The organism is Nonomuraea sp. CA-143628, assembly GCF_050942315.1.
Lineage (GTDB): Bacteria > Actinomycetota > Actinomycetes > Streptosporangiales > Streptosporangiaceae > Nonomuraea.
On sequence record NZ_CP192072.1, the window covers coordinates 672,452 to 899,453 of the forward strand.

Consider the following 227,002-nt stretch of genomic DNA (forward strand, 5'->3'; position numbering starts at 1 on the left):
CCGCAGCGTCCGCTGGGGGATGGCCTGCCAGAACCGGTTCAGGTCCGCCGGCGTGGAGACCAGCCCGCCGCCCGCCCCGAAGCCGTAGCCGGGAAGCTGGGTGATGTCCGTCTCGCCGCCCTTCGGGTTCATCGGGTTCACGCCGTAGTTGTGTGCGTGCTCGCCACGGATGTCCAGCTCGCCGTTCTTGGGCCAGTACGTACCGGGCAGGCCGCGCAGCACGGTGTCCTCGGTGACCCGGCGGAAGTCCTTGCCCGTCACCTTCTCGATGATCATTCCCGCGACCAGGAAGTTGGTGTTGGAGTAGAACCAGCGCTCGCCGGGCTTGCCCACGGGCTCGCGGGTCATCGCCAGCGCGAGGTGGTCGGCGGGGATCGCGGGCTTGGTCCAGTCGACCAGGTCGAAGTACTCGGGCAGACCGCTGGTGTGCAGGAGGAGCTGGCGGACGGTGATCGGCCGGCCGTCGAGCGAGCCGGGCAGGTAGTGCTCGACCCGCTCGTCCAGGTCCACCTTGCCCTCGGCGGCCAGGCGCAGCACGGTCACCGCGATGACCGGTTTGGTCACGCTGGCCACGCGGAACCTTCCGTCGGCGCCGACCATCGGCTTGCCGGTGCCACGCTGGGCCGTGCCGGAGGTCCACGTGGTGGTGCGGCCGTTCACGTCACGCACCGAGACCACCGCGCCGGTCAGACCATCCTGCTTGGTCAGCCGGTCGGCCTGCTGCTGGACGCCTTCAGTGGTGGCGACGGCGGCCATGGCCGGAGAGGCGGCGCTCAGGAGCACGACGGCGGCCGCGGCTGCTGCGAGGTACTTCCGCATTTTGGGCATCTCCTCTTTATCTGGGGTGATGTCCCAATCCTTGGCTCTCCGGCTCTCAAGATCAGTCACGTTGCCGGGCTACTTGGGGGTAGGGCTCGCACTACTCCAGGGGGCGGAACGCCTTGAGCGTCAGCTCCACCAGGGCGTCGGCGTACTCGGGCGTGAGCGGCCCGGATCGGTGCAGCCAGCGCTGGTAGAGGGGGGCGTAGAGCAGTTCGAGCGCCAGATCGAGGTCGGCGTCCGCGGCGAACTGGCCCGCCCGCTGCGCACTGCGCAGCCGCTCCTTCTTGGCCTCGTCCACGGGTCCGGCCAGCTTCTCGCGGTATTGGGCGGCGAGCTTCGGATCGTGGATGATCTCCGTGTTGAGCGCCCGGATCGGCGCCTCGAAGGCCGGATCGGCGAACTCGGCGACCGTCGCCCGCATGACCACCTTCAGGTCGGCCTCGATGTCGCCCGTGTCGGGCAGCGCCAAGCCCTCGGCTCCCTCGCTGAGCGTCAGGAAGGAGTCGAAGATCACCGCGCCCTTGCCCGGCCACCACCGGTAGATCGTCTGCTTGCCCACCCCCGCCCGCGCGGCGATGGCTTCGATCGTGACCTTCGCGTACCCCACCTCGGTGACGAGCTCGCGTGCCGCGTCGAGGATCGCCTGACGCGACCGTTCGTTGCGGCGGCCGGGGTCCGGCTGCTTGGCGTTGGACATGCCGGTGAGGATAGCAGCCCTTCGAGACGAGACGTTCCGTCTTGACGAGTTGCGGGGAGCAGGGCAAGCTACGTCAGGCGAGACGAACCGTCTCGTCTTTAAGTCGAGGAGGTGGGGCCAGTGACGAGCACCCGAGTGTGGTTCATCACCGGAGCGTCCCGGGGCCTGGGCCGGGCGTTCGCGGAGGTGGCGCGGATTCGCCTCGGTCGGCCTGTACGCGGCGGGCAAGTCGGCCCTCGACTCGGTCAGCCAGGCGCTGGCGATGGAGGTCGAGCCGTTCGGGATCAAGGTCACGATCGTTCAGCCGGGCGGGTACGACACCGGACTGTTCACGGTCGGCACCACGGTGACCGAGCACCTGCCCGAGTACGAGCCCCTGCGGACGAAGCTGGCCGAGATGTGGGGCGACGACGCCGGGCCCGCGCCGAGCACGGCCGCGCCCGTCATCATGGAGCTGGTCGATCTTCCGGAGCCACCGCCGCGGCTGATCGTCGGTAGCCACTCCTTCGACCTCGTCCAGCAGATGGACCAGGCTCGTACGGAGGTGTACCGCGCCTGGGAGCACCTCAGCCGGAAGGCGCCGGGCTGAACGGCCCGTGACCAGCGACAAATAGCGGAAAATCCGTATATGAGACGGCCCATCCTGGGCCAGGCCGACAGCGTACGCTGCTCTGCATGCGCAGACGGGTGATCGACGACCGGTTCGAGCTGGTGGAACGGCTCGGCGGCGGCGGCATGGGCCTGGTGTGGCGGGCCTGGGACGTGGCCCTGCACCGGGAGGTCGCCCTCAAGGAGGTACGCCCGCCCGACCCGGACATGGACGAGCGCGAACCCGAGGCCGCCCGCGAGCTGCGGGCCAGGGTGCTCCGCGAGGCCCGCGCCCTGGCCCGGCTCAACCACCCGCACGTCGTGACCATCCACCACATCGTGGACCACGGCGACAGCGGCTATCCGTGGCTCGTCATGGAGCTGGTCTCCGGTGGATCGCTCCAGGGACGCCTCGAACGCGGCCCGATGACGCCGCACGAGACCGCCCGCCTCGGCCGCGAGATCCTCTCCGCGCTGCGGGCCGCGCACGCCGTCGGCATCCAGCACCGCGACGTCAAGCCCGCCAACGTCCTGCTGCGGCCGGACGGCCGGTCGGTGCTGACCGACTTCGGCATCGCCGCGGTGCGTGAGTCCACCAGCCTGACCGCGACCGGCTCGTTCATCGGCTCGCCCGAGTACATCGCGCCGGAACGCATCAACGGCTACGAGGGCGATCCGTCCTCGGATCTGTGGTCGCTGGGGATGCTGCTGTACGTCGCCGTCGAAGGCCGTCATCCGCTGCGCCGGGCCACCACGCTGGCGACGCTGGCCGCGGTGCTCAACCAGGACGTGCCGCCGCCGCAGCGGGCCGGAGCGCTCGGTCCCGTGCTGGGCTACGTGCTCACGCGCGACGTGGCCGCCCGGCCCGACGCCGAGACGCTGGACCGCATGCTCGCCTCGGTGACCGACGCCCCCGCGTCGATGCCGCTCGCGCCGCCGGCCTGGGCGCCGGGCCCACCGCTCCCGCAGCCGCCCATGGGCGCACAGCCGACCGGTGGCACGCCGTACCCACAACCAACGGGCGGCACGCCGTACCCGCACTCGCCTTTAGGCTCGCAGGCGCCTATGGGCCCGCAGCCGCCCATGGGCTCGCGGCCGACCGGCCCGCAGTACGCCCAGATGAACACCAGCCCGCCGCTCCCGCGCTCGGTCACCGGCGTCAACCGCCGATCGAAGCGCGGCGCGGCCCCGGCCGTGATCGCGGTGTCCGCCGCCGTGGTCGTGGTGGTCGGCGTGCTGGTGTGGACGTTCCTGCCCCCGATACTGAACGGCGACGCCGCCGACGACCCGCGGTCCACCAGGTCCGGGCAGCCGACCAGCACCACCACTAAATCCGGGAAGGCCAAGGCCACGCCCAAGGCCACGCCTGAGGACACCGAGACGGCCGCCGCCGACCCGGGCAACCTGCTGACCCCGGCTGGGATCCGGACCGCGATCGCCAAGCTGAAGCCGGCGATAGGCGGCACCAAGGTCATCAGAATGGTGATCTTCCCCGGCTACGCGAGCGTCCAGGCGCCGGTGAAGGGCGAGAAGGGCGTCTACGAGAACTTCATGTACCGCGACGGCACCGTCAGTAAACAGCTCGGGGGCAGCACCACGGACGAGGATCCGGTGGACCTGACCAAGTTCAATTGGGACGCTCTGCCCGCCCTGCTCCGCAAGGCGAACCAATCTCTGGGCGTCCGTAAACCCACCACCCACTACGTCACGGTGGACCCCGCCTTCGCGTTCCTGGGTGCCCGCGAGGCGCTGCTCGTCTATGTGAGCGACAAGTACAACCGGACGGGCTACCTGGTGGCCGACACCAAGGGGAAGGTGATCAGGACCAATCCGGCGTGAGCGCGATGTCCCGCTGCCGCCGCAGCGGTGAGAACACCAGCCAGAGCACCGCGAGCCACGAGCAGGCCATCGCGACCGCCAGGGTCGTGCGGGCGCCGAGCCACGCGCCGAGGGTGCCCGCCAGCAGGCCGCCGAACGGCATGGCGCCGCGGATCAGCCACCGGATGCTCGCGTTCATCCGGCCGAGCAGCTCGGGCGGGCAGATCGACTGCCGGTAGGTGATCTGCAGCACGTTGTACGCGACGGTGGACAGGCGCGAGGCGAACAGCCCCGCCGCCACCGCCAGCACTCCCCAGCCGGGCCCGCCGAGCGGGATGAGCAGCGTGAACCCGCCGAGACACAGCTTGCCCGCCCATAACGCCCTGGCCGGACCCACCCACCTCGCGAACGACGTGGCGAGCACGCCGCCCACGATCCCGCCGGCGCTGCCCAGCCCCAGCACCAGCCCGAGCGTGGCGGGATCGGCGCCGAGATCACCGAGCACGAAGACGACGACGAGCGTGGTGATCATGGCGTCGCAGAGGTTGGAGATCGCGCTGCACGCCACGACGCGCCGCAACACCGGGTGCCCCAGGACGAAGGTGATCCCCTCGGCCGCCGCCTTGCGCATGCTCCGGGCCTCGCGGACGGCGGGCCGTGGTTCGGGGGTGCGGATCAGCAGCAGGGACGCGATGCCGATCACGTACGAGAGGCAGTCCACGACCATCACCCGAGCCGCGGTGTGCAGCAGCGTCATCAGGCCGCCCGCCAGGGAGGGGCCGACGGCGAGGGCCACCGCGTTGGTCGTGGCGATCTTGCCGTTGCCCTCGATGAGCCGCCGCCGCGCCAGCAGGACCGGCAGGTAGCTCTGGCAGGCGATCTCGAAGACGACGTTGATCGAGCCCACGAGGAAGGCCATCGCGTACAGGTGGCCGATCGTCAGGTGGCCCAGCGCCGCCGCGACGGGGACCGAGGCCACCACCGCGCCCCGCGCCACGCCGCAGCCGATCATCAGCGGGCGCTTGACCACGCGGTCGACGATCATCCCGGCGGGCAGCGTCATGATCAGCCAGGCGGCCGTGGCGCAGGCGGTCAGCACCCCCACCTCGAAGGTGGTGGCGCGGAGCATGGTGACGGCCACGAGGGGGACCGCCAGCGTCGTCACCGCGGCGCCCAGGTCGCTGATGCTCTGCCCGGTCCAGAAGAGCATGAAGTCGCGATTCTTGAGGAGTGTGCCGTCCTGTTCGGATGCCTGCCGGTTGATGGTCACGTAATCGACCGTACGGAAACCAGTGCCGACTTACTCCGGGCTGACACGTGGTCCGTCATCCTCTACCCAGAGTGGAAGGGGTGCTGGTCGTGACGGAGCCCGACGGCCCTGCCGTGCGCCCATGGAACCGGCTGGGGCTCCGGATGCGGCTCGCGCTCCTCTACGGCGGCTCGTTCTTCGTCGCCGGATCGCTGCTGCTCTGGTCGACGTACCTGATCACCGGGCAGGCCCTGGACCAGCAGTTCCCCGCGAAGGGCATGAGGATCGTCGGTGAGCGGGCCGGGCCCGTGCAGGAGGGCGCCGTCCAGAGCGACATGGTCTTCGAGAAGGTGAGCGTCCAGCAGCGGGCGGACGGCGTGCTCGACGAGATGCTGCGCTCCTCGGTGCTCATCATGATCGTGATCGGGGTGATCGCGTTCGTGCTCGGCTATTTGATGGCGGATCGGGCGTTGCGGCCGTTGGATCGGGTGACGGAGACGGCGCGGCGGTTGTCGGAGAGTACGTTGCATGAGCGGATCGGGTTGCGGGGTCCGCAGGATGAGGTCAAGCGGTTGGCCGATACGTTCGATGCGATGTTGGATCGGTTGTATCGGGTGTTCGAGGCGCAGCGGCGGTTCATCGGTAATGCTTCGCATGAGTTGCGTACGCCGTTGGCGATCAATCGCACGATTTTGGAGGTGTCGCTGGAGGAGCCGGCGGCCTCACCCGATCTGAAGGCGCTGGCTCGTGCGCTGCTGGGGACCAATGCCCGTTATGAGCGATTGATCGAGGGGTTGCTGCTGCTGGCCCAGTCGGAGCAGGAGCTCGCCATCCGCAAGAGCGTCGACGTACGCCAGGTGATCCGGGCCGTGGAGGAGCAGCTCGACCTGCAACCCCGCAAGCGGCCGGTCACCCTCCATCAGGACCTGAGCGCCGCCCTCGCGATGGGCGATCCGCTGTTCCTGGAGCGTTGTGTGTTCAACCTGCTGGAGAACGCGATCAAGTACAACGTGCGCGGGGGTGACGTGTGGTTGCGACTGCGGCAGGAGGGTGACGAGGCGGTCGTGGTGGTGGAGAACACCGGGCCGCAGGTCTCGCCGTACGAGGTGGACGACCTGTTCGAGCCGTTCCGCCGGTTGCAGGGTGATCGGGTGCGGTCGGCGCGCGGCGCGGGGCTGGGACTGTCGATCGTCCGGGCCATCGTCGACGCCCACGGCGGCACGGTCACTGCCGAGGCGCGGCCGGAGGGCGGTCTGACCGTGACCATGCGGCTGCCTCGGCTGGAGCGCCAAGCGGCCCTCCGAGCCTGAGCCGAGATAACGGACTGTGCGCGTACGTACATTTTCCGATGCGTTGTATGCCCTCTATGTCTACTGTCTGCCGCATCGAGCGCCGTCCAAGCAAGGTAGGTTCATGCGCGCGCTGACCGTACTCCTCTCCACCGTCCTGGTTTCCGCGACCCTGGCGGCTCCCGCGACCGGCCTCGCCGCCACGAAACCCGCGGCGGCCACGACGGACGTCGTCTATCAACGGGCCGACTTCGCCTCCGGCACGCCCGAAGGGACGGCCGTCGGCGAGGGCCTGTCGTTCGCCGCCGCGGTCGGCACCACCACCTACACCGACGCGCTCGGCACCAAGAGCTGGGAGTACGCCCGCTGGACCGGCCCGGAGCGGCCGATCGGCTTCGCCGCCACCGAGCTCATCGCCTCCTGGACCGCCGACCTCCCGGCGGGCAGCTGGCTGCAGGTCGAGGCGCGCACCCGGCACACGGCCGGGCTGAGCAAGTGGTACGTGCTCGGCCGCTGGGCGTACGGAGAGGGCGACATCCGCCGCACCTCGGTGCCTGGGCAGGCCGACGCGGACGGCACCGTCTCCGTGGACACGTTCGTCGCGGCGGCGGACAAGCAGATCAACGCCTACCAGCTACGCCTCACCCTGTATCGGACGCCCGGCTCCGCCGTGACGCCGACCGTACGGACGCTGGGCGCGATGGCCTCGAACGTGCCTGAGCGCAAGACCGTGCCGGTCAGTCCGGGCGGCGGCGCGTGGGGCACCGAGCTGGCCGTCCCGCGCCGTTCCCAGAACGTGCACGAGGGCCACTACCCGGAATGGGACGGCGGCGGTCAGGCTTGGTGCAGCCCGACCTCGACCACGATGGTCCTGGGCTACTGGGACAAGTGGCCGAGCGCGCAGGACACCTCCTGGGTGGATCCGTCCGATCCCGATCCGGAGGTCGACTACGCCGCCCGCTTCTCCTACGACCACGCCTACCAGGGCGCGGGCAACTGGCCGTTCAACACCGCCTACGCCGGTCGCTACGGCATGGACGGCTTCGTCACCCGCCTGCGGACGCTGACCGAGCTGGAGAAGCTGATCAGCGCCGGAATCCCGGTCATCACCTCGCAGTCGTTCAAGAAGGGCGAGCTGCCGGGCGCCGGGTACGGGACCAACGGGCACATCATGGTGATCGTCGGCTTCACCGCGGAGGGCGACGTGATCGCCAACGACCCCGCCTCCGCCGATGACGACGCCGTGCGGCACGTCTATCCGCGGGCCGCGTTCGAGAACGTCTGGCAGCGCAGCTCCAGCAGCGGCGGCATCGTGTACGTCATCCACCCGCCCGGCCGTGCCCTGCCCGCGACCACACCGGGACTGCCCGCCAACTGGTGACGCTCAGCCCGCCCTCCGGTAGCGGTCGAGGGCGGCGCGGGCCTGTGTGGTGATCGTGTCGATCACCACGGCCGCCGGTTCGATCGAGTCGACCAGGCCCACGCCCTCACCCGCGAGCAGCGCCATCTCCTCCAGGTCACCGGTGGTCAGGCCGCGCATCGGGACCAGGAAGGAGAACTTGTGCATCTCCACCGGCTCCCCGTTGACCACCGTGTGCCCGATGACCTCCAGCCCCGAGGTGTCGCGCGGCACCTCGTCCGCCCGGTCGTGCCACTCACGGACGACCCGGTTACGTAGCACCCGCGTCGGATTGAACGCCGGATGCTCCGGGCCGAACACCGGCGTACGAGCGGTGTCGGTGCCCCGAGCCGTCACCAGGCGGCTCTTGTACCCCTCGTGCGCCGCCGACTCGGTCGTGGCCACCAGCCGCGTACCGATCCAGGCGCCGTCGGCACCGAGCATGAGCGCGGCGGCCAGCCCCCGGCCGTCCGCGATCCCTCCCGCCGCCAGGACCAGCGCCGGGGCGACCGCGTCGACCACCAGCGGGACCAGCGCGAACGTCGGCAGCGTCGCGTAATTGTGCCCGCCCGCCTCCAGCCCCTGCGCCACCACGACGTCCACCCCGTCGTCCACCGCCCGCTTGGCGTCGTCCACCGAGCCGACCTGCTCGAAGACGCGTACGCCCGCGCCGTGCAACTGCCCGATCCAGCTCTTCGGCGGATGCCCCCAGTGGAACGACGCCACCGCGACACCCGCGGCGCAGACCGCGTCGATCTGCTCGGGCTTGGCGAAGGGGGTGACGAAGTTGACGTTGAACGGCCCGGTCGTGCCGGCCCGTACCGCGTCGATGGTCTCGACCATGGCGGCGGTCGGCATCAGCCCCACCCCGAGCGACCCCAGCGCGCCGGCGCCGCTCACCGCGATGGCCAGCTCCGGCAGCATCCCGGCGAACGCCATGCCGGCCTGCGCGATCGGGGTGGTCAGGCCGTACGCCTCGGTGAAGCGTGTCCGCAGTTCCATATAGGCGCCTTTCCCCTGTGTAGCGATATCTCCTGACAAAGGGGCGTTCCATGCCGTTCCAAGTGAACACATCCGACCTATTGACTCGCCTGACTGCCGGTGGTCATATCGAGAAATATTAGGAAAGTTTGTTAACGAGCGCACGTCAAGGAGCTGTGCCATGTCCAGAACGGTGCCTGTCTTAGCCATACTCGCCATGCTGGCGACGACATTGATCGGAGGTATAGCGCAGGCGGCCACGAACCGCTATGAGGCGGAGGCGGCCACGATCTCCAAGGGTGTCCTGGAGACCACCCACACGGGTTTCTCCGGCACCGGCTACGTCAACGGCGACAACGTCTCGGGCAGTTACCTGGAGTTCGCCGTCACCGCCCCCTCGGACGGCAGCGCGACCCTCGACCTGCGCTACGCGAACGGCACCACCACCAACCGCCCCGCCACCATCACGGTCAACGGCACGGCGATCGCCACCGGCCACGCGTTCAACAGCACGGGCACCTGGGACACCTGGACCACCGCCACGCTCACCGCGACGCTGCGCGCGGGCGCCAACACGGTCCGGGTCACCGCGACCACCGCCAACGGCAATCCCAACCTGGACTTCCTCGACGTCACCCCCTCCAGCACCCAGGACATCGCCTATCAGGCGGAGAGCGCCGTACTCTCCCAGGCGGCGGTGGCCACCAACCACACCGGCTTCACCGGCACCGGCTTCGTCGACTACGTCAACACGACCGGCGGCTACGTCGAGTGGACCGTGAACGCACCCGAGGCGGCCACCGCCACGCTGACCCTGCGCTACGCCAACGGCACGAAGGAGAACCGCCCACTGGACATCTCGGTCAACGGCACCGTGGTCGCGGCCGGCAAGGCGTTCAACCCCACGGCGAACTGGGACACCTGGCTGGATATCGCCATCACCGCCCAGCTCAACGCCGGGCCGAACACGGTCAGGGCGACCGCCGCGGCCGCCACCGGCGGGCCCAACCTCGATAAGCTCACCGTCTCCGGGCCCATCGACTCCCACGCGCCCACGGCCCCCGGCCAGCCGAGCCAGACGGCCATCACCTCGTCGAGCGTCACGGTGACCTGGACGGCCTCGGCCGATGACGTGGGCGTCGCCTCCTACGACCTGTTCGGCGACGGGCGGCCGTGCGGCACCGTCTCGGGACAGACCACCACGGGCACCTGTACGGGCCTGAGCCCCGACACCGACCACGCCATCCACGTCGTCGCGCGGGACGCGGCCGGCAACGTCTCCCCGCCGAGCCCCGATCTCACCGTCCACACCCCCGTCGCGCAGAACCCGTACGGTGACCCGTACCTGGTCTCCATGTTCGACGGCACCACACTGAACGGCTGGACCCCGCACGCGGCGGCCGGCTGGACCGTACGCGACAACGCCATCCACGGCACCGGTACGGCGGGCCGAGGCTGGATCTACTACAACAAGCAGCAGACCGGCACGTTCCGCTGGATCTTCAGCGTCCGGCAGGTGTCCGGCGACCACGCGCCGACCGTGCTGATCTGGGGCACCACCACGCCGATCAGGGACGCACTCAGCGCCATCCAGTTCCAGCCGCCCAACGGCGGCCACTGGGACTACCGCCCCGGTCACAACAACGGCGGCGGCAGCCTGTTCACCCAGTTCCCGCACACCAAGTGGGACATCCACAACTGGAGTCAGTGCGAGCTGGTGGCCAACCAGAGCACCGGCGAGGCGAAGATGGCCTGCTGCCCGATCACCGCGGGCACGCCCACGTGTACGGCGGTGAAGGTGCTGGCCTTCAAGGACACCACCGCCGGGCAGACCGGCCCGCTGGCCATCCAGATCCACAACAGCGGCATCCAGGACGAATACCGCGACCTCTACCTGGAGTCCCCGGTGGTGGTGAACCCGGACGGCTTCATCACGACGGGCTGACGTCCAGGTATCCCCGGCCGATCTCGGGCGGCCGGGGACCCGGGATTCCGAGTGCTGAGACCGGACACTCTGGTCGGGGCCGCTACCGGAAGCGGCCGCTCTTCGACCGGGCCAGCAGGGTGAGCACTCCGGCGGCGGCGACGAGTGCCGCACCGCCCACCGCCCACGGCAGGCGGTCGTTCCCGGCGGGTGCGGGCCCGGCGGCCGCGGCCTCTGACAACGTGGCGGGTTCGGGTCTGGAGCGCGCGGCGGCGGTTTTGCCGCCCCGGAAGACCACGTCCGAGCATGAGTAATAGGTGTCTGGCGTGTCGGAGTTCTGCCAGATCGTGTAGATCAGGTGGCGGCCGGTCTTACCGGCGGGCAGGCTGCCCTTCATGACGTACGAGCCGTCCGCCATCGCCGGGTCGGTGACCTTGAGGAAAGGCTTCTTCTCCAGGTCGGACCACTTGAGCGGGCGGGACGGGTTGTAGCGGTCCGTGGTGACGTACAGCCGGAAGGTCCCCTTGTGCGGGATGGTGCCGCGGTATTTGAAGGTGAAGCCCGCGCCGGCCGTCAGCTTGGTGGCGGGCCAGTCCTTGCGGGCGAGGTCGAGGCCGCTGTACCCCTTGATGCCGCCGCTGCACAGCTTCCCGTCGGGGATCACCTGGCGATCCCGGCCGGCGACGTCGGCCACTCTGAGGTTGTCCCACCCGCGGGGCAGCGCCGTACCGCTCACCGCCAGGGCGGCCTTGCAGGCGGGCGACTTGGCCGTCCGCGGGCTGTCGGCGCCGCAGGCCGCCGCCCGGCTGAGGGGGTTCTCCAGTGCCCCGTGGGCACCGGCCGGCCCGGCGGGCAGCAGCAGGCCCACGCCGAGCACGGCGACCGCCACACTCGCGATCCGGCGACGCATGATCACGTGGCAGTCCTCCTCGGCTCGCGAACTCCGTCCTGCGTACAGGTACGGACGCCCGGCCGTGCGGGTTCACCCGGACTCGGCGGAGAACCGGTAGAACTCCTGGAGGACCCGCGCGGCGGCATCCTCGCCGACCTCGGGGCACACATACCCGCCGGCCGCGATGTGCGCGCACAGCTCCGGGTCCGGCCGCAGGTGGTGGGTGCGCAGGTAGTAGGTGACCGTGTCGGTCCAGACGTACGTCCCGTCGGTGCGGAAGCTCAGCGGCACCACCTCGCCGCGCGCCGGCTCGACCCGGTCCACGTCCAGCCCGGTGGTGCCCAGGATCGGCGTGCCCGCCTCCAGATAGCCGGCCAGCCGTTCGCGTTCGTCCGGGCTGGACACCAGCGGATGACCGGGCTCGAAGTACGGCACCCCGTCCCTGACCCCGTCGAACACTCGGGCGACCATGATCACGGCCTCTTCCCCTCCAAGCTGTACTTGTCGCCACCGTAGGCGACCGGATAGTAGCTGTAGGAGTCGCCGAAGTGGTGGACGGGCTCATGGGTCAACGGCACGTCACCGGTCGCGTGGTCGGCGATCTGGTACAGGCGGTCGAGCACCTCGTTGTGCCACGCCTCGCGACCCAGCCGCTCGAACTCCGGCCGCAGCGCCTGGATCCGCTCAGTGAACACGTCGATGTCCTCGCGCGTGAGCTGGTTGTCGATCCACTCGCCGTCGTCGTCCATGTAGTGCCAGGCGAAGTCGTTCTGGGCGTACTCGATCTTGTCGAGGCCGAACGAGAAGGACCTGCTGAGGTCGATCCCGCCCACCCCGTCCCTTCCGTGCGCGAGCCAGTTGCCGCCCCTGCGGTCGGTGTTGCCGATCAAGGCGTCGAGCAGGCCGAGCCGCCTTCCCCCCGCGCTTTCGTGGAAGGGCAACAGCTCGCCCCTGATCTCGGACGGGTCGACGCCGTCCATGAACTGCATGTAGACGGCGTCCCGGTTGAACGGATCCCGGATGACGTGCGGAACGGGAGCGCCGATCATTCGCCCGACGAGGGAGGCGAGCAGGTCCTTTTTCACCGTGACGTGCCCGTAGAGATGGAGTTTCCGGATCAGGACGGTTCCGTCGCGGAACCGGACCGTCTGCACCACTCCATGCTGGCCGCCGGCCAGGAACTTGGGCTGCGGCTTCTCCTGCTCCAGCTTCGCCTTCAGCGTCTCCTCGTTGAGCGCCCCCGGCGGCAGCTCGGGACTCGGCCGGGCCATGTCCGCCGGGACGTTCGGCTGCTGGTGCGGCTGCTCCGGCCGGGTGGGCTGCCACTGGCCGTCTTCGCGGAAGATCGGCCGGCCGTCGGCGCGGTATTGGGGGATGCTCCCGGTGTGTGCCTGCCGGTCGGCGCCGATGTAGACCATCTTGTCGGCGGCGATGACCTCCCGGCCGGTGAGGTCGGCGAGCTGCCGCACCGCGACGGGATTCTGGCCGAGGTCGCAGCCCAGGAGGCGCAGCTTGGCGGTGGGGTCGGCCCGCACGACCGGGTCGTGGGCGAGCATCGTGCCCACGTCGCGGCTCGACAGCCGCTCGTCACCGATGTAGAACCCGTGGCGGTCGGTGCGGATGCCCACGTCGATGACGCCGGGCGTCTGTCGCAGCAGCCGCATGTCCGCGCTGGGCATGACCGCCCGGCCCGGATCCCGGTACCAGACCCCCGCGGTGACCTCGTGCCTGCTCTGCCGGATGAGCTCCCGGTGCCGGGGCGTGAGCACCGGCACGGCCGTCCCGCCGCCCCCGGGTTCGGCCCGTCCGGTCCCCTCGGCCGGTGGTCGGCCCGGGCCGTCGTGCGGGTCCTGGCCGAAGTGGTACGCGGGCGCCCGCTGATCAGCCGGACGCCCCGTGCCCTCCGCCCGTGTGCCCTCCAGCCGGGTGCCTTCCAGCCGTGGCGCCTCTCCCAAGCGCGGCACGCGCAGGCCGTCGGCGGCGCGCGGGCCCGCGTAGCCCGCCCTGCCGTCGATGCCGCCCACGAAGCCCGCCACCGCCGCCTTGGCCAGCGTCTCCGGAGTGAGCTGACCGCTCTCGTAGAGCATGGGGATCGAGCCGATCACCGAGGCCACACTGCTCTGGGTCGCCACTCCGCCCACGGTCTGGGTCAGGAACGCGGCCACCCGCTCGCGCGCCGTCAGCTCCTCCTTCAGCACGACGCCGCCCAGCAGTCGCGGACCGCCGACCTTGGCGATGATCCCGCCCAGCCCGGCGAACGCCAGCCCGGTCAGCAGCCCGCCCTCCACCGCCGCGGCCGTCTTGCCGCCGTCCCATTCGTGCCGCTTGCCCTCGGCGAACTGCCAGAGCTGGGTGCCACCGTCGAGGCCGACCATGAACGCGATGCTCAGCAGCAGCAGCTTGGCGATCGTCCGGACGTTCAGCCTGGCCATCGAGCAGGCGGGCCCGATGGCCAGGAACGAGGCACCGCCTGTGGCGGGCCCGAACGCGTAGGACCGCAGCAGCAGGAAGGCCAGCAGGATCAGGCAGAGTGCGATGTACTTCTGCGTGTAGTCGGTGTCCAGGCCGTATGACTCGAGCTGTTTCGCCGCCGCCTCGCAGGCTTTGGCCAGCTCCTCCACGTACGCGGGATCGTCGGTGGTGAACTTCCCCCAGTAGCCGCACAGCGCGGTGGCCGCGGGGCCGACGGCGTAGGCCAGCACGTGGTTGAGCGCTTCGTCCCCCTGGCCGCCCGCCGTGCGGCACATTTCGGCCGCACCGCGCAGGTCGGCGGCTCGCGCCAGGCTCTCCTCGCCGTCGCCCTCCGGGTAGTCCATGCCGACGACCCAGCCGAGTACCGGTTCCACGTACGGGAACGCGGGGCCGAGCAGAGTCTTCAGATCCACGCCTCAGACCTGCGGATACAGGTGATCGGCCCGCTCGTAGTTGCGGGCCGCCGTGTCGACCTGCTCCGTCAGGTCGTCGACGCTCTTCGCGCCCTGGTGGAAGTCTTCGAGGAGGTCTTCGAGCGTGCCGGTGAACCGGGCGGCGAACTGCCGCCCGTACTGGTCGTGTCCCCACGGGGCGCTGTCGAGTACGGACCGCACGAGCCCTCTCGCCTCACGCAGGGTGGCGGCGGGGGCGCACCAGTCCGTGCCCGCCCGGCGCATCTGGCCCCAGGCGACGTCGAACCCCTGTGCCCACTCGCTCATCGACTCTCCCCGCGCTGGAGTGGCGCGTCCGGGAGCATCCGGTCAAGGTCGAACTCGCCGCCGAACAACTGCTCGGCCGGCATCCCCTCGGGTACGAACGGCGCCATCAGCTTCCGCGACTCCTCGGCGACCCGCGCGTTGGCCTCGGTGATCTGGTCGAGGACCGCCTGGGCCAGCTCCGACGGGGAGAGCCGGGTGTAGACGCGGGGATGGAAGACGACCTCGTCGATCCTGCCCTGCGGACCCGCCGTCACGGTCACGTTGCCGTCGGAGACCGTGGCCGTGACCTCCCGGAGCTGGGCGTGTGTCTCCCGGACCTGGCTGACTTGCCTGCCGAACTCCGCCACCAGACCCTCGATGGCCGCCTGCAAGTCATCGTGCATTCAGCATCCCTTCACCGCCGAGACCCACATAGTCCCATATGTCACACAAAATCGCAGGAAACCGCCCAGCAACACTCTTGTATTATTAATAAAATACGAATAATGTCTCCCCTCAACCGGAACCCGCAGGTCAGGCGTTCCGTTCGAAGGGAGTCAGCATGGGATCGAAGATTCCCAGGGCGGCCCGACTGGTCGCCGCTGTCGTCGCTGTAGGGCTCGCGGCGGCTTGCGGGGGCGGTGCGAGCGCGCCCGCGAGCACCGCGGCGAGTGGCGATCCGGCCCAGCCGGTCTCACTGACGTTCTGGTCGTGGGTGCCGGACATCCAGAAGGCCGTCGACGCCTTCAACACCGCCCACCCCGGCATCAAGGTCAAGCTGGAGACCATCACCCCGGGTCCCGACGGCGGATACGCGAAGATGCTCGCCGCGGTCAAGGCGGGCAACGCGCCCGACGTGGCGCAGGTGGGCTACGACTCTTTGCCCTCGTTCCTGGTCAACGGCGCCCTGCAAGACGTCACGGAGTACGCGAAGGACGACGCGGCCAAGTTCGTCGACTGGCAGTGGCAGACCGGCGTCTTCGGCGCCAAGGTCTACGCGATTCCCCAGGCCAGCGGGCCTATGGGCTTCTACTACCGCAAGGACCTGTTCACCAAGTGGGGCCTGGAGGCGCCCAAGACCTGGGACGACTTCGCCGCGGCCGCCGCGACCATCAGGAAGAAGGACAAGAGCGCCTACATCTCGACCTTCGCCGCCAACCAGGCGCCCTGGATGATCTCGCTGGCTCAGCAGGCCGGGCAGCAGTGGTTCGGCACCGAGGGCGACGCCTGGAAGGTGACGATCGACAACCCCGACACCCGCAAGATGGCCGCGTACTGGCAGAAGATGCTGGACGACAAACTGGTCAAGACCGAGGCCGACATGTCCAACGCCTGGTACAAGGACCTGCAGACGGGCAGCATCGTTGGCTGGATCGGCGGCTCGTGGGGCGACGCGATCATCCGCGGCAACGCGCCCGGCACCTCCGGCAAGTGGGCGGTCGCGCCCATGCCCCAGTGGGCGGGCGCCGCCCAGTTCACCTCCGCGAGCTGGGGCGGCGGCTCGGCCTCCGCCATCCTGAAGGGCACCAAGAACCCCGGCGCGGCCACCGAGTTCGCGGTCTGGCTCAACAGCGCCCCCGAGAGCGTCAACACCCTGCTGTCGGCCGGGTACGGCTGGCCGTCCGTCAAGGACACCAGCCAGATCACCAACCTCCAGAAGGACGACACGGTCTTCCCCTTCTACGGCGGCCAGAACATCTGGGAGGTCTTCAAGCAGGCCGACGCCGCCGTGGCGACGGACTGGCGCTGGCCCCCGGTGAGCGACGCGCTCTACTCCTCGCTGACCGACAACGCCAAGGCCGCGGTCCAGGGCGACGGGACGCTCACCGACGCCTTCGCCAAGACCCAGCAGGCGATGGTCGAGCAGCTCAAGGCCAAGGGCCTCAACGTGGTGACGGGCGGTTGACGGTGACCGGGGTGACGCGGGGGGCGCGCGCGAACTCGCGGCGCCCCGGTCGGCCGAGGACACACGTGGTGGTCCTGGTCGCGCCGTTCTTCGTGGCCTTCGCGCTGTTCTTCCTCGCGCCGATCGGCTACGCGATCTACCAGAGCTTCTTCAAGCTCACCAGCAGCGGGCTCGGTCTGACCGAACCGGTGCTGGAGTTCGCCGGACTCGGCAACTACGCCACCGCGCTGAGCCAGGAGGCGTTCGTGGCGAGTATTGGCCGGGTGCTGGTGTTCAGCCTGATCGAGGTGCCGACCATGGTGGTCTGCGCCTTGGCGCTGGCGCTGCTGCTCGACTCGGCGCGAGCGCGCTTCCGGCCGTTCTTCCGCGTCTCGTTCTTCCTCCCGTACGGCGTGCCCGGGGTGATCGCCTCGCTGCTGTGGGGCTTCCTCTACGTACCGCAGACCAGCCCGCTCATCGACGTGCTGGCCGCCATGGGCCTGCCGCACGACTTCCTCGGCCCCGACACGATCCTGCTGGCCATCGCCAACATCTCCACCTGGCAGTTCGCCGGCTACAACATGCTCGTGCTGATCGCCGGGCTGCAGGCCATCCCCCGGGAGCTGTACGAGGCGGCCAGGGTGGATGGCGCGAGCGAGCTGCGGATCGCCTGGCACGTCAAGATCCCGCTGGTGCGCGCGCCGCTGATCCTGATCACCGTGTTCACGCTCATCGGCACCCTCCAGCTGTTCGTCGAGCCGCTGATACTCAAGCCGCTCACCACGGCGATCAACAGCGACTACACACCCAACCTGGCGGCGTACAACCAGGCTTTCGGCCAGGCGGATGTCCATCTCGCCTCGGCGGAGGCCACACTTATCGCGATCATGGCATTCGTGATCTCCTTCGGCTTCCTTCGACTGGTGAACAGGAAGGGGAACAGAGCGTGGTGAACCGGTGGAGACCGGCCACTGTCGTGGTCATGGCGCTGCTCCTCGCGGCGGCGGTCTACTTCCTGCTGCCGGTCGTCTGGGTGCTGGTCGCCGCGACCAAGAGCACCGCCGACCTGTTCGGCACCTTCGGTCTGTGGTCGCCGCACCCGCAGCTGGGCGCCAACCTCGGCCGCCTGTTCGGCGACGGGCTGTTCGGCCGGTGGATACTCAACAGCTTCCTGTACGCGGGTATCGGCGCGCTGGTGGCCACCATGCTGTCGGCCGGGGCGGGCTACGCGATGGCCAAATACCCCTTCCGGGGCCGGGAGGCGCTGTTCAACCTGGTGCTGGCGGGCGTGCTCGTGCCGGCCACGGTGCTGGCGCTGCCGACGTACCTCATCTTCAGCCAGGCGGGCCTGACCGGATCGTTCTGGTCGGTGCTGCTGCCCAGCGTCGTCAGCCCGTTCGGCGTCTACCTCGCGCGCATCCACGCCAACGCCGCGATCCCCGACGCGCTGCTGGAGTCGGCGCGGCTGGACGGCGCGGGGGAGTATCGCATCTTCTTCAGCATCGGCCTGAAGATCATGAGCCCGGCGCTGGTCACGATCTTCCTGTTCCAGTTCATCGGCATCTGGAACAACTACTTCCTGCCCCTGGTGATGCTGTCGGACCAGAACCTCTACCCTGTCACGTTGGGCCTGGCCCTGTGGAACTCACAGACCTTCAGGAACCCGGCCTTCTTCGAGCTCACGGTCACCGGCGCGGCGGTGTCCGCGCTCCTTCTCGTCGTCACCATGGCCTCGCTGCAGCGATTCTGGCGGGCGGGCCTCACCGCAGGGAGCGTCAAGGAATGAAGCACGACCGAGTACATTTCGGCGCCGACTACAACCCCGAGCAGTGGTCGCCGGAGGTCTGGCGCGAGGACATCCGCCTCATGCGCGAGGCCGGGGTCACCATCGTCACGCTCGGCGTCTTCTCCTGGGGCCTCGTCGAGCCCGAGCCGGGGGTCTACGACTTCGGCTGGCTGGACGAGGTGATGGACCTGCTCGGCGACGCGGGCATCGAGGTCAGCCTGGCCACGGGCACCGCGTCCCCGCCTGCCTGGCTGTCGCGCCTGCACCCCGAGACGCTGCCGGTCACCCGCGACGGCGTGCGGCTGTCGCCAGGCTCGCGCCAGCACTACTGTCCCAGCTCGCCCGTCTACCGCGAGGCGGCCGTGAATCTGGCCGTCCAGCTGGCCAAGAGGTACGGCGGGCATCCCGCGCTGGGCATCTGGCATGTCGGCAACGAGTACGGCTGCCACATCCAGGAGTGCTACTGCGACGTCTCCGCCGAGGACTTCCGCACCTGGCTGCGCGAGCGCTACGGCGACCTCGACGCGCTGAACGCCGCCTGGTCCACCACGTTCTGGAGCCAGCGGGCCGCCGACTGGGCCGACGTGCTGCCGCCCCGCGCGACCCCGACCCTGCGCAACCCCGCGCAGGATCTCGACTACCGCCGCTTCAGCTCCGACGCGCTGCTGACCTGCTACCGGGCCGAGCGGGCGACGCTCCAGCAGCTGACCCCCGACGTGCCGATCACCACGAACATCATGGGCATGTGGGAGCCGGTCGCCGACTACGCCTCCTGGGCGGCCGACTTCGACGTGGTGGCGCTCGACATCTACCCCGAGCCGAAGGACCCCGGCGCGCACATCGACGCGGCCTTCTTCCACGACCAGATGCGCTCGCTGGGCGGCGGCCGACCGTACCTGATGATGGAGACCGCGACCAGCGCGATCAGCTATCGCCCGCCGAACCGGCCGAAGCGCGACGGCCTGAACCGGCTGTGGAGCCACCAGGCGGTGGCGCGCGGCGCCGACGCGGTCATGTACTTCCAGTGGCGGGCCTCGGCGGGCGGCGCGGAGAAGTTCCACTCGGCGATCGTCTCCCACGGCGGCGCGGACAACCGGATCTTCCGCGAGGTGGCCGGGCTGGGCGCCGAGCTGGCGGCGCTGTCCGACGTGGCGGGCTCGCGGGTGCGTGCCGACGTGGCGATCGTGCACGACTACGCCAACTGGTGGGCGCTGGAGCTGGACGCGCGGCCGGGCGAGCTGAAGGTCCCCGAGCGGGTACGCGCTCACTACGCGCCGCTCTGGCGGGAGAACGTCACGGTCGACGTGGTGACCCCCGAGGCGGATCTGTCGGCGTACAAGCTGGTCGTGGTGCCGAACCTCTACCTGTGCACCGACGCGGCGGCCGACAACCTGCGCGGCTACGTCGAGGGAGGCGGGCACCTGCTGATGTCGTTCTTCAGCGGGATCGTCGACGAGTGCGACCGCGTCCGGCTGGGTGGCTACCCCGGCGCCTTCCGGGAGCTGCTCGGGCTGCGGGTGGAGGAGTTCTGGCCGCTCAGTGAGGGTGAGACCGTGGGCCTGACCTCCGGCGGGAGCGCGGACCTGTGGGCCGACCACGTCGTGCCGGAAGGCGCCGAGGTCCTGGCCGCCTACACCGGCGGCCCGCTCGCCGGGGCGCCGGCGATCACCCGGCACGCCTTCGGCCTGGGCGCCGCCACCTACCTCGGCACGCGCCCCGACGAGCGGGCCATGCGCGAGCTCGTCCGCGACGCCCTGCGGCTGGCGGAGGTCGCGCCCGTCATCCAAGGGCTGCCCGACGAAGTGGAGGCGGTACGGCGTGGGGAGCACCTGTTCCTGCTCAACCACGGTGACCGGCCCGTGAGCGTGGCCGGGGTGGAGCTGGCTCCCCGTGATGTCGTCGTACTGGCCGGGTCATGAGCGGGCGCTTCGCGGGCAGGACTGCCATCGTGACCGGTGGCGCGTCGGGGATCGGCGCCGCGACGGCGGCGCGACTGACCGCTGAGGGCGCGTCCGTCCTGGTCGTCGACGTCGTCGCGGAACCGCCGCGGACAGGCGCCGGTTACCTGCGCGGCGACGTGGCCGAGGAGGAGACCTGGGACCGGGTCGCCGAGTGGGGCCCGATCGACGTGATCGTGAGCAACGCGGCCGCCGCCGAGGTGGCGCCCGCGCACCAGACCACGCTGGAGTCGTGGAACCGGCAGCTCGGCGTCAACCTGACCGGCACCTTCCTGGCCGCCCGCAGGCTGCTGCCCGGCCTGGCCACCAGAGGTGGCGCCATGGTGGTCACCTCCTCCGTGCACGCGCTCGTCGGCCTGCCCGGACGTCCCGCGTACGCCGCCGCCAAGGGCGGGCTGACCGCGCTCACCCGGCAGCTGGCGGTCGAGTACGGCCCCGCCGTCCGCGTCAACTGCGTACTCCCCGGGCCGATCATGACGCCCGCCTGGGACCGGGTGGACGAGGCGGGCCGGGCGGACAGTGTCCGGGCCACCGTGCTCGACCGGTTCGGCACGCCCGAGGAGGTGGCCGCGGTGATCGCCTTCCTGGCCTCACCGGAAGCCTCGTTCGTCACGGGAGCCTGCGTGGTCGTGGACGGCGGCTGGAGCATCGTGAAGGACTCGACGTGATGGCGGCCTACAGCGGGCGCGGGCTCCACGGGCAGACGGTCGAGGCCATCGCCTCGATGATCTTCGGCGGGGAGTTCAAGGCGGGCGACAGTCTCGACGTCACCGTCCTCCAGGAACGGCTCGGCGTCAGCTCGACGGCGCTGCGCGAGGCGATGAAGGTCCTCACCGCCAAGGGACTCATCGGGGCCAAGCCCAAGCTCGGCACCTATGTACGCCCGCGCGCCGACTGGAACCTCCTCGACGGCGACGTGATCCGGTGGAAGTTCGCCGGGCGCCCCGACCCGGGATTCCTGCGCGACCTGCACGAGCTGCGCTCGATCGTCGAGCCCCAGGTCGCCCGGCTGGCCGCGCTGCGCCGTACCCCCGAACAACTCGACGCGCTGCGGAAGGCGCTGGACGCGATGGCGTCCGCCGCCGACCCCGTCGCGGCCGACCTGGACTTCCACCGGGCGCTGCTCGCGGCGGGCGACAACGAACTGCTCATCCGCATGGAGGTCGTCATGGGGGCCGGCCTGGCCGGGCGCGACCGGCTCGTCCACGGCTCCAGCGGCAGCGACGACCCCGTACCCAGTCATTTGGCGGTGCTGACGGCCATCGAGAGACAGGACGGCGACGCCGCGGAGGCGGCGATGCGGGACCTGCTCGACAAGGCGTGGCGCGACCTGGAGGAACTGCTGTGAAGATCACCAGGATCGAGACGTTCCCGGTGCCGCCGAGATGGCTGTTCTGCCGCGTGGAGACCGACGAGGGCATCGTCGGCTGGGGCGAACCCGTCGTCGAGGGACGGGCCGAGGTCGTGCGGGCCGCGGTGGACGTACTCAGTGAATATCTCCTCGGCCAGGACCCGCTGCGGATCGAGGACCACTGGCAGGTGCTCACCAAGGGCGGCTTCTACCGGGGCGGCCCCGTGCTGTCCAGCGCCGTCGCCGGGCTCGACCAGGCGCTGTGGGACATCGCCGGGCAGCACTACGGCGCGCCCGTGCACGCCCTGCTCGGCGGGCCGGTCCGCGACAAGGTCAGGGTCTACGCCTGGGTCGGCGGCGACGACCCCGGCGAGCTGCGGGAGGAGATCGACAGGCAGGTCGAGGCCGGGTTCACCGCGGTCAAGATGAACGGCTCGGGCCTGATGCCGCGCTCGCTCACCGCCGCCGACCTCGCGTCCGTGGTGGGCAGGGCGGAGATCGCCAGGTCGGCCCTCGGCCCCGGGCGCGACTTCGCCATCGACCTGCACGGCCGCGCCACGACCGCCAACGCCAGACGTGTCCTCGCCGCCGTCGCCGACCTGCAACCGCTGTTCGTGGAGGAGCCGCTGGCCCCCGACCACCTGCACCGGCTCCGCGACCTGACCGCCGCGACGGACGTGCCGATCGCGCTCGGCGAGCGCCTCTACTCCCGCACCGACTTCCTGCCGGCGCTGACCTCCGGCCTGGCCGTGGCCCAGCCCGACCTGTCCCACGCGGGCGGCATCTCGGAGGTCAGGCGGATCGCCGCGCTCGCCGAGACGTTCGACGTGCAACTCGCCCCGCACTGCCCGCTCGGCCCGATCGCGCTGGCCGCCAGCCTGCAGATCGGCTTCGCCACGCCCAACTTCCTCATCCAGGAGCAGAGCGTGGGCATCTACCACAACAGCGGCGCCGAACTCCTCGACTACGTCCTCGACCCCACTCCGTTCACCTTCACCGACGGCCACGCCCACCGCACCACGCTGCCCGGCCTGGGGGTGACCATCGACGAGCAGGCGGTACGGCAGGCCGCCCGCCACCCGCACGCCTGGCGCAACCCGGTCTGGCGGCACGACGACGGCTCGATGGCGGAATGGTGAGACTTGCGCATGTCCCTGACGGTCAGGCTTGGGCGGTCACCACGCTCGCCGAGGTCTCCCCGTGCACGCCGTGCCCGTCCGTACAGTGGGCCAGGTTCGCGCGGACGGCGGCGTGGAGGTCCCGGCGATGGACGGAGATGTGCGGGCCCACCGCCGAGAAGCCGAAGAGGCAGCACAGGGCGTCCGGTCCGCCGGGGATGGTGACCGGCACCGTCCACTCGCGCAGTTCGACCTGATCGAAGCCCGCCTCCTCCACCAGGTCGGCGACCTCCTCCCCGCCCAGCGACCACGGCTCCTCGAACAACGCGGCCGGTCCGGGGCCGAGCACCGCGCCGACCGCGTCGTGCAGGGCGCGGAAGAGCGGGTTGCGCCGGAGCGGTGACCAGGTGGCGATGGCGATCCGCGCGCCGGGACGGGCGGCCCTGCGCATCTCGGCCACCGCGGCGCGCCGGTCCGGGACGAACTGGAGCGCCTGTTGCATGGTGATCAGGTCGAACGCCTCGTCCGACACGTGCAGGGGAGCCGCGCCGCACTCGACGTACTGGATCGGGGCCCCGCTGACGGGCGGCTCCTCCCGCGCGAGCGCGAGCATGGCCGGGCTCGGGTCGGTGCCGACCACGGCCCCGCCGTCGCCCACGGCCGCCGCCATGACGCGGGCCACCGTGCCCGGCCCGGTGCCGATGTCGAGCGCCCTGGCTCCCTGGGCGGGAGCCAGCTCCTCGACCAGCCGGTACGCCCAGGGCCGGAAGATCCCCGGCACCAGGACCTCCTGGTACGGGCGGACCTGGCGGGTGTCGGCGGCCTCGTACACCGTGTCCGAGGTTTGCCGGCCCCGCCGGGAGCCGCGCGCCTGTTCCAGCGTCGTGGCCAGGACGTCGACCTCGTTGGGCGAGTTGTACAGGTAGAAGGAGGCGCGGATGGCCGCCGGGATGCCGAAGCGGCTGCACGCGAGCTGGGCGCAGTGGTGACCCGAACGTACCGCGATCCCCGCCTCGTCCAAGGCCGTGCGCACCTGCTGGAGCGGCATGCCGTCCACCACGAAGGAGAGCAGCGGCAGTCTGTCGGTCGTGTCCGCGGGGCCGATGAACCGGATGCCGGGCACCTCACCGAGCCGGTCCAGAGCGTACTCGATCAGTGCCTGGTCGTGGGCGGCGACCGCGTCCATCCCGATCTCCGAGAGGAAATCGCACGCGGCCCCCAGGCCGACCGCCTGCGCCACCGGCGGCGTCCCGGCCTCGAACTTGAGCGGCGGCGCGGCGTAGTGCATGGCGTCCACGCTGACCGTCTCGATCATCTCGCCGCCGCCGAGGAAGGGTGGCAGGCCGGCCAGCAGCTCGTGCCGGCCCCACAGCACGCCGATCCCGGTGGGCCCGCACATCTTGTGCCCGGAGAACGTCACGAAGTCGGCCCCGAGCGCGGCGACGTCCACCCCGAGATGCGGAACCGACTGCGCCGCGTCCACGACCAGCAGGGCGCCGACCTCGGCCGCGCGGGCCGCGATCGGCGCGATGGGGTTCACGGTGCCCAGGATGTTCGAGGCGTGCACGACCGCCACGACCTTGGTCCGCTCCGTGACCAGCTCGGCCAGGCGGGACAGGTCCAGTCGGCCGTCGTCCGTGATGCCCAGATAGCTGACCTTCGCCCCCACGCGCTCGGCGAGCAGCCGCCAGGGGATGAGGTTGGAGTGGTGCTCCATCTCGGTCAGGACGATCTCGTCGCCGGGACCGACCCGGAGCCGGCCGTCGCCCCACATCAGGGTGTTGGCCAGGAGATTGGTGGCCTCCGTGGCGTTCTTGGTGAAGACGATCTCCTCGGCGCGCGGCGCGTTGACGAAGGCCGCGATCTTGCGCCGGGCACCTTCGTACAGCTCGGTCGCCTCCACGGCCAGGCGGTAGACGCCACGGTGCACGTTGGCGTTGGCGCGCGTGTAGTAGTGGCTGAGAGCGTCGAGCACCACGGCCGGCTTCTGCGTGGTGGCGGCGCTGTCGAGGTAGACGGGGGGACGGGAGCCGTCAGCGGCTGTCTCGAAGAACGGGAATGCCTTCCGTATCGACTCGACGTCGATCGTCATCGTGGTCTCCTCCTGCCGAACGGTGTCGCGGCAGTCTCACCCCGGCCGGGCCGCCCGGATCCAACTGGAGTTGCGCGACGGCATCCCACGATTCTCCGAATTACGATAGCGGCTTTTTCCCCGCCGCCCGCTGGCACAAAGCGGCGGTCATTTATGGCCGTCGATGGCCGTCGAATTCATCACCTAATCTGGCGGCATGGCCAGCGATTTCTTGGTCGACGGCGGCCGGATCATGGCCATGCGCCGCGCACGCGGCCTGTCCCGGCGCATTCTGGCGAATCTCGTGGGCTGCAGCGAGGAATGGCTCCGGCTGGTCGAAAAAGGCGCCAGGCCGCTGGACCGATTATCCACAATCATGCGAATCGCCGACGTACTCCGCGTCAACGACCTTTCCGAACTCATCGGCGGTCACATAACACTGCCGGCCACGGGCGACCACGGCGAATGCGATGACGTCGGCCGGGCGCTGTTGTTCCCCCGGCTGTGCGCCGACGAGGTCACCGAGAGCGTGCACCGCGTCCACCGCCACGTGTCGTCGGCGTGGGAGATCTGGCGGCGCTCGCCCAGACGCTACACCGAGCTGCGCCGCCGCCTGCCCGCCCTCCTCCTGATGGCCGACACGTCGGCGGAGCACGCGAGGGCCGAGGACCGGCAGGCCGCCGCCGCCGACCTCACCGACGTCTACCGGCTGTTCGCGACGCTGCTGCGCGGCTGCGGCCACCACCCCCTCGCCCTGCTGGCCGCCGACCGCGCCGTGGCCGCCGCACCCGCCGACCGTGGTGTGGCCGCCGCACCCGCCGACCGTGGTGTGGCCGCCGCGCCCGCCGACCGTGGGGTCGCCGACCGCCACCTGCCCGCGCTCACCCGGGCCGAGCTGGCCGAGGTCCTCATCCACCTGGGCCGGTACGCCGACGCCCGCCGCCTGTGCCTGGCCGCGACCGAGCTCACGGACGACCCGTCGACCATCGGCACCTGCTACCTGACGGCGGCGCTGGCCACCGCCGAGGAGAACGACCTCCTCCGGACCGAGGAACTCCTGAACCGCGCCCGCAAGCTCGGCGGACAGCTCGGCGTGGACTTCATGACCGAGGTGGACCTGCACGCGGTGGTGGTGGCGGCACGCATGGGACGCTACCGGCAGGCCATCCGGCTGGCGGCGGACGTCGACGCCGACCGGCTGTACGCGAAGGACCGGCAGGCCCGCTATTTCCTGTCCCTGGCCACGGCCCACGCCATGGACCGCAACCCGGAAGCCGCCACCGCCATGCTCAGGAAGGTGGCGGAGACCTGCCCCGAGGAGCTCAAGTACAGCCCTCAGGCCGGCCGGGTGGTGGACCAACTCCGGCGACTGGACTGCGAGACGACCCGCGGCGAGCTACGGCAGATCGCCCGGCTCACCGCGTGAAGGACGCGATGGCCCCGAGCTGTTGGCCAGGAGTCTCACCGGTGTCATATTCGGGTGGAAGATTGAGTCGCTCGTCGCTGGAGGCTCGGCGGTGGCAGGTCAGCGGGAGTACGCGTGGCCGAAGGGAACCTTCCTCGCCCGGCTCCCCGCGGCGATGCCGGCCGAACTCATCGAGCTCGGCGTCACTCGCGCGGTGCCCGACGGAACCCCGCTCGTACGTCAGGGCGAGCCGGGGTCACTGGTCTATCTGATCCTGCATGGGCTGGTGAAGGTCACCACCTGGGCGGAGAACGGTGAGCGCGTGCTGCTGGCCGTACGGGTCCGCGGCGATGTCATCGGCGAAATGGCGATCCTGGGTGGCGGCAGACGCAGCGCGGACGCCGATGCGTGCGGCCTGACCTCGGTCTGCGTCATCAAGGGGACCGCCTTCCTCGGCTATCTGCAGCGCCATCCGGCAGCCGGATTCGCCCTTTCCGGGCTGCTCAGCGATCGTCTGCGGTGGGCCAACCAGCGACGCCTCGAGTTCGCCGGCTATGACGCGGACGTGTGCCTGGCCAGGATCGTTCTCGCGCTGGCCGCGCGCCACGGTCACGTCGTCGGGGAAGGCGTGGACATCGGCGTCCCCCTCACCAGGGCCGAGCTCGGCGGCCTGATCGGTGCCAAGGAGGCCACGGTGCAGCGGGCCCTTCGATCGCTGGCCGAGCGCGGATGGGTCCTGCGCGGTCATCGGCGCGTGGTCATCACGGACATGGACGGGCTGACGAAGTTCGCCGAGATCGTTTCGCGGAACCCATAAAAATCACGCTGGTCTCCCGCCCAGTGGCATCAGCGTCTCTCTTGTACGGCAGGGCATCGCGACAGGGAGTGAGATGAACGACACGCCGGAATACCGGGCCATGCTGACCTACGACATCGAGGACTACAGCGGGCGCAACAACACGGAGCAACATGTCCTGCAGTCGGCCATGATCCGGCTGCTCGACCTCGCGGCGGGCGCGGCCGGGCTGGGCCTGCTCGACTGGAAGCGGCAGCCCCAAGGCGACGGCGAGTTCGTCGTCCTTCCTTCGAGCATTCATCCGGCGCGGCTCCTCGGCCCGTTCACGGACGCGCTACGCGAAGCCGTCGACGCGCACAACGACACCGCGTCGCAGCCCCGCCTCCGCCTGCGGCTCGCCATCCACGCGGGTCCGATCCACGTGGACGGTCCCGCAGGATCGCCGGGCCGGCACGCCGTCGCGAGCGGGCGGTTGGTGAACGCCGACGCCCTGCGGGCGGCACTGCGAACCGTCAAGGACGCGAACCTGGGGGTCATCGTTTCCGACACCTTCTACGCCGACTACGTCGGCCAGGGGTATGGCGGCCCGTCGGCCGACGACTTCCGGCGCGTGCGCGCGAAGGTCAAGCAGCAGGAGTACACCGCCTACATCCATCTGCCGGGGCACAACGTGCACGCGATCCGTGGACTCGAGGAGTTCGACGTCGAGGCCGGGCCGGAAGACGAGAGCCGACCCGGCCCGACGGCCGGCGGGGTGAACGTCCGCGGCGATTGGTACGGGGGAAACCAGGTCCAGACCACGGGTGACGGGGTGAGCTTCGTGGCCGGCCGCGATATCAAGCGTGTCGCACAACCCGAACGGAAGCCTCGCCCATGACCGAGGAGACACCGCCGCAGGAAGAGCCGGAGATCGCGACCGACGAAGCCCCTGCCGAGGAAAAGCCCGGCAAACCGGAGCCGTCGCTGACCGAGCGCATCGAACAAGAACAGAAGGAGCGCCGGCTGCGCGCCGAGATGATCGACGTCGGGCAGAACTGGTACGGCGGTTCAGACTATCGAGCCGACAACGGCGGCACGGTCTACGGAGCGGGCCGCGACCTCCTCATCCAGCTCGGTGGCGAGGACGCGGACGTCCGCTCCTGGCCGGTGCCCACCGAGGACTTCGACACCATCCGTGCCTGCCTGGTGACGACCCTGTCGCAGCGGGAACTGCTCGAACGACTGGCCGCCGGTCCCGTGGTGCTGCTCAGGGGGGACCCGCACACCGGACGGTGGACGGCGGCACTGCACGCCCTCATGGAGCACGGCTTGACGTGCAACCTTCTGAGCGTCAAGGACCCGAAGAAGATCCGGCCGGAGAACCTTCGGCCGGGCAACGGCTACGTGCTCCGAGCCGACGACGGCACCTGGCCGCGCCATCCCGAGGCAATGCTTGAGCGGCTGCGCGCGGTTGCGTCGGAGAGTGCCGCCACGATCATCGTCGTGGTCACGAACGACTGCGCGATCACCAAGTCCGTGGTCACGCACGAGCCGCCCACCGCCACCGAGGTCTTCCGCAAGTGGCTGGTGCACCACGTCGAAGGCATCGAGCAGGATCTCGCGGCGGAGGACGAGCGGCTGAGCGAGCACATCGCCGGCTGCCGTCCCTGGGAAGCCGTCAGGATCGCCGAGCAGATCGTGGGCGGCCTCCGACAGGGGCGAACGCTGGCAGACATGATCACGGAGCTGCCCTACGCGGCTCTCGCGCAGCTGTCTGAGAACCTCAAGAATGACCAAACCGGCCTTGGCCGGCATTTCCTGGTCAGCAGTGCTGTGCTGCACGGCCTTCCCGAGGCCATCGTGTCCGATGCCGCGCTGGCTCTCGCCGTAAGGGTCAGACAGGACGAGCAACGCGACGAAGACGACGGGGAAGACCGGGGCATCCCCGTCTGGGAGCGGCTCCATGAGTGGACCGGCTATCCGGGGCTGAGCACCGCGGAAGCGGCGCGGGGCGGTGAGGGGCAACGCGTCGAGATCCGGCCGAGCATGGCGGCGCGGCTGCTGGCCCTGGTCTGGGAGCAGCAGCCCGCCATCCGCCCCGCTCTGTACGACTGGCTCGCCGAACTCGTCGAGGCAGACGACTGGCGGGTCCAGTTGAAGGCCGCCTACGCCGTCGGCCGGCTCGCGACCTGCGACTTCCAGGTCATCGACAAGCGCTTCTTCACGCCTTGGAGCAAAGAGGAAGATCGGACGAAGGTGCTCACGTGGGCGCTGGAAGCCGCCGCCGTCAACGACCCCGACGTGGCCGTGCTGGTACGTGACAAGTTGAAGGTCTGGACGACCGGCACCTATCTCCAGCGGCTCTCCGCCGCACTGGCCTATGGCTCGACCATTGGGATCAGGAACATCAAGGACGCCCTCGGCGCGTTCCGCACCATCGCGCACACCGCCACATATCTGGAGCCCTGCGACGCCGTCGCCCGATCCGTGGCGGAGGTCTACACCTCCGCCACGGCCAAGACCGTCCTGCGGGAGCTGGCCCGATGGGCGAGGGGCGAGGTCGGCGAGCGGCTGACCGCCGCGCTGGCCTTCGTCCGGTTGGCGTCGGCGCTTCAGGAGCATGAGTCGTACCCGCCGCTTCATGAGCACGAGCCGGTGAGCGAACTCGCGCTGCTCTGGACCAATGCCCTGAACTGGGGCCTGTCTCAGAAGTTCGGCACCTCATGGCTGCCCGCGTACACGCCTTCCTCGTGGTCGCTCATCGCCGAGTGGGCGGAGCGGGCGGCGACCAAGCCCGAGGTGAACGCCGTCGTCGAGGAGATGCTCGGCCGGCCCATGAACAGGCTCCGGCCCTCCTGGACCTTCCATCTGTATCTGTGGCACAAGCGCGGAACCATCACCGGCAACCAGTTCTCCCGATATATCCGACTCATGAGAGAAGGCTGAAATGCCGTCCATCAAGAACTCTCTGCTCATAGGGCGCTGGACGAGGGTTCCGGTCCGCTCCGCACCCGAGGCGGCGCCACCACCTGCCGCGCCAGAGCCGGAGGTCACGCCCGAGGAGGCTTCTTACATCTTCACCGCCCCGGCTCAGGGCGACGGCTACAAATTCACCGTCAACGTGTGGCTCTGGCGGCGCTCGGCCACGGGCTCGCTCGTCTTCCGGCCGTGGAAGGAGCTGAAAGAGGACAAGGACCACTCCATCAAGGACTATGTCCGGGAGATCGTCCGGCGTTCGCTGCGCCGGCACAGCATCTTCGAGCCGGCCGAGGCCGAGGAGACGGCGAACGCTGACCTGCTGCGTTGGTTCGACGACCGGCCGACCGACTCGGTGACGGGCAAGTGGCGCGCGACCGTGGAGCTCGATGTGCCCGAGGAGGTGAAGAAGCTACGACGCGCTCACGAGAACGAGCTCTACAAGATGGATGCGAGGGCGAAGGAGATCGACCAGCACGTGCAAAAGCTGCGCGCATCGCGGGCGGTCTGTGAGCGGTTCCTGTCGGAGAGCATGAACAGCTCGACCGCCCGCCATGCCGTACGGCTCACGCAGGCTCTGGACAAGGTGGCCGACATCACGGACGAGATGCTCGACGAACGGAAGGAGAAGGTGGAGGAACTGCTCGAGCTCTTCGCGAAGATCGTTGACGCGCAGCGCCACGCGAACGCCTTCGAGCTCGTCATGGCCAGCGAGACCGCGCTGAGGACGGCCTTCCGGCAACTGGGTGTCCCCCTTCCGCCGCCGGATCCTGATTCGCCGTTCGCCCTCATGGAGGAGACGCGCTGAGCACGAGATTGATCAGGACCGCGCTCACCGTGGCCGTCGTACCGCCGAGCACGAGCCAGAATCCCCATCGGATGAGCCGGTACTTCTGGCCGACGATCTTGCTCACCCTGCGGAGCTGGTCCGCGATCCGCTCCAGGTCCAGCGTCGACGAGCGCATCAAGGCGCTGGACACGGCTGCGGTGGACGCGAAGCGCGCCACGTCGCCGAAGTACATGACACCGCTGCTCTGCTCCCGCCGGTCCAACCGGGGGTAGACGGCACTCGCGAGCACGATCACCGCCGCCAGGGCCGCGGCCGCCCCGGCCCACCACAGCCACTCGACGGCGTTGGACAGCGTGAAGGGCGACCAGCTGCCCGCGAGCAGCCCGCCCGCCACGGCGCCGAGCCCGATGCCGACGATGCCGAGCAGGACCTGCGCCTTGGTGTCCGCCTTGTTCAGCTCCTCGCGGGCTTCGCTGAGCAACTGGGCGCCATAGGCGCAGGCATCCGCCTCGGCCGACTGCCGTGGGTCGGGCGTGGTCCGGGCGAGCGCCCCCAAGACTCGACGCAGCACGGGGAACCTCCTGCATGGCGTAGGGCTCGAACGTCACCATCGTGCCACTCCATAACTGGTGGTTCTAGTTATGAGAAATACCATCTCTTGGACTTCTGGTTCGTTCTGCCGGAGGCTGGGGACGTACGCCACCTACCTGAGGAATCCAGATGACGACCTTCGTACTTGTTCCCGGCGCCTGCCACGGCGCGTGGTGTTTCGAACCGCTGGCGCGCCGGCTCCGCCAGCACGGCCATGAGGCGTACCCGATCACGCTGACCGGGCTGGGGGCCAGGAAACACCTGCTCAACGCCTCGGTCAACCTCGACACGCACGTCGAGGACGTGGTGAATCTCCTGGAGGACGAGCAGATCACCGACGTCGTGCTGGTGGGGCACAGCTATGGCGGAATGGTGATCACCGGTGCCGCCGACCGTGTCCCCGAGCGGGTCGACGGTCTGGTCTATGTCGACGCCTTCGTACCCGAGGACGGAGACTCCTGCTGGACCTTGGCCACGGACGACCAGCGACACTGGTACATCGGCGACGCCCACGCGAACGGCTACGCGACCGCGCCGCTGCCCTTCTTCGATCCGCGGGCGACGCCGCACCCGTTGGCCTCCCTCATCCAGTCGATCCGCCTGCGCGGCGGGCTCGACCGGTTCCGGAGCAAGGACTATGTGTACGCGGCCGAGGGCGAGGGGGAGTCGGCCTTCAAGCCGGCCTACGAGCGGGCGCTGGCCGATCCGTCGTGGCGCGCGCATGCCCTCGCGTCCAGGCACAATGTGATGCGGGACGCGCCCGACGAGCTGCTGAAGATCCTCCTGGCCACGAGCGCCTAGTCCCGCCGCGCATCATCGCGTCGCCCGGTCGGGAGCGTTGGTCCGCCGGCGGTCTGGGCGGGTTTGCCGTGGTCCGGCGGTGGTTCCTGCTCCGGCACAGGGGGGAGCGGGGGCGGTTCGTCCCGGAAGAGTTCGGGCACCGATCGGTACAGGATCGCCGCGATCGGCACGGCCACGATCGCGCCCGCGATCCCCGCCAGGACGCCGCCGACGGAGAGCACGATGATGATCGCCAGCGGATGGAAATGGAGCGCCCGGCCGACGATCAGCGGCTGGAGGACGTGGTTCTCCAACTGCTGCTCGACGACCAGGACGCCGACGAAGATGAGCGCGTAGATCGGGCCCTTCGCACCGAGCGTGACCAGCGTCGCGACGGCTCCGGCGAAGAAGATGCCGACGATCGGGATGAAACTGGCCAGGAAGATCAGCACGGCCAGCGCCGCCCAGAGCGGGACGCCCATGACCGCCAGCACGATGCCCATGAGGATGCCGTGCACCGCCGCCACGGCCACGGTGCCCTGCACGTAGTGCGAGAGCGTGACCCAGGCCGTGCGCCCGGCGCGATCGACCCGTGGTGCGACCGTACCGAACCCCTTGAGGAACCACGCCCAGATCCGGTCCCCGTCCTTGAGCAGGAAGAACGTCACGAAGAGCAGCAGGACGGTCGCGGCCAGCGCTTCGAGCAGCACGACGGTGCCCGCGAGCACGGTCGAAGTGATCTGCCGCTGTTGCTCGGTGACCAGGTTGGCGATGTCGTCGACCCAGTTGCTGAGCTGGTTCGGCTTGACGTGCAGCGGACCGGTGTAGAGCCAGCCCTCCATCGTCTTGGCGGTCTGCTGCACCTGCCGCACCAGGCCGGGAAACTCCTCGTTGGCCCGTACGCCGATGACCCAGCCGGTCCCCGCCACCACGGCGAACGCGACGAGCATGGTGATCCACGTGGCGTAGATCGGCCGCAGACCCATCGCGCGCAGCCGTCTGGTGAGGGGGAACAGCAGTGCGGTCAGCAGCAGCGCGACCGCGACCGGCAGGGCGATGAGGTGCATCAGCACCACGGCGTTGACCACGTAGTTGGCCACTACGCCGATGAGGATCAAGCAGGCGCTCCAGGCGGCCAGCTTGGCCAGCGTGGGTGGCACCAGCCCCCAGAGGGGCCCCCGATCCGGCTTCACGTCTTCCAGCCTCTCACCTCCGATCCTGATAGGCACGGATCCCGGCCGCCCAGTAAGGTGCGCCCGGGATGATTCGGCGCAGGCTCGGGTAGATGCCCAGACTGAAGATCGAGCGGGTTTGGACGGTACGGTGAGCAGGCTCGGACGGTTGTCGGCGGCTTGGGCTCGGGCGAGAAGTCGTCATGGCTGGCTGGATCATCTGGTCCGGGCCGTGATCCGCTACGACAAGGTGGACGCCGGCCGGTTGTCGGCCGCGCTGACGTACTACTCCTTCTTCGCCACCTTCGCGCTCGCGCTGCTGGGATTCGCCATTCTCGGCCGATACCTGGACTATCCGCCGGTGCTGGAGGCGGTGCGGCACTATCTGAGCGAGAACTTCCCGAGGCTGGACGTTCAGGCGTTGATCGACGCGCGGGCGACGGCCGGGGCGGTGGCGTTCGTCGCGCTGCCGTTGACGGGCTTGTTCTGGATGGACGCCCTGCGCTCGGCCAGCCGGGCGATCTGGCGGATCGAGGAATATCCGGGGCGGTTCTTCCTGCGCCAGCTCATCGACCTGGCCGTGGTGGCCGGACTCGGTGTGCTGCTCTTCCTGTCGATCGCCCTCGCCTTCGCCGCCGAGTGGCTGCTGAGCTGGCTGGCCGTCCACACGGTGGGCACGGACGCCGACTGGGCCCAGTGGATGCTGTCCGCGGCCGCGTTCGTCATCGGTCTCGGCATCAACACCCTGCTGGCCATGGCGTTGCTGACCGCCCCGCCCCGGCTGCACCTGCCGCTGCGCAGGGTGATCGGCCCGGCCCTCGTCATCACGTTCGGCCTGGAGATCCTCAAGACCCTCGGGCAGGTCTACCTCAACCTCACCGCGGCCAACCCCGCCTACCAGGTGGTCGCCGGAGCCGTGGGGATGCTGGTGTTTCTCAAGATTCTCAATCAGCTCATCCTGTTCGCCGTCGCCCTGGCGGCCACCAGCACCACCGGCCAGGTCAAGGACCTGACCACCGGCGCTCCTCCGCTCAGAAAGTCGCCGAAGGTCCCTCTTCAGTGACGGACAGTGGGAAAACTCCTCCGTTTCCTCGGCCTCGCCAGGGGGAGAGACTGGTGACCAAGGCCGAATGATGGAGGTAGAACCGATGCGCTTAGCGTCTGTAGTGGTGATCCTTTGGCTGATCGTCGGCGCCTTCGCGGCGGGGCAGCGCGACTACTACTCGGGACCGGTCGACAACTGCAACAAGCTGGCCACCATCGCCGTGACGATCGTGGCCGGTCCCCTCAACTATGTCGGCATGAACCCGAAGATCGCCTGCGAGACACCCCAGCCCAGCAAGTGACCCCGGCTCAAACTCGGCGGTTGGCGTCCTCCAGGTAGTGCAGGACGGCGGTGACGCGCCGGTCCGCCCGGTCGGTGGGTGCCAGGTCGAGCTTGGCGAAGATGCTGCGGATGTGCTTGTGCACGGCGCCATCGGTGACGAAGAGCCGCTCGGCGATGGCCGCGTTGCCCAGACCCTCGGCCATCAGGGCCAGCACGTCGCGTTCGCGTGGGCTGAGGCGCTCCAGCCGGGTGTCGGGCCGGGTGCGTACGAGCAGCTGCGCGACGACATCCGGATCGATGGCCGTACCCCCGTCCGCCACCCGATGCAGCGCGGTCAGGAACTCGTCCACCCGCCCGACTCGCTCCTTCAACAGGTACCCGAGCCGGGAGCTGCCGTGGGAGAGCAACTCAGTGGCGAACGCCTGCTCGACATAGGCGGACAGCACGAGCACGGCCAGGTCCGGCCGGCGGCGCCGGGCCTCGACGGCCGCGACGATCCCTTCGTCGGTGTGGGTCGGCGGCATCCGTACGTCGACGATCGCGACGTCCGGCTTGTGGGCCTCGACGGCGTCCAGGAAGCCGCTGGGGTCGCCGGCGGTGGCCACGACGTCGATGCCCTCGGCACGGAGCAGCAGCGCGAGCCCTTCGCGCAGGAGCGGATCGTCCTCGGCGATCACGATCCGCATGGCAGGCTCACGGTCACGGTGGTGGGCCCACCGGGCGGGCTGGTCAGCATGAATGTCCCATCGTGTGCTTCGGTACGTTGGCGGATGCCGACGAACCCGGACCCGTCGCGTTCGTCCGCCCCGCCCTGGCCGTCGTCGGTGATCCGCAGGTGGAGCCGGTCGTCCTGGAGGCGGGCCAGGACGTCGGCGTGACTGGCACGGCTGTGCTTGGCGATGTTCGTGAGCGTCTCGGCCACCACGAAGTAGGCCGTCGCCTCGACCGAGGAGGCGCACCGGACGGGCAGGTCGGCGTCGATCCGGCAGGGCACCGGGCAGGCCGTGGCCAGACCGGTGAGCGCGTCAGAGAGGCTCCGGTCGGTCAGCACCGGCGGCAGGATGCTGCGGACGACCCCACGGAGCTCGGCGAGTGCCTGCTCGGCGGCGTCCTGCGCGCGTTCGAGAATGGCCTCGGCACTGGCCGGGTCGCGCGCCACAGCCCGGCGGGCCGCGCCGAGCAGGACGTTGACGGCGACGATGCGGTTCTGCGTCCCGTCGTGCAGCGACCGCTCGATGCGCCGCAGCTCGGCGGAGTGCGCGTCGAGCGCGGCGGCGCGGGTCGCGGTGAGCTGTACGACGCGCAGCGCGAGGTCGGTGCCGGAGACCGGTGCCAGGAGCCGACGTCCGGGCCAGGCCTGCAGCCGTGCCATCCCCGGGATGACCGTGGCGGTGATGACGATCCAGCCGAGGCCCAGCAGGGAGACGGCGAGGGCGCTGGGCCAGCCCTGCACAGTCCAGAGCCCACTGGCCGACGTGGCCGCCACGTCCGGTGGCAGCAGCTGCCAATACAACGGGAAGGGGATGTCACGCACCGCCCAGAGGGGCAGCGAGAGACCGATGACACCGACGCACAGCCCGAAGACGGCATGCGTCGCCGCCCAGCCCGCTTCCCGGCGTACGGCCGGGTCCGCGAGGGCGGCGCGCAGCCCGTGCGGCACCGGCTCCGGGCCGACGACCTCCGGGCCCCAGCGGGAGAGCCGCCCGCGTTCCCGATCGGCGACGACACGCACCACGCGCAGCGTGACGGGCGCCAGCAGCAGGCCCACGCCGACGAGGCTGGTGACCGCGGTGGCGATCAGCAACGCGAAGGCGACCAACGCCAGGAACGAGGTGCCGAGCCCGCCGACGAGGTGTTCGAGCGCTTCCAGGATGACTCGGGCGCGGGCGAGAGCGAACGCGTCCCAGCGGGCCGCCCGCCGGCCGGTCGTGGGGTCGTCCGTCGGCATGCGGCACCTCCCTGGCCCAGGAGATCGCCCGGGCGGCGCCTCCTCAGCCCAGGACAATAGGGCATCACTTGGGCGGTCGGCAGATCATCGGCCGAGGAGTACAGCCTGCTGTACCCCGCTTGTCCCATGGGTGGGATCGTCGTCAGCGGTGATCGTCCGTAGCTTCGATGTGTGACAGCCCATCGAGTGAGGAGCACCTCATGTCCGAGATCCTGAACGTCTCCGAGGCAGCCCGTCCGGCACAGTCCGCCGACGCTCGGCGCGGAATGCTCCGTCCCGTGCTGTGGCTCCTGCTCGCGATCAGTGCCGTCCTCAACATCGTGACCTCGAACATCGGCTCCAACATCTTCGTCGGCATCGGATTCGGGCTCGCCACCATCGCGTGCGCCGTCGCCCTGGCCGCCCACCACTACCGCCACCGGCGCCCCTGAGCAGCTCAGGGCAGTGAGGCGGGCAGTCCGAAGGGCGTGAAGTGCTCGGCGCCGATGAACGAGGTGATCTCGCGGATGCGCTCGCCACGCAGGGTCAGTACGTTGATCGACCAGGCGAGGTGTGCGCCGGAGCCGTCGTTCCGGAGGTAGCAGGCCACGGCGGGCTGGCCGTTCGCGGTGACCGGGAGGTGCCGCCAGCTGCCGCAGGCGGTCAGCGGGACCCGCGTGGCGAAGTCGGCGACGGCCGCCAGGCCGTGATACCAGTGCGGCAGCGGCGGCATCGACCAGGTGACGTCCTCGGTCAGGAGCGCGACCAGGGCGTCGGCGTCGCCGCGTTCGAGCGCGGTGGAGTAACCGGCGACGATCTCCCGCACCCGGGCGTCGTCGATCTGGCGCAACGTCCGCTGCTGGGTGGGGGCGGGCACCTTCTCCGCGACGATCTTGCGGGCTCGGGCCAGGGCGGAGTTCACCGACGTGGTGGAGGTGTTCATCGTGGTGGCGATCTCGGCGGCGGAGAACCCGAGGACCTCGAAGAGCAGCAGCGCCGCCCGCTGGTTGCCCGGCAGGTGTTGCAGGGCGGCGACGAAGGCGAGCTCGACGGCCTCACGCTGCTCGTAGCGCGCGGCAGGGCCGCCCGCGCCGAGACCCGCGTCTGGGTAGGGGCCCAGCCAGGCGATGTCGGTCAGCGGGGCGTCGCCGAGCACGGCGCGGTCGCTGGACGGCCCGAGGTCCATCGGCAGGGCCCGCCTGCCCCTGGATGCGATGGTGTCCAGGCAGGTGTGGGTGGCCACGGTGTACAGCCACGAGCGCAGCGAGCCGCGACCCTCGAAGCGGGCGAGCCCCCGCCACGCCCGCAGCAGGGCGTCCTGGAGGGCGTCGTCGGCGTCGTGGGTGGAGCCGAGCATGCGGTAGCAGTGGGCGTGCAGCTCCCGGCGCAACGGCTCCACGAGCCGGTTGAACGCGGCGTCGTCCCCGGTCCGCGCCCGGACCAGGTCTTCGGCATCCTCCGCCGACGTGGCGGAAAAGACTTCGCTCACAAGCGACGATTCTGCCCCATCCCCGGAGTCACCTCTTGGACCGACCACCAACCTCCAGACCAGGAGAACTCCAATGCACAACACTCTTGAGGTCCCCGACGCCCGCCTGTATTACGAGGTACGAGGCGAGGGCCCCCTGGTGGTGCTCGTCGGCGCCCCGATGAACGCCGACTCCTTCGCCCCGGCGGCCGAACTGCTGGCCACCGACCACACCGTGCTCACCACCGACCCGCGCGGCATCAACCGCAGCCCCCTCCACGACCCCGGCCAGGACTCGACCCCGCGGCTGCGCGCCGACGACCTGTCCAGGCTCCTGACCCACCTCGACGCCGGCCCGGCCGCGATCTTCGGCTCCAGCGGCGGCGCCGTCACCGCGCTGGCGTTCGCCGAGGCCCACCCCGAGCAGGCCCACACAGTCATCGCGCACGAGGCCCCGGTGGTCGGCCCGCTCGAAGACCGCGAGCAGCTCTACGCCGGGACCGACGACCAGATCGCCACCTACCTCGCGGGTGATGTCATAGGGGCCTGGCGGAAGTTCATGGCTCAGGCCGACATCGTCATGCCGGACGGCGCGATCGAGATGATGTTCGGCGGCGAACGCGACCCGCAGCAGGTCGCGGACGAACGCCGCTGGTTCGCCCACGAGATGCGGGCCACCGTCCACTGGCAGCCCGATTTCGCCGCCCTGCGCGCGGCGAGCACCCGCGTCGTGATCGGCGTCGGCGAGGACTCGGCCGGTCAGATCTGCGACCGCACCTCGATCGCGCTCGCCGCGGCGCTCGGCATCGAGCCGACGATGTTCCCCGGCGGCCACATCGGCTTCGCCGACGACCCGAAGTCCTTCGTCACACGGCTTCGGGCGGTTCTGTCCGAGGGCTGATCGGGCGGCGTCAGCCCGTACCGGTGATCAGAGCGAGGGCCACGGCCAGCAGCGCGATCACCGGAGCCGCCGCGGGGAGCAGGTGCACGCTCACCGTGGCGGCGGCCGCGCCGAGCGCCAGGGCGAGGAGCACGGCCACCAGCTCGGGAACGTACGGCCGCCCGTCCTCGGGAGTGAGGAAGCGGGAGATCGAGCTGGTCAGCGCGCCGGTGATGAACGTCGTCGAGCCGATGAAGGTCCGCAGGCGATGAGTCACCGCGCTCTGGACGCCCATGGCGAGGGCGGCGGTCGCGATCACCGGCAGGTGCGGGCCGGACAGGGCCCAGGCGATGGCCAGCGCGAGCAGCAGGACCAGTTCGGCGGCCAGGGCCAGCCTGATCCGGGTGGCCCAGCCGGTGGCCGAGCCGATGAACCGGAACGCGGCCACCAGCCCACAGGTGAAGGCGATCAGCGCCACCAGCGAGCCCAGGGCCTCGGAGAGGTGGCCGCGGCCGGCTGACACGCCGAGCAGGACCAGGTTGCCGGTCATGTTCGAGGTGAAGACCCGGCCGAGGGCGAGGAAGGTGAAGGCGTCCATGGAGCCCGAGGCCAGCGCCAGGCTCAGGACGGGCAGGCGGTTGGTGGCCGACATCCCCTCATGGTCGGCCGCCCGTGCGGCCCGCTGGGGGAGGCGCGCTGAGCCCAGCTACAGGACGACGGGCTGGGCGCGCGTGGTGGGCGGCTACGGGACGGCGGGGTGAGCGGGCGTGTTGGGTGGGTTCAGCCAGTCGGGGGTGCGCCACTGCTGGACGTTCGCGCGGGTGCACGGACGCAGCGACAGCGAGGCCCCGTCGGGCTCCAGTTGCAGGCACAGGCCGCTGGCGACGTGCTGGACCTCCCAGTAATGCCACCGGTTGTACGCCGAGCGGTAGGTGAAGCGCCAGAGCTGGTCGGCGGAGTCCGAGCAGGGCGCGCGGGACGGGCGCCGCCGGTCAGGTGGGCCGGTGGCGGTCAGGCAGCCGCCCATGCTCGTGATCGCGTACGCGCCCTGGGCGTTCCGCCGGTAGCCGAACGCCTGGTTGACGCCGCCGTGGCAGGTCCACGTGATCAGCTCCGTGGCGCTCGTGGAGCTGGCGTCCAGGCACACGCCGTTCTCCGAACTGGCCAGCGAGCTGCCGAGATCCGGCGGGCGGGTGGCGACCAGCCAGCGCTGGCCGGGCCGGTCGGCCGCGCAGGCCAGCAGGATCAGCGGGGTGCCGGAGTCGGCGGAGCTCTGGTTGGGCTCGGCGCACAGGTTTTCCCTGGGGGAGGCGATAGTGATCGCATGGTCGCCGGTCAGCCGCCAGAGCTGGTCGGCGGAGCCGTCGCAGTCCGCCTCGGTGAGAAAGATCCCTTCGGTGACGCGCCGGGCCTCCGGGGTCAGGCAGCGCTCGCTCACGCGGTTGCGGATCCGGTGGAAGAACGCGCCGTCGTGCTTGGCCGGTTCGAGGTCCCAGCGCTGGGCCTCGGTGGGGACCGTGTTGATGGCCGAGCCGCCCAGTCTGGCGTGCGGGGGAGCGGTCGTGGAGGTGTTGACGACGAGGGGCTTGCCGGGCGCGTACAGGGAGAGGATCAGCACGTTCGAGCGCTTGAGTGAGTCGGGGATGTAGGTGTCGACGTACACCACATAGGCCAGGAAGGCCGCGGCCGCGAACACCACGGACAGCGTCGTGCCGATGACCAGCCTCCTGCGGCGGGCGGGCCGGGGCGGCCCGGGGTCGGCCAGCCTGCGGTAGGACCGCAGCCACTTGTCCACCGTGGCGTCCGGCACGTCGTGCACCAGGAGGAAGGCCCGGATGACCGGCTCGGCGCTCTCGACGTCGTTGAGCCAGCCGGTGCGCTGCTTGGTGACCTTCTCCAGGTCTGTCCGGTCGAAGGCGAGTTCGCGTCTGGCGGCCCGCGCCTTGAGCTCGGCGAGCTTGGGCGCGCGCGCCTCCCAGCGCAGGTCCTTGAGCAGCCGCTTGTACGCGGGCAGGTCGTGCGCGGTGAACGGATCGGTCGCGGTCGCCGCGCGGTTGGCCCAGCGTGACTGCAGGATGCCGCCCAGCGGCGGGAGCGCGGCGGCCAGGCAGGCGAAGACGATCGCGGGCGGGATGTGCGCCGGGTTGAGCTGGGGCTGGCCGTCGGTGGCGAAGTTGACGTAGATGCCGGCCAGCACGGTGAAGACCGCGCTGAGCACGACCACCGCGCCGATCACGAGGGCGAGCTCGCGTGGGGGATTGCGCATCTGCTCCGTCCGACACTGTGTGTCGGCTTATGGTAACGGAACGTACGCCTGTCTATCGGGCGATGGCCGTGCCTCTTAAAAGAGAATCAAAAGCCGGCGAGTAAGCCGGATCAGTAGTCGGGTCAGAAGCCGGGGAAGATCCGCCGCAGGTCGTCCAACGTGAGGCTGTCGCTCGTGAGGGTCACGGCGCTCGGCGTGTGCTCAGGGGAGTGGCGGCCGGTGGTGAGACGCAGCCACCACTCGGCCGGCGCGCTGAGTACGGCGTCGGGCTGAGCCGGCTCGTCGGTGAGGCTGACCGCCTCACCCACAGCGAGCCCGAAGGAGCGCTCGGGCGAGGTGGTCCGGATGGCCACGCCGACCTGGCGTCCCGCGAGCGCGTCGGCCTTGCCGATGAAGTGGATGAGCATGCCCACCTGGTCGAGCAGCAGCTCGGCCGCGGCGGGGGCCAGGGCCGTCGCCGGGTCGAAGGCGACCTCGACGTCCCACGAGTGATGGGCGAGCTCGCTGAGCCGCAGCCCCGCCGCGGTCGCCACGTCCACGGGGACCGGCAGGAAGCCGAGGTCGATCCGCAGCTCCTCGCGCGTCTGCGCGTCGAGGCCCTCGTAGCGGCTGACCAGCGCCTCGTCGGCGGCCAGGAAGCCTTCGGCCCGCTCGACCGGGGACATCGCGTCCCAGCGTGCCCAGACCGACTTGTTGAAGTCCCCGTCAGGACCGGCGGTGCCGCTCAGCGTGGCATCCAGGCGGGCCAGGTTGATCTCGGCGCCGCTGCCCAGGTGGCTGAGCACCTGCGACACGTCCCACTCCGACGCGCCGGACGGCCGGGTGAGGTCGTCGGCCGCGAGGCCGCGGACAAGGGTGGCCAGGTGATCGTGGCCGCTGCGCAGCGCGTCGATGATCTGGTCGGCACGATCGGTCATGTTCGTCTCCAGGGTGGGGACGCGGAGATGTCTACGGTCCGCCGCGTTGCGAATTTTGTTGACGGGTCAAGCATATGTCCCCGCAAGTGCTCTCCGCGGCGGCGAGTGCCTGTCGGCGCCCCCGCGATCCGAAGGCGCCGACGAGCCTCACGCGGACGTGTCCCGGGGCTGGAGGGAGTCGAACACGGTCATTCCCGAGGCCGGGTCGAGGTCGGTCTCCGTCGCCTCCGTCAGGCGTGCCATGGTCATATAGAAGCCGATCGTCAGGATCGCCTCGACGATCTCCCGCTCCGAGAAGTGGCGTCGAGCCTGCGCGAACACGCTCTCCTCGACCCGGACGGCCTCGATCACCTGCTTCCCGAACGCGAGCAGCGCACGGTCCGCGTCATCGAAGGCATTATCGGCGAGGTTCCCCTGCTCGATCGCGTCGATCTGCGCCTGCGGAACGCCGACTCCCAGGGCGATCGGCACGTGTTGCCGCCATTCGTAGGCGCCGCCCTCGATCCGCGCGACGAGCAGGATCAGCAGCTCGCGCCGTCGGTGCCCGAGATCAAGGCTGCTGAGGATGGCCGTGCCCAGCCGCACCTGCGGGAGCACACACGACTCCGCGTGCGCCAGCATGCGGAAGATGTTGAGTTTGACCGGTAGGGCCGCGAGCACTTTGGCCGCGTCCCCGGTCGCGTCGTCAGGATGGATGAGGGTCAATCTCGCCATCGATACCTCCGGCCGTGTCGTCGTGTGACCGAGCCCCTGAGAGTCTCACCCGCGCAATGGCCTCATCAACCGGGTTCCGCGACCTCCTGAAGCGGCAGGTGACACGCGGCCAAGTGCGGCGGGTCGTCACCGTACAGCTCCAGCGGCGGCACCTCCTGGGCGCAGACGTCCTCGGCCTTCCAGCAGCGCGTACGGAACCGGCATCCCGACGGCGGGTCGAGCGGTGAGGGCACCTCGCCCTGCAGCAGGATCCGCTCACGCCGAGTCCCCGGCGTGACGTCGAGGACCGGCGCCGCGGACATGAGCGCGGCGGTGTACGGATGGCGCGGCTGGTCGAACACCTGCTTCGTCGGACCCGTCTCGACGATCTTGCCGAGGTACATGACCGAGACGCGGTCGGCGACGTGGCGGACGACGGACAGGTCATGGGAGATGAACACGTACGACACGCCCAGCCGGGCCTGCAGGTCGGTGAGCAGGTTGAGCACCTGCGCCTGGACCGACAGGTCGAGCGCCGACACGGGCTCGTCGCACACGATGACGTCCGGTTCGAGGGCGAGCGCGCGGGCGATCCCCAGGCGCTGGCGCTGACCGCCGGAGAACTCCTGCGGGTAACGGCGGGCGTCGCTCGCCCGCAGCCCCACCATCTCCAGGAGTTCGGACACCCGCTTCCCGCGCTCCTTCGTCGGCACCAGGTCACGGTGCGTCCGCCACGGCTCGCCGACGATGTCCTCGGCGCACAGCCGGGCGTTCAGTGACGCGAACGGGTCCTGGAACACCATCTGCACCCGGCGCCGCCACTTCAGCAGCTCCTTGCCGCGCAGCGCGAACGGGTCCGTACCCTCGAACCTGACGTGTCCCTGGTCCGGGCGCTCCAGCATGAGCAGCACCCGGGCGAGCGTGGACTTGCCGCAGCCGGACTCCCCGACCAGGCCCAGCGTCTCGCCGCGGGCCAGCCGCAGGTCGACTCCGTCCAGAGCGCGCAGCCGGCTGCTGCCGGAGGCGCCGCGAGCGACGTGGAAGGTCTTGCTCACCCCTGCCACGTCCAGCAGGGGCGCCTCCATAGCGGATGTGTCAGTCATCGGTCAGCTCCTTCCAGTGATGACACGCGGACAGGCGACCGGGTCCGGCCTCGACGAGGACGGGACGCTCCGCCGCGCACACGTCGCTCGCCATCGAACAGCGCGCGCGGAAGGCGCAGCCCGAGGGCACCGAGTGCAGGTCGGGCGGGCTGCCCGGGATGGACTTCAGGGTGACGCCGCGCGCCACCTCGGCCGGCACCGAGTCGAGCAGCCCGCGCGTGTACGGGTGGCGCGGCCGGGCGAACACGTCCGCCACCCGGCCGGTCTCGACGATGTTCCCCGCGTACATGACGGCCACGTGGTCGGCCTGCTCGGCTACCACCGCGAGGTCGTGGGTGATCAGGATCAGCGCCGTCTGCTGCTCGGTGCGCAGCTCGCGCAGCAGCTCCATGATCTGGGCCTGCACGGTGACGTCGAGGGCGGTGGTGGGTTCGTCGGCGAGCAGCACCTTGGGGTGCAGGGCCATCGCCAGCGCGATGAGCAGCCGCTGGCGCATGCCGCCGGAGAACTGGTGCGGGTAGGCGCTTACCCGGGCACCGGCCTCGGGGATGCCGACCCGTTCCATCAGCTCGACGGCCCGCTCGCGCGCCGCGCGGCGCGAAAGACGCTCGTGGATCCTGAACGGCTCGGCCAGCTGGGCGCCGACCGTCTGGACGGGGTTCAGCGCGGTGAGCGCGTCCTGGAACACGATGGACAGGCCGGGCCCGGCCAGCCGCCTGCGCTGCGCCGGCGACAGGGTGAGGATGTCCGTGCCGTCCAGGCGTACGGCGCCGCCGGCCACGTGCGCCACCGGGTCGAGCAGGCCGACGATGGCCTGCGCCGTCATGCTCTTGCCGCAGCCGGACTCGCCCAGGAGCGCCAGGGTCTCACCGGAGCGGACGGAGAAGCTGACCTCGCGTACGGCGCGTACCGTCCCGGAAGGGGTACGGATGTCGACCGCCAGCCGATCCACCTCCAGCACCGGGCGGCCGGACTCTGCGCCATTCGGCTCGCTCACGCGCGCACCTCCGTGTTCTCGGGGCGGGAGTTCTTGCGGCGGGAGCGGGGCAGGGTGAGCCGCCACCGCTGGCCGGGGTCCATGGCCAGGCGCGCCCAGGACGCGAGGACGGTCGCCGAGACGGTCGTCACCACGATGGCGACGCCGGGGAAGACGGCGATCCACCAGGCGCTCTGAAGTACCTGCCGCCCTTGGGCGACCATCAGGCCCCAGCTCATGTCCGGCGGCTGGATGCCGATGCCCAGGAAGCTCAGCGACGATTCGGTCAGCATCACGAAACAGAAGTCCAGGGTCGCGACGGTGAACAGGGTGGGCAGCACGGTCGGCGCCACATGCCTGCCGATGATCGCCCAGCTCTTGGTGCCGAACGTCCGCGCCGCGTCCACGAACAGCCGGCTCTGCAGCTCGGCCGACTCCGCCCGCGCGGCCCGCAGGTAGACCGGGATGCGGGCGATGGCCAGGACCAGGACGATGTTCCCGGCGCTGGGGGAGAAGACGTACAGGACGACCACGGCCAGCAGCAGCGAGGGGAAGCTGAGGATGACGTCGGCCACGCGCATGGAGACGTTCTCCCGCCAGCCTCGGTGGTAGCCCGCCCACATGCCCCAGACCGACCCGACGACCAGGGAGATCACCACGGCCGGGATGGCGACGGAGAGCGTCGTACGGCTGGCCACGATGAGCCGGGCGAGCAGGCTGCGGCCGAGCGAGTCGCTGCCGAGCACGAACGCGAAGCCGTCGTCGAGGCTGAACGGTGGCCGGTTGACCGCCCGCAGGTTCTGCTTCACGGCCAGGTCGCCGAGCAGGATCGGCCCCACGACGGCGCCGGCGACCACGATGACCAGGATCACCACCGCCAGGCAGGCGAACCGGTCCCGCAGCAGCAGCCGCCACCAGGTGATCCGCCGAGCGGCGGGAGGAGCCTCCACGAGGCTGGTCATGCCGTCACCCCCTGACGGACTCGGGAGTCCAGGAGCGCGTAACAGGCGTCGATGACGATGTTCAGCGCGAAGATGGTGATCGCGGTCACCAGGACCGCGGCCTGCAGCACCGCGAAGTCGCGCTGCAGGATCGAGGTGATCATCAGCTTGCCGATGCCCGGCCAGCCGAAGATGGTCTCGACGACCACGGCCCCGTTGACCAGCCCGACCGCCAGGTCACCGGCCACGGTGAGCGCGGGTGGCGCGGCGTTGCGCAGCGCGTGGCCGAAGACCACCCGCAGCTCGCTCGCGCCCTTGCTCCGGGCCACCTTGATGTACGGCGCCGACAGCGCCGTGACCATCGCCCCGCGCACCACCTGCACCAGCACGCCGAACGGCCGGATCAGCAGGGTGAGCACCGGCAGCACCCACGCCGCCGCGCCCTCGGTGCCCGAGGTGGGCAGCCAGCCGAGCGCCACGGAGAAGACCAGGACGCCCATGATGGCGAACCAGAAATCCGGCATGCTGGCCGCGGTCGTCGAGGTGAAACTGGCGACCCGGTCGGCCAGGGAGTTGGGGCGGTAGGCCGCCCAGCTCCCGACGACGACCGCGCCGAGGATCGCCAGGATCATCGTGGCGCCCGCCAGCTGCAGCGTCGCGGGGAACGCCCGCAGCACCGCGTTGGCGGCGGGTTCGGCGGTCCGCAGCGACTCACCGAAGTCCAGCCGGACGACCTGGGCCAGGTAGTCACCGAACTGGACGAGCAGCGGCTGGTCGAACCCGTGCCGGGCGGCGAACTCCGCCCGCATCTCAGCGGTGGCGCTGAGCGGCAGGTAGAGGTTCGCCGGGTCGCCGGTCAGGCGGGCCAGATAGAACACGCCGAGAACCACCACGACCAGCGGTATCGCACTGGAGGTGACGCGACGCCGCAGGAAGGTCAGCACACCTGCTCCTTTCAGCCGGCCGGGTGCAGCTCGGCGAGGCGCATCTCGTCGTTCGTGGCGGCGTTGGGCTTGTACGTGACCTTCTTCGACAGGGCGAGGATGCCGGTCATGTGCGCCAGGACGGCGTCGCGTACGACGTCCTTGTTCTGGAACTCCAATGCCTTGGCGAACGCCGTCTGGCGCTCCTCGCCCGAGGCCTGCTCACCGGCGCTGATGAGGTCGTCCAGCTCGGGGGTGCCGAAGCTGCTCTGCGCGCCCTTGGTGCCGTAGATCTGGCCCATGGTGAAGGCCGCGTCACCGGCCTGGTTGCCGTGCTGGGCCTGAAGCAGGGTGGGGCCGGCGTCCTTGGGGAAGGGGCGCAGCAGGTACTCCAGCCAGGCGTTCACGTCGAGCATCTGGATCTTCACCGAGAGCCCGGCCTCGGTGAGCGAGTTCTGCACGACCTCCATCGCCTCGGCGGCCTTGGGGTAGATCCCGTTCCGGCCGATGATCGTGATGGGGGTGTTCGTGGCGACGCCGGCCGCCTTGGCGTCCGCGATCAGCTTCTTGGCCTGCGCCATGTCGTACGGCCAGGGCTGGATGGCCGAGCTGTGACCGGTCACGCCTTCAGGGACGAGCTGGCCCGCCGGCTTGCCGAGCCCGGCGAAGACCGAGGCGACGAGCCCGTCCTTGTCGATGGCGTAGTTGATCGCCTGGCGCACGCGAAGGTCGTTGAGCGGCGGCTTGGCGGCGTCGATGCGCAGGTAGGAGGTCTCGTTGTTGGGGAACTGCACGGCCGAGTCGCCGGCGCCGTCCTCGGGGGCGAGCCCGACGGCGACATCCGCCTCGTCGCTCTTGATCATGGCCGCGCGGATGCTGCCCTCACCACGCCAGACGTACTCGGCCGCGGCGAAGTCCGGCGCCTTGCCCCAGTATCCGGCGAACCGCTCCAGGCGCAGGCTGCGGCCGGCGTCCCACTTGGCGATCTTGTACGGGCCGGTGCCGACGGGCTCCCGGACCTTGCCGGTGGCGTTCGTGGTGGTCGGCACGATCTCGACGAAGGACAACCGCAGCGGGAGGATCGGGTCCGGCTTGGCCGTCTTCACCTTGAGGGTCACGTCGTCCGCGGCCGTCACGGTGAGCTTGATGCCGCCGAAGACGTACCCGTTGACGTTGCAGTCGACCTTGGAGCCGAGCGTGCGCTCGATGGAGAAGGCGGCCGCCTTGGCGTCGAACGCGGTGCCGTCGTGGAACTTCACGCCCTTGCGCAGCGTGAAGGTCCACTCGGTGGGCGAGTCCTGCTTCCACTCCGTGGCCAGCGCCGGCTGGAGCTGTCCGGAGCTCGGGTCGCGCTCCGTCAGAGCCTCGGTGATGTTGGCCCGGGTGACGCGTCCGGTCGCGGTGAGGGAGGCGTCGCACGGCTCCAGCGTGGGCGGCTCCTCGGGCAGCACGATGCGGACGGTGCTCGCCGCCGCGCCGCCGGCCGACGGCTCGGGGCCGCTGTTCGCGACCGAGCAGGCGCCGGCTGACAGCAGGGTGCCCAGCGCCAAGAAGGCAGAGGCCGCCTGACGGCGGCGGGGGGTGATGATCATGTTTCCTCCGAAATCGCCTGCTCGTCCCCGTCCCCCGAGTCCGTGAATGGCATGACGGGGAGGGCGAGCAAGCCGGACAGGGAAGCGGCGGCTCGCGTGACAGCGGGGGGCATCAACAGCGACCTCTTGTCTACATATGGAGACAGTGGCTATATTTGTAGCCGAGACATTAAGTGGGTGTTTCGCCACACGTCAAGAGGTGATCGATGACGCAATCCGCCCCGGACTCGTTACCTCAATCCGCCGAGGCCGGGGGAGGCGTGCGCAGCGTCAAATCGGCCGAGCGGACCATCGCGGTGCTCGAACACCTCAGCTTCGCCCCGAAGGCGTGCTCACTGCGCGAGCTGGCCACCACGCTGGGCCTGCCGCGGGCCAGCGGTTACGCGCTGCTCACCACGCTGGTGAGCACGGGCTGGGTGGAGACCGATGGTGGCGGCCGCTACCGGCTCGGCATCCGCGCGCTGCGGGCCGGGATGTCGTACATCGAGCGGGACGACCTCGTCCAGCGGGCCCGTCCGGTGATGAACGAGCTCAACGACGAGCTCGGCGAGACCGTCCACCTGGCACGTCTGGACGGCGTGGAGATCGTGTACCTGGCCACCAACATCTCCAAGCACTCCCTGGCCGTCGTCACCCGCCCCGGCCGGCGCCTGCCGTGCTGGGCCACCGGCCTCGGCAAGGCGATCCTCGCCGGGCGTCCCTGGGCGGAGGTCGACGAACTCCTGCCGGAGACCCTGGAGCCCCGCACCGTCCACACCTTCACCGACCGGGCGGCACTGCGCGCCGAACTTGAGGAGATCCGGCGCCGTGGCCACGCCGTCGACGAGCAGGAATCGACCCTCGGACTGCGCTGCTTCGCCGTCCCCCTGGACTTCGGCCTCGTCACCAACGAGGCGCTCAGCTGCTCCGTCCCCCTCGTCCGCCTCGATCCCGACCGCGAGGAGGCGATCGTGGCCGCGCTGCTCCGGGCTCGGGCCCGAATCATGCGCTGAAGAGCGGCCTAATCCACCGCACGGAGCACGGCGACGCCCGAAGGCGGCAGTGCGACGGTGCCGACGCTCTCGTCCGACGGGTCCAGGGCGTTGGTCCACTCGCCGCCCAGGGCGATGTCGTGCTTGTCGCCGGTGTGGTTCAGCAGGATCAGGAAGCGGCGCCCGGCTCCCGCGCGGACGCTCGCCTGGACCCCGGCAGGCAGGCCCTCGACGACCGGGGTCACCCCCGCTTCGGCGAGCGCCCGGCCGAGGACCGCCCGCATGGTGGCCGCGTCGAGCCGGGTCGACAGGTAGCGGGCGATCCCCGCGCCGAACTCGTGCCTGGTCACGGCCGGGCGACCAGCCCAGTCGGCGGAGTCGAAGACGAGCTCGGGCTCGGCGCCTGCCAAATGCAGGTCCTCCCGCCACAGGTCGGCGACCCCTTCGAGGTGCGCGAGCACCCCGTGGCCGCGTACGGGGAACCTCTCGTGCTCGGCCGCCGGGCAGAACTCCTCGACCCGGACCCCGAGGACCTCGCGCAGCGGGGCGGGGTAGCCGCCCAGGTGGACCCGGTCATGCTCGTCCACGATCCCGCTGAAGAAGGAGACGGCCAGCGCGCCGCCGCCGGACACGTACGACGAGACGCGCCGCGCGTCCTCCCTCGACAGGAGGTACAGGTTCGGCACGACGACGAGCGCGTAGCCGGTCAGCTCGGCCGAGGGCGGCACCACGTCCACGCCGACCCCGAGGTCGAACAGCGGGCCGTAATGGTCCAGCAGGCGCTCCTCCTGCCGTACGCCGTCCGAGGGGTGGGAGTCGAGTTCGAGCGCCCACCAGCTGTTCCAGTCGAGCAGGATCGCCACCTGGTTGCGGACCCGCGTGCCGGGCAGGTCGGGCACCGAGGCCAGCTCCCGGCCGAGCGCCGCGATCTCACGGAAGACCCTGCTGTCGGCCCCCGCGTGCGGCACCATGCCCGAGTGGAACTTCTCGGCGCCGCCACGTGACTGCCGCCACTGGAAGTACAGGATCGCGTCGGCGCCCTGCGCGACGGCCTGCCAGCTCCACAGCCTCATCTGGCCGGGCTGCTTGATCGCGTTCCTGCCCCGCCAGTTGACCGCGCTCGGCGCCTGCTCCATCAGGATCCACGGCTGCCCGCCCCCGGCGCCGCGCATCGTGTCGTACACCAGGCCAGGGGCCAGGTGCGGCCGCTCGTCGTGGGGGTCGGGGTAGGAGTCGACCGCCACGACGTCCAGCCGCGGCGCCCAGTCGAAGACGTCCACGGCCTTCAGGCCGCCCAGGAAGTTCGTGGTGATCGGCACCTCGGGGGTGATCCGCCGCAGGATGCCCGCCTCCAGGTCGAAGCAGTCGCGCAGCGCCTCGTTGCTGAAGCGCAGGTAGTCGAGCTGCTGGGCCGGATTGGGGTACGTCGGAGCCGCGCGGGGTGGCTGGACGTGGTCGAAGGAGGCGTACCGCTGCGACCAGAAGTCCGTCGACCAGGCGTCGTTCAGCGCCTCCAGATCGTCGCCGTAGCGCTCGCGCAGCCAGCGGCGGAAGTCGGCCGCCGACACCTCGCAGTAGCAGGCGGCGATGTGGCAGCCGTACTCGTTGCCGACGTGCCACAGCCCGAGTGCCGGATGGTCGCGGTAGTGCGTGGCCAGCCGCTCCACCAGGAGCGCCGCCCGTTCCCGGTAGACCGGGCCGGAGGGACAGAAGTGCTGCCGCCCGCCGGGGCCCAGCACGGTCCCGTCCGCGGTGACCGGCAGGATCTCCGGGTGCTCGTGGACGAGCCAGGGCGGCGGGGACGCCGTCATGGTGGCGAGGTCGGCGGTGATCCCGTGCGCGTGCAGGTCATCCAGGACCTGGTCGAACAGGGAGAAGTCGTACGCCCCGCGTGCGGGCTCCACGCGTGCCCAGCCGAACACCCCGACGGTGACGAGGTTGACCCGGGCCTCGGCCATGAGGCGCAGGTCCTCCGCCCTGGTCTCGGCCGGCCACTGCTCGGGGTTGTAGTCGCCGCCGAAGGCCACGCCGCCGAGCCGGCGCCAGAACCGGTCGCCCGGGGACAGGGCGCCGGTGGTCCCGGAGCCCGGCCTGACATCGTGAGGTACGGCGTTCATCGTCGGCGCGACGGCCTCGGCGGGCGAGGGCCGCCGCTCCTCCTTTCTTCGGCGGGGCGTGCTGCGGCTGGTGGGACGTTTCTTCGGCGGGGATGCTCTTCGGTGGGGCGTGCTGCGGTCAGTCGGATCAGGCGGTCGGCGGCGGTGCGCCGGTGCTCTCCCTGACGATCAGCTGAGGGGGGACGAAAGCGGTGGCGGGAGGAGCCGTGCCGGTCTCGATCTGGTCGATCATGAGCGACACGATCCGCTCGGCCACCACGTCGAAGTCCTGCCGGACGGTGGTGAGCGAGGGGGAGAGGTAGGCCGACTCCTCGATGTCGTCGAAACCGACGATGCTCACGTCCTCAGGGATGCGACGTCCCGCCTGGATCATCGCGCGCATCACGCCGAGGGCCATCTGGTCATTGGCGGCGAAGACGGCCGTCACGCCGGGTCGCCGGGCCAGGACGCGGCCGGCCTCGTAGCCGCTGGCCGCGCTCCAGTCGCCGAACAGCATCTGGGGAACCGCCGCGTCCGCTTCCTTGAGCGTCGCGTGCCAGGACTCCGCCCGGCGCCGCGCGGCATAGGAGTCCTCGGGCCCGGCGACGTGCCAGACCGTCTCGTGACCGAGGCCGAGCAGGTGACGGGTGACGAGCCGGGCGCCGAGTGCCTGGTCGGTGTCGACCATCGGGTGGCGGAGGCTGACGTCGCCGTCGGCCATCACGACCGGCACGTCCGGCGGCAGGCGCAGCGCCGGGGTGTCGAGGATCTGCGCCTCGATGACCACGATGCCGTCGACGGCCTGCACCGTCAGCTGGTCGAACGCCTCGTGCACGGCCCGCTCGGTCTGCGACTCGACGGCGATCATGTTGACGGTGTATCCGGCGCGCTGCGCCGCCTTGGTGACGGCGTCGACCGTCCGGGCGTTGCCGAAGCTGCCGAGCCCGAAGCTGATCAGGCCCAGAGTGCGGAACTGGCCGGTGACCAGGGCGCGGGCGGCGGTGTTGGGCCGGTATCCGAGGACCCGCATGGCCGACAGGACGCGCTGGCGGGTCTCTTCCTCGACATTGCTGCGGTTGTTGACCACCCGGGAAACCGTCTGGCTGGAGACTCCGGCCATCGCGGCGACGTCGGCCATGGACGGCCGCCTGGGCGAGCGCCGTCCCGCCGCGGTTTTCTGGGTCGCCCCGTCCACTGCCACCTCTGGTCATCCGATGGGCTTGCTGTCGTGCAAACTCTCGCACGATGTTTACGTGAACATGACCCATCCGTCAATGGGGAGCTGCTCTAGCCGACAAACAGTGACAAATAGTGATAAATCAGGCATTGGCGTTAACTTTGGGTTACCTATTGACATGTTCTGGCGGCGAATGGAGACTACGGGACATCTTCGCCATGTTTACGTAAACACGGAGCGCCGCGATCGCAGCGCCGAGCGCTCCACGGTGGCGCAGGTAATGGGGCGGTCCATGGATCGCCATGCCCCGACAAGGAGAGTTCAGTGCCAGTCTTCGTGGCAGCGCGAACATCCCACGGCAGGAGTACGGGATGACCGCGCCCGCCGGTCTTGCCGGGCCGGTGACCGCGCCCGGCGGTCTCGCCCGGCCGGTCCTGCGTCTGCGCGTCGCCGGTTACGCCTTCTTCCTGCCGTTCTTCGTGGTCTTCCTGGTCGCGGTGGTCGCGCCGCTGGCGTACGCGATCTATCTCAGCTTCTTCCAGGAACGCATGATCGGCGGCACGGTCTTCGCCGGTGTGGCCAACTACACCCGGGCCATCGGCGACGCGCTGTTCGGCGCCGGCCTGCTTCGCGTCGCGCTCTTTCTGGTCGTGCAGGTGCCCGTCATGCTGCTCATCGCCCTGGGCTGCGCGCTGGCCATCGACAGCGGCCGGCTGCGCTGGCCGTCGTTGTTCCGCATCACGATCTTCATGCCGTACGCGGTGCCGGCCGTGGTGTCGGCCCTCATGTGGGGCTACATGTACGGAGACCAGTTCGGCCTGGTGGGCCAGATCGGCAACGCCCTCGGCGTCGCGGTCCCCGACCTGCTCTCGCGCTCCTGGATGCTCTCCTCCATCGGCAACATGGTGACCTGGGAGTTCGTCGGCTACAACATGATCATCCTGTACGCCGCGCTGCGGTCCGTACCGACCGAGCTCTATGAGGCGGCCGAGATGGACGGAGCGGGCGCCATCCGCATCGCCTGGAGCATCAAGCTGCCCGCCCTGCGCCCCGCGCTGCTCGTGGCGACGATCTTCTCGATCATCGGCAGCTTCCAGCTCTTCAACGAGCCGAACATCCTCCAGAAGCTCGCACCCGCGGTGATCGGGACGAGCTACACGCCCAACATGTACGCCTACAACCTCGCCTTCAACGGCCAGCAGATCAACTACTCGGCCACCGTCGCCGTGCTGCTCGGCGTCGTCACCATCGTCGTGGCGTACGCGGTGCAGATCATCACGGCGAGAAGGGAGAAGACGCTGTGACGGCAGTCGCCGAGGCGAACCGCACCACGGGCGGGCACGCCGCGCACCGCTCCACCAAGGCGCGGCGCCGGGGGAAGAGTCCCGCCCTCACGGTGATCATGCTGGTGATGTTCGCGTACGCGGTGCTGCCACTGTTCTGGCTGCTGGCCAACGCCAGCAAGAACGGCGGGGACCTGTTCTCGACCTTCGGCCTCTGGTTCGGCGGGGACTTCCACCTGTTCGCCAACATCGGCGAGACCCTGAGCTACAACCACGGCATCTTCGTCCGCTGGTTCGGCAACACCGTGCTCTACTCCGTGGTGGGCGCGGGCGGTGCCGCCCTGCTGGCCACCCTCGGCGGGTACGCGCTGGCGAAGTACGAGTTCCCGGGCCGCAAGCTGCTGTTCGCGGTGGTGCTGGGCGGCATCTCGATTCCTGGCACGGCCCTGGCGGTGCCGACGTACCTGTTGTTCAGCCGGGTCGGGATCGTCGACACCCCGTGGGCGGTGCTCATCCCGGCGCTGTGCAGCCCATTCGGCCTCTACTTGATGCGGGTCTACGCGGCCGACGCGGTGCCCGACTCGATCCTGGAGTCGGCCCGCATCGACGGGGCGGGCGAGTTCAGGATCTTCCGTACCATCGCGCTGCGGCTGCTCGCTCCGGGCTTCGTCACGGTCCTGCTCTTCGCGCTGGTCGCGACGTGGAACAACTACTTCCTGCCGCTGATCGTGCTGAACTCGCCGGACTGGTTCCCGCTCACGGTCGGCCTCAACCAGTGGAACGCCCAGGCCAACAGCGGCACCTCCGGTGCCGGTGACGCCACCTACACGCTCATCCTGACCGGCAGCCTGCTGTCGATCGTGCCGTTGATCATCGCTTTCCTGGGGCTCCAGCGGTTCTGGCAGTCGGGCCTCGCCACCGGAAGCGTCAAGCAGTGATTCCCGACAAAATCCCCGTGGATAAGGAAACGCCATGAAAACCCTTCCATCACGGCGCGGTGTCATTCCCGCCGGGATCGCCGCGGCCCTGTCTCTGGCCCTCGCCGCGTGCGGCGGCGGCTCCGGTGGGAGTGCCGCCGCCCCGTCCGCCGCCGCCCCCAGTGCGACGGCGGCCGTGCAGGACGCGCTGTCCAAGCCCGCCGAGCTGACCTTCTGGACGTGGGTCACGGGGATCGAGAAGACCGTCGCCCGCTTCACCACGAAATATCCGAACATCAAGGTCAATGTGGTGAACGCTGGTCAGTCCGCCGACCAGTACACCAAGCTGCAGACCGCGATCAAGGCCGGCTCCGGCGCGCCCGACGTGGCGCAGATCGAGTATTTCGCGCTGCCGCAGTTCGCCCTCGCCAAGCAGGTCGTCAACCTGGCCGACTACGGCGCGGCGTCGCTGAAGGACAAGTTCGCCGACTCGGCGTGGGGCCAGGTGGCGATCAACGGCGGCGTCTACGGCGTCCCGCAGGACACCGGCCCCATGGCGATGTTCTACCGCAAGGACATCTTCGACAAGCTGAAGATCAAGCCGCCGGCCACCTGGGCGGAGTTCGTCGACGCGGCCAAGAAGATCAAGGCCGCCGACTCCGGCTCGTTCATCACCTCGATCGACCCCGGTGACGCCGGCGGGGTGGACAGCCTGATCTGGCAGGCGGGCGGCGCGCCGTTCAAGACCACGGGCGAGACCTCGGTCAGCGTCAAGCTCGACTCCGACCCGGGCGTCAAGCAGTGGGCCGGCACGATGAGCACCCTGCTCGGCGAGAAGCTGGTCGACCCGCAGCCCGGCTGGACCGACGAGTGGTGGAAGGGCATGGGTTCCGGCAAGTACGCCGTCTGGCTGACCGGCGCCTGGGCGCCGAACGGCATCATCAACTCCATCCCCAAGACGAAGGGCAAGTGGGCGGTCGCCCCGATGCCGCAGTACGACGCGGCCAAGCCGATGAACGCCGAGAACGGCGGCTCCTCGGTGGCGGTCATCCCGCAGAGCAAGAACATCCCGGCCGCCGTCGCCTTCGCTCAGTGGCTCAACTCCGACCCGGAGGCCGTCAAGTCGCTGAACACCGAGGCCGGCCTGTTCCCCGCCACGAAGGTGCTGCTCGACGACCCCGCCTTCCGTGACGCGCCGCAGGAGTTCTTCGGCGGCCAGAAGATCAACCAGGTCCTGAGCGACGCCTCGGCCGCCGTCCGCCCCGACTGGCAGTACCTCCCGTTCCAGGTGTACGCCAACAGCATCTTCAAGGACACCGTGGGCCAGGCCATCGACAGCGGCGGTGACCTGTCCGCCGCGCTGAAGACCTGGCAGGACCGCATCTCCTCCTTCGGCACCGAGCAGGGCTTCACCCTCACCAACGGCGGCTGACCCCAGCACGACCACGACCGGCGGCCCGGTGGAACGCACTCCACCGGGCCGTCAACGCTGACACCCTTAGCCCGAGGCGAGATCGCGGCGGCGCAGGCCGTACAGGCCGAGGATCGCGAGCACCGCGGCGAGCACGGTCAGCACCACCGTGGCCACCGGGGCGAAGGACCCCAGCGGATGCCAGGGCAGGTGGGACAGCACCGACGTGTTCACCAGCCACCCCGGCAGGTTCATGTAGGACCCCAGTACCTGCATGAACCCGCTGTAGACGAGCACCGCCCAGGCCGCGTTCACGGCCCGTGGGGCGAGCCCGAGCAGCGCGGCGGGCACGGCGAGCAGCACCAGCACCTCGGGGGCGCGGATGAGGCTCGCCCAGGCGACCTCTCCCACGAGGCCGGCCTCGCCGGTCGACAGGGCGGCGCCGATGCCGAGCGCGGTGCCGTATACCACGGGCAGAACGACCACGGCGAGCGCGGTGACCAGCAGGGACGACCAGTACCACGTCGATCTGCCGGTCGGCCCGGCCAGCACGGGACCGATACGCCCGCGCACCTCCTCCACCCGGAGCCGGACCACCGACAGGACCGCGAACACGCCGGTGTAGAGGGACCCGGTGAACACCATGAGGCTGATCCAGGCCCGCCCGAAGTCCGCACCGGAGAAGATGGGGAGATCGGTGGTCTCCATTCCCCCGGTCATGGCGCCCAGGACGAGGCCGACGGCGAGGAACGCGACTCCCCACGCGAGGATGGCCGCCTGCTGGAGCCGCAGCGCGAGCGTGAACGGCGAGCGCAGCCACGCGGGCGCCGACGCCTGGCCGGGACGCGGGGCCAGCAAGGAGGCACCGAGATCCCTGTGGCTCGCCAGCGAGTAGGCGCCCGCGACCAGCAGCGCGGCGAGAAGAACCGAGAGGCCGAGCGGCCACCAGCGCTCCTCGCCCAGCACCCGGGCCTGCTGGGACCAGCCGATCGGCGACAGCCAGAACAGCGGACCGCCCTCCGGGCTCTGCAGCGCCCCCGCGCCGCGCAGCAGCCACGCCGTGAAGAGCACGATGCCCGCCAGCCCGTTGGCGCCTCGGGGATGCTCGGTGACCTGGGCGGTGACCGCGGTGACCCCGGCGAACAGCAGCCCGGTCGCGGCGAGCGAGGCGCCGAACAGCAGGGCGCTGCCGGCGGGGAACCCGATGCCGATCGTCGCGGCGGTGGTGAGGACCGCGAGCGCGGCATTGCTGATCACGGCGACGACCAGCGCCGCGGTGAGCTGGGCGTGCCGGCCCACGACGGCCGCCCGGATGAGCTCGGCCCGGCCCGTCTGCTCCTCCGTCCGGGTGTGCCGGGTCATGAGCATCATGTTCATGATCGCGGCGGCCAGCAGGAACTCGACCCAGTAGGCGGCGAGGAAGTAGCTCTGCGTGGTGACCTCGCCGAACAGGGGCCCGCCGAGCACCCTCATGAACGAGACGCGGATCATCTGCGACGCTTCGGCCAGGGCCTCGGGCGTCGGGACGACCGCGCTGACGGCGGCGTAGTAGAAGCGTGGGACGAGGGCCGTGATGGCGATCAGCCAGATGGTGAGCTTGATCCGGTCGCGGCGCAGCGCCAGCCGTACCATCGCGCCGGTGCCGGTCAGGTGGCTGCTCGCCGCGCTCGATCCGGTGCGGCCGCGCGCGTGCGTTACCGTGGTGGTCATGCCGCCTCCTTGTGCGCGTAGTGCCGGAGCATGAGCTCTTCGAGCGTCGGTGGGTGGCTGACCAGCGAGTCGATGCCGAATGTGGTGAGGTGCCGGATGGCGGCGTCGAGGTGCTCGGCGTCCACGCCGAACCGCACGCTCCTGCCCTCGGTCTTCACGTTGTGGACCCCGGGCAGCCGGTCGAGGCCGGTCACGCCGGCGGCGGTCTCGGCCACGACCGTGGTCCGGGTCAGGTGCCGCATCTGCGTCAGCGTCCCCGACTCCACCGCCTTTCCGTCGCGGATGATGGTGATCCGGTCGGCGAGGGTTTCGACCTGGGCCAGGATGTGACTGGACAGCAGGATGGTCCGGCCGGCGGCCTTGGCCTCGGCGACGACCTGCTGGAAGACCGCCTCCATCAGCGGGTCCAGCCCGCTCGTGGGCTCGTCGAGGATCAGCAGCTCCACGTCGGCGGCGAGGGCGGCGACGAGGGCGACCTTCTGGCGGTTGCCCTTGGAGTAGGTCCGGGTCTTCTTCTTCGGATCGAGCTCGAACCGCTCGATCAACCCGTTCCGGCGCTCGTTGTCGAGCCCGCCACGCAGCCGGCCGAGCACGTCGATGGCCTCGCCTCCGGTGAGGTTGGGCCACAGCTCCACATCTCCCGGCACGTACGCCAGCCGCCGGTGTAACGCGACAGCGTCGGCCCAGGGGTCACCGCCCAGCAGCCTGGCACTGCCGGAGGTGGCTCGGATCAGGCCCAGCAGGATGCGGATGGTGGTGCTCTTTCCCGCCCCGTTCGGGCCGAGAAAGCCATGCACTTCTCCGGTGCCCACGGTGAGGTCCAGCCCGTCGAGGGCCCGTGTCGGCCCGTAGGCCTTGACGAGCCCGGAAATGGCGATAGCGGAATCCATGAGGTTTCTCCGATGGCGGATCTTGTTGAGTACGGGTGTCAGGCGAGCCGGCCGGTGGTCTGCGCGTCGGCGGGTGTCAGGCGAGCCGGCCGGTGGTCTGCGCGTCGGCGGGTGTCAGCCGAGCCGGCCGGTGGTCTGCGCGTCGGCGGATGTCAGCCGAGCCGGCCGGTCACCGTCGCGTCGAATTCGCGGTCGGAGAGGGACCTGTTGAGGTTGAGAAGTGCCTCGGCCTGCCAGCCCACGACGTAGCGGGTCTCCGGCCGGTCCGACTCCACGGCCTCCCGGATCGTCGTCGCGACGACGCCGGGGTCGGTGGCCTGGTCGTTCTGATGGCCCACCGGCGCTTCGGCGGCACGTGCCATGGCCTCGGCCATCTCCCGGTAGGCGCCGGCCCCGGAGATCTCCCGCAGCTGCCGAGCGGTCCCGGCCTCGAAGTCGGTCTTGATGATGCCCGGCTGGACGACCACGACGTCGATGCCGAACTGTCCGACCTCCATGCGCAGGGTGTCGGAGAAGGCCTCTAGGGCGTGCTTGGAGGCGTAGTACCAGGCACCGAGCGGAAGGGCGATCTCGCCGCCGATCGAGGAGACGTTGACGATCGTGCCCGAGCCCCGGGCCCGCATGTGTGGGAGGACGAGCTGGGTCAGCCGGGCCGGCCCGAACACGTTGACCTCGAACTCGTCTCGCGCCATCACCATAGGCGTGTCCTCGACCGCGCCGTGGACGACGGCTCCCGCGTTGTTGACCAGGACGTCGATCCGCTCGTGCGCGTCCAGGACGGTACGGACGACCCGCTGGAGGTCTTCTTCCTTGGTCACGTCCATCGGCAGGGCGTGACCGCCCGCTTCGCGGATCGCCTCCATCTGGCCCACTCGGCGCGCCCCACCGTACACGACGTGACCGCCGCGCAGGAGTTCGAGTGCGGTGGCGTGGCCGATGCCGGATGAGGCGCCGGTTACGAGGCATATCTTGGCAGCCATTGTCGGTCCCCTCCACGTGAACGGTCATCGTTCACATATGAGGAAAGCTACGGATGCGTTCGCGGATTCGGCAAGTTAAGAATGTCATTCTCGCAGGTCAGAAGGGCACAATTGGCGAAACGACAGTGCTGGCAAATGCAACAACTCCGTGCTGCGTGTCGCAATCAATAAGGGCCCGGACGCATACTTGGGCGGGCGCGACAAGCGGGAGGGCGCATGCCAGGAGGCCACCTCACGTACGAGGACCGTCGCAAGATCGCTGAGGGGCTGGTAGAAGGACTCACCTATGCGGAGATCGCCCGTCGCCTGGGACGACCGAGGTCGACCATCGGCCGCGAGATCGCCCGCAACGGAGGCCCGCACGGCTACCGTGCGGCTCGGGCCCAGCAGGCGACCGGACGGCGGGCCCACCGCCGGCCGCACTCGCCGCTGAGCACACCGGCCACCGCGGAGATCAGCGGGCGTGACCCTCAGGCCGTACAGGAATTCGAGCGGAAACTCGCCGGCGCGATGTCAGGGATCCCGCCGATGGCGGCCAAGGTGATGGTCTGCCTGTTCACCAGCGACAGCGGCGACATGACCGTCGTCGACCTGGTGGAGCGGCTCCGGGTCAGCCCCGCGTCGATCTCCAAGGGGATCGGCTGGCTTGAGCAGGTGGGGCTGGTCAAACGCGAGCGTGACAACCGGCGGGACCGGTACAGCATCGACGTCGACGTCTGGTATCGGGCCTGGTTGGTGGGCATCCGGTCGATGACGCTGTGGGCCGACACCGTCCAGGAGGGCGTCGACGTTCTCGGCGTCCAGACCCCGGCCGGCTCCCGGCTCCTGATGGCAAGCCGGTTCTTCCAGGTCCTCAGCAACGACATGACCCAGGCGGCCGAACATTACCGGCAGATCTTCTCCGGCGCCGGGGACGTCAGTGCCGAACCACCGTCAGGCCGCTGATCGGCGTCGGTCAGGTACGCCGGGATGGGTGAGTTGCACGATCACCGGCATGTCCGAGACGACCGCCACCGCGTAGGGAGTGCTGGGGGACAGGGCATCGGAAACCGCCAGGTCCTCCAGGCTCAGGTCGCTGGTGCGCTGCGCGGGCACCGTCGCGCGGTACGGGCCGAGCGGCTCCTCGCCCGTCGCGCAGAACGTGAGCTCGACGTGGGCGTTCTTGGGGCTGACGTTGAACAGGCAGAGCCGGTCGCCCCGAACGCAGCCGTCGGTGATCGCCATCTTCCAGTTTCCCACCAATGTGCTCATTCGCGACTCCTGTCCTCTCCTGCGACATTCGTCCGCCTACCCCGACAAGAGCGGATATATCGGATTAAGAGCCGGTGAATGAGTCCAGCGAGCGTCCGCGAGCGTATTGTCGGGGATCATCGGCGGTGTGAAGATCGGGGAATGGCCCCTTCAAAAGCCGTTCTCTCCGCGCTCGCCGTCGCCACTTCCGCCTTGCTGATCAGCGGAAACGCCGAGGCGGCCGCGGATGTGCCGTTACCCTCGGCGATCTTCCGCGCCACGCACAACAGCTACTCCGGAAACGTCAGCGGCGCCAAGAACTCGATCGCCTACCAACTCGACCACGGCATTCGCTTCCTCGAACTCGACATCCACGACAACGGTTACGCCACCTCACGCGACTACTCCGTCGGCCACGACTCTCCCGGCAACCAGGTCGACCACACGGGAAATCCCGCCTCGAACCTCCTGCGCGACTGGCTCGGCGTGATCAACACCTGGTCCGCGCAGCATCCCACCGCCGCACCGATCGTCGTCGCGCTCGACATCAAGGACGATCTGACCGACAACACCTCGTACGCCGCCGGCAACCTGGCCGCGCTCAACCAGGAGCTCACCTCCGTCTTCGGCTCGCGGCTGTTCTGGGCCAAGGACTACCCGGCGAGCCCGCCGTCGGTGGACGCGCTGCGCGGCCGGGTGCTCCCCGTGATCTCCGGTGACGGCACGACCCGCGCCCAGTACAAACGCGACGTCGGCTACCACCCGGCCGTCGCGATCAACGGCCGCGGCCAGGTCGTCGAGGTGCACGACTCGGGCGCGGGCGCGCTCTGGTATTGGAGCGGCACGTACGGCGCCGACGGCCGCGTGACCTGGTTACGCCACGGCAAGTACGACAACGGCGTCACCCCGTCCGTCGCGCTGAACGACAACGGCGACCTGGTCGAGGTCCACCAGTCCCAGACCGCGACCACCCTCTGGTACCGCGTCGGCCGCCTCGGCGCCGACGGCGAGATCACCTGGTCGGCCAGCCACCAGTACGACAACGGCGTCCTGCCGACGGTCAGGTTCACCGACGCGGCGGGCACCCAGCTGCGCGAGATCCACCGCAGCCAGAGCAACAGCCAGAACTGGGACTGGGACGGCGTGCTCAACGCCTCCACCGCGACGGTCTCCTGGAGCGGCAACGCCAAGACCTCCGACGCCCGCTACGACGCGACCACCTCGACCAGCGGCTCGTCGCGCGTGCACGTGTGGACCGGCGCCGACGGCCCGACCCCGGCCCAGACCCTGCGCCTGGACACCGACAGGGTCGCCGGCGAGCGCATCCGCTACCAGCAGACCGCCTTCGACGAGTTCCAGAAGGGCGACAGCGCGGAGCTCCAGCAGGGCGCGCTGTTCTACGCGGCGACCGCCGGTGAGCCCTCGTTCATCACCGCGGCCCGGCAGGCGGGACGGCTCGTACGCGGCTGGGACTTCGACTCCGAAGACGACGCCACCGACCCACTGGCCAACTATCCGGCGTCCAACCACCCGTACGACACCTGGTACCAGGGCCTCCTCACCCGCTCGGGCGCCGTCGAGTAGTCAGGCGGTATTGGCCCGCGCGGCCTCACACGGCGTTCGGCGAAGCAGGGCCGAGATGTGGTCGCGCACCAGATCATGGAAGCGGTACCGGCAGGGTGCGGGCTCTTGCAGGAGGTGGACGTCCAGCAGCTGGTCCAGCTGCCGCCTCGCCCGCACCACTGTCGTGTGCTGCACGGCCGCGGCCTCGTCGACGCCGAACTCGGTGCCGGCCTGCGACCCCAGCACTCGGTACACGCGTCGCTGATCCTCCGTGAGCCGCTGATAGGACAGATCCAGGGCGGCGGTGACGCTGTGGCGCCCGGTCGTCAGCTCGGACAGCCGGTCGTCGGTCAACCGGTCGAGCAGATGCCGCACGCTCCACGTCGGACGTGCCCGTAGCCGGACGGCGGCGATGCGGATGGCGAGCGGGAGCCGCCCACACCGCTCCACGGTCTCCGTCAGCACGCCCGCCGGCGCGTCCGCGACATGCTCCCGCCCGACCATGCGGGTGAACAGGGCGACCGCCTCCTCCAGCGGCAGGACGTCCAACGACAAGGTTCGCGTGTCGTCCAGGCCGATCAGCCGGCGGCGGCTGGTGACGATCAGCAGGCAGCCCGGTCCGGCGGGCAGCAGCGGGCGGACCTGGTCCTCGTCGGCGGCGTTGTCCAGCACGATCAGGACTTCGCGGTCGGCCACGACACTGCGATACAGCGCCGCGCGATCATCGATATGCCCAGGTATGCGGTCATCGGGGATGCCAAGCGCGCGGAGCATGCGGGCGAGCGCGTCACGCGGATCGACGGGTGTCATTTCCCGGGTATGGCCGTGGAGGTTCACGAACAGCTGGCCGTTGGGAAAGCGAGAGCTGAGCAGGTGGGCGGCATGAACGGCCAGCGCCGTCTTTCCGACTCCGGCCATGCCGTCAATGGCGATGACCGTCGCCGTGTTCGCATTCTGATAATCCGACAAAGCCGTCAATTCATGCTTTCGGCCAACAAACGCCGCAATATCGGCCGGTAGTTGCCGTGGAACGGTCACCGGTGCTGGGCAGGTCTCTTCCGGATCAACGCGTTCAGGGGAAGCCGACGGGCCGCGAGCGACGACGGCCAGCATCGCGCGCTCCTCGCTGTCCAGCTCCAACGCCTCCGCCAGCAGCAGGATCGAGGTGATGCGCGGCTGCTGGAGCACGTTGTGCTCCAGCCGGCGGACGGTCCGGACGTTGAGGCCGGTGCGTTGGGCCAGCTGCTCCTGGGTCAGCAGCGCCCGCCCCCGCCATCGGCGCAGCAGCGCCCCCAAAGACAACTCGGCCTCGGGACACCGTATGACTTCCGTCGGTAGGGAAGTGGTCAACCGAACGTGATTGCCGTTCATCGATTTGTGCTCCAATCCAGGGAGCCGCCCCGTTTTCTCTCGCCGCCCTGGTCGGCGAGATCCCCAAGTACATCGAAAGCGCTTTCCAGCTGTTCCCGCCACTGTTGGACGAAAGCGGACGGAATCGGACGGCCTTGAGACGGATGAGACGATCGCGACCTGCGGTTATCTCTCTGGCTCGGCCGCGACTGGTTTGAATGCAATTGATGAGCATCGCCGCAATTAGCCAGAATGAAGGCCATGAGCGACGGGGACGAGGGCGGCAACCGCCAAGCCCAGGTGCTGTCACCGTCCGACGACGGGGGCGAGGTATGCCCCTACCAAGGACTTGTGCCGTTCGAGAGGGAGAAGACCGAGTTCTTCTTCGGCCGCGCGCGGGCCACGCACAGCCTCGTCGACCGCCTGGGCGCGCGCCTGGACGGGCACGGGACCGTCCTGCTGGTCTCGGGTGCCTCGGGTGTGGGCAAGTCGTCGCTGTTGCGGGCGGGGCTGCTGCCGGCGCTGGCCCAGGAGATGCTGCCGGGCTCGCGGCATTGGCCGCGCCTGCTCATCACACCGACCTCGACGCCGCTGCTGGCGCTGGCCGAAGAGTGGGCGAAGGCGTTCGGCGAGCACATCGAAACGGTGTACGAGCAGCTGCGCGACGATCCAGGACGGATGGCGCCTCTCCCGGCGGACGGCCGTCTCATCCTGGTGGTCGATCAGTTCGAGGAACTGTTCACTCTGGTGAGCGACGAGCAGGAGCGCCAGGCGTTCGTCAGCGCGCTGCACGCCCTGGCCGAAGGCCCACGGGGCGCCGGAGTGATCGTCGGTGTCCGCGCGGACTACTGGGACCGCTGCGCGGCCTATCCGCAGTTGGCCGAGGCCATCCAGGACGGCCAGGTCATCGTCGAGCCGATGTCGGAGTCGGACCTCCGGCTGGCCATCACCGGTCCCGCGGCCGCCGTGGGCCTGGAGATCGAGCCCGGTCTGGTGGAGACCATCCTCGGCGAGTTACGCGTCGACCAGGCCGCCGGGGACGGCTACGAGGCCGGTGCCCTGCCCCTGCTCTCGCAGGCGCTGCGCAACACCTGGGAGAGACGTGAGCACGGTCGGCTGACCGTCCGGGGGTACGAGGAGTCCGGCAGGGTCCGCGATTCCGTACAGCGCACGGCCGACGAGATCCTCGACCGGCTGTCGGCGGAGGACCGCAAGACCGCCCTCAGACTCTTCCGGCGCATGACACTGATCACCGCGGGCGGGCGGGTGGCCCGGCGCAGGGCGACGCTGACCGAGATCCACGCCGCCGCGTCGGCGCTGTCGGCGGATCGGCGCGGCCAGGTGACGGCGCTGCTGTCCGCGTTCGCCGACCAGCGCCTGCTCACCCTGTACGAGGACGCCGTCGAGATCGCCCATGACGCGCTCCTGATCGCCTGGCCGACCCTGCGCCAGTGGCTCGAACCCGACTTCACCGCGCAGACGGTGTACGACAGCCTCATCGACGACGCCGCCCAATGGCGCGAGCACCACCGCGACCCCGCCTTCCTCTACCGGGGCGCCCGGCTGCTGGCGGTTCAGGACAGCCGGCACCGCTGGGACCGCGACCCTGACAGCTTTCCGCCACCCGGCCCGGCCGCCGAGGGCTTCGTCGCGGCATCGACGCGGGCGGCACGACGTACCGGCCGCCGTCGCCGGTTGGTCATGGCCGGTCTCGCGGTGCTGTCGGCCCTCGCTCTCATCGCGGCCGGCGCCGCCGTCAACGCCGCGAACGAGGCCGAGGTGCAACGCGGGGTGGCGCTCTCCCGGCAGATAGCGGCGCAGAGCGAGATCACCGGCGACGTCCCCCTGTCCTCGCTGCTGGCCGTGGCGGCGTGGCGGATCGCCGACACCGACGAGGCCCGCAACCGCGTGCTGGTCGCGGCGACGCGTACCGGCCGGGGGACCCTCACCGGGCACACGAGAGGCGTCACGGACCTGGCGTTCAGCCCCGACGGCTCGTTCATCGTGACCGGAAGCGACGACGGTACCGCGCGGTTCTGGGACGTGGCGAGGCGGCGGCAGCTCGGCGCCCCGATCACCCGGCCGAAGTACGAGTGCTCAGCCGTCAAGCTGGCCCTGAGCCCCGATGGGCGTACGCTGGCCACGGCATGTCTCGACACCGTCCGGTTCTACGACGTGGCCACCCGTCGCGACCTGGGCGCCCCGCTGGATCACGAGGAGGTCGTGTCGGCGCTCGCGTACAACCCGGACGGGAAGACCCTCGTGACCGGCGACTTCAGAGGCGTCGTCCGGCAGTGGGACGCGACCACGCACCGTCCGTACGGGACGCCCATGGGCCGCGCCGACAACGGACCGGACCTCGCGTCCATCGTCAGGGCGGTGGCGTTCAGCCCGGACGGAAAGACCCTGGCCGTCGCGAGCAGGATGACCGCGCAGCTCTGGGACACCGCCATGTCCCGCCGGATCGGCGGCCCGCTCGCCGGGCACACCGAGAACGTCATGAATCTCACCGTCAGCCCGGACGGCACTACCCTCGCGACCGTGAGCTGGGACCATACCGCCCGGCTGTGGAACATGGCCACACGGAAGCAGACGGGTGCGCTCAGGGACCGTAATACCGGTTTCAACGCGATCGCCTTCAGCCCGGACGGCACCCGGATCGCCACCGCCGGAGCCACCGGCCGTACCGTCCTGTGGGACAGGGCCAGCCGCCAGCAGCTGACCGCGCTCGCCGACAATGGCAGCGGTGTCCAGCGCGTGGCGTTCAGCCCGGACGGGAAGATGCTCGCCGCCGCCGGCGACGACGCCGTGATACGGCTGGCCGACCCCCAGATCCACCTGCAGGTCGGGACCTCGATCCCCGCTCAGGCGGCCGTCGCGCTGAGCCCCGACGGACGGATCCTGGCCACCGGCGTGGCCGACGAGATGGACCCCGCGATCCAGCTGTGGGACGTGGCCACCCAGCGTCGTCTCGGCCCGCCGCTGCGCCCCCAGGGCGCGCGCCGTTCCGTGTCCATGATCGAATTCACCCGCGACGGGCGGACGCTCCTGACGTCCAGCTCGGACGGCCTGCGGCTCTGGGACGTCGCGAGCCGCCGCGAGATCGCCCATGAGGCGACGCTCAAGGGCGTGGCCAGGCTCAGCCCGGACGGCAGGTACGTCGCCGTTCAGCAGGACAAGGCCGTCGCGTTCTGGGACGTCGCGAGCCGCCGGGAGAGTGGGCCGCGCATCAGCGTCCCCGACCACACCGACGTCATCACGGCGATGGCGATCACTCCCGACGGCTCGACCCTGGCGACCACGGGCTTCGACAACCAGGTACGGCTCTTCGACGTGGCCACCCGCCGCCAGATCGCGGGCTCGCCGCCCGCGGCCAACGGCGGGTTCGTCAACGACCTGGCGTTCAGCCCCGACGGGCGGACGCTGGCACTCACGGCCGCCGACTCCAGCGTCCGGTTCTGGGACGTGGCGCGGCACCGCACACTCGGCATCGCCCTGATCGCCGAGGACGGCGCGATCAACACGTTCGCATTCAGCCCGGACGGACAGATCCTCGCCACCGGCTCCGCCGACGTGGTGCGGCTGTGGGACGTACGGAGCCACCGGCAGCTCAGCACCCCGTTGACCGGCCACACCCGCGGCGTGACCTCGATCGCCTACAGCCGGGACGGGACGACCATCGCCACGGTGGCCGGTGACGGGACCGCGCGGCTGTGGAATGTCCGCCTGCCCGCCGACCCGGTGGCCGCGGCGTGCGCCAACGCGGGCCGCACCCTCACCAGCGACGAATGGGCGAGCTACGTACGGGGGGAGGCGTACCGGCAGACGTGTCCATGACCCAGGGGAATCCCACTGGAATCCACCACGGAGAGAGAGCGAGCATGTTCCTGCGAGGCTTCCGGCGACGGACGGGCAAGCCCGTCCCGGAACTGGCCGCGTTGTTCCGCTCGATCGTCACAGAAGGCCGGGACTTCCACCCGATGGCCTCCGACTTCCTGGAACACTTCATGGACGGCGCCGGTGCCTCCAGGACGATGTCGCTGCGCTGGCTGCGCTCGTTCAAAGTGATCAAGAAGGCCGAGCGCAAGAACCAGAACCGGTTCGAGCGGCAGCTCGTACGAGAGGCGAAAGTGTTGCGCGACGGCGCGTCGACCTGGCTGCACGACTACTGGGACGCCCGGATCAACGCGTTCATCGGCACGGAGCTCTTCTACGTCAGCCGGATGAGCCTGCTGCGCTCGCAGGGCTCGTTCGTCCTGACCCGGGCCGGGCTGGAGGTGCGGATGTCGGGCACGGTCCGCCATCACTGGTTCGATCCCTATGACTGGGACCGCGGCCGATGGGTCTACATCCCCCGGCACGGGTTCGTGCCCATCGCGGTCGGCCGGGAGCTGGTGGAGTCCGACGAGGCGCGCGACTTCCTGATGGAGTCACGACATGTCCAGACGTTGGCGGGCACCTATGTGGACGGCCGATGGCCCCGGCGCGGCAGCGCGAGGTTCGAGTGGTCGCTGGTGAGGACGAAGCACTGATGGCCGCCGACCACCCCCGTCCACCTGATCCCACCGAGGCCGGCAGCGCCGCGGACTTCGTCCGGTCGCTGGCCCGGCTCAAACGGTGGGCGGGCGAGCCGTCGCTGAGCAGGCTGCGCTCTCTCGGCGGCCAGACGGTGACCTCGGACGGAACCACGATCGACGCGTTGCCCAAGAGCACGACCTCGCATGTGCTCCGGCAGACCGACAGGCTGCCGCGGTGGGACTTCGTGAAGGCGTTCGTCACCGCCTGCTTCCGTTACTGCGACTATCCGGCCGAGCTGATCCCCGGCGAGCTCGAACGCTGGCGGGTGGCCAGGACCTCCTTGGCCGGGCCGGTCCCTCGTACACCGCCCGCCTCGGATATGGAGCGGCGGACGTCGCCGACGATCGAGCCGCAGGCGGTGGACCCGGCGGAGGCGATGGCGGCGGAGGTGTCCGCGGCGGTCGCGGCGGAGGCGATGGCGGCGGAGGCGTTCGCGATGGTCGCGGCGGAGGCGGTCGCGGCGGTCTCGGTGGGCGGCGTCCAGATCGCGGCGACCGACGCGGAGACGACCGACCGTCCCGGGCGCGACCACGCCGCCGAGCTCCTGGCGCGGCGAGTGGCCCGGGAGGAGGACAGGGCACGTAAGGGGCTGCTCGGCGGTTACACCATCGCACCGGTCTCCTTCGGACCGTACGAGGACCCGATCCACCTGGACGACGCCGGCGGCGAGATGAAGGATGGCCCGCGGTCGATCGGCCGCTTCTTCACCGACCTGAACCCGCGGCGCCTGCTGATCGTGGGCGAGTCGGGAGCGGGCAAGACGGTGCTCGCCATAGAGTTGGTGCTGCAACTGCTGGAGCCCTTCCTGACCGGCGGCGAACTCCCCGGCCACCCACAGATGGTCCCGGTACGCCTGGACGCCGCCCGATGGACCTTGGGCAGCCCGTTCGAACCATGGCTGGCCGAACAACTGGCGCACGACTTCGGACTCACGGCCAAGGACGCGGAGCGGCTGGTACGCGACCGCCAGGTGCTGCCGGTGCTGGACGGGCTCGACGAGCTGGACCCCGAGCCGTCCATGGGACCGCCACGCCGGGCGATCGGCCTGCTGACCGAGCTCAACCGCTACAGCGACCTCTCCGGCCGGCGGCCGGGCGCGGTCGTCGTGACCTGCCGGGCCGCCCGCCACACCGAGCTGTCCCTGGTCCGCGCCGGGCTCGACAACGCCACCCGGATCCATCTGTACGACCTGACCATCGAGCAGATCAACGCCTACCTGCGCACCCGCTGGCCCGACGGCCATCCCTGCGACATCCACCGCGACGGCCTGCACGCCGCGCTGTCCGGACCATCCGGGAGGGCCGTGCACGCCGCCCTGGCCACGCCGTGGCGCCTGCTGCTGACCGTGACCGCGGTGGAGTCCGGCGCCGATCCGGACGAACTGCTCCGCGTCGACCAGGACCCCGACACGCGTTCGGCGGCCGCGCGGATCGCCCGCAGGCTGCTCGGCGCGTACGTCCCGGCGGCGACCGCATTGGCGCCACGCGCCGCCCACGGCACTCCCTACCGTCCTGAACAGGTGCGGTCCTGGCTGGAGAACCTGGCCGCCCACCTGCGGTGGCAGGCCGCCCGAACCACCGAGAAGGATCGGCCGCCGCCCGGCATGACGCCGATCGACCTCGTTCCGCACCTGCTGTGGCCGATCGGCGGCCAGCGCCGGGTACGGGCGGTGCACTGCCTGTGCTGTGTGATCTTCGCCGTCGTCGCCATGCTGGCGTTCTGGGCGGGGTCGGCGGTCGACCGGCCCGGTGACCCGCGCGACTGGCTCGGAGAGGGGCTCACCTTGTCGCTCATGGCGGGCTGGGTGGTCATCGCCACCGGCCTGTCGATGTCGCAGTGGCCGACCGCCGCCGGTGGGCGGGCCAACGTCCCCCGGCGGCGACGGGTGATCGGCGGCCTGTTCGGCGCCCTGGCGGGCGGCCCGGTCGGTGCGCTCTGCGGCCTGACCGGGCTCGTGCTGACCGAAGGCAGGGTCTTCGGCCCCGTCTTCGCCATCGCGGCGGGGGCGGCCGGGGGCGCGGTGTTCGGCGCGGTCATCGGATTGACCGCCGCCGCCCGGCAGGGCGAGCGCATGACCATATCCGAGGCGATCCGCGCCGAGCCGGTCACCCTGCTGGGCTTCGGACTGTGCGGCGCTCTGACCGGCCTGCCGCCGCTGCGCCTGGCCGGCGCCGGTCCGGTGGCACTGACCGCGGAGATCATCGGGGCCTTCGCTCTAGCCTTCGCGCTCGGGGTGCTCTTCAAGATCACCACTGGTGGCTGGAGCGAGGACGCGGAGCTGGCCCACCCGCGAGAGGCCCTGCACCGCAACCCGATGATCGGAGTGGCCTTCGGGCTCACCGGAGGTGTCGCGGCCTTCCTGGTGTTCGTCATGAACCAGGGCGTCGTGCAGTCACTGGCCTGCGCGCTCATCGGCGGGGTGACCTTCGGCCTCGCCTTCGGCGCGGTCGCCTGGTCCCGCACCATGATCGGGTTGATCATCGCGGCCGCGCGCGGGGTGCTTCCGTTACGGCTGTGGACCTTCCTCGACTGGGCCTGCGAGGCACGGCTGCTGCGCGTCAGCGGCGCCACGTACCAATTCCGGCACCGCGAACTCCAGGACTTCCTGACCCCGCCCGAGCCCGACTGACCCACCCGAGACTTCCTGACCCCGTCCGAGATCGGCGGCCCCGTCGGCGGCCGGCGCGACGTAGGGTCCAGGACAGCAGCCACTTCACGGCCGACCGCGTCGGTCCTGGCGGAGATGGGAGCCATCATGACCGTCACTCCGGCGCAGCTGCGCGCCCTCGCGAGTCGCGCCGAGGCGCTCACCGCGGAGGTACGCGCGCTCTGCGGCACCGCCCTGAACGGATCACCGGAACGCGAGCACCTGGCCGGCGCGTGGCAGGCCGCGGACCAGCTGGCCCGAGGCGCCGAGGATCTCCAGCAGGCGGCCGCGGACCTGGCCAGGCTCCAGGACCAGCCGTGCGGCCTGCCGTGGGGCGTCTGCCCCGAGCACGGCAACACCCTGTCCGCCAGCGGGGGCGTCTCCACGTGCCGGGTGTGCCGTCGCTCCTGGACCGGCGACCTGCTCGGCCAGCCGTGCCGGGAGCCAAGGACGTGGAAGGTGATCGACCGGGCCGGGACGGAGACGAGGATGTGCGACGGGCACGTTCTCGGCGCCCGCGCCGCCGCCGCGGGCGCCACCTTCATCCGCCTCGACGAGGCGGCCGCGCAGATGTGACGCTATCGCCGGGCTCGTGGATTCACCCGGCAATTGGTGTGGAGATACTGGGCGGCGCCGTTCTTGAAGTCGTAGATCGCGACGGTCTGGGTGTCTTCCAGGGGATCGTCGGAAGGCATCAAGAAGTGCGTGTCACTTACCGGGAGCAGCTCGTACGTGATGCGTTCTGGTTTGCCGAGGAAGCTCGCGTGCATGGGGTTCAGGGCGAAGGTGAGCGAGAGTTTTCCGTCCTTGGCCGCGACCTCGTAGTGGGTGCCGAGCCGCCCGTACGTGCCCTCGTACCTGGACAGGTCGAGGTTCAGCGAGGGATCGGGTTTCGGCAGCTCCGGGATCGTGACCGCGCCGAGCTCGGCCAGGATGACGTTGAACACCTTCTTGTAGAAACTGTCTCGCGGTCCCACGTTGGCCAGCATCGAAATGGCGAGATTCGAGTCCGGGAGAATGCGCAGCCGGGCGTTCTGGCCGACGGTGCTGCCGTCGTGGGCGTAGACGGTCTCGCCGTGCCAGTCGCACACGATGAGCCCGAGGGCCCACTCCGGGCCGTACATATAGGGGTCGGGAATGGGGACGCGAGATTCCATCATCTCGCGGATGATCCCGGGTGCGGCGATGCGGGTGCCGTTCGGCGCCTTTCCCTCGTTGAGGAAGACGTGCGCCATCGTGAGCACTTCCCGCGCTGTCGAGTTCACGTTCCCGCCGGGGCCGTAGGAACGCGGCAGATGCTCCACCGGTGAAACGATGGGGCCCTCGTCGACGGACCGGATGATGTGGCTCGTCGCGGCCCGGCTCGGGTCCACTTGCTCGTGCCGGCTGGTCGTGGAGGTCAATCCCAGAGGGTCGAAGAGACGATCCCGCATGATGTCGTCCCACTTCTTCCCGTCGATCACCTCCATGATTCGGGCGAGGATCGCGTAACCCAGGGCCGCGCTGTAGCCATGGGTGTATCCGAGGGGGTGAACCTGGGGCGCGTCGGCGATGTCCGCGACCATGCGCTCATATACGTCGTCGTCCTCGCCGGGGTCGCCGAAGTCCTCCTCGATGCCGTTCGTGTGGTTCAGGAGGTGGCGGGGCGTGACCTTGGCGCTCACCTCCGGGTCGGCGACCCGGAAATCAGGAAGGTACGTCCGCACCGGCTCGTCCAGGCCGACTTTTCCCTCATCGACGAGCCGCATGAAGGCGAGAGCGGTCCATGTCTTGGACAGCGAACCGCACTGGTAAATGGTGTCGGTCGTCGCGGGTTCTCGCGCCGACAACTCCTTGACGCCCAAGGCGAAGTCGGTGATCTCCCCGTCCTGGAGAATGCCGATCGCGACACTCGGGACCTGGTATTCGGCGAGGAGCTCGGCCGTCCGAGCCTTGATCCGTGTGATGTCCAGCTCTTTCGCCATCGGGGCCTACTTCGGGAGGCCGACCGCGTTGGCGGCGTCGGCCTCGAAGTATTCGGTGGTGGCGAAGGAGCCGGCGTACTCCTCGAAGAAGCCCTTAACGCCGTCGATCGAGTCGTGCACGATGACGTTCACCGCCTTGGTCCCGTCGGTGCTCGACACCGCCAGGGTCCACTTCGCCCCCTTCGGCAGCTTGCCGTGCGCCTTCTTCAGTGAGCCCCAGAATCTGTCCCCGTCGGAGATCGTGGAAACCGCTATTACATGCATGCTCGTGTCCTCTCCCGAATGTTTCCGAATGAACAAAGGCTACGTTGCATTCGATTTATGGTCAACGCTTGATGAAGTCAGTAATCGCATTGACCTGCGCATATGGTGGATAATCGTTGCAACAGCCTTGTGGGGAAATGCAATACCACCCAGCCTGTCGTTGCAATGTCCTGTCGGTGAAAGCACACTGGACCCTGCGGACCGTTCACGACAGGAGAGGCGCCGATGCCCGGAGGCAGGCTGACCCATCAGGATCGTCGGCGGATCGCGACCTGGCTGGCTGAAGGGCTGGGCTACGCCGAGATCGCCAGGCGGCTCGGCAGGCCGACCTCCACGATCAGCCGCGAGGTGGCGCGCAACAGCACGTTCGGCGACTACCTGCCGGACCGCGCCCAGCAGGTCGCCGTGCAGCGCGCCCGCCGGGCCAGACCGGCCCAGGCGGCGGAGCCGCCCGAGGGGCTGCCGGCCGAGGCGGCGCGCGGCTTCGTGGATCAGTTCGCGGCCCTGCTGGCCGCGATCGGCCTGCCACGGATGGCCGCCCGGGTGTTCGTCTGCCTGCTCACCTCCGACGGTGGGAGCCTCACGGCCGCCGAGCTCGTACGCCTGCTGCAGGTCAGCCCGGCGTCGGTGTCCAAGGCCATCGGCTACCTGGAGGCCATGGACCTGGTCGGGCGCGGTCCGGATCCCGGCGGGCGCCGCGAACGCTACGTCATCGACGACGACACCTGGCTCCGGGCGTGGCGAACCGACACCGGAGCGCACGCCGAACTCGCGCGGGCCGCGCAGCGCGGAGTCGCCCTCTTCGGCGCCGGCTCGCCCGCCGGGACCCGGCTGGGCCAGATGGGACAGTTCTTCGACTGGCTCAGTGGCGAGATGAGCGGCAGCCGCCTGACCGACACCGTCAGGGGCGATGCGCTGACGGTGCTCGCCGCGCTGGTGCACGCCGCTCGGCCGCTCACCGTGGACGAACTGGTCAGGGCGTTGGGACTGCCTGCGGACCGGGTCGCCGACGCCCTGGCCGCGATCGAGGAGCACCCGGTCATCGCCGACCCGCTCACGTTGCTGCGCACGGAGCCCGGCACGTACACCGTCACCACCAGATCGGACCGCCTGAGCCCGGCGCAACGCGCGGCGCTCGTGTGACGGCCAGGAGATCATCTTTACCGTGTCGCAGCGTCACTCTCTGTATCGAAAAACTACAGTGAGTGCTGGCTATGGATCGGGCGGAAGATCATCGTCTGGCCTGATGAGCAGCCCTGTGCCCGTACTGTCAGTCCCTTTTCTCGAAAAGAGAACCAGCATGCCGCGCATCAAGAAGACCGCTATGGCCGTTGCCGTGACCCTGACCTCCTGTGTCGGTGCGCTCGGCGCCTTCGCCGTCCCGGCACTGGCCGATCTCGGCGGTGCCTCCGGTCCGGGTGTCCGCGCCGCCGCCATCGTCAACGCCAACGGCTTCGTCGTCCGCTCCAAGGGCGTCACCGGGGTCCGCAAGATCGCCACCGGCCAGTACTGCATCCGGCTCGATGCCGACATCAACGCCGCCAACACCGTCCCGGTCGCCACCACCCAGTGGACGGGCTCGCCGTGGGACTCCAGCATCTTCGTCCGTCCCGACGGCAACATCGTCTGCGGGGACGCCCGCGACATCTTCGTCGGCACCGGCAGCGCGTCCGGCGCCCGCGACACCGGCTTCCACGTGATCATCCCCTGACCGAAACCGTCCTCGAGCGGCCGACCGGTTCGCCGCCCGGGCGAACCGGTCCCCTTACGGCGGGGCGGACACGGCGGTGATCTTGGCCGGGTTCATCATCCACAGCACCTGGTCGATGCCCTGCTCCGAGGCGTTGACCGTGAGGACGGCGAACACCGCTCCGTCGCGGCTCAGCAGCGCGGCGCTCTGCCCGTTCGCGCTCGTATACGCCACCTCGACCCCGACCCAGAAGTGGCTCGCGAACGCCCTGTGGAACTTCGCCACCCGCGACGCCCCCACCACGGGGAAGCGGGAGACGCGCGGGGCTCCGCCGCCGTCGGAGTAGCTGATCACGTCCAGGGCCAAAAGCTCTTCCAGCGCCGTCAGGTCGCCGACGCGGGCGGCGGCGACGAAGGCCGTCAGCAGCTTGCGTTGTTCGGCTTTGGCCACAGGCGTACGTCGTTCGACGAGCACATGCTTGCGCGCCCTGCTGACCAGCTGCCGTACGGCCGGCTCGTTGAGCCGGATGATGTCGGCGATCTGCCGGTAGGGGTAGTCGAAGGCCTCGCGCAGCACGTATGCCGCCCGTTCGGTGGGCGTGAGCCGCTCCAGGAGCAACAGCACCGCGAGCTCCAGAGCCTCACCGCGCTCGGCGCCGAGGTGCGGATCGGCACTGGTGTCGACGGGTTCGGGCAGCCACGGGCCGACGTAGGTCTCCCGGCGGACGCGCGCGGACCGGGCGACATTGAGGGCCAGCCGGGTGATCATCGTCGCCAGGAACGCGGCCGGATTGTCCACCGTGGCACGGTCGTACGCCTGCCAGCGCAGCCAGACGTCCTGCACCAGGTCCTCGGCCTCGGTGGCGCTCCCCAGCATCCGGTACGCGATCCCGAACAGGCGCGGCCGCACGCCGTCGAAGACCACCGCGGCCTGCTCAAGCTCCTCCGGATCGCCCGATTCGGTGCCCGCCACTCCCATCGCCCCCGCCGAGACCTTTCGCACCGGGATGTGTCTCCACCGACCGTACTCTCCGCTCCACCTGGCCTGATGAACCGCCCCACGGTAATGAAGTCCTTGCCGGTCGGCGTGGGCGAGAAGAGACAGCGCAGGGAAGGAGGGCCCTGGGAAAGATTCGCCGGGGCTGTCACAGGCCGAGAGGCTGCCCTGTCTTAGCTCGCGGACCGGCCGGCACACAGGTGCCCCCGGCGGGCAGGAAGGCTCATCATGAAGATCGTGGTAATCGGCGGGACCGGCCTGATCGGGTCGAAGCTCGTGACGAAGCTGAGAGAACACGGCCACGATGCGGTGGCGGCCTCACCGAACACCGGCGTCAACACGCTCACCGGCGAAGGTCTGGACGAGGTGCTGACCGACGCGGCCGTGGTGATCGACGTGTCGAACTCGCCGTCGTTCGAGCGGGCCGCGGTGATGGAGTTCTTCGAGACCTCCACCCGCAACCTGCTCGCCGCCGAGGCGGCGGCCGGGGTCGACCACCACGTCGCGCTGTCGGTCGTGGGCACCGAGCGGATGCCGGACAACGGCTACTTCGCCGCGAAGATCGCCCAGGAGCAGCTGATCGAGAAGTCGGGGATCCCGTTCTCGATCGTGCACGCGACGCAGTTCTTCGAGTTCGTCCGCGGCATCGCCGACGAGGCCACGGACGGCGACCAGGTACGGATCGCGCCCGTGCTGTTCCAGCCCATGGCGGGCGAAGACGTCGCCGAGGCGGTCGGCCGGGTCGCGGTGGGCTCGCCGCTGAACCGCCGGGTCGAGGTGGCCGGGCCGGAGCAGTCGCGGATGGATGAGTTCTTCCGCGACGCCCTGGCCGCTTGGGGCGACCCGCGTACGGTGGTCACCGACCCGCACGCGCGCTACTTCGGCACCGAGCCGGGCGAGCGGACGCTGGTCCCCGCCGACGGCGCCAGCCTCGGCCGAATCCGCTACCGCGACTGGCTGAGCCAGAACGCCGCCGGTAAGTAGTGCACTGATCAGGCGGGCAGGCCGGTGTCCGGGTCGTAGAGGTCATCGGTGGACAGCTTGTCCTGGCCCAGGTGGGCGCGCATGTCGGCGGCGATGCTCAGAATGCGTTCGGCCGCCGGGCGGTGAACGCGCCGTCCTGGCGGAGCGCCCGATCGCCGCGCGGCCTACGAAGGCGGAGCCACCAGCTCGGAGATCGACTCCAGTGCGTCGAAGCGGGTGAACTCCTCGCGGAGCTCCCGTGCGCGGGTGCGGTAGGAGGGCGTCGAGAGAACCGCGTCCACGGCCGTACGGACCGCGGCGGCGTCGGGTTGTCCGGTGCCCAGGTCGACGCCCGTGCCGCTCCACTCCACCCGGGCGGCGATCAGCGGCTTGTCCTCGGTGGCGCCCGCGACGACGAGGGGGACAGCGTGCCGGAGGGCGGCGTGCACTCCGCCGTAGCCGCCGTTGGTGACCAGGACGTCGGCGTGGGGCAGCAGCAGGTCGAAGGGGATGAAGTCGGCCAGCCGCGCGTTGTCCGGAACGTTTCCCATGATGGCCCGTACCTCCTCGGCGCCGCTTGGGCGCGCGGTGGCCGCGACGACGAGGGCATCGGAGTCGGCGAGGGCGCGCACCGTGGGGATCACCAGCTCTTCCAGGTTCACGTTCGCGAACGTCCCCTGGGTGGTCACCACGACCGGGCGCCCGTCCGAGAGCTCCTTCCACCACGACGGCCGCTCGAAGGGTCCGACAGGCGGCGACGGTAGCGGGCCGACGAAGCGGAAGGAGCTCGGCAGGTCGTCACGAGGGAATTCGAACCCCGGGACGGTCAGCTGCAGGAAGTGGTCAGGGGCGGTCATCAGGCTGGTGAGCACGAAGCCAGGAAGGGTGACCCCGATCGACTCGAACACCTTCTCCATGTACTGCTGCGCGTCCTCGTGCAGCTCCGGCATCCATCCGGTCGCCGGAAACGGCGGTGAGATGCCCACGGCCACGCTGATCGGACGGGTGCCCGGCTCCGACGCCATGGAGAGCGGCAGGGCCCCCACGAACAGGTTGTCGGTGATCACCGCTGTGGCTGGGAAGTCGGCCAGCAGACTGCGCAGCGCCGCATATTGCGCCGGAATCGGGTCACCGAAGATGTGCTTGACGTCGAATCCGAGCTGGGCCGGGCCGGGGGAAAACAGGTTCCGCTCGGGAAACTCCTGGTCCATGTACCGTTCGTCGTAATCGGCCTCTTCGGGGAGCGCTGTGAAGAACGCGCCGACGGCCTCCGTCCGGTCCTTGAACCTCGCTCCGGTGAGTACGGTCACCTCATGACCACGCCTGACCAGATCGGCGGCGATGGTGAGAAGGGGCGCCACATGCCCGTGTACGGGCGTGGCGGCAACAAGGATCTTTGACAAAGTGCTCTCCGCTAATGGAATGGGGCAACAGCCGGGTGATGCTGGCGCGGGCCGGTCGTCGCCGGAGCATCGAGCTCCGGCGACGGCCGCCTCCGTGCCTTAGGACCTGCTCTTCTTGCTGCCGGACATGTTCGAGACGACGGCCACGCAGCCGACGGCCAGGAGGAGCTGCACCACGAGCACCAGCCAAGCCTTGTCGGTGAAGCCGAGCAGGTAGGCGATCCCGGTGCCGACGGCGGCGGCGACGGTACCCGCGGCGATGGTGGCGAACCAGCCGATTTCCTGACGTCCGGGCAGGATGAGCCGGCCCAGGCCGCCGGCGATGGCCCCGGAGATCACGCAGCCGATCAAGAAATAGAGCATGTCCTTCTCCTTGTATGTGTGTTTCGCGAGAATGCGTAAGCGGATGGAGCTCGGCTATTAACCGTTCTGCGGCGGTGCGTCCTGCTTTGCGAGGTCGCCGCAGGTGAAGCCGTCGTGGCGCTCGGGATCGAGCTGGATCCGGCTGAGGTTGGTGGTCTCCATCGGCCGTCGGAAGGTCTCGAGCTTGTCGCAGTCGTACAGGACGTACGTGCCGTCGCTCTCGCCGAGCAGCATCATCCAGCGGCCGTCGTAGAGCGTCTTGTCGTCCTCGGCGCTCTTCAGCACCGTCCACTGGTCCTGGAAGCCGACATAGCCCAGCAGGTCGTTGGCCTGCCCGGTCTCCTGAACCTCGATCGCGCCCTGGATGAGAGCCAGGATGAGCAGGAAACCCAGCCCGATCCCGGTCAGGCCACCGGCGATCACCTTCGTTCCGGCGCGGCCGACCGGCTTGCGCCGCAGCAGCCGGAACGGGATCAGGAAGGCCAGCACGCCCAGCCCCACCGCGATGACGACCATGACGAACAGGTCCAGGTCGCCGACGAGATTGAAGACGCCCCAGTACGTCGCCCCGCACCACAACGCCGCGATCGTGGCGACGATCCAGGGCCGCTCCCTGATCCTCTGGAAGAGCCTGCTCGCCAGGCCGCCGGTCATCTTGTCGATCAGCCAGCCCAGGCCGACGAGGACGCCGAGCAGCGGGATGGCGACCAGTAAGAGAAGGACCAGGGTGCTCATCATCCGGCCGAGCAGGACCGACTGGTCGACGCCGACCTGCTGCGGATTGACGCCGAAGACGGCGTACATCTGCTCGACGCCGATGTAGAGGACCGCGTAGAGCGCGACCGCCACCGGTACGACGACGGAACCGATGCGTTCGAGCATGTCCAGGACGCCGCTCCCGCTCTCCTGCTCCGCGGGAGTGTCGTTCTCCGGAACTACGGGAATGTACGGATGTTCCGGCGATATCGGATGACTCGACATGGCGCACAACCGTAGAGAGCACCCGCATGCGGAACATTGAGGGCGCATATACGCGGGTGGTCGCCGTGGTGTTCGACGACCCTGGGCACGCCAGGGACCCTTTCACATTCCAGTCAGTTCTTACGCACAACGCCTGCCTAGGATTTGCCGGTGTTCTGGCGAGGCGCCCTGCCTGACCGCGACCGCTACTCACGCGTCGCGCGAACGGCAAGGGCTTCGCGGGGGGAGGTCACGGGACCTGCGGGACACCACCGCCCAGGTCGGCGCCGTGGAGACGAGGTCGCGTGATGGAGTTCGGGGCGGAGGATGATCGTTCATGGGTACAGGGCTGCGGTTCGCCCTGCTGGGGCCGGTCCGGGGGTGGAGTGGCGAAACGGAACTCGACCTCGGCGCACCCCAGCAGCGGGCGGTGCTCGCGTTCCTGCTGTTGCGCGAGGGCGAGGTGGCCTCGATCGACGAGGTCGTGGACGCGCTGTGGGGTGAGCGGGCGCCGGGCAGCGCGCGGCCCATCGTGCGTACCTATATATGCCGATTACGCCGCGCCATGTCGTCCGCCGAGGATGACGAACGGGTGATCAGGTCGCTCAGCGGCGGCTACGCCATGTCCACCGGCACGGTCTCCGTGGACTGGGACTCCTTCCGCGCGCAGGTGCGCGAGGCGCAGGCCATGAGCGCGCAGGGGAGCACCGCCGAGGCGGCCGACCTGCTGCGGAACGCCTTGCGGCTGTGGAAGGGCACACCCCTGGGCGGAACCGGCGGCAACTACATCGACCAGGAGCGGATGCGCCTGGTGCAACGCAGAGTCGCGGTGCTGGAGGAACAGCTGGCCCTCGACCTCGAACTCGACCGGCACGCCGAGGCGAGCGAGGAGCTGGCCGCGGCCGTCGCCGCCGACCCCATGCGGGAGCGGCTGCGCGAGCTGCAGATGATCGCCCTGTACCGGTCGGGACGGCAAGCCGAGGCGCTGTCCGCGTACGACGATGTGCGGCGGTTGCTCTCCACGGAACTCGGCATCGACCCGGGCGCCGGCCTGCGCGATCTGTATGTACGCATCCTGCGCGCGGATCCCGCGCTGGCCGCACCGGCACAACGCCCGGCACAGGCACAGGCACAGGCACAACGCCCGGCACAGGCATCGCGCCCGGCTCCGGCCCTGCCGGCCGAGCGCCCGCCCGCCCAGTTGCCCGCCGCGCCGCCCGGCTTCGTGGGCAGGGACGCGGAGCTGGCCGGCATCCACGACGCGCTCAGCCCCGATGGATGGACGCCCGTCGTGGCGATCACCGGTCTCGGCGGTGTGGGCAAGAGCGCGCTGGCCGTCCAGGCCGCGCACGCGCTGCGGGACCAGTTCCCGGACGGCCAGGTCTACGCGAACCTCGGGGCGTCGAGCGGCCGACCGGCGAACCCCGCCACGGTGCTGGGCTCCCTGCTGCGTTCCTTCGGCGTGCCGGAGGGGCGGCTGCCCGGCCGTCTTGAGGAACGGGCGGCATTGTGGCGAACCGTCCTGTCCGATCGGCGGGTGCTGATCCTGCTGGACGACGCGAGCAAGGCGGATCAGGTACGTAGCCTGCTGCCGGCGGCGCCAGGCTGTGCCGCGATCGTCACCACGTGGCGGCACATGATCGACCTGCCCGGCGTGCGCTGGATCAGGCTCGACGCCCTGCCCGCAGGCGACGCACTGGAGATGCTGGCCCGGCTGGCCGGCCACCGCCGGGTCCTTGAGGAGCGACAGGAGGCCGTCGAGCTGGTCGAGCTGTGCTCGCACCATCCACTGGCCGTACGCGTGGCCGCCGACCTGCTGCAGGCCAGACCGCACTGGACCGTACGGCAGATTCGGCTCCAACTGGACGATGAGCTGTACCGGCCTGTGGGCGGGAACGACGGCTGCGCGCTGATCGAGGCCCCCTTGCTTCTGGCGCAGAGCCGGCTCGGCGTGCGGCAGGCGACGGCCTTCCGGCTCGCCGCGCTCCCCGACTACGGCGAGCTGACGGCGGAGTCGGCCGCGGCGCTGCTCGACCTGCCGCGGCCGCAGGCGCATCGGCTTCTGGAGTCCCTGGTCGACGCGCACCTGCTGCTCGCCGGGCCGCGCGGAACGTATGCCTACCCCCGGCTGGTCAAGGCGTTCGCACGCCGACAGGCATGGGCGCGCGAGGGTGGCGAGCGGTGCGACGCCGCGTTGGGCAGGCTGCTGCGCTTCCACTCGCAGCGTCCCGCCGCCACGGTGGCGTTGCCCATGGCCTGATCGCCTCCGTGCCCCCTGAGCGGTACCAGCGCGGGCGGCCATCACCGGTGGGAGCCGAGTTTGGCGGTGATGGCCGCCCTGGCTGCGGTCCGGGAGTCGTACAGGCGATCAAGGGCCGCCCGCCAGCTCGCGCGGGCGGCCTCGTCGTCACCGACGGCGTGCAGGGCATCGCCGAGCCGATCCAGGACCAGAGCATCGTGGTCACGACCGTGCCATCCGTGGCCATCTTCGTCGCCCAGCGCCAACGACCTGCGATAGCTGTCGATGGCGGCACGGTGCTCACCCAGACTGTGCTGCGCCCAGCCGATGGTGTAGAGCACGAAGCTCTGGCCGACCGCGTTGCCGATCGCGGTGTGCAGGACCAGTGCCCGTTGGCTGTGTTCCAGGCCCGTGCGATGCTCGCCCAACCGGATGAGCACCCAGCCCACCGCGTTCAGGGCGCCCGCCTCCTCGAAGGACGTCGCCCCGTCCTGCCGGGACAGTTCGAGTGACCGCCGCGCGTGGCGCAGCGCCTCCGGGTAACGGCCCTGCTTGTCGAACAGCCGGGTCAGTTCGAGGTGCGCGAAGGCCTGTCCCTTCACATCCCGCAGCTCGGCGAACAGCCTCAGAGCATGCCCGTAGTTCTCGTGCGCCTCTACGGGCAGTTCGGCGCGGGTACACGCCGACGCCAGAGCGTGCAGGGCGTGGGCATGCATGGACGCGTCGCCCAGCTCGGCCGTGGCCCGCACCGCGATCCGCGCCAACGCCAGCGCGCTCTCCGCAGGCCGTAACAGAATCAGGTAGGTATGCGCCGACCAGGCAAGATGCGCGACATGGTGGTCGAGCCCGAGCCGGGCGGCGTACTCGACAGTGGCGAGGATGACGCTCTCCTCGACGCCGAACCAGGCCAGCGCCTCGGTCGCGTCGGCAATCCGCTCCGGGGTGACGCCGTCGCGCGGCTCAGGCAGGGGAATCATGTTCTGGCCCGGCTTGATCAGCTCCGAACAGCGGTGGGCGGTACGCAGGTAGTGGTCCAGGTGCCGGTGCAGGGCCGTCGCCAGATCGCCGTCCGCGTCCTCATCCGTCGCCATCTCGGCGGCGTACGCGCGGAGCAGGTCATGGAACAGGTAGCGGCCCGGGACGTGCTCGGTCAGCAGATGGGCTTCGGTGAGCTCCGCCAGCAGGCGGCGCACGCGCTCCAGGCTCACACCGGCCAGTCCGGCCGCGGCCCACTCGCCGATGTCAGGTCCGGGCGCGGCGCCGAGCAGCCGGAACAGCCGGGCGGCCTCTGGGGTGAGCGCGTGATAGGACCAGGAGAACACCGCGCGGGGAGCGGCGGTCGCGTCGAAACCGGTGTAGGCGTCCAGGCTGCCGCGCTCCCGGCGCAGCTCCGCCGCGATGGACGCCAGCGTGAAGGCGGGATAGGTCAGGGCATGGGCGGTGACAATGGCCAGCGCGAGCGGCAGACCACCGCACAGGGCGAGGATCTGCGCGGCCGCGTCAGGCTCCGCGTTCACCCGCGCCGCGCCCAGTCGCGCGCGCAGCAGGTCTCCCGCCTCGTACGCGGGCAGCGGGCCCACGGTCATCGCATGGGTGTCATCAACGAGTCCGCCGAGCCGGTCGCGGCTGGTCACGATGACCAGGCAGCCGGCGGCGGCCGACAGCAGCGGGCGTAACTGCTCGGTGTCCCGGGCGTTGTCCAGCAGCAGGAGCATCGGCCGTCCGGTGACTCGGTCACGGAACAGGGCCGCCCGCGCTTCCACGGTGGCCGGGATCTCATCCGCGGCCACGCCGATGCCGGTCAGCAGGAAGCCCAGCGCCTTCCCTGGGCTCATCGCCTGTTCGCTGGGGTGGAAGCCACGCAGATTCAGGTACAGCTGCCCCTCGGCGTAGTGGTGGGCGACCTGATGCGCCCAGCGCACGGCCAGGGCGGTCTTGCCGACGCCGCCCATGCCGCGGATGACCATGACCCCTGCCGTTCCGGGCCCGAGCACTGGCATCCGCGCCAATTCCGCGCGCCGCCCCGCGAAGACCGGCGGATCCGCGGGCAACTGCGCGGGCCTGGTCTCGGCCGCGTGTTCCCACAGTCCAGGCGCGGAGGGTGGCACCTCGGGGGCTCTTCCAACGGTCGGCCGGTCGAGCAACTCCGCTCCGGCCGCCGTCAGTTCGGGGCCGGGGTCGATGCCCAGATTCTCGGCCAGCCGCGCGCGTACCCGCTGATAGACCTCAAGGGCCTCGGCCTGACGGCCGGTCGCGGCCAGCAGTTGAACCAGCCGGGCCTGCAGCAGCTCATCCAGCGGCTCCCGCGCGGCAGCCGCCCGCGCGGCCGGCAGCATCGGCGCCGGCAGGCCGGCGGCCAGCGCGTAATGGGTGGCCTCGCCCACCACCGCCGCGAACTCCCGGTTCAGCGTGACGAACACCGGCCGGGCGCGGACCACGGGCATGATGCCGCTACCCGCGGCTCCCCGCCACAGCCCCAGTGCCAGCAGGTAGTGCTCCACCGCTTCGGCGGGCCGACCCTCGGCGACGGCCGCGCGGGCCCGCACCACATACTCCCTGAACCGGAGGAGGTCCGAGCTGTTCGCATCCACGGCGAGCTGATAGCTCCCCGCCGCGCGCAGCAGCCACCGGCCCGCCTCACGTGATCCCAGGTTCGGCTCCAGCGTCCGGCGGAGCGTCCCGACATTCCTGTACACGACGTTGAGCGCGGTCCGCGGCGGGTCCTGCCCCCACAGCCCGTCGACCAGGTCCTCGACACCGACCGGCTGTCCCCCGGCGGCCAGCAGCAAGGCCAGCAGCGCATGCTGCTGCGGCGCGCCCGGACTGACCTCGCGCTCGTCCCTCAGCACACGCAGCGGACCCAGCACGCCGAACCACATCCGCCGGTGCAGGACAGGTCACCACCTCACGCATGACGTGCTCTTCCACTGCGCAACCGAGAGTACGCCGACCGAGACCAGGCGGTTCAGACGCAGAGGGCGTTGACCTTGTCGAGCGCGGTTTTCATGCTCGTACGGACCTCCTCCAGTTTGGCCTTGGCGGCGTCCGCGTCGCTGGGGTCGATCTGGGCGCCCGTGAAGACGTCGGCCATGCCGTTCAAGGCGGTCGCGAGATCCCCATCAGCCTTGCCCGCCAGGTCCTTCACCTTGGCGCCCACGTCGGCGTTCAACTTGTTCATGGCCGCGGCGTCGCCCGCCGCGGCCTGCACCTGCGTGGTGTAGTCCTGATAGACCTTGAAAGTCTCCGCGCACGTGTCGGCGTTTCCGCTGCCGCAGGCGCTGACGCAGGTGGCGAGCACGACGGAAGCCGCGGCGGCGGCGAACGTTCGGCGGGACGGTACGCGGAACGACGGTACGCGGAACGACGGTACACGGAACATGGACTGCCCTTCTTGGTCGGAGAACCGTCACTCGCCCGAGGAGGCGGACAGGAAATGCGAGGGGGCGACTTCACGCACCGGTCTTGTCGCTCGCGACGACCCTCAGGGAGACGACCCCCAGGAAGGAGACGGCGAGGACGACCTGCAGAGCGAGCACGAGCCACGCTTTGTCCATGAAATCCAGGACGTAGGCGATCCCCGCGGCGGTGACACCGCAGGAGATCGTGGCCGTCCCCCCGGCGCGCCGGCGGCCCGGCACGAGCAGCCGGGCGAGGCAGCCGATGAGCGCTCCCGCGAGTACGGAGCCGATCAGGAACATGACCACATCGACCCCCCTCGACCTGCCTTGACGATTGACTTCGATCGTAGAAGTACCACCGTCGACGGAAGATTGACGCCGCGCATACGAGGAGACGCCCGGGCGTTCACGGCAGAGCAGTCCTCCCGGTGCCCCGAGCGGTCCCGCCGGCCAACGACCAGCGGGCCATCAGACGGGAGATCAGGACAGGAGAGGGAGAAGGTCCCGCGCGTCCTGCTGGGTGTCGAGGGTCATGACCTGATCCACCAGGCGCTCCCGGCCCGGTGCGAGGCCGTGGAACTTGGCGAGCAGCCGCTCGTCGGAGAGCGGGTTGGTGGGGGTACCGAGGGGATCGTTCACCCTGGCCCGCCGGACGGCGCCGGAGGTCGTGGTGACGGTCAGGGTCGGCTCGTCGATGCCGCCCATCTCCGGGTCCACCTCCAGGTCGATGAGGTTCATGAGCTCGGCGGCCCGAGGGTCGCTTCGCCGTTCGGGGGCGTAGGCGGCCAGGTCGGCGTCGCCGTACAGGACTCTGGCCGCGATGCCGTACGGCAGGCTCAGCTGCGCGCGGGAGAGGGTGGCGACGTCGCGGCCGCCGCACATGTCGGCCACGAGCGGGCTCAGGCGGACGTGGATGCGGGCGATCTCGCCTACGTGCAGGTCCAGGCCGCCGATCGCGTCGATGGCGGAGTGGGTGCTGCGGCAGGAGGCGTACGGCTTGATGGAGCAGCGCGAGATCCGCCACACCGTGCCGAGGTCGCGGGTCAGCGCGCCGGGGTCGGCGTCGGCGCCCGCGTAAGTCCGCAGGAAGCCGCCCCATACGTCGTCGAAGATCCGGCCGGGGCCCCTCGTGCCGGACGCGGCCAGCAGCGCGGCGGTCAGGCCGCCCTCGGCGGCGCGGCCCGCGTGCAGCCGCTTGCTCGCCGCGCCGTCGTGCACGAAGGCCCACAGGCCGCCGGAGAAGCTGGCCGCCAGCCCCAGCGCGTGGGCGGCCCGCTCGCTGTCCAACCCCAGCAGCCGCGCGCTCGCCGCCGCCGCGCCGAACGTGCCGCAGGTGCCCGTCGAGTGCCAGCCGGCCTCGTTGTGCGCGGCGTAACCGCCACACGCCTCCAGCGCGCGGCGCGCCACGTCGTACCCCAGGACGACCGCCTCCAGCAGCTCGGCGCCGCTGACCGGGCGATCGGCGAGGCTGAGGCAGGCCAGCGCGGCGGGCACCACCACGGCCCCCGAATGATCGCAGCCGCCGGTGTCGTCGAGTTCGAGCGCGTGCGCCGCGACGCCGTTGAGCAGCGCCGCGTCGCGCGGCGCCACGGTCAGCCCGGTCCCCCAGACGGGTGCGGACCCGGGACCGGCCAGGCCGGGAGCGGGGGTGGCGGCTCCGGCCAGGGCGGCGCCCAGCGTGTCGAGGAGGTGCCGCTTGGCCCGCTCGACCACGTCGGACGGCAGTGGCGGGGGCTTGGCGACGAGGTCGGCGAGCGGGAGAAGTGGAGTCATCAAGGCAGCTCCGCGATGAGGCCGGCGAGCGGGAGGAGTGATGTCACGAGGTCAGCTCCGCGAAGACGTCGGCGGGGTGGCCGGGTTCGTTGCCCGTACGGGTGGCGCGCCAGTGGTCGGCCACCTCGCTGCCGGTCGCGAACCACACGCCGGGCCGCTCACGCATGGTCGACAGCAGCGAGCGCAGCAGACCGATGCGGCCGGGTGTGCCGATCACCTCGGGCTGCAGGCGCAGCACGTAGCAGAGGCCGAAGCGGTGGTAGGCGTCGAACTCCTGGGTCCAGTTCTCCAGCACGGCGGCGTAGGGGGCGATGCGTGACTGCCCGGTGGGGAAGGGCGGGTCGAGGTTGAACATGAAGTAGGGGTGATCCTCCAGCTCGTGGTGGAGCGGGATCTCCACCAGGCCGGCGGGGTGGAAGTACGGCAGGTCATCGCCCCGCCACGAGGACGACCAGTCGATGCCGAGCGCGGGCAGCTCGGCCGCGAGCCCCGGCTTCCATTCGCCGATCGGCGTGCGGAAGCCGCGCGAGAGCGAGCCGGTCACCTCGGCCAGCGCGTCCTGGCCGCGCCTGATCGCGTCGAGCTGCCCGGCGAGGTCGAGCGGGTCGAAGTCCTCGTGCGCGTGGCCGTGGTTGGCGATCTCGTGGCCGGCCTGCCCTACCTCGCGGATCAGCCCGGCGTGCAGGCCGGGCACGAACCACGTCGACGGCACCCCGTCCAGCGCTCCGAGCAGCCGCTCGACGCCGCGCGTCGCGCCGTACTGTCCGACGGACAGGGTCTTGACGCGGTCGCGGGTGCTCGGGTCGGCGGCCAGGATCGCCAGCTCGGCGTCGAGATCGACGGTGATCAGTACGGCGCAGCGCGCGTCATCCGGCCAGGTCATGCCGCTCCCTACAGACGGCCGGCTCATGCCGCTCCTTTCAGACGGCCAGGTCATGCCGCCCCTTCCACCAGGTGGCCACGTCCACGCCGGTGGCGAACCAGACGTCGTCGTGCGCGCGCATGTGCTCGAACAGCCGCTCCAGCAGCAGGATCCGGCCCGGCTTGCCGGACACCTTGGGATGCCACAGCGTGCTCAGGCACAGCCCCTCCGCGTGGTAGCCGTCGAACTCGCGCTTGTAGTTGTCGAGCGTCGAGCCGTAGCCCGCGATGCGATCCAGCCCGGCCGGGTAGTCGGGGCGGCGGGTGTAGGCGAGATAGGCGTAGTCGTCCATGTCCCAGCGGACCGGGATCTCTACCAGCCCGCCCGAGTGCAGGTAGGGGCGGTCGTCGCCGCGCATCGAGCTGGAGTAGACGAACCCCTCCTCGGCCAGGATCCGCGCGGTCACCGGCGACCAGTCGCCCGACGGCGTACGGAAGCCGACCGCCTCGACGCCGAGTACGTCCTTGAACACGGCCTGGCTGCGCGTGAGGATCGCGCGCTGCTCGGCCTCGGTCTTGCCGTAGTACGGCTCGTGCCGGTAGCCGTGGTGCGCCATCTCGTGCCCGCGCTCCACGATCATCCGGCAGCGATCCGGCCAGGTCTCCACCACCCAGGCGGGCGTATAGAAGGTGGCGGGCAGCTCGAAGGCGTCCAGGAGGTCGAGGATCCTGGGCAGCGCCCGCCACGGCCCGTACGAACCGAGCGTGAAATATTCGGGTTTGGCGAAGACGCTGCCGTCCAGCATCGCCGCCCCCGTCGGCCCGTCGAGGTCGAAGGCCAGCGACACGCACGACTTGTTCCCGTACGGCCAGCGACTCACGTGGGCGAGCCGTTGAGGGTGATCTGCTTGATGGCGTTGTCCTTGAGACCCCACTTGTCGAGCAGCTGCTGGTAGGTGCCGTCCTTCTGCAGGGCGCCGAGTGCCTTGACGACCGCGTCGCGCAGGCGGGTGTCCTGCTTGCCGAATCCCATGCCCTGGTTGACCTGGGTGAACGGGTCGCCGACGACGTTGAACTTGCCGGGGTCCTGCTTGGCGATGTAGGGGAGGGTCTCGCTGCCCTGTACGGCGGCGTCGAGCCTGCCCTGGGTGAGCTGGGTACGCGCGTCCGCGGAGCCCTCCGTGCCGATGATCTTGATCGGCTTGCCGGCGCAGTTCTGCTCGCTCCACTTCTTGATCTCGTCAGGGAAGGACGTACGGCGGCTGGCGCCCACGGTCTTGCCGCACAGGTCCTTCGGATCGGCGACCTTGGTCGTGGAGAAGAACTGCGCGCCCGAGGTCATGTAGCCGACGAGGTCGAGCGTCTTGCGGCGCTCGGGCAGGTCGCTCATCCCCGAGAGGATCATGTCGATCCGCCCGGTGGTGACCGCGCTCTGCAACTGCTCGAACGACGTCTCTTGCCACTTGAACGTGACGCCGAGCTGCTTGCCGATGGCGTTGCCGAGGTCGATGTCGAAGCCGGTGAGCTGGTTGGTCGAGGGGTCCTTGAACTCCAGCGGCGGGTAGTTGGGCACGTTGCCGACCACCACGGTCTTGGATTCGGCGATCTTCGGCGGGAGCCCGCCGTCCGAGGCGGCCTTGAGGTCCTTCGGCGCCTGCGCGGTGCAGGCGGTAGCGGCCACGGCGAGGCAGGCGAGGAGGAGGATGGGACGAGACCGATTGGGATAAGACCGATTGGGATAAGACAAGGTGAACTCCTAGAGAACCGCTGAGAGGAAGGTTTTCGTACGCTCGTGAGTGGGGTTGACCAGCACCTGGTCGGGGGTGCCCGTCTCGATGACGCGGCCGTCGTCCATGAACACGACCTGGTTGGCGACCTCTTTGGCGAACCCCAGCTCGTGGGTGACGACGACCATGGTCATGCCGGAGGCGGCCAGGTCGCGCATGACCGCCAGCACCTCGCCGACCAGCTCCGGGTCGAGTGCCGAGGTGGGCTCGTCGAACAGCATCAGCCGCGGCCGCATCGCCAGTGCGCGGGCGATGGCGACCCGCTGCTGCTGCCCGCCGGACAGGGTCGAGGGGTAGGCGCCGGCCTTGTCCTTCAGCCCGACCCGCTCCAGCAGCTCCAGCGCACGGGTCTGGGCGGTGTCGCGCGATTCGCGCAGCACTCTGATCGGGCCCTCGACCACGTTCTCCAGCGCGGTCATGTGCGGGAACAGGTTGAAGCGCTGGAACACCATCCCGATCGGCCGCCGCTGCCGGGCGATCTGGGCGTCGCTGAGCTGGTGCAGCTTCCCGTCGCGCTCCGTCCACCCGAGTAGCTCGCCGTCGACCCAGGCGGCGCCCTCGTCGATCGTCTCCAGCTGGTTGACGCAGCGCAGGAACGTGCTCTTGCCCGAGCCGGACGGCCCGATGACGCACAGCACCTCGCCCGCGGCCACCTCCAGCGAGATGCCCTTGAGCACGTGGTGGGCGCCGAAGCGCTTGTGGACGTCGACCGCCTTGATCATTTCTTCACCCCTCGGGAGAAGCGGCGCTCGACGACCAGCTGGCCCAGACTGAGGATGGTGACCACGATCAGGTACCAGAACGTCGCCACGAACAGCAGCTCCATGACGCGGTTGTTGGCGTAGTAGATGTTCTGGGCGCTGTGCAGCACTTCCTGGTACTGGATCGCGCTGGCCAGCGACGTCAGCTTCACCATGCTGATGAACTCGTTGCCGATCGGCGGCAGGATGACCCGCATCGCCTGCGGCAGCACGATCCTGCGCATCGTCTGGAAGCGCGTCATCCCGATCGCCTGCGCGGCCTCGGTCTGCCCCTGGTCGACCGAGAGGATGCCGCCGCGTACCACCTCGGAGGTGTAGGCGCCCTGGCAGATGCCCAGCCCGAGCAGCGCGGCGATGAACGGGGTCATCAGGTCGACCGTGCGCGCCTCGACGATGCCGGGGATGACGAAGTAGGGGAAGACCAGCGCCAGGTTGAACCAGAGGAACAGCTGCAGCAGCTGCGGCGTGCCACGGAAGATCCACGTGTAGAGGGCCGAGACGGCGCGGGTGACGGGGTTCTGCGACATCCGCATCACCGCGAACAGCACGCCCAGAGCCACCCCGACGATCATGGCGAGCACGGCCATCACGATGGTGTTGACCACGCCGGTCAGGATGGCCTCCGCGGTCAGGTACTGCCCGACCACGCTCCACTCGATCTGCCCGCCGGCGAACGAGACGACGATCGCCACGAGGGCGGCCACCACGAGGATCGCCGCCACGTAGCGGCCGTAGTGCTTGCGCGCCACCCGGGGCAGGTGGGCGACATCTGTGGACATGGGGATCTCCTAGGAGCGAGAGGTCAGAGCGGGTGACAGCACCCACAGGACTCGAGCGACCTGATCGCCGGGGTTGGTGAAGGTGTGGGGGGTGTCGCCGGGGAACAGGAACGAGTCGCCCTCGCGCATCTCGACCCGCTCGCCCGCGGCCTCGATCGTGAACAGCCCCTTGAGGACGTGCACGAACTCGATGTCGACGGGCAGCGTGTACGGCTCGCGGCCCGACCCGCCGCCCGGCTCGATCTCGCTGAGCAGGACCAGCAGCCTGCTCTCGTCCTTGGGCGTCAGCTGGTACTCGGTCATGCCGCTGCCGCCGAACTCCAGCCTGACCCGGCTCTCGGACCTGACCAGCCGCCCGGCCGAGCCGGCGAACAGGTCGGCCACGTCCAGGTCGAGCGCCTCGCACAGGCGCAGCAGGGAGGCGACCGAGATGGACACCTGTCCCCGCTCGAACCTGGACAGGAAGCCCTTGGTGAGCCTGGCCCGCTCGGCCACCTCGGTGAGGCTGAGCCGGCGCCGGCGCCGCAGCTCACGGGCCCGTGGGCCAAGTCCGGGCGAGTCCGGAAGCAGGATCACGTCGCGGGACCCTGGTAGTCGCGGGCCCAGGCGCGCTGCCGCGCCAGCACGTCGGTGAGGCGGTCGATCTGCTCCAGGACCCGGTCGGGGGAGGTGGCGCCGTAGCCGGTACGCGCGGCGAGAGCCGCCTCGACGGTGAGGTGCGGACGCACGTCCGGCGTCAGCCGCGCGTCCACCGCGGCCAGGTCGGCGTCCGACAGTTCGTGCAGGTCCAGGCCCTTGTCCTCGCACGTACGCACGAGCACGCCGGTGATCTCGTGGGCCTCGCTGAACGGCACGCCGCGGCGCGAGAGCCAGTCGGCCGCCTCGGTGGCCAGCGTGAAGCCCTCGGTCGCCTGCCTGCGCAGCTCGTCGACGTTCACCGACAGCGTGCGCACCAGGCCGGCCATGGCGGGCAGCACGATCACCAGGGTGTCCACGGTGTCGAAGACGGCCGCCTTGTCCTCGGCCAGATCCCGGTTGTAGGCCAGCGGCATCGCCTTCAGCGTGGCCATCAGGCCGTTGAGGTTGCCGAGCAGGCGGCCCGCCTTGCCCCGGGTGAGCTCGGCGATGTCGGGGTTCTTCTTCTGCGGCATGATCGAGCTGCCGGTGGCGAAGGAGTCGTGCAGCTCCACCCAGCGGAACTGGCGCGAGGCCCAGTTGCAGATCTCCTCGGACAGCCGCGACAGGTTCACCCCCAGCATCGAGGCGGCGAACAGGAACTCGGCCACGTGGTCGCGGCTGGCGACGGCGTCGATGGAGTTCTCGCACGGCCCGTCATAGCCCAGCTCCGCGGCCGACAGCTCCGGATGTACGGCGATCGCCGACCCGGCCAGCGCCGCCGAGCCCAGCGGGGAGCGGGCGGTGCGCCGGTCCCAGTCCGCCAGCCGGTCGGCGTCGCGGGCGAACGCCTGCGCGTGGGCCAGCAGCTGGTGCCCGAACACGATCGGCTGGGCGGGCTGCAGGTGGGTGAAGCCGGGCGCCGCGGTACGGATGTGCGCGCGGGCCTGCTCCACCAGGCCGTCCTGCAGCTCGGCCAGCGCCAGGACCAGCTTCCTGGCGTTATCGCGCAGGTACAGCCGCAGGTCGTTGGCCGTCTGGTCGTTGCGCGAGCGGCCGGCGCGCAGCTTGCCGCCCACCTCGCCCAGCCGCTCGACCAGGACCCGCTCCAGGAAGGTGTGCACGTCCTCGTCGGAGTCGTTCGGGCCGACGCGTCCGGCGCGTACGTCCTCGTCCAGCGTGTCGATCTCCGCCAGCAAACGCGCCGCCTCGGCCTCGTCGACGATCTCGGCCCTGAGCAGCTCACGGACGTGAGAGCGCGAGCCCGCCAGATCGTAGGCCGACATGCGGAAGTAGCTGTCGGGTGAACGGGACAGGGCGAGCAGGGACGGGTCGGCGGGCGAGCGGAAGCGTCCACCCCAGAGCTTTTCGGACAACGCGGTTGCCTTCCGGTAAACGAGGTTTTCCGACATAGTGGTCTGCGGCGCCAAGGGTGTCAATAGCAGCCTTTGTCCGGAAACGTGCTGTTCACAGGGGGAGTTACATGTCTCAGGGACCCGTCGACGCCTCGCGGGTGCCACGCTTCGCGGGGCCCGACACCTACGCCCGGTTGCCCCGCATCGACCAGGTGGAGCGGGCCGAGGTCGCGATCGTGGGCGTGCCGTTCGACAGCGGGGTCTCCTACCGTCCCGGCGCCCGCTTCGGCCCGGCCGCGGTGCGTCAGGGCAGCAAGCTGATCAGGCCGTACAACCCGGCGCTGGACGTCTCACCGTTCGCCGACCTCCAGGTCGCCGACGCCGGGGACATCGCGTGCAACCCGTTCGACATCGGCCAGGCCATCGACACGATCGAGCAGGCCGCCGGGGAGTTCGAGGCCAAACTCGTCACCATCGGCGGCGACCACACCATCGCGCTGCCGCTCCTGCGTGACGTGCACCGCAAGCACGGGCCGGTGGCGCTGCTGCACTTCGACGCCCACCTGGACACCTGGGACACCTACTTCGGCGCCGAGTACACCCATGGCACGCCGTTCCGCCGCGCGGTGGAGGAAGGCATCCTCGACACCGAGGCGCTCAGCCACGTCGGCATCAGAGGGCCGCTGTACGGCAAGGCGGACCTGGCCGAGGACCGCAGGCTCGGCTTCGGCATCGTCACCTCGGCCGACGTCATGCGGCGCGGCCCCGACGAGATCGCCGACGCCCTGCGCCAGCGGATCGGCGACCGCCCGCTCTACATCTCCGTCGACATCGACGCGCTCGACCCGGCCCACGCTCCGGGCACGGGCACCCCGGAGGCAGGGGGCCTGACCAGCCGCGAGCTGCTGGAGATCCTGCGCGGGCTGTCGGGCTGCAACCTGGTCGGCGCCGATGTGGTGGAGGTGGCCCCCGCCTACGACCACGCCGAGATCACCTCGGTCGCGGCCGCGCACGTCGCCTACGACCTGATCAGCCTGTTGGCGCTGGGGAAGCGGGCATGAGGACCGGGGGAGACCTGGTCGCCGAGACGCTGGTCGCGCTCGGCGCCACGACCGTGTTCGGCGAACCCGGTCAGCACGCGCTCGCCATGTTCGACGCGCTGCGCCGCTCGCCGCTGCGCTACGTCGGCTGCCGCACCGAACTGGGCGTCGCCTTCGCCGCCGACGGCCATGCCCGCGCCACCGGGACCGTGACCCCGTTCATGGTCTCCACCGGTCCTGGCGCGCTGGCGACCCTGCCCGCCCTGATGGAGTCGCGCCTGGCCTGCGCGCCGGTGGTCGGCATCTCCAGCCAGATCCCGTCCGACGGGCTGGGCGGCCGCAGGAAGGGGTACCTCCACGAGCTGCCCGACCAGGCGGCCTCCTTCCGGGGCGTGGCCACGTCGGTCCAGGTCGTACGGGCGGCTTCACAGATTCCCTCCGCGCTGGCCCTGGCCTGGGAGGCGGCGCTCAGCGTGCCGCAAGGTCCCGCGTGGGTGGAGATCCCGCAGGACATCCTGCTCGCGCCGACGGACATCCCGGTGGTGGCCGACCTGAGCGTGCGTCCGCGCACGCCGCGACCCCGTGCCGAGCTGGTACGACAGGCCGTACAGGCGCTCGACGCCGCGTCTAACCCCGTCATCCTGGCCGGCGGCGGGGTCGCGCTGTCCGGGGCGGGGCCCGAGCTCCTCGCCCTGGCCGAGCGGCTGAGCGCCCCGGTGGCCACCACGTTCGCCGCGAAGGGTGTCTTCCCCCGCGAGCATCCGCTGTCGTTGCAGTCGTGGCTGGAGGACCGCTTCGTCACGGAATTCCTCGAAGAGGCGGATGTGCTGCTGGTCGCGGGCACAGGGATGGGGGAGCTGTCCAGCAACTACCACACGATGCGCCCGCGCGGCCGTGTCATCCACATCGAGGCCGACCCCGGCAAGCTGGAGGCCAACACGAGCGGGTCGCTCGCCGTACACGCCGATGCCAAGGCGACGCTGGGCGCGCTCGCCGAGGCGGTGCGGCCCAGGGAAGGCGACGGGCGCGCGGAGGCGGCCGTGGCGGCCGTGCTGCGGCGGGTGCGCGACCGGCTCAGCGGCCACGAGCAGGAGTTCGCGCTCCTGGAGTCGATCCCGTCCGACGTGCTGTCGTTCTGGGACATGACCATCCTCACCTACTGGGCGTGGTCGGCCTTCCCCGGCCACATGTGGTCGGCGCAGGGCGCGGGCGGCCTCGGGTACGCGCTGCCCGCCGCGGTCGGCGCGGCGGGTTCCGGACAGCGCGCGCTCGCGATCTCGGGCGACGGCGGCGCGATGTACGGCCTGGCGGAACTGGCCACCATGCGCCAGCACGACCTGGACGTCACCTGGCTGATCGTCGACGACGGGGGCTACGGCATCCTGCGCGAGTACATGACCGGCGCGTTCGGCACTCCCACCGGCACCGAACTGGTCAGGCCGGACTTCGCCGCCCTGGCCGCGTCGTTCGGGGTCCCCGCTCGCGTCGCCACGCCCGCGTCCCTGGCCGGGGAGCTCACCGACGCCCTGGCCGAGCCGGGCCCGAACGTCGTGATCCTGCACGCCAGTCCCCGCATGTTCGCCGGCACCTGAAACCGCCGCTCCGCGCGTCGCCGGCAGCGGGCATCAGCGGCGGCGAGCCTCAGGGTCTCGCCAGGCGGTATTGGGCGGGCGTGACGCCGTACGAGCGGGTGAACCAACGAGTCAGATGGGCCTGGTCGGTGAATCCGACCTCGCTCGCCACCCGGGCCGTGGGCCGTCCCCGGGCGAGCAGGCGGCGGGCGGCACGCAGGCGCAGCTGGCGCTGGTAGTCGCTGGGCGCCAGTCCGTACGTCGTGCGGAAGGCCCGATAGACGGCGTACCGGCTGGAGCCGGTCCAGGCCGCGAGGTCGTCGGCGTTGATCGGCTCGGTGTAGCGGTCGTCGATCAGCTCGCGGGCCTTCGCGGCGAGATACGCGGCAGTGGCCGCGCGGAGGGTGGCGGGTGGTTCGGGGGGTCTGCGCGCGGCGAGGCGGACAAGGGCGGCGATCGTGCCGGAGAGCAGTTCGTCGCGCTCCAGCGGGTCGGCGCCGCCCAGCAGCGCGGTGTGCAGGTCGCGTAGCCGCGTCGCCAGGGCCGGAGAGTTGAGGACCGGACTGGCGAACAGCGGCAGTCCGGCGGGGCGCCGCGTCACGTCGGTGAGGACGTCGGTGATCAGCTCCTGGCCGATGTGCACGATCCGATAGGTGAATCCCAGCTCGTGGGCCGCATGCCCGTCGTGGACCTCATCGGGGTTGAACACCATGACCATCCCGGCCGCGCTCGTATGCCCGGCGCCGCGGCAGGTGAAGGTCTGCGCGCCTTGCTCGGTGACACCGAAGGAGTAGGTCTCGTGGCTGTGGCGGTGATAGCGGTGGCTGAGGAAGCGCGCGTACATGGCCTCCAACGGCATCTCGGCCGAGCGCCAGTAGCTGGTCCATTCCCGGGCCGCGTGGCCCCTGCCGGTCATCTCGTCATCACCTCGTTCCATGGATGTGAGTACGACTCGCGGCGCACGAGCGTACAAGACCAGCCCATCGCCTTGAGCACAGGATGGTCGCTGCTGTCGCGCCCGCCTCCTTGTTTCCAGGGCGCGGAAAGACGGAGGTTCCCTATGGCAGACACGGAAACGAGTGGCGCGGGCCGGACCCAGCCCTACGTACTGCTGGCCACGACGATGCTGCTGTGGGGAAGCGGCTTCAGCAGCTCCAAGGTGATCGTGGATCACCTGCCCCACTCCGTGGTCGCGACGTTGCGTTTCGGCGGTGGAGCTCTGGCGCTCCTGGTCGCCCTGCGGTTGTCCCGGCAGCTCGGCGGTGCCCGCCGGCGGTCGTCGCCGCGGGACTGGGCACGGGCCGCCGGGGCGGGCGTGATCGGGGTTTTCGCCTACAACCTGTTCTTCTTCTGGGGGCTGTCACTCGCGCCGGCGATCGACGGAAGCAGCATCGTCCCGGTCATGAGTCCCGTGCTGACCACCGCCTTTCTGCTGATCACGCGGAAGGAGAACGCGTCAGTGGCGCGGGTGGCCGGGTTGGCGACCGGAGCGGTCGGCGCGCTGATCTTCTTCGCGGGTTCGGCCGGAGCCGCGGGCACGGGCCAGGCCCGGCTCATCGGTGATCTGCTGTTCCTGCTCAGCGCCTGCTGCTGGGCGGCGTTCACGCTGTCCGGTCGCCGCGTGCTCGCCGGCATCGAGCCGCTCAAGGCGACGACGTACGCGACGCTGAGCGGGGCGGTGCTGCTGGCGATTTACAGCGCGCCGGCGGCCACCGAGGTCGCCTGGCAGGATGTGCCCGCCTACGTCTGGCTGAACGTCGTCTTCGTGGCGCTCGGCCCGACGGCGGTGGCGAATCTGCTCTACTACCGGGGCATTCACGCCGTGGGTCCCGCGTCGGCGTCCATCATGATGTTCGTCGTGCCCGTCATCGGGACGGCGTGCTCGGCCGTGTTCCTGGGCGAGTCCTTCGACACGGTGCAGGCCACGGGAGCGGCCGTGCTCCTCGTCGGCGCGGTCCTCGCCGTCACCCAGGGCAGGTTCCGGGCGCGGCGGCCCGACACCGCCGCTCGGCAACCCACCTCGTAGTGGTGCGCTATGCGGGGCATATGCGAGTGATATGCGGGCCCTCGATTACCTTTCTGCTTCGGGTTCGCCCTGAAGGCGGCCCTCCCTTCCGATAGAACGGGATCACCATGGCGCCGACGTAGTCCTGTCCCCACAGGACTCTCGGCATCAAGGAACTGAGCGCTAAGCGTCTCCCCCCATACGCACCTGTTCAGAGAGAAGTGAGCATGCTCGCAATCGGCAGGCCGACCTGGCCGAAGACCCTTAAACTTGCCGTCCTTGCCGTGTCGGCCACTTTCGCGGCGGCAGCGCTGATTCCCCAGGCCGCCTCAGCGCAGGGCAGCAGCGTCATGGCCGTGTCCCACAAGAGCCCGTTCAACTGTGGGAAGACCTTCAACGCCAACAACTGGACCCCCACTCACAACCCATCGGGCTCCATCGACTGGCAGAACTACGGCAGCGACACCATCAACGGTGAGACCGTACGCGCCACCGCCGCCGGCACCGCGTACTTCTACAACTTGGGAAACACCAGCTACGGCAGGTATGTGGAGATCCGTCACAGCGACGGCACCAGAACCCGGTACGCCCACCTCGCGACCCAGGTGAAGGCGGCCGGCAGCTCCATGACCGTCAGCCAGGGCACCGTGATCGGGACCGTCGGCTCGACGGGCGGCTCCAACGCTCCCCACCTGCACTACGAACAGCGCACCTCCTCCGGCGCGATGGACACCAGCCCGACCGTTGAGGGCGTGACCGTGTCCTTGGGCACGAAGAAGGCCATCAAGAGCACCAACGGGTGCGGCGGGGGTGGCACCCCCAACCCCAACACCCCCGAGAGCGTCTGTGGCGCCGGGTTCACGGTCATCGACTCAGCCGCGCTGACGGGTGGCCGCGCCTACCTGCTGTACAACTCGGGCAACAGCAACAACTGCGTCGTGACGCTGAAGACGACGAACCTCGGCAAGGGGTCGGCGGTGTCGGCCTTCCTGGAGCCGCAAGGGGCGGACAGGAAGACCGACTCGGGCAGCTTCGACTACTACGCGGGACCGGTGAAGCTCGCCGCTCCCGGAAAGTGCGTCAAGTGGGGCGGCTCGGTCGGCAGCAGCACGTACACCAGCGGCTTCGAGCACTGCGACTAACCTCACGGCCGGTCGCTGAAACGTTCTGTCGAAGGCCACTGCCCCATCATGGGTAGTGGCCTTTGAACTGCAGGGTCGAGTTCACCGCGCTCACCCGTCGCAGCGTAGCGGGGGCTGGGGGGGCTCAACCGGCGGCGAAGGCGCCGACGGAAGCCGCGCACAGCAACAGCCCTGCGGCGTGCGCCAGGCTGGTCCGCTCGCGCAGTACGAGGGCGGCCAGGGCGATTGTGAAAGCGGGGTAGAGGGAGGTGATGACGGCGGAGACGGTGAGTGTCGCTTCGCGGGTGGACAGGAAGTACATAACGGTCGCGCCCACGCCCAGGACCCCGGTCCAAACCGCCGCCCACGGCACCTGTGCCATCCAGGGCAGTCGCGCCGGGCCCGTGGTCCGGGCCGCTCCAGCGGTCCGCGTCGCTTCGACGGGTTGGGCCGCCCGCGCCTGCCAGTCCCGACGGCCGGCCAGCGTGTAGACGGCCAGGACCACGACGGCGGACAGCTGGCTCGCGGCCACCGGCCACAGGCCCGCTGTGTCCCCGGCCCGGCCGAGGCAGACGAACAGGGCGGCGAAACCGAGCCCGGCCAGCAGCCCTTCGGCCACTCCAGCACTACCACCACCGTCACCGCCGCGCTTGCCCGGCTGCGCGGCGACCAGCCAGATCCCGGGGATGGCCAGGGCGACGCCGAGGACCGCGAGCCCCGTGAACTCCCCGCCGGACAGCAGGTCGACCGGGATGGGCAGACCGGCCGCGCCGACGGCCGACAGCGGCCCGGCCACGTTCATCCGTCCCCGGGACAGCCCGCGGTAGAGGGCCAGCGTCCCGACCGCCCCACCGAGCCCGGCGCCGATCCCCCATCCGATCGCGCCCATGCTGGGCTGGGCGCTGACGGCAAGGGCGGCGGCCAGGCCACCGATCGCGGCGGCGGACTGCCCGACGAGCCCGACCAGCGCGTAGTGGGTACGGCGCGACAGCAGCCCACCGAGGAAGTCCGAGGCGCCGTACAGGGCGGCGGCGGCCAGGGCGAGCAGAACCGCCGACGGCATCAGTGCTCACCGCCCGACGCGGTAGCGAGGTGGCACGCGTTCGGACTCGTCAAAGCGCTGTCCACGATGGTCCGTCCTCTCTCAGGAGTCATATGAACCATGCTCGCGGCGGATTGGATGCCTGGACAGGGCCGATTCCAGTCTGCGGCAGAGGTCCGATTTCCGCATTCGCTGGACCGATGGTCGAAGCGGGCCACAGGCTGGGGACGTGCTAGATGACGCTTCTTCCACGACGACCCTGCCGTGGTTCGCCCGGCCCGCCGCCCGGTCCTGGACCTGCGCGCCCGCTCCTGCCGGAGTGCGGGACTTCCACGCCGCCTTGCCCGGCTACGCGCCCACTCCGCTGACCGAACTTCCCTCCCTGGCCGCCGAGCTGGCGGTCGGCCGGGTGTTCGTCAAGGACGAGTCGTCCCGTCTCGGGCTGCCGGCCTTCAAGGCGCTGGGCGCTTCCTGGGCGGTGCACCGGGCTCTGGCGGAGCGTACCGCCGTGGAGCCCGTCACGCTGGTCAGCGCCACCGACGGCAACCACGGCCGCGCCGTGGCCAGGACGGCGCGGCTGCTCGGGCGGCGCGCGCACATCTTCGTCCCCCGAGGTGTCCATCCGGACGCTGTGGTGGCCATAGCCGCCGAGGGGGCGGAGATCACCCGGGTGCCGGGCTCGTACGACGACGCCGTGCGCCAGGCGGCCGAGGCGGCCGGCACCGCCGCCGACGCGATCCTGATCCAGGACACCGCCTGGCCCGGCTACGAGACGATCCCGGGCTGGATCGTCGAGGGCTACTCCACCCTCTGCGTCGAAATCGACGAGCAGCTCGCCGCCGCCGGAGCCACGGCGCCCGGGCTCGTCGCCGTCCCGGTGGGTGTCGGCTCCCTGGCCCAGGCCGTGGTCACCCACTACCGCGGCCGTCCGCCCGTATCGGCGCCGGCCTTGCTGTCGGTCGAGCCGGAAGCCGCGGCCTGCGTCATCGAGAGTCTCACCCGTGGCGAACCCGTCAGCGTCACCACCGGCCCAACCGCCATGGCCGGGCTGAACTGCGGCACCCCGTCCAGCATCGCCTGGCCCTACCTGTGTCGCGGGCTGGACGCCGCGGTCGCCATCACTGACGCCGCCGCCGCTCGCGCGGCCGGTGACCTGGTGGAGCTCGGTGTTTCAGCGGGCCCGTGCGGGGCCGCCGCGCTCGCCGGTGTCCGCGGGGTGCTCACCGGGGAGGGCGCCGACGGGCGCCGTAGGGCGCTGGGGCTCGGCCCGACCTCGGTGGTCGTCCTGCTCAGCACCGAGGGCACGGCCGCCAACCCGCATGGGGCCTGTCCTTGAACCCGCTATTCAGCCGAGATCCGGATGGGGGACGTAGCGGTCCGGTTGGATCAGGTCGAGGCCGCCGTCGTCGGCCATCAAGGTGTCCATGTCCCCGATGCGCCAGCCGGCGCCGAGCAGCGTGGGCACGAGGGGATGCGTCCCCGGGACCGCGATCCGGGCGGTGCCCGCCTCGGCGGCGGCGAGGGCGCCGAGCACCGCGTCCGCGCAGTCCTGTGGGCTGACCCCGCCGCCCGGCCCGATGACGACATCGTGGCCGGTCCGGCGGGCAGCGGCGTAACCACCGTCCGTGGCGTACACCGCGACATCCGGCAGGGCGGCGTACCAGGCAAGGGTGGCACGACGCGCCCCTCCGGAGGCGTGGGTGTCCAGCGCCGCGATGTCGTCCGCATCCGTTCGCCGTACCGGTGGCGCGGGCAGTCCCGCCGTCGGCCCGGTCAGGTAGAGCAGCGGGATCCAGGGACGCAGCCCGTGCCGGACATAGAGGGCCATGGCGCGGGGGTCGGACGAGGCGAACGTCACTTTCGGCCCGTTTTCGGAGAGCAACTCCGTGAGCATGGTCCGGCCCACCCCTGAGGACTGATGCTCGGGCAGTACGAACAGATCGCCCAGGTGGGTGAGGGGGCCACGCCGGAGCGTGCCACCGAAGCCGAGCGCTCCACCGGCCTCGTCCGCGGCGAAGAGGAGCGTGCCGAAAGAGCGCTCGGCGTCGAGGAAATCGGGTGTACCGGACCATCCGGCCAGCAGGCCGAACCTCTTGGCGACCTTCCGTACGGCGGGCATGTCATCGGTTGTCGCGGCTCGAATCACACGTCCTCACTTTAGAGCGGGAGCGTGCTTGCGAGGTGGCCGACGGGGCGGAGCACCCGGCCCGTCGGTCGCGTCAGCCCACGATGACCGTGAGGTCGAACGTGCCCTGGTGAGGGATGCGGAGGGCGTGGAAGCGGCGGGCGCCGTCGCGGAAGTAGCGCACGCTGCCGGCCGCGACGGTCGCCTCCATCGCGGTGCCCCAGCGGAAACGGATCGTGGTGCGGCCTCGGCGGACGTCGAAGCCGTCGGCGGTGGCCGTGGTCGACCCGCCGAACGTGGCCTGCGTGCCGTTCGTGAAGGTGAGGACGTCCGTGGGACGGAGGACGAGGGGGATCTGCTCGGTGGCGGCGGCGTTCGCCTTGACCGTGCGCCGGATCGTCCGGGGGGTGACCAGGACGTCCGTGGCGACGTTCGCGTTGCCGTAGCGGATGCCCAGGGCGGCGGGGGGCGGGCCGCCGGTCCACTCCTTGCCGCCGGGGGCGCCGCGGAAGTAGGTGGCGGGCAGGGGGCCGTTGGAGTCGGGCGCCTGGCCGGGGAAGACGGTGGCCCAGCAGGCGTAGTTGTTGTCGTTGAGCCCGCAGATGATCGTGCCGGCTTCGGGATGCCACAGGAAGGTCAGGCCGGTGCGGGCGAGGGAGGCGCGGTCGCCGAAGTAACCGCCCAGGTACAGGCCGGGCTTGCGGACGTACAGGAAGTCCTGGCCACGGTCCTTGCGCAGCTCGACGAAGTTGTCGGAGCGCAGGTAGGGCAGGTCCGCGATGGCGGCGGCCCGCTGCCGTCTGGTGGGGAACCCCTCGCCGTAGAGGCCGTGGGTGAGGATGCGCGGTGAGGTGTCCTGCTTGGCGAGCGGCGTCACCGGATCGGTGGACCTGGCCCAGGCGGCGCGGGCCTCGGCGAGGTCCTCGCGGGCGGTCATGAAGGCCGACAGCAGCGGCACCTGGCGGATGAACGTCCAGTTGAGCGCGGTCCTGTCGGGGTCGGGCCGGACCTCGTCGTACCAGCGGGCGCTGGTACGGGTGGAGGGGGCGACGTTGACCATGTACCCGGCGCCGTCGGGCTCGCGCAGCAGGTTGTAGGACAGGAAGCCGGTGAAGGCGCGGGCCATGTTCACCAGGTTCAGGTCTGCGGTCTGCTGGTAGGCGTCGGCCATCTCGGGGAGCATGACCTCGAAGTTGTAGTTCATGTCGTGGCCCCCTTTCTCGTGGAAGAAGCCGGCGGTGCTCAAGCCGGTCGCGGCGAGGCGGGGGAACGCCTCGGTCAGGCCCTTGGCCAGCGCGGGGTCGGGGTCGAGCTTGAGCGCCAGTGAGGCCCCGGCCAGGCCCGAGGTGGTCTGGTTGGCGTAGCTGAGGGGTTCCTGCCAGACGGAGTGGTTGGCGGGATCCAGGAACCAGGTCATGGCCTTGTGCAACGCGGCGGTGATCTGGGCCTGCCTCGTCGGCAATGCCCCGGCCGCGCGCAGGATCCGCAGGGTCTTGGCCAGGTAGCCGATGCCGAACCCGGTGGGGGCCAGGCCGTGCTCGTCGCGGCTGTACTCGGGGAAGGAGCCGTCGGAGTGCTGGAGCGACAGGTAGTGGCCGAGCGCCGCGTCGAGCGCGGCCAGCAGGTTCGCGTCCCCCGCGTACGGGTTCCACGGGCGGGCGTTGGCGTAGAACCAGGCCAGCGTGAAGACGTGCTCCTGCACACGAGCGTTGTACGACGCCGCCGGCGAGCGCCACCAGCCACCGGCGAAGAAGCCGCTGTCGTCCATGTCGTTGACCATGGGCGCGAGGGTGGCCAGGTACGGCGCGAAGCGCTGCTCTTGGGGAGAGAACGAGGCGCGATTCAGGGTGGACAGCGGCGGCAGGTCTGGGACCGCCGCGAACGCGGAGCCGGGCACGAGCAGGGGGGTGGCCACCGGGAGCAGAGCGGTGGCGCGCAGGAGGGTGCGGCGAGAGAGCATGATCAGCCTTTCAGACCGGTGTGCGCGAGCCCCTCGATGAACTGCCGCTGGGCCAGCACGAAGACGACCAGGATGGGGAGGGCGGTCATCGTGGCGGCAGACAGCTGTACGTTCCACAGGGGCGAGCCGTAGGCGTCGACGAACTGGGTGAGCGCCTGCGGCAGGGTGAACTTCGACGGGGTCGACAGGAACACGATCGGTTCGAGGTAGAGATTCCACGAGTGCAGGAACGTGAAGATGGCGACGGCACCGAGCGCCGGCCTGGCCAGCGGCAACGCCACCCGGTAGAAGGTGCCGAAGCGGCCGAGCCCGTCGACCCTGGCGGCCTCCTCCAGCTCGCCGGGCAGCGTGATGAAGAACTGCCGCATGATGAACGTCGCCAGCACGCTGGGCGCGCCCAGGATCGGCACCAGGATCAGCGGCCAGTGCGTGTCGGTCATCCCCAGGGTGTGGAACATCTGGAACAGCGGGACGATCGTCACCTCGCTGGGGATCAGCAGGCCGACGAGCACGACCAGGAAGAGCACGTTCTGGCCGGGGAAGCGGACGCGGGCGAAGGCGTAGCCGGCCATCGCGGCCACCGCCATCGTGCCGACGGTCACCACCGCGGCGATGTAGAGGCTGTTGAAGTACTGCTGCCCGAACGGCTGCAGCTCGAAGACCCTGCCGTAGGTGGAGAAGTCGAACCTGGAGGGCACCAGCGCGGGCGGGAAGGCGAAGATGTCGCCGATCGGCTTCACCGACGAGGTGACCATCCACCAGGTCGGGAAGACGAACGGCACGCACAACACGCACAGCAGCGCGTACAGCGCGAGCTTGACCCTACGACTCATGGAAGACCCACCTCCGGCGCAGCCGCCACTGCAGCAACGTCAGCGCCGCGACGATCAGGAACAGCAGGACCGACAGGGCGGCGCCGTAGCCGAGGTGCCGGAACTGGAAGGCCTGCTGGTACAGGTAGTAGACGAGGACGGTGGTGGACATGCCCGGCCCACCCTGGGTGAGCACGGCGATCTGGGCGAACACCTGCAGCGACCCGACCACGGTGACGATCGAGGTGAGCAGGATCGTCGGGCTGATCAGGGGCACCGTGATGCGCAGGAACCGGGTCCAGGCGCCGGCGCCGTCGAGCTGCGCCGCCTCGTACAACTGGCGCGGCACGCCCTGGAGCGCGGCCAGGAACAGGACCATGTTGAGGCCCACGTTCTTGACGACCTGGACGACGATGACCGACAGCAGGGAGGTGGTCTCGCCGCGCAGCCAGTTGGGACCGTCCACGCCCACCACGCCGAGCACGCCGTTGACGCCGCCGTCCTGCTGGAGCAGGAACTGCCAGACGATGGTCCAGGCGACCAGCGACACCAGTACCGGAGAGAAGAACAGCGTCCGGAAGAACGTGGTGCCGCGCAGCCGCTGGTCGAGCAGGATGGCCAGGAGGAGGGCGAGGGCGAGGTTGAGCACGACCAGGCCGACCGAGAAGAGCGCGGTGCTGGTCAGCACCTGCCCCATGTTCGGGTCGGCGAGCAGCTTGGCGTAGTTGTCGCCGCCGACGAACTCGAACGTGCCCGCCAGTACGTTCCACTCCTGGAGGCTGTAGTAGACGACCAGGCCGAGCGGCAGCAGGACGAACAGCGCGCTTCCGACGAGCTGCGGCGAGATCAGCAGGTAACCGACCAGGGCGTCGCGCCGGGGGATCGTCCAGAAGGGGCGGCGCCGGGTGGCGGCGCGCTCGGCCACCCGGTTGCCCAGATCCGTCACCGTCACGTCATCCGCCCAGCAACGGCTGGATCTTCGCGCACACGCTGTCCAGCACCGCCTTGACGTCGGCGTCCGGCTTCCACAGCGGGTCGAGCGCGGCCCTGGTGGTCTGGGCGAGCTCGGCCTGACCCTTGTGGCTGGGCTTGACCACGCCCTTCTCGATGCCGTCGATCACCACTTCCTGGAGCTGGTCGCTGTTCAGCATGGGACTGGTCTTGGCCATGGTGTCGGCGGTCAGCAGGGAGCTACGCGCGGGTGGGAAGTACGCGGCGAGCTTGGCGGAGTTGGCGGCGTTGGTGAAGTAGGCGAGGAAGTCGGCGGCCTGCTCAGCCCTCGGCGACTTCTTCAGCACGCCGATCCCGGCCTGGCCCATGACCGCGTACTTGCCCTTCGGCCCGGCGGGCAGCGGCACCAGGTCCCACTTGAACGTCGCGTCCTTCAGCATGGCGGCGCGGGAGATCTGGGCCACGGCCATCGTGGTGTCGCCGGAGAAGAAGTCGACGGCGGTGCCCGGCCCCGGCATGGACTTGTCGGTGAAGATCGCCTTGTGGACGAACGTCATGGCTTCCACCATCTCGGGCGAGTTGAACTGGCAGGTGGCGCCGTCGTCGCTCCACGCCTTGGCGCCCCAGCCCTGCCAGATGGTGGCGAGGTTGTCCCAGGCCTTGTAGTCGAAGTTGAGGATGGTCAGACCGTTCTTGCCCTTCGCCGCGACGGCCTTGTTGATCTCGTTGGCGTGCTCCCAGTCCCACTGGCCCGCCTTGATCAGCTCGCGCGGCGACTTCTGGCCTGCGGCCTTGACCAGGTCGGTGTTGACGAAGATGCCGAAGGGCGAGGTGGAGAACGGGTAGGCGTACAGCTCGCCGCCGTTCTCCCACAGCCGGGTGGCGGCGGGGACCAGCTCGTCCGCTTTCTCGATCTTGCTCTTGAGCGGGACGAGGGCGCCGGAGCCGACGAAGTCCGGGGCGGAGTTCTCCAGGATCCACGCCAGGTCGGGGGCGTTGCCGCCGGCGATCTGGGTGGTCAGCGTGGTCGTGTAGTTCTCGAACGGGATCGGGTCGAAGGTGATCTCGCCGACCTGCGGGTGGGACTTGCGGTATTCGGCGGCGATGTCCTTGAACAGCTTCAGGTGGGCCTCGTTGGAGGTCCAGATCGACATGCGCAGCGGCTGCAGGCCCTTCGCGGCCGGTGCGGCGTCACCGCCGCCGCAGGCGGTGGCTGTGAGGAGGGCGGTCAGCGTCAGGGCCGCAAGCTTCCCGGGTGCTTTCATGGGGGATTCTCCTTATGGCTTCAGTAGCCGGTGACGTCGGGCCAGCGCAGCTCCACGCCGTCGCCGCCGAGCCGGTGCTGGTAGTCGGCCAGGAGCCGCCCGTCCGCGCGCACGGCGTGCGGCGTGGTGGCCTGGTCCAGGCAGAAGGCGGCGAGCGCGCCGGCCGCCTCGCCGACGTTCCACTCCACCGGGTGCAGGCGGTAGGCGCCGTTGGTGATGTGGGTGGTGCCGATGTTCTTGGAGGCGGGCAGCAGGTTGGTCATCCGCTGCGGGATCAGCGCCCCGAGAGGGATCTCGAACGGGGAGCAGGCGACGTCGATGTAGTTGTCGCCGCCGGTCGAGGGGTGCAGGTCGATGCGGTACATGCCCACGCCCACCGAGTCGTGATAGGAGGCGGCGCCCTTGTCGCCGCGTACCGCCACGGACAGGTCCTGTTCGGTGACGGTGGTCAGGGCCCGGATGCGCCGGGACTCGCGGATGTAGGGGGCCTGGGCGAGCCCGTCGGCGCTGCCCGTGACGTCGCCGCGCAGCCGCAGGCCCGGGTAGCCGGTGCCGCCGTCGTGGCGGGGGGCCTCGGTCTGCAGCCAGTACATCACCGACATCGACAGCTCGCGGGCCGCCGCCAGGTGCCGATCGGCGTCCGGCACGTCGATGATCGGCCCTTCCAGGTAGTCGATCATCGGCCAGTTGACCAGCGTGATGTCGCTGTCGTACGTGCCGGGCCGGAAGTTGTCGCGGGCGGCGATCCTGCGGAACGTCCACAGGTTGCCGTCGCCCGGATTGACCCGCTGGTCGGCCTCCACCAGGCGGGGGTCGTCACCCGGATTCGGGGTGAAGGAACGCTCCACGATCTCCAGCGTCCGCGGGCTCGGGCAGCGCCACGACAGCAGCCGGTCGCCCCAGAAGGGGGGTTGGTAGGCGCGCCAGAAGTCGTACGAGGCGGGCTTGTCCACGGTGTGGTCGCCGTCCACGTGGTCGATCGCGAAGCACACGGACACGGCCTGCATGTTCATCGGCTGGGCCGTCGCCGGGGCGCTCGGCTCACCGGTCTCGTCCTGCGACTCGAAGCCGGTCACGTACTCGGCCCCGGTCAGCGGCAGCAGCTCGCCGGTCTCGGTGGCGTCCAGCACGTACGCCGCCACCGCCGTGATCTCGTCGCCGCTGTCGCGGTGCGCGAGCCGCACGGCCGTGACGCGGTCGCCGTCCACCTCGGCCCTGATCGGCCGGTACGGCTGCAGTACGCGTAACCTGCCCGACCCCCGGTAGGGGGCCAGCATCTCGTCGATGACCGCGACGGCGACCCGCGGTTCGTGGCACAACTTGCTGACGTGCCCGGCGCCCGGATTCAGCTCCCGCCAGGCCCGCGCCCGCTCGGTCAGCGGGTAGTGGTCGCGGTAGTAGCGCCGGATGCCGTCGCGCAGCGCGCGGTAGCTCGCCGTGACGCCGAACCGCTCCACCCAGGTGTGCTCGTCCGGGGGCACGGCCTGGCTGGTGAGCTGTCCGCCCAGCCAGTCGTACTCCTCGGTGAGCACCACCGAGCGCCCGGCCCGCAACAGGGCCAGCGCGGCGGCCACGCCGCCCAGCCCGCCGCCGACGACGAGTGCGTCTGCCGATATCTCAACCACGTGGGGTGTTACCTCTCCTCAAGTACGGTCTGTGTCTGTGCCCGTCACGGGGCCCAGGGTCATGTCCGGGGTGCGGGTGCCAGCGTCATGTCCGGAGTGCGGGTGCCAGCGTCGATCCCTCGACCAGCTCGCACGCCAGCAGTTCCTGCGGAACACCACCGCGTTCCAGCACCCCGGTAAGCAGCTCGACGGCCCTGCGCCCCATCTGCCGCCGGGGAATGCGGAACCCGGCGAAGTCGATGTCGGTCGACACCGGCCTGGTGGACGCGCCCAGCGCGAGAATGGACAGGTCGCGCGGCACGTCCAGGCCACGGGCTCGGGCGCTCTCGACGATGGCCACGCCGTCGGCCAGCTCCTCGGCGAACACCACGGTCGCACCGGAGTCGAACAGCCCGTCCGCGGTGGTCAGGTGCAGCCCTTCGACACCGGTCGCGGCCACACCTTCGGTGAAACCGCGCAGCCGGTCGGCGAAGGACTCCGCGCCCGCCCCCACTCCGACATAGGCCATCCGGCGGTGCCCGAGCGCCGCTGCCCGCTCGACCAGCGCGCGCATCGCGGGCGGGTAGTCGGCCCCGACGTACGGCACCGGCCCGCCGGCGTCGTCGCGACGGCCGACCGAAACGAACGGGATGCCTTCGGTCAGCAGCCGAGACAGGTCGTCCCGGTCGATCGTCCGGCCGAGCAGAACGCATCCGTCGGCCAGCCGAATGCGGCTCTCCCCACTGAAGATCCGCCGCCGCTCACCCTGCTCCACCTTGGCACTGGTGAACAGCAGCAGGTCACACCCCGCCTCCTCGGCACACTCCTCGATGCCGACCAGGAACGGATGGTAGAAATCAGCACCTTCCGCCGGAAAGACGGCCTCGTAGGTGAACACGCCGTAGATACGGTTACGCCGCTCGGCCAGCCCGCGCGCCGCCGGGTCGGCGACGTATCCGGTCTCCCTGATTACTTGGAGTACTCGGTCGCGGGTCTCAGGCGAGATCCGCACCTCGCCGTCGGCCCGCCCGTTGAGCACCAGTGACACCGTCGTCTGGCTCACTCCGGTCATGCGCGCGATGTCCTGCTGCGTCAGACGGCGCCCTGAACTCGTCACTGTGCGTATCACCTATCGTCCTGCTAATGCGCATTAGTTCGGTCATTGTGAAACCGGACATTAGAGGATGTCAAGGGGTAATAGCTGAAGTAATTCGTATTATCAGCAGTGTCGGTCTTGGCGAGGATGGCGACGCCCAGTAACGTCGCCAAAACCCGCCCACGGTATCTGACCTGGCCTTCCGGGGCTGTGACCAGCCCAACCTCGACGCCTTTGTCCGCCCAGCAGAGGGGCGGTCCCGGCTACTGTGCGGCGAACGGCCGGAAAGCCGGACGGAGGAGCGAACGAGTGAGCAGGAAGCTGACAACCGACCCGGCGGCTCTCCGCAGCGCGGCGAACGATCAACTGGCAAGTACAGAAGGAGCATGGGCCGGCGGAGCCGTCGCTGTTGAGGGGTTCCTCCGACAGGTTGTTGCCGATATCGGCCGAATGCCGACGTTGAGCGTTGCCGATGCCGAGTTCCGGCATTACAGCTCTGGATATGCGTCCTACATCGACGTCTTCATCACCAAGCGAGACGGCTCGATGTGCCGTTCCGACAGCGGCTGGACGGAGGTTGGCGGGTTACCCCTGGCACTGAGCCGGCTCGCTCCACTGGCGGCACTCTTCAAGCCCGACGTCCGATCATCGGGGCCTGGCGGTGCCGGTAGTCGCGGCATGCCGGATCTGTCGCTGGTCACGGACGCCGCCCCACCGGGATGGGAGGAGGAGTTTCGGCAGATCGGCCAGGCGCTCGATCGACACGATGTCGCCTTGCTCGGTTCTCAGGTCCTCAGCTTGCGCTTAGAGGCCGGGCTGCGGGTGGAAACAAACCTTGGCAGCCCGCCGTACAGCGTGTTCGATGCCTGGTTTCACTGGATGGACTGATACGTCGTGGCGGATCACGCTGATCGCTGGTCGGAGGAGGTGGCGCGCAGTTGCGCCAGGTCCAGTTCGATACGGCGTCCGTGGACGGTCACGACGATGCTGGCGCTTTCGGCTCCCGTTGCCGTGAGGTAGTCGAACAGAGTGGACAGCAGCATGTCGCTGCGATTCTCCAGCCGGGACACCACGGCCTGTCCCACGCCGAGTTTCCTGGCCACTTCGACCTGGGTCATCTGTCCGGCTTTGCGGATCATCGCTAGGTTCATGGCATAGGCGCGGTCCATTTCCTCGGCCGCCTCGTGCGCCTGGGCCACGTCAGCGGCGAGTTCGGGATCGGCGAGTAGTCGGTCCAGGTGTTCGTTGCCGCGGACGAAGGTGTTGTCAGGCTCGGTCATGGCTTCTCCTCAAACGCTGTCTCCCGTTTCCACTGATCGATCAGCCCGTCCGCGCGTGCGGCCACGCTGTCATAGAACAGATCGCCCAGCTTGGCTTTGTCGCCGGCGAACAAGGCCACGACGACCTTCCCGGTGTTCGGTGGAAACCAGCAGATCAATCGCACCGCCACCTCCGGATGGTAGGCGTGCGACACCCGCCACAGCTGATGACGGCGCGACTGGCGAACCCACCGGAGCGTGGCCGTTTCCGTATCCGGGGCGATCGGTCCAGTCATATTCCGAAGCTGATCCAGGGCGCGGGCGGTGAACACCAGGAGCAGCCGCGATCACTGATCGCCGGCGCGGGCTTCTGTTTCGAGCCGGTCAAGCCACGCACCGAATTCGGCTGGCCAGTCAATGTCCACACACCCACTATGCCATCAGGGTCATATGCCTTTCAAGTCATATCACTCCGGAGGTGGCATCTTGGGTCAGCACGCTGATCGGATGATTCCCAGCGCCTCCTCGACGCGATCCGCGTGGGTGCGGAAGCTGAGCACGCACAGGCGCAGGAAGAACCTGCCGTCGATGGTGGTGCTGCTCAGGTACACGCGCCGGCTGGAATTGATCTCGGTCAGGAGCCGCCTGTTGTCCTCGTCCGTCCCGCGCAGCCGGAAGAGCACCACGGTCAGGTCCGGGTCCCACGGCACCTCGAAGCGGGGGTCCTGGGCCAGCTGATGGTGGACATGGACGGCGAGGTCGAGCTTCTCGTCCAGCTCCCGTTCAAAGGCCCGTACGCCGTGCAGATGCAGGGGCAGCCACAGTCGCAGCCCGCGGAACTCCCGGGTCAGCTCCACCCCGAGGTGCCCGAAGTCGGGCAGGTCGTCCACCGGGCTGAGGTCCTGCAGGTAACGGGCGTCGGCCGCGTGGGCGGCATGCAGTACGGCCGGGTCGCGCACCAGGAGCAGGCCCGTGCCGTAAGGCAGGAACAGGCTCTTGTGCGGATCCAGCGCGATCGAGTCGGCCGCCTCGATCCCGGCGAGCCGGTCCCGGCCCCGCTCGGTGAGCTGGAACCCGCCACCGTAGGCGGCGTCCACGTGGAACCACAGCCCTTCCTCGCGAGCCAGCTCGCCCAGCTCCACAAGCGGGTCGATGGTGCCGGAGCTGGTGGTTCCCGCGGTGCCGACCAGCAGGAACGGACGCAGCCCCGCGGCGCGGTCGGCGGCGATCATCTCGGCCGCTGACGAGACGTCCATGCGCAGGTCCGCGGCGGCGGGCACGGTACGGATCCGCTCGGCGGGCAGGCCGGCGACGCGGGCGGCCTTGGCGACGCAGTAGTGCGTGTGCTCGGTCACGTACAACGTGCCGTCGCCCAACACGCCGTCGCCGTCGCCGTCGCCGTGTCCGTGGAAGTGGGCGTGGCGGGCGGCGAGCAGTGCCGAGAGTGTCGCTACCGACGCGCCCGTCGTGACCAGCCCGCCCGAGCCCTCCGGCAGCCCGAACCGTTCGCAGAACCAGGTCAGCACCCCGTGCTCCATGGCGACCAGCGCGGGCGCCACCTGGGCCACGCCGGTGAAGCGGTTGACGGTCTGGGCCAGCAGTTCGGCCAGCGCCGCTGTGACCAGCCCGCCCGCCGGGAAGTACGCGAGATAGCCAGGACCGGCCGTGTCCACGCCTTGCCCGGCGGCTTGGCGGAAGAGCTCCAGGAGCGCGGCGAAGTCGCCGGGACCTTCGCCGGGCGGGCGCCGCAACGTGGTGACCAGCTGTCCGGCCTGCCGGTAGTCGCTCGCGGGCGCCGAGTCCAGCTCGCGGACCCAGTCGGCGAGGAAATCCACCGCGTGCCGGCCCAGGCGCTGAATGGCGGAGGGGTCGAGTTCGAGAGGGAGAGCGCGTTCGTCGGTCGTCATGCGGGCACGGTAGATACGCGGCGTACGCGAAGGATTGGACGTTATTGCACCCCGCGCTGGTAGGCACGCGGCGGCACCCCGACGAGGCGCCGGAAGTGCCGCGAGAGGTGCGACTGGTCGCAGAACCCCACCGTGACGGCCGCCTGCGCGGGCGGCATGCCCTGCCGCAGCAGCTCGCGAGCCTTCGCGACGCGCAACTGGGTCACGTACGCGTGCGGCGGCATGCCGTACGCGTGCCGGAAGGAGCGCAACAGGGCGTACGGCGTGACCCCCGCGGTGGCCGCCAGCTCGGTCAGGCCCGGCGGGTCCGGCATCGTCGCGTGCAGCAGATCCCGTACCTGGGCCATGCTCTTCCTGCCGGTCCGGCGGGCCTGGCGCTGCGGTCGGCGCGTGCCGTACGCGCGGAGCATGAGGGTCAGCAGCGTGTGAAGCTGGGAGTCCGCGGCCAGCGACGCGCCGGACTCCGCCGCGCGATGGGCGGCCGCCACTCGCCGGGCCATCCGCGGGTCGGTGATCACCCGCCGCTCGAACGACGGGGTCCCGCCGGGCACGCCGAGCTCGTCGGCGACCTCCCGCACCTGCTCGACGCTCGGGTACAGCACCCGGTACGTCCATCCGTCGGTCGTGTGGGGCCCGCCTGTGTGGACGACGTCCGGCTCGATCACCACGACCTCGTCCGTCCCCGCGTACTGCACGCCGTCAGAGAACCGGATCTCCTCCTGGCCGGCCTCCAGCGTTCCCATCGCGTACGTCTCGTGGCTGTGCCGGGCGAACCGGTGCCGGACGAACTGCGCACGCATCAGGTCCAGGCCACCGAGCCCGCGGTAACGCCAGTAGTGGGCAGATTCCACATATCCCTTCATAGCGCGAAACCGGGTGAAACGCGCCGGCGCGCATCACCCGGATGGAGGATGCCGGGGCGGCGTGATGGGCGATGTCGCGAGACCCGCCCCGACGGGAGTCTTGAGACATGGAAGCCATCGAGGTGACAGACCTGCGCAAGACGTACGGGGACACCACCGCCGTGGACGGCGTCACGTTCACGGTCCACGCTGGGGAGACCTTCGGGATCGCCGGCCACAACGGGGCGGGCAAGACCACCACCGTCGAATGCCTCCTCGGGCTGCGGCGCGCCGATGGAGGCAGCGTGCGGGTTCTGGGCGAGGACCCCGCGCGCCGGCGCCGGGCCCTGGCCCAGCGCATCGGCGCCCAGCTCCAGGAGGGCGCGCTGCCGGAGCGGATCAAGGTCGCCGAGGCGCTGCACGCCTTCGCCTCCTTCTACCACCAGCCCGCCGACTGGCGGGAGGTCATGGAGCGCTGGGGACTGACCCCCTTGGCGCGCAAGGCGTACGGCGACCTGTCCGGCGGGCAGAAGCAGCGGTTGATGCTCGCCCTGGCCCTGGTCGGCGACCCCGAGGTGGTCGTGCTGGACGAGCTGACCACCGGCCTGGACCCCGTTGCCCGCCGGGAGACCTGGCGGCTGGTACGGGAGCTGAAGACCTCCGGCACCACCGTGGTGCTGGTCAGCCATTACTTCGACGAGACCGAGGCGCTGTGCGACCGTCTGGCCGTCTTCGCCCACGGCCGGATCCGGGCCATGGGCACCCCGGCCGAGATCATCGCCCGGACCGGCACCTCCAGCCTGGAGGAAGCGTACTTCGCCCTGGAAGGAGCGGACCAATGAAGGCGTTCACCGCGCTCACCACGACCGAGCTGAGGCTGCTGCTGCGCGATCCCGCCTCGGTGTTCTTCATGATGGCCTTCCCGCTGATGCTGCTGGTGCTCAAGCGCGGTGACAGCGGCGCGGTCCCCGGCTACATGGCGATGATCGCGGCCATCGGCGGGATGGGCGCCATGCCCGGCATCGTGGCCGCCTACCGCGAGCGCAAGGTGCTCAAGCGGCTGGCGACGACGCCGATCTCCCCGGTCCTGCTGCTCGGCGCCCAGCTGGTGGCGCAGGTCGCCGCGGCCCTGGTCGGCTCGGCGCTGCTGGTGGTGGCCGCGATCGTAGGGTTCGGCGCGAAGCCCCCCACGAACGTACCCCTGCTGGCCGTCGCCTTCGTGCTGTGCTCGGTGACGGTCTGCGCGCTCGGCTTCGTGATCGCCGCGATCGTCCGCAACACCAGGGGCGCGAGCCTGATCGGCATGATGGTCATGTTCCCGATGGTCTTCCTGGCGGGCGCGGCCGTTCCCCGCAAGGCCCTGCCCGACTCGCTGCGCGCGATCGGCGACTTCCTGCCGCTGACCCCGGGCGTGGACCTGCTGAACGCCGCCTGGACCGGCGCCACCGCCCTCTTCCCGATGATGATCCTTACCGGGATAATCGTGGCGGGCACGGCGGTGGCCGCGGCGCTGTTCCGATGGGAGTGACGGAGCGGGAGGAGTGGCGGGGTGGGGGGAGTGACGGCGTGAACGTATGGGAGGCGCGCTGGGTGCGCGCCTTCCACCTGTTGTTCTACGCCTGCCTGGCGCTGGGGCTGATCCTGTCGATCGGCGAGAACAAGAGCCCGGCCCCCGTCACTCTGGTGGTGCTCGCGTCGCTGGCCGGTTGGCACTGGTTCTTCGTCGTCCGCCGCCCGCACCTGCTTGGCCGGCTCCGCCCCATGGCGTTCCATCTGGCCGTGCTCTGTGCCCTGTACGTCGCGCTGGTGCTCACCGACCGCTCCTTCGATGTGGTGATCTTCGGGCTGATGCCCCAGCCGTACGTGCTACTGACCACCCCCTGGTCGTACGCGGGGGCCGTGACGACCATCCTGTGCACGTTCGCGGCGAGGGGCTACCTCGACGACCCCGACGCCCTGTGGCGGCTCGCCGGGAGTTGCGGCCTGGTGGTGGCGATCGGCATGTTCTTGACCTACGTCCTGCGCCAGAGCGAGCAGACCAAGACGCTCGGCGTGCTGGAGGAACGGGCCAGACTGGCCAGGGAGATCCACGACACTATCGCCCAAGGGCTGAGCGGGATCATCACCCAGCTTGAGGCGGCCGAGCAGGCCATGCCCGAACCGGGCGCACCCGACCTGCCCGCCGTACGCAGGAGGATCGCGCTGGCCAAGGAGCTGGCCCGCGACAACCTCCAGGAGGCCCGCCGCTCGGTGGACGCGCTGCGGCCCGGGCCCCTGCAGGACGCGCGCCTCGACGCCGCCCTGGCGCAGGTCGCCGAGCGATGGTCACGTACGTCCGGAGTGAGCGCCACCGTGACGGTGGAGGGCCCGCCCCGGCCACTGCCCGGCGAGGTGGGCGCCACGCTGCTGCGCGCGGCGCAGGAGGGGCTGTCCAACGCGGCCAAGCACGCGCGGGCCGGCCGGGTGGCGATCACGCTGACGTACATGGACGACGAGGTGATGCTGGACGTGTTCGACGACGGTAAGGGCTTCGACCCGGCCGCGCGCGGTTCCGGTTACGGGCTGGCGGCCATGCGCGAGCGCGCCCGCGGCGTGGGCGGAACGCTGACGGTGGAGACGGCGCCGGGAGAAGGGACGGCACTGTGCCTGCGTATCCCCTCAAGCTGATGATCGTGGATGACCATCCGGTGGTCCGCGACGGGCTGCGCGGCATGTTCGACCACGTGGACGACATCGAGGTGGTGGCCGAGGCGGGCGACGGGTACGAAGCGCTGGCCATGGCCAGGCAGGCGCGGCCGCACGTCATCCTCATGGACCTGCGCATGCCCGGCCTGGACGGCGTGGGCGCGATCGAGCGGCTGCGCGTGGACCACCCGGAGATCAAGGTGATCGTGCTGACCACGTACGACACCGACGCCGACGTGACCCGGGCCATGGCCGCCGGGGTGGCGGGCTACCTGCTGAAGGACGCGCCGCGCGAGGAACTGCACCGGGCGGTCCGTACGGCCGCCGCGGGCGGCGCGGTCCTGGCGCCGTCGATCGCCTCCGCGCTCATCCGCGGACCCGCGGCGCAGGCGCCGAGCCCGCGCGAGCTGGAGGTGCTGCGCCTGGTGGCGCGGGGCGCGGCCAACAAGGAGATCGCGAGAACTCTGCTGATCAGCGAGACGACGGTCAAGACGCACCTCAAGCACGTCTTCGCCAAGCTCGGCGTCGAGACCAGGGCGGCGGCGGTCGTGGTGGCCATGGAACGTGGGCTCCTCTGACGCGGTCTGTCATTCAGCGGACACAGCGTAGGGAATCGGGAATCTCTCCGGTTACCGTTCAAGGGAGCGTTCCAATGGAGGGAGCCGTCCGTGGATGCAGCGGTGTCGCCCACGCGCAAGGTACTCATCAAACTTGACGAGATCAGGGCGTCGTATAACGAAACGGACGGCCGTCTCATCGATCGCCCGACGCGGACAAGCCGCCTCAAGGACGTCGCCACACTCCTCGTCGCCGGGCGCAACGCCTACGAGCAGGACAAGGACGTCGCCGGCTTCGCCGTCTTCCTGGCCAAGTGGCCGGAGATCTGTCCGGTCACGTCGGCTCAGCTGGCCGGGGTGGCTCTGGCCGCTGAGGACGGTGGGGCCCTGGGGGATGTCTGGGAGCGTGTCTTCGGCTCGTACCTGCGACTGCTGGAGCAGAGGTGGGCCGAGCTGAAGATCACTGACCGGCGGGTCCGTGACCGCATCCTGGCCGGTCTGCGCCGCTGCGCCGTCACGGTACGCCCCGGCGCCGACGGCGTCGTACGGTTACGCGCGCTCACCCGCCAGGATCAGCACCAGAACGAGTCCTTCCTCCTCCTGCTGCGCCGGGTGGTGAACCTGCTGCTCGACGGCGGCAACGGTCCGGCGCCGACCATGCTCCAGCTCATCCCCCCAGCGGAACCGCTGCCCCGGGACTACGGGGACACCGGCGCCGCCATCCGCGACGCCAAGTACACTACCGACCTCACCTTCGTGCCCGTGCACGAACGCGACGCCGTCCAGTACATGATCATGCGTGTCACCACCCAGATCACCTGGCCCGACGGTCAGCCGCTGGAGCTGCCGGGAACCGTCTGGCCGCTGACGATCCCCCTCCGGAACGGATCCGCCCGCTACGAGCTGATCACCGACGACAACCGTGTGGTGCGTGCCGAACGGCTGGGCGACGTGGTGGACCGGCCGCTACCGGCATGGTACCCACGGCCGGGCTCGATCCAGGAGGGCAAGGACACGCTGCAGGGGCGGTTCGCGCTCGGTGGAGTGGGCGACCGGCTGCCCGGCGGCAATCGTCCGGCGAAGGCGTGGAGCCTGGCCGAGCTCGGCCAGGTCGCCTCGGCGTTCGAGCGCATCCCGGCCGGCGACCTCGAGGCGCTCAAGGGCACCTCACTGATCCGCGACACGCCCGTGGATCCCATAGCGGCCGGCCGGCACGGCGGCGAGACCCACGTGAGCAAGGGCGGCCTGGACCTGATCGGCCCGGAGCCCGCCGAACCGACACCGCACGTCCACTACTTCGACCTCGCCTTCGACGACATGACCCGCGCGGCGTGCGGTCCGCCGGGCGACTGCGGGCCGGGCGGCGACTGGACCCTGCTGCACGAGATCGGCCATGTGGTCACCATGTGCCCCCACGAGCAGGCCTCACTGTCGCTGGCTCGACTCAGGGACAAGCCGCGGCAGGCGTACGAACTGCTCGACCAGCGGCTGCGCGCCTTCTTGGCGAACGCCGATAATCGGCTCATCCAAGCCTTCACCACCTGGACCACCGCGTACGGGGCCTATACCGACGCGAACGACGACTTCGTCCCCGTGGCGAACCAGACCTGGGCGGCGCTCCGGGAGACCGTACCCGCCAGAGTCGGAGAGGTCGTAGCGACCTTCGCCAGGGCGCAGGCGGCAGCTGTCGCTCAGGCGGACCCCACGCTGGCCGCCGCCCGGACGCTGGACGCGTTGCTTCCTGAGGGGCAGCGCGATGTCGTCAAGGTGACCACGGTGCTGCTGCTGCGGCATACGTATATCGCGGGGTTGGCGGCGCCTGGGCTGCTGTTGGCGAGGTTCGCCGCCTATGCCGCACAGGTCGGGTTCCAGTCGTGCACGCCGTACGGGCGGACGTCGACCAAGGAGTTCTTCGCAGAGACCTACGCGCTGTTCACATCGGATCGGGAGCGGCTGTGGGAGATCAACTGGCGGATGTGCGCTTGGCTGGAGGACGGCTATCCGCCCGTGGAGGAGTACCTACCGCGGATCCGCTGATGGATCGTAGCCGGTGGTGACTCTCCGTGGTCGCCGGCTTGATGAGCCGGCCGATTGACTTGAGGGATTACGGGGCGGATGAGAAATTTCCGACTGCCGATCGTGTGGTTACAGAAGATGTCAAGTCGGCGCGGCTTTGTGGGGTCCAAATATGTGAATCGACGGATTACGGAGTGTTCGCCTCTCGTCACTTGGATCTCACTCATGCCAGTTCAGGGGTGGCCTAGATCACCCACGAACCATGCCCCCAGGCGTGAACGAACGGGTTATGGCGTCATTGACTCGGATTCTGGTAAAGAGGGGAAATCCGGGTCGGACTTGCCAAATGTCTGACGGGGCCATTGACGGCCGCTTCATCCGATGGGTACGGCGATCCCGGCCTCCGCGCTGGACGGCGGCCCCGGCACCTTGGGTGGCGACCATGCTGCGCACCGTATTCGAGCAGAGCGACGAATGGTGCGAATGGTCGCCGGGTTATAGGTGCCTTCTCAAGCACCATCTCACTGGACTTGTCCGTTTCGGTTGATGAACACCAGGGGTGCTGTTAACTTCACACGGTGGACGACACGCGGGTACGGACGGAGGCGATCGAGGACTTCGCGGTGACCTTGCGGGAACTGCGCACCTCGGTCGGCAACCCGTCTTTTCGGGAAATGTCCGGCCGGTCAGGGGCGATTTCTCACACAACGCTGCACGAGGCTACGAAGGGTAACCGGCTCCCGAGTTGGGAGACCACCGTCGAGTTCCTCAAGGTGTGCGGCGCGGACCCGGCCGCGTACCGTGAGCGCTGGGAGCGAGCGAACCTGGCGGTCAGGTCGGGGAGCGCCGGGGAGCTTTCGATTCGTACGGACGCCTCAGCGGATCATCTGCCCTACGGAGTCGCGGAACCCCGTACGGTGCAGTTCGCCAATGGATGGTCGACCGGCGAGATCGTGGGCCAGGTCCCTACGCCGGGAGGACAAGGGCGACCGCGGTGGATCCGCCCGGCCGCGTTCGTGGCAGCGGCCGTCACCATAGGGTCGGTGGCCGTCATCGTGACCACCGTCAATCGCGGCTCCACGCCCGACGTACAACCCGGCCCGGCCCTGTCCGGCACCTCGGCGATGGCCGCGCTGTCCCCGGCCGATTGCCCGGTGCGTTCGACCAGCCCGCCCTTGGCCGCGCCGCTGCACAAGGGCGACGCGGTGACGTTCATCGAGGACGTCACGCTCCCCGACTGCTCGCGCGTCGGCACCGGTAAGACCGTGACCAAGACATGGCGGCTCAAGAACGCCGGGTCCGTGCCGTGGAAGGGATATTCGCTGCGTCGCCTCGACGTCACGCAGCAGGCCGATCAGTGCCAGACCATTTCCCACGTGCCGATCAAGGACACGCAACCCGGCGAGCTGGTCGACATCCAGACCGTCGTCACCACGCCGAGCAAGCCGGGCCTGTGCTACGTGCGATTCAAGATGGTGGACGCTTCGGGAACGGTCCTTTTCCCCGGGAGCCGGCCGGTCAACTTCCAGATCATCGTCGACGCGCCATAGTTCCCCGCCGCGCAGGATGCGGCGGGGAACCATGGTCTTCGGGAGGGGTCAGGAGCCGATAACGATCCCCGTGTAGTAGTTCTTGAGGATCCTGGAGTAGCTCCAGCCCGCTCTGGCCTTGTCGCGGGAGCCGTACTGCGACATCCAGTCGCCGTTGACCCAGTTACCGCACGCCGTCGTCGTCGAGCAGTACTGGGCCCGGAAGATCTTCCCACTGCGAGTCAGCCGGGTGCCCCAGGTCGCGTCCACCGCGGCGTTCGTCACCGCCTTCGCGGAGCCGGGCTTGTACACCTGGCTCGACGTGTGGTCATAGACGTCGAAGCACTGGCCGCTCGGCGTCTTGCTGGCGGAGTGCAGCGCCCAGTACCAGCCGAAGTTCTTCACGGCCATCGCCCCGGCCTTGAGGGACTCGGCCGGCCAGCTCGTCACCCACTCGTTGGGCAGGACGTTCTTGACGTAGGTCTTGAAGTCCACCCGCTCCACGCGATTGAGGGACTCGCGGTACACGAGGATCGTCGTGGGCAGCTTGCTGTCCGTGCCGTCGGTCTTGCATTGGGTCGGCGGCAAGGAGCTACCCAGGAACTCGTGCGAGGCGTTCTGGTTCTTGAGAGTGGAGTTGAGGTTGGCCTTGGCACCCGGGGCGAAGTCCTGGTAGGTGCCGGTGAGGCCGGTGTTGAAGTAGACGCGGACCTTCTTGCTACTGCGGTTCCAGACGGAGGCGGCTTCGTTCTTGATGCACTTGCCCTTGCCTTCGCCGGGGCCCTTGAAGTCGTAGCAGCTGGGCTGCGTAGTGGAGTAGTCGGGGATCGATGTGGTGAAGTCGGAGACCGAGCCCTTGTTGTTGCTGTTGAAGTAGTAGCAGAACTCGCCGTTGTCGCAGACGCCGTCGCGGCTGGCCGCCGAGGCGGGCGTCGCGGTGGCCAGCATGGTTCCGCCGAGCGAAATCGCCGCGGTGAGCCCCGAGATCAGCCGTACAGTCCGTGAAGGCACAGGTGTCTTCCTCTCTTGTCAGCGGTCGGGGTTCGTTATCGGACGTTGTAGCCCTGCGAGTTCCAGAACGAGGTCGGGTTCGGGTTCTCCAGGTTCGGGTCGCCGACGCTCTTGGACGCCCGCGTCTGCCGTCCGGGGCGCATCTCGACGTGGGTGTGCGCGGATCCACTGCTCGAAACCCCGTGCCACGACTCGTCGGCGATGATCTGGCCGCGGGTGACCGTCTGGCCCACCCGCAGGGAGGACCGCGGAGCGGAGTGCAGGTAGATCACCGTCTTGTTCGCCGCGGAGTTGTAGACGGCGATCGTGGACAGTCCGGCCCTGCCGGTGGATCCGAACTGGACATTGGTGATCGTGCCCGCCACCAGGTTGTGAACGTCCGAGCCGATGCCGCGGGCGATGTCGATGCCCTCATGCCGGCCGGAGGTGGAGGTGTAACCGTCGAAGCCGCAGCTGATCCCGCCGCCGGAGGTCGCGTACAGCGAGTACGACATGTTGGTGCGCGCCGTCGACGACGGGTTGAACTCGTGCGAGGCGTTCTGGTTCTTGAGGCTGGCGTTCAGGTTGCCCTTGGCGCCTGCGGCGAAGTCCTGATAAGTGCCGGTATTACCGGTGTTGAAGTAGACGCGGACCTTCTTGCTGCTGCGGTTCCAGACGGAGGCGGCGGCGTTCTTGATGCACTTGCCCTTGCCTTCGCCGGGGCCCTTGAAGTCGTAGCAGGTGGGCTGCGTCGTGGAGTAGTCGGAGACCGATCCGGTGAAGTCGGAGACCGATCCCTGCTGGTTGCTGTTGAAGTAGTAGCAGAACTCGCCGCTGTCGCAGACGCCGTCGCGGCCGGCCGCCGAAGCGGGCGTCGCGGTGGCCAGCACCGTTCCGCTGAGTGCCATCGCGGCGGTCGTGGCGGTGAGGATCCTGGTGAGCGTGTTCATGCCGTTCTCCTTTGTCTCTTATGTCTGTTATGTCTGCGGGTTCTGAGTTTGGGAGGGGTCAGCGGCGCTGGTACTCCTCCCAGGTACGGATGGTCACCTTCGGGCCGTCGTCCGGCCCGCGGTTGGCGAGCCCGTTCTGGCCCAGGTAGTAGTCACCGATCTGGTGCTGGGCCTGGGTGGAGAGGCTGGTGTCGTTGATGGCGGCGGCGTGGATGTGCCACGGCCAGTCGCCCTGCTGGGGGCTGCGCACCCAGGCCGCGAAGCCGACCCGGCGCAACGCGCGGCAGACCGCGGTGCGGGTGGCCGCGGTCATCCCCTTCACCGAGACGTCGATGACACCGCCGCCGTCGTGGGTGCCCACGGAGGTCGGGTCGCCGCCGGGGTTGTACGAACCCTGGTCCAGCGCGAGATCGCGGCCGAGCAGGCGCTTCGCCTCGGCCAGCATGTTCCGGGTACGGGTGTTGACGACGGCGGTGCCGTAGGACACCTTGGCGCCCGGGTCGACGGTGGCGGTGACGGTGAAGCGGCCGGCTCCGAGCTTGGTGAGCGACCCCTTACCCGGCAGGCCGTTGGCGTCGAGACCGGTGAGGCCGAGCGACTTCTGGTACTTCGCATAGGCGGTGACCGTCGTGGAGCCGAAGTAACCGTCCACCCACTTCGCGTCGAGCAGGCTCCGGTCGCGCAGCGCCTGCTCAACGAGGAGCACACTGGCCTTGGCACCCGGGGTCTGCGTGTTGTCAGGCCGCCTCGGGTCGATCAGGGCCGCCTTGACGGTGGCTTCCATGTTCACGCTCGGAAGGGCCCTCATGCCGGCCGCCTCGGCCGCCGACATCACGGACCCTTCGGCCAGTGATGTGAGCAGGGCGGCCGACAAGAGGGCAGCGGCGCCTGAGGCCAACTTCATCGTTACTCCTGTGGTGGGATTGCTGGGCGGCGGGATCAATCTCGCCGGTTACCCAACGTGTCCACAAGGAGATCGGTGTTGTCAGCCTGTCCACACGCCATCTGACAGCCCTGGCCGTACGCCGTCTGACAGGCGTTCCGGTGGCGCTGACAGAGCCTGACCAGGCAAGACGTGCACCATGACGTCGGCCAGGAGCCGACGGCGGAACGGCCCGCTCCGCGGGCGCGGCGACACCGTCGGCGGCTACACAGAGTGGCCGACGGCGCGCAGCGAGTGGGAGGTGTGGGGCGCTAGTGCCAGTTGTGTGGCGCGCGTTTGAGCGTGTAAGCCGCCTCTGGCAGGTCGTCCCGGACGCGGATCATCCAGCGGACGAGATCGGTGGTGAGGTCGGCCCGGATGGTGGCGAGCGCGGGATCGTCGTACCGGTTGTCCAGCTCCGCTGGGTCGGCGGCCAGATCGTACAGTTCGCCGGTGCCGCGCTCGTCCAGCAGCAGCTTCCACTGCCCGCGCCGGAGCATCACCGTCGTGCCGGACTGGGTGACGGTGTTGAGCTCGTCGAAGGTGCGGCCCTCGTACGGGAAATGCAGCGGAGGGCGCTCGTCGACATCATAGGAAAGCCCGCCGAACCCGCGTTCGCCGTACCCGCTGGCGAACTCCTCGGCCGGATACGGCGCCCCGGTGAGCATGGGCCACAGGCTGCGGCCCTGGACGCCGGGCGGGATCTCGACGTCGAGAGCGTCGCAGATCGTCGGAAACAGATCGGCGAGCGAGACGAAGTCGGCGCGATTGACCATCGGCCGCACGTCGGGCCCGGATACGGCGAATGGGATGCGCATCAGACACTCGGCCATGCCCGCGCCCTTGCGCTGCAGGCCGTAGTCGCCGGTGTAGTCGCCGTGGTCGGCGACGAAGAACACCAGCGTGTCCCGATCACCCAGGTACGTGAAGAACCGGCGCAGTTGGTCGTCGATGAGACGGAGCATCCCGCAGTAGTTGGCGCGGTATCGCCGCCACTCCGCGTCGTAGCCGGGCCGCTTCTCCTCGACCAGCTCGCGCAGCCAGGTGTACATCCCGCCCTTGCGCTCGGCGCCCTCGGGCCCGACCATCCGCTCGGGCATCTGCTCCGGCGGGAACAGGCTGAAGTACGGCTCCGGCACCTGGTACGGGTTGTGCGGCTCGGGGAACGACAGCCAGGTGAAGAACGGCCGGTCGGCGGGCGTCCGGTCGATCGCGCTGATCGCGTCGTCGACGATCCGATACGGAAACTGGCACTCCAGCGGAAACGGCGTCGGCTCATGGCTGACCGAGTGGTCGAGCGCGCCGAGCCACTGCTCGAACCGGGCCTGCTCAGGCGTCCCCGCCGGTCCGCGATTATGCCCGTACGGTGCGGCGAAGGTGTCGAAGTCGGCGGGCTGCCGGTAGAAGTGCGTCTTGCCCGCCATATGCAGCGCGTAGCCGGCCTCACGCAGCACGTCCACCAGATCGGCGCCGCGCAGCACGTGCTGCGGGGCGCTGTTCTGCCGGACCCGGTGCGCGGACGGATACCGCGCGGTGAGCAGGCTGACCCGGGCGGGCACGCACGCCGGCGACGTGGTGTACGCCCGCTGGAACTGGGCGCCGGTGCTCATCAACCCGTCGAGGAAGGGCATGGTGTCCAGCGGGAAGCCGCTCGCGGCCGTCCAGCCGGCCCGCTGCTGATCGGTCATGATCAGCACGATGTTAGGTCGGTTCACAGGTTGTGGGCCTCCGGCTAGCGCTTCGCGTACATCGGCTTGAGGTAGTCAGCCCGCGGCTTCCAGTTGGGGAAGGCGTAGTCGTCCAGGCTGACCTGCGCGCCCTTGCTCTTGGCCGCCGCGATGGCCAGGTCGCGCTGCTTGGCGCTGTCGCTGGACAGCTTGGTCAACGCCGCGCGGACGTCGGTGACATCGCCGGTCAGCGCACCCTGGACGATGTCCCCGAGGGTGGGGGTTATCGGTTTGAGCTCGATCTGCACCCGCTGGAGGTCCTTGTTGCCGGCGATCGGTTCGGGGGCGAGGAAGACGCTCTCCTTGAACCAGCCGATCAGCTTCTTGTACGCGGGGTGCGCCTGGGACTGCTCGACGACGGAGATGTCGCGCGGGGGCTGCGACATGGTCCCGGCGACCGTGCGCGAGTACTCCTCGGAGGCGAAGTGGTCGCTCAGCAGCTTGTTCGCCGCCTCGGCCTTCTTGCTCGTCGGCGACAGCCAGTAGTCTCCCGGCTGCGGCGCATGGTAGGTGGCCACGGTGGCGCCCGCGTCAGGCACCAGAATCGGCCCCACGCCGAGCTTGTCCCCGAAGCCGGGCGTGTCCTTCAGCGCCACGCCGGGGCACCAGGGGCCGTCGAAGTAGTAGGCCGCGATCCCGGCGGTCCATCGGGCCCGTGCCACGTCGTCGAGCCAGGAGTTCGCCCCCGGCACCAGCACCTTGTCCTGCCGCAGCGAGACCAGGAACTCGATCACGTCGAGGTATTCGTCGGCGTGGTAGGCGTACTCGCCGGTCTGGTACCTCAACCCGCCGCCCCCGGCGAACCCGGCCGCCTGCGCCAGGTCGTGGACCTGGTCTCCCAGCCGGAGTGGCATGCCGACGTTCCACACCCAGCCGTACGACTGGCCGCCGCCCTTGCTCTGCACCGCGCGGGCCGCGGCCCGGAACTCGTCGTACGTCTTCGGCGGCGCGTCCGGGTCCAGCCCGGCGCGCGCGACCAGCTCCGTGTTGAACCACGTCACCGTGGAGTAGGTCTGGTGGCTGAAGATGGGGAAGGCGTAGATCTTGCCGTCGAAGACGTGCAGGCCCTCGATGAGCGAGTCCTTGACCTGGGCCTTCGCCGCGTCGCTGAGGTCCAGCGGCTGCGCCCACCCGGCGGCGACGAGCGCCGCAGGGGGAAGGTTGAGGCCGGCGTTGGTGCGGATGTCCGGCAACTGGCCGCTCTGTTTGGCCAGCTGCAGCGCCTGGCCCATCTTCGCCGGGTTGTAGTAGGTGTACTGCACCGGAACGCCGCCGGGGCTCTTGGCGAACTTGGCGAAGATCTCCGCCTTCGCCTTCTGGAGCTGGTTCTGGTGGTCCCACCAGGTCAGCGAGTTGCCGCCGGCACCGGCACCGCCGCCACCGCCCGCGCCGCACGCGCCGGTCGCCGTCGCGGCGGCCAGCGTGCCCGCCGCGGCGAGGAATCCCCGCCGAGTCATCCCGGTCATCGGTCCTGCCTTCCACCGCGCGGCGTGAAGGTCTCGTGAAAAAATGTTGCCGCGCGGCAAATTCATTCTTGCCACGCGGCATGCCGCGTGGCAAGACTCTTCTTAGCAACTAGGAGGATGAACGACTGTGGTGACACAACGTGACGTGGCGCGGCGGGCGGGAGTCTCAGTTCGGACCGTCTCCAACGTCGTGAACAACTTCGCCTACGTGGCCGAGGAGACCCGTGCCCAGGTGCAACAGGCCCTGGACGAACTCGGCTACCGGCCCAACCTCGCCGCGCGCAGCCTCAACCGGGGGCGGTCCAACCTGCTGGCCCTCGTCCTGCCGCTGGACGTGCCGTACTTCACCGAACTGGCCGCCCACGTGGTGGACCGCGCCGAGGAGCGCGGGTACACGGTGCTCATCGACCGCACCGAAGGCGTGGCCGAACGCGAGCGGCAGATCGTCATGCGGCGAGACCGGTCGGCCCTGTTCGACGGGTTCATCTTCAGCCCGCTCGGCCTGACCGAGGACGAGCTGCGCGACTGGGCGGGCAAGTGCCCGGCGGTGACGCTGGGTGAGGTGAGCGTGGAGGGCGTGGACCACGTCGCCATCGACGACACCGCCGCCGCCCGCGCCGCCACCGCGCACCTGGCCGCGCTGGGCCGGAGCAGAATCGCCGCCATCGGCGTGGTGGAGAAACCGCACGGCAACACCTCCGCACACCGCTCCGCCGGCTATCGGCAGGCGCTGGAGGAGGCGGGACTGCCCATCCGGCCCGAGCTGGCGGTGCCCGTACGCCGCTACCAGCGCCAGGACGGCCGCCAGGCGATGGACCGCCTGCTCGATCTGGCCGAGCCGCCGGATGCCGTGTTCTGCTACAACGACCTGCTCGCGCTCGGCGCGATGCGGGCGGTGCTGGCCCGAGGACTACGGGTGCCGGAGGACGTCGCCATCGTCGGGTTCGACGCCATCGACGAGGGCCGGTTCGCCACTCCGCCGCTGACCACCATCGCGCCCGACAAGGAGCGGATCGCCGAGCTCGCCGTGACCCGCCTGCTGGCGCGCATCGAGGGTGACGAGAGCCCGGCCGTCCACCTTGAGGCGCCGTGGCGGCTGATGGTCGACCAGAGCACCACGGGCGTCGCCGGAGCGAGCGGATGACGGTAGCGATCCCATCCGCGGCGCGACCGCCCCGTGGCCGCAACACCCTGTACGTCTGGCTGTTCCTGACGCCGACCGTGCTGCTGTACGGCGCGTTCACCGTCTACCCGATCGCCGGCAGCTACCTCTACTCCTTCACCGACTGGAACGGGTTCGACGCGAGCCCGTCGTTCATCGGCGTGGCCAACTACCGCGAGGTCCTCGCCGACCCGATGTTCTGGAGTTCGTTCCGGCTGACGCTGACGTTCATGGTCTTCGCGGTGCCGGTCCAGGTGCTGGCCACCCTGCTGCTCGCGATCGTGCTCAACTCGCCCCGCATGCCGCTACGCAAGCTGTTCCGTACCGCCCTGTTCCTGCCGGTGGTCACCACCACGGCGATCGTCGGCGTGGTCATGCAGTTCGTCTTCGACCCGGCCAGCGGTCCGGTGAACCTCGCGTTGCGCGAGGCCGGTCTGGCGCCGGACGGCATCGACTTCCTCGGGCAGTCCTCCTCGGCACTGGGCACGACGATCGCCGTGTACGTGTGGAAGTGGTTCGGGATCACCCTGGTCTACTGGCTGGCCGCGTTGCAGACCGTACCGAACGAGGTGTACGAGGCGGCCCGCCTCGACGGCGCCGGCGCGCTGGCTACCCTGCGGCACATCACCGTGCCCCTGCTCAAGCCCTTCCTGGTCATCATCACCCTGCTGTCGATCGAGGCGTCGTTACAGGTCTTCGACCTCGTCCTGACCATGACCGGGGGCGGCCCGTTCTACTCGACCGAGGTGATCGAGGTGTACATCTATCGCTGGGCCTTCGCCGCGACGATCCCCCGGCTCGGGTACGCCTCCGCGGCCGCCGTGCTGTTCGGGCTGTTCGTCTGCCTTGTCGGGTTGCTGCAGCTGCTCGCCATGCGCGCCACCCGCCGGACCAGGAGCGCGGCATGAGTCGTACGCTGCGCCGACTGCCCTGGTGGCTCGCCGCCGCCGCGCTCGCCATCGGCTGCCTGATCTGGATCTACCCGTTCCTGTGGATGGTCTCCGCGTCGCTGAAGACCTCGGCCGAGGTCTTCACCAAGGGGCTCGACCTGCTGCCCGGCGGCGATCCGGCATGGGACAACTACGAGCGCGCGTGGGTCAGCGCGGACTTCGGGAAATACCTGCTCAACACCGTCATCGTCACGGTGTGCACGGTGGTGGTCGTGGTCGTCAGGTGCGCCATGGCCGGCTACGCCATCGCCCGCCACGACTTCCGCGGGCGCCGGATCGTGATGGGCGTCCTGATCGCCACCCTGTTCGTCCCGGCCGGATACACCATCATCCCGCTGGTCGACCTCGCCCAGCGGCTCGGCATGCTGAACTCGCTGACCGGCATGGTCCTCGCGATGTCGGGCGCCGCGCACGTGGCGGCGATCCTGCTCTACGTCGGGTACTTCCGCGGCATACCCAAGGAGCTGACCGAGAGCGCGCTCCTCGACGGCGCCGGGTTCGCGACCGTCTTCTTCCGCATCATGCTGCCGCTGGCCAAGCCCGTGACGGCCACGGTCACCGTGCTCACCTTCCTGTCCACCTGGAACGCGTTCTTCCTGCCGCTGGTCTTCACCTTCTCCCGGCCCGACCTGCGCACCGTCAGCGTGGGCATGCTCGCCTTCGTCGGCGAGAACACCACTGACTGGTCGGGGATGGCCGCTGCGGCGACCATCTCACTGCTGCCGGTCGTCGCCCTGTTCATCGCCTTGCAGCGCTACTTCGTCGAGGGCATCGCCGGCGCCGTCAAGTCCTGAAATTTCCCGCTATTTCCTGAGAAAGCGAGCACTGTGAGCATCCCGCGTCCTGAATACCCGCGTCCGCAATTTGTCCGCACCGAATGGCAGTGCCTGAACGGAGCCTGGCAGTTCGAGCGGGACGCCGGCGACTCCGGGCTTGAGCGTGGCCTGGTCGACCGGGACCTGACCGGTGAGATCTTGGTGCCGTTCTGCCCGGAGGCACCGCTGTCCGGCATCGGCAACCCGGACTTCCATCCGGCCGTCTGGTACCGCCGTACTGTCCAGGTGCCGGAAGGCTGGGCCGGGCAGCGGGTGCTGCTGCACTTCCAGGCGGTGGACCACGACGCCACGGTGTGGGTGGACGGCGTCCAAGCCAGCCGGCACCGGGGCGGTTTCACCCCGTTCAGCTGTGATTTGACCACTGCGGCCGACCCGGCGCACACGTACACCGTGGTCGTGCGCGCCCGCGACCCCCGCACCGGCCCGCAGGCGCGCGGCAAGCAGGCGGTCACTTTCGAGGGCACCGGCGCGCGCTACGGACGCACCACCGGCATCTGGCAGACGGTGTGGTGCGAGCCCGTGCCCGACGCGCACCTCGGCCGGCCGCGGATCACGCCGAATGTCGCCGCGTCCGCGTTCCGGATCACCGTGCCGGTGTCGGCCAACCGCCCGGGGCACCGCGTCCAGGTGACGGTCTCGGACCAGACCGGTGACCTCGCGCGGGCGACGGCGCGCGCCGACCTCGACCTGGCCCCCGAAGTGTGGCTGCCACTGCCGGACGACCGGGTGCGGCTGTGGTCGCCCGAGGATCCGCACCTGTACGACCTGCGCATCGACCTGCTCGACGGCGACGACGCCGTGGTGGACACCGCCACGAGCTATGCCGGGCTCCGCTCGGTCGCCATCGACGGTCACGCCGTCCTGCTCAACGGCGCGGTCCGCTTCCAGCGGCTCGTGCTCGACCAGGGCTACTACCCGGACGGCCTGATGACCGCGCCCACGGACGAGGCACTGCGCCGCGACATCGAGTTGGCCATGGCCGCCGGGTTCAACGGCGCCCGGTTGCACCAGAAGGTGTTCGAGGAGCGGTATCTGTACCACGCCGACCGGGCGGGTTTCCTGGTCTGGGGCGAGTTCGGAGACTGGGGAGCCAACACCGGCGGGCCTTCGGGAGACAACCAGCGACCGACCGCGTCGTTCGTGACCCAGTGGCTGGAGGCCGTCGAGCGCGACTACTCCCACCCGTCCATCGTCGGCTGGTGCCCGCTCAACGAGACCTGGCAGCGGCTGACCGACCAGATCACCGTGCTCGACGACGTCACCCAGGGGATGTACCTGGCCACGAAGGCGGCCGACCGCACCCGCCCGGTGGTCGACGCGTCCGGCTACGCGCACCGGGTCCCGGGCGCCGACGTCTACGACTCGCACTGCTACGAGCAGGATCCCGAGGCGTTCGGCAAGCTGATGGCGGGCCTGGCCGACGGGACGCCGTACGTCAATGCCGATCCCGACGGCACGGCATGGTCGGTGCCGTACCAGGGCCAGCCGTACTTCTGCAGTGAGTTCGGGGGCATCTGGTGGAACCCGGACCTGCGCCCCGAGGAGCACTCCTGGGGATACGGCGAACGCCCCGCGAGCGAGGAGGAGCTCCAGCAGCGGTTCGCCGGGCTGGTCGGCGTCCTGCTGGACGACTCCCGGATGTTCGGCTACTGCTACACCCAGCTGACCGACGTCTTCCAGGAACAGAACGGCATCTATCGCTTCGACCGGACGAGCAAGCTGGACGTCTCGCGGATCCGCGCGGCCCAGCTACGTCCGGCCGCCATCGAGCAGGGGTGACATGCCGGTCGCGTTGTCTGCTGGCGCACGGCTCTTGTGCTGACCGATTCACATACCACCCTGACCGGATTCGATCAATATGATGCTCCGATCTTGTCAGGTCCATCAGTCTGGTCAATAGTTGCGGCAAAGCAGTCAAATTCGGTCCGCTGCCCGATCGAACGTGACTAAGGAGCCGCCCAGTGCGACCAAGCCCCTTCCTGCGCCTCGTAGCCGTCGTGATCACCGCGGTGGCCATGTCAGGCATCGCCCCCACTCCGGCGGATGCGATGCCTGACAGCAACCGGATCAAAGCGGTGACCTCAGGAAACGCCCGCTTCGAAGTGCTGTCCCCAACCCTGATCAGGACCGAGTACGCGGGTGACGCCAAATTCCTCGACACCCCGACCTTCAACGCCGTCGGGCGCGGCGCCTTTCCGGCGACGCCGTTCACCTCCAGTACGACGAACGGCTGGCTCACCATCAGGACGAGCGCGCTCACCCTGCGCTACCAGGTCGGTTCGGGCCCGTTCACCCCGCAGAACCTCTCGGTCAGCCTGAAGACCACGACCGCCGCCCCATGGCAACAACTGACCTGCCCGGCCGGAGCCCTGTGCGAGGCCGAAGACGTCTCGTACGGCGGGCTGGCTGTCGCCACAAACCACATCGGCTTCACCGGCGCGGGTTTCCTGGCGGGCTTCGAAGGCACGGGCAACTCGCTGTCCGCGGACGTGAACGCGACCACGTCAGGGCAGTACCAGTTCGCCATCCGCTACTCCAACGCCGTCGGCGGCGACGGTCAGCACACGCCGCGCACGCTCACCCTGTCGGTGGACGGGGGCACCGGCCAGACGGTGACCCTGCCGGTGACCGCGAACTGGGACACCTGGGCCATCGCCACCCCGGGCGTGCAGCTCGCCGCGGGCCGGCACGTGATCACGCTGACCCGCACAGCGGCTGACTCCGGCAATGTCAACATCGACAGTCTCGCGCTGCTGCCACCGGGCGCCGGCTATCCGCCGCCGTCGGCCAGAGCCACCGTGCCCTGCGCGTACGGCACGAGCTGCGAGGCCGAGGCGGGCGGGCTCGCCGGTACGGCCAAGGTGGCGCAGGACCACGCCGGTTACACGGGCAGAGGTTTCGTCGCCGAGCTCAACCAGGGCGCCGGCCTGGCCACCCGCCTGGTGGGCGTGCCCGCCGACGGCACGTACACGCTGCACATCCGCTACGCCAACGGCGTCGGCGGCGACGGCCAGCACCAGACGCGAACGGCCACCATCACAACAGGCGGCGCTACGCAGCAGATGACCTTCCCGATCACGGCCGACTGGGACACGTGGGCGACGGCCGCCCTCCCGATCGCCCTCAAGTCCGGCACGAACGACATCACCCTCACCTGCCCCGGCGCCTCCGGCTGCCGCGTCAACGTGGACACGCTCGCGGTGACCGCCACCGGCACGGCCGCCCCGCCGCCGCACCTCCCGCTCGGCGGCTACCGCCGCAGCCTCGACAACGTGAACGGTGACAACGGCACCCCGCCGACCACTCCGGGCCTGCTGCACAAGGACGGCTGGTACCTGCTCGACGACACACCCTCCGCCCTGTACGACCCCGCCACCGGGAAGGTCACCCAGCGGCCCGGCGGCAGGGCGTACCAGGACGGTTACTTCTTCGGTTACGGTCACGACTACAAGCGCGCCCTGTCGGACCTGTCCACCCTGACCGGGCCGCCGGCGCTGCTTCCCCGTTGGGCGTACGGCGTGTGGTACTCCGAGTACATCGACCGCACCGCGGCCGACTACCAGAACACGATCCTGCCCAGGTTCCGCTCCGAGGGCGTCCCGCTGGACGTCCTGGTCACCGACACCGACTTCAAATCGCCCAACACCTGGAGCGGCTGGCAGATCGATCGCGCGAAGTTCCCCGACCCGAAGGCGTTCTTCGACTGGTCGGCCGCCCAGGGCCTGCACAACACGCTCAACGTCCATCCCAGCATCGTTGGCGACGACCCCCAGTTCGCCCAGGCGCAGGCCACGGCCAAGGGCAAGCTCCGCAAGGGCGGCTGCGCCGGGTCCGCGGGCGCGAACTGCTACACCTTCGACTGGGGCGACCCCGACCAGCTCAAGGCGTACATGGACCTGCACAAGACCATGGATCAGCAGGGCAACGACTTCTGGTGGCTCGACTGGTGCTGCGACGCCTCGCAGTCCTCGCTGCCCGGCGTGACCCCTGACGCCTGGATCCACCAGCAGTACGCCGCGGCCAACGGCGGCTTCGTGCTCTCCCGTGCCTTCGGCTCCCTCCAGACAGGCTCGTACGCCGGCCGCTCGGGCCTGCCCACCGGCCCGTGGGCCGACAAGCGCACCACCCTCCACTTCACCGGCGACACGTCCTCCACCTGGGGAACCCTCCGGGCGGAGGTCGGCTACACGCCCGGCGAATCCGCCGCCACCGGCATGGCGTCCATCAGCCACGACATCGGCGGCCACAACGACACCACGGGCCTGCCGGGCTCGGAGACCTACCTCGACAACGGGCAGACCAGGCGGACCAGCAAGCTGCCCGACGACCTGTACGCCCGATGGGTCCAGTTCGGCACCTTCCAGCCCATCGACCGCCTGCACAGCAACCACGGCGACCGGCTCCCCTGGCAGTACGGGACGGCGGCGAAGGACTCGGCGAAGAAGTTCCTCAACCTGAGGGAGAACCTGGTCCCCTACACCTACACGCTGGCCCAGGAGTCCAACGCCACCGGCGTCCCGATCGTCCGCCCGACATACCTGGAATACCCCGAAGAGGAGAACGCGTACGCCACCGCCGCCACCCAGTACTTCTACGGCCCCGACCTCCTGGTCGCGCCCGTGACCACGCCCGGCGCCACGGCCACGACCTCGGTGTGGTTCCCGCCCGGGCAGTGGACCGACTACTTCACCGGCCAGACCTACACCGGCGGCACCACCCGGAACATCACCACCGGCCTCGACACGATGCCCGTGTTCGTCAAGGCCGGGGGCATCCTGCCGACCAGGACCGCTGACGTCGCCAACGACGTCCAGAACCCCCTGGACAAACTCACTCTGAGCATCGCCTCGGGGGCCTCCGGCTCGTACACGCTGTACGACAAGACCACGATCCGATACTCGGAGTCGGGAGGGCGGCGGACCGTGAAGATCAGCGGCAAGGCGCGCCAATGGACGCTCAACTTCCTGAACGCGGCACCTCCCACGGACCTGCCCGCCGACACGTACCGCTATGACAGCGCCACCCGCACCCTGACCGTCAAGCTCCCCAAACACACGACGCGGCTTAGCTTCACTTCCGGCTGACACCCGAGGCCGCACCTCCGGCTGACATCCGAGGCCCCGTCGGGGCGGGGCCTCACATGACGCAGATCGGTTCGGCCATGCAGGCATAGATCGACCTCCTGCCCGCGTCCTTGTTTGGCGACATCGCGAGGAGGACAGGTGGATCCAGGATTTGCGGCGAACTTCCGGGAGTTCGTCATCGATCGATCAGGAGCGCTGTTCCGTACCGCGTACCTGCTGACCGGTGACCGGCACGTCGCCGAGGACTTGGTCCAGTCGGCGCTGGCGAAGACCGCCGCGAAGTGGCGCGGCCTGCGCGACCCCGAGGCCATCGAGGGCTACGTCCGCCGCGTCATGTACCACGAGCAGGTGAGCTGGTGGCGACGCCGTTCGCGCGTCGCGGAAGTGTCCACCGGATGGCTGCCCGAGCAGATCGGCGACGGGCACGCCGAGGTGGTGGATCTTCGCCTGGTGATGCGCGCGGCTCTCGCCCGGCTGACACCCCGGCAGCGGACCATGCTCGTGCTGCGCTACTTCGAAGACCTGTCCGAGACCGAGATCGCGCGGCTGCTCGGTGTCAGGGTCGGGTCGGTGCGCAGCCAGATCTACCGGTCGTTGGAGCGTCTGAAGAAGGCCGCACCTGAACTGAGCACCGTGAGGGAGTTCGGATGAATATCGAGGATCTGCTGCGTGAGACTCTCTCCGACCTGGCCCATGAGGAGCAGCCACCTCCACCGGGCCGGTTCCTCCAGGTCAAGCAGGGTCGATCCCGTCGGCGCGGCCTCGCCCTGGCGGCGGCTGCGGCCGTAGCCGTGATGGCGGTCGGATCCACGGTCGTGGTCCAGGGGCTGTCCTCCGTCTCCAAGGATGTCGCCGGGCAGGGCTCTGGCGAGACGCTTGTGGAGACGAAACAGGGACAGACCACCCTGACCGTGAGAGAAGGACTGCGGCTCTCACGGATCTTGGAGCAGCTGGCGACCGCCACCGGCAGACCGCTGGTGGAGTTCCAGCGAGCCGCCAAGGACAGCAGGGCGCTCGGCCTTCCGGCCTACGCCAAGGGCGCGCTGGAAGGATTCGCCTTCCCCGGCACCTACGAGGTCTCGCCCACGTCGAGCCCCGACGAGATCCTCGCCGCGATGGTGACACGCTTCAATCGCGCCGCCGAGGACAGCGACCTGGTGGACGGTGCCAGACGTGTTGGCCGTACGCCACGGGAGATCCTCATCATCGCCAGCATCGTCCAGGCCGAGTCGCCCAACAAGCGCGACATGCCCAAGATCGCGCGGGTCATCCACAACCGGCTGAACCACACACCCGAGATGAAGCTGGCGATGGACAGCACGCTTCTGTACGGCCTGAACAAGTTCGGCGCCAGAGCCTCGAACGAGGATCTCAAGACCCGGTCGCCGTACAACACCTATGCGCGCCTCGGCCTGCCGCCTGGCCCCATCGATAACCCGGGCGCCGACGCCATCGAGGCTGCCTTGAAGCCGGCCGCCGGGCCGTGGCTGTACTTCGTGACGATCGATCCGAAGACGGGCGTCACGAAGTTCGCCAGTTCCCCATCCGAGTTCGACAAGCTGGTCGAGGAATACAGAAGGAACCTAGGGACCGGATGATGGAAGCGGGGCGCCGCAGTCCTCGATCCGGCCTACTCCTGAATAGTCGGCACGTGAGCGTCCAAGCTGGTCAAGGCCTAGGAGTTCGCTTTCCGGAGCAGGTCGTCGATGGACGGTGAGCCTTGCCCGTCGCGGGCGGCGCCCATGCTGAGGAGGGTGGCCAGCGGAATCTGGGCGACCAGCGGCTGGCTGGCGGGGTCGGTGAGGAAGGACGATCCCTCTCCTGACAGCTTCGCGAAGATCTCCTGGATGAGCTCCTGTCCGCGGGTGTGGGCGAGCCATTCCGCGAGCGTGCTGTCGGCCGCGAGAGGGGTCGGCGGCATCGCCAGATCGAGGTGAATGCGCTGTTCCAGGGGCAGGTCGCGGGAGGAGGGGCCGACGTGCACGCCGTATTCGCCCGGTTCGGCCACCCACCGACCGTGCCGGGTGCTCCAGTAGCTGAAGGCGCGGGCGTCGAGCTCGATCACCACGCGGGCGCTCTCGCCGGGCGCCAAGCGCACTTTGCGGAAGCCGCGCAGCTCGCGTACGGGACGGTCCACGTCCGCGACGGGGTCGCTGACGTACACCTGGACGACGTCGGCGCCCTCGCGCGCGCCGGTGTTGGTGACGGTGACCTCGACGCGCGCCTCGGGCCGGGTCGGGTCGGGTACGTGCACGGACAGTTCGGAGTACGCGAAGGTGGTGTACGACAGCCCGAAGCCGAACGGGAAGGCCACGTCGCCCTCGGTGCGGTCGTACCAGCGGTAGCCGATGTAGAGCCGTTCCCCGTAGTGGACCTGCCCGGCCGAGCCGGGCCAGTTGACGTGCGCGGGCGTGTCGCAGAGCCGGTGCGGGACGGTCTCCGCCAGCCGGCCGGCGGGCGCGGCGTGCCCGAAGAGCAGGTCGGCCGTGGCGCTCCCGCCGGCCTGGCCGGGCAGCCACATCTCCAGCAGGGCCGCCGCCCGATCGGTGAGCGGGCCGGTCAGCACGACGCCGCCGTTGCTCAGCACGACCGCGACCGACGGGTTGACCTCGGAGACCGCCTCGATCATCTGGAGCTGTACGGCCGGCAGGTCCAGGTCGTCGCGGTCGAAGCCCTCGGACTCGGCTTCTGACGGCTCGCCGAGGAACATCAGCACCACGGCGGCGCCGCGAGCGGCCTCCACCGCCTGCGCGAGCAGGGCTTCGTCGGCCGTCCCGTCCAGGCGGAACCCCGGCGCGAAGGTGACCTCACGCGAGGTGGCGGCGCGGATCGCCGTCAGGGCGTCGTCGACCCGCGTCGGGTTGATCTGGGAGCTGCCGGCGCCCTGGTAGCGCGGGGTACGCGCGAACTCGCCCAGGACGGCGATCCGGCCACCGGTGTCCGGGTCCAGCGGGAGCAGGCCGCCGTCGTTCTTCAGCAGGACCGCGCATTCCGCCGCGACGCGCCGGGCGAGCGCGTGGTGGGCGTCGAAGTCCGGTGCGGGGGCCTCGCCCTCGCGTGGCAGCCGTACCCGGTCGTGGGTGTCCAGCAGGCGGGCCACGGCGGTGTCGAGGATGTCCTCGCTGAGCTCGCCGGCGCGTACGGCCTCGACGATCGTGGCGGCGCTGCGGCCGCCGGTGCCCGGCATCTCCAGGTCCAGCCCGGATCGGAGGGCGGCGACCGGATCGTGCACCGCGCCCCAGTCCGAGACAACATACCCGTCGAATCCCCACTCCTCGCGCAGGAGCGTGGTGAGCAGCCAGGGGTTCTGTGAGGCGTACACGCCGTTGATCCGGTTGTAGGAGCACATGATCGTGGCGGGCCGCGCCTCGCGGACGACGTGCTCGAAGGCGGGCAGGTAGATCTCCCGCAGGGTACGCTCGTCGACCTCCGCGCTGACGCGCATGCGGTCGGTCTCCTGGTTGTTGGCCGCGAAGTGCTTGACCGACGCGCCGACGCCGCGCGACTGCAGGCCCGCGACCCACCCGGCCGCCATGGCGCCGGCCAGCAGCGGGTCCTCGGCGAAGTACTCGAAGTTGCGCCCGCACAGCGGGGAGCGCTTCATGTTGACGCCCGGGCCGAGGAGCACGTCCACGCCGAGCGCCCTGGCCTCGACCGCGAGCGCCTCCCCGACCTCGCGCAGCAGGCTCTCGTCCCACGACGAGCCCAGCGCCGCGGCGGTGGGAAACGACGTGGCGGGCATGCTGTCGGCGAGCCCGAGGTGGTCCGAGCCGGCCCGCTGCATGCGTACGCCGTGCGGGCCGTCGGTGAGCACCGCGGCCGGCACGCCCGCGCGGGCCACCTCCGCGGTCGCCCAGAAACCGGCGCCGGAGACGAGGCTCGCCTTCTCTTCGAGCGTGAGCCGCTCGACGACGGAACGTCCGTCGGTCATGTTGTGACCTTCCTGGTAGGGGAGTGCGGGTCAGTTCGAGAGCGCCTGCTGGCGGCGGAGGTCGAGCGTCTCGCCGACTCGGCCGGTGTCTCGCGGATAGGTGACGTACAGGATCGAGAGCAACAGGCCGTTCACGATCATCAGGATGACCAGTACCCAGAGGAACACGCCCTGGATGCCGATCGTCGCCGCGAACGAGCCGGCCAGGAGCGCGAACAGCGCCCACGCGATCGTCTCGAACACCGTCAGCCAGATCGCGTACGCCTGGCCGCGCAGCTCGGGCAGCACGACGGCGGCCACGATGGGGCGGTTGACCGGCGGGTTGAGCCCCTGGCAGGCGCCAAGCAGGCCCCAGAAGACCGCGTACACGCCGATGCTCTCGTACCGGAACTGCGTGCCGAAGAAGGCGATGAGGGCGAACAGGATCTGGGCCAGCTGCAGGACCAGGACGCGGCCGCGGCTCGGCATGAGCCGATCGATCCTCGGGAGGATGAATCCGGCGCCCAGCGTGGCGATGCTGTAGCCGACCCCCAACGGCAGCGCTACCAGGATGGCCGTGGAGTTGGAGATGCCGCGCTCGGTGACGAGGAACTGGACGCCGAAGATGATGATCAGCAAGTGGCCCGACAGGAGCCGGCTCAGCATCATCACGGTGTAGGTGGGGATGCGGAACAGCCCGACGACGGAGGCGACGGTGACCTTCGTCTTCGGCCGCTCCTCTCGGGCGAGGTCGGCGAGCTGCTCTTCGGCGCCCCCGATGTCCGGATCCTTGTAGAAGGTGAGGACCAGGAGTCCGGCAGCGATGCAGACCCCGCCGAGCGTCCACAGCGCCCAGCGCCAGCCGTCCGCGAACCCCACGAAGACGGCCATGACGGGGCCGAGGGCGATGGTGGCGACTTGGAGCGTTCCGAAGAAGATGCCGTTGGCCCGGGCGCGCTGCTCGTCGGGGAAGGAGTCGGCGATGACGGCCATGGTGATGGGAGAGCTACCGATCACCGCGGCGGACATGAGAGTGCAGCAGATCAGGAGCTGGACGAAGTTCTGCGAGAAGCCGGCGGCGATGCCGAACAGGCCGCCGGCCACCGTTGTGGCGGTCAGCGTGGCGCGGCGGCCGATGCGGCCGGCCAGCCAGACCCAGAACGGCCCGGCGGGAACACTGGCGATCTTGCCGAGGGCGGCGATGAGGCCGAGATGGCCGCTGTTGAGCCGCAGCGCGGTCGCCAGCGTGGGGAAGAGGGTGTTGATGAGGCCGGCTTCGGTGTTGTCGACGACGCTCACGCCGGAGAGGACGGCGAGATTGCGCCAGCGGTGGGGGATGTTGGCGGCCTGAGCCGCTCCTGGCTGGACGGACGTGGTGGAGGCGCTGGCATCCATGGGGGGTCCTGTCTGCAGTGGTGCGATAAAGCAAACGCCGTCTCAGGGGGCTGAGACGCCGGGTGGTGCTGAGAGAAGGGCGAATTTCTGGTCGATGCGGCGCAGTACCGCGGCGGGTATGTAGCCGTAACGGGCGAGATCGAGAAGGCTCATGGAGGCGGGGGCGGAGAGCAGCTCCGACTGCACCAGCGCGGGCGCCTCCTGCGCGAGGACGTCCTTGGCCCCCGTGATTCGCAGGAGCTCCAGAAGCGGGGCGCGGAGTAAAGCCGGGGCGCGCAGGTTCTCCATCGCGGGCAGCGGCGCGGCGACGGCCGTCGCGCGCTCGCGCTGTTCGCGGACCAGGAGGTGCTTGGGCTCGATGTCACCGTCACGTGGGATGCCCAGGCGCTCGTACTGGCTGGGCGGCGCGTCATTGTCGAGCATGAGGCGGCGCAGCAGCTCGATCATCCGCAGCTCCACGTCGTCGTCGACGATCGGCGTCTCCTGGGCCGGATCCTCCTGGAGGTCGAACAGGAGCGTGCCGTGCTGCCAGGGGTTCATCCACGAGGGCGAGGCCGGTATCCGCATGGTGCGTACGCCCTTGGTGAAGGTGAAGGGCTCGGCCGGTTCCCACCCCTGGAGCTCCTGCGTCGAGAAGCGGGCGCGCATGTGGGTGGGCATGAGGGTGAACTCTTCGAGCGGGCCGTTGGCCTGCTCCTTGGCGGCGCGCATGTAGACGTAGCGGCCGTCGGTGACGTTGACGTGCCCGCCGTGGATGCCGAACAGCGCGCCCTCGCGAACGGGCTCGACCTCGGCGAGGTCCGTGCCTCGCATGTCAGGGGTCGGCTCGATGCCGAAGTAACGCAGCATGGTCGGCGCGATGTCGATGGTCTGCGCGAGTGTGCCCCTGCGCTGATCCTGGCCGCCGGTTCGCGGATCCCACAGGAACATCGGCAGATGCACCAGCTCGTTGAACCACGGCATCACCGACTTGGCCCACCAGCCGTGCTCGCCGAGCAGGAAGCCGTGGTCGGTGTTGACCAGCAGCAGCGTGTCGTCCCACATGGCGTGCTCGTCCATGAAGTCCAGGACCCGGCCGAGCGAGCGGTCGCACATCGAGACCAGGGCGGCGTACTCGTTGCGGGCGTGCTCGACCTGGTCGCCGGGTTCGAGGACCTTCTGGTACGGCGGCCAGTCGAACTCGGGGCCGTCGTAGTCGTGCGGGTAGAGGTCCTTGTAGCGCTGGTGGGTGAAAAACGGCTCATGCGGATCGAACATCTCGATCTGCAACAACCACCGGTCGGCGTCCACGTTGGTCTCGAGGAAGTGCAGGCCCGCGTCGACGGTCCGGGTCTGCGAGTGCTCCGCCTCGGTGGCCATGTAGGTGCGGTTGACCGCGTCCTGCCGCCTCATCGCCTCGAACGGGCCCTTCGGGGCGTCACCGACCACGCCCTTCCACGGATCCCCTTCCTGGCCGCGGAAGAACTCCCAGGTGCTGTAACGCGTGTGGTAGGTCGCGCCGCCGTCCTCCCAGTAGTGCGGGTGGTCGGAGGCCAGGTGCGTGTGCACCCCTGCCTGCTTGAGCAGCTCCGGCATGGAGTCGTCGAACGGCTCCAGCGGGCCCCAGCTGCGGTGCAGGAAGTTGTACCGTCCGGTGTGCATCTCGCGGCGCGCGGGCATGCACGGCATCGAACCGGCATAGAAGTTGTCGAACGTCACCGCCTTGGCCGCCAGACGCGCGAAGTTGGGCGCGTCGATGAAGGTGTCGGCATAAGGCGAGAGCATGTGCCGGTTCAGGCTGTCGAACATGACGATGATCGCCCTCATCGCGACGTCTCCTCCGTCCGCACGATGGTGGGCGGGGAGTCCTGATTGAGCGGCTCCCCGTCGAGCAGGCGCCGGCGCAGCTCGATGAGGGAGGCGATGTGGTGGTCCATCGCCTCGGCCCCGCGCCGATGAAGCCACTCGTCCATCTGGGCGCCGAGCTCGACGTCGTAGCCGGGCGGAGGCTCGTCGAACCGGGTGCGGTCACGGTGGCGGTAACGCGCCACCTCCGCCACCCGGGTGTTGATCTCGATGTCGAGCAGGCCTATCACCTGCTCGACCGGCATGAAGCCGGCGTAGCCGAGACGTGCGTACAGGTCGGGATCTCCGAAGCGGGTGGGCGGGTTGTACGGGCGCGTCAGCCAGTCGATGAAGATGGTGTAACCCTCTTCGGTCACCTGGTAGCGCTTGGCGTTGCTCGCCCCGGGGCGCTCCTCGATCGTGTGCTCGACCCAGCCGCGCTCCTCCATCGAGGCCAACGTCCGGTATGCCTGGCTCATGGTCGTGTTCGAGCGTGCGAACCGGCCATGCGTGTCGAAGAACTTCTTCAGCTCATAGCCCGTGCTGGGACGGTTGAGCAGCGCCCCGAGGAGAAGGATCTCAAGCTTCATCAAATGTGCCCGTTCTCGTAACAGAGTTAACCGTGCCACAAGTGGAATGGTGATACCATGACATAAGTGTCATGCTCTGTCGAGAGTCTTCTCGCGGAAGCTTTCGCCTGATCAAGCCAGGGCAGGAGATCTTCTGGACCGAGCTCGGCGGCTCGGCCACGATGAGGACATGACGGGGAGTAGATCAACGCGGCCGCCGACGGCGGGCGGAGGAGCAGGCTCGGGCCTGAACTGGACGGCAGTGAGCGCTCTGGCGGCCGCGATCGCCGCCGTCGTCGCCCTGGCCGCGTACCTGGCGCCGCCGACCCCGCCTCCTCAGCCCCAGCCCCAGCCTCAGCCCCAGGCCCAGCCCGACACGGAAGTCCCCACCCCGGCCCCGCGGTCATCGTCACACGAACCGGTCACCACCCGGCATGCGCGACGGACCCCGAAACCAGCGCCCGAGACCAGCACGCCCGAACCACCGAGCCCCACGCCAGAGGCCCTGCTGCCGGCGGTCCGGCCCGGCGGCTGCGACGAGGCGGCGGCGGCACTGACCGCATACCGCCGGAACGCCGGGTCCGTCCGCAGCAGCCAGGCGGCCGCGGCTCAGCAGACGTACAGCGACCTGATGGGCGCACGTCTCGAAGCGGAAGGAGTGGTGGGGGCGAAGATCAGTCGGCTGGCCCAAGAATTCCAGGAACTGAACTTTCGCATGACCGGCATGACCGGCGGCGATCCCAACCAGGTGATCGCGGACATCAACACAGACGCCGCGGAGCTCAACAGGCTGTGCGAATCTCCCTGACCTGACGACACGTCACAGCAGGGCTGAGAGACTCGAAGGCGTGAGCAAAGAGGAGCGTCCGCTCGTACGCGAGTTGTTTCCCGACCTCGTGGCGGAGCTGATCGCGTGCCTGAGAGAAGAAGGGGAGGAGCACCTCGCCATCTCCGCCTGGGACATCCGGTTGTACGAAGAGTGCGGATGCGGTGACGACTTCTGCCAGAGCTTTCATACGGCCGAACCCCCAAAGGGGGCATATGGCCCTGGGCATAGAAATGTTCCTCTCATCCCGGCAAAAGGTGATCTCATCCTTGACGTTGTCGAGGAGCGAATCATGTACGTAGAAGTGCTGTACTATCCCAGGCTGCGACGTCCGGCGGACTGAAGGTCGCCGGCATCCGCCGCCTCCCGGTGGCGCGCCGTCAGCGATCCCTGGCCGCGCGGCGGGCGGCGTCGATGGCCTCGGCGGGCACCGATCGGGCCGGGCGGGTGAGGATGCGGCGGATGGCCGCCGCGGGCACCTTGGGCTCGCGGTCCTCGGTCAGCAGGCCGTTCCGCTCCTGCTCGGTGTCCGTCAGCTGGGTCCAGCACAGACCGGCCAGCTCCGGGTTGTCCAGCACCGCGTCCACGATCTGCCGGAAGCTCTCGGTCAGCTCCTCGGTGGAGCCGACGGTGCCGTACCCGTGCCAGGCCTCGTCCCGCGCCGGGCGGAGGCTGGTCCCGCCGATCTCGGACAGCACCACCGGCTGGCCGCGCCGGACCGGGTCGCCGAGCAGGGCGACGCGCCGCGCGGGCGGGCGGTCGCCGAGGATGCGCGCGAGCGCCTCGGGACCGTCATAGCGCTCGCGGATCGACTCGCCGGTAGGCGCGTAGTCGTGCAGCCCCCAGATGTCGCTCTCCGTGTGCTCCCATCCGTCGTTGGAGATCACCGGCCGGGTGCCGTCGAGCGCCTTGGTGAGGTGGTAGAGCGCGGCGGTGGCGTGCCGTTGCTCGGGTACGTCCGCCCCGTGCCAGACGCCCCAGCTCTCGTTGAACGGTACCCACGTCACCACGCACGGGTGGCCGCGGTCGCGGGCCACGACCTCCAGCCATTCGCGGGTCAGCCGCTCGACCGTGCGGGGCGCGTACTCGTACGCGCTGGGCAACTCGCTCCACACCAGCATGCCGAGCCGGTCGCACCAGGCCAGGAAGCGCGGGTCCTCGACCTTCTGGTGGATCCTGACACCGTTGAACCCCAGTTCCTTGGCCAGCTCCACCTCCCGGCGCAGCGCGGCGGCGTCCGGTGCGGCCAGGTGCGAGCGGGGCCAGTAGTTCTGGGCCAGGACCAGGCGCAGGAAGCGGGGCTGGCCGTTGAGCAGGAAGCGGCCGTCCCGGACGCCGGTGCTGCGCAGGCCGACGTACGAGGTGACCGCGTCGATCGGCGCGCCGTCGCCCCCGATCACCTCGACCCTGGCGGCCAGGAGCGTCGGCTGCTCCGGCGTCCACAGCAGGCGGCCCTGCTCCATCTGGTGCCGGGCCGCCGGGATGGCGATCGTCCACCGGCCGTCCCGCCGGTCGGTGCGGCACGTCTGCTCGGCAAGGACCTCCTCGCCCAGGCTGAGGACGACGCGGACGTCCACGGCGGGATCCGGCCTGCCGGACAGCTCGACCTCGACGGTGACGGACGCGCCGGGGACGTCGGGGGTCCAGTGCAGGCCGCGGACGTGCAGGTCGGGCACGACCTCCGCCCAGACCGGCTGCCAGATGCCGGTGGTGCGGTGGTACCAGATGTCGTGCGGCTCCGCGCGCCAGTCCTGCTTGCCGCGCGGCTGGGTCGCGTCGTCGCACTCGTCCTGCGCGCGGACCACCACGACCTGCTCCGCGCCCGGAACGACGGCCTCGGTGACGTCGAAGCTGAAGGGTGTGTGGCCGCCCTCGTGCTCACCGGCGTACTCGCCGTTGAACCACACCCGCGCCCGGTAGTCCACCGCGCCGAAGTGCAGCAGGAGCCGCTCGCCCGGCCCCGGCTCGCGCTCCAGGCGCAGCGTGCGGCGGTACCACACGATCGGGTGGGGCTCGGGCTCGTGAACGCCGGACAGCTCGCTCTCAGGCGGGTACGGCACGATGATCGCGCGGGTGAAGGCCCCGGCGTCGCGGTGCCAGCCCTCGGCCAGGCCGCGGTCGCGGTCGTCGGCCGCGTACCCCCACTCGCCGCACAGGTCCTGCCAGTGCGGGCGGACCAGGAGGGGGCGGGGGTAGTCGAGATCGTGGCGGGAGTGGGTCACGAAAGGTCCTCCAGAAGGGTCAGCACGGTCACCGAGTGCGGCGCGATCTCCCACGCCCCGCCGCTCGCCTCGACCTCGCCCAGATCCCGCACGGCGATCGTGTCCTGCGCGCCGAGCGTGTTGACCGCGCCGAGACCGGGGACGTCACCGCCGACGGTGCGCACCCGCGCGCGGGCCGGGGTGGCGCCGGAGCTGCCGTCGAGGACGACCCGCACCCGGATGCTCTCGTCGCGGTGGCGGTTGACGACCGCCACCCGCACCGAGCCGTCGTCGGCGCGGGTGGCCGACACGTCGATGTACGGGACGGTCATGGGCGCGGTGAGCAGCCGGCCGTCAGGGCCCCAGTTGTCGCCGAGCCGGACCGCCGCCGTTCTGGCCGGGCCGTCCACCTCGGACGGCAGCACGGTCCTGCCGGTGTGGTGCCGGTAGAGGTGCCAAAGGTGGTAGATCGCCGAGCGCAGGGCGCCATCGGGGCGGGCGACGACCAGGCCGTTGGCGTTGACCAGGTTGACCGGGTTGGCCATGGACACGGGCGAGGGCAGGCCGGCGGAGCGATGGACGGCGTGGAACACTCCGGCGCAGAAGACCAGGTCGGCGACCGTGCGGGGGCTCCACCGGTTCACCCGCACCCGGCGTCCTGGGCCGCCGCCCGCCTCGGGCCCGGCGACGCCGCCTCCAGCCTCGGGCAGCTCGCGCTCGGCGACGCCGCCGTCGGCGCCGGGCAGTGGCTGCGGCCAGTCCTCGGGTTCGAGGTGGCGCATGGTCCACTCGTCGAGCGCGAGCGCGGGCGGGCGCTCCAGGCCCACCTCGGCGGCGAGCTCGGTGACGAGCTGGGAGTAGGCGTGGATCTCCCGCTCGAAGTACAGCGCCTGGGCCACGACGGCGTCGTAGTCGTCGTCGCCGGTCCACAGGTGGGTGCTGGCGCCGTAGAGGTGCAGGGACAGGTAGTCCAGCAGCTTGCCCGCGCGCGCCAGCACCGGGCGCGTCCACTGCTCCTGCTGCCAGGGGATGCCGACGCCGACCAGGCGGATCTCGGGGTCGACCAGGCGCATGAACCGGGCGTGCTCAAGGGCGGCGGCGGCGTACTCCTCGGCCGTGCGGTGGCCCATCTGCCACGGGCCGTAGACCTCGTTGCCCACGCCCCAGTACCGCACCTTCCACGGCTCGGCCCGCCCGTTCTCGGCGCGCCGGCCGGTGAGCGTGGTCGCGCGGGCGGAGTTGGTGTACTCGACCCAGCGCACCGCCTCGTCCACGTTCCGGCAGGAATGCACCAGGTACGGCTCCGCGCCCGCCGCCTCGCACCAGGCCAGGAACTCGTCGGTGCCGAAGCGGTTGGACTCCTGCCCACCCCAGGCCAGCTCCAGCCGGCTCGGCCGCGTCCCGCGCGGGCCGATGCCGTCCTCCCAGTGGTAGGCCGAGGTGAAGTTGCCACCCGGCCAGCGGATCGGTCCCGGGCCCAGCTCGCGTACCAGGTCGAGCACGTCGGCGCGGACGCCGTTGAGCAGGCCGGGCTCGGCGACGGACAGCGGTGAGCCCTCGTCGAACACGCCGCCTTCGATGTTCCCGAAGAACGCCGATTCCAGGAAATGTCCGTAGACGTCGTCGTCGATCCGGCCCGCCGGACGGCGGGTGTCGATCGTCACGAGTGCCTCACTGCCGTGGACAGACATATGGCTCAGAACTCCATTCCGGTCACTGCTTCACCGCTCCCGCGATGCTGTCGACGAACTTCCGCTGGAGGACGACGAACACGGCGATCACCGGGATCAGCGAGATCACGGCGGCCGCGGCCATCCCCGACCAGTCCGTTTCGCGTTCACCCACGAAGACCGTCATGCCCACGGCCAGCGTTCGCAGGTCGGGGTCGCTGAGCGTGAACACCAGCGGAAGCAGGTAGACGTTCCAGGCGAACAGGTACGTGAGGATGACCACCGTGGCGGTGATCGGCCAGGCCAGCGGAAGCATCACGCGGAAGAAGACGGTGAACTGGCCCGCGCCGTCCAGGCGGGCGCACTCCTCCAGCTCGTTCGGCAGCTTCCTGAAGAACCCGGCGTACAGGAGGGTCGAGGCGATCTGCCCGCCCGCGCCCAGGCCGAGTATCACGCCGGCGTGGGTGTTGAGCAGCCCGAGCTGGTCGGTGAGCTGGGTGATCGGGATGATCGTGTAGCCCTCGGGCAGGAAGAAGGTGACCAGGAACAGGCCGATGACGACCTTCTTGCCGGCGAAGTCGTAGCGGCCCAGCACATAGCCCGCCAGGGCGCTGCGCACGACGACCAGCACCACCGTTCCGATGGTGATGACGAGGGTGTTGACGAAGTACTTGGCGAAGCCGACCTCGGTCCAGGCGCGGGCGTAGTTCTCCCAGACCGGTTCCTCGGGCAGCAGGCCGAGCCCCGAGCCGAAGATCTCGGGCGAGGTCTTGAGCGACGCCGAGACCAGCCAGATGAACGGGTAGATCCACAGCGCGCCGAGCACGAGCAGCAGGACGGCGGTCACCACCTGCCCGGCGCTCGGACGGCGGCCGCGCCCCGGGACCCGCCGGGTGCTCGCGAGTGCCGTCATGCCGAGCCCATCCGGTTCCTGGCCCAGCGCATGCCCAGCGCCTGAGCTATGGCGAGGACCATGGTGAGCAGCCCGAACAGCACCGCCGCGGCCGAGGCGTACCCGAGCTGGGGGACGGTGGCCTGGAAGGCCGTGCGGAAGATGAAGATCTCGATCACCTCGGAAGAGAAGGACGGGCCCCCGCCGGTGAGGGTCTGCATCAGGTCGAAGACGTTGAGCGCCGCCACGGTGTCGATCAACGTGATGATCACCAGGAACGGCACCAGCAGCGGCAGCGTGACGCGCCGGAACTCCGCCCAGGGGCCCGCGCCGTCGATCATCGCGGCCTCGTGGACGCCCGGCGGGATCGTCTGCAACGCGGCCAGCCAGTAGATGAGCGTGATGCCCAGCCACTTCCACACCCAGACGGCGATCCCGGCGTAGAGCGAGGTGCCGGCGTCGGCGGCGAAGTTCGCCGGTGAGTCGATCAGGCCCGCCCAGACCAGCGACACGCTCACCGGACCACTGGCGTCCAGCAGCAGCGTGAACACGATGCCGACGATCGCGCCGGTGGTGACGACCGGCAGGAAGAACAGCGTGCGGAAGAAACCCTTGAACGGCGTCTTCTTCCGGTTGAGCACGATCGCCAGCGCGAGCGCCAGCCCGACCCGCAGCGGCACGGCGATCAGGAGGAACACGATCGAGTTCCAGAACGCGTTCCAGAACAGGTCGTCCTCGATCAGCCGCGTGAAGTTCTCGACGCCGATGAACGTCCCGGCGTCGGCGAAGCCCGGCCAGTCGAGGAAGCCGAACCACCACGACGCCAGCAGGGGATAGATGGTGTACGCGCCGTACCCGACGAGGGTCGGCAGCAGGAAGAGGTAGATCCACCAGTCCTTGCGCAGGCGCCTCAGCCGTCCGGGCCGGGGGCGCGCGGAGTGGGTTGTCGTCATGGTGCTCCTGTCCGGCCGCCCCTCAGCGGCCGGCGTAGTCCTGCTGCTCGTAGTCCTTCTTGCGGTCCCAGTTGGCGAAGACCCAGGCGTCGAGACCGACCTGGACCCCCTTCTTCTCCTTGACCGCCTTGATGGCGCGCTCGCGCTCGGCGCTGAGCTGGTCCTTGTAGCGCCGGAGCTGGCCGCCCACGTCAGAGCTGGAGCCGGTCAGCACCGACTGGACGATGTCGCCGAGGTCCGGATGGATGTCGCGCATCTCGGCCAGCACCTGCCACACGCCCGGCGTGCCGACCTCGGGCACTGGTCCGATGCGCACGTCCTCCTGGAAGTTGGCCACGCACTGCCGGTAGGCGGGGTGCACCTCCGCCTCCTTCACCACCTCGGCCAGCGCGGGCGGTTGGTCCATGGCGGCGGCCAGCTTGAGCTGGAACTCCTTGGTGGTCATCTGCAACAGCACCTCGGCCGCGGCCTTGGCCTTCTTCGACTGGCTCGACACCCAGAACGTGCCGGGCGACGGAGGGCTGTAGACGAAGTTCCTGGTGGTCTCGGGGCACGGGATGTGCCACACGCCGACCCCGCGCTCGACCGCCTCGGGCTCGTCCACGCGCAGGCCGCCGACGAACCACGCGCCCCACGGGTAGATGGCCGCCTGTCCGGCGGCCCAGCGGGCGCGGGCGTCGCGGGGGCCCATCGAGGCGGACGCCGGGTGGACGACCTTGTCCTTCTGCAGGGAGACGAGGAACTCGATGGCGTCGATGTACGGCTGGGAGTCGTGGACGTACTCGCCCGTCGCCCAGTCGACGGCGCTGATGCCGGTCCCGGGGGAGCCCGCCGTCATGGCGAGCCGGTGCACCAGCGTCGCCAGGTACGCGGGGTCCTTGAGCGGGATCACCATCCCGTACGCGCCCGAGGCGTTCCCCTTGGTCACGCGGCGGGCGATGGCGCGCAGGTCGTCCCAGGTGGCCGGCTCGTCCTTGGGGTCCACCTTGGCCTCTTTGAGCAACGCCGTGTTGAACCACGGCACCGCCTCGTGATTGCGGCCGGAGAACGGGGCGAAGGAGTAGATCTCACCGTTGAAGCGGTGGATGCCGTCGTAGAGCTGGCCGGCGATCGGGCTGCCGGCGAAGTCGGCCAGCTTGCCGACCGGCTGGAACCAGCCCTCGCTGACCAGGGCGGCGGGGGAGACGGATCCCAGCCCCGCCAGCGAGTGCACGTCCGGCATCTGGTTGCTGCGCCGGGCCACCTGCAGCGCCTGGCCCAGGTTGGGGGCGTCCATCTGGCGCCGTTCGATCGTGACGCCCTTGTGCCCCTGCTCGTAGGGGGTGAAGAGGTCGCTCTCCAGCATCTTGGTCAGCGGCCTGAACTGGTCCCACCACTGCAGCGCGTCACCCGCGGCCTGGCTCCGGCGGCTCATCTGCCCGCCGCCGGTGCACGCGGTCAGCGCCGCGGCCAGGACGGCGGCGCTCGCGCCACCGAGGAACTGGCGGCGGCTGACGCCTGCCATGCCGGACGGGATTCCGGGGATTCGGCGATGCGACCCCATGGCGACTCCTCTTGGTCGTCGGCTTGGTCACGATCCCGCCCAGCCCTGAAGGTTCAGGACTCCCCGCGAAGCGGATCCATGTTTGCGCAAACCTATGGCTGACCTCTATCAACGTCAAGGTCATGATGGTTAGCTTCTTAAAAGACCAGTTCAGAGGCCATGGCCTCCTCTGCCACGTGTTTGCGGAAACACGCATGACGGTCCCGTGGGCGGTGACAGAGGGCGTCGATGTACGCTGTACGCCGCTGCTACGAGGAAGGGAGAGCGCCCCGCGTGGCTCGACTACCAGGAACGGGATCGTCCGGTGGCCCTTCGATGGCGGACGTCGCCAAGCTCGCCGGTGTCTCAGGCCAGACCGTGTCACGGGTCGCGAACGGCAACGACCGGGTGACCGCCGCCACGCGGCTCAAGGTCGAGACGGCCATGAGACAGCTCGGCTACCGCACCAACATCGCCGCGCGGGCGCTGGCGACCGGCCGGTTCGGCACGATCGGCGTCGTCATGTTCAACCTCAGCGCCGTGCTCAACGTCCGCATCGTCGAGGCCGTGGTGAGCGGCGCCCAGGCCCGCGGCTACTCGGTGAGTGTCGCGATGGTCGACGGCCCGACCGAGAAGGACATCCGCGCCGCCGTCCGCGGCCTCACCGACCGCGCGGTGGACGGCGTGATCGTGATCGAGGCCCGGGTGCTCGACACCCCGCATCTGCGGCTTCCCGACGAGGTGCCGGTGGTGATCGCCGACAGCAGGGCGGCGCACCGGCACCCCACGTTCGGCATGGACGAGGCCGCGGGCACCCGCGCCGCCGTGGATCACCTGCTCGGGCTCGGCCACGCCACCGTCCACCACGTGGCCGGTCCTGCCGGCTCGATCCCGGCGCAGCGGCGCCGGGCCGCGTGGCAGCGGCTGCTGAAGCGGGCGGGCCGCGTCGTCCCGCCGCCCGTCGTCGGAGACTGGTCCCCGCAGTCGGGCTACGACGCCGCCCGCCGCCTGCTGGCCGACGACGCCGTGACCGCCGTCTTCGCCGCCAACGACCAGATGGCCGTGGGCGTGCTGCGGGCGGCGGACGAGCTGGGCCGCAGGGTGCCGGACGATCTGAGCGTCGTCGGCTTCGACGACCTCGACTTCACGCCGTTCCTCAGCCCGCCGCTGACGACCGTGCGCCAAGACCTCGCCGCTGTCGGCCGCCGCTGCCTCGAACAGCTGATCGCGCAGATCGAGGCCCCGCAGGGGGCCGAGGCGGCCGCCTCGGCCAGCCGGTTCGTGCTGCCGGAGCTGGTGGTGCGGGCCTCCACGGCGCCGCCGCGCCGCTGACCTCGATTTCGCCGTCCGTTGACAGGCCAAATGGGTTAGCGCAAACATGAATGCGGTCAGCCGATCCACGCATCGGCCCCCTCCGAGAAAGCAGGTCCCATGCTGCGCCGACTGTCGACTATCGCCATGACAGCGGTTCTCGCCCTCTCGACCATCACCCAGGCCGCCGTCGCGGAAGGAGTCCAATCCGTGGCCAACGACAAGCCGCGCGCCCGCGCGTACGGCGCTCTGGGAGCCAACTTCAACGAGAACCTCGACACCCTCGACTTCCGGGAACTGCGCGAGGCCAACGCGCAGTGGGTCCGCGGGTTCTTCCCGATGCCCCAAACCGACCAGGGCGACCCCGCCAAGCACATCTCGATCAGCACCATCAACAAGGCGGCCGCGCGCGGCTACGACACCGTGCTCAGCCTGAAGTTCCCCTACAACTCGGCGTCCTTCCCCGCGCCGGGCAGCGCCAAGATGGCCGCGGAGCTGGCCCGGCTGGACAAGGTCCTGCCCACGGTGATGGGCAAGGTGGACATCCTCGCGATCGGCAACGAGCCCTTCATCGAGAGCCTGCCCGCCGAGCGTGACCAGCGGCTCAACACCTTCTACGAGACCGTCGCCCGGCACGTGATCGACTATCGGCGCGAGAAGTGCGGCGCGAAGTGCGGCACCTCGCTCTACATGGGCGCGCTGAACCGCCTCGACCTGCCCGACCGCCGCACGCCGGCGGCCGAGCGCTGGATGACCTTCGTGCGCGAGACGCCGGAGATCGCGGGCGTGGACATCCACCCGCACGTCCCCTCGCAGGCGGCCGCGAAGCCGTTCCTGGACTACATCCTGCCGAAGATGCGTCCGGACCAGACGTTCCTGGTCACCGAGTTCTCCATCGTCTGGTACTGGCAGCAGCACCTGAAGGACCCGATCCCGGCCACGTTCGCCCAGAAGTACGGCTTCCCCGCTGACACCCTGGTCTGGCAGGTCATCAAGGCCGCCATCGACAAGCCGTTCACCGAGCAGAAGTGGGACGACTTCCTGAACAGCAGCCCGTGGTTCACCAGCCAGAAGAACTTCCTGCGCGACCAGATGAAGCTGTACAAGGGCACCGGGCGGCTGGCGGTCGCCACCTACGGCTTCAAGCAGGACGACCCGATGGTCACGAACTTCGGCCCCGACAAGACCCCGTGGCTGCTCAACAGCGTGTACGCCTCCAAGATCGTGCGGCCCCGCGGCGAGCTTTCCGGACGCGGCTACTGGCTCGAGAGCTTCCGCAAGCTGCAGCAGCCCTGACCAGGCCGCACCGGCCGTCGCGAACCAGCGACGGCCGGCGCGGCTCAGGATCGCCGTCACCAGTGCCCTTCTCGTGGCTGGCTGCGATCTTCGGTGGCGACCAGGACGTCGAGCAGCAGTTCCTGCAGTTCGAGCCGGGTGGCGGCGTGGGCCGGGTCGGCCCACAGGTTCTCCAGCTCCATCGGGTCGGTCTCCAGGTCGTACAGCTCGCCGGAGCGCGCTCGCGTCGTGGACGGCGCGCCGTGGTAGACGACGACCTTCCAGCGCTCGTGCCTGAGCATCGTGGTGTGCACCGGCTCCTCGTACGGGTGACCGCTGTCGCGGTACTCGCACAGCGCCCAATCTCTGACCGGCGCTTCCCTCTCCCCCCGAGCCAGCGGCAGGAGGTTCTGCCCTTGCCCGCGAGGCAGCGGCGGCGTGCCCGTGGCCGCGAGGAACGTCGTCCCCAGATCGATCCACTGGACCAGCTCGGCCCGCCGCTCACCGGCGGGCAGCCCAGCTGGCCAGCGCATGACGAGCGGCACGCGCACGGCGCACTCGTACATCATCGGGCCCTTCAGCATGAGCTGATGATCGCCGAGCATCTCGCCGTGGTCGCTGGTGAAGACGACCAGGGTGTCCTCGGCCAGGCCCGCCTCGTCGAGAGCGGCGAGAATCCGGCCGACCTCGTCGTCGACGAGGCTCACCATCGCGTAGTAGTTGACGCGGACATCTTGGAGCTCGGCTTCGGTGTACTCCGTGTAGCCGCGCGCGTGGCCGGCGTAGGACCGGTGTGAGGCCTCGGTCAGTACGGGCGGCTTGCCGGCGAGTTCGTGTTCCCGGGTGACCGGACGCCGCAGGGCCTTGCCGCGGTAGCGGTCGACGTACTCTTTCGGCGCGCCGAACCCGTGATGCGGGTCGAAGAAGTTGGCCACGAAGAAGAAGGGTTTGTCCGCGTCGCGCGAGCGCCGCAGGTAGTCGATGGTCTCGTTGCCGATCCACCGGCTGTAGTGGAACTCCGTCGGAAGAGAGTCGAAGTCGGACTCCGCACCGGCCTGGTACAGGTCAGGACGTACGGCTCGCAACCACCGGTGGTAGGCGTTCTCCGATGATCCGACGTAGGGGTCGTGCGCCCACCGGAACACACGGAAGCCGTCGTCCAGGCGCGGCTCAAGACGGCCACCGAAGCACGCCCCGCCGACGTGGAACTTCCCGACCAGGCCGCAGTCGTAGCCGTGATCGGCCAGGGTGCGCGAGAACAGGCGCTCGTGCGCGGGCAGCCCGACGCCGTTCGCCCAGGCGCCGTGCGCGTGGACGTAGCGGCCGGACATGAGGCTGGCGCGGGAGGGGGCGCAGACCGGCGCCTGGACGTAGCAGTTCTCGAACAGGACGCCCTGGTCGGCCAGCCGGTCGAGGTTGGGCGTGTCGATCTCGTCGTTGCCGTAGGCGCCCATGGCGTCGAAGCGTTGCTGGTCGGTGCAGATGAGCAGGATGTTCGGTCGGTTCATTTCTCTCAATCTCAGGACTTCACGGCCCCGGCGACGCCTTCGACGAAGTAGCGCTGGAGCGCGAGGAAGACGAGGAGCAGGGGGATCAGGGAGATGGTGCCCGCGGCGGCGAGACCGGACCAGTCGGTGGAGTTGGTGCCACGGAAGGCGAGCATGCCCACCGAGAGCGTGCGCAGATCCGGGCGGCTGAAGGTGAACACCAGCGGCAGGAAGAAGTTGTTCCAGGCGGCCAGGAAGGTCATCACGCCTACCGTCGCGGTCACCGGCCCCGCGAGCGGCAGCATGACCTGGAAGAACGTACGCAGGAAGCCCGCTCCGTCCATGACCGCCGCCTCTTCGAGCTCACGCGGGACCCGGCGGAAGTACCCGGCGTAGAGCAGGACGGCGGCGACGTGGCCGCTGCCCGCGAGGGCGAGGATGATGCCGGTACGCGAGTTCAGCAGTCCCATGAGGTCACTAAGCTCGACCACCGGGATGATGGTGAGCCCGTGCGGCGCGAACAGCGTCGCGACCAGCACGACGACCACCGCGCGTTTGCCGATGAAGTTCCGGCGGGCGATGACATAGCCGGCCAGGGCGCAGCGCAGGACGACCAGTGCCACCGTGCCCAGGGTGACGACCACGCTGTTCACGGTGTACGTTCCGAAGTCGGCGTCCCGCCAGGCGCGTACGTAGTTCTCCAAGTGCCACGATTCGGGGATCAGATCGAGCCCCCCGGAGAAGATCGCCAGCGAGTCCTTCAGTGAGGCCGAGACGATCCACAGCAACGGGTAGACCCACACCAGGCAGACGACGGCGAGCACGATCACCTGTGCCCAGATCCCGAGACGACGGCGTCTGGCGACGGCGCTCATGAGCTGCTCCTGACGCGGTTGGCGTAGCGGATGCCGACGGCCTGGATCGCGGCGAAGGCGAGCGTGAGCAGCCCGAACAGCACGCCGAGCGCCGCGCCGTACCCGAGCCGAGGCGTGGAGTTGGCGAAGGCCTGCTGGTAGATGTAGACCTCCGTGGCGAGGGTGGAGAAGAACGGCCCCCCGTTGGTCATCGTCAGGACCAGGTCGAAGATCTGCATGGTCTCGATGGCCGTGAGGAGGGCGATGATGATCAGGAAGGGCTTGAGCAGCGGAAGCGTCACGTGGCGCAGCGACGCCCAGACGCCCGCGCCGTCCGTCTTGGCGGCCTCGTACACCGTGACCGGGATCGTCTGCAGTGCGGCCAGCCAGTAGACGAGGGTGATGCCGAACCACTTCCACATGTGGACGCCCATCACGGTCCACAGGGAAGTCCCGGGGTCTCCGAGGAAGTCGATCGGCTGGTCGACGATCCCCAGGTCGAGCAGAAACTGGTTCACCGGGCCACCGGCCGGGTCGAAGATGAACCCCATGACCACGCCGATGATCGCCGTCGTCGTCACCACGGGGACGAACAGCGCGGTCCTGAAGAGCTTGGCGAGCGGCAGCCTCGGGTTGTTCAGGATGAGCGCGACCAGCAGGCTCAGCCCGACCCGCAGGGGCACGGTCACCGCGATGACCGTCAGCGTGATCCCGAGTGACTTCCAGAAGAGCGGGTCGCCGAACGCCTCACGGTAGTTGGCCAGGCCGATGAACGGCCGCTCGGAGCCCAGGCCGTTCCAGTCGAGCATCGAGTAGTACAGGCTGGAGATGATCGGCCAGACCGTGTACGCGCCGAACAACAGCAGGGTGGGCAGCAAGAAGAGGTATGCCCACCGCTCCGACCAGATCCTGCGAGCTCGCGTCACGCCGCTCATGACCGCTGGTACATCCGCGCCGGGTAGTCCTCGCCCGGCCGCCAGTTCGCGAACTTCCAGTCGTCCAGGCTCACCTTCACCCCCTTCCCGGACACGACCCGCGTGGCGCGTTCCCGCTCGGCGGCGAGCTTTCCGGTGTATTCGCGAAGGGCCTTCCGAATGTCGGTGATCTGACCGCTGAGGACGCCCTGCGCGATCTCGCCGAGCGTGGGCCTCGGCTCCTTCATCTCGCCCATCACCTGCGCGACGGCGGGGTTGCGGGCGATGGGGCTGGGCGCGAGCCGTACGGTCTTGCCGAACAGCTCGACCGCGCGCTTGTACGTCGGGTGCACGTCTGCCGTCGCCACGGCCTCCAGGTCGAGGGGAACCTGGTCCATGAACGTGGCGAGCCCCTTGGCGAACTCAGGACCGGTGAACCGGGCCAGCAGGTCCGAGGCCGTCTCCACCTGCTTGGACTTGCTGGACACGAACAACTGTCCCGAGGCGGGAGGGCCGTAGAGGACCGGCTTGCCGTCCGGTGACGGAACGGGACCGACCCCGACCTTGTCGACGAACCCCTTGAACTGCCCGTTGACCACGCCGATGTTCCACGACCCGTCGAAGAACATGCCCGCCACCCCGGTCGCCCATCTGGCCCGCGCGGTCCTGGCGTCGAGCGAGGTCGACGCGGGAAAGACGACCTTGTCGCGGACCAGGGACAGCAGGAACTCCAGCGCCTGGACGAACGGGTCGCCCGCGTAGACGTATTCGCCGGTCCGTGGGTCCACCAGCCCCATCCCGTTCGCCCCCTGAGCCATGGCGAGCGGGGCGCCGGCGGACATCGCCAGCTCGACCACGTGGGTCTGCAGCCGCTCGGTGAACTGCAGGCCCTGGATCCAGCCGTACGCCCGCCCGCCGCCGTCCTTGGTGATCCGCGCGGCGAGAGAGCGGAACGCGTCCCAGGTCACCGGGCCGTTGTCCGGGTCACCACCGGCCTTCTCGACCAGCTCGCGGTTGAACCAGGTGAGCGTGGCGTACTGCCGGAAGCTGAAGACGGGGAAGGTGTAGAGCTTGCCGTCGAAGACGTGCAGCCCCTCCAGCAGGCTGTCGGCGGGCAGCTTCGCGCGTAACGCGTCCTGTCCGGCCAGCGGCGCGAACCAGCCGCCCGCGACCAGCGCCGCCTCGGACGAGCCAAGGCCGGCGATCGAGTGCACATCGGCGATCTGGTCGCTCTTGAACGCCAGTTGCAGCGCCTGGCCCATCTCGTTCGGGTTGAACACCTGGTGCTCCACCCGAACGCCTGGGTTGGTCTTGCCGTACTCGGCGAAGATGCGCTCGTACAGGGGCTTCAGCGGCTGGAAGTGATCCCACCAGCGGATCACACCGCCGCCGGCCGCCGTGACGGCCTCTTTCTCCGAGGTACGGGAGCACCCGGCGAGGGCGCTCGCGAGGGCGACGCCGGACAACCCGAGGAATCGCCGACGGCCGAACGTCGTCATGGAGGTCCTCTCCTTCCCGAAGGCGAACGTTCGCCTATGCTGAGCTACGCCACGCGACTCCGTCAACCCCCTGATATCGTGAGGAGATCGCGCTATAGGGCAGTGGCGCAGAGCCGCTCATGCGAACGTTCGCCTTCCGGAGGTAACGCCGTGGCCAGTGTCTCGATCAGGGATGTCGCCGCGCGCGCCAACGTGAGCTTCCAGACGGTGAGCAAAGTGCTCAACGGCAAGGGCGCCGTCAGCGCGGCCACCCGGCAACGCATCATCGAGGCGGCCGAAGAGATCGGCTACATCCCCAACGCGCTGGCCCGCAGCCTGCAGTCACGCAGCTCCCTGACCCTCGGAGTGATCACTGTCGACTTCACCAACACGACGCCGGCGCAGTTCCTCGTCGGCATCGAGCGTGAAGCACGGCAGCACGGCCTCAGCGTGATCCTCAGCAGCCTCGAACCGGACGGCTCGGACTGCGTACGTTATCTGCGCGTCCTGATGGAGCGCCGGGTCGACGGGATCATCATGAACGCCCCGGCGGCCGAGGAGGACGAGGAGGTCGGCCGGCTGCTACGTGCCGGGCCGCCCGCTGTCAGCCTGCACGACATCGCCGGCGGCGGCGTCCCGAAGGTCGGCCCCGAGTCCGAGGGCACCGCGGCGCTTCCGATCCGCCACTTGCTCGCGCTCGGTCATCGCCGGATAGCCATGGTGACCGGCTTCCAGCAGCGTCACAGCGCGCAGCGCCGCACCGCCATCTACCGCGAGGTGCTGGCCGAACACGGCCTGCCCTACGATCCCCTCCTCATCGAAGACGGCCAATGGGAGGTCGAGGGCGGCTACGCCGCCACCCACCGCCTGCTGGACCGAGCCGGGGATATAACGGCGATCTACGTTCAGAACGACCTCATGGCAGTAGGCGTCCTAAACGCGCTACACGAGCGAGGGCGGAAAGTCCCCGACGACTGCTCGGTCGTCGGCTGTGACGACCACCCGGTCGCCGCCCGGACGATCCCGCCGCTGACGACCGTTCACCTGCCGTTCTTCGACGCCGGAGCGGCGGCCGTCCGCCTCCTCCTCGACCGGATCGCGGCCAGGAACACTTCGCCGGAGGATGTCATCGTCCCCGTGTCCATGATCTACCGCGCGTCCACCGCCTCGGTGCCGGCCGGAAGCTGAAACGGATGTTTTTCCTGGTGTGACCTACCTGCGCGATCATCGATTAATTTTTCCGGGTTATTGACGATATATCGGCACCTGGGAAAACTCACCCGCAAGCTGCGCACCGAACGGACCGCGCGCTGATGCGGAGGACGTAACTGATGACTGATTCCAACAACGGGTTGACCGTCGGCCGACGCTCCCTGCTGGCGGGAGCCGCCGGCCTTCTGGGAACGGCGGCACTGCCCGCGACCGCCGCGCAGGGGAGCACCTCGATGAAGCGATACCCGTCGAACTGGCCCGACCTTGAGCCCTACGGCCTCGCCGACACCCGGCTCGATTTGTGGCCGCGCGAGGACAACTCCCTCATCCTCCCGCTGGAGCTCCGCCCCCGTGACAAGGAGCTCGGCCGGGTCTGGATGCGGGACACCTACGTCAACTGTTTCGTGGTGAACGGTCGTCCGATCTACGTCGCCACCGGCACCACCCGGGCGCCCGGGGTCGCGGGCGCAGCCCCGTGGAACGACGGCATCTTCATGTGGGTGTCCCCGTCCCTGCGCGGGCCGTGGAAGCTGGCCGACACCACCGGTATCCGCCCCGGCGCCGAGAACGGTAAGGTCTGGTCGCCCGAGTTCGTCGACGAGAACCGGCCAGGCCGCATGGTGGTCGCTCCGTGGCAGGAGTACTGGACCGACGACCAGTTCGGCAAGCGCGGCGATGTCTGGGCACCGGAGGTGCACTACTTCCGCGGCAAGTGGTACATCGTCGCCTGCATGGGCGACCACGCGCACAAGGTCGGCTCGTTCATGCTGGTGAGCGAGGGCGGGCCCGAAGGGCCGTACCGGCTGGTCGAGGGCAACCACGACAAGCCCTTCGGCGACCCCGTTCCCGGCGGGCCCGCCTTCATCGAGCCCGGCGCCTACCACCACATCGACGGCAGCCTCTACAGCGAGGGGGATGACGCCTGGCTGGTGCTGCACAACCACGTGTACGCGAAGTTCCGGGACGACATGGAGGACATCGTCCCGACCACCAACCTCCCGCAGTTCCAGCAGACGCCCTACACACCCGAGCCGTATCTCGAAGGCGCGTACGTGTTCAAGTACGGCGGCAAGTACTTCCTGCTCCAGGCCGCCTGGAATCGGACCTCGACCAACGCCGACGGCAGCACCCGCTACGCCTACGACCCACCCGGCACCGGTCGCGCGCAGTACCACTACGACGCGGTCGTCGCCGTCTCGGACACCTTCGAGGGACCGTACTCGAAGCGGTGGACCGTGGGTGTCGGCGCCGGCCACAACAACTTCTTCGTGGATCACACCGGCAAGCTGTGGGCGACGTTCTTCCGCAACCCCAGGTTCGGCTACTGGGCCGACCCGTCACGCGTCGGCGACACGGCGGTGCCCGGGATCGTGCGGGTGGAATGGACGGGACCGAAGGGCAACCGCCTGTACGTCCAGCGCCGGAACCACTGACTCTGTCCCCCGAGCGAGCTACCGGCGAATGTCCTCCGTGCGGTGACGATTCCGCACCCGTCGACTCCATAACGTAACGGGCGTGGCACGACATCTCGGCCACCTTCCCGATTCCGCACTGGAGGACATCATGCCCCGCAAGCTCAAGGCAGCCCTTGTGGCCGCACTGTGCGTCACCGTGATCGGGGCGGGGGTCACCGGTTGCGAAGAGGACTCGATGGACAACTGGGACCCACTCGCCCCCACGACCCACAAAGCCGACACCGGCCGGATCGTGGGAACCAAGAAGATCACTGTCGCCGGCCGGTCGGTGAACGTGTCCTGCTCGGGCGACCCGGCGAAGGGCAAGCCCGTCATCGTGCTGATGCACGGAGGCGGTGACGGGCTGGACAAGATGGCCGCTCTCCAGAAGACGCTGAGCGCGAAGAACCAGGTCTGTAGCTACGACCGGCTCGGCGCGGGCGCCAGCGACCAGCCGGACGGCCCACAGGACTTCGCCGGCACCGGGAAGATCCTCACCGGCGTGCTCGACCGGGTCGCCGGTGACGGCCCGGTCGTCCTGGCGGGGCACTCGCTGGGCGGACTGATCGCCGCCAGATACGCCCCCGACCACCAGGACAGGGTCAAAGGGCTGGTCCTGATGGACGCCACGCCACCCACGATGGTGCACGACATCTCGACGGTGATCCCCGAGTCGGCGAAGGGCCCGGCAGCCGAGGTACGCGCGCAGAACCTGGCGATATTCCAGGGACAGAACCCGGAGAAGCTCGTCATCACCGATGGAAAGGCGCGCTCCGCCGGAGACATCCCGGTGGAGGTGATCCAGCACGGCAAGCAGTACCTCGCGGCCATCCCCACGTACGGGCCGCGCCTGGAACAGGCGTGGTCCGCGGGCCAGCGCAAGTGGCTCGCGCTGTCCAGCGCCGGCAAGCTGAGCACGGCCACCGGCAGCGGCCACTACATCTACCTCGACCAGCCTGACGTCGCCGTCCAGGCCATCCAGCGCGTCACCTCGGCCGCGGAAGACAGCGCCTGAGCCCGGACCCACAGCGATTCCGTTGACATCCACCGGAGAGGCGTCGCTCGCACCGGGGCACAGACCGCATGTGATCACGCCTCATCCGTCGGCGACGGAGGAATTTTGGGTCCGGACAAGTTCCAGTTTTTCCTTCACTCTCGGGCTTGTGACCTACCCCCCACGGAGGCTTGCGATGGTGCTTGCCCAGATCGCTCGCTGGACCGCCGCTCTCAGCATGGCGGCGGCCATGACCTTCGCAGCCGCCCCGTCCGCTGCCGCGGCCGCGCCGCCCGACTTCCGGCCGGGTGCGCCCGGTCTCGGTGACCCCTACTTCCCCCTGGAGGGAAACGGCGGGTACGACGCCCAGCACTACTCCCTCAACCTTGGCTACGACCCCGCTACCAAGGTGCTCAAGGGGACGGTGCACATGCTGGCCCGCGCCACCCAGGACCTGTCCCGCTTCGATCTGGACTTCCAGCAGCTCACGGTGAGGTCGGTCACGGTCAACGGCCGCCAGGCCGCCTACGTGCGCGACGGCCAAGAGCTGATCGTCACGCCCAGGTCGGGCCTGCGGCGTCAGAGCGTTTTCGACGTGGCCGTCACCTACGACGGCATCCCGCAGCCGCTCGGCGGCCCGATCGTGTTCGGCCTGCCGTACGGGTGGATCGCCACGGAGGACGGCGTGCTGGTCGCCTGCGAGCCGAACGCGGCCAGCACCTGGTTCCCCTCCAACGACCACCCGAGCGACAAAGCGACCTACTCCATCGCGGTGACCGTCCCGAAGGGGCTCACCGCCGCGGCCAACGGCGTGCTGGCGGCGCAGGTCACTCACGGCGACACGACGACCTTCCTGTGGAACGAACTGCGTCCGATGGCGTCGTACCTGGTCACGACCACGATCGGCCGGTTCGACGTGCAGCAGGGCAGGACGCCGGACGGCCTGCGCGAATGGGTCGCCACCGATCCGACCGTGCCCGGTACCGAGGTCGTCTTCCAGCAGACGGCCAACATCACCGACTACTGGAGCGAGCTGTTCGGGCGCTACCCGTTCGAGGAGACGGGCGCGATCGTGGACAACGTCCCCATCGTCGGCTTCTCACTGGAGAATCAGACCAAGCCGCTGTACTCCGCCGTCCGCAGCGAGACCACGGTCGCGCACGAGCTGTCCCATCAGTGGTTCGGCGACAGCGTTTCGCTGCGCACCTGGCAGCACATCTGGCTCAACGAGGGCTTTGCCACCTTCGCCCAGCGCTACTGGACCGAGCACACCGGCGGCCAGACCGTCCAGGCGTGGTTCGACCAGCAGTACGCCGCCAGGCCGGAGTCGTTCTGGCAGTCGAAGGTGGCCGATCCGCAGCGCGACACCATGTTCAGCACCGCCGTCTACAACCGTGGCGGCATGACTCTCCAGGCGCTGCGGGCGAAGATCGGTGACGAACCCTTCTTCCGGCTGCTGCGGACGTGGGCGGCCGATCACCGCTACGGCCTGGCCGACACTGATGAGTTCATCACGCTCGCGGAGAAGATCTCCGGCCGGGACCTGACCGACTTCTTCAACGTCTGGCTGTTCACCCCGAGCAAGCCCGTGACGTGGTGAACTGAGCGAGAGGCGCCCGGCCAGGAGCAGCGGATGTCGCGCTGTCCCTGGCCGGGTTTGCCCAGGTTGCCCAGGTCAGAGCCGGGCCGCGGTCCAGCAGTCCGGGGCGCCCGCCTTGCCGCACTTCGCCAGTGCGTCGAGGACCTTGGCCAGGTCGGCGGTCTTGGCGTTGCCGGGGTCGTTGGACTCCTGCTTCGGGTCCGCCACCGTGTCGTAGTACTCCGGCTTCGACACGCCCTCGTATTCGACGTACAGGTCCCCGGCAGTACGTACGGCCGTGTAACTGGGGGGTTGGGAGTTGCCCGCCTGGACAGGTTCGGCGTCGGGGTCCGACTCTCCGGTTGTGGCCGGCTTGGGTTTGACGTGCTCGATCAGGGCCGCCTTACGCCAGTCCTCGGCCTTTTTGCCCTGGATGAGCGGCAGCAGGCTGCGGCCGTCGCGGCTGTCGCGGGTGGCGGCGCCGACGCCGGCCATGTCGAGGAAGGTCGCGAACAGGTCGACGTTCTGGGCGATGGCGCCGGCCACGAGGTCGCCCTGCCGTCCCGCCGCAGGACGCTTGACCAGCAGCGGCACGCGTATGTCGTGGTCATAGGCGGTGGACTTTCCGCGTACGAGGCGGTGCTGGCCGAGGTGGAAGCCGTTGTCGCTGGTGAACACCACGTACGTGTTGCGCTTCTCGGCGGCCGTCAGCGTGCCCAGGACGCGGCCCACCATGTCGTCCACCGACTGGACCATGCGGACCCGGTCGCGGTAGTCCGTACGCAGCTGGTTGACCAGCCCGGGAGCGAGCGGTTCGCGGCGTACCCAGGAGGGCTTGTCGGCGGTGTCCTCGTCGAAGGTGGGCAGCTTGCTCACATCGATGTCGTTGCAGTCGGGCCCGCCGCAGTCACCGTTCGGGAACTCCCCGGCCGGGAACTCGGTCTTGGGCCGATCACGGCGGGCCGGCGGGAAGCGCGGCTCTTTCTCGCCCGGCTTGACGTTGAGCCTGGAGTGCGGCGCGAACGGCGCGACCTGCAGGAAGAACGGCTTGCCCGGGGCGCGCTCGCGTGAACGTGCGATGAAGTCCGTAGCCCGCTTGCCGAGCAGGTCCACCAGGTATGTGCCGTCGGAGGAGTCCAGGCCGGGCGTCTCCCCCTTCACATAGTTGGTGAGCTGGTACTTGTACTCGCCGTAGCCGTTGGCCGCCACGTGCCACTCGTCCCAGCCCGTCGGCACATGATAATTGGGGCCCGTCACCGGGTACTCGTTGATGTACTTACCGAGGTAGCCGGTACGGTATCCGGCCTTTTCCAGCGAAGCGGCGTACGTCCTGGGCTCGAGCGGCGCGAACGCCTTGTAGCCGCCGCGGTCGGTGTTCAGGTTCGTGGCCACGCCGGTGTTGTGCGGGAACTGGCCGGTGAACATCGAGGCGCGCGACGGGCAGCACAACGAGTTCGACACATAGTAGTTGGTGAACGTGGTGCCGTCGTCGGCCAGGCCGCGCACGGTGTCCATGTACTGCAGCAGGTCGGCGGACATGTCGTCCACCAGGAAGAAGATGATGTTCGGCTGCTGGGGCTTGGCGGCCGCGGCCGTCCCCGCGCCTGCCTGGGAACCCAGGCTCAGGCTGAGGACGAGCGCGAAGGCCACCGCCAAGGCTCTGCGGGTATGTCGGGTCATCGTCGTGACCACCTTCTTGACAATTCGGGAAAATTGAGGGTGGAATGCACGCTAATGGCCCTCGATACGACAGATCAACCGATTGATCCTGAAGATTTCCTGGCAAGCGCATCGAAGTACGGATTCAAAATCGTCGGCTTTTATGTCGGGCCTTGTCGGACAGAATTCAATGCCAAGACAATGGCGATGCCGCGACGGGGAATTCTGCCGGCCGAACGGACCTCGGCCGTGGGATCGCGAGAGCTTCGTCCAGGGACCGTACGTGGCCCTTGCGGCCGTCGCCGGTCGGCAGTGCCCGGGTCGTACAGCTAGTGCGGGTCAGCGCACGTCGACCGGGCGCAGTGTGAAGCCGTCGTTCGGCTTGCCGGCCAGCAGGGCGGCCAGGCCGCCGCTGAGCGCGTAGGTCCTGCCCCCGGGGCCGGGCGTGACGGAGCTGGTGACCGGGTCGGTGACGGTGTCGGTGACCTTGACGGTGGCGGACTTCCAGTTGCGGTCGGGGCTGACCCGCTGCACGACGGCGGCCTTCCCGCTGAGCAGGCCGCTGCTGACCACGGCGAGTGACTTGTCGGGCAGGACCCGGATGCCGGCGGTGAGGGCCTTGAGGTCCTTGGAGAGCTTGACCTTGGTGGCCTTCTTGGGGTTGTCGACCGGCACCCGCACCAGGCTGCCGTCGGCCTTCGCGACGATGAGGATGTTGCCGGGCACCCATGCGACGGCGCTCATGCCCACGTTGTTCAGGAAGTTCGGGACGTCCACGTTCCCGGCCAGCAGCTTGTGGCTCACGAGGATGGATGCCCGGCCCTTGCGATCGATGCGGAAGATCGTCGAGGAGAGCTGGTCGACGGCGTACGCCGTGCCGTTCGGAGCGACCGTCACGTCGGCCACGAGATGCTGCTTGTCGTCCTTCGCGACCTTGTTCAGGTCGGCGTACCAGAGCCGGCGTCCGCTGCCGATCTGGTAGGCGGCGACGCCCGCGACCTTGAACTTGGTGGCGTCCGTGGAGCGTTCGGCCGTTCCGTAGTCCACGTTGCCGGCCAGGATCCGGTTACCCCTGGTGTCAATCCGCACGGCCTGCACCGACACCAGCTTCTTGTCGTCGATGATGGTGCGCACCTTGCCCTTCTGATCGACGGAGGAGATGGTGCTGTGCGCCAGCGAACCCGTCACGAACTTCCGGGAGCCCGGGTAGTAGTCCGCGGAATGGGGGAAGACACCCGGCCCCTTGGCCTCGATGGTGGACGCCGCCCGACGGGTCTGGCCGGCGGCGGCGTGCTGGTCGGTGGCGGCGAGGGCGCCGGTGGTGCCGGCCAGCGTGGTGCCGAGAACCGTCATGGTGGTCAGGGCCGCGGCGGTCGCGGACTGCTTCAGCTTCATGGGGCGTTCTTCCTTCCGAAGACGCGGTCCGGGCCGTTGCGCCGGACATCGCGTACAGGACGCGGTGGGCGGGATGCCCTGCCTCCTGCTCGTGGCTTGGAGTCTGCTGCCGCCGGGCGTTCACAGCCTGCCCCTGGCGGGGGCAGGCTGCCGGCGTCCCGGTGCTCGATACTCGGCGTATGAGCAAGAAGACGGGGTTGGGGGAGTTCCTCAGGATGCGCCGGTCGCAATTGCGACCGGCGGATGTGGGACTCCGGGATTTCGGAGAGCGCCGTCGCGTGCCGGGGCTGCGCCGTGATGAGCTGGCGCAGCTCGCCGGGGTGGGCTTGTCCTACTACACGCGCCTGGAGCAGGGGCTCTCGCTCAACGCGTCACCCGAGGTGCTAGACGCGCTGGCCCGCGCCCTCGGTCTTGACGAGGTGGAGCGGGCCCACCTGCACGACCTGGCCCGTGCCTCGCGCCGCACCGGCGGCCGGCGTAGGCCCCCGCCGGAGCGAGCGGGAGACACGACCCGGCAACTGCTCGCCGCGTTCGGCGACACGCCCGCGATCGTGGTTGGGCGCCGCAGCGACGTACTGGCCTGGAATCGGATGGGACACACGCTGTTCGCCGGGCATCTGGACCCGCACATCCCCGATCAGCCCGACCGGCGTCCGAACACGGCCCGGCTGGTCTTCCTGGACGCGCACACACGGGACCTGTACGTGGACTGGCCGAAGAAGGCCAGGGACGTGGTGGGGAAACTGCGGCTCGCCGCCGGGCAGCATCCGGACGATCCTCGGCTGGCCGCACTGATCGGTGAACTGACCATGAAGAGCCCGGAGTTCGCCAGTATGTGGTCCGAGCACCGGGTCAGAAAGTGGGACCTCGCGACCTACCGCATGCACCACCCGGTCGTAGGCCGCATGCGACTCAACCTCCAGACCCTGAACGTCCCGCAGGAGGACGGCCAGCGCATAGTCGTGGCGACCGCCGAGGCCGGCACTGGGTCAGCGGCAGCACTGAGCCTTCTCGCCCAGGCCGGTATTCCGAGCGGTGTTCGATCTGTGCGCCAGACAGGGCGAACCGAGGCTGCGGGGATGCGCCCCGGCCCTTGAGCGGCACGCGAGCGCTTGCCAGCCGATTGAGCGGATCCTCAACATCGCCTCAACATTCGCCGCCTTATGGTCCGGGAAGACCCTGATCAAGCAGAATGGCGGACTTGATGATCCCCCTCACTTCTTCCGACCCGCACCGCCTGGGACGGTTGACCGCAAATGCCGCTCGGCGGCCTCGAGCGCGGACTTCGCCGCCGCGCTGCGCCCCGCGCGTACCAGGGCGGTGGCGGTGCGGGCCGGGTCGGCCAGCGGTCCGGCCGCCCACAGGTGGTGCGCCAGACGCTCGGCGGTGGATTCGCCACCGGCCGCGGCGACCTCCAGGGCGTCCGCGAAGCGCAGGAAGTACGGATTCTTCGGTGTCGGCTGGGAGCGGTGGCTGGCCTGATCGTGCGACTTGCCTGGCAAGTCACGCTCCCGCGGGCCGGGGGAGCGGTGTGTTGCCAGGCAAGCTATCCGATCTTGGTCAGATGACGCGGACCGCGAACTGGTCCCCGTCCAGGACCCGGGACTTGTAGTAGAAGGCGCCCAGGTCGGATCCGCCGAGAGCGTTCTCCGCCAAGGGAATCATGCAGGCGCTGTAACCGCCGGAGTCGGCGGGGTCGCGGATCCACAACCACGACGCGTTGCAGTCGTACCCGGTCCCGGTGCCCCAATCGATGATCACGATGTTCCGGCCGTAGGGCTGGGAGTATGCGCCGTTGTAGGTGGACTTGAAGGGGTACTCGTCACAGGACCAGGTTCCAGGAGTCGTGGGATTGGGATGCCCCGGCGGGCATGCCTCCCAGTGGCCCTGCCTCGGCACGCCCGCCCAGACGTGGTCCTACGACGGCATGCGGCGCCTGCGCAACCAGGCCACCGGCATGTGCCTGGCGATCGCCCACGGCGAGACCACGCTCGGCAAGTTCGCCATCCAATGGCCCTGCAAGACCACCGGCGAGCAGCGCTGGCCGTTCGGCTAGGACGTCCCGATATCGGCGAAGACGGCCCGCGTCTGGGTGATGCGCCCTGGCAAATGACCCGGGAGCGGAGACCATGAGCCTTTGCCAGCGGGCTCTAAGACACGAAACCGATGACACCGAAGCCGGGTCGCGCGGCCGCGTGCCGCATCCACTCGACGCATTGGGAGACAGCGTCATCCAGGTCCAGGGACGGCGTGGAATGGCATGAAGCAGCTGTTGTCCAGGAAGGTGCCGGTGAAGTCGCATAGCCGCTCATAGGCGTAGCGGTACTGGAAGGCGTGCGACTCGTCCGCGGTGAACGGCCCGCCGTGGACGGCCGCGCTCAGTGCCTCGTACGCGGTGGGGGCGCCGGCTCGCCGACGGGCGCGCCGACCATCCTGGCGCCCCGGTTGACTCCGTCATAGGCGGCGGTCGCCCGCTCGATCTTCACCCGGGCCGGCTCGGCGAGGTCGGGCACCATCGCCTTGCGCGCGGTCTCGCCGGGCGTGGCCGTCAGCCAGCGGACGAAGACCAGCGCCAGCAGCACGGGGAAGGACAGGCCGGTCGTCAGGAACAGGGCCGGGATCGCGATCACGATGAGCCCGCTCGCCACGTCCGACAGGACGCCGGCCCTGCGGAACCCGATCAGGTCCACCAGCGTGCCGCCGAACGCCGCCGAGATCACGATGGGCAACGTCGAGGCGAACGCCGCCATCCCGGTGAGCGCGGCGCTGCCGGTGGTCTCCAGGACGAACCACGGCACGGCCAGCATGGACAGGACGTTGCCGGCGGCCGAGACGGCGCCGGTCGCTTCCGGCCGCTCGGCGCCCGCCGTTGTCAGTAGCCACGTGGCTGTGGTGAACTCAGGGTTGCGAGGGCCGAGGGCGGTGCGGACGCACGAGGGCGGACACGCGGCGCAGCATCACGGCCAGAGGGAAGCCCGTCCAAGGGGCAGGCTGAAATCGGGGATCACTTGGTGCCACGGCGGTGTGCCAGCGGTTGATGACTCGAGGGCTCGCGAAGCGGTGTTCATGCGATCAAGGGCGACACGTACCACCTGGGCGCGGCCGGACGCTGACGGCTGCCAGGCCCGCTCGGCGAGATCGCCCGCATTCTCGCCGTCCACCTCGGGCACTGATCGGGCACTGATCGGGCACCGAATCGTCCTGGCCGCCGCGCATCAGGGAGGCCCGGCCTCCGGCAGGGATCGCCATGAAGCTCACGTGGAACTCGTCGCGCCGCACCCACGCCCTCTCGTCACGCCGCCGCTCGCCGGCGCCTCCGATCATCCCGGACACGATCGCGCCCAACCTCGCGCTGGACCAGGAGATCACGGCCCGGCTGGCGGCCGGCGAGCCCGTCGTCCACCTCGGGCTCGGCGAGGCCCGGCTGCCCGTGCACCCGCTGCTCCTCGACCGGCTCGCCGCCACGACCGCGGCCAACTCCTACGGGCCCGTGGCCGGGGACCAGGCGCTGCTCCAGGCCGCCGCCGGATACTTCGCCCGGCGGCGGATGCCGACCGAGCCCGAGCAGATCGTCGCCGGGCCCGGCAGCAAACCGCTGCTGTTCGCGCTGCTGTCCGCCCTGCCCGGGGACGTGGTGCTGCCGCGGCCGTGCTGGCTGAGCTACGTCCCGCAGGCGCTGTTCGCCGGCCGCCGGGTCATCCGCGTCCCCGTGCCCGACGGGTACGGCGGCGTGCCCGACCCCGACGCGTTCACCGGCGCGCTGCGCGAGGCCAGACGCGCCGGCCTCGACCCGCGCACGGTCATCCTGACCACGCCCGACAACCCCACCGGCGCGCTCGCCCCGCCCGAGCTGGTCCGCCGCGTCTGCGAGCTGGCCGCTTCCGAGCGGGTCGCCGTCATCTCCGACGAGATCTACCGCGACACCGTCCACAACCCCGGGACGCCGTACGCGAGCCCGGCCGAGTTCCTCCCGGCGCGGACGATCGTCACGACCGGACTCAGCAAGAGCCTGGCGCTCGGCGGCTGGCGGATCGGCATCGCCCGCCTGCCCCGCAACGCGTGGGGCCGCGCCCTGCGGTGCAAGGTGCTGGCCATCGCCAGCGAGGTATGGTCGGCGCTCGCCGGCCCCATGCAGGCCGTCGCCGCCGGCGCCCTCGACGAGCCGCCGGAGATCGTCGAGCACCTCCGCGCGAGCGCCCACCTGCACGGCGCCGTCGCGCGGGCGGTGCACACCGCGTTCACCAAGGCCGGGGCCGTGTGCCCGGAGCCGCGCGGCGGCTTCTACGTCTACCCCGACTTCGAGCCTGCCCGGCCGGTGCTCGCGGCACGAGGGCTGACCACGTCGGCCGGGCTGCAGTCGTACCTGCTCGACCAGCGCGGGGTGGCCGTCCTCGGCGGCCACCACTTCGGCGACGACCCCGGCAGGTTACGCTTCCGCGCCGCCACGAGCCAGCTCTACGGGCGCGACGCCGACGAGCAGTGGGCGGCGCTGCGCGACCAGGATCCCGTCCGCCTGCCCCACATCGCCGCGCGGCTGCGGACGATAGCCGAAGCCGTCGAGACCCTCACCTCCTGCCCCCTGGCCGGGCCGAGCCCCTGGCCGCGGTAACCCCCACGAGCGCAAGGCCCAGCTGTCGCTGAGAGGCATGGAGGCCTCCAGCGTGCCCCGGTCGCCGGAACCGGCCGCGTCGTCTGGCCGGGGTCGGCGTTGGGGAGGACGACCACGGCCGCGACCAGGTCGGCAGGGGGCCGCTAAGATCGGCGTCGCTAGACTCGGCGCGTGTCCAGACGACAGGAGATCGCCGACGCGGCGATCGGACTTCTCGCCGCAGAGGGCATTCGCGGTCTGACCCATCGCGCCGTCGACCGCGCCGCCGACCTGCCGGAGGGCTCGACGTCCTACTATTTCCGGACCCGGCAGGCGCTGCTCCGGGCAGCGGTCGAGCGGCTCGCCGAGCACACCACCGCCGACCTGGCCGCGCTGCAGGAGCGCGCGGACTCGTTCACGGGCGGCCGGGACGAGGTGATCGAGTCCGTCACGTGGCTCGTCGGCCAGTGGCTGACCGCCAGCCGGGACCGCCAGCTCGCCAGGTACGAGCTGACTCTGGAGGCGATGCGCCGCCCTGAGCTGCGCAAGGTGCTGCTGGCCAGCGGCGCCCGCATCCGCGACATGGTCGTCCGCCTGCTGGAGGCCGCCGAGGTGCCCAACGCGGACCTGTGGGCCGTCGACCTCATCGCCTACGCCGACGGGCTCCTCCTCGACCACCTGCTCAGCCGTCCGGGCGAACTGCCCGATCTGCGTCCCAAGATCCGCGGTCTGCTCGCGGCCGTCGGCGAAGCCTGACCACCGCCGGGAGCCACGGACAAAGGGGCCGCCGCTACGGGGACTGCCGTACGGCCCGAGTACTCTACGAATGTAGAGGACTCTATAGGTGTAGAGGAGCGAGTGCGTGACCATCACTTTCCCCACGAAGCGCCCGTCCCCGTTCGACCCGCCGGAGGAGCTGCGCCGCTGGCGCGAGGAGGCGCCCATCCAGCCCATGACCTATCCGGGCGGCCACGAAGGCTGGCTGGTGACCGGCCACGCGGCCGCCCGCGCGGTACTGGCCGACGCCCGGTTCAGCAGCCGTCTGGAGCGCCTGCGCTGGCCCGTCGTCTGGGAGGGGGCCGACCCGGCGACCTTTGTTCAGCCTCCCGGCTTCTTCATGCAGCTCGACCCGCCCGACCACACCCGCTTGCGCCGCCCGCTCACCGCCCAGTTCACCGTGCGCAGGCTGAAGGCGTTGGAGCCGCGGATCTCGCAGATCACCGCCGAGGTGCTCGACGCCATGGAGGGCGTCGGCGCGCCCGCCGATCTGGTACGCGAGTTCGCCCTGCCCGTTCCGTCCCTGGTGATCTGCGAACTGCTGGGCGTGCCGTACGCCGACCGCGAACGGTTCCAGCACGACTCCGCCACGGCGCTGCGCATCGGATCGGCCCAGGAGGAGGTCATGGGCGCGATGGCCTCGCTGTTCGGCTACCTGTACGAGCTGGCGGGGAGCAAACAGGCGAACCCGGCGGACGACCTGATCTCCGGCCTCGTCGCCGACGGCGAGCTGACCCAGGAGGAGATCGCCGGGGTCGGCCTGCTCCTGCTGGTGGCGGGCCACGAGACGACGGCGGCCATGCTGGGGCTGGGCGCGTACGTCCTGCTGGAGAACCCTGGCCAGCTCACCGCGCTGCGCGCGAACCCGGCCCTCATGGAGGGGGCAGTCGAGGAGCTGCTGCGCTACTTGTCGGTCGCCCACCTCGGGCCGCTCCGGGCGGCGTTGGAGGACGTCGAGATCGCCGGACGCACGATCAGGAGGGGCCAGGTGGTGACGCTGTCGATCCCGGCCGCCAACCGCGACCCTGAGCGTTTCCCCGATCCCGAGGCCCTTGACGTCACCCGGCCCGCGCCGACCGGGCACCTGGCCTTCGGCCACGGCATCCACCAGTGCCTGGGCCACCACCTCGCCCGGATCGAGATGCGCATCGCGTACCGGGCGCTGTTCGACCGCTTCCCCGCGCTGCGGCTGGCGGCCTCGCCAGAAGAGGTGCCGATGCGGACGGACATGACCATCTACGGCGTGCACCGCCTGCCCGTCGCCTGGTAGCCCTGTCGACCTCGGTCAGGCTCTGAGCATCACCGAGACCGCGGCTGGCCCCGACGGCTGCCTACTTCTCCGTCCACGGCTCGTACGTGCCGTCCCCGGGAAGCACCCAGACCTTCACCTTGGGCCTGGCGAGAGTCCGCACCAGGGTCGCCTTTCCTGTCGTCTTCGACAGGCGGTAGACCGCCACCCCCGTCTTGGTCTTCGACCGGACGATCAACCGCCCCGACCGGTCGAAGTCGAGGTCGTCGATGTACTGCCCCCGTGGCAGGCGCGCGGTCACGGTGCTGATCGTCCGGCCGGTGCGCAGGTTGAGCAGGCGCAGCTTGCGGAGCTTGGACGTCTTGCCGACCGGGGCCGCCACCGTGACGTAGTCGTTGGCCAGCGCCAGCGGCGACAGCCGCGACTTCACCGGCGTCCGGCCACGCAGCCCCCTGTCGAACACGATCGCCCGGTCACCTTCCAGCAGCAGCCTGTTGCTGTCAGGGCTGAACCCCTGCCACGAATCCGTCCCTTTCGGAGGTGGCAGCACTTTGCCCGTCCGCAGGTCGGCGAGAATGCCCAACCCCGGCCCCGAGGTCTCCGTGACCACATAGCTGCCGTCGTCCGACACCGAGGGCCACTCTTCGTAGATGTTGTCCGCCGTGAGTTTCCGCGACACGACCCGTTCCCCGCTGTTCAGCGTCCGCTGCACGAACAGCCCATCTGATTTGCGGAAATAGAAGAAGTTCCGCCCATCGCCACTGACCAAGAACGACGTCCGGCTACCGGCGTTGACCGCGTCGGCGGGGGCCACGGCGAGCGCCTCCGGCACCTTCACCACCTTCCCGTTGGTCAGCACCAGTTCCCAGGTCTGTGCGCGCTGCGCGTAGGCGATCGTGGCCGACGAGGCGGTCGCCGCCGCGGCAGGCTGCGCGATCAGTGTGGTGGGGGCGAGCAGGAGACACGCGAAGGTCGTCCGGAATTTCATGCTTTATGGGATGCCGACATGCCGCCGCAGGTTCGACCGGCGGAGTGGTTCCTCATCCGCGATCGGGATGTGTCGATCACTACAACGGCCATCGGCCGCATCAGGCTCGTAGGCAACGGCCACCCGATCACGATGAGTATGTGGTGGTGCCGATGGAAGGCCGAATAGAACGCCACAAGATACTTGGAGGAGCGATCAACGAGTACCGCCGAGCCGCCTAGCTCGACTGGTGAAACCCGAGCTCAACCCACGTGCGCGCGTTTTGACGCCCTACAGGCTCGGGCAACTGCTCCGTCGGCGGTACGACGTACCACCAGCCCGTCAATGAGGCCTTGAGCGTGTACGGGCTCACGCTCCGCACCGGCTGAGCCCCCTGTCGGCTCCGCTGACCGAAACACCGCGCCGCGTGCCTCGGCCGACCCGGGCATGCGGCGCGGCATTTTTTGCCGACTCACCGATGACTTTTCGCTTCTCGCCTGGTCTGCCCCTGTCGAAGAGATTCGGACCCACCAGTGAGGAGTTCGCGATGAAGCGACCCGTCGTCGGCGGCATGCTGCTCGCCAGCACCGACCCCGAGCGCCTGCGCACCTGGTACGTGACCGCGCTGGACCCCGAGGAGAACACCGACATCGAGCAGTACGGGGTGCTCAAGTTCGGCGAGTTCTACCTGTTCATCGACACGCGGGAGGACGTGACCGACAAGAATCCGGAGCCCGGCAGGACGATACTGAACTTCCACGTGGCCGACGCCCGCGCCGTCGCGGCCCGCATGGAGCAGGCGGGCGCGTCGTGGCTGGCACCGCTCGAGGATCGTGACGGCAGCCTGTTCGCCACCGCGATCGACCCGGACGGCAACTACGTGCAGATCATCCAGCTCAGCGAGGCCCACCTCGCGGCCATGTGAGGCGATCATGTTCGAAACGACGAAGGCGTTCAGCGGGTTCTCGGTGGACGACATCGCGGCGGCGAAGAGGTTCTACGGCGAGACGTTGGGGCTGCGTGTCTCGGAGGAGCACGGCATGCTCACGCTGCACATCGCGGGCGGCACCGACATTCTCGTCTACCCGAAGGAGCAGCACACCCCGGCGACGTTCACGTGCCTCAACTTCCCGGTCGAGGACATCGACAAGGCGGTGGACGAACTGACGGCACGGGGAGTGCGCTTCGAGCGCTACGAGGGCTTCCCACAGGACCCCAAGGGGATTCTCCGCGCCGAGGGGCCGCCCATCGCCTGGTTCACGGATCCGGCGGGAAACGTCCTGTCGGTCATCCAGCAATAGCGAACGGCTCGGAGCCACGCCCGCCGTAGCATGCCGAGGATGAGGATCATCGGCTCGTTACTCGTCGTGCTCGCCGTCGCCGTGGCGGCGTGCACGACGACGAGCGGAAGCGGAAGCGTGAGCGGCAGCGAGAGTGCCACGCCGACCAGTGGCCGCAGCACGCCCACGGTGCCCGTGCTCGAAGAAGACGAAGACGATGAGACGCCCACGCCGGGGCCGCTCGTGACACCCACCGTCGGCGGCTCCGGCTGGCGGTACGCCTACATCAGCGAGCACGAGCACGCGGACTCCAACCTGACGGACATCATCGCGACAGGACGGAAGGATGCCTGGGCCGTCGGGGTCGACGACGGGTCGCTCCTGGTGTTGCGTTACGACGGCAGCCGCTGGCGCCAGGTCGATCCGCCTCGGGGCCTGGGCGAGCTACCGTCGGATGCCCGGGTGCTCGCGGCCGCCTCGGCGCCGGACAACGTCTGGCTGCTCGTCCCGACGATAAGCTCGGCCGATGGGATGGACACCGACACGACGGCCGTCCGCTGGGACGGTTCCCGCTGGCGGAAGATCCCCGGAAAACTCGAAACGGTCGCCGATCTCGAGGTGTTCGCTCCTGACGACGTCTGGACCGTCTACGGCGTCGAGAGGCGGCACGCCAGACGATGGGACGGAAGGGCCTGGCGCAAGGTGCGGCTGCCTGCGGAGGCCGAGTCGATCAGCGGGACCGGCCCGTCGGATCTGTGGGCAGTCGGCGCGCGGGACTCAGGGCCGGGGATCACGAGAGACGAGGGGAGCCAGCCCGCCGCGATGCACTGGGACGGTCGCTCCTGGCGCCTGGTCTCCACGCCGACCTACGCGTTCGCCGCGCCGAAGCCCCCGGAAGGAGGCGCGGGGCTGTATTCGGTGCTGGCGCTGGCCGCGGGCGACGTGTGGGCCGTCGGCGAGCACACCTTCAACCATGGCGAGGTGGACAACGAGCCGGATGATCCGCCTCCGGTCCTCCTGCACTGGGACGGCCGCCAGTGGACCCGGCGCAAGGCGCCCACCTTCGGCTACTGCTGCCCACTGCCGGCTCCGGACAGATCCGGTGGGATCCTTCTCGCGGTGGGGAGTCCTGGTCTGGGGGACTCCTGGCGCCTGAGCCCTGACGGCCGCCGCACCGGCGTGCGGCGCCTGCCTTTCATCCCGGGGCAGAAACGCGGCCACAGGATGTTCGCGCTGGAGGCACTGGCTGGCATGCCCGGCCCGAGGACCGTCTGGGCGGTCGGCAGGGTGGGCGTAGGGGACGACCGCCGGGCTGTCATCGCCCGCTACCGCTGACTGCCGAGGGACCCCTCGACGAGCGCGTCACCCGGTACGGCAGGCGGGAACTCAGGGTTGGGTCGGGGATGGAGCCGGATGTGAGCGGGGGCTTCCGGGCGGGAAAGTGGGCTCATGTCCGCAGTGAAGAGGCTCAACCCCTGATCGCCTGCGCCTCCATCCTGTTCTCGGTGGTCGCCGTGGTGGTCGGGCAGTTCGGGCCCGATCCCTACCTGGACCCGCTCAACGTGACCGTCAGCGAATACGCCGTGTCCAACCACGGGGGCGTCACGGAGGTCGCCATGGCGGTCCTGGGTATCGGGTCACTGGCTCTGCTGGCGGGGCTGCGGGGGATGCCTGAGTGGTTGCTCCGGGTGTGGTCGGGGGCGCTCGTGGTGGCGGCTCTGGTCCCGACCACACCCATCGGGGTGGATCTCGATTTGGCGGCGCAGGCGCACTGGTACGTGTCCGTCGCGGCGTTCGTCAGCCTGCCCGCCGCGGGCGCGCTGCTGGTCCTGTACCGCTTCATAACTCATCGCGTGGTGCTTGGTCTGCGGCTTTGACCTCCAGGCGCTGCGTAAGCAAGATCGCGGTCTATGTCGGTTCGTCTGCTGTATCTGGCCTTGATTCGGGTGTTCGGTTGGCTGGTGCTGCTGGGTCGTGGTCAGGCGTCCAAGGATGTCGAGATCATGGTGCTCCGGCATGAGGTGGCGGTGTTGAGGCGTCAGGTCGTCCGGCCGAAGCCGGACTGGGCAGATCGGGCGCTCTTGGCGGCATTGGCCCGCTTCCTGCCGACGGTGCTGCGAACTCATCGGCTGGTCACCCAGGCACCCTCTTGGCCTGGCATCGGCGTTTGATCAAACTCTCGTGGACCTACCCACAGCGCGCCGGCCGTCCTGCGATGAGCAAGGAGGTCCGGGGTCTGGTCCTCCGTCTGGCGCGCGAGAACCCCAGGTGGGGGTATCGGCGGGTACATGGTGAACTGGTTCGGCTCGGCGTGCAGGTGAGTGAAGCGACCGTACGTCGGATCTTGCGTTCGAGCCGGCATCAAGACCGTGATCACCGGCATCCGGACGCCGCGCATGAACTTGAGCATGGAGAGGTGGGTGCAGTCGTGCCGTCACGAGCTTCTCGACCGCTGCCTCGTCTGGAACGAACACCATCTTCGGCACGCCCTGCGCGAGTACGAACGGTTCTACAACCAGCACCGAGCCCATCAAGCCCTGGACCAAGCAGTGCCGCTGCGTCCCGTCCCCGATCCGATCACGGATCCAGAGCGAATCACGGATCTGAAGGTACGGCGCACCGCCCTGGCTGTCATGAGAACCTGGTGGGCTCGCACGCCACGCCCATGGGAGTCATCGGCTGCGATATCAGGTCACGACCTGGACCGCCCCCTTGGCGACGTTCCCCAAGCTCGCAAAAAGGCACCAGTGCAAACCCTCGCGGAGGTTGCCGTTGCTGCTCGCGGTCTTGCCGGGACCGACGTAAATACTCGGACCGACTGGCCCAACTCCGCTCGAACAGGTATGGATTCGGGCCTGCAGGATGTGCTTGGTCGAGTTCGCTCCCTTGAGCCTTTCGCCTCCGGCGAAGAACGTGGCGACGGCTATGTCCAAGGGGTTCGTGCACCTGTTCCTGAACCAGATCCTGGCGCTTAGCCCGCCCCGATCGCCGTCGCCTTTGGTGAACACCTCGCGGTCCACCTTCCAGCACTTCTTGGCAGCTGATTCCGTGGCGGCGCCGGCCGGCGGGCTCGCGATCATGGTGAGCGCGAATGCGGCCGTGGCGATGGACAGAAGCTTTTTTGTCATCATATGGATTTCCCCGTGTCGTGATGGATGACCTCGACGTTAAGTGAGGGCGGTACAGGTCTCGTATACGATTCCGCGCCGTCGCGTGTGCATGGCTATGCCGACCAGCGCCGGGGATATACGCCGTCCCGCGCATACGTGTAGGCCGCGTGTATCCCCTCAGGACACCGTGGACGGTCATCGACGCGTCGTCGCCGTACGTACGCTCCAGCGGTTTTCGGCAAGCGCAGGCAAGCCTCGGTCTGGGCGGAGGTTCTGGCCTCTGACGCGTTCTGTGCTCTGTTGACACGAAGGGGAAACCTTATGATCAAACGCATCCTCACCACCGCCGCGGCCACATGTCTGGCCGCAGGCGTGCTCGTTCCGGCAAGCGCAGCGGCAAGCGCGGAGGCCAGCCCGACATCGGCCCTTTCCGCGGAGGCAACGCCCAGCCTGACGACGGCCGGAAGTTCGGGCTCGCAGGGCGGCAGCAGGAAGTGGCCGAAGTGCAAGTCGCGCGAGTGGACCAAGGATGGGGACAAGGGCGGTTCGTCGGGAAACCTCCATCTCACCGAGAGCGACGGCGATGGAGCTACCGCTGATTTCCGGGCCAACGGTGAGTACTTCTTCCTCAGCACCGCGACGCCGGTCACGGCCTCCCTGTACCGGAAGCTGCCTCACGGGAGCGCCGAGCTGGTGAAGAAGTTCCAGTCCAGTTACGGCCGCCCGCACGTCGACCTGGATCTCGGCGAGGGTACGAGGGTGTACATCGTGCTCGCCAGCAGACATGGTTCCTGCGTCAGCCACACCTTCACCGCATGACCGGCGGACACGCATGGCAGCACGACAACAAGTCGCGCACTGCCGAAGGCCGTCGCATGATGATGAGATTCGTCGCGGTCACAGCGCTTGCGACGGCCGTGCTCGTCGTACCGGGAAACGTTCGCGCCACGGCCGCAAAGCCCTACGGCTGGGTCATCATGGGCGACAGCAAGGCCCGTCAGGTGGTCGTCATGGACTCCAAGTACACGACGTGGAACAGTACGGCGCTGAAATGGAAGTGGAAGCCGTCGGCCAAGAACGGTTTCCCGGAGGCGGACGCCTGCGGGAAATGCACGGGCGCGATCTCGGAGGTACGGCTGCGCAACGGCGGCCCGGGGCAGGTAGGCGGCAAATCGGTCGTTGCCGTGGAGGATGAGGGGTTCATCGGCGTGGTCTCCTACCCGTCGGGAAAGCGCCTGTGGGCGATCAATGCTGGTGGCGCGGATGTCATGCCCCATTCCGCCGAACTGCTCCCGGGAGGCAACATCGCCGCCGTGGCGAGCAAGGGCGGCTGGCTGCGGGTGTACACCGCGTCGCAGGGGCCGGCCTCGAAGTCGTACACGGAATACCCCCTGCCCGGCGGGCACGGCGTGCTGTGGGATCCGGCCAGGCGGCTTCTGTGGGCGCTCGGCACTCACCATCTGCTGTCGTTCGAGGTCGGCGGAACGCCGGCCAAGCCGACACTGAAAGAGGTCAGCAGGACCACATTGCCCGGCAAGCACGGCGGGCACGACCTGTGGCCGGTCTTCTCCGACCAGGACAGGATGTGGCTGACCACGAACGACACGGTCTTTCAGTACGTCAAGTCCACCGGCACCTTCGTCACCATGAACGAGTACAGCGTGCGCCTGGTCAAGGCGATCGGTGACCAGCCGACCACCGGGCAGATCCTGCGGACCAGGCCGAAGAGCGGTTGTCCCGCGACGTGGTGCACGGACACGGTGGAGTTCTTCAACGCCACCGACACGCGCGTACTCGCCGACGCCAAGATCTACAAAGCTCGCTGGTTCACGCCCGGCTACCAATAGAGGGCCTCGACTCGATCTGTTGTCAACGCGCCAGGCAGGCCGGACGAGCGGGGACTCGCCCGGCTCGCCGACAGCTGACCGTTCCTCCCGACGGCCCGTCGAAACAGGTGTCGGGCATACGATTGATCCGATCTGGCAGTGTTTGTAGATCGGGGGCGCGAGATGGCGCTGAGGGTCGGCGTCCTGGGAGAGATCCAGATCGCCAGGGGGGACACGCCCAGCAGGATCAGATCGGTGAAGCAGCGCACTCTGCTGGCCGTCCTGGTGGCCTGCTGTGGGACGACCGTCTCGGCCGATCGGCTGCTGGATGCCCTGTGGGGTGACAGTCCGCCGCCCTCGGCGCTGGAGAATCTGCGTTCGTACGTGTCCAAGCTGCGCCGTTCTCTTGGCCACCGCGTCGAGGCCGTGCCGGGCGGGTATCGGTTACGGCTGGCCCCCAGCGAATGCGACGCCGACCGCTGCGCCGAACTGGCCGAGTACGGCGACGCGGCGGCCGAGCGCGGCGACGCCCGGATCGCAGCCACGCAATACCGCGCGGCTTTGGAGGTGTGGCGCGGTCCGGCGTACGGTGATCTCGCGGATCATCCGCAGCTCAGGCAGGAAGCCGCCCGGCTGGAGGAGCTCAGGCTCATCGTGTTGGAACGGCGCGTCGACGCCGACCTCGCCTGCGGCCGTCACCAGGACCTCGCGGCCGAACTGGCTAAGCTGACGGCCGAGCACCCGCTGCGGGAACGCTTCTGCGCCCAGTACATGCTCGCCCTGGCTCGTTCGGGACGGCAGGGGGAGGCGCTTTACGCCTATCAGCAGATGGCGCGGGGCCTGGCCGACGAGCTCGGCATCGACCCCGGGACCGAGCTGCGCGCGCTCCACCAGGCGATACTGACCGACGACCCCGCCGTGCTCCGCGGTGGGGACGACGTGCCGGCGCAGGCTCCGGTGCCCGCCCAGCTCCCCGCGGCCACCACCCACTTCACCGGTAGGGCGGGACAACTGCGGCGGCTGGTCGAGGTGTTGCAACCCGGTGCGCTGGTGGCCGTGACAGGGACCGGCGGGGTGGGCAAGACAGCCCTGGCCCTGGAGGCGGCCTATGCCGTACGCGATCGCTATCCGGGCGGTCAGCTGTATGCGAACCTCCGCGGGGCGGGCGATCGGCCCGAACCGCCTGACACTGTGCTGACCGGGTTCCTTAGAGCGCTGGGCGTCGACCGCATACCGCCAAGGCTGCAGGAAGCCGCTGCCCTGTTCCGCACCATCACCGCGGACCGAGGCATGTTTGTCCTGCTCGACAACGCCGCCGATGAGGAACAAGTGCGGCCGCTGCTCCCCGGCACCGGCGATTGCACGGTCATCATCACCGCTCGGAGCAGGCTTACCGCGCTGAACCCCGCTCACGCCATCGACCTGGACGTCCTCCACCCGGACGAGGCGATGCGGCTGCTGACCGCCGTGGTCGGCGCCGAACGCGTCGAAAGGGAACCGCGGGCGGCCCTGGAAACGGTCATGGCCTGCGGGCTGCTACCGCTGGCGATCCGCATCACGAGCGCCCGGCTGCCAGCGCGTCCTACGTGGACGATCGCCTCGGTCGCAGGGCGACTGGCCGCACCGGAGCGGCGACTGGGTGAGCTGCGCGCCGGTGATCTCGACCTCACGCGGACCTTCGCGCTCAGCTACCGCCAGCTCAGATCGGAGCAAGCGCTGGCCTTCCGGAGACTCGCCCTGGCCGACGGGCCAGATCTCGATGTGGATGCCGCCGCGATCATGCTCGACCGGGGGGCGGCCGAGACCGAAGACATCCTGGAAACGTTGGTCGACCTCAACCTGCTCAGTACTGGCGTGCCCGGTCGCTATCATTACCACGACCTCCTGCTGCTGTATGCCCGCCGTGTGGCCGAGACGGAAGACACCGCGAGCGAAGTCGGGGCTGCTCTCCTGCGGTTGCTGGGCTACTACACCGCGACGGCCCGCTCCGCGATCGAGATCCTCGATCCGCACGAGACGCCCCCGTGTTCTCTGCTCGGCGGGACGGTCGCCGGATGTGCGTTCACCGATGTCGACATGGCCCGCGCGTGGCTTTCCGGCCATGTGCCGCACCTGTTCGCGGCCCTGGAGCAAGGGGTTTCCCGAGCCGAGTCCATACCTCTCGCGACCGACCTGCTCAACCACGTGAAGTGGATACAGCGCGGCGGGATGGGATGGGCCCGCGGCGAGGACATCGCCCGGCGGCTCGCTTGTGCGGCCGTACGCCTCGGTGATCAGCGTAGTGAGGCTCTGGCCCGCAACTGGCTCGGTGTCTTGCTCTACCGGCAGCACCGGCTTCCCGAAGCCATGCGGCACCTCGAGCGCAGCGTGACATTGTGCCGCGACGGCGACGATCCGGTGCTTCTCAGCCGATCACTCCACGCCCTGGGCTTCGTCCACTACTATCAGCGACGCTTGGATGACTCCATCGCCGTACGCGAGGAAGCGATCTTAGTCCTGCGTGAGCTCGGCGAGCCCAGCACCGAGGCGTTCGCCCACACCGGTCTGGCCCGCTGCCACAGCGAGGCCGGACGCCAGGATCAAGCGCTGGCCTGTCTGACACGCGCCGCCGAAGCGGCCAAGCGCAGCGGCGCGCCCCTTGCCAAAGCGGTAGCAGAGTACGAGCATGGCATATTCCTGCGTGAGCAGGGCGACTACGAGAGGGCCTCAGCCCGGTTCCGCGAGGCGCTGTGCATCGCCGAACGGGCCGATCACGGATCGGCACGGACCCTCATCCTCTACCACTGGGCCGAGACCCACCGGCTGGCGGGGCGGACCGACGAAGCCGCGACCAAGGCACAGGAATGCCTCACCCTGGCCAAGGAAATCGAGGACGACTTCAACGCGGCCCGAGCTCTGACCATACTGGGCCGTACCTTGCCCGATGACGAACTCGCTCAGCAATGCCTCAGCGAGGCACGGTCCATCCTTGACACGCTGGGCTCGACGCCCGAGGCCGGCGACCTCTGATGCTTACACGCGCGCCCTCACGGTGACTCGAAGGTGTAGCCGATACGTCGGGGATATAGGCACCACCCTCAATCGCCGTCCGGCCACTCGCCTACGACCCGGATGATTCCGCTGACCCCGTTCTCGCTCTCAGGGCCGCCGCGTCATCCAGACCGGGCGGAACATCCCCCACCCCGAGCCCACGCGGGAACGAGGCAATACCGCCTCACCACGATGGCAAAGCAGCACCGCAAGGATGGTCCGCTGCTTCGCTGACCGGACGACGGTCATCTGCCCAGCCTCGCCGAGTCCAACTTCACCCAGCACGCCGAACCTGACCATCTCACGCCTCCGCTACGGAGAGTAAACAGGATTCTGTCCAAGAGAACGATCCGACTCTCATCTCCGCGTCGCGACATCGGCGTTCTGGAGGGGGGCACGCCATCCTGCGGGCCGTCTGCGACCTGTGGGAGCAGGTCGTCGAGTTCGTGTCCGGCCCCACCAACGACTGACCGGGCCCGATGCCGACGCGGGATGGGAGGACCCGGGACGTCAAGGGCCTTCGCTGGAGACTCCCGCCTGGTGGAGCGGCTCTGTGCCCACGGATCTCCCTCTCTGTCGCCGGCCTGGTTCCTACTGCCCGTCCTCCGTGTCTGCTCTCGGCAGTTCGCCGCAGCACCAGCACAATTTCATCATGATCGCGAAATATTGCTGGAGTGATGGGCGATTTCGTGTGCCCAGCATATGCGCTCCATATATGCACACTCAGCACACTGAGGAACGTCAGCGGGAAGGGAGGCCGCGACTCTGCCTTTCGGGGGAAGTCCCAAGGCGCGCTTGAGGAGGCGCGACATTGCGAAAAGCGCGCTGCTTGACCATCCAGTCAAGTATCCCTCCACGATCCACTTCGCAGATCACTTTGGGGTTTTGACTTTGCCGAATAGCTGAATTGACCTGTGTGGGCTCAACAGAGCGCCTCTATATTGAGGATGGGAGTATGTTATTCATGCGTATCCGCAGCATTGTGGCGACCGCCGCGGCGACTCTGGTCGGCGTCGCCGGTCTATCGGCCGCTCCAGCATCCGCAGAACCCACTCCGGGAAAGTGCTACAAGGGATATGTCTGTTTCTGGCGTGCCAAGGAAAAAAAGATCCACTACAAGACGCAGACGGACGAGAAGGCGGGCTGGTCCAATATCACGGTCAGCAACTGGCGTCAGCCGATGTGGGTATTCAACAACGGGAACGGCGATCACCTGTCCGCGGTAAAAATAACATGGGCATACGAGGACTCCGGAGCCGATAACCACTTCCCACATACGACCTGTTTCAGCAACAACCCCCACGGCCACCACAAGGGATGGATCGGGTGGTACCAGCGCGAAACACTCCGTGTAGCGGTAACCAGAATTCACTGGGTCAACCACTGCTGAGGCTTCCCAGCCGGAATTCAGGAAATTTCAGACGGCAGCCTTCACTATAAACTAGTGCGCATTTCACAGAGAGGAATCTCCAGCATGCATGTCATTCGCGGAATTGCTGCCTCTGCTGCATTTCTAGCCGGCCTTGTCGTCCTTTCGGCCGGCCCGGCATCGGCCGAAGCGTCCCCCAAGGGATGCTACAGGGGGTACGTCTGCTTCTGGCGCGAAGGGCAGAACCATATCCACTACAAGACGCCGAGAGATGAATCGCCATATTTCGGCCATGTCACGGCCAGCAAAGAGGATAATAATCTCTGGGTTTTCAACAACGGAAATTCAGATCATCTGCCGGCGGTAAGCGTCTCCTGGGGTTACGCAAATAGGTTTGGCGTGATAGCTGTAATCCACCACAACTGCTTTACCAATAATCCACACAAGCGCCACAAAGGCGTGATCGGAAAGCGTGTTGAAGTCGGCGACCACGTGTCGGTGACTTCGATTCACTGGGTTAAACACTGTTGAGAAGCAAGCTCTCTGCTGCGCTCGTGATGCGCCGCTCCCACTCCGGCCGCCGCGCCCACGCCCGTGCCCGTCGAGCGCCCCGACTCGGCCTTGCCGACGACGCCCGCCACTCCGACGCAGCAGGCGGTCGGCCGTACGCGGAATAGCACCGGCAGCGACCTCGCCATGACGGTCGCCGTGCTACGACTCCGGCAGCCGTTCACCGCCGTCGTGCCGGGCATGCTCGACCGCAAGGGGTACGTCAATGCCGGCATCGAGGTGAAGGCGTGCGTCACCGGCAACACCCCCAGCGAACCATCCCCGTGTCGTGGGTGCCGTGGTCGTTGTCCTATCGGCCGATGCCGCCGTTGTGGTCTGACCCGCGTTGGCGTGAGCCGCAGTTCGCCGGCCTGACGCTGTGCCGCTTCTGTCTGGGTTCAGGCCAGGTGGTGAGTTTGGGGAGCGGGACGCGGCTGCTCGCCGGCGACTGCCCCATGTGTGCGCCGCCGCCGGTGAAGCCTTAAGCGCCCAGGCGCTTCTATCCCGAACCGATAGCAGGGCGGGTCATCACCAGCTCACCCATGCCGCCGTGGCATCGTCGTGCACCTTCACCCCCTCCTTCGGGCCGTGCTCCCGCTCGGCCGCGCGTACCAGCTCGACCAGCCTGCTAGGCCCGTCCTTCTTCGCCGTGGACGCCAGGCTCTCCCAGGTGTGGCCGTACCACTCGACCAGCCGCGAGACGCCGTCGGTGACCATCAGCACGCCGTCCAGGTCGCCCCCGTCCACCGACCCCGTGAGCGCCTCCCGTGCCGCCTCCGGCCTCGTGCTGGCCACCCAGAACCCGCCCGCTTGGTTCCGCAGCGACCGCACCAGCTCCCGGCTGTACGGGCGGCCTCCCGGAAGGTGTGCGGTGCGGTCGTCGTCGACCACGGTGATCCGCCCATCGCTGCTGCGGAGAGCGATGGGCGAGTCGCACAGCACCAGGTAGTCCAGTCGCCCGGCGCGGCGGCGGACGATCGCGGCGGTGGACGACGGGGAGTCCGCGTTGGTCAGGTCGCAGGTGGCTTCGTGGGCGGCCATGGTGGCGCGGATCGCGGCGGCGAGCGCGTCGGGCAGGTCCACCTCGGGGTCGGCTGACAACTGGCGGGCGAGGGCGGCGCCGAGGTGCGCGACGAGCCATGGCACGTCGTGAACGCAGCCGGACTCGACGCCCTGGGGGGCGGTGGCGCCGTCGAGTACCGCGATCCAGTCGGGTCCGGCGATGACGTAGTCCTCGTTGCGGCGGCCGGGGTCGGGCGCGGGCTCGGTGGTGTAGGTGATGCGCACGTTGGGTTCCTAGTCCGGGATGGGGAAGCGGTAGCCGAACGAGGACATGTCGGCGGCGATCACCGCGCACATCACCTCGACCGGCCGGCCGGTGTCGGTGAACGTGGTGCGGATCAGCTCCACCACAGGCGTGCCGGTCGGTAGGTCGAGTGCTGCTGACTGCAAGGAGGAAGGTCACCCTTCCTCGATCGCCGCCTCCACCAGAACACGTGCGGCCCAGAGAATGGCCTCCTGTTCGGCCTGCGGGTCGAGGGCGCGGACGTCGCGCAGGGCGATCTGCGCCTCCCAGCCGCCCACGACGGTCAGGGCCGAGAGCAGGCGCTGGAAGGATGCCTCGCTCAGAGTGCCGCGGAGCGGTTCGCAGGCGCGCTCCAGCCAGACCACCCGGCGGAGGCTCCGGCGCGGGACGCCCGGCTCTTGCGCGTCATTCGCCGGCGGATCGACGGTCAGGCGGATCAACCGGCGGCCCAGCGGAAGCGATTGCGATGAGTGCTCCAGCATCGTCCTGATCACGGCGACCACCCGGGCTACGGGATCGTCGGCGAGCGCGGGGTCGTCCAGTACCTGCGCGATCGGGGGTTCGTTGAACGCGCCGAGGGTGGCGTCGATCAGCAGGTGGTCGAGGGTCGGGAAGTACGTGTAGATCGTGCGGCGGGACACGTCGGCGTCGGCCGCGATCTCGTCTATGGACGGCGTCGCTCCGTCGGCGCTCAGCCGGATCACCGCGTCGACGATCGCTTTGCGGGTGCGGCGGCGCTGCGCTTCGCGTCCGCCGCGGCGGCCTGAATCGTCACTGGTCATCGTGCCCTGTCATTCCTCAGTCGGTCGGGGCGGGCCGGCGGCCGGCTTGACGGTCGTTCACAGCATGAGTATACCTTGATGCATTGATTGCACAGCAGTGCAGCAAATGCACTACTGTGCAAGCGGTGGCGATCGAAGGTCACATGCCACCACGAGCACCCCCGAAAGGACGGAATTGTCATCATGAGCAAGGTCTGGTTCGTCACCGGCTCCTCGCGCGGTCTGGGCCGCAACTTCGTCGAAGCCGCGCTGTCGCGCGGTGACCAGGTGGCCGCGACCGCCCGGAGCACCGCGAGCCTTGACCCGCTGGTCACCACCTACGGCGACGCACTGCTTCCGCTTGAGATGGACGTGACCGACAAGGCCGCCGTCTTCGACAGCGTCAAGCGGGCCGAAGAGCACTTCGGCCGTCTGGACGTCATCGTGAACAACGCCGGCTACGCCCAGGTCGGCGCGGTCGAGGAGCTGACCGAGCAGGACCTGCGCGACCAGCTGGAGACCAACCTGTTCGGTGCGGTGTGGGTGATCCAGGCCGCGCTGCCCTACCTGCGTGAGCAGCGCTCGGGGCACATCATCCAGCTGTCCTCGGCCGCCGGCCTCATCGCCATGCCGCTCGGCGGCGCCTACCACGCCTCCAAATGGGCCCTGGAGGGCTTGAACGAGGCCCTCGCCGGTGAGGTCGCCGACTTCGGCGTCAAGGTGACCATCATCGAGCCCGGCGGCTTCGCCACCCGCTCCGGCAACAACCCCGACCCGCTCAACAACGGCCACATGGCCGAGCCCGACCCGGCCTACGACAACCTGCGCCGCCGCCTGGGGGCGATGGCCGGCAGGCAGCCCGCCGGCGACCCGGCCGCCGCCGCCCAGGCGCTGCTCACGCTCGTTGACGCCGACAACCCGCCCCTGCGCATCCTGTTCGGCCAAGGCTTCTACCCGATGATCCAGCAGGCCTACACCGACCGGCTCAAGATGTGGGCCGACTGGCAGAACCTGTCGGCGCAGGCGCAGGGCGGGGCAGATGCGTAGCCGGATCGGTACCCGGTCGCGGACGGCGGGCTGTGCGGCCTCGCGAATGGCGTAGACGATCGCGAGGGCGGCCAAGGTGCCGGGGATGACGGAGACGAGGATGGCGGTGCGGACGCTGAAGACCGCGACCAGTCCGAGCGCGAGTAGCGGTCCGCCGATGGCTCCCAGGTTGTCCATGGCGCGCTCGAACCCGTAGGCCCTGCCGTAGGCGCGAGCGGGTACGTGATCGGCGAGGAGGGCGTTGCGGGCGGGGACACGGAGTCCTCGGGCGAGCCAGGCTCCGGCGCGCAGGGCTCCGGCTTGCCAGACGTTGGTGACGACTCCCAGGAGCGACGACAGAACCGCGGTGGTGGTGTAGCCGCCGGCTGCTACGGCTCGGCGTCGCGTGGGGTCGTCGGCGAGTGCCCCGCCGGCAAGTCGGCCGACTCCGGCCAGGCCATTGGCGATGCCTTCGATGAGGCCCAGGGCTGTGGCGGGCGCTCCCAGGGTGGAAGTGAGGAGGCTGGGGAGGAGGGCGGTGGGGACCTCGTGTCCGACGTCGGCGAGGAAGCTGGCAGACCCGATCCCGGCAACTTCGGGGTTCATCCACCGCTCGTCGCCGGTGTCGGGCTGCTCGTTCGTGGAGGGCTCTGCCACGGGCTGATCCACGAATACGCGCAGGTCGCATAGGGCGGCCGAGTTCTCGGCACCCACAGGGCCGGTGGTCGGTGTTCGTCGGGTACGGCGGCGCGGCGCGCCGCCGTAGGGTGGTGTGGGACCTCGCTGTGCCGGAGGCCCTCAGAAGTATGGTGACCAGCCGGGGCCGATCGCGGTGGCCGGGCCGAACTGGTTGCCGCCTTTGCCGTTCCAGATGGTCAGCGTTCCTTTGGCGGCTGAGAAGAGGTCGCCCACGCCGTCGGCGTCGAAGTCCGGTGTGGCCGACCCACCCATCCCGGCGTAGCGCGGGTTCTGCGCGTGGGTGAGGGTCTCCCAGCCCAGGAAGTGTGACACCCCGGCGGGGCGGCTCTTCTCGACCCATCGCTTGGCGTAGGGAATGTCGTCGTATCCGAGACGGTTGTGCAGCGCGTTGAAGCCGACCTCGAAGTGCTCCCCGAGGTCGCGGGTGACCTTTCCGCCGCACAGCCAGGACGGCACCGTCCCGCCCAGTTGCAGACGGGCGTGCAGGTCCATAGCGCGTCGCAGCCGGTGCTTTGCCGTGGCGTAGAGGTCCACGCCCTGGTGGTGAGCCGTCTCCGCGACGTGGGAGATGGCCGCGAGGCCCCATCCGGTGTGCCAGAAGTCGCGGCAGGTCTCCTGGGTCAGCCCGTCCACGAACTTGGTCTGCCCGTGCCAGTAGTCGATGATCTCCGCTTTGGTGTTGTACGTGCTACCCGGCGGCGCCTTGGGCAGCGAGCCGTCTGTCTCGAGGTAGATGTAGGCGGGCAGCCTGCCGCGCCAGGTCGTGACGGCCCGGTCGAAGGAGGCCCGGTCGTCCAGATGCACGGCGATGCCGATAGCGGCATCTGTCATGATCAGTTCCCAGTTGCCGTTGTTGTTGGGCCTTCCGGCGATCAGGGGCGGGAGGTACACGGTGCGCAGCTTGCCGGCGAACCGGCCGGCCTGGGTCCATCCGGTGTAGGTGTGCTTGATGAGCTCGGCGGCGCGGGAGAAGTTGGCGCCCGCCCAGCCGGTCTGCAGCGGCGCGTTGCTCCCGGTGTGCTTGGTGATCACGGCCGACCAGGCGTCCATGATCTGGATCGCCTTCTGCGCGTAGCGGGAGTCCTTGGTGAGGTACCACCGCAGGGCGTGCGTGTAGGCCGCCATGGAGTCCTTGCGTTCGTCCGAGCAGCCGTTGTCGGGATTCGACGACGGGCCGCACTCCACGTTCGCGCGGGGCTTGGCCGTGTAGGACAGCGAGGCATAGGGACTGCCTTGCAGGTCGTTCCAGGCAGACTTCCACGGCTCGTTACCGAGGTTGGCTCTGACGAAGTCGAGCTGAGCGCGGCTGACCAGGACGCCAGGATGCTTGAACACGGCAGCCTGCGCAGGTTGCGGGACGGATAAAGCGCCGACCACGAGCATGGTGGCGGCAAGAGGACGAGCGAGACGCACGGGCTTCCTTCCAAGATGAGGACGCTCATTCCGCCAGCCGCCGGCTCAGCCGTCAAGGCGATCATGCCGTGAGCATGGGCCCGATATACCCGCCGCATACCGGACCCACGGTTGGGCATCTCTCGGGGTCAGAATTCCGGCAAGACGACGACGAGGACGACCCGGCCACGGGCAAGGTCACCTGGAGGGGCGAGAAACCCGGCAGAATCCTCGACGCGGACGGCAGAAACGTCCTGGTGGCATCAGGTCTGGAACTCACGCTGTACGGCAAGGCGCGCACATGGACGCTGCACGACGTCCCGTTCGGCAGCGCCCAGGACTTCTCCCTTCGGCTCAGCGTCGATCGCGGCAATCACCGCCATCCTCGGATGGACAGGGCGACTCGTTAGGCTGCGTCACAGCGAGATCGCGAGCGGGTGAGCTGAGAGGTGACGGGTGGCTGGGGAAGCAGCGCGGCTGCTGGCGCGCTTCGGCCGCCGGTATGCGGCCGCAGTGCGTCTGGCGACGCTGGTTCCGATCTGCGGGATCGCCCTGTTCCGTGCCCCTTCCGGGCACTTGACGACCACCGCGTACGTGGTCGGCGTCGCTGCCGCCTGGACCTGCGGATACGCGTGGTGGCTGCGCTCGGGCCGGGGAAGTGGGCCGGTGGGCCTGGACGTGGTCGTCCTGCTGGGGCTGTTTGCGAGTGTCTTCTTGACCGGCGCCGTCGAGGACAGGAACACCGGGTGGCTGCGACTGCTGGCCACTTTCGCCTGTGTGACGTGCCAGTGGCACACTTCGCCACTGGCAGGCGGCGCGGCGGCGCTGGCGGCCGGGGGCGGGGCGGCGGTCCTCCTCACCGCGGCGGGAGCGGCGGACACGGACGCGAGCCTGATCAGAGGGACGGTGTGGATGGTGCCGGCGGCCGCGCTGTCCAGAGCGGCTTGGGTGCTCGTCCAGCGCGCCGCGAAACGGGCCGACCAAATGGCGGCCGAGGCCGTGCGGGCGCGCGGCGAGTCGCTGGTGGCCGCGGCAATTCGTGCCGAGGAACGCGAGCTCGCCAACGCGTTACACGACACGGCGGCGACGACCCTGCTGATGGTCGGCATCGGGCAGGTGCGTTCGGACGCGGACTGGCTGGCATCGCAGGCGCGCCGCGATCTGGACAGGCTGCGCTCCGACAGCGGGCGGGCACAGCAGGACGCCGACCTCGTCGACCTGCTGCGCACCGACCTCGACGCCACGCATCTGACCGTGGAGTTCGAAGCCCCCGCGCAGTTGCGGCTTCCGTTCGACGTCGCCAGGATGATCGCCGACGCGGCACGGGAAACCCTCACCAACGTACGTCGCCACGCGGGCACGACGCGCGCGACCGTCCGGCTGCGTGGGGACGCGCGGACGCTGCGACTTGACATCGCCGACCAGGGGAAGGGATTTTCGCCGACGGACGTGCCGGCCACCCGGCGCGGCATACGCGAGTCCGTGCGCGGCAGGATGAGCCGCGTCGGCGGCACGGCCACGATCACCTCCGCCGAGGGCGAGGGCACCCACGTACGACTGGAATGGCATGCCGGCCATGAGTGACACCGTCGAAGAGGTGACGCGTGCGCAGCTGAGGCACGGCCTGCGGATCGCCACGCTGCTCGTCGCCATGGCAACCGTGTTCGGGCTCGGACCGGCCAACTTACTGCACCACTTGGACGCCTATGAGTCACCGCTCACGCAGCTGGCCGCCTTGGCAGCGCTGGGAGCCGTGCTCGCCGGCGAGGCGACGCTGCTCGTCCGAGGGCGTTCGTGGGGCCGGCTGCGCGGGCCCGCCATCGCCATCGTGCTCAGCGCGTCCGCACTGTCGTATGTGACCCTTCCTGATGGGCGCACATCGACCACCGTGGATTGGATTTTTGGCGCCGCCAACTGGGTGGGCGTCGTCGTACTGCTCGATCGCCCACTGCGGACCGCCGCGTCGTTTCTGCTGGCCCACGAGCTCACTGCCCTGCTCCACCTGCTCCTTCTCGATGACCCCAGTCGGAAGGACCTGGCACGGTTCGCCACCGGCTCGGTGACCGTGTTCGGCCTTCCTTTGTGCGTGGCCGTGGTGGCGGCCGTCATGCGCGGCCTCAGCGCGGCGGCGGCGACCTCCCGCAGGGAGATCGAGCAGGTACGCATCGCCGAGGCCGTCGCAGCGGAGTCCCACCGCCGAAGGCAGCAGCGGTTCGCCGCGCTGTCGGCGACCACGGTCCCGCTCCTGGAGGGGCTCGCCGACGGCTCGTTGCGTCCCGAGGACCCGGTGGTCCAGCGGCGGTGCGCCATTGAGGCGGCCCGGATGCGGAGACTGTTCGCCGAGACCGACACTGTCGCGAATCCCCTGTTGCACGAACTGCGCCACTGCATTGACGTGGCGGACCGCAAGGGCGTCGTGGTGGAACTGGACGCACGCGGTCAGTGGCCCGAGCCGCCCGTGGCCGTTCGGCGCGATCTCACCGAGGCGGTGCTCATCGTCCTCGCCACCGCCGTCTCTCGGGCACGGGTCACCGTCGTGGGCAGTGCGGACCTGGTTTCGGTCAGTGTGGTCGCGGACTGCGGTGAGGTGAACGTGCCGAGCCCTGTGACACCCGGCGTACGGGTCGAGGCGTTGAAGAACGACGATACGGTCTGGATGGAGGCCCGATGGCAGCTGATTCGGCAGCGGACGAGCTGATCACCGCGGTGATCGTGGACGATCACGCGGCCATCGCCGCAGGTGTGCGCTCCTGGTGCTCCCAAGCCGTGCCGCCGATCAATCTCATCGATGCCGGGGACCGGCTCGCTGATGTCTGGACCGGCCCTGGCGCCGCCGCCCAGGTGGTGATCTTCGATTTGGAGCTGGTGCCGCGCCGACCGGACTTCGGCGAGCTTCGCAGGCTGGTAGACAGCGGCAGGCGCGTGATCGTGTATTCCCAGCACACCGACGATGCGACCGCCATCAAGTGCGTAGACCTCGGCGCGCTCGCCTACCTGACCAAGCGCGAGGGACCTGACCACCTGGTACCCGCCATCCGGGCGGCCGGGCGGGGCGAGCCCTACACCCCTCCGTCGCTGTCCGGGGCGCTCATCGCCGACGACGATCCTGGCCGGCCGCGCCTGTCCCAGCGCGAGACGGAAGTGCTGCGGGCGTGGTTCGTGTCCTCGTCCAAGGAACTCGTCGCCGCGAAGCTCAACATCACTGTCAAGACCGTTGACACCTATATCGCGCGGGTGCGGGTGAAGTACGCCAACGTGGGGCGGGCCGCTCGTACCAAGAGCGAGCTCGTCGGCCGCGCCCTCGATGACGGACTCATCACGCTCGCCGAGCTCAACCAAACGGTTACCCCGATGTAGGGCGATCACCTGACACCGGTGCGCCCTGCGCCTTCGTAGAGTGGTGATCAGTCGCGGCGCACACCGGCACCTAGACGGGGTCGGCGGCGGCGTTGATGGGAGACAGCGCCGCCGCCGGGCGATGACACCGTTCCCACACGAGCCGGCTGTCCTGCACTTACCAGCAGATGTCTTCTGCCCTTCACGTCGGCTATCCAAGAGGACAGGAAAAGCTCTGATGGGACTGAAGATCAAATTCCTGGGGCCATGGGAGGCCACGGCGAACGGTGAGCCGGTGAAGGTAACCGGTAAACGGCGGGTTGGGGTCTTGACCAGGCTGGCATTGAGCGCTGGGCAGCCGGTCCCCGCGGAGGAACTCCTTACCCAAGTATGGGACCAGAGCACAGCGACAACGGCAGGCAAACAACTGCACATCGTGGTGTCGAAGCTTCGCGGCGTACTCTCACCGCACCAAGGCGACGACATCATCACGACCGTCTCCGGCGGCTACCAGCTGAATCTCGCGTGCGAGAGCATCGACGCCCACCTGTTCACGCTCCTGGCCCACCAGGCACGTGCCGCGTGGGCCCAGGGCGAGATCGCGAGGGCGGACGCACTGTTCCAGCGGGCTCTGGCTCTGTGGCGGGGTAACGCGCTGGCCGACATAACCGCCTCATGGGCCCAGATCGAGTCAGCCCGCCTGGAAGAGGAGCACCTGACCGCACTGGAAGACCATAGCGACCTCCGCCTGGCGGTCGGTGATCATCACGCGTTGGTGCCGGCACTCACGGCTCACGCCGAGGCCCACCCGTTTCGGGAACGCCCTCGCGCCCAGCTGATGCTGGCCCTGTACCGGGCCTCCCGATCGTCCGAAGCCCTCGCGGTGTACCAGGAGACTCGCCGCGTCATGGTCGATGAGCTGGGCATCGAACCAGGAGCGGTGTTGTGTCGGCTGCAGCAGGCGGTACTCCGGCGAGATCCTGCACTCGACCTCCCCTCCCCGGCGCAGCGAACCATGCTCACCAAGCCCGTCATTCCGGCCGAACTCCCCGCCGACACCCGGGCGTTCACCGCGCGCGCCACCGAAATCGCCTGGCTGCGCAAGACGCTCACCGACACCGTGCGCGCATCGCCAGCCGTCGTTGCGATACATGGCCCCGGTGGGATCGGCAAATCCGCGCTGGCAGTCCACGCCGCGCACGCCATCGCCGATCACTTCGCTGACGGCGTTCTCTACGTCGATCTGCGCGCCGCCACCGCCGGATTCCAGCCGCTGTCGCCGATCGAAGCTCTGAGCCGGGTGCTGCGCTCACTCGGGCTCGACGGTGCCGCCATACCGCCCACCCTGGACGAGGCCGCCGACCGATACCGCTCCCTTACCTCGACGCGCAACCTCCTGGTCATCCTCGATGACGCGTTCGACGCGAGCCAGGTCCGGCCTCTCATTCCCGCCGGGCCCGCGTGCGCGGTCATCATCACCAGCCGCCAGATCATGGCCTCACTCGATATGCCGAGGCATCTGCACTTGACTGGGCTCGACCAAGCCGACGCGGCCGCGCTGTTCGCCCGCCTCGTGGATCCAGGCCGAGTTTGTGCCGAGCCGGAAGCGGCACGCCAGATCGTACGACACTGTAGCGGCCTTCCTCTCGCGCTCCGCATCTCGGCGGCGCGCCTGGCTGCTCGCCCCGATCGCACGTTGTCCCATCTGGCCGATCAGCTCGCCCACCCAGGCCGCCGCCTCGATGCCCTCGAACACGCCGACCTGTCGATGCGGGACAGCATCGCGGTCAGCCTTCAGCACCTTCCGAAAGAGCCTGCAGGTCACGACGCCGCCCACGCATTCTTCTTGCTCGGCCTCCTGGAAACCCCCACCCACACGGTGGCTGCCGCGTCCGCTCTCACCGACTGGCCGGAACACCGTGCGGAAGCCGCCCTCGACCATCTCTTGGACGCCCGCCTTGTCGAATCCGCCGGGCCCGGCCGCTACCGGATGCACCACCTGATCCGCCTCTACGCCGGCGAGCAGGCCGCCCGTCACGTGCCCGGCGATCAGCGCGGTCCTGGCTCGCCACCCCGGGCGAGGCGAACACCTGGGTCGCGAACGAACGTGACAGCCTCCTCGCCATCGACCGGCAGGCAGCAGTCGACCCCGGCGCCGCGGCCACCGCACAATGTCTCGCCGCAACCACCAATTGGCTCTCCTGGCGTAAGGGCCGGCTCATAGAGCAAGCCCCCACCGGCAACGCACCCCGCAAGGCCGCCTTGCGCGACCTCGCCATCGGCGCTCTACGCCTGACCGGCGCGACCAACCTCGCCCAAGCCATCCGGCACCTCTCCCGAGACGCCACCCGCCCCCTGACCATCCTCGGGCTCACATGATCAACTAACTTTTCCGGGGCCCTGCTGCACGACAATCCAAAGAAGCCGTGAATACCTCAATCCGGCCTGAATTCCGTGAGCCGGTATGTCTGGGGTATGTTTCTTCAGCCATCGTGACATGTTTTGTTGCGGTAAGTCCAGCGGCGCTGCGACTCTTTTTCAGTACTCCTCCAGGCAAAGAAAAGAGTAACCATGAAAAAGACACTGGCCGTTACCGTGGCAGCTCTGGCAGCGAGCGCCGCGCTGACCACTCCGGCGCAGGCCGTGGCACTTGGCAAGAGCAAGGCGCAGCGGCTCATGATGGCAGTGCAGCTCACGCTGGACTCCAAGTCAAGCTTCGACAAGTGGGTAAAGGCTCGTGTGAACCGGAACACCGAGGCCGTCAAGGCCTACAAGTTCGACTGGAGTTCCAACGGCTGCTCGGTGCCGAAGGGAATAAAGAACGCCGACTCCTGGAAGTTCGTTTTCCTGGTTCCCTGCACCCGGCACGACTTCGGCTACAGAAATGTCAAGAAACTCGCGAGTACGAGCAGCTGGAAGAATACGTACAAGAAGGGCGTGGATTTGGCATTCTACGGTGATATGAAGAGGACGTGTGACAGGAGTTTCTCCGGCGCGAAGAAGACTGCCTGCAAGACCGTGGCGTACGAGTTCTACGCCGCGGTCAAGCTGTTCGGATAGTCACAGCTGGTTCCTGATCGGTTCCGGCGTGTCCGGGACCGGCTGCGCGAGGTAGCCCGCCACCTCGACGGGGGCGAGGAGGCGGGCTTCGCGCAGGAGTTCCAGCGACTCCCGCCAGGACTCCCTGGCTGCCGTACTCCGAGTCCGCGCCGGCCGGCCAGCGACAGCTCCGCCTTCTGCACCCCGGAGACGCCGCTAGTGTCATGCGCCTGAAATTCGTCGGAGATATTTAGCGAGGGATTCAAGTATCTCTTCGGCGGTCTTCTTCCACACGAAGGGGCGGGGATTGTCGTTCCACTGAGCGATCCAGTCCCGGATGTCCTGCTCCAGGGACTGGACGCTCTTGTGCACTCCACTGCGGATCATCTGGTCGGTCAGGATAGTAGGCAGCGGCGTAGGGGGAAACGGTGGGAAGCCGTGGCTGCTGTCAACGATCTGCTCGAGTAGGGCCGTTGGAGTGCCAGTTGCGGCAAAGAAGCCCCGGAGCTTGATCGCTTCGGGGCTTCTTTACTGGTGGGGCTACCAGGACTTGAAACCTAGGATCTCTCCCTTATCGGGCAGCTCGCACCTAAGTTCCGATCACTGGCTCCGGCGTCGAGACCTGGCTGAAGAGGCCGCCAATATCCGCCAGTGTTCGCGGTCGTCGCGCAGTTCGTCACTCAGCCTGCGGGTCTTGAAGTCGACGGTTGAGCGGCCGTGGCCCTCGCGGAATTCCAGCCAGGCTGACCTGAGCGGGATGACCGGCTAACCGGTCACGCGGATGAAGTCGCAGGTCTTCGAGGGGCCATCGCTGATGGGACTCTTCCCCTTGGGGACGATGCAGGCCATATAGCGGTAGTTCGTCTTCAGCGGGAACGCCTTGGTGTACGTCGTTCCATCGATCCTGGCTCGGGAGTCGCCCTGGACGAGCCCCAACCCGTTGTTGACAGCGAAATAGATGTCGTAGGCGCCGTTGATGTTGCTACCGGGCTTGAAGGCACGACCCCACATGTACCACGTGCCTCCGTACTTGCCCTTGCGGAACTGCACGGTCTTCTTGCTGCTCCCGGAGCCGAAGGTTTTCTGGAGCCGCGTCTCGACGCTTGTGGCCTTCGTCGGCGGGTTCCACGACCATCCCGCCGCCGCCGCCGAGGCCGCTCCCGGGATCATGGTCATAAGCGAGGCGGACAGCGCCGTTGTGGCGATGCCTGCCGCGATCCGGTGCATCGTACGCATAATGAGAAGGAACCTTCCGTATTCGGTACGTGATTGCCCTCGATCTGCGGGCACTCAGAAGAAACGTTAACGACGAGCGGTATATCGACGGTATGTCGACCGTTTCCCCAGTGACCACAATGGGCCGAAGAGCACCTCCAGGGACTGGACGCTCAGTGGAACGGCAGTCCCCGCCCTTTCATGTGGAAGAAGACCGCGCCGAAGAGATAGAAGAGATACTTGAATCTCTCGCGAAATATCTCCGACGAATTTCCGGCGCATGACACTAGGTCGAACTGGAGATAGACCTTGCGCGTCTCGCCGGTGAACGGGCCGGTCCCCTCGTCCCTGGCCTGCATGTCGTCGCCGAGCACCGTGCTGGCCGCGCTGACCGCCTGGAGGTGGGTGCCGTGCGTGGCCGTAAGGGACTTCACCGAGCCGTCCGCCGGCGTCAGCCGGAGCGTAGGCTGGCCCGATCCCTCGCTTCTGCCGTTGAAGTACGCGGTGGCAGGCTCCTTGATCCTGCTCATCAGGAAGAAGCCGGCCGTACCGGCGGTGATGGCGCTGGTGAGGTCGGCAGTCAGCCGCGTCCGACGTGGCCGCCGAAGCGGCCCGAGCACCTGGCACCAGGAGGGAAGCGACCAGGATGAGTACAGCACTGCGAAGAGTCCCGACATGGCGACAGCGGGTCAACACGCGGTGTCCTCCGGTATGTCCGTCACCTGTCGCTCAGGAGATCGCGGAGGAGGCCCTCCACCGGGCAACGGTCGTGACCGATGAAACGCTGGTCCTGCCTACGGAAGGTTGTGCGATGGGACTGGGCATCAAGATCTTGGGGCCGTGGGAGCTGACGGCAGGCGGCGACGTGCTGCCGCTGTCCGGCAGTCGGCGGATCGGCCTGCTGACCCGGCTGGCGTTGAGCGCCGGCCGGGTGGTCACCACTGACCAGCTCCTCACCGATGTCTGGGGGAGAGCCGGGCGTCGACGGCGCCGAAGCAGCTCCACATCGTGGTGTCGAAGCTTCGCGAGTCCCTCGCGCCCGGGCGCTCGACGAGGTCATCGTGACCGCGCCGGGTGGATACTGCCTGGACGTGCCACCTGATCACGTCGATGCTCATCTGTTCATGCGGCTGGTGCGCGAGGCGCGTGCCGGCCGGGCCAGGGGAGAGATCGTTACGGCGGACAGGTCGTTCCGGCAGGCTCTGACCCTGTGGCGGGGAGACACCCTGGCGGGCATGTCGGCGGAGTGGGCCCAGATCGAAGCCACCCGCCCGACGGAGGTACGTCTCACCGCTCTGGAAGATCGCGTCGATCTGCGGATGGCGACGGGAGACCATCACGCGGTGATACCGGATCTGACCGTCCACATCGAGGCGCACTCGCTGCGGGAGAGGCCGCATGCGCAGCTGATGCTGGCGCTGTATCGCCGCGACACTCCTCATCGAACAAGGCGTGGACATCAGCGTCGTTCAGGAAATCCTCGGCTACTCACAACTGACCACGACCAAGCGCTACACCCACATCACGGCGACACTTTCGACCGAGGCAGCAGCTCGCATGGGCCGCGCTCTCTGGGGTTAACTGCAACTGGGCGGACTTCTTGATCGTGAAGATCGGGGAGTCCGCCCAGGTCATTGAGGTAGGGCGCCCGGGGCTCGAACCCGGAACCTACGGATTAAAAGTCCGCAGCTCTGCCAATTGAGCTAACGCCCCCTAGCAACAGCACAAGGGTACAGAGATTACCGCCCCCCACGCGACGCCCTTAAGCCCCCTCACCGATAAGCCGGGAGCCCCGTCAGCGCTTCCCCCAGCACCAGCGTGTGGATCTCCTGGGTGCCTTCGTAGGTGAGGACGCTCTCCAGGTTGTTCATGTGCCTGATCACAGGGTACTCCAGCGTGATCCCGTTCCCGCCCAAGATCGTCCTGGCCTGGCGGGCGATGTCCAGCGCCGCCCGTACGTTGGCCAGTTTGCCGAAGCTGATCTGCCGGGGCTCCAGCTTCCCCGCGTCCTTCAGCTCGCCCAGGTGCAGGGCCGTCAGGCCCGCCTGTGCCGTTCCGACGTACATCCAGGCCAGCTTCTCCTGGGTCAGCTGGAAGGCGCCGATCGGCTTGTCGAACTGCACGCGTGTCTTCGCGTAAGAGACCGCCGCCTCCAGGCAGGCGCGGGCGGCGCCCACTACGCCCCAGATGATGCCGAAGCGGGCCTCTGAGAGGCACGAGAGCGGGCCTTTCAGGCCGGAGACTTCCGGGAGTACGGCTGAGGCGGGCAGGCGTACGTCGTCGAAGTACAGGGACGAGGTGACCGAGGCCCTAAGGGACAGCTTCTTGTGGATCTCAGGGGCGGAGAAGCCGGGCGTATCGGTCGGTACGACGAAGCCGCGGATGCCTTCGTCCGTCTGTGCCCACACGACGGCCACGTCGGCGATGGAGCCGTTGGTGATCCACATCTTGGAGCCGTTCAGGATCCAGTCGGAGCCGTCTCGCTTGGCGTACGTGCGCATATTGGCCGGGTCGGAGCCGTGGTCGGGCTCGGTCAGGCCGAAACAGCCGATCGCATCACCGGCGGCCATCCGGGGCAGCCATTGCTCTTTCTGCTCGGAAGAGCCATAACGCCAGATGGGGAACATGGCCAGCGAGCCCTGAACCGATACGAAGGACCGCAGACCCGAGTCTCCGGCTTCCAGCTCGCGGCAGGCCACACCGTACGAGATGGCGTCCGTGCCGGCGCAGCCGTAGCCCTCCAGGTGCATGCCGAGCAGGCCGAGCGAGCCGAGTGCGGGCGCGAGCTCGCGTGCGGGGAAGGTGCCCTGCTCGAACCAGTCGCCGACGTACGGCAGGACGCGGTCGTCGACGAAGGACCTGACGGTGTCGCGGATCAGCCGCTGCTCGCCGTTGAGCCGGTCGTCCAGGCGCAGCAGGTCGTCCATCGAGCGTCCTTCCATCACGTAAGGGCCTACCAGGGTTCTACCAGGGGGAATCCTGATGTGCGAACGCCGGGTCGCCGGGCAGTCTTGAGACATGAGCGAATACAACGTCAAGCAGCTTCGTCGGACCAACAACGGCCGCGTCATCGCGGGTGTCTGCTCGGGCCTCGGGGAGTACCTCGGGATCGACGCCAACCTGATCAGGATCGGCCTGGCGATCGTCACGCTGTTCGGTGGGCTCGGAGTCGGCGTGTACGCCGTCGGCTGGCTGCTCATGCCGGAAGAGGACAGCAACACCTCGATCGCCCAGGACCTCCTCGGCAAGCAGCAGGCCAAGTCCACCTGGCAGGACAGCACCGACTACTACCGCGGCGAGCAGAAGCCGCAGCAGTGATCAGGCGGGGGCGGGGGTCTCGACCCGGGACTCGGACCAGAGTATGGCGAGCACGGCCGCGGCCGTCACACCCGTGACGCCGGCCAGCGCGACCACCGGCTCCGGTCCGAGTTTCTCGGCGGCGAATCCGCCGATCAGGATCCCGATCCCTTGTACGGCCAGCAGCCCCGACTGCACCAGGCCGAACGCCTGGCCACGTTGGTCGGCCGGTACGCACTGGACGAAGGCGGCATTGGCCGCAAGCTGGTATGCCCCACCCACCCCCGACAGGAACCACGCCCCCAGCACCACGGCCAACGGCGGCTGCAACGCGGCCACGACCAGCGGCAGACAGCTCAAGATGGCCATCCACCCCATCATGCGCAATCGCCGCGGCGGCGTGACGAACCTACTGAAGAAGAACGCCCCCACCGCGGTCCCCATCGGCATCGCCGCCATCAACAGCCCGGTGACCACCGGGACCGACAGAGTGCCGGTGCTGAGCTTCGCCGCGTAGGGGACGGCCAGGCCCTCCGGCAGGATGTAGAAGCCGCAGAGCCAGGCGAAGAGCACGAGAGTGCGGAGTTTCCGGTCGCCGAAGACGAGCCGGGATCCCGCCCTGACCATGGCCCACATCGACGGCCTGCCGCTGTGGTGAGCGGCCCCGGGGCGCCGATGGACGCGTGCGACCAGGATCAGCGCGGAGCCCAGGAACGTGGCCGCGTCGACCGCGAGCGCGCGATAGGGACCGATGGCGGCGATCATCGCGCCGCCGGCCGCGAAGCCCAGCATTTGGATGCCCTGGTTCGTCATGTTCTGCAATGCGGAGCCGACGAGGTAGCGGTCACCTTCGAGCACCTCGGGCAGCAGCGCCGCGCGCGCGGCCGAGAAGGGCGCGCTGAGCAGCACCACGAGGAACACCAGCCCGCACAGCACGGGGAACGGCACCCCCGGCAGCGCCATGACGCTCACCAGCGCCGCGCGGAGCAGGTCGCACGTGATCATGACGCCTCTGCGCGCGAACCGGTCGGCCAGGCCGGCCAGCAGCGGGCCGCCGAGGATCGTCGGCAGGTACGTCAGCGCGTAGACGGCCGCGGTCGCGAGCGGAGATCGCGTGCGGTCGTAGACGAGCACGGCCAGCGCCACCTGGGCGAGTTGGTCACCGAGCAGGGACAGGCTCTGGCCGTACCAGAGCGCGCGGAACTCCCTGATGGCGATGACCTCGCCGTATGTGACTTGGCGCGGGAGGGCACGGCGATGCCGTCCCAGCAGCCGTCGCGTCCGCATGGCCCCCATTGGACTCCGCTGTGCCTGACTCAGAGTGTTCGCTATGTCACCTAAGGTGCCCGATCATTTGACGGGCCGCAACCCAAAGCAGCCAACCCATTGCGAACGGTTACCAGCCTAGTTCATGGAGCCGCGCGTCATCGATGCCGAAGTGGTGCCCGACCTCGTGCACGACCGTTATGCGCACTTCGTCGATCACGTCGGCCTCGGTATCGCAAATCTGACATATCGGATTGCGGTAGATCTCAATGCGGTCGGGCAAGACTGCGGAGTACCAGTCGCCGCGCTCTGTGAGGGGGATTCCGGTGTACAGGCCCAGGAGGTTGGGTTCGGGCGCATCGTCGACCACCGTGACGACGACATTGCTCATCGCCCGGGTCAGACCTGGGGGAATCACGTCCAACGCCTCGGCTACGAGCTCCTCGAACCTCTCCCGCGAAACCTCGATCACCCTTGCCATTCTGCCTCGCAGGTTGGGTAAGCAAGAAACCGTATGAAGTTCGCTGACAGATTGAAGACAGTCCTCCAGTCGCGGGTGTCCAGGGTCGTGGCCGTACTCATCGTGGCCGCCGTGGGCGCCTGGCTCGGCATCTTTCTCAGCGGCACCGTCAGAGCTCAGGTCGGCCCGGTGGAGACGGGTATGTCGCTCCGGCCCGCCTGGAACGGCGAGACGATCGTGGACGCCAGCCCGCTGGGCACGCTCACGTTCCGCACCCACGACGCGCCGCTCCGGCTCCGCATCTCCCTCGAGAACATCGACCAGGAACGCGCCAAGGCGATCATCGAAGACCCGCGGCTGGCGGACCGGCTGCCGGAGATCATCGAACGTGACCTGCTCGACGGTGTCCGCGCGCTGCTGATCCGCTCGCTGCTGTGCGCGGGGGCGGGGGCGCTGATCGCGAGCCTGCTGGTGTTCAGGCGCCCCAGAGTGGCGCTGCTGGGCCTGCTGGTCACCTCAGTGGCACTCGCCGGCACCAGCGCGCTGGCGGCGCTCACGTTCCGCCCCAATTCGCTCGTGGAGCCCAGATACTCGGGGCTGATCGCCGCCGCGCCGTCGCTGGTGGGCAGCGCGGAGTCGATCGTGACGAAGTTCGAGTCGTACCGGTCGCAACTCACCAAGCTGGTCACGAACGTCTCCAAGCTGTACGACACCGTGTCGACGCTGCCGTTGTACGACGCGGACCCCAGATCCATCCGCGTCCTCCACGTCTCGGACATCCACATCAACCCGATCGCCTGGAACGTCATCCGCTCCCTGAAGGACCAGTTCAAGGTCGACATGATCATCGACACCGGCGACATCTCCGACCATGGCACGAAGACCGAGAACAAGTTCGTCGACGAGATCGGCACCCTCGGTGTCCCGTACGTCTACGTTCGCGGCAACCACGACTCGATGATCACTCAGAAAGCGGTCGCCAAGCAGAAGAACGCCGTCGTCCTGGACGACCAGACCCAGAAAGTGGCGGGCCTGAACATCTACGGCCTCGGCGACCCCCGCTTCACCCCCGACAAGACCGTTGCCGTCGACTCGGACCCGGCCGTCCTGGCCCAGTTCGGCCGCTCGCGTGTGCCGCGGATGGGGAAACCGGACGTGGTCGCCGTCCACGACCCGGAGGTCGGCCGCGGCTTCTCCGGCGCCACACCGATCATCCTCGCGGGTCACACCCACGAACGATCGACGACCATGCTGCCCTCGGGCACCCGCCTCCTGGTCCAGGGCTCCACGGGCGGCGCCGGCCTGCGCGCCCTCGAACACCCCCAGCCGACCCCCGTACAGGCCTCGGTCATGTACTTCGACAAGGCGACCAAACGCCTGCAGGCCTGGGACGACATCACGCTCGGCGGCCTCGGCGAGCAGTCGGTGTACATCCAGCGTCACGTGGAGCGTGACCCGGGACGTATGATTTCCCCAGAGCCAACGAACGCCCCGTCGCCAACGGGATCGATCACTGGCACGACGTCGCCGGCCGCTGGTCCGCCACTTTGGCATCAAGGGCAATCGTCCCCTATGCTTCAGAGGTCTCCAACGGAAGACGACAGGGAAAGTTCCTGAGCCCCCATCGTCTAGCGGCCTAGGACACCGCCCTTTCAAGGCGGCGGCACGGGTTCGAATCCCGTTGGGGGCACGGCGAAGCGCCTGGCGCACCGCAAAACGGTTGGTCGAAAGCCAACCGGGAGCTGGTAAGCTAAGCGAGTCGCAAAGCAAGAAGCAAGGTCCTGTAGAGCAGTTTGGAGTGCTCGCCACCCTGTCAAGGTGGAGGTCGCGGGTTCAAGTCCCGTCAGGACCGCTCGGGTCAGGTAGCTCAGTTGGTACGAGCGTCCGCCTGAAAAGCGGAAGGTCGGCAGTTCGACCCTGCCCCTGACCACCATTATTCACCAGCAGGAAAGCCCCGCCCATGATCACATGGACGGGGCATATTCGTGTCTGCGTGTCTACGGTTCCGGAGCGAGCGGAAGATCTCGTTTATCACCGTCGCGCCCTCCTGGCGGAAAGCGTCTTCGACCCGTTGAGGGTCGCGATCGGTCCGTCCGGTTCTCCCGTGGTCGGGCCGATGGCCGCTGCCCACCGGTTCGCCTGCGGTCTCATTGGGCGCTGAAGAGCGGCTGCCACACATCGCAGCGCGCTTCTCCCCGCGCAACTCTCCTTGAAGAGCCCGCGGAGCTCCTCGACAAACGTGACCAGTGGTGCCTGGCCCGGCCTCTTGGGTGCGCGCAAGGAGGAACTGCGGCACCACGGCGCCGGCCCGCACAAGGCCGATGACGCCGTCGCCACGTATCTGGGCGCCGAGCAGGACCTCGGACGGCTGCGATCGGAAACTGACCTCACCGCAGCCGCCGGACTGCTACTCGGTGCCTGCTCCCAGTACGCGTTCCTGAGCCACATGTCGCTGTCAGGGGACCGTGACGACGACGAGGCCGCGGATCAGTCGCCCGCAACCTCCTCCAGCAACTCGCCGAATGAGGTCGCGTGCTGGAGATTGGACTCGAACATGGCGGGATGAGCCGGGTACGGCAACGGACTGGAACGCGTTTCCGCGGGCCGCGACACCCGCTGACAACAAACCCCCGAGAATGGACGTCTGTATGCGTCAGCCCTGTACCGTACTCGTTTTCCTCTTTCGGACCATGGCAGGCCTGCCGGAGTATGCGGTCTTCCAGCGAGCGGATGATTCGTATTGGCAGAGCGTGAGCGGCGGAGTCGAGGAAGGCGAGGATCTGGAGACCGCGGCCCGTCGCGAGATCGCCGAGGAGACCGGCCTGACTGCAGGAGGTCCGCTGGTCAAACTCGACATGGTGAGTGGAGTGGAGAAAAGCTGCTTCGCGGCCGCCAAGTTCTGGCCCGAGAACGTCTACATCGTGCCCAAGCACTTCTTCGCCATGGACATCACTCGAGAAGGGGCCGAGATAGCGCTATCCCAAGAGCATCGCGACGTTCGGTGGCTGCGATACGAAGCCGCGTATGAGTCGCTGCGCTACGACGACGACAAGACAGCGTTGTGGGAGCTCGACCAGCGTATCCGCCGCGCAGACCTGCCAAAGGCACCATGAGGCATTCTGGTTCCGTGATCTGGACCGCTCCCCACGTCGCTCGAAGCGACGAGCCCTTTGTCGCCGACGAACGGGCCATGCTGGAAGGCTTCCTGAACTGGCACCGCAGCACTTTGCTGCACAAGTGCGCAGGGCTCACCGCGGCGCAATTGGCCGAACAGCCGCTCGCGCCATCCAAGCTGTCCCTGCTCGGCCTGGTCCGCCATCTTGCCGACGTCGAACGCACCTGGTTTCGCCGCCGCTTCGCCGATCAGTCATTACCAAGCCTCTACAGTCGGCCCGACACACCAGATGCCGCCTTCGACGAAGCAGATCCCGCGCGAGCGGCCGAAGACCTGGCCGCACTGACCGCCGAGCAGGACGCTGCCCGCCTGGAAGTCGTAGTCATCTGCCACAGGGGCTCACCGTCCTTCGTAACGCGCGATCGCCAGCGCGGCGCCGGCGGTGCTCGCGGAGGCCGCGATCGATGAACAGGCGCCGGTGAGCGAGGAGCCATCTCCTGCCGCACAGTGCGTTCTCAGGGAGCGGCAGGCCGGAGTGTACGAGCGGAGCCCCACCTGGAAGGGCCCTGGACCGCCGCTCACCAACGCCATGGCTACAACCTAACCCAACCTGTCTTAGCCTGTCTAAGGCATTCCTAGCAATAGCTGGTCTATGCCACTAGGTCCAGGGATACCTAGAGTCGTCCTGTGATGGAATGGGACCCACGGCTCTACAAGTGGGAGCAGATTGCTAACGTCGTCGCCGAACGCATCGACAGCGGCACCTACCCTGCGCTCACTTTGATCTCCGAGGTGAAGCTCCAGGAGGAGTTCGACGTCGCACGCGTCACGGTGCGCAAGGCGATGGAGGCCCTCAGAGAACGCGGGCTCATCACCACCAAGCCGGGCAAGGGCTCCATCGTGGCCCCACAGTAGCCACGCCTTACTCTTGGATTGCCACACTTCGGACGGCGCTCACAGGCCTCATCAGCCCATGACAACCAGCGACGTCTTCCTCATTGAGGATCACGGCAAAGATTGGGAAGGGCTCCGGTACTAGACGAGCGTCTACGGGAGCGACGACTACGCACCATCAGCAGTTGAGCGCGTGGCAGGCAAGCTCGGGCTTCGGCCGGTCGCGGCCCGCACCGCCATGCGCTGGCAGCACCACGACGGACAGCCAGAGCGAGAGAAGGCCGTTACGGAGTAGGCCAGACGGGGAGACAGGCCGCAGACAGTGGTCGTCAAAGCCATGACTTCGGCGGGATCACCAGCGCCGAGATGATCGTGAGAGACGTGATACGGGGCGAAGTCAGGTGTAGTCGGCGTACGCCAAATGGATCCCGCAGTTGCGGCACCTGAACAGATAACCAGTTGGGTTGCCATCCTTGTCGAGCGCAGCAAGGAATTCCTCTACCTGCCCGGACGACCATCCACCAGCGGATTCCTCGAAGCGCAGCATTTCCCGCGCATCCGGGTAAGCGACGAGCTCTGATGCCCCAACAGCGCCGAGGAAAGCAGCTCCGTCGCCGCAGTGGAACAGCCAACGGTTTCCCTGCCAGGTGTAGAAACCGGGGGTTCGGCGACTGATGATCTCGATCTTCTCCGATGGGACGTCGCTTGGAACGTCGTACACATCTACGAACATGGCGTCGAAGCGGGCTGCGAGGCTTCCGTCCGCGATGCACCAGGGGCATGGCTCACTGTCGAGAGACTCAACGCAGCAGACCGGCCCTGTATAGACGTATCCTCTCTGTCTCCCACAGCACACGCAGGCGGCATCAGATGCCTTCACGGATCCCGTATTGAGCGGGTCCGGGTGATAGGCGAAGTCGGGCAGCACGGCGGTAGCGTACAGAGCGGACCGGCAGAGGGCGAAAGGTCATGCTGCCGCAGGGCTTCCTCTCATCGGGGGTCTTACGGCGTGCGGCCTGGGGGCCGTCGCGGACGGCGGCGGGACACTGGGCCGGGCGTCGCACGCCTGCCGCGCCGTACCGATTGAAGGCTCCGACCGGGGTTGCCACACCGCCGCGCAGATACAGCCCTTACGATCGCCGCGGCGTGGTCGGCCGCCGTGCGTTGTTGGGGGCGATCGACGATCCAGGGTTCGTTCCTCACCCTGGCTCACGGAGCAAGGCGGCTGATCACCGATTAGGGCGTGGGAGGTTGTGCACTATGCGTGCCAAATTCATGACCCTTGGCTGAGGGATTCCACAGGGCGCTCGGGGCACTCCAAGCAGACGAACATGTAGAGCGATCCAGCGTCCTGGATCATGAGATCGGTGGGATTCTGCACTTCCGGAGGGGCGTGAGGGGTGAGCAGCGGACGCTCTTCGATGGGAGCCCAACGCTTGCCGCTCTCGATGTCGAGTTCCCAGCTCGCAATTGTCAGCAGGTGTGCCATCTCGTGGCCTCTGCCGCACTCGAACTGCACCGGATCCTGGATCCAGTCCACCCAGCCTCCAACCTTGCTCCCCGGAGCAGTTGAGAGGTGCGAGAAGTAGCTCCAGTCGACAGAGTTCGAGGCATCCTCTTCCCATGCCCAGATCCGATTCCTGAGCTCATCGGGAAGTCCCCAGCCAGCCGGATATTCCTCCACCCGCTCCGGCGACAGGACGCAAGCCGCAGGGAGATACGAGTCATCGCTGTCAGGATCTGGCTCGGGGGCCGCAATGAGCAGGCTCCCGACCTCTTCCGCCTTCCGCCAGCGCACGATCGTATGAGGCTGAAAGTACGGCTCGTGGTCGAGCGAGCACCACAACACCTGGAGGGTGTCGGTGTCATCGGGGAAGGGCAGCTCGGGAACATCTCGAGCGAAAAGCTGCATGACTGGGATCAGTGGAAGTGGATCCCAACCTTCCGAGGGGTCATGAGACAGCGGCTCTGGACAGATTGGCCAAGGCTCATCCGCAGGCCATAACAACGGCCCGCCCATGGAACTGTCGGTGATGGTCGGCTTTCCCCGACGCGGATGCAGTCGAATTGCGGTCCGGCGCTGACCTGCCAGTTCAGGGAAGACAGCCGCTACGTCGAACGGCGCCGAGGGCGTCGTCAACCCCATGCTCACCACTCCGATCGCAACAGACGACGTCGTAATGGCACACCGTAGAGCAGAGGACCGACAGAACGAATCCCTGTTCGCGCTGTGATCGTCGTGCCATTAGCGTGCCATCAACCGGGGTAACGAGGGGTCAACCACGGTCACTTACAACCGGTCTCAACCGCAGGCCAGCGCCTCTACGAGCCAAGAGCCTTACAATTCCCAAGCTGACAGCGCGGGTTCGATTCCCTCACTCGCGCCGCTCCCCCGAGGGGGAAGGTGATCGTCGCGTCCGCCTCGTCAGCGGTGTCCGGTTCGTATCCCGCCCATGCCGGGATCGTCATCTCGAACTCCGGATCCGTGATGCGATAGAAGGTCCCGTCGAAAGTGATCATCTGTCGTCCCTATCTGTAGCCGACGACTGTCTCGGCGACGATGGTGGCGATCACTTGGGAACTTACTGATCACAAGGTTCATACAGGGGTCAGCAGCCACCGGGCGAAGCAGCTCTCTTCGTCGAGCTGGGTGTACCAGCGCACCTTGAACCCGAAGGTTGTGTACGTCGTCGTTATCAGAAGGCCCGGATCGCCGTCGTGCGACGGTCGCCCGTGCACCGACGGCAGCGGTCCTGGTCGGGCAGGCACCAGGGCTTGCGAGTGGGGTCCGGTGCCGTCGCACGCGGCGCTGAACAAGGCGAGCTCGCCGCTGCCCACGATGAGCGGGGCACCGTCTTCATCGTCGCTGTCCGGGTGGCGGAGGGCCTCGGTCAGCACACGCGGGTAGTCAGGACCGGATGCCTGCACGATGGCGATGCCGCCGTCCTCTGCCTGGAAGACCTCCATCCAGCTGTCATCGCGAACGACTCCGTCGCCGCCGACGAGGGCTGCCCAGCCGGCTCCGACCGGGATGTTGGTGTCGTCCGGGCCAAGATCCACGATGTCGTCGTATTGGTTGTCGCTGAATCCATGCCACGCGCCTCGCAGTGAAGCGTCGACGGCGAGAAACGGATCGCCGTTCGTCCAGAGCCGGCCAGCATGCACCCACGGTCCTCGCACTGGTCCATTGTGGAGGAAAGCTCAGCGAAAGCCGCACGAAGATGACGCGGAGGGGTCGAGGGCTCGTGCAATATGCGTGCAATGATCTTGCTGGCGAACGGTTCAACACGCCCCACCGTCACAAATCATGCCTCCGGCGGGGGCTCCGGCACCGGGCGATCATCGCACAGGCCGCAGGGGAGAAGATGATTAAGCAGCGGAGTACTCGCCGGCGCGGATGGAGATCATCAAGAGTTGCAGTTTGGGCTGCCACTCACGGCTCGTATCTAAAAGTGCGCCTCAATCGAGGCCTCTGCCATCGTGCGATGACTCAATTAGGCTGACCAGCGCCACCGGTCGAGTTCGGTCCACTTTGCTTCGAGGGCGACGGCTAGTTGGCCCCCGAAGGCGACCGTTCCCTTGTGGGAGGCGAACGCGATCCAGGTAAGCGTGTCATCGCTCCACACGCCCTCAGCGCCGGTGTACTGAGGTTCGAACATTTCTACATCTACGAGGTAGTCCGCGCCGTACTCGCGCAGTTCTGTTATGCGGCCGCCGCTCATGTCGCGTACTGCGGCGCGCACCTGGGCGAGTCCCTGCTCGTCCGACATCGATGCCTCCGTCAGCACGAGGACGTCGGGTGGAGTTGGCTCGGCGAGCATGGGGTACCACGACCTGCTCACCAGCCCCCACCGCTGCTCCAACTGTTTCTGTCGTTCGAACGACTCGGCGGGCGCCAACACGCGTCGGTACGGCAGCGGTTCCACCGGAAGGTCGGCCCGCGTTACCCAGTCTCGCAGGGTCGACTGAAACAGCCGGCGTTCCTCGGCCATTGCCTTGGCCTCGGTCTTGTTTGATGCCGTTTGCGTGAACGGTGACTGGGCCGTTTCGGCGGCCTCGGATAGGGCGTCGACGAGGTCGGTGAACTCGGGCAGCCGGTCTGGATCGAGCCGCTCCACGTGTTCCAGGATCGCTGCGATCACGTTGTAGCGAGGGAAGATGCGCCAGGCTTCGCGACGGTAGTTGTACCCGAATGCGGACCGTCCCTGGTTGGGCAGTGCGGCGTACTTGTCGGTCAACTCGTCGTAGCGCTCCGTCAGATACCGACGTGCCGCCATGTGCAGCGTTACCGAGTCCATGCCACAAACTCCCCATGATTCAGCCGCCGGCGCACTCTGATGCCTGGCAACGGACGTCTTTAGTCCAGCAGCACCTGGCCCAGGCTCATGAAGCGATTATCGCTCCCAGGCGTTTTTGTGTTTGTGACAGCAACGTCACCCGCTTCCCTCCGGGGTCGTCCATGGCAGGCTGACAGGGGTGTGGTTACTTCCTTGGCCGGCGGCGAAAGATTCGGACCAGGGCACGGTGTTGCCCAGGGCACTTCGGACGGTTCGGGCCGTCGACACCGCCACGATGATCGAGCTGCTGCGTGAGACCTCCCGCTCGGCCGATTCTCGGGCCGTCGAGCTGGTGGCCTTTCATCTCGCGCCGGGAGGGACGCATTATGTGATCCCTTGGCCACGTAAGCCGTGGGAGGTGTCCGTCGAAGGCGGCATTTCCGCGGCCATGGTGCTCATGATGAACGACGGTGCGCTCATCATGAGCGGCCTTCACAGAGCTGTTCCAATGCCACGTTTCCGGCAACTTCTCAAGACGCTGTCACGGTGGGAGGAGTATCGGGTGGCGCTGCGTGCGAGGGGCATCAGGCGAGGCCGATGGGGAGACCGATACGGCACTGAGCCATCTGGAGCACATGCGCATGATCGCCGACGTGTGTCACAACCTGCCGGGCGATTTTCTGCCCAAGAGCCGCAGGGCCCGCGAGCGGAAGGCCATCGAGAGCCTCCGGTTCCACCTACGGGAACTCGATCCCGACGATCGTGCCGCTCAGTGGGTCGCGGAGCACCCGGAAAGTCAGGGGTTCGACTACGTTCGTGTTCTCCGCGATCGGATCAAATGGAAGCACGCTCGGTAGCGGCGTCACCGAGCGTGCTGACCTTCAGCCGTGAAGCTGGCCAGCTATCCGAGGGCGTCGCCCAGCTTGCGCAGGAGCGGCATGACGAATCGAGAGGTTCCCGTACGGATTGTGGGGGCGGGCAGGTCCCGCTACCCGGCAGGCCTGTCCGGTCTGCGTGACCTGATCAACCGGCGGCCGAGCAGGCCCAGGTAGAGCAGCCATCCGGCGGCCACCAGGGCGAGCGTGGCCACCGGCTGCCACCCGGGCAGCTCGGCGATCGACTGCCGGCATACCGCCATGGTGACCGGCACCGTGTACACGGCGAAGAATCCCAGGCCGAGCACCCGCCCGATCACCAGGAACCACGCGTACACACGCACGCTCAAGGGAGCCTTCGCCGAACGCGCCTTTCTGGCGAGCGTGGCCCGCAGGTGCGCTTGCGCGTCGGCCATGAGGTTCTTGTTTCCGCTGGCGTTGGCGACGGCGTAATAGACGTCGGTCCGCATGAAGAACATGAACTGCCAGGCGATCTGCGACAGGCCGATGGCCACGACCAGCCGTACGAGGGGGAGTTCGACGAAGTACAGCGTGCACGTCGCGGCGCAGGCGAGGAACCAGTCGACCCGCATGCCTGCCAGATACGCGCGGTAGCGCGCCCGCCTGGGCACTGCCCAGATGCCGGTGATCCTGGTCTGCGCGACGAGGAACTGCAGGCGAGTCCCGAGCGACAGCTCCGCCCGTACGCCCAGAGACCTGGCGGCGGAGATGTGGCCGAGTTCGTGTACCAGCACGAAGAGCCACGTGCCGGCCACGAACGCGACAGCGAACGAGAGGCTGTCGGACCACACCAGGGCCGACAGACTCGGCAGGATGCCAGGGTCGGCAATGGCGGCGGCGATGGCACAGGCGGTCAGCAGGATCAGCACAGCGTGCGCGGGTCTGGAGAAGAGCCAGGCCACGTGGTGTGGCCGAATCCGGTCCCACCGGTTCGGCGGCCGATCGGGACGGTTGAGCAGCCCCGCGCCGCCAAGCCCGGTGAGGAACGCGTCCACATCCACGTCCACACCCTGCTCGGTCAGCACCCGGGCACGCGCCTCCGCGACCGTTCTGGTGCCGTCAAGCGATGCGATGACGGCTGCCGCCACACCCGGCACGTTGACGAACGTCTCGCCGTTGCCTATCACGTAGTCGTCGGGTCCGTCGGCGACCACGGTAAGGAACGACAGATCGGTCTTCGGATGCAGCCCCGCGGACGTCACGCGCAGACCTCGCAGTCGTCCAGCCGGTCGAAGTCCCTGGCGGTGGCGGTGAGAGTGAGCAGGTCCAGCCAGAGGGTCCTGCCCTCGATCGCGGGCGCACCGGTGCCGGTCAGGAAGCGGATCACCTCCGAGGCGAGCATGCCCGACACGATCGCGCACAGCGGGCCGAACGACGGGATGGTCCGCCCGGCGTTGTCGGCGACCGGCAGGACGGTGGAGCCGTACCGCTCGGCGAGCGCGCGTTCCTGGCAGGTAAGGCAGCCGGTCTTGCCGGGTACGACCAGCGGCCCGATCAGGCCGGCGTGCTGGTTGAAGCCGCCGGTGACGAACGGTGTGCCCGCCTGGACGCACGCCTGGTTGACCCAACGGCGGATGTGCGGCTGCGGCGTGTCGACGGTGTTCACCACGAGATCGGCGTCGGTGATCACGTCCTCGGGGCCGGTGATGCGCCGCTCGACCTGCCGGACCTCCAGTTCGGGGCGGTGGTCGAGCAGCCTGCGGGCGGCGGCGGCCGTCTTGAGCTCACCGAGATCGCGCCTGGCGTAGAGATGCTGGCGGTGCAGGTTGCTGAGCTCCACCCGGTCGTCGTCCAGGATGGTCAGCCGGCCCACGCCGGAGGTGGCGAGCTGGAGGGCGACCTGGCCGCCGATCGCGCCGGCGCCGAGCACCGCGACGTGGCTGTCCGCCAGGTCGCCGAGTGCGGCGGCGGCCCGTTCGGCCGGGTGGAACATCGACAACCACAGCGCGAACCTGGACAGTGCGGCGTCGGCGGCCAGCGTGCCAAGGTCGGCGTCGGTGACGAGGATCCGGCTGGCGCGTAGTTGTTCGACGGCAGCGTCGATGTCCTCGGGAGTGACGTCGTCGATGAGGGCGTACAGGTCGCTCTGCTCGACGGGGGCCCGCGCGCACAGGCGGATCAGGCGGCGCAGCGGCGGCTGCGCGGGTTCCAGGATCTGGCCTGTCGGCGGGAGATCACCGAGCCGAACGCGCTCGCCGGCATCGTCGATGAAAAGGGGGAAGGCCGGATTCACTTGAATCCTCGGCATGGAAGCGACTCCCGGACGGTCCGAGGCAGGGCCTCCTGCGGGCGTGGGAGCTCCGCAGGAGGCCGCATGATGGTCAGCAGTTGGCGCCGGAGCTGGTGGTCTCGACTTCTTCGACCTTCTTGATCTCAATCGTCATGATGCAGTCCTTTCATCGATCTTGGACTTCCCTGGAAGGAAGGGACGCGGACGACGTTAGGAGTGGTCACTTCCGCTCTCCTTCTCCTTTTCTTCCATTGCGAGGGGGCCAAGCGGTTGGCAGTGCTGACAGCAACGTCACCATGTGCGGGTCCCTCGTTGAGTCTTGATGTACATCATCATGTACACTTCATGGCATGAAGGTGATGACCATGTCCGAATCGCGGGCCAACTACGCCGCCACGCTCGACGCCGTCATCGACGACCAGGAAGAAGTCCTCATCACCCGCCCCGGCGGAGAAGGCGTCGTGATGGTGTCGCAGCGCGAATACGAATCGATGCGCGAGACGCTCTACCTCATGGCCTCTCCGGTCAACCGCAGACGGCTGTCGGAGGCGGTCGCCCGTCTGGAGGCCGGAGGCGGAACCGTCCGCGAGCTGGCCGATGAGGACACCACCTCGTGAAGATCCTTTTCGACGAACTCGCCTGGGAGGACTACTGCTACTGGCGGAGAGAAGATCGACGCATCCTCAAAAGGATCAACCAGCTGATCACTGACATAGCCCGAAACGAGAACGAAGGCATCGGCAAACCAGAGCCGCTGAAGTACGAATGGTCCGGCTACTGGTCCCGGCGCATCACCTCAGAGCACCGGCTCGTCTACCGCGTCAACGACGACACCATCATGATCGCCGCCTGTCGCTATCACTATGAGAACTAGCGGCCGTCCGGCTGGCAAACCCCGGCATCCCGCCTCGTTCGGAGAGAGAAGCGCTCCTTTACCGCGTCGGTGTGAAGGACGAGACGATCAGCCAGGCGCCGGCAGCCGCGATCACGACCACGACGGCGAGTTCCTTCGTCCGTCCGAGCGTCATGCCTTTCGGTCGTCCGCCGATCATGCTTCGAGCCAGGTGGACGGTCCCGGCCCAGGAGATCCGCGGCCGAGGGCGCCAAGCGGCCGCCGCGACGAGGACGGCCGCGAGAAGCAGCTGCCACCGTACCGACTCGGCGAGCGTTATCTCCAAGTCGCTGATGTACGTCGCGACGTCGAGCAGCGGGAAGAGGAGAAGGGCCGTCGCGGCCGCGGTGCCGGCCACGCGTCCCCATCGGGCGGAAGCGGTGGCTCCCGCGGCCGCCGCCAATGCGACGAGGACGACCGGTAAGCCGATCCCGTCGGCCGTACCGGACCACCACGCGAGGCCGTCCAAGGACGAGTCCGGAAGCATGACGTAGGTGACTCCGAACACCCTCTCGTCGTCGTATGTGACCATGCAGCGGTGGAACATCGCCGCCCACGCCGCCGCCCCGACGGCACCCGCCCATAGGATGACCCCGTGCCGTCTCCGGGGCAGAGGTGAGCGGGCCGCCAGGAGCAGCGCCCCAGCGGCCACCGGATAACAGACGACCAAAGGCCAGGGCAGTACGAGCGCACGTTCCTGCCCGGTGCATGGGTCGGGGCCCGGCAGCAGAAGCGCGATGACGAGCCCGAACGCGAGCACGGTGCCGACCGCGGCGACGGCGGTGAGCATGGCCCGACGTGACCCGCGCAGGAGAAGGCCGGCCACGACGACCGGCAGCAGGAGAACGCCCCAGAACAGCAGTTCTCCCGGTACGTACTCCAGCGTGTACGGACCTTCCATCGGAAAGGGGGCCGAGCTTGTCGTAGAACAGAACCAGCCGACGCTCTGCCTGCCGACCCCGAAGGCCGTCAAGATCACTGGCCCGGACGCGGCCAGGACCGCGCCCAAGCGCAGCACCGCCGCCACCGGGGACGGCGCCGCTTCTGCCGCGGGTTCCTGCATTACGGCACCTCCGAAAATGGGTATGGGCCCGCGGCCCTCCTTGTCGAATAGTGAATTTAGCTGATCTAAGGCATCTTCGATTTGCGCCTATATAACTTGTGGGTATCGCCACTCGCGTTTACTCGTGACATTGCCGCCTCCCAAGGCGCATACTGCCGACAATCGGTGATTGCATGGCACACCGCAACGGGGTTTCGCATCAGGGGGTAACAGCGTGAAGGGCTTATCCGGCTTATCGGCGTTCATCGCAGCCATCACATTCAGCGTTTTATTCGTCACTTCCGGTGTATCCAGCGCCGCAACCGATCCCGGCTTCAGGCTGGATATGGGTAATCCCATTGTTCCGGCCGACCGGCCGCCTTCGCGGCCCACGGGCCTGACGGTAACCGCTCAGTACGCGAATGTCCGGCTCGATTGGTCGCCGTCAACCGACGACAACGGCGTCCGCGGGTATGAGGTGCACCGCTCGACCAGAGCGCGGTTCACACCGTCCGCCAGCACGTGGATAGGCGAGACACAAGGGGCCCAGAGCGTCACCTTCTGGGACGAGGGGATGCCCGCCGGCGTGTATCACTACCGGGTCGTAGCTCTGGACACAGCCTCGCAGAAGAGCCCGCCATCAGCCTCGGCGGCGGTGTCGGTGACCGTACCCGGTGATCCGCCCTCCGCGCCCGGCACGCTTTTCGCGGGTGGCCGTACGGACTCGGCCGAACTGCGATATGCCGTACCCACGGCTCCCCATGGCCTTAAGTACTTCCAGATCCACCGCTCGACCACATCAGGATTCACGCCGTCTCCGCGAACGCTGATCGCGAAGACGGGCCCGATCGTCTACTCGGACTATCGCCTCGAGCCCGGCACCTACTACTACCGGGTCATCGCCATCGACTACGCCGGCCAGGCGGGCGCTCCCTCCAATGAGGCCTCGGCGCGCGTTCCCGACCTGGCGCCCAGCATCCCGGTGGCAACCGCTGAGGGTGGCGCGGGCAAGGCCGTGGTCTCCTGGTCGGCGGCGGCCGACGACGACGGTGTGACCGAGTACGAGATCTACAGATCCCGCTCGTGGAATGGGGGAGTCGGCACAGGTTCGATTCTGATCGGCCGGGTCGCTGGGCTCACTCTGGTGGACACCGGATTGTCCGCAGGCCGTTTCTACTATCAGGTCCGCGCCATTGACACGGCGGGGCAGTACGGCGAACTTTCCTCGTCGGCTCCTGCCGATGTCACGGACTGTTCGGCCGCCGACTGCCTGGTCGCCGCCTACGGCATGAACGAGGGGTCCGGCAATGCCATCGGCGACTCGTCGGGAAAGGGTAACAACGGGACGACGACAGCGACCACCTGGGCCCCAGGTAAGTCCGGCAGTGCCTTGTCATTCACCTCGAACTCCAGCGTGGCCCAGGTGCCCCACTCCGATTCCCTGGGGATGGACGACGCTTTGACAGTGGAGGCGTGGGTCTACCCGACCCAGATCACCTGGTCGCATCCCATTGTGGAGAAGGGGGCGAACGGATCCGACGAATACGGGCTCTTCGCGGCGATGAGCAACACAGGGTCACCGCCCTCGGGCCCAGCGGCGCAAGTCGATCCGTATTACCCAGGTGTCAGCAGCACCGGCAGTCCGACCGTACTCCCGACGAACACGTGGACCCACGTCGCCTGCACCTTCGGCGGCGGCAGCCTCAGGGTTTACGTCAATGGCGTGCAGGTCGCGGAGACAACGGGCATCAATTCCATCGTGCCGAGCACGAACCCGCTGCGCTTCGGCCAGAACACCTACTACGGGATGTATTTCAAGGGCCTCATCGATGAGGTCCGGATCTACTCCACCACACTGACGGCCGCGCAGATTCAGGCAGATATGAATATCCCCGTCTGACGATTCGCTCTGTTCGGCGCCGCACCCCCGCGGCGCCGAACAAGAGCTCTGCTAGGGATTTTCCTGAGCCCGGTGACGGCCCAGCACCGCCGCGATGGGGACCGCCGCCGCCAGGCCGCTCAGCAGTACGGCGGCCAGCGCTCCCAGGATGGACGGCGCGTTGTCGAAGGCGAGACCGACGGCGGCGAGCGCCGGGCCCGCGTTGCGTACCGCCGCGACTCCGCCCATCGTGGTACGCCGTGCCGGTGGTCCGGTGGCCAGGGCCGTACCGAGGGCGAAGGCGAGGACGGAGAAGACGAAGCCCGCGAGCAGGCTGAGTGAGCCGATCAGCGCGACCACGTCACGCCAGTTGCCCACGAGCATGCCCACCAGCACGATCAGGAACGTCACGTTCGACGCCTTGGCGGCCACCGGCTGCCATGCCAGCGCCGTGGGCGCGGCGTAGTGTCGCACGATCAGTCCGACGGCGAACGGCACCAACTGGAGGACCACCACGGTCAGCATCAGCTTCGGCACGTCGAGTGCGACTCCGCCACCCACGTCGGCCGCCTGGAGGATGAGGTTCGCGGTGGGTCCGAAGGTGACGCTGCCGATGGCGGCCAGCAGGACCTGCATCGCCGCCCCCGCGACCACGTCCCCGGTCTGCACCATGCCGAGTTTCGCGCCGAACGGGCCGCCAGGGGAGGAGGCCGTCAGGAGCAGCGCGATGTACGCCGCCGCGGGCAGGCCGAACAGGGCGGCGACGCCCCAGCCGAGGAGCGGGATGGCGACCAGGTTGGCTACCAGCGCCAGGACGAGCAGCGGGACGTTCGCGAAGACGGCGCGTAGAGCCGGAAGTGTCGCGCCGAGACCGGCGGCGAACATGGTGGTCGCGATGAAGAGGACGGTGACGGCGTTGAGCAGCAGGTGCAGCGTGTTCATGAGGGTTCCCGGTCCTCGTGACAGAGCGACGTCGCTCCGCCCCGCAGTCAGTCGGTGAGGTCGCCCAGCCAGCGCAGTGCGGTCAGTCCTGGCATGAAGCAGTATTCGCCGCCGCGCGTGACGACGAATTGGGGTAGAGAGACCAGGCGTCGCCGTACGGGACGCCGGGGGATGGTGAAATCCCCGGAGCCCGAGCCGACGACCGGGTCCTTGGCGTCGCCCGCGCCGAAGAAGACGCCGTCGTTCATCCATTCGGACTGGACGAACTCGAACTGCCGCCCCAGATGCGCTCCCACGAAGGCGAACATCAGCCCCCGGTCGGCCCCGTCGTCTTCCAGGACCCCGTCCGGCAGCGGCGGGCCGTACGCCGTGCCGCGCCTGATCATGCGGTGCAGCCGCGGCACTCCGGCGACCGCGGCGTCACGAGGATTGCCCCGGCGGATGTGGCACCCGCCGGGGGTCGTGAAGCCGGCGGCGTCGTCCCGCTCGAACAGGAACACGTTGCTGCGCGTCCGGTCGGCCCCGAGAGCGGGGTCGTCGTGCAGAGGGCTGAGCGCCAGCGGGGCGCCGCTGCGCCAGCGTCCCATGATCTTCGCCGCCAGCAGCTCCTCGTCCGACGGATCGGTGGAGTTGTCCTTCAGGTACCGCCGGAACAGGGCGACGCGCTGGTGGAGTTTGCGGAAGACCACGTAGCTGCCGTTGCGCCCGAGCACGTCGGGCTGCGGGGTCTGGATGCCGCCGAGCTCATCGCGGTAGCCGAGGACGAACTCGCCGGCCTTCAGCGGCGTCTCCAACGGGTTCGTACCGGCTATGCCGCTGCCCTCGACGGCGGGATGGCTGATGCCGTCGCGGTAGCCGAAGGGTTCGGTCTCGGTGGGTAGCGCGTGGCAGTTCTGGCGCCAGATCGCCGTCACGCCGGGCAGGGCCTCGTACGCCGGCCGGGCGCGGTCGATGGCGGCCTCCAGCCGCGCGCTGTCCGGCGCGAGTGCCACCAGCACCACGTGGACGTCAGGCGTGCCGAGCGGAGGTTCCCAGTGTTCGGGGCTGCTGTCGCCGGTGTCGCCCAGCGCGTTGGCCCGCGCCGCCATGCCCTGCCGGAACTCCCAGGCGAAGGTGTCCAGCCATTCCGGCGGAACACCGAGCGCCTTGAGACCGTGACAGGTGAGCGCGACGCTGACCCAGGTCTCGCCGAGCGGGCTCACCGTGTCGGCCGCCGAGGTCACCACGGCGCCGACCCGCCGCATCAGCTCCCGCCCGTGGTCACGGTCGTCGATGCGGAACAGGATGTACGTCGCCGCGTACGGCGTCGGGCGAGGGCTGAGCACTCCGCGCTGGATGTCGTCGAGCTCCAGCTTGACGATGGTCATCTGAAACCTATTTCGCCGAGACGATGTTGTTCCAGAAGGCGCGCAGGCTCTCGTCGACGCCGAACAGCGAGCTGAAGATCGTGGTGTCGGCGAAGATCACGTCACCGGCCCGGTCACCGCTGGGCGGCATCCACAGGAACATGTTGAACTCGGTGTTGCCGGCCTCGGTGAACGGGTGCGGCCTGGACATGTCGATCGGCTGTCTGCCCAGCACGTGGATGACGTTCGGGTCGTCGGTGGTCACGGCGTAGTGCGGCAGGTGCATGTGGAAGTTGAAGCTGGACACGCCTTCCAGCCACCTCTTGGTGTCCAGATCCCTGGCGATGGACAGCGGGGCGCTCTTGCCCCCTTCCGTCACGGCGGGACGCAGCCCGTAGCGGTTCTCCACGGGCACTCCCAGGCCCGCCATCAGCGATCGGGTGTACCTTCCGAAGCGTTGCTGGCGGGGCACCAGCGCGTCGCCGTGATGGTGATACTCCATGTCGCGCACCGCCATGTCGTCCGACGCGCCGACGTCGTGATGCGGTCCCAGGGCCAGGCAGGTTCCCTCGCGGGTGAGGAAGTCGCGCACCGCCTCGATCTCGGCGGGTGTGGCGTCCTGCCCGGTGATCATGTGGTCCAGCCCCCACACGAACAGGGTGTCGGTGTCCGCGAGCACCCGTTCGTCCAGCGGGGTGTGGAAACCCGCCTGATCGACGCGTTGGTACACAGGCACGGGGTATCCGGTGGCCTCCTCGACGAACTGCTGGAAGGGCAGCCAGCCCCAGAAGAACAGCTCCAGCCCGCCCGCGATGCCCTGCTGGAACCGCAGCGGATCCGACCATTTCGGGTCCTCGTAGGCCGGCCACGTCACGCGCCGCACTTCGGTCATCGTGGAGAACCGGTTGTCCAGCTGGGTCACATCCCGGCCTGCCTCGGCGGGATAGCTCCACGCCACATAGATGCTCAGCCGGCGCCGGCCGGGGCTGTAGGGGCGCGGCACATGGTTCTGGTTGTAGGTGCGCGCGGTTCTGGACTCGCTCATCTCGTCTCCCCGAAAGCGCTGATGGATGTCCTCACAGAGCGCTCACTGCAGCTGGTCGAGCATCTCCGACATCGCGCTCTTGATCCGCAGAGCCTTCTTGATCTCGTCGGCGGTGACGTACGGGTACTCGCCGTACTCGATGAAGCTCGGGCAGTGGTGCTCACGGACGAATCTGATGAAGGCTTCGGGGTTGGTCTTCCAGTCCTCGGGGAAGCCCTCAAGATTCTCGAAGGCCGTGTTCACTCCCGCCCGGGTGAACAGGGCGATGGCGTCTTCGGTGTACTTGTCGAAGTCGGTGTCGAAGATGCCCTGGTACATGAAGCGCGTGTCGTCGTCGAAGAGCACCCAGCGCAGGTAGTGCAGCTTCAAGGGCGCGAGCAGGTCGGGGTCGGCCTCCAGCGCCTTGGCGAGGGTGTGGCCGTACTCGCGGATCGCGTCGGCGCGGCCGGGTTTGACCTTCGCGATGATGGTGAAGCCGTAGCACGCCGGGGTCCGCGGGTAGACAGGGCCGTATTTACCCTGCTCCAGGTGGTCGGTCTCTTTCGGGATGACAGCCGCCTGCGGCCTGATCTCCATGCCGATCCCCTCCGTCGTTCTACTGCTGGGGGAAGGCTAAAACCGGCTGAATGTCCCAATTGTCGCATAATGCGGCTTTTCGAGCCAGTCTGGACAGCGGGATCAAGCTTGATCCACATGGTATCAATGGACGATTCTTACGCTAGGGATCTCTCCTAGGTGTCGCTAGGGATTGGGCACTTCATGGTGTACCACTTCGCCGTTCTGGGCTCCGTTCAGGTCTACCCGGAAGGGACGCCCCAGACCCCGATCCATCTTCGTGGCAAGCCTCGGGCCGTACTGGCCACGCTGCTGCTCAACGCCAACACGGTGATCTCCCGAGACGGGCTGGTGGCCGCACTGTGGGATGAGCCGCCGGCCACGGCGGTGGCCAACATCCAGACCCACGTATGGCGGCTACGACGGGCGATCCCCGGTGGGGACCAGATCGTCAGGACCGAAGGGTCCGGCTACCTGCTGTGCGTCGAACGCGATCAGCTCGACGCGCTGATCTTCATTGACGCGGCGCGCGAGGGGCGGCTGGCCGTCCAGCGAGGCGAGCTGGCCGTCGCCGAGCGGGCCTTCGGCCGGGCGGTGGCGCTCTGGCGGGGCCGCCCCGCCGAGGACCTCGTGCTCGGTGACATGGTGACGCCCCGGATCGCCGAGCTGGAGGAGGAGCTTTACCAGGCGCGTTCTGACTGGATCGACGTCCGGCTGGCCCTCGGGCAGCATGACCAGCTGATCGGTGAGCTGCGGAAGATCGCGGACGCGCAGCCACTGCGCGAGCGTTTCTGGGGCCAGCTCATGCTCGCCCTGCACCGGGCCGGGCGACGGGGTGAGGCGTTGGACGCCTACCGGCGCGTACGGACGCTCCTGGTGGAGGAGCTGGGCGTCGAGCCGGGCACCGAGTTACGCCGGCTCCACACGAGCCTCCTGGAGGACCATGAGGCACCGGCCGCACCCGTTTCGGGGACAAAAGCGGTTCCCGACCTCACAACGTGGCACCACATCTGCCAGCTACCCGCGGACCTCGCTGATTTCGTGGGCAGGAGCGCAGAGTTGAAAACGATTACCACGACTCTGCGCGGCAGAGACTCCGCCGCCTCCGCGCCCATGATCGTGACTCTGTCCGGCGCCCCCGGCCTCGGCAAGAGCACCCTCGCGATCCACCTCGCGCATCTGCTCCGGCCCGCCTTCCCTGACGGCCAGCTCTATGTACGCCTCGGCGCGGCCTCACCCGCTCCGCGCGATCCCTGGCGCATCCTCGGGGAGCTGCTGAGAGCGCTCGGAGTGGACGGGAGCGCGCTCCCCGACACGCTCGAAGAGCGCGCCACCCTGTACCGGTCACGCCTCGCGGACCGCGAGATCCTCATCATCCTCGACGACGCGGCGGACGAGGCGCAGGTGTCGCCCCTGCTGCCGGGCACGGCGCGGGGCGCGGTCCTGGTGACCTCCCGCGCGCAGCTCGCCCTCCCCGGCGCTCAGGCGATCTCCCTGGACGTACCCGGCGAGGACGAAGCGGTGGAGATGCTCGAACGTACGGCCGGACAGGCCCGCGTGCGCGCGGAGCCGCAGGCGGCGGCGTCGATTCTCAGCTCCTGCGGCCGCCTGCCGCTGGCCATCCGCATCGCCGGGGCGAGGCTGTCCGCCCGGCCCGCCTGGCCGTTGTCCGACCTCGCGGTCCGACTGGAGGACACGCGCCGACGCCTCGACGAGCTGGCTCTGGGCCAGCAGACGGTTCGGGCCAACTTCGCCGTGAGTTATGACGCCCTCACCGACGTGGCGCGGCGGACGTTCCGGCTGCTCGGCCTGTGCGGCCTGGAAAGCGTGCCCGAGTGGGCGGCGGCGGCGCTGCTCGGGGAGTCCAGGGATGTGGCGGATCGCGCGCTGGAAACCCTGGTCGTCGCCGGTCTGGTGAACGGGCCCGAAGCCTGTGCCGCGGGCGGCCTGCGATACCGGCTGCACGATCTGTTGCGGGCGTTCGCACGGGAACAGGCCGAGGCGGAGGACAGCGAGACGCAGCGGCGCGCGGCCCTGCTCCGGCTCGTCAGGGAGAGCCTCGACCGGGTGACAGCGGCCGTCGGCGACCTCCCCCTGCCCTGCGCGCCCACGCCGAGCGCCGGCGAGTCCCGCCCGGCGGCAGGGGAGTGCGGCTCCGGGTGGCTGATGGAGGAGCGCGGGAACATGGTGGCGGTGGTCGAGCTCGCCGCCGCTTTGGACAGACCCGCCCTCGCGTGTGAGCTGGCGTACCATCTGACGGCCTATCTACGGATCCACGGCTTCTTCGACCAGGCCACCCGGGTGCACGATGCCGTCATCGCCGCCGCGACCCGGCTGGAGCTCACCCCCGCGATCTTGACCACCCGGCTGTTGCGGGCGGATCTCCTGGTGGAGCGCGGGATGTTCGGCGACGCGCTGCGGGAGTTCCAGTCCTTGCTGGAGCCGTTCGAGCGCTTGGGCGACCGGCACTCCACCGCGTACGCGCTCAGCGGCCTCGGCATCTGCCGCCATGTGTTCGCCGACTTCGAGGAGGCCCTGGACCGCACCACGCGCGCGGTCGACCTGTTCGAGGAGCTGGGCGATCACTGCGGGCTGCTCAGCGCCCTGATCCACCTGACCTCGATCCACCTTGAGCTCGGCCACCACGACCAGGCCGCCGAGGTCTGCCGTCGTGGGCTGGAGCTGGCGCGCGGCGCCCGCACCGCGTACCCCCGGGCGATCCTGCTCCGGGCCCTGGGCATCACCCACTACAGCAAGGGCGAGGTGGCGGAGGCGATCCGGCGCTATGAGGAGAGCCTTGAGCTCAGCCGGCGGGACGGCTATCCGATCATCACCACCATGACCGAGCGCCGGCTGGGGGAGGCCCTGGGCGCGGAGGGCCGGTTCGACGAGGCGGAGCGGACGCTCACGCACTGCGGGCGGAGCTTCGCGCGCTTCGGCGACACGTACGGTGAGACGCTCACGGCTTACGCCCTCGGGGAGGTCGCCTTCCGCCGTCATCGTCCCCAAGAGGCACTGCGGCACCTGACGCACGCGCTCGACGTACTGGGAGTACGGGAGATGCCGCTCTGGCGCGCCCGAGTCCTGCGTGAGATCGGCCGGGTCCATGCCGATCTCGGCGACCCGGACGCCGCCCAGGCCGTCTGGAGCGAGGCGCTGGCCATCTTCCACAGCGTCGACTCCGGGGAAGCGGCGGAGGTGAGCGCCTTCCTCGCCACCCTGCGGACGCGGCAGGTGGCCGCCGGGTGATTCAGCCGCCCGGCCGGGTGACTCGGGTGGCCGCCGGGTGACTCAACCGCCCGTTCCCCGTACGACCGGCACGGCCGTGACGCCCGCCTGCCGCGCCGCCCGCCGGGCCGCACCCGGCCCGGCCCCCGTCGCGACGACGGCACCTTCGTGCAGCGCGACCCAGGAATGCGCGTCGGCGGGGAGATCCTCCAGCGCCCGGGCGAGCTCGACTCGCCCCGGTCCGGCGCGCAGCGCGCGAGCCCGCTCGCGGCGTCGCCAGAACAGGTGCTGTCCCACGATCAGCGGCCCCAGCGGCAGAAGCAGCGGTACGAACTCCAGCTCGGTGAACAGCACGGCGAGCGTCAGGCCCAGCAGCAACGCCCCCTCGACCACGGCGGCCCACCAACCGGCGGTCCTGCCGTACGCCTTGGCCGCCACCAGCGGCCACACGGCCAGCATCAGGCAGTCGCCGAGACCGGCCAGGCTCGACACCGGTCCGTAGCCGGTGGCGAGTATCGGGGCGAACGGCAACCCTTCGACCCGGGACACGAAATCAGCCGTCAGAGAGCTCACCCCCGTGGCAAGGGCGTCATAGACGGTCAGGGCGGCGGCCAGCCCCGCCACGTGGGCGGCCCGCATCCCCGTCTGCGCCCACATGTTGGCGACCCCGACCGTGAGGAGGATCATCGTGAGGTCGTTGACGACGAGCACCGCCGTCTGCCATTGCGCGAAGTACGCGGCCACGTCCGCCGCGCACAGCAGGGCGGCCGCCAGCGCGGCGTTCCGGCCGCCCAGGAGCGGCGACAGGACGAGTTGCGACACGGTGAAGACGACCACACCGAAGATCGTGACGACGAGCCCGATGGGCATGTGCATGTAGGCGAACGGCATGGCGACGAGCGCCACGACCATGATCCAGATATCGGCCCAGACGAACCTGCCGACCGGCGGGCGTGGCATCGTCAGCCTGGCGAAGTAGCTCGCCGCGACACCCATGGTCAGCAGGATGAGCAGGTAGAGGACCAGCCCGCGCAGGACCGCCTCGGTCATCAGGGCGCTCATCGGACTCCCATCTCGGCGACCGCCTCCGCGGCCGCCCGCAGGGCCGACTTGCCTGTCCGGGCGGACTCGGTGGCCGTGAAGTGCTCGAACGTGTGCTCCCGCAGGTCCGCGCGGACCCGGCAGAGGCCGGGAAGCGCGGCCGGATCATCGACGAGCTCGATGCCCCGCAGGGGAAGCCCCAGGTCGGCCGCGCGCTCCTCCAGCCGGGACACCAGCGCGCGGTTCACGTTGCCGGTCACGGCGTGCAACACCGGTCCCGACCGGGTCTCCTCCAGCACGTATCGCGTCGGGAGCGGGATCTCGCGCTCCGCCTGGAGGAGGTCCAGCACGTCGCGCGTGGTGACGGACGAGGGTGACAGCCGGCCGAGGACCCGCGAGGTCGCCGGTACGGCGGCCAGCTCGCAGGCCGGCTGCTCGCCCTCGGGCAGCACTTTGACGATGTCGCCGGTGACATAACGGAGCAGCAGGGTCGTGTCGCGGTAGGTGGTGTACGGCGTCACCACCAGCACTCCGTGCGCTCCCGGAGCCGCCGGCCGGAAGGTCTCGGGATCGAGGACCTCGACGTGCCCCTGGTCGGTGGGGAGATGCAGGTGTTCCTGCCCGCAGACCTGGCCGCCCACGGGGGCGATCTCCGTCATCGAGTAGCTGTCCAGGACGCGAGCCCCGAACATGGCCTCCGCCCGCTCCTTCAGCGCGTCGGTGAGGACCTCGCCACCGGAGTGGATCTCTTCGAGG

General features: G+C 69.1%; 209 protein-coding genes, 4 tRNA genes and 4 pseudogenes (2 of these 217 cut by a window edge). 104 read left to right on the forward strand and 113 right to left on the reverse strand.

From position 1 onward, the window contains the following. Positions 1-819, reverse strand: partial view of a serine hydrolase domain-containing protein gene (locus ACQP2T_RS03265; RefSeq protein ID WP_433514707.1) — the 5' portion only. The gene continues 255 nt to the left of window position 1, outside the view; 819 of the gene's 1,074 nt are visible here — the first part of the coding sequence; it begins with the start codon at positions 817-819; its stop codon lies beyond the left edge, outside the window. Positions 820-919: 100 nt separating this feature from the next. Continuing rightward, on the reverse strand, positions 920-1,519 hold the full coding sequence (locus ACQP2T_RS03270; protein ID WP_433514708.1) for a TetR/AcrR family transcriptional regulator: 600 nt from the start codon (positions 1,517-1,519) through the stop codon (positions 920-922). A gap of 211 nt (positions 1,520-1,730) precedes the next feature. Here ACQP2T_RS03270 and ACQP2T_RS03275 point away from each other — a divergent pair, with 211 nt between their 5' ends. Both ACQP2T_RS03275 and ACQP2T_RS03280 read left to right on the forward strand, forming a co-directional pair. Further along, on the forward strand, positions 1,731-2,108 hold the full coding sequence (locus ACQP2T_RS03275) for an SDR family NAD(P)-dependent oxidoreductase (protein WP_433519704.1): 378 nt from the start codon (positions 1,731-1,733) through the stop codon (positions 2,106-2,108). Positions 2,109-2,194: 86 nt separating this feature from the next. Beyond that, entirely contained in the window at positions 2,195-3,946 is a 1,752-nt protein-coding gene (locus tag ACQP2T_RS03280) for a serine/threonine-protein kinase (RefSeq protein WP_433514709.1), read from the forward strand. Here ACQP2T_RS03280 and ACQP2T_RS03285 read toward each other — a convergent pair. Next, positions 3,927-5,195 (reverse strand): MFS transporter, encoded by a 1,269-nt coding sequence (locus ACQP2T_RS03285; RefSeq protein WP_433514710.1) that lies wholly within the window; start codon positions 5,193-5,195, stop codon positions 3,927-3,929. The genes ACQP2T_RS03280 and ACQP2T_RS03285 overlap by 20 nt on opposite strands. 80 nt (positions 5,196-5,275) lie before the next feature. On the opposite strand from ACQP2T_RS03285, the gene ACQP2T_RS03290 reads away from it, so the two are divergent. Then, a complete protein-coding gene (locus ACQP2T_RS03290) occupies positions 5,276-6,484 on the forward strand; it encodes a sensor histidine kinase (protein WP_433514711.1) in 1,209 nt (402 codons plus the stop codon). Positions 6,485-6,587: 103 nt separating this feature from the next. Then, positions 6,588-7,844: a C39 family peptidase gene (locus ACQP2T_RS03295; RefSeq protein ID WP_433514712.1), complete on the forward strand. Its 1,257-nt coding sequence runs from the start codon at positions 6,588-6,590 to the stop codon at positions 7,842-7,844. Between the two features lie 3 nt (positions 7,845-7,847). Here the strand turns inward: ACQP2T_RS03295 and ACQP2T_RS03300 are convergent, their stop codons facing one another. Beyond that, the gene (locus ACQP2T_RS03300; protein ID WP_433514713.1) at positions 7,848-8,864 is read right to left on the reverse strand and encodes an NAD(P)H-dependent flavin oxidoreductase; all 1,017 of its coding nucleotides are present in this window, start codon (positions 8,862-8,864) and stop codon (positions 7,848-7,850) included. A 160-nt stretch (positions 8,865-9,024) separates the two neighbouring features. On the opposite strand from ACQP2T_RS03300, the gene ACQP2T_RS03305 reads away from it, so the two are divergent. After that, positions 9,025-10,788, forward strand: a complete 1,764-nt coding sequence (locus tag ACQP2T_RS03305) for a CBM35 domain-containing protein (protein WP_433514714.1) — start codon at positions 9,025-9,027, stop codon at positions 10,786-10,788. Positions 10,789-10,870: 82 nt separating this feature from the next. Here the strand turns inward: ACQP2T_RS03305 and ACQP2T_RS03310 are convergent, their stop codons facing one another. From ACQP2T_RS03310 to ACQP2T_RS03330, 5 genes are all read right to left on the reverse strand, one after another. After that, on the reverse strand, positions 10,871-11,677 hold the full coding sequence (locus ACQP2T_RS03310) for a lytic polysaccharide monooxygenase auxiliary activity family 9 protein (RefSeq protein ID WP_433519705.1): 807 nt from the start codon (positions 11,675-11,677) through the stop codon (positions 10,871-10,873). Positions 11,678-11,749: 72 nt separating this feature from the next. Then, the gene (locus tag ACQP2T_RS03315; protein ID WP_433514715.1) at positions 11,750-12,136 is read right to left on the reverse strand and encodes a hypothetical protein; all 387 of its coding nucleotides are present in this window, start codon (positions 12,134-12,136) and stop codon (positions 11,750-11,752) included. Further along, complete coding sequence (locus tag ACQP2T_RS03320; protein WP_433514716.1) at positions 12,133-14,544, reverse strand: hypothetical protein; 2,412 nt, start codon at positions 14,542-14,544, stop codon at positions 12,133-12,135. Before ACQP2T_RS03320 ends, ACQP2T_RS03315 begins: the two co-directional genes overlap by 4 nt. Positions 14,545-14,547: 3 nt before the next feature. Beyond that, positions 14,548-14,850 carry a hypothetical protein gene (locus ACQP2T_RS03325; RefSeq protein WP_433514717.1) on the reverse strand — a complete coding sequence of 101 codons (303 nt, stop codon included), beginning with the start codon at positions 14,848-14,850 and terminating at the stop codon, positions 14,548-14,550. After that, positions 14,847-15,233 carry a YbaB/EbfC family nucleoid-associated protein gene (locus ACQP2T_RS03330; protein ID WP_433514718.1) on the reverse strand — a complete coding sequence of 129 codons (387 nt, stop codon included), beginning with the start codon at positions 15,231-15,233 and terminating at the stop codon, positions 14,847-14,849. Before ACQP2T_RS03330 ends, ACQP2T_RS03325 begins: the two co-directional genes overlap by 4 nt. A gap of 158 nt (positions 15,234-15,391) precedes the next feature. Between ACQP2T_RS03330 and ACQP2T_RS03335 the strand changes: the two genes are divergently transcribed. The 7 genes from ACQP2T_RS03335 (at position 15,392) to dgoD (ending at position 22,948) form a co-directional block, all read left to right on the forward strand. Further along, positions 15,392-16,735: an ABC transporter substrate-binding protein gene (locus ACQP2T_RS03335; RefSeq protein ID WP_433514719.1), complete on the forward strand. Its 1,344-nt coding sequence runs from the start codon at positions 15,392-15,394 to the stop codon at positions 16,733-16,735. A gap of 65 nt (positions 16,736-16,800) precedes the next feature. After that, on the forward strand, positions 16,801-17,667 hold the full coding sequence (locus tag ACQP2T_RS03340; RefSeq protein ID WP_357939362.1) for a carbohydrate ABC transporter permease: 867 nt from the start codon (positions 16,801-16,803) through the stop codon (positions 17,665-17,667). Between the two features lie 29 nt (positions 17,668-17,696). Further along, the gene (locus tag ACQP2T_RS03345) at positions 17,697-18,500 is read left to right on the forward strand and encodes a carbohydrate ABC transporter permease (RefSeq protein ID WP_433514720.1); all 804 of its coding nucleotides are present in this window, start codon (positions 17,697-17,699) and stop codon (positions 18,498-18,500) included. Further along, the gene (locus ACQP2T_RS03350) at positions 18,497-20,419 is read left to right on the forward strand and encodes a beta-galactosidase (protein WP_433514721.1); all 1,923 of its coding nucleotides are present in this window, start codon (positions 18,497-18,499) and stop codon (positions 20,417-20,419) included. The genes ACQP2T_RS03345 and ACQP2T_RS03350 overlap by 4 nt, the downstream gene beginning before the upstream one ends. Next, the gene (locus ACQP2T_RS03355; RefSeq protein WP_433514722.1) at positions 20,416-21,126 is read left to right on the forward strand and encodes an SDR family NAD(P)-dependent oxidoreductase; all 711 of its coding nucleotides are present in this window, start codon (positions 20,416-20,418) and stop codon (positions 21,124-21,126) included. The genes ACQP2T_RS03350 and ACQP2T_RS03355 overlap by 4 nt, the downstream gene beginning before the upstream one ends. Continuing rightward, the gene (locus ACQP2T_RS03360) at positions 21,126-21,806 is read left to right on the forward strand and encodes a FadR/GntR family transcriptional regulator (RefSeq protein ID WP_433514723.1); all 681 of its coding nucleotides are present in this window, start codon (positions 21,126-21,128) and stop codon (positions 21,804-21,806) included. Before ACQP2T_RS03355 ends, ACQP2T_RS03360 begins: the two co-directional genes overlap by 1 nt. After that, positions 21,803-22,948: a galactonate dehydratase gene (gene dgoD / locus ACQP2T_RS03365; RefSeq protein ID WP_433514724.1), complete on the forward strand. Its 1,146-nt coding sequence runs from the start codon at positions 21,803-21,805 to the stop codon at positions 22,946-22,948. The genes ACQP2T_RS03360 and dgoD overlap by 4 nt, the downstream gene beginning before the upstream one ends. Before the next feature lie 22 nt (positions 22,949-22,970). On the opposite strand, the gene ACQP2T_RS03370 is transcribed toward dgoD, so the two are convergent. After that, entirely contained in the window at positions 22,971-25,019 is a 2,049-nt protein-coding gene (locus tag ACQP2T_RS03370) for a SufS family cysteine desulfurase (RefSeq protein WP_433514725.1), read from the reverse strand. A 196-nt stretch (positions 25,020-25,215) separates the two neighbouring features. On the opposite strand from ACQP2T_RS03370, the gene ACQP2T_RS03375 reads away from it, so the two are divergent. The 5 genes from ACQP2T_RS03375 (at position 25,216) to ACQP2T_RS03395 (ending at position 30,962) form a co-directional block, all read left to right on the forward strand. Then, positions 25,216-26,424: a helix-turn-helix domain-containing protein gene (locus ACQP2T_RS03375; protein ID WP_433514726.1), complete on the forward strand. Its 1,209-nt coding sequence runs from the start codon at positions 25,216-25,218 to the stop codon at positions 26,422-26,424. A gap of 91 nt (positions 26,425-26,515) precedes the next feature. Next, positions 26,516-27,220, forward strand: a complete 705-nt coding sequence (locus tag ACQP2T_RS03380) for a Crp/Fnr family transcriptional regulator (RefSeq protein ID WP_433514727.1) — start codon at positions 26,516-26,518, stop codon at positions 27,218-27,220. A gap of 73 nt (positions 27,221-27,293) precedes the next feature. Next, a complete protein-coding gene (locus ACQP2T_RS03385; RefSeq protein ID WP_433514728.1) occupies positions 27,294-28,076 on the forward strand; it encodes a hypothetical protein in 783 nt (260 codons plus the stop codon). Continuing rightward, complete coding sequence (locus ACQP2T_RS03390) at positions 28,073-30,124, forward strand: hypothetical protein (RefSeq protein WP_433514729.1); 2,052 nt, start codon at positions 28,073-28,075, stop codon at positions 30,122-30,124. Before ACQP2T_RS03385 ends, ACQP2T_RS03390 begins: the two co-directional genes overlap by 4 nt. A 1-nt stretch (position 30,125) precedes the next feature. Further along, positions 30,126-30,962 carry a hypothetical protein gene (locus tag ACQP2T_RS03395; RefSeq protein WP_433514730.1) on the forward strand — a complete coding sequence of 279 codons (837 nt, stop codon included), beginning with the start codon at positions 30,126-30,128 and terminating at the stop codon, positions 30,960-30,962. Here the strand turns inward: ACQP2T_RS03395 and ACQP2T_RS03400 are convergent. Then, a complete protein-coding gene (locus tag ACQP2T_RS03400) occupies positions 30,943-31,515 on the reverse strand; it encodes a Pycsar system effector family protein (protein ID WP_433514731.1) in 573 nt (190 codons plus the stop codon). The genes ACQP2T_RS03395 and ACQP2T_RS03400 overlap by 20 nt on opposite strands. A 149-nt stretch (positions 31,516-31,664) precedes the next feature. Between ACQP2T_RS03400 and ACQP2T_RS03405 the strand changes: the two genes are divergently transcribed. Further along, positions 31,665-32,336 carry an alpha/beta fold hydrolase gene (locus ACQP2T_RS03405; RefSeq protein ID WP_357939376.1) on the forward strand — a complete coding sequence of 224 codons (672 nt, stop codon included), beginning with the start codon at positions 31,665-31,667 and terminating at the stop codon, positions 32,334-32,336. On the opposite strand, the gene ACQP2T_RS03410 is transcribed toward ACQP2T_RS03405, so the two are convergent. Further along, positions 32,333-33,508, reverse strand: coding sequence for an AI-2E family transporter (locus tag ACQP2T_RS03410; RefSeq protein WP_433514732.1), 1,176 nt, complete (start codon positions 33,506-33,508; stop codon positions 32,333-32,335). The two genes, ACQP2T_RS03405 and ACQP2T_RS03410, sit on opposite strands and share 4 nt — an antisense overlap. A 211-nt stretch (positions 33,509-33,719) precedes the next feature. On the opposite strand from ACQP2T_RS03410, the gene ACQP2T_RS03415 reads away from it, so the two are divergent. Together ACQP2T_RS03415 and ACQP2T_RS03420 are read left to right on the forward strand one after the other, a co-directional pair. After that, positions 33,720-34,550, forward strand: coding sequence for a YihY/virulence factor BrkB family protein (locus ACQP2T_RS03415; RefSeq protein WP_433514733.1), 831 nt, complete (start codon positions 33,720-33,722; stop codon positions 34,548-34,550). An 85-nt stretch (positions 34,551-34,635) separates the two neighbouring features. Beyond that, positions 34,636-34,833: a hypothetical protein gene (locus ACQP2T_RS03420; protein ID WP_263655387.1), complete on the forward strand. Its 198-nt coding sequence runs from the start codon at positions 34,636-34,638 to the stop codon at positions 34,831-34,833. Between the two features lie 7 nt (positions 34,834-34,840). On the opposite strand, the gene ACQP2T_RS03425 is transcribed toward ACQP2T_RS03420, so the two are convergent. Continuing rightward, the gene (locus tag ACQP2T_RS03425) at positions 34,841-35,500 is read right to left on the reverse strand and encodes a response regulator (protein WP_433514734.1); all 660 of its coding nucleotides are present in this window, start codon (positions 35,498-35,500) and stop codon (positions 34,841-34,843) included. Next, entirely contained in the window at positions 35,488-36,762 is a 1,275-nt protein-coding gene (locus ACQP2T_RS03430; RefSeq protein ID WP_433514735.1) for a sensor histidine kinase, read from the reverse strand. Before ACQP2T_RS03430 ends, ACQP2T_RS03425 begins: the two co-directional genes overlap by 13 nt. A 200-nt stretch (positions 36,763-36,962) precedes the next feature. Between ACQP2T_RS03430 and ACQP2T_RS03435 the strand changes: the two genes are divergently transcribed. Next, on the forward strand, positions 36,963-37,193 hold the full coding sequence (locus tag ACQP2T_RS03435; RefSeq protein WP_433514736.1) for a hypothetical protein: 231 nt from the start codon (positions 36,963-36,965) through the stop codon (positions 37,191-37,193). Positions 37,194-37,198: 5 nt separating this feature from the next. Here the strand turns inward: ACQP2T_RS03435 and ACQP2T_RS03440 are convergent, their stop codons facing one another. Beyond that, entirely contained in the window at positions 37,199-38,230 is a 1,032-nt protein-coding gene (locus tag ACQP2T_RS03440) for a sigma-70 family RNA polymerase sigma factor (protein ID WP_433514737.1), read from the reverse strand. A gap of 73 nt (positions 38,231-38,303) precedes the next feature. On the opposite strand from ACQP2T_RS03440, the gene ACQP2T_RS03445 reads away from it, so the two are divergent. Next, positions 38,304-39,110 (forward strand): alpha/beta fold hydrolase, encoded by an 807-nt coding sequence (locus tag ACQP2T_RS03445; RefSeq protein ID WP_433514738.1) that lies wholly within the window; start codon positions 38,304-38,306, stop codon positions 39,108-39,110. Positions 39,111-39,120: 10 nt separating this feature from the next. Here the strand turns inward: ACQP2T_RS03445 and ACQP2T_RS03450 are convergent, their stop codons facing one another. The 9 genes from ACQP2T_RS03450 to ACQP2T_RS03490 form a co-directional block, all read right to left on the reverse strand. Further along, positions 39,121-39,741, reverse strand: coding sequence for a YoaK family protein (locus ACQP2T_RS03450; RefSeq protein ID WP_433514739.1), 621 nt, complete (start codon positions 39,739-39,741; stop codon positions 39,121-39,123). Between the two features lie 90 nt (positions 39,742-39,831). Further along, a complete protein-coding gene (locus tag ACQP2T_RS03455; RefSeq protein WP_433514740.1) occupies positions 39,832-41,355 on the reverse strand; it encodes an RICIN domain-containing protein in 1,524 nt (507 codons plus the stop codon). A gap of 122 nt (positions 41,356-41,477) precedes the next feature. Further along, entirely contained in the window at positions 41,478-42,272 is a 795-nt protein-coding gene (locus ACQP2T_RS03460) for a maleylpyruvate isomerase family mycothiol-dependent enzyme (protein WP_433514741.1), read from the reverse strand. A 147-nt stretch (positions 42,273-42,419) separates the two neighbouring features. Next, positions 42,420-42,986, reverse strand: coding sequence for a carboxymuconolactone decarboxylase family protein (locus tag ACQP2T_RS03465; RefSeq protein ID WP_433514742.1), 567 nt, complete (start codon positions 42,984-42,986; stop codon positions 42,420-42,422). Between the two features lie 65 nt (positions 42,987-43,051). Next, positions 43,052-44,068 carry an ABC transporter ATP-binding protein gene (locus ACQP2T_RS03470; protein ID WP_433514743.1) on the reverse strand — a complete coding sequence of 339 codons (1,017 nt, stop codon included), beginning with the start codon at positions 44,066-44,068 and terminating at the stop codon, positions 43,052-43,054. Next, entirely contained in the window at positions 44,061-45,065 is a 1,005-nt protein-coding gene (locus ACQP2T_RS03475; protein ID WP_433514744.1) for an ABC transporter ATP-binding protein, read from the reverse strand. Before ACQP2T_RS03475 ends, ACQP2T_RS03470 begins: the two co-directional genes overlap by 8 nt. Further along, complete coding sequence (locus tag ACQP2T_RS03480) at positions 45,062-46,006, reverse strand: ABC transporter permease (protein ID WP_433514745.1); 945 nt, start codon at positions 46,004-46,006, stop codon at positions 45,062-45,064. The genes ACQP2T_RS03475 and ACQP2T_RS03480 overlap by 4 nt, the downstream gene beginning before the upstream one ends. Continuing rightward, on the reverse strand, positions 46,003-46,929 hold the full coding sequence (locus tag ACQP2T_RS03485; protein WP_358193345.1) for an ABC transporter permease: 927 nt from the start codon (positions 46,927-46,929) through the stop codon (positions 46,003-46,005). The genes ACQP2T_RS03480 and ACQP2T_RS03485 overlap by 4 nt, the downstream gene beginning before the upstream one ends. Before the next feature lie 11 nt (positions 46,930-46,940). Then, the gene (locus ACQP2T_RS03490) at positions 46,941-48,500 is read right to left on the reverse strand and encodes an ABC transporter substrate-binding protein (protein ID WP_433514746.1); all 1,560 of its coding nucleotides are present in this window, start codon (positions 48,498-48,500) and stop codon (positions 46,941-46,943) included. 206 nt (positions 48,501-48,706) lie between these two features. Between ACQP2T_RS03490 and ACQP2T_RS03495 the strand changes: the two genes are divergently transcribed. Further along, positions 48,707-49,492, forward strand: coding sequence for an IclR family transcriptional regulator (locus tag ACQP2T_RS03495; protein ID WP_433514747.1), 786 nt, complete (start codon positions 48,707-48,709; stop codon positions 49,490-49,492). A gap of 8 nt (positions 49,493-49,500) precedes the next feature. Here the strand turns inward: ACQP2T_RS03495 and ACQP2T_RS03500 are convergent, their stop codons facing one another. Then, the gene (locus ACQP2T_RS03500) at positions 49,501-51,588 is read right to left on the reverse strand and encodes a beta-galactosidase (RefSeq protein WP_433514748.1); all 2,088 of its coding nucleotides are present in this window, start codon (positions 51,586-51,588) and stop codon (positions 49,501-49,503) included. 127 nt (positions 51,589-51,715) lie between these two features. After that, positions 51,716-52,705 (reverse strand): LacI family DNA-binding transcriptional regulator, encoded by a 990-nt coding sequence (locus ACQP2T_RS03505; protein ID WP_433514749.1) that lies wholly within the window; start codon positions 52,703-52,705, stop codon positions 51,716-51,718. A gap of 410 nt (positions 52,706-53,115) precedes the next feature. On the opposite strand from ACQP2T_RS03505, the gene ACQP2T_RS03510 reads away from it, so the two are divergent. From ACQP2T_RS03510 to ACQP2T_RS03520, 3 genes are read left to right on the forward strand one after another with little or no spacing between them, the layout of a single operon-like run. Next, on the forward strand, positions 53,116-54,048 hold the full coding sequence (locus ACQP2T_RS03510; protein WP_433514750.1) for a carbohydrate ABC transporter permease: 933 nt from the start codon (positions 53,116-53,118) through the stop codon (positions 54,046-54,048). Continuing rightward, positions 54,045-54,965, forward strand: coding sequence for a carbohydrate ABC transporter permease (locus ACQP2T_RS03515; RefSeq protein ID WP_433514751.1), 921 nt, complete (start codon positions 54,045-54,047; stop codon positions 54,963-54,965). The genes ACQP2T_RS03510 and ACQP2T_RS03515 overlap by 4 nt, the downstream gene beginning before the upstream one ends. A 34-nt stretch (positions 54,966-54,999) precedes the next feature. Further along, positions 55,000-56,376, forward strand: coding sequence for an ABC transporter substrate-binding protein (locus tag ACQP2T_RS03520; protein ID WP_433514752.1), 1,377 nt, complete (start codon positions 55,000-55,002; stop codon positions 56,374-56,376). 66 nt (positions 56,377-56,442) lie between these two features. Here the strand turns inward: ACQP2T_RS03520 and ACQP2T_RS03525 are convergent, their stop codons facing one another. The 3 genes from ACQP2T_RS03525 to ACQP2T_RS03535 all read right to left on the reverse strand — a co-directional run bounded on the left by ACQP2T_RS03525 (position 56,443) and on the right by ACQP2T_RS03535 (position 59,935). Further along, a complete protein-coding gene (locus ACQP2T_RS03525; protein ID WP_433514753.1) occupies positions 56,443-58,065 on the reverse strand; it encodes an ABC transporter permease in 1,623 nt (540 codons plus the stop codon). Beyond that, complete coding sequence (locus ACQP2T_RS03530) at positions 58,062-58,955, reverse strand: ATP-binding cassette domain-containing protein (RefSeq protein ID WP_433514754.1); 894 nt, start codon at positions 58,953-58,955, stop codon at positions 58,062-58,064. Before ACQP2T_RS03530 ends, ACQP2T_RS03525 begins: the two co-directional genes overlap by 4 nt. A 152-nt stretch (positions 58,956-59,107) precedes the next feature. After that, positions 59,108-59,935 carry an oxidoreductase gene (locus tag ACQP2T_RS03535; protein ID WP_433514755.1) on the reverse strand — a complete coding sequence of 276 codons (828 nt, stop codon included), beginning with the start codon at positions 59,933-59,935 and terminating at the stop codon, positions 59,108-59,110. 216 nt (positions 59,936-60,151) lie between these two features. On the opposite strand from ACQP2T_RS03535, the gene ACQP2T_RS03540 reads away from it, so the two are divergent. Then, positions 60,152-60,880, forward strand: a complete 729-nt coding sequence (locus tag ACQP2T_RS03540) for a helix-turn-helix domain-containing protein (RefSeq protein ID WP_433514756.1) — start codon at positions 60,152-60,154, stop codon at positions 60,878-60,880. On the opposite strand, the gene ACQP2T_RS03545 is transcribed toward ACQP2T_RS03540, so the two are convergent. Beyond that, on the reverse strand, positions 60,869-61,186 hold the full coding sequence (locus ACQP2T_RS03545; RefSeq protein WP_433514757.1) for a sensory rhodopsin transducer: 318 nt from the start codon (positions 61,184-61,186) through the stop codon (positions 60,869-60,871). The two genes, ACQP2T_RS03540 and ACQP2T_RS03545, sit on opposite strands and share 12 nt — an antisense overlap. A gap of 141 nt (positions 61,187-61,327) precedes the next feature. Here ACQP2T_RS03545 and ACQP2T_RS03550 point away from each other — a divergent pair, with 141 nt between their 5' ends. Continuing rightward, positions 61,328-62,749: a hypothetical protein gene (locus ACQP2T_RS03550; RefSeq protein WP_433514758.1), complete on the forward strand. Its 1,422-nt coding sequence runs from the start codon at positions 61,328-61,330 to the stop codon at positions 62,747-62,749. Here ACQP2T_RS03550 and ACQP2T_RS03555 read toward each other — a convergent pair whose 3' ends face one another. After that, the gene (locus tag ACQP2T_RS03555; protein WP_433514759.1) at positions 62,750-64,099 is read right to left on the reverse strand and encodes an ATP-binding protein; all 1,350 of its coding nucleotides are present in this window, start codon (positions 64,097-64,099) and stop codon (positions 62,750-62,752) included. 240 nt (positions 64,100-64,339) lie between these two features. On the opposite strand from ACQP2T_RS03555, the gene ACQP2T_RS03560 reads away from it, so the two are divergent. The 4 genes from ACQP2T_RS03560 (at position 64,340) to ACQP2T_RS03575 (ending at position 71,879) form a co-directional block, all read left to right on the forward strand. Next, positions 64,340-67,915: a hypothetical protein gene (locus ACQP2T_RS03560; RefSeq protein ID WP_433514760.1), complete on the forward strand. Its 3,576-nt coding sequence runs from the start codon at positions 64,340-64,342 to the stop codon at positions 67,913-67,915. Positions 67,916-67,959: 44 nt separating this feature from the next. Next, on the forward strand, positions 67,960-68,610 hold the full coding sequence (locus tag ACQP2T_RS03565) for a hypothetical protein (RefSeq protein WP_433514761.1): 651 nt from the start codon (positions 67,960-67,962) through the stop codon (positions 68,608-68,610). Then, positions 68,610-71,285: an NACHT domain-containing protein gene (locus ACQP2T_RS03570; protein WP_433514762.1), complete on the forward strand. Its 2,676-nt coding sequence runs from the start codon at positions 68,610-68,612 to the stop codon at positions 71,283-71,285. The genes ACQP2T_RS03565 and ACQP2T_RS03570 overlap by 1 nt, the downstream gene beginning before the upstream one ends. A gap of 126 nt (positions 71,286-71,411) precedes the next feature. Continuing rightward, complete coding sequence (locus ACQP2T_RS03575; RefSeq protein WP_433514763.1) at positions 71,412-71,879, forward strand: hypothetical protein; 468 nt, start codon at positions 71,412-71,414, stop codon at positions 71,877-71,879. A 2-nt stretch (positions 71,880-71,881) separates the two neighbouring features. Here the strand turns inward: ACQP2T_RS03575 and ACQP2T_RS03580 are convergent, their stop codons facing one another. Next, entirely contained in the window at positions 71,882-73,267 is a 1,386-nt protein-coding gene (locus ACQP2T_RS03580) for a serine hydrolase domain-containing protein (protein ID WP_433514764.1), read from the reverse strand. A 6-nt stretch (positions 73,268-73,273) separates the two neighbouring features. Further along, entirely contained in the window at positions 73,274-73,531 is a 258-nt protein-coding gene (locus tag ACQP2T_RS03585) for a hypothetical protein (protein ID WP_433514765.1), read from the reverse strand. A gap of 225 nt (positions 73,532-73,756) precedes the next feature. Here ACQP2T_RS03585 and ACQP2T_RS03590 point away from each other — a divergent pair, with 225 nt between their 5' ends. Together ACQP2T_RS03590 and ACQP2T_RS03595 are read left to right on the forward strand one after the other, a co-directional pair. Further along, a complete protein-coding gene (locus ACQP2T_RS03590; RefSeq protein WP_433514766.1) occupies positions 73,757-74,674 on the forward strand; it encodes a MarR family transcriptional regulator in 918 nt (305 codons plus the stop codon). 157 nt (positions 74,675-74,831) lie between these two features. Next, a complete protein-coding gene (locus ACQP2T_RS03595; protein WP_433514767.1) occupies positions 74,832-75,242 on the forward strand; it encodes a hypothetical protein in 411 nt (136 codons plus the stop codon). A gap of 54 nt (positions 75,243-75,296) precedes the next feature. Here ACQP2T_RS03595 and ACQP2T_RS03600 read toward each other — a convergent pair whose 3' ends face one another. Continuing rightward, positions 75,297-76,223 (reverse strand): RNA polymerase sigma-70 factor, encoded by a 927-nt coding sequence (locus ACQP2T_RS03600; RefSeq protein WP_433514768.1) that lies wholly within the window; start codon positions 76,221-76,223, stop codon positions 75,297-75,299. Positions 76,224-76,445: 222 nt separating this feature from the next. Here ACQP2T_RS03600 and ACQP2T_RS03605 point away from each other — a divergent pair, with 222 nt between their 5' ends. Continuing rightward, positions 76,446-77,201, forward strand: coding sequence for an SDR family oxidoreductase (locus ACQP2T_RS03605; RefSeq protein ID WP_433514769.1), 756 nt, complete (start codon positions 76,446-76,448; stop codon positions 77,199-77,201). Between the two features lie 164 nt (positions 77,202-77,365). Here the strand turns inward: ACQP2T_RS03605 and ACQP2T_RS03610 are convergent, their stop codons facing one another. The 3 genes from ACQP2T_RS03610 to ACQP2T_RS03620 all read right to left on the reverse strand — a co-directional run bounded on the left by ACQP2T_RS03610 (position 77,366) and on the right by ACQP2T_RS03620 (position 79,927). Beyond that, the gene (locus ACQP2T_RS03610; protein ID WP_433514770.1) at positions 77,366-78,583 is read right to left on the reverse strand and encodes a glycosyltransferase; all 1,218 of its coding nucleotides are present in this window, start codon (positions 78,581-78,583) and stop codon (positions 77,366-77,368) included. Positions 78,584-78,682: 99 nt separating this feature from the next. Next, entirely contained in the window at positions 78,683-78,946 is a 264-nt protein-coding gene (locus ACQP2T_RS03615; RefSeq protein WP_433514771.1) for a GlsB/YeaQ/YmgE family stress response membrane protein, read from the reverse strand. A gap of 57 nt (positions 78,947-79,003) precedes the next feature. Continuing rightward, positions 79,004-79,927, reverse strand: a complete 924-nt coding sequence (locus ACQP2T_RS03620; protein ID WP_433514772.1) for a hypothetical protein — start codon at positions 79,925-79,927, stop codon at positions 79,004-79,006. Between the two features lie 316 nt (positions 79,928-80,243). On the opposite strand from ACQP2T_RS03620, the gene ACQP2T_RS03625 reads away from it, so the two are divergent. After that, positions 80,244-82,166, forward strand: a complete 1,923-nt coding sequence (locus ACQP2T_RS03625) for a BTAD domain-containing putative transcriptional regulator (RefSeq protein WP_433514773.1) — start codon at positions 80,244-80,246, stop codon at positions 82,164-82,166. Between the two features lie 41 nt (positions 82,167-82,207). Here ACQP2T_RS03625 and ACQP2T_RS03630 read toward each other — a convergent pair whose 3' ends face one another. The 11 genes from ACQP2T_RS03630 to argH form a co-directional block, all read right to left on the reverse strand. Then, the gene (locus ACQP2T_RS03630; RefSeq protein ID WP_433514774.1) at positions 82,208-85,012 is read right to left on the reverse strand and encodes an AfsR/SARP family transcriptional regulator; all 2,805 of its coding nucleotides are present in this window, start codon (positions 85,010-85,012) and stop codon (positions 82,208-82,210) included. A gap of 98 nt (positions 85,013-85,110) precedes the next feature. Beyond that, the gene (locus ACQP2T_RS03635) at positions 85,111-85,524 is read right to left on the reverse strand and encodes a hypothetical protein (RefSeq protein ID WP_433514775.1); all 414 of its coding nucleotides are present in this window, start codon (positions 85,522-85,524) and stop codon (positions 85,111-85,113) included. A gap of 70 nt (positions 85,525-85,594) precedes the next feature. Next, positions 85,595-85,849: a GlsB/YeaQ/YmgE family stress response membrane protein gene (locus tag ACQP2T_RS03640; RefSeq protein ID WP_433514776.1), complete on the reverse strand. Its 255-nt coding sequence runs from the start codon at positions 85,847-85,849 to the stop codon at positions 85,595-85,597. Between the two features lie 174 nt (positions 85,850-86,023). Continuing rightward, on the reverse strand, positions 86,024-87,316 hold the full coding sequence (locus ACQP2T_RS03645) for an MmgE/PrpD family protein (RefSeq protein ID WP_433514777.1): 1,293 nt from the start codon (positions 87,314-87,316) through the stop codon (positions 86,024-86,026). A gap of 43 nt (positions 87,317-87,359) precedes the next feature. Then, a complete protein-coding gene (locus ACQP2T_RS03650; protein WP_433514778.1) occupies positions 87,360-88,199 on the reverse strand; it encodes a polysaccharide deacetylase family protein in 840 nt (279 codons plus the stop codon). A gap of 37 nt (positions 88,200-88,236) precedes the next feature. Next, positions 88,237-89,058, reverse strand: coding sequence for a polysaccharide deacetylase family protein (locus ACQP2T_RS03655; RefSeq protein ID WP_433514779.1), 822 nt, complete (start codon positions 89,056-89,058; stop codon positions 88,237-88,239). Next, positions 89,055-89,858 carry an ABC transporter substrate-binding protein gene (locus ACQP2T_RS03660; RefSeq protein ID WP_433514780.1) on the reverse strand — a complete coding sequence of 268 codons (804 nt, stop codon included), beginning with the start codon at positions 89,856-89,858 and terminating at the stop codon, positions 89,055-89,057. Before ACQP2T_RS03660 ends, ACQP2T_RS03655 begins: the two co-directional genes overlap by 4 nt. A gap of 75 nt (positions 89,859-89,933) precedes the next feature. Then, positions 89,934-90,686, reverse strand: a complete 753-nt coding sequence (locus ACQP2T_RS03665) for an amino acid ABC transporter ATP-binding protein (RefSeq protein WP_433514781.1) — start codon at positions 90,684-90,686, stop codon at positions 89,934-89,936. Beyond that, a complete protein-coding gene (locus tag ACQP2T_RS03670) occupies positions 90,683-91,504 on the reverse strand; it encodes an amino acid ABC transporter permease (RefSeq protein ID WP_433514782.1) in 822 nt (273 codons plus the stop codon). Before ACQP2T_RS03670 ends, ACQP2T_RS03665 begins: the two co-directional genes overlap by 4 nt. A 9-nt stretch (positions 91,505-91,513) precedes the next feature. Then, positions 91,514-92,080, reverse strand: a complete 567-nt coding sequence (locus ACQP2T_RS03675) for a helix-turn-helix domain-containing protein (protein WP_433514783.1) — start codon at positions 92,078-92,080, stop codon at positions 91,514-91,516. Next, the gene (argH, locus tag ACQP2T_RS03680; protein ID WP_433514784.1) at positions 92,077-93,531 is read right to left on the reverse strand and encodes an argininosuccinate lyase; all 1,455 of its coding nucleotides are present in this window, start codon (positions 93,529-93,531) and stop codon (positions 92,077-92,079) included. The genes ACQP2T_RS03675 and argH overlap by 4 nt, the downstream gene beginning before the upstream one ends. Positions 93,532-93,602: 71 nt before the next feature. Here argH and speB point away from each other — a divergent pair, with 71 nt between their 5' ends. Continuing rightward, a complete protein-coding gene (speB, locus tag ACQP2T_RS03685; protein WP_433514785.1) occupies positions 93,603-94,535 on the forward strand; it encodes an agmatinase in 933 nt (310 codons plus the stop codon). Beyond that, positions 94,532-96,106, forward strand: a complete 1,575-nt coding sequence (locus ACQP2T_RS03690) for a thiamine pyrophosphate-binding protein (RefSeq protein WP_433514786.1) — start codon at positions 94,532-94,534, stop codon at positions 96,104-96,106. The genes speB and ACQP2T_RS03690 overlap by 4 nt, the downstream gene beginning before the upstream one ends. A 49-nt stretch (positions 96,107-96,155) precedes the next feature. On the opposite strand, the gene ACQP2T_RS03695 is transcribed toward ACQP2T_RS03690, so the two are convergent. Then, positions 96,156-97,022: an AraC family transcriptional regulator gene (locus tag ACQP2T_RS03695; RefSeq protein ID WP_433514787.1), complete on the reverse strand. Its 867-nt coding sequence runs from the start codon at positions 97,020-97,022 to the stop codon at positions 96,156-96,158. 123 nt (positions 97,023-97,145) lie between these two features. On the opposite strand from ACQP2T_RS03695, the gene ACQP2T_RS03700 reads away from it, so the two are divergent. After that, positions 97,146-98,111: a DMT family transporter gene (locus ACQP2T_RS03700; RefSeq protein WP_433514788.1), complete on the forward strand. Its 966-nt coding sequence runs from the start codon at positions 97,146-97,148 to the stop codon at positions 98,109-98,111. 206 nt (positions 98,112-98,317) lie between these two features. Next, positions 98,318-99,232 carry a M23 family metallopeptidase gene (locus tag ACQP2T_RS03705; RefSeq protein WP_433514789.1) on the forward strand — a complete coding sequence of 305 codons (915 nt, stop codon included), beginning with the start codon at positions 98,318-98,320 and terminating at the stop codon, positions 99,230-99,232. Positions 99,233-99,356: 124 nt separating this feature from the next. Here ACQP2T_RS03705 and ACQP2T_RS03710 read toward each other — a convergent pair whose 3' ends face one another. After that, positions 99,357-100,274, reverse strand: a complete 918-nt coding sequence (locus ACQP2T_RS03710; protein WP_433514790.1) for an EamA family transporter — start codon at positions 100,272-100,274, stop codon at positions 99,357-99,359. Between the two features lie 208 nt (positions 100,275-100,482). Here ACQP2T_RS03710 and ACQP2T_RS03715 point away from each other — a divergent pair, with 208 nt between their 5' ends. Then, on the forward strand, positions 100,483-101,589 hold the full coding sequence (locus ACQP2T_RS03715) for a diaminopropionate ammonia-lyase (protein ID WP_433514791.1): 1,107 nt from the start codon (positions 100,483-100,485) through the stop codon (positions 101,587-101,589). 9 nt (positions 101,590-101,598) lie between these two features. On the opposite strand, the gene ACQP2T_RS03720 is transcribed toward ACQP2T_RS03715, so the two are convergent. The 7 genes from ACQP2T_RS03720 to ACQP2T_RS03750 form a co-directional block, all read right to left on the reverse strand. After that, on the reverse strand, positions 101,599-102,372 hold the full coding sequence (locus ACQP2T_RS03720) for a GNAT family N-acetyltransferase (RefSeq protein WP_433514792.1): 774 nt from the start codon (positions 102,370-102,372) through the stop codon (positions 101,599-101,601). 100 nt (positions 102,373-102,472) lie between these two features. Further along, positions 102,473-104,338: a hypothetical protein gene (locus tag ACQP2T_RS03725; RefSeq protein WP_433514793.1), complete on the reverse strand. Its 1,866-nt coding sequence runs from the start codon at positions 104,336-104,338 to the stop codon at positions 102,473-102,475. A 2-nt stretch (positions 104,339-104,340) separates the two neighbouring features. After that, positions 104,341-105,171: a carbohydrate ABC transporter permease gene (locus tag ACQP2T_RS03730; RefSeq protein WP_433514794.1), complete on the reverse strand. Its 831-nt coding sequence runs from the start codon at positions 105,169-105,171 to the stop codon at positions 104,341-104,343. Continuing rightward, the gene (locus ACQP2T_RS03735; RefSeq protein ID WP_433514795.1) at positions 105,161-106,102 is read right to left on the reverse strand and encodes a carbohydrate ABC transporter permease; all 942 of its coding nucleotides are present in this window, start codon (positions 106,100-106,102) and stop codon (positions 105,161-105,163) included. Before ACQP2T_RS03735 ends, ACQP2T_RS03730 begins: the two co-directional genes overlap by 11 nt. Position 106,103: 1 nt before the next feature. Continuing rightward, positions 106,104-107,366 (reverse strand): ABC transporter substrate-binding protein, encoded by a 1,263-nt coding sequence (locus tag ACQP2T_RS03740; protein ID WP_433514796.1) that lies wholly within the window; start codon positions 107,364-107,366, stop codon positions 106,104-106,106. Between the two features lie 20 nt (positions 107,367-107,386). After that, entirely contained in the window at positions 107,387-108,991 is a 1,605-nt protein-coding gene (locus ACQP2T_RS03745; RefSeq protein WP_433514797.1) for an FAD-dependent oxidoreductase, read from the reverse strand. Between the two features lie 85 nt (positions 108,992-109,076). Continuing rightward, entirely contained in the window at positions 109,077-110,087 is a 1,011-nt protein-coding gene (locus ACQP2T_RS03750) for a LacI family DNA-binding transcriptional regulator (protein ID WP_433514798.1), read from the reverse strand. Positions 110,088-110,375: 288 nt separating this feature from the next. Between ACQP2T_RS03750 and ACQP2T_RS03755 the strand changes: the two genes are divergently transcribed. Beyond that, positions 110,376-110,954, forward strand: coding sequence for a hypothetical protein (locus ACQP2T_RS03755; protein ID WP_433514799.1), 579 nt, complete (start codon positions 110,376-110,378; stop codon positions 110,952-110,954). A gap of 14 nt (positions 110,955-110,968) precedes the next feature. On the opposite strand, the gene ACQP2T_RS03760 is transcribed toward ACQP2T_RS03755, so the two are convergent. The 4 genes from ACQP2T_RS03760 to ACQP2T_RS03775 form a co-directional block, all read right to left on the reverse strand. After that, a complete protein-coding gene (locus tag ACQP2T_RS03760; protein WP_433514800.1) occupies positions 110,969-111,346 on the reverse strand; it encodes a helix-turn-helix domain-containing protein in 378 nt (125 codons plus the stop codon). After that, positions 111,343-111,621 carry a hypothetical protein gene (locus ACQP2T_RS03765; protein WP_433514801.1) on the reverse strand — a complete coding sequence of 93 codons (279 nt, stop codon included), beginning with the start codon at positions 111,619-111,621 and terminating at the stop codon, positions 111,343-111,345. Before ACQP2T_RS03765 ends, ACQP2T_RS03760 begins: the two co-directional genes overlap by 4 nt. A 195-nt stretch (positions 111,622-111,816) precedes the next feature. Further along, positions 111,817-113,232 (reverse strand): pyridoxal phosphate-dependent decarboxylase family protein, encoded by a 1,416-nt coding sequence (locus tag ACQP2T_RS03770; protein ID WP_433514802.1) that lies wholly within the window; start codon positions 113,230-113,232, stop codon positions 111,817-111,819. 41 nt (positions 113,233-113,273) lie between these two features. Beyond that, positions 113,274-114,083: a helix-turn-helix domain-containing protein gene (locus ACQP2T_RS03775; protein ID WP_433514803.1), complete on the reverse strand. Its 810-nt coding sequence runs from the start codon at positions 114,081-114,083 to the stop codon at positions 113,274-113,276. 119 nt (positions 114,084-114,202) lie between these two features. Between ACQP2T_RS03775 and ACQP2T_RS03780 the strand changes: the two genes are divergently transcribed. The 6 genes from ACQP2T_RS03780 (at position 114,203) to ACQP2T_RS03805 (ending at position 120,882) form a co-directional block, all read left to right on the forward strand. Continuing rightward, complete coding sequence (locus tag ACQP2T_RS03780; RefSeq protein ID WP_433514804.1) at positions 114,203-114,916, forward strand: ABC transporter ATP-binding protein; 714 nt, start codon at positions 114,203-114,205, stop codon at positions 114,914-114,916. Beyond that, positions 114,913-115,602, forward strand: a complete 690-nt coding sequence (locus ACQP2T_RS03785; RefSeq protein ID WP_433514805.1) for an ABC transporter permease — start codon at positions 114,913-114,915, stop codon at positions 115,600-115,602. The genes ACQP2T_RS03780 and ACQP2T_RS03785 overlap by 4 nt, the downstream gene beginning before the upstream one ends. A gap of 38 nt (positions 115,603-115,640) precedes the next feature. Then, positions 115,641-116,741: a sensor histidine kinase gene (locus tag ACQP2T_RS03790; protein WP_433514806.1), complete on the forward strand. Its 1,101-nt coding sequence runs from the start codon at positions 115,641-115,643 to the stop codon at positions 116,739-116,741. Beyond that, the gene (locus tag ACQP2T_RS03795) at positions 116,741-117,337 is read left to right on the forward strand and encodes a response regulator (RefSeq protein ID WP_397304295.1); all 597 of its coding nucleotides are present in this window, start codon (positions 116,741-116,743) and stop codon (positions 117,335-117,337) included. The genes ACQP2T_RS03790 and ACQP2T_RS03795 overlap by 1 nt, the downstream gene beginning before the upstream one ends. A gap of 90 nt (positions 117,338-117,427) precedes the next feature. Continuing rightward, positions 117,428-119,353, forward strand: coding sequence for a hypothetical protein (locus tag ACQP2T_RS03800; protein WP_433514807.1), 1,926 nt, complete (start codon positions 117,428-117,430; stop codon positions 119,351-119,353). Between the two features lie 557 nt (positions 119,354-119,910). Further along, positions 119,911-120,882, forward strand: coding sequence for an NBR1-Ig-like domain-containing protein (locus ACQP2T_RS03805; protein ID WP_433514808.1), 972 nt, complete (start codon positions 119,911-119,913; stop codon positions 120,880-120,882). 48 nt (positions 120,883-120,930) lie between these two features. Here ACQP2T_RS03805 and ACQP2T_RS03810 read toward each other — a convergent pair whose 3' ends face one another. The 5 genes from ACQP2T_RS03810 to ACQP2T_RS03830 all read right to left on the reverse strand — a co-directional run bounded on the left by ACQP2T_RS03810 (position 120,931) and on the right by ACQP2T_RS03830 (position 126,916). Then, positions 120,931-121,872, reverse strand: a complete 942-nt coding sequence (locus ACQP2T_RS03810; protein WP_433514809.1) for a SpoIID/LytB domain-containing protein — start codon at positions 121,870-121,872, stop codon at positions 120,931-120,933. A gap of 35 nt (positions 121,873-121,907) precedes the next feature. Further along, a complete protein-coding gene (locus ACQP2T_RS03815) occupies positions 121,908-122,801 on the reverse strand; it encodes a peptidase inhibitor family I36 protein (protein WP_433514810.1) in 894 nt (297 codons plus the stop codon). Between the two features lie 58 nt (positions 122,802-122,859). After that, positions 122,860-123,705, reverse strand: coding sequence for a peptidoglycan-binding protein (locus tag ACQP2T_RS03820; RefSeq protein ID WP_433514811.1), 846 nt, complete (start codon positions 123,703-123,705; stop codon positions 122,860-122,862). A 290-nt stretch (positions 123,706-123,995) separates the two neighbouring features. Then, the gene (locus tag ACQP2T_RS03825; RefSeq protein ID WP_433514812.1) at positions 123,996-125,411 is read right to left on the reverse strand and encodes a sulfatase-like hydrolase/transferase; all 1,416 of its coding nucleotides are present in this window, start codon (positions 125,409-125,411) and stop codon (positions 123,996-123,998) included. Positions 125,412-125,455: 44 nt separating this feature from the next. Next, positions 125,456-126,916 (reverse strand): ABC transporter substrate-binding protein, encoded by a 1,461-nt coding sequence (locus tag ACQP2T_RS03830; protein ID WP_433514813.1) that lies wholly within the window; start codon positions 126,914-126,916, stop codon positions 125,456-125,458. Between the two features lie 127 nt (positions 126,917-127,043). Between ACQP2T_RS03830 and ACQP2T_RS03835 the strand changes: the two genes are divergently transcribed. The 7 genes from ACQP2T_RS03835 to mltG all read left to right on the forward strand — a co-directional run bounded on the left by ACQP2T_RS03835 (position 127,044) and on the right by mltG (position 136,546). After that, positions 127,044-128,060 carry a LacI family DNA-binding transcriptional regulator gene (locus ACQP2T_RS03835; RefSeq protein ID WP_433514814.1) on the forward strand — a complete coding sequence of 339 codons (1,017 nt, stop codon included), beginning with the start codon at positions 127,044-127,046 and terminating at the stop codon, positions 128,058-128,060. Further along, positions 128,057-128,986, forward strand: a complete 930-nt coding sequence (locus ACQP2T_RS03840; protein WP_433514815.1) for a carbohydrate ABC transporter permease — start codon at positions 128,057-128,059, stop codon at positions 128,984-128,986. Before ACQP2T_RS03835 ends, ACQP2T_RS03840 begins: the two co-directional genes overlap by 4 nt. Then, positions 128,983-129,822, forward strand: coding sequence for a carbohydrate ABC transporter permease (locus ACQP2T_RS03845; RefSeq protein ID WP_364007897.1), 840 nt, complete (start codon positions 128,983-128,985; stop codon positions 129,820-129,822). The genes ACQP2T_RS03840 and ACQP2T_RS03845 overlap by 4 nt, the downstream gene beginning before the upstream one ends. A gap of 33 nt (positions 129,823-129,855) precedes the next feature. Then, positions 129,856-131,643 (forward strand): glycoside hydrolase family 2 protein, encoded by a 1,788-nt coding sequence (locus ACQP2T_RS03850; RefSeq protein ID WP_433514816.1) that lies wholly within the window; start codon positions 129,856-129,858, stop codon positions 131,641-131,643. Positions 131,644-131,825: 182 nt separating this feature from the next. Then, positions 131,826-134,948, forward strand: coding sequence for a TIM-barrel domain-containing protein (locus ACQP2T_RS03855; protein WP_433514817.1), 3,123 nt, complete (start codon positions 131,826-131,828; stop codon positions 134,946-134,948). A gap of 138 nt (positions 134,949-135,086) precedes the next feature. Continuing rightward, positions 135,087-135,599, forward strand: a complete 513-nt coding sequence (locus tag ACQP2T_RS03860) for a SigE family RNA polymerase sigma factor (RefSeq protein WP_433514818.1) — start codon at positions 135,087-135,089, stop codon at positions 135,597-135,599. Continuing rightward, the gene (gene mltG / locus ACQP2T_RS03865) at positions 135,596-136,546 is read left to right on the forward strand and encodes an endolytic transglycosylase MltG (RefSeq protein ID WP_433514819.1); all 951 of its coding nucleotides are present in this window, start codon (positions 135,596-135,598) and stop codon (positions 136,544-136,546) included. The genes ACQP2T_RS03860 and mltG overlap by 4 nt, the downstream gene beginning before the upstream one ends. A 77-nt stretch (positions 136,547-136,623) precedes the next feature. Here mltG and ACQP2T_RS03870 read toward each other — a convergent pair whose 3' ends face one another. Genes ACQP2T_RS03870 through ACQP2T_RS03885 form a run of 4 tightly spaced genes read right to left on the reverse strand, consistent with a single transcriptional unit; the run spans position 136,624 to position 142,667 of the window. Beyond that, a complete protein-coding gene (locus ACQP2T_RS03870) occupies positions 136,624-138,879 on the reverse strand; it encodes a glycoside hydrolase family 3 C-terminal domain-containing protein (protein WP_433514820.1) in 2,256 nt (751 codons plus the stop codon). 30 nt (positions 138,880-138,909) lie between these two features. Further along, positions 138,910-140,253: an MFS transporter gene (locus tag ACQP2T_RS03875; RefSeq protein ID WP_433514821.1), complete on the reverse strand. Its 1,344-nt coding sequence runs from the start codon at positions 140,251-140,253 to the stop codon at positions 138,910-138,912. Between the two features lie 42 nt (positions 140,254-140,295). Beyond that, on the reverse strand, positions 140,296-142,059 hold the full coding sequence (locus ACQP2T_RS03880) for a sulfatase (protein WP_433514822.1): 1,764 nt from the start codon (positions 142,057-142,059) through the stop codon (positions 140,296-140,298). After that, the gene (locus tag ACQP2T_RS03885; RefSeq protein ID WP_433514823.1) at positions 142,056-142,667 is read right to left on the reverse strand and encodes a PadR family transcriptional regulator; all 612 of its coding nucleotides are present in this window, start codon (positions 142,665-142,667) and stop codon (positions 142,056-142,058) included. Before ACQP2T_RS03885 ends, ACQP2T_RS03880 begins: the two co-directional genes overlap by 4 nt. Before the next feature lie 241 nt (positions 142,668-142,908). Between ACQP2T_RS03885 and ACQP2T_RS03890 the strand changes: the two genes are divergently transcribed. Together ACQP2T_RS03890 and ACQP2T_RS03895 are read left to right on the forward strand one after the other, a co-directional pair. After that, positions 142,909-143,454, forward strand: coding sequence for a hypothetical protein (locus ACQP2T_RS03890; RefSeq protein WP_433514824.1), 546 nt, complete (start codon positions 142,909-142,911; stop codon positions 143,452-143,454). Between the two features lie 40 nt (positions 143,455-143,494). Continuing rightward, a complete protein-coding gene (locus ACQP2T_RS03895; RefSeq protein ID WP_433514825.1) occupies positions 143,495-143,815 on the forward strand; it encodes a hypothetical protein in 321 nt (106 codons plus the stop codon). A 37-nt stretch (positions 143,816-143,852) separates the two neighbouring features. Here the strand turns inward: ACQP2T_RS03895 and ACQP2T_RS03900 are convergent, their stop codons facing one another. The 5 genes from ACQP2T_RS03900 to ACQP2T_RS03920 are packed head-to-tail and all read right to left on the reverse strand — an operon-like array spanning position 143,853 to position 150,731. After that, entirely contained in the window at positions 143,853-145,694 is a 1,842-nt protein-coding gene (locus tag ACQP2T_RS03900; RefSeq protein WP_433514826.1) for a glycoside hydrolase family 2 protein, read from the reverse strand. Then, the gene (locus tag ACQP2T_RS03905) at positions 145,691-147,337 is read right to left on the reverse strand and encodes an alpha-L-arabinofuranosidase C-terminal domain-containing protein (protein ID WP_433514827.1); all 1,647 of its coding nucleotides are present in this window, start codon (positions 147,335-147,337) and stop codon (positions 145,691-145,693) included. The genes ACQP2T_RS03900 and ACQP2T_RS03905 overlap by 4 nt, the downstream gene beginning before the upstream one ends. Before the next feature lie 49 nt (positions 147,338-147,386). Next, positions 147,387-148,256 carry a carbohydrate ABC transporter permease gene (locus ACQP2T_RS03910; protein WP_433514828.1) on the reverse strand — a complete coding sequence of 290 codons (870 nt, stop codon included), beginning with the start codon at positions 148,254-148,256 and terminating at the stop codon, positions 147,387-147,389. Continuing rightward, entirely contained in the window at positions 148,253-149,188 is a 936-nt protein-coding gene (locus ACQP2T_RS03915; RefSeq protein WP_433514829.1) for a carbohydrate ABC transporter permease, read from the reverse strand. Before ACQP2T_RS03915 ends, ACQP2T_RS03910 begins: the two co-directional genes overlap by 4 nt. A gap of 22 nt (positions 149,189-149,210) precedes the next feature. Further along, positions 149,211-150,731 carry an ABC transporter substrate-binding protein gene (locus ACQP2T_RS03920; protein WP_433514830.1) on the reverse strand — a complete coding sequence of 507 codons (1,521 nt, stop codon included), beginning with the start codon at positions 150,729-150,731 and terminating at the stop codon, positions 149,211-149,213. 315 nt (positions 150,732-151,046) lie between these two features. Between ACQP2T_RS03920 and ACQP2T_RS03925 the strand changes: the two genes are divergently transcribed. Then, positions 151,047-152,042, forward strand: coding sequence for a LacI family DNA-binding transcriptional regulator (locus tag ACQP2T_RS03925; protein WP_433514831.1), 996 nt, complete (start codon positions 151,047-151,049; stop codon positions 152,040-152,042). Positions 152,043-152,168: 126 nt separating this feature from the next. Beyond that, positions 152,169-153,317, forward strand: a complete 1,149-nt coding sequence (locus ACQP2T_RS03930; RefSeq protein ID WP_433514832.1) for a hypothetical protein — start codon at positions 152,169-152,171, stop codon at positions 153,315-153,317. A 56-nt stretch (positions 153,318-153,373) separates the two neighbouring features. Here the strand turns inward: ACQP2T_RS03930 and ACQP2T_RS03935 are convergent, their stop codons facing one another. Genes ACQP2T_RS03935 through ACQP2T_RS03950 form a run of 4 tightly spaced genes read right to left on the reverse strand, consistent with a single transcriptional unit; the run spans position 153,374 to position 158,050 of the window. Further along, positions 153,374-154,804, reverse strand: a complete 1,431-nt coding sequence (locus ACQP2T_RS03935) for a sulfatase family protein (protein WP_433514833.1) — start codon at positions 154,802-154,804, stop codon at positions 153,374-153,376. An 11-nt stretch (positions 154,805-154,815) separates the two neighbouring features. Then, the gene (locus tag ACQP2T_RS03940; protein WP_433514834.1) at positions 154,816-155,658 is read right to left on the reverse strand and encodes a carbohydrate ABC transporter permease; all 843 of its coding nucleotides are present in this window, start codon (positions 155,656-155,658) and stop codon (positions 154,816-154,818) included. After that, on the reverse strand, positions 155,655-156,563 hold the full coding sequence (locus ACQP2T_RS03945; protein ID WP_433514835.1) for a carbohydrate ABC transporter permease: 909 nt from the start codon (positions 156,561-156,563) through the stop codon (positions 155,655-155,657). Before ACQP2T_RS03945 ends, ACQP2T_RS03940 begins: the two co-directional genes overlap by 4 nt. A 5-nt stretch (positions 156,564-156,568) precedes the next feature. Continuing rightward, positions 156,569-158,050: an ABC transporter substrate-binding protein gene (locus ACQP2T_RS03950; RefSeq protein WP_433514836.1), complete on the reverse strand. Its 1,482-nt coding sequence runs from the start codon at positions 158,048-158,050 to the stop codon at positions 156,569-156,571. A 150-nt stretch (positions 158,051-158,200) separates the two neighbouring features. Here ACQP2T_RS03950 and ACQP2T_RS03955 point away from each other — a divergent pair, with 150 nt between their 5' ends. The 4 genes from ACQP2T_RS03955 (at position 158,201) to ACQP2T_RS03970 (ending at position 163,289) form a co-directional block, all read left to right on the forward strand. Beyond that, positions 158,201-159,217, forward strand: coding sequence for a LacI family DNA-binding transcriptional regulator (locus tag ACQP2T_RS03955; protein WP_433514837.1), 1,017 nt, complete (start codon positions 158,201-158,203; stop codon positions 159,215-159,217). A 143-nt stretch (positions 159,218-159,360) separates the two neighbouring features. Beyond that, a complete protein-coding gene (locus tag ACQP2T_RS03960; protein WP_433514838.1) occupies positions 159,361-160,674 on the forward strand; it encodes a family 43 glycosylhydrolase in 1,314 nt (437 codons plus the stop codon). Positions 160,675-160,756: 82 nt separating this feature from the next. Next, the gene (locus ACQP2T_RS03965; RefSeq protein ID WP_433514839.1) at positions 160,757-161,710 is read left to right on the forward strand and encodes an alpha/beta fold hydrolase; all 954 of its coding nucleotides are present in this window, start codon (positions 160,757-160,759) and stop codon (positions 161,708-161,710) included. 175 nt (positions 161,711-161,885) lie between these two features. After that, positions 161,886-163,289 (forward strand): M1 family metallopeptidase, encoded by a 1,404-nt coding sequence (locus tag ACQP2T_RS03970; RefSeq protein WP_433514840.1) that lies wholly within the window; start codon positions 161,886-161,888, stop codon positions 163,287-163,289. Positions 163,290-163,364: 75 nt separating this feature from the next. Here ACQP2T_RS03970 and ACQP2T_RS03975 read toward each other — a convergent pair whose 3' ends face one another. Both ACQP2T_RS03975 and ACQP2T_RS03980 read right to left on the reverse strand, forming a co-directional pair. After that, the gene (locus tag ACQP2T_RS03975; protein ID WP_433514841.1) at positions 163,365-164,948 is read right to left on the reverse strand and encodes a sulfatase family protein; all 1,584 of its coding nucleotides are present in this window, start codon (positions 164,946-164,948) and stop codon (positions 163,365-163,367) included. A gap of 318 nt (positions 164,949-165,266) precedes the next feature. Then, complete coding sequence (locus ACQP2T_RS03980; RefSeq protein ID WP_433514842.1) at positions 165,267-166,322, reverse strand: hypothetical protein; 1,056 nt, start codon at positions 166,320-166,322, stop codon at positions 165,267-165,269. A 179-nt stretch (positions 166,323-166,501) separates the two neighbouring features. Between ACQP2T_RS03980 and ACQP2T_RS03985 the strand changes: the two genes are divergently transcribed. Continuing rightward, positions 166,502-167,419, forward strand: coding sequence for a helix-turn-helix transcriptional regulator (locus ACQP2T_RS03985; protein WP_433514843.1), 918 nt, complete (start codon positions 166,502-166,504; stop codon positions 167,417-167,419). Positions 167,420-167,536: 117 nt separating this feature from the next. On the opposite strand, the gene ACQP2T_RS03990 is transcribed toward ACQP2T_RS03985, so the two are convergent. Together ACQP2T_RS03990 and ACQP2T_RS03995 are read right to left on the reverse strand one after the other, a co-directional pair. Beyond that, positions 167,537-167,824: a hypothetical protein gene (locus ACQP2T_RS03990; RefSeq protein ID WP_433514844.1), complete on the reverse strand. Its 288-nt coding sequence runs from the start codon at positions 167,822-167,824 to the stop codon at positions 167,537-167,539. 58 nt (positions 167,825-167,882) lie between these two features. Beyond that, complete coding sequence (locus tag ACQP2T_RS03995; RefSeq protein WP_433514845.1) at positions 167,883-168,083, reverse strand: hypothetical protein; 201 nt, start codon at positions 168,081-168,083, stop codon at positions 167,883-167,885. A gap of 85 nt (positions 168,084-168,168) precedes the next feature. On the opposite strand from ACQP2T_RS03995, the gene ACQP2T_RS04000 reads away from it, so the two are divergent. Continuing rightward, positions 168,169-168,378: an RICIN domain-containing protein gene (locus ACQP2T_RS04000; RefSeq protein WP_433514846.1), complete on the forward strand. Its 210-nt coding sequence runs from the start codon at positions 168,169-168,171 to the stop codon at positions 168,376-168,378. Between the two features lie 173 nt (positions 168,379-168,551). Here the strand turns inward: ACQP2T_RS04000 and ACQP2T_RS04005 are convergent, their stop codons facing one another. Continuing rightward, positions 168,552-168,704, reverse strand: a complete 153-nt coding sequence (locus ACQP2T_RS04005) for a DUF7691 family protein (RefSeq protein ID WP_433519706.1) — start codon at positions 168,702-168,704, stop codon at positions 168,552-168,554. Then, positions 168,701-169,129, reverse strand: a complete 429-nt coding sequence (locus tag ACQP2T_RS04010; protein WP_433514847.1) for a hypothetical protein — start codon at positions 169,127-169,129, stop codon at positions 168,701-168,703. The genes ACQP2T_RS04005 and ACQP2T_RS04010 overlap by 4 nt, the downstream gene beginning before the upstream one ends. Before the next feature lie 440 nt (positions 169,130-169,569). On the opposite strand from ACQP2T_RS04010, the gene ACQP2T_RS04015 reads away from it, so the two are divergent. The 3 genes from ACQP2T_RS04015 to ACQP2T_RS04025 all read left to right on the forward strand — a co-directional run bounded on the left by ACQP2T_RS04015 (position 169,570) and on the right by ACQP2T_RS04025 (position 172,957). Beyond that, a complete protein-coding gene (locus ACQP2T_RS04015) occupies positions 169,570-170,931 on the forward strand; it encodes a pyridoxal phosphate-dependent aminotransferase (RefSeq protein ID WP_433514848.1) in 1,362 nt (453 codons plus the stop codon). A 171-nt stretch (positions 170,932-171,102) separates the two neighbouring features. Then, complete coding sequence (locus ACQP2T_RS04020; protein ID WP_433514849.1) at positions 171,103-171,666, forward strand: TetR/AcrR family transcriptional regulator; 564 nt, start codon at positions 171,103-171,105, stop codon at positions 171,664-171,666. A gap of 106 nt (positions 171,667-171,772) precedes the next feature. Continuing rightward, complete coding sequence (locus tag ACQP2T_RS04025) at positions 171,773-172,957, forward strand: cytochrome P450 (protein WP_433514850.1); 1,185 nt, start codon at positions 171,773-171,775, stop codon at positions 172,955-172,957. Positions 172,958-173,018: 61 nt separating this feature from the next. On the opposite strand, the gene ACQP2T_RS04030 is transcribed toward ACQP2T_RS04025, so the two are convergent. Continuing rightward, positions 173,019-173,924, reverse strand: coding sequence for a hypothetical protein (locus ACQP2T_RS04030; protein ID WP_433514851.1), 906 nt, complete (start codon positions 173,922-173,924; stop codon positions 173,019-173,021). Between the two features lie 526 nt (positions 173,925-174,450). On the opposite strand from ACQP2T_RS04030, the gene ACQP2T_RS04035 reads away from it, so the two are divergent. The 7 genes and pseudogenes from ACQP2T_RS04035 to ACQP2T_RS04065 all read left to right on the forward strand — a co-directional run. After that, on the forward strand, positions 174,451-174,828 hold the full coding sequence (locus tag ACQP2T_RS04035) for a VOC family protein (protein WP_433514852.1): 378 nt from the start codon (positions 174,451-174,453) through the stop codon (positions 174,826-174,828). 7 nt (positions 174,829-174,835) lie between these two features. Continuing rightward, positions 174,836-175,204 (forward strand): VOC family protein, encoded by a 369-nt coding sequence (locus tag ACQP2T_RS04040; protein ID WP_433514853.1) that lies wholly within the window; start codon positions 174,836-174,838, stop codon positions 175,202-175,204. Positions 175,205-175,243: 39 nt separating this feature from the next. Further along, on the forward strand, positions 175,244-176,518 hold the full coding sequence (locus ACQP2T_RS04045; protein ID WP_433514854.1) for a hypothetical protein: 1,275 nt from the start codon (positions 175,244-175,246) through the stop codon (positions 176,516-176,518). An 80-nt stretch (positions 176,519-176,598) separates the two neighbouring features. Further along, entirely contained in the window at positions 176,599-177,060 is a 462-nt protein-coding gene (locus tag ACQP2T_RS04050) for a DUF998 domain-containing protein (protein WP_433514855.1), read from the forward strand. A gap of 33 nt (positions 177,061-177,093) precedes the next feature. Continuing rightward, complete coding sequence (locus tag ACQP2T_RS04055) at positions 177,094-177,354, forward strand: hypothetical protein (RefSeq protein WP_433514856.1); 261 nt, start codon at positions 177,094-177,096, stop codon at positions 177,352-177,354. A gap of 44 nt (positions 177,355-177,398) precedes the next feature. Then, positions 177,399-177,479: pseudogene (locus ACQP2T_RS04060) on the forward strand (hypothetical protein); the annotation flags it as partial. 112 nt (positions 177,480-177,591) lie between these two features. Beyond that, a pseudogene (locus ACQP2T_RS04065) lies at positions 177,592-177,678 on the forward strand (hypothetical protein); the annotation flags it as partial. 192 nt (positions 177,679-177,870) lie between these two features. Here the strand turns inward: ACQP2T_RS04065 and ACQP2T_RS04070 are convergent. Next, a complete protein-coding gene (locus ACQP2T_RS04070; RefSeq protein ID WP_433520021.1) occupies positions 177,871-178,314 on the reverse strand; it encodes a hypothetical protein in 444 nt (147 codons plus the stop codon). A 300-nt stretch (positions 178,315-178,614) separates the two neighbouring features. Between ACQP2T_RS04070 and ACQP2T_RS04075 the strand changes: the two genes are divergently transcribed. The 5 genes from ACQP2T_RS04075 (at position 178,615) to ACQP2T_RS04095 (ending at position 185,049) form a co-directional block, all read left to right on the forward strand. Continuing rightward, positions 178,615-179,112 carry a hypothetical protein gene (locus ACQP2T_RS04075; protein WP_433514857.1) on the forward strand — a complete coding sequence of 166 codons (498 nt, stop codon included), beginning with the start codon at positions 178,615-178,617 and terminating at the stop codon, positions 179,110-179,112. Further along, entirely contained in the window at positions 179,109-180,140 is a 1,032-nt protein-coding gene (locus ACQP2T_RS04080) for a DUF6528 family protein (protein WP_433514858.1), read from the forward strand. The genes ACQP2T_RS04075 and ACQP2T_RS04080 overlap by 4 nt, the downstream gene beginning before the upstream one ends. Before the next feature lie 234 nt (positions 180,141-180,374). Further along, positions 180,375-183,128 carry a BTAD domain-containing putative transcriptional regulator gene (locus ACQP2T_RS04085; protein WP_433514859.1) on the forward strand — a complete coding sequence of 918 codons (2,754 nt, stop codon included), beginning with the start codon at positions 180,375-180,377 and terminating at the stop codon, positions 183,126-183,128. 985 nt (positions 183,129-184,113) lie between these two features. Then, entirely contained in the window at positions 184,114-184,539 is a 426-nt protein-coding gene (locus tag ACQP2T_RS04090) for a hypothetical protein (RefSeq protein WP_433514860.1), read from the forward strand. Between the two features lie 84 nt (positions 184,540-184,623). Next, a complete protein-coding gene (locus ACQP2T_RS04095) occupies positions 184,624-185,049 on the forward strand; it encodes a hypothetical protein (protein WP_433514861.1) in 426 nt (141 codons plus the stop codon). Positions 185,050-185,595: 546 nt separating this feature from the next. On the opposite strand, the gene ACQP2T_RS04100 is transcribed toward ACQP2T_RS04095, so the two are convergent. From ACQP2T_RS04100 to ACQP2T_RS04110, 3 genes are read right to left on the reverse strand one after another with little or no spacing between them, the layout of a single operon-like run. After that, on the reverse strand, positions 185,596-186,354 hold the full coding sequence (locus ACQP2T_RS04100) for a protein phosphatase 2C domain-containing protein (RefSeq protein WP_433514862.1): 759 nt from the start codon (positions 186,352-186,354) through the stop codon (positions 185,596-185,598). 9 nt (positions 186,355-186,363) lie between these two features. Beyond that, entirely contained in the window at positions 186,364-186,519 is a 156-nt protein-coding gene (locus tag ACQP2T_RS04105; RefSeq protein ID WP_433514863.1) for a hypothetical protein, read from the reverse strand. Between the two features lie 9 nt (positions 186,520-186,528). Further along, positions 186,529-187,155: a TetR/AcrR family transcriptional regulator gene (locus ACQP2T_RS04110; RefSeq protein ID WP_433514864.1), complete on the reverse strand. Its 627-nt coding sequence runs from the start codon at positions 187,153-187,155 to the stop codon at positions 186,529-186,531. Positions 187,156-187,338: 183 nt separating this feature from the next. On the opposite strand from ACQP2T_RS04110, the gene ACQP2T_RS04115 reads away from it, so the two are divergent. Continuing rightward, positions 187,339-188,181: an SDR family NAD(P)-dependent oxidoreductase gene (locus tag ACQP2T_RS04115; RefSeq protein ID WP_433514865.1), complete on the forward strand. Its 843-nt coding sequence runs from the start codon at positions 187,339-187,341 to the stop codon at positions 188,179-188,181. 60 nt (positions 188,182-188,241) lie between these two features. On the opposite strand, the pseudogene ACQP2T_RS04120 reads toward ACQP2T_RS04115, so the two are convergent. Continuing rightward, positions 188,242-188,766 (reverse strand): annotated as a pseudogene (locus tag ACQP2T_RS04120) (MFS transporter); the annotation flags it as partial. A gap of 192 nt (positions 188,767-188,958) precedes the next feature. After that, positions 188,959-190,194, reverse strand: coding sequence for an alginate lyase family protein (locus ACQP2T_RS04125; protein WP_433514866.1), 1,236 nt, complete (start codon positions 190,192-190,194; stop codon positions 188,959-188,961). 146 nt (positions 190,195-190,340) lie between these two features. Between ACQP2T_RS04125 and ACQP2T_RS04130 the strand changes: the two genes are divergently transcribed. From ACQP2T_RS04130 to ACQP2T_RS04155, 6 genes are all read left to right on the forward strand, one after another. Next, complete coding sequence (locus ACQP2T_RS04130; protein ID WP_433514867.1) at positions 190,341-190,661, forward strand: hypothetical protein; 321 nt, start codon at positions 190,341-190,343, stop codon at positions 190,659-190,661. 46 nt (positions 190,662-190,707) lie between these two features. Further along, positions 190,708-191,835: a sensor histidine kinase gene (locus tag ACQP2T_RS04135; protein WP_433514868.1), complete on the forward strand. Its 1,128-nt coding sequence runs from the start codon at positions 190,708-190,710 to the stop codon at positions 191,833-191,835. Beyond that, positions 191,828-192,949, forward strand: coding sequence for a hypothetical protein (locus tag ACQP2T_RS04140; protein ID WP_433514869.1), 1,122 nt, complete (start codon positions 191,828-191,830; stop codon positions 192,947-192,949). The genes ACQP2T_RS04135 and ACQP2T_RS04140 overlap by 8 nt, the downstream gene beginning before the upstream one ends. Further along, positions 192,919-193,608 (forward strand): response regulator, encoded by a 690-nt coding sequence (locus tag ACQP2T_RS04145; RefSeq protein ID WP_433514870.1) that lies wholly within the window; start codon positions 192,919-192,921, stop codon positions 193,606-193,608. Before ACQP2T_RS04140 ends, ACQP2T_RS04145 begins: the two co-directional genes overlap by 31 nt. 217 nt (positions 193,609-193,825) lie before the next feature. Then, the gene (locus ACQP2T_RS04150; RefSeq protein WP_433514871.1) at positions 193,826-195,811 is read left to right on the forward strand and encodes a BTAD domain-containing putative transcriptional regulator; all 1,986 of its coding nucleotides are present in this window, start codon (positions 193,826-193,828) and stop codon (positions 195,809-195,811) included. A 347-nt stretch (positions 195,812-196,158) separates the two neighbouring features. Further along, a complete protein-coding gene (locus tag ACQP2T_RS04155; protein ID WP_433514872.1) occupies positions 196,159-196,647 on the forward strand; it encodes a phospholipase A2 in 489 nt (162 codons plus the stop codon). Positions 196,648-197,391: 744 nt separating this feature from the next. Here the strand turns inward: ACQP2T_RS04155 and ACQP2T_RS04160 are convergent. The 3 genes from ACQP2T_RS04160 to ACQP2T_RS04170 form a co-directional block, all read right to left on the reverse strand. Next, positions 197,392-197,853 (reverse strand): hypothetical protein, encoded by a 462-nt coding sequence (locus tag ACQP2T_RS04160; protein ID WP_433514873.1) that lies wholly within the window; start codon positions 197,851-197,853, stop codon positions 197,392-197,394. A 161-nt stretch (positions 197,854-198,014) separates the two neighbouring features. Beyond that, positions 198,015-198,518: a hypothetical protein gene (locus tag ACQP2T_RS04165; RefSeq protein ID WP_433514874.1), complete on the reverse strand. Its 504-nt coding sequence runs from the start codon at positions 198,516-198,518 to the stop codon at positions 198,015-198,017. 276 nt (positions 198,519-198,794) lie between these two features. Continuing rightward, positions 198,795-198,959, reverse strand: coding sequence for a hypothetical protein (locus ACQP2T_RS04170; protein ID WP_433514875.1), 165 nt, complete (start codon positions 198,957-198,959; stop codon positions 198,795-198,797). Between the two features lie 6 nt (positions 198,960-198,965). On the opposite strand from ACQP2T_RS04170, the pseudogene ACQP2T_RS04175 reads away from it, so the two are divergent. Beyond that, positions 198,966-199,214, forward strand: a pseudogene (locus ACQP2T_RS04175) (BTAD domain-containing putative transcriptional regulator); the annotation flags it as partial. 79 nt (positions 199,215-199,293) lie between these two features. Next, entirely contained in the window at positions 199,294-199,422 is a 129-nt protein-coding gene (locus tag ACQP2T_RS04180; RefSeq protein ID WP_433514876.1) for a hypothetical protein, read from the forward strand. Between the two features lie 59 nt (positions 199,423-199,481). On the opposite strand, the gene ACQP2T_RS04185 is transcribed toward ACQP2T_RS04180, so the two are convergent. Both ACQP2T_RS04185 and ACQP2T_RS04190 read right to left on the reverse strand, forming a co-directional pair. Then, positions 199,482-199,554, reverse strand: a tRNA-Lys gene (locus ACQP2T_RS04185). A 59-nt stretch (positions 199,555-199,613) separates the two neighbouring features. Continuing rightward, positions 199,614-200,768 (reverse strand): acyl-CoA dehydrogenase family protein, encoded by a 1,155-nt coding sequence (locus ACQP2T_RS04190; protein WP_433514877.1) that lies wholly within the window; start codon positions 200,766-200,768, stop codon positions 199,614-199,616. 91 nt (positions 200,769-200,859) lie between these two features. Between ACQP2T_RS04190 and ACQP2T_RS04195 the strand changes: the two genes are divergently transcribed. Beyond that, complete coding sequence (locus ACQP2T_RS04195) at positions 200,860-201,159, forward strand: PspC domain-containing protein (protein WP_433514878.1); 300 nt, start codon at positions 200,860-200,862, stop codon at positions 201,157-201,159. Here the strand turns inward: ACQP2T_RS04195 and ACQP2T_RS04200 are convergent, their stop codons facing one another. Together ACQP2T_RS04200 and ACQP2T_RS04205 are read right to left on the reverse strand one after the other, a co-directional pair. Beyond that, a complete protein-coding gene (locus tag ACQP2T_RS04200; protein ID WP_433514879.1) occupies positions 201,160-202,425 on the reverse strand; it encodes an MFS transporter in 1,266 nt (421 codons plus the stop codon). Between the two features lie 109 nt (positions 202,426-202,534). Then, positions 202,535-202,885, reverse strand: a complete 351-nt coding sequence (locus ACQP2T_RS04205) for a metallopeptidase family protein (protein ID WP_397304201.1) — start codon at positions 202,883-202,885, stop codon at positions 202,535-202,537. 51 nt (positions 202,886-202,936) lie between these two features. Here ACQP2T_RS04205 and ACQP2T_RS04210 point away from each other — a divergent pair, with 51 nt between their 5' ends. The 9 genes from ACQP2T_RS04210 to ACQP2T_RS04250 all read left to right on the forward strand — a co-directional run bounded on the left by ACQP2T_RS04210 (position 202,937) and on the right by ACQP2T_RS04250 (position 206,894). Continuing rightward, positions 202,937-204,481 carry a metallophosphoesterase family protein gene (locus tag ACQP2T_RS04210; RefSeq protein WP_433514880.1) on the forward strand — a complete coding sequence of 515 codons (1,545 nt, stop codon included), beginning with the start codon at positions 202,937-202,939 and terminating at the stop codon, positions 204,479-204,481. Next, positions 204,482-204,554 (forward strand) — tRNA-Glu (locus tag ACQP2T_RS04215). 87 nt (positions 204,555-204,641) lie between these two features. Next, a tRNA-Asp gene (locus ACQP2T_RS04220) sits at positions 204,642-204,716 on the forward strand. Between the two features lie 4 nt (positions 204,717-204,720). Then, positions 204,721-204,797: transfer RNA gene (locus ACQP2T_RS04225), tRNA-Phe, on the forward strand. Between the two features lie 27 nt (positions 204,798-204,824). Beyond that, positions 204,825-205,025 carry a serine dehydratase beta chain gene (locus tag ACQP2T_RS04230; protein ID WP_433514881.1) on the forward strand — a complete coding sequence of 67 codons (201 nt, stop codon included), beginning with the start codon at positions 204,825-204,827 and terminating at the stop codon, positions 205,023-205,025. A 78-nt stretch (positions 205,026-205,103) separates the two neighbouring features. Further along, positions 205,104-205,430 (forward strand): TetR/AcrR family transcriptional regulator C-terminal domain-containing protein, encoded by a 327-nt coding sequence (locus tag ACQP2T_RS04235; RefSeq protein ID WP_433514882.1) that lies wholly within the window; start codon positions 205,104-205,106, stop codon positions 205,428-205,430. Positions 205,431-205,554: 124 nt separating this feature from the next. Then, positions 205,555-205,977, forward strand: coding sequence for an NUDIX hydrolase (locus tag ACQP2T_RS04240; protein WP_433514883.1), 423 nt, complete (start codon positions 205,555-205,557; stop codon positions 205,975-205,977). Positions 205,978-205,991: 14 nt separating this feature from the next. Then, complete coding sequence (locus ACQP2T_RS04245) at positions 205,992-206,447, forward strand: DUF664 domain-containing protein (RefSeq protein ID WP_433514884.1); 456 nt, start codon at positions 205,992-205,994, stop codon at positions 206,445-206,447. A gap of 222 nt (positions 206,448-206,669) precedes the next feature. Then, positions 206,670-206,894, forward strand: coding sequence for a GntR family transcriptional regulator (locus tag ACQP2T_RS04250; protein ID WP_433519707.1), 225 nt, complete (start codon positions 206,670-206,672; stop codon positions 206,892-206,894). 376 nt (positions 206,895-207,270) lie between these two features. On the opposite strand, the gene ACQP2T_RS04255 is transcribed toward ACQP2T_RS04250, so the two are convergent. The 5 genes from ACQP2T_RS04255 to ACQP2T_RS04275 form a co-directional block, all read right to left on the reverse strand. After that, complete coding sequence (locus ACQP2T_RS04255) at positions 207,271-207,801, reverse strand: CbrC family protein (RefSeq protein ID WP_433514885.1); 531 nt, start codon at positions 207,799-207,801, stop codon at positions 207,271-207,273. 345 nt (positions 207,802-208,146) lie between these two features. Beyond that, positions 208,147-209,025: a DUF1963 domain-containing protein gene (locus ACQP2T_RS04260; RefSeq protein WP_433514886.1), complete on the reverse strand. Its 879-nt coding sequence runs from the start codon at positions 209,023-209,025 to the stop codon at positions 208,147-208,149. Positions 209,026-209,195: 170 nt separating this feature from the next. Continuing rightward, on the reverse strand, positions 209,196-209,393 hold the full coding sequence (locus ACQP2T_RS04265; protein WP_433514887.1) for a hypothetical protein: 198 nt from the start codon (positions 209,391-209,393) through the stop codon (positions 209,196-209,198). 78 nt (positions 209,394-209,471) lie between these two features. Further along, positions 209,472-210,038: a hypothetical protein gene (locus ACQP2T_RS04270; RefSeq protein ID WP_433514888.1), complete on the reverse strand. Its 567-nt coding sequence runs from the start codon at positions 210,036-210,038 to the stop codon at positions 209,472-209,474. A 329-nt stretch (positions 210,039-210,367) separates the two neighbouring features. After that, complete coding sequence (locus ACQP2T_RS04275) at positions 210,368-211,171, reverse strand: hypothetical protein (RefSeq protein ID WP_433514889.1); 804 nt, start codon at positions 211,169-211,171, stop codon at positions 210,368-210,370. A 620-nt stretch (positions 211,172-211,791) separates the two neighbouring features. On the opposite strand from ACQP2T_RS04275, the gene ACQP2T_RS04280 reads away from it, so the two are divergent. Continuing rightward, the gene (locus tag ACQP2T_RS04280) at positions 211,792-212,007 is read left to right on the forward strand and encodes a hypothetical protein (protein ID WP_433514890.1); all 216 of its coding nucleotides are present in this window, start codon (positions 211,792-211,794) and stop codon (positions 212,005-212,007) included. Positions 212,008-212,138: 131 nt separating this feature from the next. Here the strand turns inward: ACQP2T_RS04280 and ACQP2T_RS04285 are convergent, their stop codons facing one another. Continuing rightward, a complete protein-coding gene (locus ACQP2T_RS04285) occupies positions 212,139-213,248 on the reverse strand; it encodes a hypothetical protein (RefSeq protein ID WP_433514891.1) in 1,110 nt (369 codons plus the stop codon). Then, a complete protein-coding gene (locus ACQP2T_RS04290; RefSeq protein WP_433514892.1) occupies positions 213,245-214,294 on the reverse strand; it encodes a TOMM precursor leader peptide-binding protein in 1,050 nt (349 codons plus the stop codon). The genes ACQP2T_RS04285 and ACQP2T_RS04290 overlap by 4 nt, the downstream gene beginning before the upstream one ends. 332 nt (positions 214,295-214,626) lie before the next feature. Between ACQP2T_RS04290 and ACQP2T_RS04295 the strand changes: the two genes are divergently transcribed. Further along, complete coding sequence (locus ACQP2T_RS04295) at positions 214,627-214,893, forward strand: type II toxin-antitoxin system Phd/YefM family antitoxin (RefSeq protein ID WP_090771165.1); 267 nt, start codon at positions 214,627-214,629, stop codon at positions 214,891-214,893. Continuing rightward, positions 214,890-215,150, forward strand: a complete 261-nt coding sequence (locus ACQP2T_RS04300; protein ID WP_433514893.1) for a Txe/YoeB family addiction module toxin — start codon at positions 214,890-214,892, stop codon at positions 215,148-215,150. Before ACQP2T_RS04295 ends, ACQP2T_RS04300 begins: the two co-directional genes overlap by 4 nt. Before the next feature lie 58 nt (positions 215,151-215,208). Here ACQP2T_RS04300 and ACQP2T_RS04305 read toward each other — a convergent pair whose 3' ends face one another. After that, positions 215,209-216,231 carry a hypothetical protein gene (locus ACQP2T_RS04305; protein WP_433514894.1) on the reverse strand — a complete coding sequence of 341 codons (1,023 nt, stop codon included), beginning with the start codon at positions 216,229-216,231 and terminating at the stop codon, positions 215,209-215,211. A gap of 214 nt (positions 216,232-216,445) precedes the next feature. Here ACQP2T_RS04305 and ACQP2T_RS04310 point away from each other — a divergent pair, with 214 nt between their 5' ends. After that, entirely contained in the window at positions 216,446-218,110 is a 1,665-nt protein-coding gene (locus ACQP2T_RS04310) for a LamG-like jellyroll fold domain-containing protein (RefSeq protein ID WP_433514895.1), read from the forward strand. A gap of 51 nt (positions 218,111-218,161) precedes the next feature. Here the strand turns inward: ACQP2T_RS04310 and ACQP2T_RS04315 are convergent, their stop codons facing one another. The 4 genes from ACQP2T_RS04315 to ACQP2T_RS04330 are packed head-to-tail and all read right to left on the reverse strand — an operon-like array spanning position 218,162 to position 221,998. Next, positions 218,162-219,031, reverse strand: coding sequence for a bile acid:sodium symporter (locus ACQP2T_RS04315; protein WP_433514896.1), 870 nt, complete (start codon positions 219,029-219,031; stop codon positions 218,162-218,164). Between the two features lie 47 nt (positions 219,032-219,078). Then, positions 219,079-220,398, reverse strand: a complete 1,320-nt coding sequence (locus ACQP2T_RS04320; RefSeq protein ID WP_433514897.1) for a Dyp-type peroxidase — start codon at positions 220,396-220,398, stop codon at positions 219,079-219,081. Between the two features lie 7 nt (positions 220,399-220,405). Further along, positions 220,406-221,422: a hypothetical protein gene (locus ACQP2T_RS04325; RefSeq protein ID WP_433514898.1), complete on the reverse strand. Its 1,017-nt coding sequence runs from the start codon at positions 221,420-221,422 to the stop codon at positions 220,406-220,408. A 42-nt stretch (positions 221,423-221,464) separates the two neighbouring features. Beyond that, on the reverse strand, positions 221,465-221,998 hold the full coding sequence (locus ACQP2T_RS04330; protein WP_433514899.1) for a hypothetical protein: 534 nt from the start codon (positions 221,996-221,998) through the stop codon (positions 221,465-221,467). 159 nt (positions 221,999-222,157) lie between these two features. Between ACQP2T_RS04330 and ACQP2T_RS04335 the strand changes: the two genes are divergently transcribed. Next, positions 222,158-225,226: a BTAD domain-containing putative transcriptional regulator gene (locus ACQP2T_RS04335; RefSeq protein ID WP_433514900.1), complete on the forward strand. Its 3,069-nt coding sequence runs from the start codon at positions 222,158-222,160 to the stop codon at positions 225,224-225,226. Positions 225,227-225,268: 42 nt separating this feature from the next. Here the strand turns inward: ACQP2T_RS04335 and ACQP2T_RS04340 are convergent, their stop codons facing one another. Further along, positions 225,269-226,267, reverse strand: a complete 999-nt coding sequence (locus tag ACQP2T_RS04340; protein WP_433514901.1) for a hypothetical protein — start codon at positions 226,265-226,267, stop codon at positions 225,269-225,271. Next, positions 226,264-227,002: the 3' end of a phenylacetate--CoA ligase family protein gene (locus tag ACQP2T_RS04345; protein ID WP_433514902.1), read on the reverse strand. It continues 755 nt past the right edge of the window; the window shows 739 of its 1,494 coding nt (coding positions 756-1,494); its start codon lies off the right edge, out of view; the stop codon is at positions 226,264-226,266. The genes ACQP2T_RS04340 and ACQP2T_RS04345 overlap by 4 nt, the downstream gene beginning before the upstream one ends.

Excerpts from the sequence above, each read along its gene's own strand:
- ACQP2T_RS03270 (WP_433514708.1), bottom strand. The coding sequence starts at position 1,519 with ATGTCCAACGCCAAGCAGCCGGACCCCGGCCGCCGCAACGAACGGTCG.
- ACQP2T_RS03280 (WP_433514709.1), top strand. The coding sequence starts at position 2,195 with ATGCGCAGACGGGTGATCGACGACCGGTTCGAGCTGGTGGAACGGCTC.
- ACQP2T_RS03295 (WP_433514712.1), top strand. The coding sequence starts at position 6,588 with ATGCGCGCGCTGACCGTACTCCTCTCCACCGTCCTGGTTTCCGCGACC.
- ACQP2T_RS03300 (WP_433514713.1), bottom strand. The coding sequence starts at position 8,864 with ATGGAACTGCGGACACGCTTCACCGAGGCGTACGGCCTGACCACCCCG.
- ACQP2T_RS03305 (WP_433514714.1), top strand. The coding sequence starts at position 9,025 with ATGTCCAGAACGGTGCCTGTCTTAGCCATACTCGCCATGCTGGCGACG.
- ACQP2T_RS03310 (WP_433519705.1), bottom strand. The coding sequence starts at position 11,677 with ATGCGTCGCCGGATCGCGAGTGTGGCGGTCGCCGTGCTCGGCGTGGGC.
- ACQP2T_RS03325 (WP_433514717.1), bottom strand. The coding sequence starts at position 14,850 with ATGAGCGAGTGGGCACAGGGGTTCGACGTCGCCTGGGGCCAGATGCGC.
- ACQP2T_RS03330 (WP_433514718.1), bottom strand. The coding sequence starts at position 15,233 with ATGCACGATGACTTGCAGGCGGCCATCGAGGGTCTGGTGGCGGAGTTC.
- ACQP2T_RS03335 (WP_433514719.1), top strand. The coding sequence starts at position 15,392 with ATGGGATCGAAGATTCCCAGGGCGGCCCGACTGGTCGCCGCTGTCGTC.
- ACQP2T_RS03345 (WP_433514720.1), top strand. The coding sequence starts at position 17,697 with ATGGCGCTGCTCCTCGCGGCGGCGGTCTACTTCCTGCTGCCGGTCGTC.
- ACQP2T_RS03350 (WP_433514721.1), top strand. The coding sequence starts at position 18,497 with ATGAAGCACGACCGAGTACATTTCGGCGCCGACTACAACCCCGAGCAG.
- ACQP2T_RS03355 (WP_433514722.1), top strand. The coding sequence starts at position 20,416 with ATGAGCGGGCGCTTCGCGGGCAGGACTGCCATCGTGACCGGTGGCGCG.
- ACQP2T_RS03360 (WP_433514723.1), top strand. The coding sequence starts at position 21,126 with ATGGCGGCCTACAGCGGGCGCGGGCTCCACGGGCAGACGGTCGAGGCC.
- ACQP2T_RS03370 (WP_433514725.1), bottom strand. The coding sequence starts at position 25,019 with ATGACGATCGACGTCGAGTCGATACGGAAGGCATTCCCGTTCTTCGAG.
- ACQP2T_RS03375 (WP_433514726.1), top strand. The coding sequence starts at position 25,216 with ATGGCCAGCGATTTCTTGGTCGACGGCGGCCGGATCATGGCCATGCGC.
- ACQP2T_RS03385 (WP_433514728.1), top strand. The coding sequence starts at position 27,294 with ATGAACGACACGCCGGAATACCGGGCCATGCTGACCTACGACATCGAG.
- ACQP2T_RS03390 (WP_433514729.1), top strand. The coding sequence starts at position 28,073 with ATGACCGAGGAGACACCGCCGCAGGAAGAGCCGGAGATCGCGACCGAC.
- ACQP2T_RS03395 (WP_433514730.1), top strand. The coding sequence starts at position 30,126 with ATGCCGTCCATCAAGAACTCTCTGCTCATAGGGCGCTGGACGAGGGTT.
- ACQP2T_RS03405 (WP_357939376.1), top strand. The coding sequence starts at position 31,665 with ATGACGACCTTCGTACTTGTTCCCGGCGCCTGCCACGGCGCGTGGTGT.
- ACQP2T_RS03420 (WP_263655387.1), top strand. The coding sequence starts at position 34,636 with ATGCGCTTAGCGTCTGTAGTGGTGATCCTTTGGCTGATCGTCGGCGCC.
- ACQP2T_RS03425 (WP_433514734.1), bottom strand. The coding sequence starts at position 35,500 with ATGCGGATCGTGATCGCCGAGGACGATCCGCTCCTGCGCGAAGGGCTC.
- ACQP2T_RS03430 (WP_433514735.1), bottom strand. The coding sequence starts at position 36,762 with ATGCCGACGGACGACCCCACGACCGGCCGGCGGGCGGCCCGCTGGGAC.
- ACQP2T_RS03435 (WP_433514736.1), top strand. The coding sequence starts at position 36,963 with ATGTCCGAGATCCTGAACGTCTCCGAGGCAGCCCGTCCGGCACAGTCC.
- ACQP2T_RS03445 (WP_433514738.1), top strand. The coding sequence starts at position 38,304 with ATGCACAACACTCTTGAGGTCCCCGACGCCCGCCTGTATTACGAGGTA.
- ACQP2T_RS03450 (WP_433514739.1), bottom strand. The coding sequence starts at position 39,741 with ATGTCGGCCACCAACCGCCTGCCCGTCCTGAGCCTGGCGCTGGCCTCG.
- ACQP2T_RS03455 (WP_433514740.1), bottom strand. The coding sequence starts at position 41,355 with ATGCGCAATCCCCCACGCGAGCTCGCCCTCGTGATCGGCGCGGTGGTC.
- ACQP2T_RS03460 (WP_433514741.1), bottom strand. The coding sequence starts at position 42,272 with ATGACCGATCGTGCCGACCAGATCATCGACGCGCTGCGCAGCGGCCAC.
- ACQP2T_RS03465 (WP_433514742.1), bottom strand. The coding sequence starts at position 42,986 with ATGGCGAGATTGACCCTCATCCATCCTGACGACGCGACCGGGGACGCG.
- ACQP2T_RS03470 (WP_433514743.1), bottom strand. The coding sequence starts at position 44,068 with ATGACTGACACATCCGCTATGGAGGCGCCCCTGCTGGACGTGGCAGGG.
- ACQP2T_RS03480 (WP_433514745.1), bottom strand. The coding sequence starts at position 46,006 with ATGACCAGCCTCGTGGAGGCTCCTCCCGCCGCTCGGCGGATCACCTGG.
- ACQP2T_RS03490 (WP_433514746.1), bottom strand. The coding sequence starts at position 48,500 with ATGATCATCACCCCCCGCCGCCGTCAGGCGGCCTCTGCCTTCTTGGCG.
- ACQP2T_RS03495 (WP_433514747.1), top strand. The coding sequence starts at position 48,707 with ATGACGCAATCCGCCCCGGACTCGTTACCTCAATCCGCCGAGGCCGGG.
- ACQP2T_RS03500 (WP_433514748.1), bottom strand. The coding sequence starts at position 51,588 with ATGAACGCCGTACCTCACGATGTCAGGCCGGGCTCCGGGACCACCGGC.
- ACQP2T_RS03505 (WP_433514749.1), bottom strand. The coding sequence starts at position 52,705 with ATGGCCGACGTCGCCGCGATGGCCGGAGTCTCCAGCCAGACGGTTTCC.
- ACQP2T_RS03510 (WP_433514750.1), top strand. The coding sequence starts at position 53,116 with ATGACCGCGCCCGCCGGTCTTGCCGGGCCGGTGACCGCGCCCGGCGGT.
- ACQP2T_RS03520 (WP_433514752.1), top strand. The coding sequence starts at position 55,000 with ATGAAAACCCTTCCATCACGGCGCGGTGTCATTCCCGCCGGGATCGCC.
- ACQP2T_RS03525 (WP_433514753.1), bottom strand. The coding sequence starts at position 58,065 with ATGACCACCACGGTAACGCACGCGCGCGGCCGCACCGGATCGAGCGCG.
- ACQP2T_RS03530 (WP_433514754.1), bottom strand. The coding sequence starts at position 58,955 with ATGGATTCCGCTATCGCCATTTCCGGGCTCGTCAAGGCCTACGGGCCG.
- ACQP2T_RS03535 (WP_433514755.1), bottom strand. The coding sequence starts at position 59,935 with ATGGCTGCCAAGATATGCCTCGTAACCGGCGCCTCATCCGGCATCGGC.
- ACQP2T_RS03540 (WP_433514756.1), top strand. The coding sequence starts at position 60,152 with ATGCCAGGAGGCCACCTCACGTACGAGGACCGTCGCAAGATCGCTGAG.
- ACQP2T_RS03545 (WP_433514757.1), bottom strand. The coding sequence starts at position 61,186 with ATGAGCACATTGGTGGGAAACTGGAAGATGGCGATCACCGACGGCTGC.
- ACQP2T_RS03550 (WP_433514758.1), top strand. The coding sequence starts at position 61,328 with ATGGCCCCTTCAAAAGCCGTTCTCTCCGCGCTCGCCGTCGCCACTTCC.
- ACQP2T_RS03555 (WP_433514759.1), bottom strand. The coding sequence starts at position 64,099 with ATGAACGGCAATCACGTTCGGTTGACCACTTCCCTACCGACGGAAGTC.
- ACQP2T_RS03560 (WP_433514760.1), top strand. The coding sequence starts at position 64,340 with ATGAGCGACGGGGACGAGGGCGGCAACCGCCAAGCCCAGGTGCTGTCA.
- ACQP2T_RS03565 (WP_433514761.1), top strand. The coding sequence starts at position 67,960 with ATGTTCCTGCGAGGCTTCCGGCGACGGACGGGCAAGCCCGTCCCGGAA.
- ACQP2T_RS03570 (WP_433514762.1), top strand. The coding sequence starts at position 68,610 with ATGGCCGCCGACCACCCCCGTCCACCTGATCCCACCGAGGCCGGCAGC.
- ACQP2T_RS03575 (WP_433514763.1), top strand. The coding sequence starts at position 71,412 with ATGACCGTCACTCCGGCGCAGCTGCGCGCCCTCGCGAGTCGCGCCGAG.
- ACQP2T_RS03580 (WP_433514764.1), bottom strand. The coding sequence starts at position 73,267 with ATGGCGAAAGAGCTGGACATCACACGGATCAAGGCTCGGACGGCCGAG.
- ACQP2T_RS03585 (WP_433514765.1), bottom strand. The coding sequence starts at position 73,531 with ATGCATGTAATAGCGGTTTCCACGATCTCCGACGGGGACAGATTCTGG.
- ACQP2T_RS03590 (WP_433514766.1), top strand. The coding sequence starts at position 73,757 with ATGCCCGGAGGCAGGCTGACCCATCAGGATCGTCGGCGGATCGCGACC.
- ACQP2T_RS03595 (WP_433514767.1), top strand. The coding sequence starts at position 74,832 with ATGCCGCGCATCAAGAAGACCGCTATGGCCGTTGCCGTGACCCTGACC.
- ACQP2T_RS03605 (WP_433514769.1), top strand. The coding sequence starts at position 76,446 with ATGAAGATCGTGGTAATCGGCGGGACCGGCCTGATCGGGTCGAAGCTC.
- ACQP2T_RS03615 (WP_433514771.1), bottom strand. The coding sequence starts at position 78,946 with ATGCTCTATTTCTTGATCGGCTGCGTGATCTCCGGGGCCATCGCCGGC.
- ACQP2T_RS03620 (WP_433514772.1), bottom strand. The coding sequence starts at position 79,927 with ATGTCGAGTCATCCGATATCGCCGGAACATCCGTACATTCCCGTAGTT.
- ACQP2T_RS03625 (WP_433514773.1), top strand. The coding sequence starts at position 80,244 with ATGGGTACAGGGCTGCGGTTCGCCCTGCTGGGGCCGGTCCGGGGGTGG.
- ACQP2T_RS03635 (WP_433514775.1), bottom strand. The coding sequence starts at position 85,524 with ATGTTCCGTGTACCGTCGTTCCGCGTACCGTCGTTCCGCGTACCGTCC.
- ACQP2T_RS03645 (WP_433514777.1), bottom strand. The coding sequence starts at position 87,316 with ATGACTCCACTTCTCCCGCTCGCCGACCTCGTCGCCAAGCCCCCGCCA.
- ACQP2T_RS03650 (WP_433514778.1), bottom strand. The coding sequence starts at position 88,199 with ATGACCTGGCCGGATGACGCGCGCTGCGCCGTACTGATCACCGTCGAT.
- ACQP2T_RS03665 (WP_433514781.1), bottom strand. The coding sequence starts at position 90,686 with ATGATCAAGGCGGTCGACGTCCACAAGCGCTTCGGCGCCCACCACGTG.
- ACQP2T_RS03670 (WP_433514782.1), bottom strand. The coding sequence starts at position 91,504 with ATGTCCACAGATGTCGCCCACCTGCCCCGGGTGGCGCGCAAGCACTAC.
- argH (WP_433514784.1), bottom strand. The coding sequence starts at position 93,531 with ATGTCGGAAAACCTCGTTTACCGGAAGGCAACCGCGTTGTCCGAAAAG.
- speB (WP_433514785.1), top strand. The coding sequence starts at position 93,603 with ATGTCTCAGGGACCCGTCGACGCCTCGCGGGTGCCACGCTTCGCGGGG.
- ACQP2T_RS03690 (WP_433514786.1), top strand. The coding sequence starts at position 94,532 with ATGAGGACCGGGGGAGACCTGGTCGCCGAGACGCTGGTCGCGCTCGGC.
- ACQP2T_RS03695 (WP_433514787.1), bottom strand. The coding sequence starts at position 97,022 with ATGGAACGAGGTGATGACGAGATGACCGGCAGGGGCCACGCGGCCCGG.
- ACQP2T_RS03700 (WP_433514788.1), top strand. The coding sequence starts at position 97,146 with ATGGCAGACACGGAAACGAGTGGCGCGGGCCGGACCCAGCCCTACGTA.
- ACQP2T_RS03705 (WP_433514789.1), top strand. The coding sequence starts at position 98,318 with ATGCTCGCAATCGGCAGGCCGACCTGGCCGAAGACCCTTAAACTTGCC.
- ACQP2T_RS03710 (WP_433514790.1), bottom strand. The coding sequence starts at position 100,274 with ATGCCGTCGGCGGTTCTGCTCGCCCTGGCCGCCGCCGCCCTGTACGGC.
- ACQP2T_RS03720 (WP_433514792.1), bottom strand. The coding sequence starts at position 102,372 with ATGCCCGCCGTACGGAAGGTCGCCAAGAGGTTCGGCCTGCTGGCCGGA.
- ACQP2T_RS03725 (WP_433514793.1), bottom strand. The coding sequence starts at position 104,338 with ATGCTCTCTCGCCGCACCCTCCTGCGCGCCACCGCTCTGCTCCCGGTG.
- ACQP2T_RS03730 (WP_433514794.1), bottom strand. The coding sequence starts at position 105,171 with ATGAGTCGTAGGGTCAAGCTCGCGCTGTACGCGCTGCTGTGCGTGTTG.
- ACQP2T_RS03740 (WP_433514796.1), bottom strand. The coding sequence starts at position 107,366 with ATGAAAGCACCCGGGAAGCTTGCGGCCCTGACGCTGACCGCCCTCCTC.
- ACQP2T_RS03760 (WP_433514800.1), bottom strand. The coding sequence starts at position 111,346 with ATGACCGAGCCTGACAACACCTTCGTCCGCGGCAACGAACACCTGGAC.
- ACQP2T_RS03765 (WP_433514801.1), bottom strand. The coding sequence starts at position 111,621 with ATGACTGGACCGATCGCCCCGGATACGGAAACGGCCACGCTCCGGTGG.
- ACQP2T_RS03770 (WP_433514802.1), bottom strand. The coding sequence starts at position 113,232 with ATGACGACCGACGAACGCGCTCTCCCTCTCGAACTCGACCCCTCCGCC.
- ACQP2T_RS03780 (WP_433514804.1), top strand. The coding sequence starts at position 114,203 with ATGGAAGCCATCGAGGTGACAGACCTGCGCAAGACGTACGGGGACACC.
- ACQP2T_RS03785 (WP_433514805.1), top strand. The coding sequence starts at position 114,913 with ATGAAGGCGTTCACCGCGCTCACCACGACCGAGCTGAGGCTGCTGCTG.
- ACQP2T_RS03795 (WP_397304295.1), top strand. The coding sequence starts at position 116,741 with ATGATCGTGGATGACCATCCGGTGGTCCGCGACGGGCTGCGCGGCATG.
- ACQP2T_RS03815 (WP_433514810.1), bottom strand. The coding sequence starts at position 122,801 with ATGAACACGCTCACCAGGATCCTCACCGCCACGACCGCCGCGATGGCA.
- ACQP2T_RS03820 (WP_433514811.1), bottom strand. The coding sequence starts at position 123,705 with ATGAAGTTGGCCTCAGGCGCCGCTGCCCTCTTGTCGGCCGCCCTGCTC.
- ACQP2T_RS03825 (WP_433514812.1), bottom strand. The coding sequence starts at position 125,411 with ATGACCGATCAGCAGCGGGCCGGCTGGACGGCCGCGAGCGGCTTCCCG.
- ACQP2T_RS03830 (WP_433514813.1), bottom strand. The coding sequence starts at position 126,916 with ATGACCGGGATGACTCGGCGGGGATTCCTCGCCGCGGCGGGCACGCTG.
- ACQP2T_RS03840 (WP_433514815.1), top strand. The coding sequence starts at position 128,057 with ATGACGGTAGCGATCCCATCCGCGGCGCGACCGCCCCGTGGCCGCAAC.
- ACQP2T_RS03845 (WP_364007897.1), top strand. The coding sequence starts at position 128,983 with ATGAGTCGTACGCTGCGCCGACTGCCCTGGTGGCTCGCCGCCGCCGCG.
- mltG (WP_433514819.1), top strand. The coding sequence starts at position 135,596 with ATGAATATCGAGGATCTGCTGCGTGAGACTCTCTCCGACCTGGCCCAT.
- ACQP2T_RS03870 (WP_433514820.1), bottom strand. The coding sequence starts at position 138,879 with ATGACCGACGGACGTTCCGTCGTCGAGCGGCTCACGCTCGAAGAGAAG.
- ACQP2T_RS03875 (WP_433514821.1), bottom strand. The coding sequence starts at position 140,253 with ATGGATGCCAGCGCCTCCACCACGTCCGTCCAGCCAGGAGCGGCTCAG.
- ACQP2T_RS03880 (WP_433514822.1), bottom strand. The coding sequence starts at position 142,059 with ATGAGGGCGATCATCGTCATGTTCGACAGCCTGAACCGGCACATGCTC.
- ACQP2T_RS03885 (WP_433514823.1), bottom strand. The coding sequence starts at position 142,667 with ATGAAGCTTGAGATCCTTCTCCTCGGGGCGCTGCTCAACCGTCCCAGC.
- ACQP2T_RS03910 (WP_433514828.1), bottom strand. The coding sequence starts at position 148,256 with ATGACGGCACTCGCGAGCACCCGGCGGGTCCCGGGGCGCGGCCGCCGT.
- ACQP2T_RS03915 (WP_433514829.1), bottom strand. The coding sequence starts at position 149,188 with ATGACGACAACCCACTCCGCGCGCCCCCGGCCCGGACGGCTGAGGCGC.
- ACQP2T_RS03920 (WP_433514830.1), bottom strand. The coding sequence starts at position 150,731 with ATGGGGTCGCATCGCCGAATCCCCGGAATCCCGTCCGGCATGGCAGGC.
- ACQP2T_RS03925 (WP_433514831.1), top strand. The coding sequence starts at position 151,047 with ATGGCGGACGTCGCCAAGCTCGCCGGTGTCTCAGGCCAGACCGTGTCA.
- ACQP2T_RS03930 (WP_433514832.1), top strand. The coding sequence starts at position 152,169 with ATGACAGCGGTTCTCGCCCTCTCGACCATCACCCAGGCCGCCGTCGCG.
- ACQP2T_RS03935 (WP_433514833.1), bottom strand. The coding sequence starts at position 154,804 with ATGAACCGACCGAACATCCTGCTCATCTGCACCGACCAGCAACGCTTC.
- ACQP2T_RS03940 (WP_433514834.1), bottom strand. The coding sequence starts at position 155,658 with ATGAGCGCCGTCGCCAGACGCCGTCGTCTCGGGATCTGGGCACAGGTG.
- ACQP2T_RS03950 (WP_433514836.1), bottom strand. The coding sequence starts at position 158,050 with ATGACGACGTTCGGCCGTCGGCGATTCCTCGGGTTGTCCGGCGTCGCC.
- ACQP2T_RS03960 (WP_433514838.1), top strand. The coding sequence starts at position 159,361 with ATGACTGATTCCAACAACGGGTTGACCGTCGGCCGACGCTCCCTGCTG.
- ACQP2T_RS03970 (WP_433514840.1), top strand. The coding sequence starts at position 161,886 with ATGGTGCTTGCCCAGATCGCTCGCTGGACCGCCGCTCTCAGCATGGCG.
- ACQP2T_RS03975 (WP_433514841.1), bottom strand. The coding sequence starts at position 164,948 with ATGACCCGACATACCCGCAGAGCCTTGGCGGTGGCCTTCGCGCTCGTC.
- ACQP2T_RS03980 (WP_433514842.1), bottom strand. The coding sequence starts at position 166,322 with ATGAAGCTGAAGCAGTCCGCGACCGCCGCGGCCCTGACCACCATGACG.
- ACQP2T_RS03985 (WP_433514843.1), top strand. The coding sequence starts at position 166,502 with ATGAGCAAGAAGACGGGGTTGGGGGAGTTCCTCAGGATGCGCCGGTCG.
- ACQP2T_RS04010 (WP_433514847.1), bottom strand. The coding sequence starts at position 169,129 with ATGCTGGCCGTGCCGTGGTTCGTCCTGGAGACCACCGGCAGCGCCGCG.
- ACQP2T_RS04015 (WP_433514848.1), top strand. The coding sequence starts at position 169,570 with ATGAAGCTCACGTGGAACTCGTCGCGCCGCACCCACGCCCTCTCGTCA.
- ACQP2T_RS04030 (WP_433514851.1), bottom strand. The coding sequence starts at position 173,924 with ATGAAATTCCGGACGACCTTCGCGTGTCTCCTGCTCGCCCCCACCACA.
- ACQP2T_RS04035 (WP_433514852.1), top strand. The coding sequence starts at position 174,451 with ATGAAGCGACCCGTCGTCGGCGGCATGCTGCTCGCCAGCACCGACCCC.
- ACQP2T_RS04040 (WP_433514853.1), top strand. The coding sequence starts at position 174,836 with ATGTTCGAAACGACGAAGGCGTTCAGCGGGTTCTCGGTGGACGACATC.
- ACQP2T_RS04045 (WP_433514854.1), top strand. The coding sequence starts at position 175,244 with ATGAGGATCATCGGCTCGTTACTCGTCGTGCTCGCCGTCGCCGTGGCG.
- ACQP2T_RS04055 (WP_433514856.1), top strand. The coding sequence starts at position 177,094 with ATGTCGGTTCGTCTGCTGTATCTGGCCTTGATTCGGGTGTTCGGTTGG.
- ACQP2T_RS04070 (WP_433520021.1), bottom strand. The coding sequence starts at position 178,314 with ATGATGACAAAAAAGCTTCTGTCCATCGCCACGGCCGCATTCGCGCTC.
- ACQP2T_RS04075 (WP_433514857.1), top strand. The coding sequence starts at position 178,615 with ATGATCAAACGCATCCTCACCACCGCCGCGGCCACATGTCTGGCCGCA.
- ACQP2T_RS04080 (WP_433514858.1), top strand. The coding sequence starts at position 179,109 with ATGACCGGCGGACACGCATGGCAGCACGACAACAAGTCGCGCACTGCC.
- ACQP2T_RS04090 (WP_433514860.1), top strand. The coding sequence starts at position 184,114 with ATGCGTATCCGCAGCATTGTGGCGACCGCCGCGGCGACTCTGGTCGGC.
- ACQP2T_RS04095 (WP_433514861.1), top strand. The coding sequence starts at position 184,624 with ATGCATGTCATTCGCGGAATTGCTGCCTCTGCTGCATTTCTAGCCGGC.
- ACQP2T_RS04110 (WP_433514864.1), bottom strand. The coding sequence starts at position 187,155 with ATGACCAGTGACGATTCAGGCCGCCGCGGCGGACGCGAAGCGCAGCGC.
- ACQP2T_RS04115 (WP_433514865.1), top strand. The coding sequence starts at position 187,339 with ATGAGCAAGGTCTGGTTCGTCACCGGCTCCTCGCGCGGTCTGGGCCGC.
- ACQP2T_RS04140 (WP_433514869.1), top strand. The coding sequence starts at position 191,828 with ATGAGTGACACCGTCGAAGAGGTGACGCGTGCGCAGCTGAGGCACGGC.
- ACQP2T_RS04145 (WP_433514870.1), top strand. The coding sequence starts at position 192,919 with ATGGCAGCTGATTCGGCAGCGGACGAGCTGATCACCGCGGTGATCGTG.
- ACQP2T_RS04150 (WP_433514871.1), top strand. The coding sequence starts at position 193,826 with ATGGGACTGAAGATCAAATTCCTGGGGCCATGGGAGGCCACGGCGAAC.
- ACQP2T_RS04155 (WP_433514872.1), top strand. The coding sequence starts at position 196,159 with ATGAAAAAGACACTGGCCGTTACCGTGGCAGCTCTGGCAGCGAGCGCC.
- ACQP2T_RS04160 (WP_433514873.1), bottom strand. The coding sequence starts at position 197,853 with ATGCACCGGATCGCGGCAGGCATCGCCACAACGGCGCTGTCCGCCTCG.
- ACQP2T_RS04165 (WP_433514874.1), bottom strand. The coding sequence starts at position 198,518 with ATGTCGGGACTCTTCGCAGTGCTGTACTCATCCTGGTCGCTTCCCTCC.
- ACQP2T_RS04170 (WP_433514875.1), bottom strand. The coding sequence starts at position 198,959 with ATGAGCATCGACGTGATCAGGTGGCACGTCCAGGCAGTATCCACCCGG.
- ACQP2T_RS04190 (WP_433514877.1), bottom strand. The coding sequence starts at position 200,768 with ATGGACGACCTGCTGCGCCTGGACGACCGGCTCAACGGCGAGCAGCGG.
- ACQP2T_RS04195 (WP_433514878.1), top strand. The coding sequence starts at position 200,860 with ATGAGCGAATACAACGTCAAGCAGCTTCGTCGGACCAACAACGGCCGC.
- ACQP2T_RS04200 (WP_433514879.1), bottom strand. The coding sequence starts at position 202,425 with ATGCGGACGCGACGGCTGCTGGGACGGCATCGCCGTGCCCTCCCGCGC.
- ACQP2T_RS04205 (WP_397304201.1), bottom strand. The coding sequence starts at position 202,885 with ATGGCAAGGGTGATCGAGGTTTCGCGGGAGAGGTTCGAGGAGCTCGTA.
- ACQP2T_RS04230 (WP_433514881.1), top strand. The coding sequence starts at position 204,825 with ATGATCACATGGACGGGGCATATTCGTGTCTGCGTGTCTACGGTTCCG.
- ACQP2T_RS04240 (WP_433514883.1), top strand. The coding sequence starts at position 205,555 with ATGGCAGGCCTGCCGGAGTATGCGGTCTTCCAGCGAGCGGATGATTCG.
- ACQP2T_RS04250 (WP_433519707.1), top strand. The coding sequence starts at position 206,670 with ATGGAATGGGACCCACGGCTCTACAAGTGGGAGCAGATTGCTAACGTC.
- ACQP2T_RS04265 (WP_433514887.1), bottom strand. The coding sequence starts at position 209,393 with ATGATCACTTTCGACGGGACCTTCTATCGCATCACGGATCCGGAGTTC.
- ACQP2T_RS04275 (WP_433514889.1), bottom strand. The coding sequence starts at position 211,171 with ATGGACTCGGTAACGCTGCACATGGCGGCACGTCGGTATCTGACGGAG.
- ACQP2T_RS04280 (WP_433514890.1), top strand. The coding sequence starts at position 211,792 with ATGATCGCCGACGTGTGTCACAACCTGCCGGGCGATTTTCTGCCCAAG.
- ACQP2T_RS04290 (WP_433514892.1), bottom strand. The coding sequence starts at position 214,294 with ATGCCGAGGATTCAAGTGAATCCGGCCTTCCCCCTTTTCATCGACGAT.
- ACQP2T_RS04295 (WP_090771165.1), top strand. The coding sequence starts at position 214,627 with ATGAAGGTGATGACCATGTCCGAATCGCGGGCCAACTACGCCGCCACG.
- ACQP2T_RS04305 (WP_433514894.1), bottom strand. The coding sequence starts at position 216,231 with ATGCAGGAACCCGCGGCAGAAGCGGCGCCGTCCCCGGTGGCGGCGGTG.
- ACQP2T_RS04315 (WP_433514896.1), bottom strand. The coding sequence starts at position 219,031 with ATGAACACGCTGCACCTGCTGCTCAACGCCGTCACCGTCCTCTTCATC.
- ACQP2T_RS04320 (WP_433514897.1), bottom strand. The coding sequence starts at position 220,398 with ATGACCATCGTCAAGCTGGAGCTCGACGACATCCAGCGCGGAGTGCTC.
- ACQP2T_RS04325 (WP_433514898.1), bottom strand. The coding sequence starts at position 221,422 with ATGAGCGAGTCCAGAACCGCGCGCACCTACAACCAGAACCATGTGCCG.
- ACQP2T_RS04330 (WP_433514899.1), bottom strand. The coding sequence starts at position 221,998 with ATGGAGATCAGGCCGCAGGCGGCTGTCATCCCGAAAGAGACCGACCAC.
- ACQP2T_RS04340 (WP_433514901.1), bottom strand. The coding sequence starts at position 226,267 with ATGAGCGCCCTGATGACCGAGGCGGTCCTGCGCGGGCTGGTCCTCTAC.